A 230,686-nucleotide genomic window follows, 5' to 3' on the forward strand; every position below is an offset into this window, starting at 1 on the left:
CAGTAATCGGCATCGCAATAAAGAATTGCGTGCCCTGGTGGTGGAATTGGTAGACACAAGGGATTTAAAATCCCTCGACGTTCGCGTTGTGCCGGTTCAAGTCCGGCCCGGGGCACCATCTATTTGATTATTACCTCGCTTGGTATTAATCAAAAGAGTTGTTCTCTTAAAACACTATTGAAGGCGCCTTGGCAGAGTGGCTATGCAGCGGATTGCAAATCCGTGGACCTCGGTTCGACTCCGGGAGGCGCCTCCATCATTCAGAAAAAACCAGTCCTAGTGACTGGTTTTTTCGTTTCTGGCCCCGCTAAAAGCTTCCTACGCACCCATTTCAATGCTTATCAAAGAAATCTTTATTACGGATATACTTGCTCATCAAGTGGTAAGAGAAAGGTCTTATCAGCCAACTAAAGATAGAGCGACCAAGGCGGATTAATGTAGGAGTGTTCTCATAGATTCGTCCGTTATAAAGCCAAAGCACTTTACCTACATGCCAATAGAGCAAAGGAACCGGTGGCATGAAGGTCACGATGTCGATGTCACAGCAAATTCGGTAGGTCTTCTTACTCATGCGATAGTGCTTTCGAAAGCTCCAGTCACCAATGGCGGGTTGGCCAAAGGTCACTATTCGCTTAATACAGCCAGGGTACTTTTGATCAAAGTAATCAGCGAAAACACAACCGATAGCGCCTCCGGAAGAGTGGCCAGTAATAGACACTCTTTTGCCTTGTTCGATGAGAGGACTGAGCGTGGCTTCCAAGCGTTCAATAACGGTCAAGCCAAGCTTATCTTCATTACGACTTGGCTGGCTCTCTTGAAACATCAGATGGTAGAAGCCCGCATGCACACGATAACTGAGCCCAATTCTTTTGCAACTTCTTGTCCATAGAGCAAAGGTCAGTAGCCAATCTGAGATACTGTGCGATCCTTTGATTACAACAACCACTTCATCTTTGTCGCTACTCCACAACACTCGAATCATGGTTTTGCCAAACTGGTTCTTGATGATGCGTTGTCCATTGGGGTCAAAACCATAGCGAGTTTGTTTAAAAACTCTAGGGTAGGCGAGGTTACAAAGAACGGCATAGCGCTCATATTGATATCGTTTTAGTGGCTTCACATGTTTACTTCTTAATAATAGTTACTTAAAACTCTAGTCGTTGAATGTGAAATGCACATGAAAACGCCATTTGCTTGGTTTAAAACAATAAAATCACCGCATTGAATTGGTATTTGAATCAATGATTGTCTGTGAGTTGCCCGTTTAAATCAAAAATCCAAGTATAAGAACCGTACAAGCTGCACTAAATTTATTCTTTTGAGTTCGATAATTAATCACTTGAATTAAAAGATAAAATTTATTGTTGACGAATTTTTTCCTTCCGTTAAAGTACACCTCGTTCTCACGGCTTAGGCCGCTGAGAGATGGTGTTTTTACTTTTCAGTAATCGGCCTCGCAAGATTGCGTTGCCCTGGTGGTGGAATTGGTAGACACAAGGGATTTAAAATCCCTCGGCGTTCGCGCTGTGCCGGTTCAAGTCCGGCCCGGGGCACCATCTATCTAGCTTCTACTTTTTGAGTAGAGTGATGAACAAAGAGTTGTTCTCTTAAATCACTATTAAAGGCGCCTTGGCAGAGTGGCTATGCAGCGGATTGCAAATCCGTGGACCTCGGTTCGACTCCGGGAGGCGCCTCCATTCTTTATCTTAGTTTGTTAAGTTAAGAGATACTAAGAATGAAAATGCGATACTAGCTCAGTTGGTAGAGCGCAACCTTGCCAAGGTTGAGGTCATCGGTTCGAACCCGATGTATCGCTCCAAATTTTGTAATGTTGATTCATTTCGACATTAAGATGGTGTTTTACTTTTCAGTAATCGGCATCGCAATAAAGAATTGCGTGCCCTGGTGGTGGAATTGGTAGACACAAGGGATTTAAAATCCCTCGACGTTCGCGTTGTGCCGGTTCAAGTCCGGCCCGGGGCACCATCTATTTGATTATTACCTCGCTTGGTATTAATCAAAAGAGTTGTTCTCTTAAAACACTATTGAAGGCGCCTTGGCAGAGTGGCTATGCAGCGGATTGCAAATCCGTGGACCTCGGTTCGACTCCGGGAGGCGCCTCCACTATTCAAAGTTGAAAGGCCAGCAGAAATGCTGGCCTTTTTGCTATCTGAAATTCTAAACCCTCATGCTATCTCCAAACTCCCACGTATGCTCTTTAATCAGTAACACCTCTAGGAACTAGTCATATCAGATCACTTTTGTGCCGATCTTTTCCTTTTATAAATCTATCATTTGTTGAACAACCAACAGCACCTGTTAACTCGTTGTGCCGTTTGTGAATGGAATTAGTGGGGAATGGAAAAGGGTGACTGTCTTTTGCGTCATTAAGTTCTTCATATTTATACATAGTTGCTCATGAACCTGTAACGATTTCGTGGGTTATTACACTTATTATGACTACAAATGAAAATGATTGTTATTTAACTACGTTACTGCTAACCTATTGTGAAAATTTACAACATCTTATCTACTACACGAAAGTGTATATAAAACCCCGCTAAACCTTATTAAACCTACGGTTATTCGTTTGCTTCGTATGATAAATCAGCAGATCTACCTCTTTTGTCCTACCCCTTTAGGGTAGTTCGATTTCGTAATTGATTTACATCATATTTTCATTTTCTTTCATAATTCATTATTCGCTCAGTTAAGAAATATATAACCTTCAGGAATTCTTATGAGCAAGATGAAGCTAGTCGTAATCGGTAACGGGATGGTCGGCCATCGCTATATCGAAGATTTAGTCGAGAAGACAGATGTTGCAAACATGGACATCACGGTGTTCTGTGAAGAACCACGTGTAGCTTATGATCGTGTACACCTTTCTTCTTACTTTTCACACCACACTGCAGACGAACTTTCTTTAGTTAAAGAAGGCTTCTACGAGAAACACGGCATCAATATGCTGATCGGCGAACGTGCTATTAACGTTAACCGTGAAAAGAAAACAGTTTACTCAAGCACTGGTCGTGAAATTCAATACGACAAACTTATCCTTGCTACCGGTTCTTTCCCATTCGTACCGCCAATTAAAGGCAACGAAGGTAAAGACTGTTTCGTTTACCGCACAATCGAAGATCTGAAAGCTATCGAAGCAACGGCTAAGAACTCAAAGTCTGGTGTGGTTGTTGGTGGCGGTCTACTTGGTCTTGAAGCGGCAGGCGCACTAAAAGCACTTGGCGTGACAACACACGTTGTTGAGTTTGCTCCTAAGCTAATGGCTGAGCAACTTGACCAAGCAGGTGGTAACCAACTTCGTCAAAAAATCGAACGTATGGGCGTAAACGTACATACAAGTAAGAACACGCTTGAGATTGCTCCTGAAGGCACTGAAGCTCGTAACGTAATGCGTTTTGCAGACGGTACAGAGCTAGAAACTGATTTCATCGTATTCTCTGCTGGTATTCGCCCACAAGACAAACTTGCTCGTCAAATGGGTCTAGGTATTGCACCTCGTGGCGGTATCGAGATTAACGATCACTGTCAAACGACTGATAAAGACATCTACGCTATCGGTGAGTGTGCGTCTTGGAACCAAACGTTCTACGGCCTTGTTGCTCCTGGTTACAAAATGGCGACTGTAGCTGTTGACCACGTTGTTGGTAACGAAAGTACATTTGAAGGTGCAGACATGTCTGCGAAGCTCAAGCTTCTAGGCGTGAAAGTAGGTTCTATCGGTGATGCAAACGGCCGCACTCCTGGCTGTAAGAGCTACGTTTACCAAAACGAAGAGCAAGAAGTTTATAAACGTATCATCGTTTCTGAAGACAATAAGAAGCTTATTGGCGCAGTGATGGTTGGTGATACGTCTGACTATGGTGATCTTCTTCAGTTAATGCTGAACGAAATCGACCTACCAGAACACCCAGATGCATTGATTCTTCCTGCTCACGCTGGTGCTGAAAAGCCAACACTTGGCGCGGATTCTCTTCCTGAGTCTGCTGTTATCTGTTCTTGTTTCGATGTAACGAAAGGCAAGATTGCTCAAGCGGTTGCTGAAGGTCACCACACCATTGGTGATATCAAAGCAGTAACAGGCGCAGGTACGGGTTGTGGTGGTTGTATTCCACTTGTGACTTCAGTATTAAACGCTGAACTTGCTAAAGCTGGTGTAGAAGTGAAGAACGACGTGTGTGAGCACTTTGCTTACTCTCGCCAAGAGCTTTTCCACCTAATTCGTATCGAAGAAATCAAAACATTCGATGAGCTACTAGAGAAATACGGTAAAGGCTACGGCTGTGAAGTATGTAAGCCTCTAGCGGGTTCTATCCTTGCTTCTTGCTGGGGTGAGCACATCCTTAAGCCTGAGCTAGTAAAACTGCACGATACCAACGATAACTTCCTAGGTAACATGCAAAAAGACGGTACTTACTCTGTTATCCCTCGTATGGCGGGTGGTGAAGTAACACCTCAAGCGCTAAGCGTTCTTGCTGATGTTGCTGCTGAATACAACTTGTACACCAAGATCACGGGTGCACAACGTATCGGCCTATTTGGTGCTCAAAAAGATGACTTACCAGCAATCTGGAAGAAGTTAATCGCAGCAGGCTACGAAACGGGTCAAGCTTACGCAAAAGCACTTCGTATGGCGAAAACATGTGTAGGTTCAACTTGGTGTCGTTACGGCGTTCAAGATTCAGTTGGCCTAGGCGTGATGATCGAGAACCGTTACAAAGGCATCCGTACTCCTCATAAGATGAAGTTTGGTGTGTCTGGCTGTACTCGTGAGTGTGCTGAAGCTCAAGGTAAAGATTTAGGTATTATCGCGACTGACGCAGGTTGGAACATGTACGTATGTGGTAACGGTGGTATGAAGCCTCGTCACGCAGACTTACTTGCAAGCGACCTAGACCAAGAAACGCTGATCAAGTACATCGACCGTTTCATGATGTTCTACATCCGCACGGCTGCGCCACTACAACGTACTTCGGTATGGATGGACAACCTAGAAGGTGGTGTTGATTACCTACGTGAAGTGATTGTAGACAACAAGCTTGGCATCAATGACCAACTTGAAACTGACATTGCTAGCCTAGTTGATAACTTCGCTTGTGAATGGACAGATACAATCAACGACGAAGCTCAACTTAAGCGCTTCGCACACTTCATCAATGCAGATGACCGCGATGATAACGTTGTGTTTGTTGAAGATGGTCGTGAACAACACCGTCCAGCCACATTTACAGAGAAACACCCAGAGGCGAAGGGCGATATCCTTCACGTTGAACTGGTTTAATTGGGAGACGACATCATGGCATTTACCAAAGTTTGTAAGATCGAAGACATTATCCCAGGTACAGGTGTTTGTGCGTTGGTTGGTGGTGAGCAAGTGGCTATCTTTCGCCCAACTAAGGCTGAAGAAGTATTCGCGATTAGCAACACAGACCCATACTTTCAATCTAACGTGTTATCACGTGGTTTGATTGTTGAGCACAAAGAAGAGCTTTGGGTGGCAAGCCCACTTAAGAAGCAACGCTTTAACCTAGCAACAGGTGTGTGCATGGAAGACGAGAACTTTAACGTGAAAGCGTATAAAGCTCGTGTTGCCAAAGGCGCTGTAGAAATCTCTGCTTAATCTTCGGATGAATAAGATTCGATAGTTCAAGGGTTCTAGTTCTCGATATTGCCTTAACTCGGCAACTAGAGCCTTTTCCTATCCAATTTTAACTTTTAATTTTAACTTTTTAAGGACAACCTTATGTCTCCTGATTACAAACCAGCTGAATTCGTTCAAACGATGATCGATGTGGGTGAAGCGAAAACGAAAACAAGTACTCGCGACCTTCTGATTCGAAGCACTATGGCTGGTATCATTCTTTCTCTAGCGGTTGTTGTTGCTATTACAGCAATGGTACAAACCGGTATTGGCCTTGTTGGTGCACTTGTGTTCCCAGTTGGCTTCGTCATTCTAAGTGTCATGGGTTATGATCTAGTAACTGGCGTTTTCGGCCTTGCACCTTTAGCGAAATTCGACAACCGCCCAGGTATCACTTGGGGCCGTATCCTACGTTGTTGGGGTATTGTTGGTCTTGGTAACCTTATCGGTTCTTTGATTGTTGCTTTCCTTGTTGCAGTATCACTAACGGGTAACTTCTCTCTAGAACCAAACGCTGTTGCTCAAAAGTTCATTGCTGTTTCTACGGGTCGTAGCCTAGGTTTTGAAAACATGGGTATGGACGGATGGATCACGTGTTTCGTACGCGGCATCTTCTGTAACCTTATGGTATGTCTTGGTGTGATTGGTAACATGACTGCACGCACAGTGTCTGGCCGTGTAGCAATGATGTGGTTCCCAATCTTCATCTTCTTCGCACTCGTATTTGAGCACACAGTAGTAAACATGTTCCTATTCCCACTGGGTATGATTCTTGGCGCTGATTTCGGTATCGCGACATGGTTGAACTTCAACCTTATCCCAACAATCCTAGGTAACATTGTTGGTGGTCTGCTAATGACGTGTGTTCCTCTATACCTAACTCACGCTAAAACTGCGCCTTCTCTAGGTGCTAAGTAATCCTCAATAGGGTTAAACGTAATTTAGTATGAGATTAAGAGCCCCAACAATATGTTTGGGGCTTTTTTAGTTCGAAAGTCCTTAGATTATTGCGCAAATTACTCGCAATAGACTGTTTTGTTATAATTACTTCTATCTTCGTTAGTATTTAGACTGAATATTTATATCAACACCTGATAGTCTAAGGGTTAAGGATTTGGATAAGTCATCATGAATACAGTGACTTATCACATAGATTTAAGCTTGAGATAAAACAAGCAAACCTTCGGAGCGCAGCATGTCAGAAGTATCGTCATCGAATGTTAAAGAAGTAAACAAAGGATTTGTTTCATTGGTAGGTGCAGGTCCGGGCGACCCAGACTTACTTACGCTAAAAGCCGCACGAGTGATTCAACAAGCAGACGTGTTGGTTTATGACCGCTTGGTATCAAAAGATATTTTAGCGATGGCTAACCCAGAAGCAGAAATGCTGTATGTGGGTAAAAAGCTTGATCATCACTGTGTACCGCAAGATCAGATCAACCAACTGTTGGTCACTAAAGCGCAAGAGAACAAGCACGTAGTACGCCTAAAAGGTGGTGACTCGTTTATCTTTGGCCGTGGTGGTGAAGAGTGTGAAACGTTAGCTGAGAATGACGTGAGATTTGAAGTGATTCCGGGCATCACAGCTGCTGCCGGCGCAACGGCTTATGCGGGTATTCCGTTGACGCACCGCGATCATGCACAAAGCGTGCAGTTTATTACAGGTCACTTGAAGAAAGATGGCGAAGATATTGACTGGCAATCTCTTGCTCAGCACAACCATACCATCGTGTTTTACATGGGCTTGAAAGAAAGTCCAAACATTCAGAAAAACTTACTGGATAACGGTATGCGAGCTGACATGCCGGTTGCGATCATCGAAAACGGTACGCGCCAAGAACAGAAGGTGTTTAGAGGTGGGTTACGTGATTTAGCTGATCTTGCTAGCGTCGCAAAGAGCCCAGCGCTGATTGTTGTAGGCAGCGTGGCTCAGCTCCATGAAAAACTTGCTTGGTTTAACAAACAAGCTTGATTGTTTGACCTTCTAGTTGGATCTCTAAGCCACTACTGAGCCCATCAAGAATCAAATACTGCAGCGGCTGCCTTGTCGCTGCATTTCTTGTTGGCGCATAGGCATTTCGTCAATGATATTGGTGATCTGTTTCCAATCTGTTTTGCCACTCCATCGGTGCTTCTCTTTTCCGTCTTTACCAATCAAAACCGCGGTGTGTGATCCTTTCGGGATCTCATAAATGCTAGTGACTGCCTCTAAGTTAAACTCTTCTTCTAGCCAAGTAGGGACTGTATAACCACTCTCAGCAATAACCATAATGACGACATCTCGTTCGTCCAATTGACAGTTATTGAGCAACACTTCATTCAGAAACTCTTTAACTACTGAATCTTCCTTTGGAGCGAAATAAATAACACTGCGGTGCGGTAAAGGCTTTGAGTGAGAATAGGCGGGGTAGGCGAGTACAGAATTGTTGGTTAAGCTCATGATTAATACCGTGCTGATGGTCAGTAGTTTGAGCAAACTAAACCAGATACCGGAGTTTGATGGTTGATTCAAAGTTTGCACCGCTTTGGTTGTGTCGATGCTTACGTTCGATTTGTGTTTTTGTCGGTGCAGCATTGCCAACCTCCCTTCAAAAGCTCTAAGCCTGAGTACGATTTGAATGCTACGTAAAGAAGAAGGTGAAGATCAGACCCACCTAAGAAACGTTCAAAACAAATCCAATTACAATAAGCATAGTTAGGATTACGTTAAAGACACTTAGCTTTACGCTAAAGATATTAGGTTTACGTTAACGATAGCTGGCAGGTTCATTTTTATTGAGTAAAGCGGCTCGCATTTTACAATTGAATAGAATAGGGTATACGGAAAATCTAAAGGTATGAATTTATGGAAAACATAGCAATTTTGGTCGACGTTCAGAACGTTTACTACACGACGCGCGACAAATACCGTTCTAACTTCGACTATAACCAGTTTTGGTATGTTGCCACGGAAGGGCGTAACGTTGTTGCAGCTAATGCTTACGCAATCTCAAGCCAAGATCCAAAGCAGCGTCAATTTCATCATATCCTTCGAGGTGTGGGCTTTAATGTGAAGTTAAAGCCGTTTATTCAGCGTCGAGATGGCAGTGCAAAAGGCGATTGGGATGTGGGTATTGCGTTAGACGCAATAGAACTTGCTGAGACGGTTGATACGATTGTTTTGGTATCAGGAGACGGTGACTTCGAAATCCTTGTAGAGCGAATCAAAGAGCGTTTTGGCAAGCCTGTTGAAGTGTATGGTGTTCCGGGGTTAACTGCTCAAAATCTTATCGATTCTGCCTCAAAATTTGTACCGATTGAAAAAGATTTTCTTCTATAGAGGAAATCGGGCACTTTATAATTGAAATCAATAATAACGATAATTAGAATGCAAACAGTTCTTATTTATCGGTGTGTGTAATGTCTCGCGTTTTAGTTGTTGATGATGATATTCAGTTGTGTGAATTACTGGGTGAAGTGTTAGAAAATGAGGGGTATCACGTTGATACTGTTCATTGCGGTGAATCCGCGCTTGAGTTTATTCAATCTCACCCTGTCGATTTGGTTCTACTCGATGTAATGCTTCCGAACTTAAGCGGCATTCAAGTAGCAAGACGTATTTGTCAGCGTTTTGCTACTCCCATTCTTATGCTAACCGCGCTTAACGACGATGCCTCAATGCTCGATGGCTACCAAGCTGGGGCCGACCAGTACATCGCCAAACCTTTCAATGTTCCTGAACTCTTAACCCGTATTAAGGTGATCTTGCGCCGAGTGGGTTTTGAACGCCAAAGACAATCTTTAGCTTCCTCTAATCACGGCTTGTGCGAACAACTCTCTCGTTTGCCATTAACCGGCACTGAAAAAGACCTGCTAGATTATTTGGTTAAAAATGACGGTATTGTTGTGTCCAAATCTGATTTGCAAATCCATGTACTCAAGAAAGAACTGTGTCCTTTTGATCGTAATTTAGATATGCATATCAGCAATATACGTAGAAAGCTCGTTCAGGCCGGTTTGTCTAAACAACATATTAAAACCGTTCGTGGTAAAGGTTACAGTTACCTAGAGTCGGTAGGAGCATGAGTAAAAAACTGCTGCGTTGCCCTGATTTTATTGCTAGGCGTAAAGACGGACTCACTTTCCAACTGTTCAGTTACTTGACCGTCATTTTGGTGAGTATTTTGATCCTGCAAGGGGTAGCAGAAAGAGCCTTGATGAAAGCGCTGCTTAAAGTGCCAGAATCGGTTAAAGCGGAGATGCTCGACCTTGCTTATCAAGCGAATGTGTTGATTGAAGAAGGGGACATGGATGAACTCGCGGACTGGGGCAATGCTCAGCAGTATTATCTGTTCGTCATTGATAAAGACAATCGTCCGATCACACATCGTCACATGCACCCGCATTTTGAATTTAAGCTCAAATACTTAAGAACGTTGGATCACCAACTTAGTGATCGTGTGAGTAAGCCGATCTTCGGTCTACCACTGGATAACGGTAAAACACTGGTTATCCAACTACCGCACCAGTTTCACCCCGCAAAATCTTTTGCGCCATATTCCTATATGCTTAAAGCATTGATTGCATTGGTCGTTTTGTCTCTGTTCTCGATTATCATGGCCAAAAGCCTGCAGCAACCGTTGGACAGGTTGAGAGAAGCGAGCCGTAGACTGGCTCAAGGTGACTTTACGGTCAGTGTGGTGTCGGAGTTAAATTCCACCACGCGTGAATTCAACGAGCTTGCACACGATTTTGATCATATGACCTTTGAGATTAAATCTCTGGCTGAAAAGCAACGTCGTTTGATTCGTGATGTCTCACACGAGTTAAGAACACCATTAGCAAGGCAAAATCTCGCACTACACCTTCTGCGCAGCAAGGTTGATGATAAAAGCATTGGTTTGCTAGAACGAATGGAAAATGAAACAGAAGAGATGAACAAGCTGGTGGGTGAGATACTTGAATTTAGCCGCTTAGAAACCTCTCGCTATGACTCCAAGTTAAGCTTAATGCACCTTGAGCACTATTGTTCAATGTTGATCGCGCAGATGCAAAATGATTTAAAACCGAATCAAACTTTGATTGGTTCCCTAGAGACGCCGACATCAATGGTGAACGTTGATGAGAGGCTACTGCTTCGAGTCATTGGTAACTTGGTCGGGAATGCCATTAAATACGCGGGTGAGAACGCTCATGTTGTCGTGACGACATATGAACAGGTCATAGATAAACGTTACAGTGTCATATCTGTAGAAGATGACGGTGATGGCATTCCTGATAACAAGATTGCAGGTATATTCGACCCGTTTACACGAATAGAATCAGCCCGAGACAAACAGTCTGGCGGTTACGGTCTAGGCCTTGCGATTGTTAAAGAAGCGATGGGTGTGATGAATGGCCATGTAACTGCTGAGAATAGAGAAGGTGGGGGGCTGAGAGTGAACTTGATGTTCCCAATCGGTGATTAGCTTTCCCAATTGATAATTACCTTAAATTGATAACTGTCCCAACTCAGTAGTACTGACTTAAGCGATACCCAATAAAAAACGCCACTGCATCTGCAGTGGCGTTTTTCTTTATGCGCTTTGATATGAGCTAGGCGTAGCCATTAATTACGCCAGAACTCAAAGACAAGAGCATCAGATAAGCGAGATTATGCCTGTTGGCGAGCTAGCTTAACTTCTTCTTCCTTCTCACCTGCTGCAGGGTCGTTGAAGCGAGACTCATCAAGAGCGCCTTCAGACTTAGCAACGATGATAGATACGGCACTATCACCTGTGATGTTTACAGCGGTACGAATCATATCAAGAAGGCGGTCAACACCCATGATTAGAGCAATACCTTCAAGCGGTAGACCCACTTGGTTCAATACCATCGCTAGCATAACAAGACCAACACCAGGGACACCTGCAGTACCCACAGACGCCAGTGTCGCCGTTAGGATAACCATTAGGTAATCACCCATTGAAAGGTCGATGTTGTACGCTTGCGCGATAAACGCCGTCGCAACACCTTGCATGATTGCAGTGCCGTCCATGTTCACAGTTGCACCTAGTGGTACTGTGAAAGAAGCGACTTTGTTGTCTACGCCCATGCGGTTCTTAGCTGTTTCCATTGTTACTGGAATTGTTGCGTTCGAAGATGCCGTTGAGAATGCAAACATGATTGCATCTTCCATCTTACGTAGGAACGTAATCGGACTAAGACCTGTGAATCCTTTAAGCATCGCACTGTAAGTCACCAAGCCATGCAACAGCAGGGTACCAGCAAGCACTAAGAAGTATTCTGCTAGGTTCCAAATTGCACCTAAGCCAAGGCCAGAGAACAGTTTCGCCATCAAGAAGAATACGCCGTAAGGAGCAAGGTTCATTAGTAGCGCAACTAGCTTCATGATCACTTCGTTTAGATCAGAGAAAACGGCAGCGATACGTTCGCCGGGTTTGCCCGCTGCACTGATTGCGATACCAAACAACACTGCAAATACGATAACTTGTAACGTTTTGCCCTCAGCCATCGCCTGAATAGGGTTGGTTGGGAACATGTCGATGATAACTTGGCCCAAAGATGGGGCATCCGCTGATTTGAAAGAGCTCGCAGCAGTAAGATCCGCACCAGCTCCAGGTTGGAACAGGTTACCGATAGTTAATGCTAGAGTGATGGCTACGGCAGTAGTACCGATATAAAGTGCAAGCGTTTTGCCACCCATACGGCCAAGAGTTGATAAGTCTTTAAGAGAACTTGTACCGCACACTAGTGAAACGAAGACTAGAGGCACAACAAGCATTTTTAAACTGGCGACAAAGATTTGTCCGCCTACTTCAAAGAGTCCGTTAACGATGTAGTTGTTAACAAATCCGCTGTCTGAAAAAAGGGATTGAATGGCGAATCCCGTTAATATACCTACGACCATACCGAGGATTACTCGACCAGTCAGAGACATAGGTTTCTTGGTATTCATTTAGAACACTCCTTATTATTTATAACTTTGATACCTTTTCAAAGTGAGCAGGAGATTAGCAGTCGGTTGTTCAAATCGAAAAACAAAAAATGAGTTTGGAATTATAGATGTGATCAAAATCACTGATAATTCCGTCAATTAAACAAAACCAAACAAAACAATTCACCATAAATTTACATTTATCGAGGGTTTTATACATAAGGCTGCCATTTCAAAGGTAGTAAATAAGAAGAGATGATTTTCTTATTGATCGTCACACCTCAAATTGACCTGGCCAATAACGCAGTTTCAAAAAAACTGGATGGCGACAACCACTTTTAAGCGTAAATGTTCTCTAAATATCAGTATTGAAATGGGTTTGTTTAACTTTATAAAAACGCCTTTCCGCCACGCCTTTACAAAACTTTACGAATGCAAAGAATGTAAATTTAATGCAAATGGTAATAGTTATCACTTATATTCTCTCCCGAAATGATTCAGTGGTACCGGAAACGGTTCAGCGAGCACATCGAATAAATAACAAAGTGCTCGTCTAAAAGAATAAAAACGGAGTAAAGGACATGTTTTCAAAGAGCCCATTGGCTTTAGTGATCGGCGCAGTATTAGCTTCACCAGCAGTATTGGCAGAAACAGTAAAAACAGACGAGCATATGGTTGTTGAAGGTCGTGACTACGGTTATAAAGCCGACACGAACACAACAGCAATGCGCATGGAGGCGACTCAATTAGAGACTCCGGGACAAGTTTCAGTAATCGATGAGCAAATCATCGATGAACAGCGTGCTAGCACTTTAGGTGAAGTACTGAAGAATGATGCGTCTGTTGGTGCTGGTTCTAAATCAACTAACCGTGAGCGTTTCACCCTTCGTGGTTTTGATCTAGATAGTAGTTCTGGCTACTTACGTGACGGTGTTCAACACTGGTCTCATTACCGTCAACCTGTAGAGCTTCTAGAGCGTGTAGAAGTACTTAAAGGCCCTGCAGGTCTACTTTACGGTAAATCAGCACCCGGTGGTCTTGTTAATATGGTTTCTAAGAAGCCTACATACGAAACTCAAGTCAACGTAAGCCAAGATATCGGTTCTGATAGCTACACGCGTACTACTGCTGATGTAAGTGGTTCATTAAACGATGACCAAACTTTACGAGCTCGTCTTATTGTTTCACAAGAAAACCAAGATTCGTACCGCACGCGTTTTGATGGAACAGATGTAGAAACTGATCGCTTTGTTGGTGGTTTATTTGTTGATTACGATATCAACGAAGACATGATGTTGTCTGTTCATTACGACCGTACTATTGAAGAGGGCGATCTAGATAACGGTTCTAAAATCGATACTTCTACTGGTAAAGTTATCGACCCTAACACAGTAAATGATCAACGTTTTGCTCAAACGGACAACGACGTTGCAAACTACGGTGCATCTTTAACTGCTAACTTGAACGAAGCTTGGTCTGTGAAGACAGGTATCAGCCGCCAGTTCTATGAACGTCAACGTACAGAGTCAAATAACACCGTTTACAGCAGTGGCTCTGATTTTGGTTATAAAGTATCAGACCGTCATGATGAGTGGACATTTGATACTGCTTACGTTGACTTTACAGGCGACTTCGATGCACTTGGCGTAAACCACCGACTACTTGTTGGCGTGAACGGCTTACATTACGATTACGAGCGTTTATACGATTCAGGTTACGCATGTTTGAATTCTACAGAAGCTGAAGCAGCGGCAGCATGTGGCAATGGTTTTGATATGCCTTCTAACGTTAGCTACAAAAATGATAGTCAAGTAGATCACTCAGAGAGCCAACACTACGGCCTTTATGTTCAAGACTTAGTAACACTAAATGACCAATGGCAAGTTCTTGCGGGTGTTCGTTTTGCTTACGACAAAACTAAGAGCAGTAAAGGTGTAGAGGAAAGTTACAACAACATCCTTCCTAAAGCAGGACTAATCTACTCTCCAGCTCCAAACGGTTCGATCTACGCGGTTTACTCTGAAAGTTTTGAACCTGTTGGTGAGATCACAGATCAAGATGACGTAAACTTTGGTCAGTCTCAAGATGCTAAGAAAGGCACACTTTACGAGCTAGGCTCTAAGTGGGAGCTGTTTGAAGAACGTTTATTTGTATCTGGTGCGGTTTTCCAAATCACTCAATCGAACATGCAAGTGACGGAAGATCTAGACCCGGCAAACAACAACGGTAAAGACGCACGTACAACTCAAGTTGGTGAACAAGTTCACACGGGTGTTGAACTGGCTGCGACTGGCTACATGACGGAAGCATTCTCAGTAAGTGCATCTACAATGTTCCTAGATGCTGAGTACCAGAATGACCCATCTCTTGAAGGTAAAACGCCTGCTGATGTCCCAGAGTTTACTGCGAGCATTTGGTCTACTTACTCGTTTAATAACGGTACTGATGTAAACCTAGGTGTTTACCACGTAGGTGAGCGTTACACGGAAGATTCAAACACCTTCAAAAAAGATGCTTACACTCGTGTAGATATGGGTATCGCACACACAATGAAGTATGACGAGAACCTAGATTTCGTTGCACGCTTCAACGTAGAGAACTTGTTTGATACTGACTACCTTGAAGGCGGCAGCACGAGCAACGTTGTTGTTGGCGAAGGCCGTAACTACATGGCGACTTTACAGGTAAAATACTGATTTGTTAGTAGGGTACTATTGTTAGCCTAAATTCTAAGGGGAAAGTTTCGGCTTTCCCCTTTCGTGATTCTGCTATTCAGTAAAAATATCCCTAGTAATGAGAGTGACTTTTAATGATAATGAGAGTGCTTATCAATAAAATTCATTTGACCTTCTTCTATAGTAAATGACTACAATTATGAATCTTTTAAAAACTAGCCTAGCGCTTGCCATCAGTTTGGTTGCAACGTCTTCTATGGCAAACAGCTTGGATCAAGCTCAATCAATTCAAAACAAGACCAATAACGCGTCGGCTTCGAGCCAAAAGGTTATTGATAAAAGCTCACAAGCGACGTTAATGCTGCAAGCTGAGATTGAGCGTCTGCAAGAAGAAGTGAAAAATCTAGAAATCTATCACGATCACCTTGCTGCATTGGTTGAGAGCCAGAATCAAGAAGCTCAGAGCATTGAAGGGCAGATCGACGAGATCAAATACACACGTCAAGGTGTTGTGCCTTTGATGTACCAGATGATTGATGGCCTTCAGCAGTTAGTTGAGCAAGATGTGCCAATCAGGAAAGAGCAACGTCTAGAAAGAGTTGAAAAGCTGCAAGCAATGATGACTCGTGCTGATGTGAGTGATGCTGAGAAATATCGTCGTATCTTAGAAGCTTACCAAATCGAGATGGACTACGGCATCAAGCTCGGTGCTTACCAAGGCCGTGTTGCATTGAGCAGCGACAGAACGATTGAAGCAGACGTGTTGCACCTAGGTCGTATCTCTTTGGTGGCTCGTAACTTAAATGGCAGCCAATACTGGTCTTGGAATCAAACACAAAATCAGTGGCAAGAGCTAGATTCTTCAATGAAATCTGAGCTAGATAAAGCTTACGACATTGCAAGCCAACAAGCGGCGCCAAGCCTAATTACTTTACCTGTTTCTTTAACTGTTGCGGAGGTTAAGTAATGAACTTAAAGCCATTAGCAGCATTGCTTTGCATTACGTCTATTTCATTTTCTGCTTTCTCTGCATCAGACACGACGGCTCAGCTAGTTAATAAAGCAAAATCAGAGAGTCGAACTCAAGCTTCTCATAACGTAGTGCGTGAAGCTGATTTCAAAAAGACAGAACAAGAACTGAAAGCGATCAAAGCTCAGCTTGAAGCGAAACGTACCTCCATCCAAGGTGCGACAGATGTTCTGACTCAAACCTTCAGTGATAACGAAAACAAGCTTGCTCGCTTAGAAGAGAAGCTGCGTTTAGAAACCGGTAGTTTAGGCGAGCTGTTCGGTGTCGTTCGTCAAAACGCAAAAGAACTCGGCGCAGAGCTTAGCTCAACCGTGAACAGTGTTGATCGCGCTGAACACACGGCAACTGTTGATCAAATCATTGATGCTAAATCACTGCCTTCAATGCCACAGCTGACCGGTTTGTGGATGAGCATGGTTGAACAGATCCAAGCGAGCTCTGAGCTTAGCAAATCTCAAATTGCATTTATCAATGGTGAAGGCAACACACAAACTGTCGACGCTTATCGTTTAGGCTCAATCGGCCTAGTAACAGACCAAGGCTATGTTAGCTGGAACACTCAGCGTGAAGATGCGATTGCGTATCTGAAACAGCCATCGAATGGTCCAACTTTAGCATCGCTATCTACATTAGCGAATGGCGACGTGTCTAACGTGGTTGTCGATCCTTCTCGTGGGTTCATGCTTGAACAACTAGCGCTAACCCCAAGCCTAGCTGATCGCCTTCAAGCGGGTGGTGTCGTTGGTAAAGTGATTCTTGGCCTGCTGGCTATTGGCCTCATCATCGCATTGGTTCGTGGTATTTCTCTTGCTATTGCTCGTCAGAAAATTCGCGCGCAACTTAAGAACCCTGAGCAAGCGGGCGACAACCCTCTAGGCCGTGTTCTTGCGGTTTACAACAAAGAGCAAAACCAAACCGTTGAAGCACTAGAACTACGACTTTTAGAAGCGGTAGTGGATGAACAAACTCACCTAGAGAAAGGTTTATCGATGCTAAAACTTCTAGCGGCACTTGCTCCAATGTTAGGTCTTCTAGGTACTGTAACCGGCATGATCGAAACATTCCAAGTGATCACACAGTTTGGTAATGGCGACCCTAAAGTGATGGCGGGTGGTATTTCGATGGCGTTGGTAACAACCGTACTTGGTCTTGTTGCAGCAATGCCTCTTTTATTGGCACACAACATTCTTAGCACTCAGGCTGAAAATATTCGCAATATTCTTGAGAAACAAGGTATTGGCCTTGTTGCTGAGCAGGCAGAAAAAACAGTTGAATCAAAAGCTGTGGTTTCACCAGTTGGGACTGCTGCGTAATGGATATTTTGTCGGGTTCTCTATTACCAGCGAGTTGGTTAACGAGTGACTGGCTGCTGTCTTTATCAAGCTTTATGGAGCAGGGCGGTTTCGTCCTGTGGTGGCTAGCGGCTGTCGTCCTAGTTTATTGGGTGCTTGTGGTAGAACGCGTGCTTTATCTTGCGTTCTACTTTCCAAAGCAGCGCCAAGCATGGATTACTAAGTGGCATGAAAGAGAAGACCACTCTTCTTGGCATGCCAAAGCCATTCGTGAAGGTTGGTTGGGGCAAGCGAGTATCTTACTTAACCAGAACTTGAACTTTATTAAGCTGTTAGTCGCTATTTGTCCTATGTTGGGTTTGTTAGGTACCGTTACCGGTATGATCTCTGTTTTTGATGTCATGGCGACTCAAGGAAGCAGTGACCCTAAATTGATGGCTTCAGGTATCTCGTTGGCAACGCTGCCAACTATGGCGGGTATGGTTGCTGCATTAGCGGGCATGTTTGTTCACGCTCGTTTAGCGAAACTGTGTAACCGCTTAGAATTGAAATTAGAAAAATCTTTAAGGAGTCAACGATGAGACTCGGTCGACGTCATTCAAAAAACGAAGAGGCTCAAATAGACCTTACTTCGATGCTTGATATTGTATTTATCATGCTTATTTTCTTTATTGTGACCAGTTCATTTGTTCGTGAATCAGGGGTTGAAGTCAATCGCCCACAAGCGTCTAACGTAGTAAGCCAAAAGGATGCGGGCATCTTTGTTGCGATTACTTCTGCGAATGACATCTTCATCGATAAACGTGTTGTTGATGTTGAACGTGTTCAAGCAACGTTAGAACACTTGTTGCTAGAACAACCTGATGCTTCTTTGGTTATTCAAGCGGATGAACACGCTTACAACGGTACCGTTGTTAAAGTGATGGACGCCGCTAAAGGTGCGGGTGTTAAAAACATTGCACTTGCTGCTGAAAAGCGATGATCTTGGAGGATCTTCATAAATGATTCGCCTATTTCTTGCTTTACCGCTAGCGGGTGCATTGGGCTTAGCTCTGTTTTCTTTTATGGCTTGGATGGTCGATAATGGCCACCAACGTTCACCAGACAACAGTGAAACGTTAAGTTTCAACATGGTAATGGTGGAACAAGAACAAGAAGTCCAAAGAAGACAACGTGCAGTTCCTGAAAAACCAGAAATGCCAGAGCTGCCACCGGAAGCGCAAACGTCTCAGTCACAAGCTGAAGTTACGCCTCTGAATTCGATGTCTTCACTGCCTTCTTTGGATTTGAATACATCGATTGATGGCCTAGCGATTAACGCACCGACATTTTCTGATTTTGGGTCAAACCAACAGGCAATGCCTCTGTATCGAGTAGAACCTCGTTACCCAGCTAAAGCGTTGAAGCGTGGCGCTGAAGGCCATGTGATTATGTCTTTTACCATCGACGAAACGGGACGCCCAATTGACATTCAAGTCACTGACGCAAACCCACGTCGTATGTTTGAACGTGAAGCGATGAGAGCACTTAAAAAATGGAAATATCAACCAAAAGTCGTCGATGGAAAAGCGATAGCTCAGGTTGGTCAAACCGTGAAACTAGAGTTTAAGTTGGCAAAATGATGAAACAGATATGGATATTAGTGGGCTTGTTGTTAATGCCCCTTACAACACAAGCGCAAGAGCTATCTCAATATACTGCCATTCGTGTTCAAAAGGCGCATAAGCTTGCTCAAGATGAACAGGTTAAACAGGCAATTGATGTGCTTGCAGGCTTGGAGCTTTCTAAAGGTTACGACAAAGCATACGTAGCTCGTATGTTGGGTGTGTTTTACTGGCAAGATGGCAAAACTGACGCGGCGATTAAGCAGCTCACTTATGCCGTCGATACGAATTTGCTAGTCGATGAGCAAGCTTGGATAACGAAGCGTATGCTGGCTGATTTGTTGTTGAACGATCAGCAGTTTAAAAACGCGCTTCCGCACTACTACGAGTTAGTGAAAACAGCGCCTGAAAAGGAAAAGAAAGACACGCTTTGGATGCGAATTGCACAAGCTGAATACCAAATTGAAAACTGGTCGAAAGTCCTAGTGGCCATCGGTAATCACGACAAGTTCAATTCAAAACCAGAGTTATCACCTCTATCGCTAAAACTGGGCGCACAGCTTCAGTTAAAGCAGTGGAAACAGTCGATTCCTACACTGGAAAGCTTGATTGAACTTCAACCCGAGAAAGATAACTGGTGGCGTCAACTGGTTGGTATTCAACTTAGGTTAGATCGTAATCGTGATGCATTGAACACGTTAGCACTGGCTGATCTACAAGGTGTTGAGCTGAAGAACTCAGATCGCCGCTTGTTAGCGCAGCTTTACGCGAAACGTGGCATTCCAGAGCGCGCAGCACAAGAAATTAGTAAGCTAGATGATGCGAACAGCGACGTTCAACTTCTAGCAGAGCAAGCAACTTACTGGCAGCTTGCTAAAGAGTGGGACAATGCGATTGAAGTGTGGACGTTAGCGTCTAAAAAAGACACTCAGTATCATTGGAATGTGGCTCAACTATTGGTTCAGCAAGGTTACTACGACCGAGCTCTGGTTGTTTTAGATAAAGTGAAAGACAAAAACAAACAAGCCGACGTTGCGTTAGCGAAAGTGCGTTCATGGTACAAGCTAAAGAATCTTGATAACGCCCTTGCTCAAGCCAAGCGTGCCAATAACATTGAGCCATCTTCTGAGGCGAAAGGCTGGATTAAATACCTGACTCAGCTTAGAACGGTAAGCGATAACGGAAACGTCTAACCGCTCATCGCAAACAGAAGACAAGAACAGTACATAAGAACCAACAAAAGTAAAAGGGTGTCATTTGATCGTTCAAATGACACCCTTTTTAATTCTAGCGACTTAAGCCCATCTAGCGTTATTGTTCGATTGGAATGGATTGATTAAGGCTCGCACATCGTGCCACTAAGCGTTGCACTTTGAATGGCGCCACTGGTGTTAGCGACCCAGTTAATGGTGCAGTCACGATAAGGGTTCTTAAAGGCATGTAAAGTGTAACCATTATCTAGTGGTTTCTTCGTCTCAACCCAAGCATAGTTTCGAGATGCCCAAAAGCTGATAGGACGTGAGCGTTCGGTTAGATACTGCTCTTGTGCATCGGTTATGTCTGAGCCGATGTATTCTTGGACGTGCTCTTCTGTGTTGCTCATTTGGCTACTGCACGCTGTTACGAGCGCTGTAAAAGCCAAAACAATAATACGCATTTCAAAATCCCTTTAAGCCTAATTAGCTATCGTTAAATCGGTTATTAGTCTGTATTTAACAAACCGCATCAACCGAAGAGTCCGCCGTTTGTGTATGATCTTCAAAATAATCCAAAGATCAAATAGCTCCGAAGGTTAATAGTCACGAAGGTAAATAGTCCCAACTTTCATTCCTTAAAGCCACAACTGCTACCTTAAACCAACCTCAATCAAGCATGTTGATATTGAGATTTTTTGAGGTTTGACCTTACTATCGATGACCTCAAATACAAGCTATCCATTCCCTTTAGTACAAGTTAGCAAGAATATGCATACAGTTCGATTACTTCCCATGTAATGTTATGTAAATTTCCTTACGCCGCTCGGCAAACGTAAACAATGTAAATTGAATGCCAATACGAATGATTATCAACTAAATTGACGCCATAAAATTTATAGGTATTGGTTTGTATGTCGTTAAAAAGTAGGGCGGTTCAATCATGGGCTCGTCGACTTCATGTTTATATTTCAATGGCACTTCTGTTCGTTGTTCTTTTCTTCTCAGTGACAGGTATCACCCTGAATAGACCTGAGTTATTTGATTCAAGCCAACCCAATATCCAACGCTCTACTTTAGAGCTTCCTACGAGTTTGTTCACGATCCAAGACGGGCGATTAAAAGCCGACGAAAGTGCCTTCGAAACATTTCTGTTTGAAGAGGCTAATTTGTCTGGCGTTCCTTCTGGTTTAGACATCTACGCCGAAATTGAAGACGGTGAGTTGCTGATTGGTGAAGTGTCTATGGACTTCAAAGGACCAGGTTACAACGCGTCTGTATTTGTTGATGTGACATCTGAAATGGTCGAGGTCGAAACCACGAACTACGGCGTGATAGCGCTGTTGAACGACCTACACAAAGGCCGTAACAGCGGTGAGGTGTGGAAATGGTTCATCGATATCACTGCACTATTGATGGTCTTCTTTGTACTTACCGGCGTGTGCTTACTGTTACCTAAGAAAAAAACACTCAATACCTCCATTAAATGGACGGTGTTTGGGTCTGCAATCTCACTTGCTGTCTATTTTGTCGCCGTACCTTAACCCTTAATTAGCTTGGTGAATCAGGTTTATGAGTCGGTTTGATGAATCAGCTTGAAGAACGAGTTAAAGGTTAAACGGATTTAAAAGGTTGTTAAACATGAAAAAAATGAACTGGAGCAAGGCACTTCTTGCTTTATCTCTTTTGCCTAGTCTAGGTATGGCACAAGCGATTCCTGATACGGCAAAACTTGATGTGAGCTTCGTGCTTCCAAAGATTGATACCTCTATGTATGCGCGTCCTTATGTGGCGGTGTGGGTCGAGAACAGCGAACGAAAATCAGTGAAAACCATTGAACTTTGGGTCGGTAAAGATGAATGGCTGAAAGATCTACGCAGCTGGTGGAGAAAAGTTGGACGTTACGACCGTGAGCTCGTTGACGCCGTGACATCCGCAACACGCCCAGCTGGTAAGTACCGTTTCGTTTGGGATGGTAAGAGCGATGACGGTCAAGATCTAGAGCAAGGTGAATATACGGTTCATATCGAAGTTGTTCGTGAACACGGCGGCCGTAACTATCTTCGTCAGAAAGTATCACTCACAGATTCAAACGCTTCTTATGAGCTAAAGGCAACAGAAGAGACGGGTGAAATCACACTCAATTACGTCGCTAAATAGACAACGCAGCAGTGAACACCGATTGGTTTAAGAATCAGAAAAGAATCGACAGTAGTCATCGTAGGCTCAGATTGAGCGACACGGCTAAAAATTATAAATAATGGAATGAACATGATGAAACAGACAAAAATGAAGGCACTTGCTCTAGCGGGTGTTATGGCGTTCGGCCTAGCGGCTACGACAACAGCACAAGCTCACCCACGCTGGATTTTGCCATCACACTTTACCGTATCGAAAGAAGGCGGTGATTGGCTTACGTTCGACGTGACTGCGTCTCACGGTACGTTTGTTTTTGATAAGCCTGCAGGCAGTGAAAATGCACATGTCATCATGCCTGATGGCCGTAGCGAGCGTCCTAACTTTGTTGTTCGTGGCAAACGTCGTTCAATCTTCGATTTCTACTTTGAAGAAGAAGGCACACACAAAGTTGCGATTAACAACCAGCCATCTTACTACACACAGTACAAAGCGGGCCGTCGTGACACTGTGAAATGGATCAAAGCAAACAAAGCGGAACGTGACTCTGTACTTCCTGAAAAGTCACGTGACGTGGTAACACAAATCAGCTTCACTCGCGCTGAAAGCTACATCACAGTAGGTAAGCCAACGGATTCAGTCTTCAAAATTGAAGGAAAGCTTCTAGAAATGAAACCTGTGACACACCCTTCAGACATTGTTGAAGGCGAACCAGTCACGTTCCAATTCTTCTACAACGGTGAAATTCAAAAAGACGTGAAAGCTGAGATCACTCGTGAAGGCACGCTTTACCGCAACCACCAAGAACAGATTGATGTAGTGAGCGACGAGAACGGCGAAATCACGTTCACTCCAGATGTTGCGGGTCGTTACGTAATGAAAGCGAACTACAAAGGTGAGTTGATTGACAACCCACTGGCAGACAAAGCAAGCGCGAACGTTCACCTAACGTTCGAAACACTGCTTCAATAATCTGTGATGTCGGGGCTCGATCCCTGATTAAGCAACCAAAAACTTAAGGGCTCATTTGAGCCCTTTATCGCTCAGTTTACTACTGAGAATTTGCACTGTGGCTAGGGTACGAACCATGACAATAAAAACAAAACTAAAATCGATAATCACTCCATGCTTGGCTCTGGGACTTGGTTTCGCTGCATTACCTGCGCAAGCACACTTTCCATTGATGAGCTGCTGGTTTGAAGGCAAAACTGTGGCCTGCGAAGCGGGCTATTCAGACGGTAGTAAAGCGATTGATTACGCGGTTGAAATGTACGACTACGAAGACAACTTGATTGCAAAAGAGATGACGGATAAGCGCTCTATTGTTGAGTTTCCAAACCCAGACACTGAGTTCTACCTTGTGTTTGATTCAGGCCACGAGTTTCCTGTTGAAGTAGACGTTGTTGAGATCAGCGAAAAATGATGATTCAAGGCGTACGTGCCGATACGGGCGGCAGAGAAGGTAAATGGGTAGGGCTGATCATTGTGTTCATTCTGAGCTTTGCCACGGTTGCTATCCCATTTCACCAAGCAGAATCGCATATCGAAGCGGTACTTGATCATCAAATCTTAGTTACCGATGTCGAGCAAGAAAACTTGGCGATGTTATCAGAGCTACGTTTAGCGCATGAAGAGATTCGTGACCTTCGTACGGACTCAGACGGCGAATGGCCAAGTGTTGCGTCACTTAAAGATGAATGGGTCGCGCCATTTGTAGAAGACCAGAGTTGGAAGCGCAAAGGTGCTCATACTTGGTTATTGGACGAGCGTGGTTATTATTTTTCTACGCCAAGCGAATATGCGACACCAAGTGAACAAGCTACGCCAACCGAACACGGCTTCGCTGACTCCTTTATTTTGAACGCGAACAGTGTCTCTCCTGAAATCTGGATTTTCTTTGGTGGCGTAGCAAGTCAACCGACTAATTTTGATGAGAACACACTGGAATCTGCTGGCTGGAAAATGGTCGTCAATGAATCAGAAGTTGAGCTGCATGATGCTTCTTCTCATTAAACAATCCGGCTTATAAAAATGCTCACTAATAATAAGAGAATTACTATGCGAATTATGACTCTAATCATGTCGTTATTGGCGGTGTTAATAACACCCAATGCATTGGCAAAAGAATACAAGGTCGACAGCAATAAGCTAACGATTGGCATAACCCTTCAGCCTTACTACAGCTACGTAAAAGCCGTGGTGGGTGACAAAGTGAACATCCTTCCTTTGGTTGATGCTGGCTTTAATCCGCATAATTACTTGCCACAACCGAACGACTTGAAGCGATTGAGCCAGATGGACGCCATCGTGGTAAACGGTATTGGCCATGACGACTTCGCACTAAAAGTCATCTCAGCCGCGCAACGTGATGACTTAGTGGTGATCGAAGCGAACAAAGAAGTGCCTTTACTTCCAGCATTAGGCCAGTCTGTGGGTCAAGGCGCGGTGAATCCGCACACGTTTGTTGGACTTTCGACAACAATTCAAAAGGTTTACACCATTGCGAGTGAGGTATCTAAGCTCGATCCTGACAATGCGGCTTTTTATCGTAAGAATGCACGTAAATACGCAAAGCAATTTCGCTTTATGAAGCGCGATGCGATGTTGTCATTAGGTGAGCTAGATACATCAGGTATGAAGGTAGCGACCACGCACAATGCTTATGGCTATATTTTGCAAGAGTTTGGTGTGGATGTTGCGGCGGTGATTGAGCCTGCACACGGTGTTGAACCAAGTGCGAGCCAGCTGCAAGAGACGATCGAAAAGATCCGCGCATCGGGCATTGATGTTCTGTTCTACGAGCTAAACATGCCAAACCGTTTTGTTGACACGATTGAAGCGGAAACGGGTGTTCAGCTTTACCGTTTCTCTCACATGACGCATGGCGAATATGAAGACGACAAAGTTGAAGTTGAGATGAAGAAGAACCTAGAAACGCTGATCGAAGCAATGAAATTTGCGGCTGCGAATCAAGCTAAAAGCGGGAACGCATAATGTTAGGTCCATCGATTTCAATCAATCAACTTGGTCTGCAATACGACAACAACGTCATTCTTGACGATATTTCACTAGAACTTAAAGCGGGTGAGTGCCATGTAATCATGGGGCCAAACGGCGGTGGTAAAACCTCTTTGCTGCTCTCTGTTCTTGGATTGACGCCTTTCTCTGGTCAAATCAATATTCATTGGCCAGAAAAGCCAAGCATCGGTTACGTTCCACAAAAAGCGACCTTCGAATCAAGCTTACCTTTGACGGTCATGGATTTTGTATTGCTTAACCAAACTCGAATTCCGCTATTTTGGCGTCGTAAGTCTAAGCAATTGGATCTCGCACTCGCACAATTGGATCGAGTGGGTATGGTGACTCGTAGCGATCGCCGAATGGGACAATTGTCCGGTGGTGAGCAGCAACGTGTGTTGTTTGCGCAAGCACTTTTGGATAACCCAAGTTTGTTGGTGTTGGACGAACCAACGACCGGTATGGATGAGCAGGGCGTTCGTTACCTTGAATCGTTAATTCGTGAATGTGTTAATGAAGGCCGTACGATTCTTGCGGTTCACCACGATGTCACCGCAGTGCGTCGTCTTGAAGCCAATGTACATGTTGTGAATCGATTCTTGGTGGATAGTGGTCCACACGAACAGGTACTACATCCAAGTAAGATTGAGAGCTTATTCCAACATTACAGCAGTGGCGCTGCGATGAACAAACCGAAGGAGGTTGCGTAATGGATTGGTTACGACAACTTGCCATAAGTGGCGTTGAAGCGGGCTGGTTATCAGACAGCTTCATGTATGCGTTCATGGTGAATGCACTGGTTGCTGCATTGTTACTGGGCCCGTTACTAGGTGGCCTGGGTACTTTGGTGATTGCCAAGCGTCTGGCTTTCTTCTCTGAAGCGGTAGGACACGCGGCATTAACCGGTATCGCTATTGGTGTGTTGCTTGGCGAGCCACCAGAAAACCCAATTATTGGTCTGTTTAGTTTCTGCATGATCTTCGCTCTGCTTCTTCACTTTGTAAGAAATAGAACCAATGTGCCATACGATACCTTAGTAGGTGTGTTTTTAGCATTAGCTCTAGCGGTAGGCGCAGCGTTACTGATGTATGTAGCTCGTAAGATCAACATCCACATGCTTGAAAACGTATTATTTGGATCGATTCTGACAGTAACAGACCAAGATTTAGCAATTCTCGCAGGCAGCTGCGCGATCATCATTTTGCTTTTGATACCGACGTTCAACCGTATTCTTTTGACTTGTATTAGTCCTGATATTGCCAAGGTTCGTGGCTATAACACCAGCTTCTACGACTACCTGTTTGTCATGATGATCACTCTAGTGACGATTGCAGCGGTGAAAATAGTGGGTGCGGTTCTGGTTGGCGCGTTATTGCTGATCCCAGGTGCTACGGCTCGATTGCTGACTAAACGCATGGGCAGCTTTGTATTGCTGTCGGCATTACTGGCAACGGTCGCGTGTTTAGTTGGAACCGTCTTACCTATGGAGTTAAAACTGCCAGTACCTTCGGGCGCTTCAATCATCATCGTTTCTGCAACATTTTTCCTAGCGGCAACACTATACCGAATTGTAAGAAAGGCATAATTATGACCTCTTTAATGAATCGTATCTCAAGTTCAGTGAAGGCAACGACTCAAGTAGGCGCACTAACTAGCTTATTGTTGGCTGGCTCAATGGTGTCTATCAGTGCTAATGCCGAGGATATCCTCACCAGTACGCCTGTGACCTATGCTTTGGCGACAGAGTTAACCAAAGGCACAGACATTACCACCGAATATCTGCCACCAAAACGCTACGGCATTGATCGTCTGCCAAACTGGTTTGGTACCAAGGGCGCAAGCAAAGTCCTTCAATCCGGCGAGAAGGCGACCGTAGCATTAACGTTGTCATCCATCTGGCAAGCTGACCCTACATTTGTTTACGCAAGACAGGGCAATATCCGTTTGGTTGAAGTGGATGCAGCTCAAGCGATCACACCGCGTGCTCAAGGTGTTGCCGCGCTGACGTTATCAAATGGCGATGTGTCTAAATACGCATGGTTAAACCCAACCAACTTAACGCGCATGGCGGCGATTGTTGCTGATGACTTTAAGTTATTGTGGCCAGCGCAAGCTGAGACCATCGATAGCAACCTACAGCGTGTAATGCTTGATGTGCGTGAACTGATTAACAAACAACAAGCAGTTTTACTGGATAACGACGTAGATTCAGTATTGTTGCTTTCAGAAAGCTTGGAAGATTTCGCTTCAGGTACTCAACTGTTTGTTGAAGAGCGTATGTTCAAAGCGGAACTGGAATGGACAGAACAAGACAAAGCCAAACTCAAAGCGATGTTTTCAGAAGACGATGCACTATGGTTAGTCACAGCAAAAAAGCCAACTAACTTAATTAAGTCTCTAGTACCTTACGAGCGTATCTTAGTAGTTGATTCAGTTGACCGTTGGGGACGAGCGGGGATTAATACAAAAGCGCCGTTTGCACGCTGGGAAGTTCGGCCTTTTAAAGGCTAATCAGCGCGATTAAAAATGGTAGGATCAAAAAAGCAGCCCAATTAGCGGCTGCTTTTTTTGTTCTTGTCTGTTGGCTCTTGGAAGAGTATCAGACAAGAGAACTGCGAGTTTACAACTTACTCTGCAGCTTTTGTCTCTTCGGCTTCAACAGTCGCTTCAACTGTGCCTTCAGCTTGCTCTTGAGCGGCTTTAGCCTGTTCTTCAGCTTCCATTTTTGCACGGTCAGCTTTAGAAATGTAGCGAGGCTTGTTGCTACTATGCAGTTTAGAATTCGCCTGTTTCTGCTTCTTTTTTAGAATTTGATTGATTTTTTTCTTACGGTTCATTGCTGCATAGCCTTGTATTTAGTTTAGGCGGTGGAGGATAATCATTTTAGCTCTAGAACTCAATATTTACATGGTATTCAGCAAGGAAAATATCACTATGCAGGCCGTCGAGACCGAACGTTTACGATTAAGAATGATCACGCCTCAAGATGCGGCGTTTATTCAGCGATTATACAGCTCAGAAGATTTCCTGCGTTACATTGGAGACAAGGAAATCAGCGACACTGACAAGGCAGTTGAATACATCAAAAACAACATTCTTAAGATGCATGAAGAGAAGGGTGTTTGCCTATTGATAGTTGAAATAAAGGACGCCTTAACCCCAATTGGTATTTGCGGATTAATTAAAAGGGATACCTTAGATTCTCATGATATTGGCTATGGCTTTGTTCCAGAGGTGTATGGGCAAGGTTTTGCTCAAGAAGCGGCACAAGCAATAATTGAACAAGCTAAGCAGAATGCTGATATCGATCATTTAGTCGCCATCACTACCTCTGATAACATTCGAAGTATCGCACTGCTAACTAAGTTGGGTTTTGTGTTTGAGCGAATCGAAGACGTATTAAGTGAAAGCGTTAATCTCAACCTGTACGGTTTTTCTCTGGGCAATTAATCATGTTTCAACATAACAACATTCTTCAAGGTGAACTCGCAACGGAGTACAAAACCGTTATTGCGATGGTACACATCTACTGTAAAGATCACCACGGTGCAGTGCGTCAGGATAACGCGTTATGTGAAGAGTGTGAGCAACTGTTGCGTTATGCCGAAACGCGATTGGATAGATGCCCTTATGGCGAAGCAAAACCGACCTGCAATAAGTGCCCGATTCATTGCTATAAACCTGAACCTAAAGAGCAGATGCGTTTAGTCATGCGCTATGCTGGGCCAAGAATGTTACTCAAGCATCCTATTTTAGCGATCAGACATCTGATTCATGAGAAACGGAAAGTACCCGAAAAGCCGCTGCCGAATGTGTCGAACCGCCATATCCGAATGAATAAGAAGTAACTTACGTTTTAAAGTGGTTGCTGAAGAAACGAAAAAGGTCTGATTTCTCAGACCTTTTTGATGTAGATACGCTTCTATCTCAGCTTGAATGTAGCCAAGTAGCCTATGCCGCTTGAGGCTCGTCGTAAGTCACTGTGAGGTTGTTGATCCAGCGTCGGCTTAGGTAGCGATGAGAACAAATTGCCAGTTTCACCACTTCTTCTACCAACATCAAACCATAGATGTATTTGAAATCCCATCCAGCGACAAACGCGCCGTAAACACATACTGGAATACCGACCATCCACATCGCGATGAAATCCATACGCAGGCAGAACGCATTATCACCACCTGCGCGAATAATACCGTTGATGATCACCATGTTCAGCATACGAATCACCACAGCAAAACACATAATGGTCATTGCAGGTGAAGCGAGCGGGTAGAGCGCATCTGTAGAAAGGTTCAGCCATGTTAGAACATGCTCTTTGCCCATAAACAGTAGCAATCCAACAACCGCGCCGAAGCCAACGACGGCTTTAATGAAGGTCAGCCCCATACTCATTGCGTCATCAAACTCATCACGGCCTAATGAATGACCAAGCAACACTGAACACGCCACCGAAATACCAAAGAAAATCGAGTAGCACAGTGATTCAAACGGCGCGAGCATTGAGAACACGGCAAGTTCGGTTGTGCCCATGTGGCCGAAGATCATTTGGTACGCCATAGTGCCCATTGCCCATAACACGGCATTCATCGTTAGTGGCAAAGCAATACGTCGGTAAGACAACCATAATGACGGACGATGTGGTGAGCTAGGCGTGGTTAACAACCAGTGTTTACGCATGCGCATGTAGCCATACATTAAGCCAACTTGAATTGCGCGAGCGAGTGTCGTCGCCAGTGCTGCACCTGCTACGCCCATAGCAGGAATACCAAAAGCACCTTTGATTAGAACGAAGTTAAGTGCAATGTTGAGTGCAATGGTCACCGCGCCTAATAGTAGTGGGGTTACGGTGTCACCTGATGAGCGCATGCTTGCTTCTACCACGACAACAATGTGAGTCAGAAGTAGAACTGGGAAGCCATACCATAGGTAAGTCGCGCCAAGTTCAATCACGGTTTGATCGCTGGTTTGCAACATCATTAAAAACTGAGAACCAAGAGTGATGATTGCAGTAACAGGCAACAGAACTTTTAAACCAAACACCATCGCGATAGATGATACTGTTCGCGCGCTTTTTCGGTCATTCTTTCCCCAGTATTGAGCAACTAATGTTCCGTTTGCTGAGGCCAACCCTGCCATAATCATAATAGCAACGAAGTGCCATTTTGATGCAATTCCCACAGCCGCAGCTGCTTCCATACCATAATCACTGACCATTAGTACGTCAGCAAGGGCAAGAATAGCGACAAGCGCACTTTGCAAAGCAACAGGCAAACCCAGTTTAACGATACGAGGTAAGATGCTCTCTGGCTTGTTATTCATAGATGAGTTAGGGTTGATGTTAGTTGTCATAAGCTCTCCGATTTATGGCAGAACTATAGTGATTTGAGCGAAGTAACAACATGTTTAAAAAACAACAAAACCTGTGCGAATCCGTCATTGATTCAATGAGACCAAAATCAACGTGGCATGATGATGTTTTTCTCGCTGAACAGTGCAAAGAACGTTTTTTGACCGTTGAAGATATTCCAGAGATGAAAAGCTTTGGTGTCTATATGGGTGGCATGGCGAAGCTATATGATGGCTACTGGGTTGAGCGCGAGTCCGTTAATGTTCATACGTTGATTTTTACTATGGAAGGTGGCGGCATTCTAACAACCGCTACATCGGTCCAAGCGATTACGCCTTATACACTTGTGGTGCTTCCTGCTGAAACCCCTTTTCGTTTTGAACTCGATCCTCAATATAATTATTGGAAAATGGCGTGGATGTTGACGCCTGACACTAAGCAATGGCAGCACATAGCAAGTTTAGGACAGGGGATTGTGCCTTTTGGAGAGTGTGAGCAGATCTGGTCATTAATGAACTTGGTTTACTTTGAGATAGGCGGTAGAGCCAGTTACCGTAAGTTACTCTTGAGCGAAATTATCCGAACATTAACAGGGTTTGAGCCTAAGTCGACCAGCACCACTGCACGTGTTCAAGCGCTCTATAACGAAATTGAAAGTAGTCTGCACCAGCCATGGACAGTGGCAGGGATGGCTGAAAGAGTGTTCATCAGTGAAGAGCAACTCAATAGAGTCACCAAGACGCTATTCAACCTCTCACCGCGCAGTAAATTGATTCAATTACGCATGGATAAAGCCACCAGTCTGCTGAAATATCAAGATTGGTCAGTCTCTATGATTGCTAATCGCTTAGGCTACAAAGATCCCTATAACTTTTCGCATCGTTTCAAAAAGCATTTCGGTTTGTCACCCAGTCAATATCGAAAGAGTCATCGACTTCCTGGTTAGCCTTGCATGTTTCCTCGATCAATTACGCAAGATCAAACTTTTCAGTAATTTTACTGTATTGAGCTATCTATCAATTTAGTATTTTTGCTCTATTCGATAGTATTGGAAATATCTCAGAAGACGACTGCTTATGCAACATGAGGAATTAATGCAACAAGTTATCAGCGAGACGGATGATTTAGATCTCCCGTCAAAGCTCATTTTAAACAACAAAGAGTTTCGTTCAGGCACTAAAATCGTACGCAAGCATAGCTGCGGTTCGATTGTAGGAACGCTTTCAGGGCCTCACCGTAAAGTACTTTTTTATCTTCACCAGAACAAAGGCCAAGTAGTCAGTAAGCAAATTTTGAAGCGTGTAGGTTGGGCTGGTAAAGCGGTGACATGTGCGTCTGTATTGGTGGCTATTTACGAGATCAGAAGAGTTCTTGACTGCCGTTGTATTCAAACTGTTTCCAACGAAGGGTATGTTATGGCGGACTAAATAATCCTCTATTTATATCCTGTTAATATCTTAATAATAAAAATTTAATCTCTTTACCGTACGAATTCCATTGATTATCGTCAAATCTAAAACGTCCAGTTATAAGCGACGTTATATAAATACGACTGAATCTGACTTTGTCGCTGGCTATATAGTAAGGGAATGATACAAAAATGGACTCTTATCCTGTAATAGAAACGAACCACTCTGAAAATAACGTAATACTTGAATTAAACGGAAAAATTGTTGAACTCAACACCAAACTTATTCGCAATGTAGAGAATGGCTACGTACTGGCTACCATGCCTTTGGCGTACCGAAAGATCATTTTATTTATGAATCGACATCGAGGTGAATTGTTCAGTGTTGGTCAGTTAAAGAAGATTGGCTGGGAAAGTGAAAAAGTAACTAACTCTTCGGTGATTGTGGCTATATCTGAAATAAGATCATTATTCGGAGATGGACTAATCATTACCATTACTGGTGAAGGTTATGTATTTCAACCTTAACGTTCAGAGGTAATAGATTTTATCTTCTGATCGTTGATGTTTATTGTCGTTCTTTCCTCCAGACGACATAAACAAAAAGGGCCCTTCGTTTAGACATAAAATCTTAACTCGGAGCCCTAATGACACGTATCTGGTGTCTGTCTATTGAAGCTTACTCGCCTGCAATCTGTAGGTGAGAGCGCTTTAAGCTAGCAATCAACATGTAGATCGTTGTAGCAAGTAGAGACGCAAACAGGTATGTGAACAATCCTGCTTGTGAATCCATGAAGCTGTCTGCAACGATTGGTCCCGCAACAGAACCGATGCTGTAGCAAAGTAGCATAATTTGAGTCACTGACACCAAGTAACTTGGGTCAAGGTTACGGCAACCCAAGTTAATCGCGATTGGGTATAGCGCAAATGTCGCCATGCCTAATACGAACAAGCTCATACCTAGTACGTAGAAATCGTGATTGATCGTCAGCACACCAATGCTTGCAACCCCTAGCAGGCAGAACAAAGCCATTAATAGCACTTGTCCTACGTGGTGAGATAACCAAGTCACCATCGGCTGTACAGCCATGCCACCCATGATAACCAAAGCCATCAAACCACCAATGTCTTCGTGTGCAATGTTACGTTGAGCAAGTTCAACTGGCATCAAGCCGTAAATCGCACCTAGCGTTAATCCAGACACAATGCAGCCAATTAGCGCGCTGTGGCTTAATTTGCTGATCTGCTTTAAAGACAAAGATTGCGCATCGTGGATCTGTGGTGGTGTTGCTTGTCCGAACATCAAAACAATGATCGCACCAAACAGAAGGGTGAACATTGCGATGAAAGGTACGCCACCAGTAATACCTAAGTAACCGATACCAAGCTGACCAACTGCTGAACCGCCGTAAAGTGAACACATGTAGATAGCGAGACGTTTTGCGCGTTGTGACTCGTCACCGCTCATTAGCCAAGACTCTACAATCACGAAGATACCTGCAACCGCCACACCAGCCACAAAGCGAGCTAACAGCCATACTGCTTGATGTGGGATCAATGGCAATACAAGGATCGTTGCGATGAACACACTCAATGCGATGACGAAAGCGTCTTTGTGACCAACACGCGCAATGGCACGTTCAATCAATAATGTACCAGCCAGTAGCCCTGCATAGAATGCACTCGCCAACCAACTCGATAGATCTTTGTCTAAGCCATACTCAGACAGCATTAATGGTAATGAACTCATTAAGTAGCCTGAAGCGATCGCGTAAAAAGACAATGCAATAACAGGAACCGTTATGCGAGTTGTTGGTTGGATGTTGTCCAATGCAGGAGCCTCTGATAGTAAAAGAAACGATGAATTTTCCGCGACTATGGGGGAGAAACTGAATTGGGTAAAACGAATAAAAATGGTCGTTAAGATAAAAGAAATTTATCGACTAACGAAACTAAAATACGGTTGCGATATTTGGTGGTTTGACGAGATTTTATGCGGTCAAAAAGTCGTTAAGCCCTTGTTCATTGGTAGTTTAATTTAGAAAAAGATTGCAGCGTGATTGTGTATTTCTAATTTGGATTGAATGGGAGTTTAAGTGTTAGGCCGTTTCTTTACGGTATTGGCGTGGCGAGTTACCACTCCACTTACGAAAGGCATGACGAAAGTTAGCGCTATCAGAAAAACCAACGCGTTCAGATATCTCTTCAATACTCATTCGAGTTGAAGAAAGGTAGTGCCGGGAAAGGTGAAAACGCACATGATCCAGTATCTTCTGATAGCTCGTATCCGCTGCTTTCAGGTGACGACGCAGTGTTCGAGAAGACATGCCCAGTTCTGAAGAAATGGATTCTATCGATGGGTAACATCCTGGCCTTTCTATCAGCATCTGAGAGACTTTCTCTTTGAGGCTAGTCGGAGCACTTACTTTTGCCAACATGTCATCACACGATTTTAAACACATCTGTAAAGTGATGGGGTTGGCGGTAGGAAGAGACGAATACAAGGTGGTTGCGTCGAACTCCCATTCAAGACGGTCACTATTGAATTCAACCGGGCAGCGGAAAATCTCTGTGTATAGATCGCCGTATTCAGGTTTTGGGTAAGGGAAGCGGATCACTTGAGAGGGAAAGGGCTGTTGCAAAACTTCTTCACATAAACTGTGTATCGCCGCAAACCAGTATTCACAACAAAAGGGCAGTAAAGAATCGAGTTCGATCAGTTGCTCTGCGCGAAAGTAACCAATGTTGTCTTCTACAGACATGGTTTTCCTGAGGACAGGGCCAGCAAGTTGCAGGTATTTGAACCCGATTAAAAAGGCATCGAGTAGTGTCTCGCTGCTGAACACTGCATAACCGAGCACGCCGAAGTCACTGAACCTCGCTTGTTGGCCGACTTTAAGCCCCAAACCGTCTTCGTTGGAATTCGCTAATGCGTTACTGAATACAGCAAGCTTTTGCGCCAAAGTTATGTGTGTATCGGGTGTGTTGAGTTGGAGAGCATCGATGTTACTGCCTTCGAGCAACGCTTCGATACTGAGAACAGGCCACAGGTAACGATGTAGCAACTGAAGATCCAGAATGCCGAATGCTTGCATATCGGGTTCGTAAACTGCGGTGTATTCCATAAGCTGCCTCTTGTTGAATATCGATATCTTAACCGAACTTTTAACATTTACGCCTGTTGCTGGTTCTCACTTTCCCAAGCTTGTTCCAAATTTTGGTTTATGTGTGCAAGGTTTTATTGGGCTTGCGCAGGCTGTGTCCGAATATCACCGGTTTTTGTCTTTTTGAAACCTGTTCGAAATGTTATCAAAATGTTGTAATTTGTTGGGCTGCACATTGGAGCGTCACAAACATTTTGCTCAATAACGACTCTTATCTACATGACACACCAATGTGCAGGCTCGTGATGACAAGAATGACACTTATTACAACGATTAGAACGTCTACGGTGACCGTCACAAACAGGTCTAAGCCGCATAAGGAGATCATGGATGCACAATCTTGCTGTTAATTTGGAGCGTAGCGCTTCGCTTTTTCCAACTAAAGCCGCTCTGCGTATGGGATCAGATGAAATCAGTTTTTCTCAGTTAGAACAACTTTCTGGAAACGTGGCTGCTAACTTGAAAAGACTTGGGTTGCAGAAAGGAGATAAGGTCGCGTTGTCATGTCCGAACGTCACTTACTTTCCGATAGCCTACTACGGGATTCTAAAAGCAGGCTGTGTAGTCGTACCTTTGAACGTGCTATTTAAGGCCAGAGAGATCGCTTATCACCTTAATGACTCCGACGCGAAAGCCTATTTATGTTTTGAAGGCAGTGAAGAGCTTCCAATTGGTCGCTATGGTTTACAAGGCTTTGATCAGGCAAACCACTGTGAACACTTTGTGGAGATGCCTATTCCAACAAGTGCAGACACTACTTCGGAAAGAAATGAGCAGCATGAATCAATAGCCGATTGGTTGGCACAACCTTTTGCTCCTTTTGAATCTCTGGCCTGTCATGGAGATGATACCGCTGTGATCCTTTATACCTCTGGCACGACGGGTCAACCCAAAGGGGCAGAGCTTTCTCACACCAACATGCAAACCAATGCGATGTCGTCACAGTATCTAATGAGATTGGAATACAGCGATACCACAATGGCTACACTTCCTCTGTTCCACAGTTTCGGCCAGACAGTGATGATGAACGCGAGTGTGTTGACGGGTTCAACCATGGTGTTGATTCCTCGTTTTGAACCGTCATTGGTTATTGAACAGATCATTAGCCATAAAGTCAGTGTCTTTGCTGGCGTTCCTACCATGTACATCGCGCTGCTAAGAGCGGGAGAAGAATCTTTAGAGCGTTCTGAACAGGTTAAGCACAGTTTGAGGTTAGGCGTGTCTGGAGGTGCTTCTATGCCGCTTGAGGTTATTCGTCAGTTTGAATCTCGCTTTGAGTTACCGGTACTTGAAGGATACGGGCTTTCAGAAACGGCGCCAGTTGCGACATTTAACCATATTGATGGCGATCGTTTGTCGGGAAGTGTCGGTCAGCCTTTATGTGGCCACCTTATCAAGATTACTGATATACAAGGCAACTCTGTCGCTATGGGTGAACTGGGCGAAGTCTGCATTAAAAGCCCAAGTGTGATGAAAGGCTATTATCAAAGGCCAGAGGCGACAGCTGAATCTATTCGTGATGGCTGGTTCTTAACGGGAGATATTGGGCGTGTTGATGAGCACGGCAATTTGTTCATTGTTGACCGTGTTAAAGACATGATTATTCGTGGCGGTTACAACGTTTATCCACGTGAGGTTGAAGAAGTCTTGATGTGTCACCCTGATGTCGAAATGGTTGCGGTGGTAGGTGAGCATCATGATCATTTAGGCGAGGAGATCCACGCGCATGTGGTGCTTCACGAACATACGCAATGTGATAGTGCCGCCTTGATAGCATGGTGTCGTGAGCAACTCGCCGACTACAAATACCCGCGTAAGGTATTCATTCGTAAAGCCTTACCCATGACAGCAACCGGAAAAATCTTGAAGCGTGAGTTACACCCACTAGAAATAGCGGAGATGGCAAATGGATAGTTATGATTTTATTATTGTTGGCGGTGGTTCTGCGGGTTGTGTCATGGCTTCGCGGCTGTCGGAAGATCCTAATGTGACGGTTTGCTTGTTAGAAGCGGGCGGTAAAGACACGAGCCCATTCATTCACACACCCGTTGGCGTGGTTGCGATGATGCCAACCAAACTCAACAATTGGGCATTCGAAACCGTTGAACAGCCAGGTTTGAACGGTCGTAAAGGCTATCAGCCTAGAGGTAAGACACTTGGCGGGTCTAGCTCTATCAATGCCATGATGTACGCTCGTGGGCACCGCTACGACTACGATACATGGGAAAGCTTGGGTAACACAGGTTGGAGCTATGATTCGTGTCTGCCTTACTTTAAGAAAGCCGAAAACAACGAAGTTCATCAAGATGAGTTTCATGGCCAAGGTGGTCCTCTTAATGTGGCAAACCTCAGGTCGCCAAGCCCTATGTTGGAACGCTACTTAACAGCCTGTGAATCGATAGGCGTGCCTCGCAATGAAGATATTAACGGTGCGGCGCAGTTTGGGGCGATGCCGACGCAGGTAACTCAGCTAAATGGTGAACGATGCAGCGCTGCCAAGGCTTACTTAACGCCAAACCTTTCACGATTAAATCTCACGGTCGTTACTAAAGCCACCACACATAAGGTCTTGTTTGACGGCAAGAAGGCGATTGGCGTCGAGTATGGCTCTAACGGGCAGCGTTATCAGATCCGATGCAACAAAGAAGTGATTCTATCCGCTGGCGCGTTTGGTTCTCCCCAGTTGCTATTACTGTCTGGTGTCGGTGCTCAAACTGAACTAGAGACGCATGGAATCGAACAAGTTCATGAATTACCTGGAGTGGGCAAGAATCTGCAAGACCATATCGACTTAGTGCACTCGTACAAATGCAGTGAAAAGCGTGAAACCTTCGGCATCTCGCTGCAAATGGCCTCTGAAATGACCAAAGCCTTACCGCTATGGCACAAAGAACGCCGCGGTAAGATGAGCAGCAATTTTGCAGAGGGAATTGGTTTTCTCTGTTCGCAAGATCATATCGCTGTTCCGGATTTAGAGTTTGTATTTGTGGTGGCTGTGGTTGATGACCATGCCCGAAAAATCCATATTAGTCATGGCTTTACCTCTCATGTCACCTTATTGCGACCGAAGAGCCACGGCACCGTAACGCTCAATAGTAATGATCCCTATGATCCACCTAAGATCGATCCTGCGTTTTTCAGCCATCCTGAAGACATGGAGGTCATGATTAAGGGCTGGAAGAAACAGTATCAAATGTTAGAGAGTTCAGCTTTTGATGATATCCGTGGCAACGCTTTCTACCCTGTGGACGCCTGTGATAACAAGGCTATCGAGCAAGATATTCGCAATCGTGCAGACACTCAGTATCACCCGGTGGGGACCTGTAAAATGGGACCTAATAGTGATTCATTAGCCGTAGTGGATAAAGATCTCAAAGTTTATGGATTGGATAATTTGAGAGTCATTGATGCTTCTGTGATGCCGACTTTGATTGGGGCAAACACCAATGCGCCAACCATTATGATTGCCGAGAAAGTCGCAGACCAGATCAAACAGGAATACGAGTTAGGTAAGCAAGAAGCTGGCATTAAAGCGAAAGGCGAAGCTGTGGTTTAAATCAAGAAGTTAAGTGATAACCATTAATAAAACAGTAGGTTAGAGAGTCTTGGTTTGATAAGACTCTCTAACCTATTTTTGTGTGCTTACTTAGAATTAAGTAATGCTAAATCGATAGCTTAACTAATAGTCTAAATAATAGTGTTATTTGGTTAGAGCTTGATTAAGCCACTGATCGAATTGACCTTTTGGCAGTGCACCGTTAATCGTATCGACACGTTTACCGTCTTTAAACACCATCACGGTCGGAATGCTTCTGATTTGATACATTGCTGCGAGCTGCTGCTGAGCTTCAGTATCAATCTTAACGAATCGAACATCTCCAGAACGCTCTTTTGCAACGTCGCTGAACACGGGCGCGAAGCCCACACATGGGTTACACCATGTTGCCCAGAAATCGACAACTACAGGTTGTGAACTGTTCAAGATAGATTGGAAATTAAGTGATGTTCCCTCGATAGGAGCGCCATCGAGCAGTGCTGTTTTGCACTTACCACAAGTTGGGCTTTCTGAAATTCTTTCTGAAGGAACTCGGTTTACGCCATTACAAGAAGGGCAGCGTGTGTTGAATGTAGACATAACTTTCTCTTTTTATTGCAACTCCGTGGCTAACGCGATTTACGAATCACGCACAGAGCGCTTATACTGTTTAAAACAAGAATACGATACTTAAATAAAAACAAACAATAAACAGGTAAATGATGACAAAATTTTACGCCGAAATTACTGGCTGGGGAAAGTGTCTGCCACCAGCCGTGCTGTCCAATGATGATCTAAGCACTTTCATTGATACGTCTGACGAGTGGATTCGAACTCGAACTGGTATCGAAAACCGTCGTATCAGTCATGTAAATACCTCTGAACTTGCGACTGTTGCAGCGAAACATGCCATGGCGTGTGCTGGTCTAACGGCTGAAGACATCGACCTCGTTATCATCGCGACGTGCAGCCCTGATTCTCTTATCCCAAATACCGCGTCTAAGGTTCAACAGAACTTAGGCATTAAAAGTGCAGCGGCTTTCGACCTTAACGCCGCGTGTACTGGCTTCATCTACGGTGTTGAAACAGCAACTCGACTGATTCAAGCGGGCAACTACCGCAATGCAATCGTTGTGGGTGCAGAACGTCTTTCATTCTTCATCGACTGGACCAAGCGTGATACTGCGGTTCTTTTCGGTGACGGCGCTGGCGCTGTGGTTCTATCACGTACTGAAGAGCAAGTGGGTTTACAAGAAGCTCAAATCGGTTGTGACGCAGAGGGCCGTGACATTCTAGCTGTACCAAAATTCGGTACTTCTATGGACCGCTTCGCTGCTGATAACGGTTACTGGGACTTTGATTTCGTAGGCAAAGAGATCTTCAAGCGTGCAGTAAAAGGCATGGGCGCAGCGGCACACACAGTGTTGAGCCGCACAGGTATCTCAACCGACAACATCGACGTTGTGATCCCGCACCAAGCGAACATCCGAATCATTCAAACTCTGTGTGATATGGCGGGTATCGATCGTGAGAAAGCGTTTGTTAACATCCAAAATTACGGCAACACATCCGCAGCGACTGTGCCAATCGCATTGTGTGAATCGCTAGAGCAAGGTTTCGTTAAGCCTAACGACAACATTCTTGTTGCAGCATTTGGTGCTGGTTTAACTTGGGGTGCTGGTCATATTAAGTGGGGCAGCCGGGTTGAACCACTAGGTCAATCGGATGCTAAGCTTCCAGAAGCTGATAAATCGGCTTTAGAGCTTCTAGAAAGAGCTATTTTACACTGTAAAACGCGTCCTAATTCTGAGAGCGAGTAGCTGCATGACTCAAGTTCGTTTTATGACTGAAGCCGACCTCGATGGGGCGGCTTTGGTTCATCAATCTGCCTTTATTCGACAGAAAAATTCACGCGATTGGTTACAATGTAACTTAAGCGCGTCACCACGCTTTCTTAACTTTGTTGCTGAAAGCGAAGGTGAAGTTGTTGGCTACATTATTTGGGTTCAGAAGAGCGGGTTTAGACCTGAAGCTGTTTTAGAACTAGAGCAACTTGCCGTGTTACCAACTGCGCAGGGGAAAGGATTGGGTAAAAAGCTGATTCTTGACTCCTTGCCGCAAGTGAAACAGAAGCTAGCAGAGCAAGGCTCGACACTAAAACATGTGCTAGTGACGACCAGAGCGGATAACTTTGCACAAAAGCTCTATCAGTCGACATTAGGCGCTGAAGTCGAAACTACGATTTCAAACCTGTACTCTGCTGATGAAGTGCTTATGATAGCTCGCAATGTAGGTGAGCGAATCTGATCGCTGAGTGATTAGAACTCATTATAATCAGCGATATAAGTCGACCACGATCGATTTACGTTTAATTAGGGACTTCTACAGTCCCTTTTGTTATTTCTTAGGAAGTGTTTTGAAGAAAGTTTTAGCAATTGGCTACGTTTGGCCAGAACCGAATTCATCGGCTGCTGGCAGCCACATGATGTCTCTTTTACGTTTATTTAAGAGACAAGGTTGGTCAGTTGAATTTGCAACACCCGCTCAAGAAACCGAGCATATGATTGATCTCTCTGAAGAGGGCATCACAAGCCAATCTATACAGTTAAATTGCGATAGCTTTGACGATTACATTGAAGAACTGCAGCCCGATGTCGTGATGTTTGACCGTTTTATGATGGAAGAACAGTTTGGTTGGCGCGTTGAGAAGGTATGTCCGAACGCGTTTAAGCTGTTGGATACTGAAGACTTGCAGTTCCTGCGTAACGCCCGCCATGAAGCCGTTAAGAAAGAAACTGAACTGACCAAAGCACACTTATACAGTGACTTAGCCAAACGTGAAATTGCCGCGATTCTGCGCTGTGATCTTTCGTTGATCATTTCAAGTTACGAGATGGAACTGCTTCAATCTGAGTTCAATATCGATCCCAAACTGCTTCATCATCTGCCTTTCATGGTTGATCTTAATACGCTGCCTGAAAGCACGAAAAGCTTTGAAGAACGTAAGAATTTCATGACGATAGGTAACTTTAGACATGCCCCGAATTGGGATGCTGTGCTTCAGTTACAGAAGATTTGGCCGAAGATTCGCAAACAGCTGCCTGACACTGAGCTTCATATTTATGGATCGTATCCGCCGCCAAAAGCGACCGCATTACACAACCCTAAAACCGGTTTCCATATCAAAGGTTGGGCGAAAGATGCTCAAGAAGTGATGGAGCAGGCACGTATGTGTGTCGCGCCACTGCGTTTTGGTGCGGGCATTAAGGGTAAGTTGCTTGATGCAATGAAGCTTCAAACTCCAAACGTGACCAGTGAAATTGGTAGTGAAGGCATGTTGCCGCAAGGTGAGTTGCAATGGCCGGGCGCGGTCGCAGACGATATCGACGCGTTTGTTGAACAAGCTGTTGCTCTTTATAAAGATGAAGAGAAGTGGCTCAAGGCTCAAAGTCAGTGTCATTCAATTCTTGAAGCGCACTACGAACAGAATCAACTGGGCGACAAATTGATCGAGCGACTGATAGCGCTAGAGTCTGAGCTTGAGTCTCATCGACTGGATAACTTCTTTGGCTCTATGCTGAAGCACCACAGCATGGCGAGCACTAAGTACATGTCGCAGTGGATTGCTGAGAAGAACAAGATCAAATAGCTGTTCTTTACCAAAGACAGAATAAATCTTAAGCCCTTAGGTTAACGCCTAGGGGCTTTTTTCATGGGGGAAGCTTCTTGGCTTTTGGCTTTAGACACTAGACTTGCAAACCGAAACATAATGTCGTTACATTAGCATTGACTAATTTATATTCATTAGTAAACTCTAATTTAAATGTTGGTGAATTAGATTTTAGTTTGTGGATAGGATAGGTCGGTGATTAGTTTGATACCTTGGGATGCATTTTTTGGTGGCATGCTGCTAGGCGCCTCGGCAATTATTTTGATGTTGGGCATCGGGCGAGTTGCGGGAATCAGCGGAATCGTTAGCCGCTTATTGCCGTCTAAAAAGCAAAAACGCTTAGAATCAGGATCTGAATCCAGCTCGGACACACGTATTGAAAAAACCGAGAAACATTGGCGACTTGCCTTCGTTGTCGGAATGATTGTGAGCGGTTGGTTGTTGATTCCGACTGGCTATCAACTTCCCCAGTTAGAAGAGATCAATTTCGCAGTGGTTATCATAGCCGGCCTTCTGGTGGGCTTCGGCACTAAGGTTGCAAATGGCTGTACGAGTGGCCATGGCATTGTGGGAATGGCTCGTTTGTCTAAACGTTCTATTGTCGCGACTTGTGTGTTTATGGGTGTGGCAATGGCAACGGTGTTGGTTAAGAATCTGATTGGTTTGGGGGCGTAATGAAAAACTCTTCATTTACTATCGTTATTGGCTTGCTCGCAGGTCTTCTTTTCGGCTCTGGCATGATCATTTCAGGCATGGTTGATCCAAACAAAGTACTTGGCTTTTTAGACATTACTGGTGACTGGGATATCAGTTTGGCATTCGTCATGGGTGGCGCGTTATTGGTCTTCGCTCCGTTTTATCATTTGGTCATTAAAAAGCGCGCTCAAGCCATCAATGGCGAGTCGTTAGATAGCCGTAACAACCCGCTAATCGACAGAAAGCTGATTCTAGGTTCAACTGCCTTTGGTTTAGGTTGGGGGATTGCAGGCTTTTGCCCGGGCCCTGCAGTGACAAGTCTTAGTGGTGGTAACCCAACGGTATGGCTGTTCGTCTTAAGTATGCTGGTGGGAATGTGGCTGGCGGGGCGAGCGAATAAAACCTGTTAGTAGTGCGCCTATCGTATATCAGATAGGCTTGATATGACCATTTGAGAGGCTGACACGCTTTAACCCAAAAGCCAGTCAGCCTCTTTTTTATATCTATCTGATAGTCGTTGAAACTGGGCAATGGTCGCTAAGTTTGTAATCAAGCACATCTTGCGTTTCAAATACCACCTGTTTCGCAGAAGATGCATTTAGTGACTTACTCACCACAATATGATCAATGACAGAACGGAATTGGTGCGTGCGATGGTTATTGCGGTTAGAGCGCACCTTACAATCTGCTCGAGTTTTTCTTGTTGCCAACTGAGCATCGGTATTTTGCGTCATATCTTTCCACATCCAATCTCTTGAGTAGGATAGGTTATGGTTGAAGTCGCCTAGTATCGCGTAATCCTGACCGTTTCTTTCTCTTTGCTGAATCCACTTATTAAGTTGCTGTGCTTGGTCTTTGAGTCTTGAACAATCTCGGTTCGACTTGTAAGCGCCGCTGCAACCCGCCTTTAAATGCACAGACAACATGTGAATAGGCTTGCTTTCCGTTTCTACGACCATGTAACTGGCAAATCTAAGCTTGCTGTTAGCGCTCGACTCCAGTGGGAAGTCAGCGTAGTCGGTGAGTGTGATTCCTTTACGAACCGCGAACCCTGTGTATTGGTTCACTTCTTTGAACTGATGGTTGATGTTTGCTGGTAATGCTCGGTCAGACATCAATATCTTGTATTGATCGCCAGCGATGTGCTGAATGGCATTTACGTCGTCGACTTCTTGAAAGGCGACCACATCCGCATCTAAGGATTGAAAGTATTCTTCAAGTTTGTCGAAATCAGCTTGATCACGTTGGGCAGAAAACTTATTCACAGCCTCGTTGGTTGATAACCATTCGATATTCCAACTGGATATGGTCAAAGGTTCAGCAAATGTCTGGCTACTGAGTAAGCAACCTAACATTATCCAGTTTTGAAGTCGTTTCATCCCAAATATCCCTAATTTTGTCGTCCAATATAGTTGAGCCGTTATCCTACAACACTTACCAAAAATTCAACTCTTTTTAGCAGTTTTTTTATTGTTACATTGTTTCTTTTCGACTTGAGAACTAGCGTAATAATATTGAATTGATCTTAGTCAGCGTGAGAGTTTTATTGATCCAAATCAATACTCAAAGTTGGTGGTTCTCGTTAAATACGCCACAATATCTAGTGTTAGTTAAACGATAAATCGCTCTATATAGTGTGTTTGTGGATAAGTCTGTGAATACCTCAAGAGTAAGGAGAAGTGGTGAAATCAATCGTAATCAAGCGTGATGGCTCAAGAGCTCCATTCAGTAGAGATCGCATCCAAGCTGCAGTGGAAGCAGCATCAGACAAAGCCGATAAGGAAATTGCTATTTATGCACTGAATGTGGCATTAGCAGTTGAGTTGAAGCTCGAAGACTACGATGAAGTTCATATCTCTGAAATTCAAACCATGGTCGAGAACGAGCTAATGCAGGGACCATACAAGTCTCTGGCTCGTGCCTACATTGAATATCGTCATGACCGCGACATCGCACGTGAGAAGCAAAGCGCTTTAACTCGCGAGATCGAAGGTTTGATAGAAGAAAGCAATGTTGATCTGATCAATGAGAATGCCAACAAAGACGGTAAAGTGATCCCAACTCAGCGTGACTTGCTGGCGGGTATCGTGGCTAAACACTATGCAAAAACTCACATTTTGCCGCGTGACATCGTACAAGCTCACGAGTGTGGTGACATTCACTACCACGATCTAGACTACGCACCGTTCTTCCCAATGTTTAACTGTATGCTTATCGATTTGAAAGGCATGTTAACGCACGGCTTTAAGATGGGTAACGCGGAAATCGACACACCTAAGTCGATTTCTACAGCGACAGCGGTAACGGCGCAAATCATCGCGCAAGTGGCGAGCCACATTTACGGCGGTACAACGATTAACCGCATCGATGAGGTTCTAGAACCTTACGTGATGGCGAGCTACGAAAAGCATTTATCTCTAGCAAAAGAGTGGGACATTCATAGCCCAGAAGCTTTTGCTATCTCTCGTACAGAGAAAGAGTGTTACGACGCGTTCCAGTCTTTGGAGTACGAAGTAAACACGCTACACACGGCTAATGGTCAAACACCATTCGTTACGTTTGGTTTTGGTCTAGGCGAAAGCTGGGGTTCGAAACTGATCCAGCAATCTATCTTGAAAAACCGTATTGCAGGTTTGGGTAAGAACCGCAAAACAGCGGTATTCCCTAAACTGGTGTTTGCAATCAAAGATGGTTTGAACCACCAGAAGCAAGATCCAAACTACGACATCAAGCAATTAGCGCTTGAATGTGCGTCTAAGCGTATGTACCCAGACATCCTCAACTACGACAAAGTAGTAGAAGTGACAGGGTCATTTAAAACGCCTATGGGCTGCCGTAGCTTCTTGAATACTTACGAAGAAAACGGTGAGTTGATTCATGAAGGCCGTAACAACTTAGGTGTTGTTAGCCTGAACTTGCCACGTATTGCGATTAACGCAAAACAAGATATGACTAAGTTCTACGAACTGCTTGATGAAAAACTGAAGCTGGCTCGTCGTGCGCTAGAAACTCGTATTTCTCGTCTAGAAAACGTGAAAGCGCGTGTTGCTCCAATCCTATACATGGAAGGTGCATGTGGCGTTCGCTTGAAAGCAGACGACTCTATTGCTGATATCTTCAAGAACGGTCGTGCATCGGTTTCTCTTGGTTACATCGGTATCCACGAAGCAATGACTGCGCTTTACGGCACAGACGTTCACTTGTACGACGACGGCGAAATGCGTGCTAAAGCGCTTGAGCTGGTGGAGTACATGAAGCGTGAAGTGGAATCTTGGACGAAAGAGACAGGTTACGCATTCAGCCTATACGGCACACCAAGTGAAAACCTATGCAGCCGTTTCTGCAGCATCGACACTAAAGAATTTGGTGTGATTGATGGTGTAACAGACCGTGGTTACTACACCAACAGCTTCCACCTAGATGTGCAGAAGAAGGTGAACCCATACGACAAGATCGATTTTGAGATGCCTTATCCAGAAATCTCTAGCGGTGGTTTCATCTGTTACGGCGAATTCCCGAACATGCAGAAGAACATCGAAGCGCTAGAAAACGTCTGGGATTACAGCTATACACGCGTTCCTTACTACGGTACGAATACACCGATTGATGAGTGTTACGAGTGTGGTTACAACGGTGAGTTTGACTGTACCAGTAAGGGCTTTACGTGTCCTAAGTGTGGCAACCACGACTCAACCAAAGTATCGGTAACACGCCGTGTTTGTGGTTACCTTGGTAGCCCTGATGCACGACCATTTAACTTCGGTAAGCAAGAAGAAGTTAAACGCCGAGTGAAGCATCTTTAGTAAGCTCTAAGATTATTAGCTAGCTTACTTAGAAGAGCTACGTTTCAAGAAATAGGATTGGTATCGGCGCTATGTCGATACCAATTCATTTGTTTCAACTCTCGCTACTTTTCGAGTTAAACCATTAAGCCATCACGAGTTCTCAATACTGCCTTATGAATTATCACCAATATCACCCAATCGACGTTGTCAATGGCCCAGGAACACGCTGCACTTTGTTTGTGTCGGGTTGTGTGCACCAGTGTCGCGGGTGTTATAACCAATCGACGCAAAGGTTGGACTCAGGGCATTTGTTTACTCAAGAACTGCAAGACCACATTATCGCTGATCTCAATGATCCGCGAATTAAGCGTCGTGGCTTGTCGCTTTCTGGTGGTGATCCTCTGCATCCTGCAAACGTGTCTGAAGTGCTTAAGCTTGTTCAGCGTGTAAAAGCAGAATGTGAAGGCAAAGACATCTGGATGTGGACGGGTTACGAACTCGACGAACTCGATGATAAGCAGAAGCAAGTGCTTGAATACGTTGATACCTTGATTGATGGTCGTTTTGAACAAGATAAAGCAGATCCAATGTTGGATTGGCGTGGTAGTTCAAACCAAATCATTCATCGATTCACTGACTTATAGGTTTGCTGACTGATAAGCTTGTTCTCATTTAGTACTCTCGCAAACAGAAACCGAAAAAAGGGCATCATCGTTAGCGCAATGCTACAAATCAGCCCTTGGGTGTGAGTTCTTTTGAATTGATCGCCTGCACGTCAATGTCAGTTTGGCGCTTGCTTAAATAGCAATGTGCTCAGGCTCGTCGATTAGGTTGTTTATCCATTTCTTGGATTGAATCCTATGACTGGTCAGAATTATTTTGGCGAGCTCTTCCAGCAGTACGATCATCAAAACCCATTCTAGCGGCCAACCCAACACCAGCGCAGTAAAGTAGGCAAGGGGAATACCAATCGCCCATTGGCCAAACAGGTCGATGAAGATGCTGTAGTTGATGTCTCCACCACTTTTTAGCACACCACCAATGCCAACCATATTGAAGACTCTTAGTATCATGCCGAGTGCCATAACTAAGGTGACGTTAACGGCTGTCTCTTTGAGCTCTAAGTGAGTAAGGCCGATCATGTATACGATCGCGGGTTTGGCAAACCAACACACCAAGGCTAATAGAGCCGCAAGCCCACAGCTGACCAATACATAACCCCAAGCAGTATTCTCAACACGTTGATAGTTCTTCGCGCCTATCTCGTTGCCTAAAATGATCGAAGCCGCGACTGCAAACCCCATGAACGCTGAGATCAAAATGCTTTCTACTGGTGATAACAGTGAGATTATCGCAAGCTCGCCAACACCCATCTGACCAACAATAACGTTATAAATCAGTATTCCACCCGCCCAAGCCGTATCATGAACCAACATTGGAATTGCTACCTTGAAATATTTCTTTCTATGCTTCGGCAATATCGCATCTCGCCAATTAGTCAGTGTTGGGAACAGGTGAGCGTAGTGTCTCTTCGCCATAACAAGCAGGGCTATTGTTTGAAAGAATCTAGACACCGTGGTACCAATTGCCGCGCCAACCACCCCCAGTTCAGGGAAGCCAAATAATCCGAATATCAGCAATGCATTGAGAATCGCGTTGACGATGATCGCCCAGATACTAATTTTGGTGGGTAGCTTAGCTTCGCCCACCGAGCGCAGCGCGCTTTCTAGCGGCACAACTATAGCGGTACCAATAAGGCTGGCTCCTGTTATCCAAAGGTAATCCGTTGCCAAGCGGACGTAATCAGGGTCTGAGGCCACCACAGACACGACTGATTCAGGAGCCAATGTATAAATGAACACAAAGGGGATGATGGCAAAGACAGACAATGCCCATGATTGCGCTAATGTGCGTCTAATTCCGTTGAAATCTCCCGCACCGAAATATTGTGAAGCTAGCACACTGACGGCACCGCTAATCCCGGATACCATGATCAAGTTGAAGAAAAATATGCGGTTACCTACACCAACCGCCGCGGTAGCTGAGTCACCCAGTTGGTTAACCATAAAAATGTCGACCACGCCGAGTAATGAAAACAACATAGTTTGCAGCGATACAGGCAAACCGATGTGTAACAGCTTTTGCCAAAAATCTTTGTCTAGATGACGATATGTCGAGCGCATCGCATTTCCCCTGTGGTTAATATGCGAGAAGTTTATCGGCATTTGTTTTGGCTGTATTGTTCAGGTTCATCACAAACTTTTGCCAAACTATCTATTTTAAAAAGCTGTCTATTTGTCAAAACGATCTATTTTCAAAAATTTCAAAAATTTCAAAACTATCGAATGATTAAAGTGGTGGTTTAATTGCAGGCAAACCTAATGAGCGACCAGTGAAATGAGTGAGAAACACGAGCGCTACGAGATCTCAGATAAGACACACCAAGAGTTTGTCGATCAAACCCATGTATTGGCATTCGAAGAACTGGGTATCGTTCAGTGTGGGACGGCGTCGTGCCGAGATTTCTTTTCGGTACATCGGAAGAACCCCCAGAAACACATGCTGCTATACACAGTTAGGGGCAAAGGGTGGTTAGAAAGTGGCGCGTGTCGCTATCTTCTAGAGCCAGGATCATGCATTACAGTTCCTGCTGGCATAGAGAATGGCTTTGGGATTGAAGAAGAAACATGGCAAATCGCATGGATCTTTCTCTCACCAGATAAGCCATGGGGTAAAGTAGTGAGTGACGAAGTGAGTTACACGTTGTCTCCGGCCGCAGAAGTAGTCTCGTCGTGCATTCACACTCTATTGAGAAGCATTGCCTTACCCATCGATTTGGGGGGAGCGATTGCCAATCACAGTGTGGCTCAAATAGAGTTCATGATTAATGCGCCAGTCCCGCAGCAGCAATCACGTAATTTAATTCGTTTAAGACGCGTGTTCGATAACGTACAAAAGCAGCTCCATAAAGAGTGGAACGTTCATGAGCTTGCGAGCTTGTTCCCGTGCTCAGAGCCGCATTTCCATCGTTTGTGCCAGCGCTATTATTCACACAGCCCAATGACTCATATCATGCGTATGAGAATGGAATACGCAGCTCGTTTGTTGAAATCGAGTGATTGGTCGATTCAACATATTGGCGAGATCGTGGGTTACCCGAATGCAGCTAACTTTAGTACTCGATTTAAGGCTTGGTCGGGAATGACACCAAGGCAATTCAAACAAGGTATTTAGCCGAAAATCAACAAGGTACTTCTTAAACAAGCTACTGATCTTTTGATAAAGCACTAAAATTGTTCGAAATTTGTGCTGTTTCATGACGTAAAATGACCAATCTCTGATTACTTATTCTAACTAGGCGCTTCTATTAAAAAATGTTTCTGATTTGTCTACGATAATGTTAACGTGAAACTCATTACTTGAATTTCAAAGGGTTGTGACTTTCATGTTTTCACATCTACCAAAACCAACTTTAGATCCAATTCTATCTCTTTCTGTTGCTTACCGCGGCGATACTCGTACTGATAAAGTCGACTTAGGCATTGGCGTTTACAAAAACGATCAAGGCGAAACTCCGATCATGAAAGCCGTTTCTATGGCTCAAGATATCGTTGTTGAAACGCAGAAAACCAAAGCTTACGTTGGCCTAGCAGGCTGTGAAGAGTTCAACCAGAGCATGGTTGATCTGCTGCTTAAAGGGACTTCTGCAATGGATCGCGTTGCTGCGATTCAAACACCAGGTGCAAGTGGTGCACTTCGTATGTTGGGTGACTTAATGAAAGTTTCTCAACCAGACACCACGGTTTGGATTTCAAACCCAAGCTACGTTAACCACAAACCGGTGATGGAAGCGGCAGGCTTAAAAGTTCGATACTACAATTACTTCAGTCCTGAAACGAAGCAAGTTGATACTGCAAGAATGTTGGATGATCTTTCAAAAGCGGGTCCATTAGACGTGGTACTACTGCACGGTTGCTGTCATAACCCAACGGGTGCGGATATCAACTTTGAAGCGTGGCAGGAAATCACCAAATTATCTCAGAAGAATGGTTTCTTACCGTTCGTTGATATTGCCTACCAAGGCTTTGGTGATGGCCTAGAAGAAGACGCAAAAGGTCTTCAACACATGGCTAACAACGTCGAAGAGATGTTGATTACGACATCTTGCTCGAAGAACTTCGGTTTATACCGTGAAAGAACGGGCGCTGCGATCGTGATTGGCAAGAACAGCGAACACGTTGGCAATGCTAAAGGTAAGCTTCTTACTCTTGCTCGTTCAACTTACACAATGCCGCCAGATCATGGTGCAGCTTTGGTTAAAACAATTCTTCAGAATCAAGAGCTAACCTCGATTTGGAAGCAAGAATTGAGTGAAATGCAGCAACGTTTGTTAAATCTGCGCCAAAGTTTATGTGATGAATTGCGAAATACTTATAACACGTCACAATTTGACTTCATTGAAAGCCATAAAGGCATGTTTAGTGTACTAGGCTTTAAAGAAACTCAAATGAATCAATTACGTGAAGAGTATGGAGTCTATGGTGTTGGTGACGGACGCATCAATATCGCAGGCCTTTCCGAATCTCATATTCCTTATGTAGCTAAAGCGATAGCCAACGTTTCAAAATAGAAGGTGACTGAATGTATAACTGGAAAGCGATTGTAGTTTTAATGCTAAGTGGTGGCCTGTTTGCTTGTTCGACAACGACTCAAGTTCCTGTCGAGCCAGAGCAAAAGCCTCAAGTAGAACAACCTGTTGTGGATGACTCTTCAAAGACTGACGCAATTGAAGGCGAGAAAGTAACGGAACCTACGGAAAAGCCTGAAGAAGTAAAACCGACTGAGCCAGAAGCGAAGCCAAAGCCTGAAGAAAAGCCAGCTCCAAAGCCGACTAAAACAAGCGATGGTAAACTGATTCTTGGTGAAGAAGAGTGGGTGTTTGTTCCTGGTTTGAAAGAAGCGTTTAAAGCGCGTGTAGATACAGGTGCAACAACATCTTCAATCAGTGCGGTTGATATTGTTGATTTTGAACGTGACGGAAAAGACTGGGTTAAGTTCAAAATCGAACATGACGGCATCACAACGCAAGAGATCAGCTTACCGGTAGAGCGTTGGGTTAAGATCAAGCAGTCGAGCGCGGAAGGTACACAACGACGTGCTGTGGTTGTCGCTTCAATTCAAATCGGTGATCTGAAAGACAAAACTGAGTTTACTCTAGCGGACCGAACGCATCTTTCTTTCCCACTTCTGTTGGGTAGAAGCTTCTTTAGAGATGTTGCGGTAGTAGATGTAAGCCAAAAATACGTTCAAAAGAAAATTACTAAATAATAGTTCTGCTCGTCATCAAAGATTTTCGTTTTGAAGAGCTATAGTTTCAAAGTGGCGAACTTAAAAGACTTTTAGTGTTGATAAATGAAATCCCTACCAGTTCTGCTGGTGGGGATTTTTCTATTTACACCCCAATAACGTATGAAAAGCATCTAAATGGTCTATGTTTACTATTCGTTTACTGTTTAGCCTCGACAACGTGATCGAGATCTCTATATAATCCGCGCTTCGATTTTTGTTTAATCCATACTTTCGTACTTCTTATTTAGGTTCTTGAAATAGCCTAATAATTATCTGTCAGTACACGCTTAGGAATTAGTTCTTTGATATCTACCGCGAACATCACAATGCAATTTGGCGCAGAGCCGCTGTTTGAAAACATCTCTGCTAAATTTGGTAACGGCAACCGTTATGGTTTGATCGGCGCTAATGGTTGCGGCAAATCAACGTTCATGAAAATCCTAAGTGGCGCATTAACGCCAAGTTCGGGCAACGTTTCTATCACTCCAGGAGAAAAACTGGGTGTGCTAAGCCAAGATCAGTTCGCTTTCGAACAGTACAGCGTTATCGACGTTGTGATCATGGGCGACAGAAAACTGTGGGAAGTAAAACAAGAGCGTGACCGCATTTACTCTTTGCCAGAAATGAGCGAAGACGACGGCATGAAAGTCGCAGAACTTGAAAGCGAATTCGCGGAAATGGATGGCTACACAGCAGAAAGCCGTGCTGGCGACATCCTAATTCAAGCGGGTATTGAAGAAGAGTTCCATTTCGGCTTGATGCAGCAAGTTGCTCCAGGTTGGAAACTGCGTGTGTTATTGGCACAAGCTCTGTTTGCAAACCCAGACATCCTGCTTCTTGATGAACCAACCAACAACTTGGACATTCACACGATCAACTGGCTTGCTGAAGAGCTAAACCAGCGTAAATGTACAATGATCATCATTTCACACGATAGACACTTCCTGAACTCTGTGTGTACACACATGGCAGATATCGACTACGGTGAGCTGCGTGTTTACCCTGGTAACTACGAGTACTTCCTAGAAGCATCTGGCTTGATTCGTGAACAGCTTCTAGCAAGCAACGCTAAGAAAGCGGCTGAAATCAGCGAGCTTCAAGATTTCGTAAACCGTTTTGGTGCTAACGCATCTAAAGCAAAACAAGCTAGCTCTCGTGCCAAGAAAATGGATAAGATCACGCTTGATGAAGTGAAATCATCGAGCCGTATGAGCCCATCTATTGATTTTGGTGAAGGTAAGAAACTGCACCGTCAAGCACTTGAACTTCAAGACCTTGGTCACGGCTTCGATGGCGAAACATTGTTTGCTGGTGGTAACTTGCTGCTTGAAGCGGGTACTCGTCTTGCGGTTGTCGGTGAGAACGGTGTGGGTAAAACCACGCTGCTACGTTGCCTAGTTCAAGAGCTAGAACAAAACGAAGGCATCGTTAAATGGTCTGAAAATGCATCGGTAGGCTACTGCCCGCAAGATAGCACTAAGGATTTTGATAACGACCTGAGCATCTTCGATTGGATCTCACAATGGCGCACAGTGAAGCACGATGACCTTATGGTACGTGGCATTCTAGGTCGTCTATTGTTCACTGCTGACGATGCGAACAAAAAAGCGCGTAACTGTTCTGGTGGTGAGAAGAACCGCCTGTTATTCGGCAAGCTAATGATGCAAGACATCAACGTGCTTGTAATGGACGAACCAACGAACCACATGGACATGGAAGCAATCCAAGCCCTGAACGACGCGTTGAAGGTTTACACGGGCACGCTTATCTTCGTAAGTCATGACCGTGAGTTCGTTTCTTCACTGGCAACACACATCATCGATGTAAAAGATCAACAGCTAGTGAGCTTCCAAGGTACTTATGAAGAGTACTTAGATCACCAGAAAAAGATGCTGATGGTTAATTTATAAAGCAAGTCGCTGGCTCAGGTCGTGAACGACTAAAAGCCAGCGAAACTAACAAACAAAAAAGCCCCGAACATTAATATGTTCGGGGCTTTTCTATGTAATATGTTCAGCTATTTATTACTCAGTAACTAAACCTAGATTAGAAACCAAAGCGAGCCGACATTAAGATTTGGTGGCCGTATGTGCCGTTATTGCGCATATCAAGACCAACAGACAGTTGATCAGTTGAATGGAAACGAGCACCGATACCCACAATTGAACGAGTGTCATCGTTGTCGATCAGTTGACCAAGGCGTGCGTTAACTTCAACGTTTGCCATTAACCAAGCTCTCAAGCCAAGGTTAATTTCTGTTTTGATGTGGTTGTCGTCATTACGTTCAATGTTGTGCAGTAACATTTGGCCAGTAACGTCAGCAAATTGACTGATTGGGCCGTTGAATCCCATACCTACTGCTGCATCCCAATCACTTTCAAATTCTGAATCGATACGAGCAACAAAGTGAGAGTTCTGAGTGAACATTGTTGTGACTTCACCACCGAAAGTACTTGGGCTAGTACCCATGCGCAGCTCGAATGTGTTGTAGTTAAAGTTGTTTGCAGACGCAGAGAATGAACACAGTGCAGCGAGTCCTAAAAGGACAGTCTTATTCGTGCAACCTAGCATGGTGACTCCATATAAATTGTATTTTGCGGCAGTATAATACAAAAAAGCCTGCAATATGCAGGCCAATTATTTGAAGTCGGTATTTTTATATTAATCGCTTATAGAACCTGGATGTGGTCCACTTCGATTTCCGGTGTCTTGCCGCCTTCATATTCGCCGAAAATACGAACTTTTGTATCAGCGGTCAGTGGCTGTGCTAGGCGGATATCATCATCCAGTTCGATTTGAATTTCACTCTGGCCATCAGAGAAGACAAACGTGTCATTCTTTAGTTGGCGAACAATCTTACCATCCACAATTGCTTCTTGCTCTGCGAACATGCTTGTGTCGGCAAGCAGTGTCGCAACAGAAACGGTTTCAATCGGTCCAGTGTAAGCAATAGCGCTTTCGTGCTTGTTGCTGTTGTGGTCACTAGCCATTGCGAAAGTAGGAGCAAGGATAATAGTAGATGCGATAGCTAATACAGTCTTTTTCATGGTGAATCCCTTAATGTTGTTTTTAGTAGAAACGTTTTTCTGAATTTGAAACGTTTCTTTTCGTTAGTACGTTTTTTGTTGAGTCGCCTGTTATCGTTCACAAGCTTCGTTTCGATGGAGCCATTAAACAACACTGGGGTTGAATCCAGAGTGAGTAACACATTCATTTTCCATTCATTTTATTGAGCATCTACTCGGCAATGACGTTAAGATGGTCGCAGAGAAATATTGCCCATAGCTATAAATTGAAAATTAAGAAATTAAGAAATTAAGAAATTAAGGATTTAAGTACAAATGCGAGCACCATTAAGTGCCCTTATGGTTCAAGGGACAACGTCAGATGCCGGGAAAAGTGTTTTGGTGGCAGGTTTATGCCGTGTTTTGGCAAGAAAAGGAATCAAAGTGGCACCTTTTAAGCCACAAAACATGGCGTTGAACAGTGCTGTGACAAAAGATGGTGGCGAAATTGGCCGTGCTCAAGCGGTTCAGGCGCAAGCTTGTAATATTGAGCCAACTGTTCACATGAACCCTGTATTGCTAAAGCCTAATTCAGATACCGGCGCGCAAGTGATTCTACAAGGCCGAGCGCTGAGTAACATGGAAGCGACGGGCTATCATGATTACAAGAAAGTCGCGATGGATACGGTTATCGATTCGTTTGACCGACTTTCTGAAGAATATGAAAGCGTGATGATTGAAGGTGCGGGAAGCCCAGCCGAAATCAATCTTCGTGAAAATGATATTGCTAACATGGGGTTTGCTGAGAAAGCGGACATCCCAGTGATCATCGTTGCTGATATTGACCGTGGTGGCGTTTTTGCGCACCTCTACGGCACATTGGCTCTATTGTCTGAATCTGAACAAGCTCGTGTAAAAGGCTTTGTGATAAATCGTTTTAGAGGCGATATCGCACTTCTTCAATCTGGCCTTGATTGGCTAGAGGAAAAAACCGGAAAGCCAGTCATTGGTGTCTTGCCATATCTGCATGGTTTTAACTTAGAAGCGGAAGATGCCATTACCTCTGCTCAAGAGTCTGACGGAGAAGCTAAGCTTAAGGTGGTGGTGCCAGTGCTAACCCGAATCAGCAACCATACAGACTTTGACGCGTTAAGACTGAATCCTTCGATTGATTTACGCTATGTCGGTAAAGGTGAACGTGTAAACAACGCTGATTTAATTATCTTGCCGGGTACAAAATCGGTAAGGGCAGATTTGGATTACCTAAAGCAACAAGGTTGGGATAAAGATATTCAACGCCATCTGCGCTTAGGCGGCAAAGTGATGGGTATCTGTGGCGGCTATCAAATGTTGGGTAACATCATCCACGATCCTGATGGTGTTGAAGGCGCGCCCGGCAGCAGCGAAGGGTTAGGGTATTTGGATACTGAAACGGCCCTTACACAGCAGAAAACCTTAACCAACGTACGCGGCACTATGACGCTGGATGGCAAAACAGCACAAGTAAAAGGGTATGAAATCCACGTAGGCAAGACTGATGTCAAAGAAACAACCTTACCGGTTCAGTTAGAATCTGGCAGCCTAGATGGCGCTGTGAATCAAGATAACTCGATTTTTGGTACTTACCTGCATGGCGTATTCGACAATAGTGATGCGTTATCGCTTATTTGCGAATGGGCAGGAGCCAACGATGTGACCGCGATTGACCACGAACAGCTTAAAGAGCTGGGTATTAATCGAATCGCTGATGCCATCGAAGAGTACTTAAATCTAGACCTGCTCTGGCCAGAATTAACCGCTTAAGCCGCCATTTAGAAGTTAGCTAAAGAACCTAAACGAACAATAGATAAGTGATAACAATGAAAAAGCGAGTCTTCCTTTTAACCATGGCCCTAACTTCGGCACTGACTTCTACTCATCTTTTTGCTGCCGAAAAGCTACGAGTTTACGCTGCATCGTCGATGACCAATGCGGTTAATTTGCTGGTTGAAGAGTTTGAGAAAGACCATTCTGTCGATGTGATTCCTGTGTATGCGAGTACGTCGTCTTTGGTGCGACAAATCGAAAGAGGAGCACCAGCAGACATTTTTATCTCGGCAAATGAAAAATGGATGACGCATTTAGTCGACCGTAAATTGGTTTCTAGTGACAATGTCACAAATTTATGTGAAAACGAACTGGTGCTGATTTCACATAAAGAGACATCGGTAACTTTAGACCTATCAAAAGGTGAGCAATGGACTAAACTTCTTACTAATGAAAGGCTTGCCGTGGGTAACACCATGTCGGTTCCTGCTGGTATCTATGCGAAAGAAGCGTTAGAAACGTTAGGTGTATGGGACGATGTAAAGACTCGATTAGCACCAAGCAACAATGTTCGTATGGCCTTAGCCTTAGTCGAGCGCAGTGAAGCTAAGCTTGGCATTGTCTACAAAACGGATGCGTTGCTTTCTAAAGAAGTTAACCTAGTGTCGACCTTCCCATCAGATCTGCATACACCAATACGTTACCCTGTAGCTAAGTTGAGTGATAAAGTCGTCGCAGAAGAGTTCTATACTTTCCTAAAGAGCGAAAAAGCGAAAGACACCTTGAACAGTTTTGGATTTGAAGTGCGTTAAATGATGTATTTATCGGAATACGAATACCAAGCCTTAATGCTGAGCTTAAAAGTCGCTGGGTTTGCCATCTTATGGCTTATCCCTATTGGCATTGGTCTAGCATGGCTGCTTGCTAAGAAGCAATTTGTAGGCAAAAGTATTGTAGAGAGCATTGTCCATTTACCCTTGGTACTTCCACCTGTGGTCATCGGCTATTTACTGTTAGTTATGATGGGCAGGCAAGGCATTATAGGCTCGTGGCTCAATGACGTGTTTGGTATTGTATTCAGCTTTAGCTGGAAGGGCGCGGCACTCGCTTGTGTGGTTGTGGCGCTGCCGCTGATGGTTCGCTCTATCCGACTGAGCCTAGAGACCGTAGACAGTAAGCTTGAAGAGGCGGCTGCAACATTGGGCGCTTCACCTCTTCGTGTGTTTTTCACGATCACTTTGCCCTTGATGATCCCAGGGATCATCACCGGCACCATGCTTTCATTCGCAAGAAGCTTAGGGGAGTTTGGCGCGACCATCAGCTTCGTTTCAAATATCCCCGGTGAAACTCAAACCATTCCTTTGGCTATGTATACCTTTATTGAAACCCCTGGTGCGGAAATGGAAGCGGCGCGTTTGTGTGTTATTTCTATTGTGATAGCGCTGGGTTCATTGATGCTATCCGAGTGGCTCAACAAAAAGTCAGCACAACGCTTGGGAGGCAATGCATGAGTGCTTTGATCCTCCAATATCAACAACAACTTGGTGAAACCTTCTTTGATATCGACTTGGAATTACCAAGTAGTGGCATTACGGCAATTTTTGGTCGTTCTGGTGCGGGTAAAACCTCACTTATCAATGCGATCAGTGGCCTCAAACAGCCCGATAAAGGTTTGATCAGCGTATCTGGCACGACACTGTTCGATAGTGAAAATGGCATTAATTTGCCGACTCACAAACGCAACGTCGGTTATGTGTTCCAAGAGTCGCGATTGTTTCCACACATGAAGGTGGCAGCGAACCTTAAATACGGCATGAAAAGCGTCGATAAAGCGCACTTTGAGCAAATTGTTTCGCTGCTGTCTTTGGGTTCATTGCTTGATCGCTATCCGGCTCGTTTGTCTGGCGGTGAGAAGCAACGTGTGGCGATTGGCCGCGCATTGTTGTCAAAGCCGAGCATTTTGTTGATGGATGAACCTTTAGCGTCTCTCGACTTGCCCCGTAAGCGCGAAGTGATGCCATTTCTGGAAAACTTATCCGAAACCGTCCAAATCCCGATCATCTATGTCACTCATAGCCTCAATGAAATTTTACGCTTGGCAAATCACCTTGTGATTATTGACCAAGGCAAAGTGATTTCATCGGGTGTGACGGAAGAGGTGTGGGCATCGAGAGCTATGCAACCTTGGCAATCTTTTTCAGAGCAAAGCTCGTTGTTTGAAGCGAAATTAGCTGAACACAATGACGATTATGCGCTGTCTCGCCTGATGTTAGGAAAGTCGACGTCGTTATGGGTTCAGAAAGTATCGAGTGAGCTTGGTACTACAGTGAGGCTACAAGTTAGGGCAAATGACGTCTCTATCACGCTAGAACAGCCGAAAGGGACTTCGATACGTAACATCCTTCCTGTCACCATTAAAAGCGTAGAGACGCACCAACAAGGCACAAATAAGCAGAGTGTCGCTGTCGAGCTAGAGTTAGAGTCCGGATGCTACCTATGGGCAACCATTACTTTGTGGGCGCTGGATGAATTGAATCTAGAAATCGGGCAGCGTGTTTACGCACAAATTAAAGGTGTGAGTGTCGCTCAAAGAGATATCGCGGTAACGCATTAACCTGAGAAGGTCAGCTTTTCGATATTGTCGCGATACTGCAGGTTCTAGATTCTGAAAATACGATCTTGATTCCATGAATGGAGACATGCGTCATTTTTATACGGTATAACTGCCAGTTTTGCGCCACACTGTATGAGTGTTAAAGCATATTATTTGTCGAATCATATGAACATTAGCAACAAGAACATACAGACGTAACGATCGAACTACAGAAAATAGCGGATATAAAAAAGCCGCGTGTTTAAAGCAACATGCGGCTTAATCTTAAGTATTACTGTTAGCGCTTAGCCTAGTTTTAGGCAACGAGCGACTTACTTAGTAAAAACTTCTTTGAAATCACGCTTCAAGATTGCATCACGACGAGCTTTCTTGATTTGTTTAACCATGTCTTTTACACAGTTGTGTAGAACTTGGTCTAGCAGTTGAGCACGATACTCTTCTTTTTCTTCGTCAGTCATGTCTTCTGGAAGTTTAAGAGTAGGGAACTCTTCCATCACGTTAACACCAGCGAAAGCTTGGCTAACTGAGATTAGAGCGTGGAACTGCTCGAAGTTGTCTAAAACATTTTGTGCGCTTGCTGGAAGGCTGTCCCAAGCTTCGCGTACTGCTTCTTCAGACACTTCGTGAATAGAAGTAACCATAAAGTGCATCTCTTTTGGCACGCCATCAAATTCGATAACTTGACGAAGTTCTGGTGAGATGGTGGTTAAATCGATTTCTTGTTGTTCGTTGTTTGTAGCGTCTGACATAGTATTTCTCTTTAAAAAGAAACAATGCTAAAAAGATCTGTAAAAAAGTCAATATAATATAGAGATTAGGGCATGATTTAAGCCCAAATTTGAGCTACTTTGAATATTCAACACTAGATAAAGGTGATGTGATGATAGAAAAGGGATCTTCGATGCGCATATTGCTGGTTGATGACGTTCAACTAGATAGGATGCAACTTGCTATCCGACTCAAGCAACTGGGTCATATTGTAGAAGCTGTCGGTAGCGGAAAAGAAGCCCTGAGTGTTTATTCTGATTTTGATCCTGAACTCGTGTTACTTGATATCAGCATGCCAGAGATGGATGGTTTTGAAGTCGCTAATGAGGTTCGAAGCCGATTCCCAGAATGGGTTCCCATCATCTTTCTTAGTGGTCACGAAGAACCTGAGATGATCGCGAAAGCGATTGACGCTGGTGGTGATGATTACCTGATCAAACCGGTAAACAAGGTCGTTTTAAATTCTAAGTTGATTGCGATGCAACGTATCGCGCACATGAGGCGAGAGCTAAAACAAAGCACAGCCAAACTCGAAGAACTGAACATCCTTCTGCAGCAACAAGCCAACGAAGATGGCCTGACCAAATTGTATAACCGTCGATATATGGATACTAAGCTTGAAGAGAGCATAGCGTGGCACGGAAGACGTAATATATCCATGACAGTCATACTTCTAGATGTAGACTTCTTTAAGCCTTACAACGATAATTATGGACATATTCAAGGGGATAAGTGCTTACAAGGGCTTGCTAATACCTTGAAACAGCTGTTTGTTCGTGCGGGAGAATTTGTCGGTCGATATGGCGGTGAAGAGTTTGTTCTGATTCTTAGCGATACAGACAGTGAAGGCGCTAAGGTACACGCAACACGAGTTAAAGAGGCATTGCATGAGATGAACTACGCTCATGACCACTCAACGGTATCGGATAGAGTGACAGCGTCACAAGGTGTGTTGTCATTTGTGCCAGAAGGTGGCGAATCTATTGCGTCTATTTACGAAAAGGTCGATCAAGCGCTTTATCAAGCGAAGCAAAGTGGTAGAAATACCTTTGTACAACGCAACATTTTGGAGCTTGCTCGTTAGTTGGCGAGCTCTTTTAGATATTTGAATTTATACTTCTAATAGCGTTTGAGCTAGGAAGTGCTTTAAGTGATAAAAGAAATGCCACATTCGAAGTCATTTTCTATGACTAACACATCTTGGACGCTTGCGGTTCCTCTATTTTTTACCGCTTTGCCGGCCACTGTTAATGCCAATACGCTATCTGATCTTGTTCGAAAGGATCTAGAGCAGAGCTTTGCCACCAGTGTATTGCTCAACGACACCGATGTTTTCACTTTTGGCATCAACAACTTTGATCCCAATAAAGTATTTAGTTTGGACAATGAAGACATCGGTTCGAATGATTCGGTGAGTCGTCGACAAAACATTACCTCCCTGAGTTTGCCTTACACATTTGAACTACCCAGTTACATTGAAGACAACCATCAAGAGGTGACGCTGCGCTTGTCTGCATTGCGGATCGAGAACGATGTCGAGTACGCGGCAGCAAATAAAAACGATTTTCAAAAAGAGTCGGTAGTGTCTGGCTACGTTGAATTCGCGAATGTGTCCCAGTTAGACGAATATTGGAGCTTCAGCTCTGCAATCGGTAACCACATCTCTTACTACCGCAATGATTATGAATATCGCGCTTCGTTGCTAAAGCCTATTCAAGACCAACTGGATGGCGTATATCTCAATACTGATGCTTGGGCTTACATCATCGAGCCTAAAATTAAGCTGATGTACGAAGATAAGAATGACTGGGGAAAGTATAAATTGAGCACCAGTTGGCATTACTTTAATGGCATCGGCTGGGGCGAGGCGAACAATGGCAATGTCGGCCATCCTGAAGGGTGGTATATCGCCAATGAAGCCAAGGTTTTCTATGATCTCGTTCGTTGGGATAAGAACATCACATCGATGTACTCGAGTATAAGACGAATTGATATTGGTGGTGACACGGTGGCCTCTATGGGTACCACATCTTACTACGAGGGCAGTGTTGGCTGGTTACTTAACCCAAACCTGTTTAATGAGTGGGTCGATAACGTGGGAATTGGTTTTACGATTAACTACGGAAGTAGCTTAAAAGGTGGCAGCTTGGTTATCTTCTTCAACCAAGATTAAGCTCTCTTTTTCCAGTTAAGCTAATACAGCCTCAACTAATTGAGGCTTGTTGTACTTGAAAGAGACAGTTATTGAAGCAGAGTGCTATTAACGTCTTAAGCTATTTAGATCTCTAGCACTCAATATCTTTCGCTATCAACCATTGTTAACGGTCAATACACAGCTTGTTTCGACCGGTTTCTTTCGCTTTATACAGCGCTTGGTCAGCAAGCTTCAACACCTCTTCAGGATGTCTGGTGGTTGTGCTATCGGAAAGTCCAATACTTACCGTCACATTCACTACTTCTGATGGTTTGCCGTTCTTGCCACGCTTTTTCATACCCACTTCATGATCGTCGGGGCGTTCATGGCTATTCCGAATCGTCATGTCGTAGTTTTGAACCTCGGAAATCAGAGCTTGAAGGTGCTCTTTAACTTGTTCCGAATGTTTGCCTTTGAAGATAATCGTGAACTCTTCTCCACCATAGCGATAAGCTTTAGCGCCGCCTGTGGTTTCCCTCAGAATACGCGCCACCAGTTTTAACACATCGTCGCCAATGTCATGTCCGTAGGTGTCGTTGAATTGCTTAAAGTGATCGATATCGACCATCGCCATCGAATACTTACGCCCCAAGTGCTTCATATCGACTTCTAAGGCGTGTCGACCGGGAATGTTAGTCAGTTGGTCGTTAAAGGCCATATCATGACTAGCAGACATCACATAGACGATGATCAGTGTGCCTGACAGCGAGAACATGGTGCTCGAGATGTACTGAATATCGAAGAAGATGAACGTACAAGAAGAAAGCAGGATAGCGCTATAAACCACAACATCGATAGAGCGGTTATACACCAACACGAGAATGGCAGTAAGGCCAAGTAAGCAAAGGCTATACAACACCAAAACAAAAGGCAGTTTGGAGAAGTCTCTGACAATAAACAGAAGACCTTCACTCCATGATTCAAAACCGCCGGCATGGAAGTGAGAGACGATCAATTGCGCCCACACCATAAACAGAACGAGAACGATGGCGTAGAGCAGCATCGACTTTGAGTTTACGCCGTTATCAGGGAAGGCATAAACAAGTAAGCAAGTGACAGGTACTAATGCCGCAAGTAACGAGAGCTCTAATAGCGTTGTGCCAGTATTGAGAGGCGTTTGTAAGCGAACTTGGATGATCAGATAAGCGACAAGCATGGTCACCGATACCATCGCCATTCGACCTTGTCTGAATGTGTGGCATAGCAGAACCGCAACGCTCAATAAAATGTAAGGGAGGTTGTTAGCAAACCCTAAATTTGAGTCCGTCACGAGGATGACGTTGTCCATACCAACGAACAAAATTGTTAACAGGACTAAAGGGAAGCAAAATCGAAACATGCTCGACGTTACAAAAGATGATGCCATTTATGTGGTGAGCCTAACTATATTGATGATCTTATTATTTAATACTATGCGTAGGATACGGTTAAACAAGCGATTGCCAAGCTTTTTGCCTAAATTAGAGCAAAAACATAGTCATAGGTCGCTATTGGTGCAATCATTTTTATATGTATTTGAGTTGCTATTAACCTTAGAACGAACTACACAGTATATATGAGAAATTAATTAGTCGTTATAGATACTTAACAAAATCTGCTCTTACGTTGGCGCTGTCACTTAAAGGGCTTGATGATCAGTTATCATTGAGTGACCTTTTCATTAAGCGACGAAGATCTGTAATGAAGTCAGAGTAAGATTAAATAACGCCTAAGTTTCAACTATGGACAGTAAAACCTATAACTGAGTTATAGAAAGCTATTAGGAATTGCATGGTTTCAAGTGACTTTAGAAACGACTGCGACTAGAAAAACCGCTACAAATGGAGGTGTGGTATGCAAATTAGTGTTGATGTACATAACTATATGGAAACTCTGGTAGGTCATGTATTGGCTACCGAGGAATATGTGTCTAGTTATACCAACGAACAGCTGGCCGATCTCGCGTGCTTGGCTTTGGGTCAGCTAAAACCTATCTATATTCGTTTTGATATCGATTTTCTGTCAGCATTGCCAGAAGACAAATTGGTGCTCTATAAACGCAATAGTGAGATCGCGGTCAAAAATGCAGAAAGTATGATTATTGACGATCGAAGACGCGAACGTGACGACAATGTGCCTGTTATATTTAGTCAACACAATTTTGATGATGACGTAGAATTACAATGGTATGAAAAGCCGTTGTTGAACCGTAAACAGTCATGATAGTTTAGGGTGAATACGGTCATTTAAGGAGTAAAAAACGTGGGATTCTTTTCTAGATTATTTGGTGGCAAAGAAAAAACCGAACAAAAAGTAGAGATTGAGCCAGTCGAATATAAGGGTTTCAATATCTATCAAGATGCCATTGCAGAATCTGGTCAATACCGTGTTGCTGGGCGAATCGAGAAAGAATTCGATGGTGAAATCAAAACTCACCGTTTTATTCGTTCAGATGTTGTTTCAAACAAACAAGATGCCGATGAATTGATGCTCAAAAAATCGCAGATGTTCATCGACCAAATGGGCGACAATATATTTAGCTAACCAATTAGGGTTAGAATTGATGTTGGTCATAATTTAGAGAGCTTTCAGTGTATATGCTGAAAGCTCTTTTTAGTTTTAGGGACAAAGAACAGCTAGTAGGTTGTTATTAAAAGGATTATTTGCAAGTGGTTTGACCTCTTCGTTCGAGACGGTCGTCATTTCTTCAAATGAAGCGCTCAAATTCCATCCAAATCGTTATAAGTAATAACTTTTCCTGTTCTTTGAACAAAACGCTTGAAGTATTAGTTGTCGTTAGATACAAACGAATAAGTCATTCGTGCCAATAGTCAAGGAATAGCTATGCAAATTGGTGTACCAAGAGAAACGCTCGCAGGTGAAACGCGAGTCGCTGCTTCACCGAAATCGGTAGAACAGCTTCTAAAATTAGGATTTGAAGTTTGTGTTGAATCACAAGCAGGTGCGTTAGCAAGTTTTGAAGATGCAGCTTATGAACAAGCTGGAGCAAAAGTTGTCACCGCAGATGAAGCTTGGAAATCCGATATTATCTTTAAAGTTAACGCTCCGATCGTTGACGAGTCTAAAAATGAAATCGATCTTCTTAAAGATGGCGCAACATTGGTCAGCTTTATTTGGCCTGCTCAAAATCCAGAATTAATGGAACAATTGTCCAGTCGTAACATCAACGTGATGGCGATGGATTCTGTACCACGAATTTCAAGAGCTCAGGCGTTAGATGCATTGAGTTCTATGGCAAACATCGCGGGTTACCGTGCTGTTGTTGAAGCGGCGCATGAATTTGGTCGATTCTTCACGGGTCAGATTACGGCAGCGGGTAAAGTTCCACCAGCAAAAGTACTGGTTGCTGGTGCAGGTGTTGCTGGTCTAGCAGCAATTGGCGCTGCGGGTAGCTTAGGGGCGATCGTTCGTTCATTCGATGTTCGTCCTGAAGTTAAAGAACAAGTTGAGTCGATGGGCGCTGAATTCTTGGAAGTGGATTTCAAGGAAGATACCAGTGCTGGTGACGGCTACGCAAAAGAGATGTCTGAAGCATTCAATAAGAAAGCTGAAGAACTTTATGCAGCTCAGGCAAAAGACGTCGATATCATCATTACGACGGCCCTGATTCCAGGTCGCCCGGCTCCTAAGCTGATTACCAAAGAGATGGTAGACAGTATGAGTGCAGGTAGTGTGATTGTAGACCTTGCGGCGGCCAATGGCGGTAACTGTGAATACACGGTTGCGGATCAAGTCATTACAACGGCTAATGGCGTGAAGGTGGTTGGTTACACTGATATGGTTGGTCGACTGCCGACTCAATCATCTCAACTGTATGCAACGAACCTAGTTAACCTTCTGAAACTGCTTTGCAAAGAGAAAGATGGCAACATCAATATCGACTTTGAAGATGTTGTTCTGCGTGGTGTTACTGTCGTTAAAGAGGGTGAGGTCACTTGGCCAGCTCCACCAATTCAAGTTTCAGCTCAACCACAACAAGCTAAGCCAAAAGCGGCTAAACCAGAGCCTAAAGTTGAAGAACCCGTTTCTCCAATTAAGAAAGCGGCGGGTATGGCGGTAGCTGTTGGTGCATTCGCTTGGGTAGCTTCGGTTGCTCCTGCTGCGTTCTTATCTCACTTTACCGTTTTTGTTCTCGCTTGTGTGGTGGGTTATTACGTAGTTTGGAATGTAAGCCATTCTCTGCATACACCTTTGATGTCCGTGACTAACGCGATTTCAGGCATCATTGTAGTAGGTGCACTGTTACAGATCGGACAAGGAAGTGGCGTCGTCACGTTCTTATCATTTATTGCCGTATTAATTGCAAGTATCAATATCTTTGGTGGCTTTACAGTGACCAAACGTATGCTTGAAATGTTCCGTAAAGACTAAGGAGTAACAGATGTCTGAAGGATTAGTACAAGCAGCTTATATTGTTGCTGCTGTATTCTTTATTATGAGCTTGGCTGGGTTATCGAAACAGGAATCTGCGCGTGCAGGTAACTATTACGGTATCACGGGTATGGCAATCGCGTTGATCGCAACGATCTTTGGCCCTCACTCTGCAGGTATAGTGTGGATCATCATTGCTATGGTGATCGGTGGTGGTATTGGTATCCACTACGCAAGAAAAGTAGAAATGACTGAAATGCCTGAGCTGGTGGCGATTCTGCACAGCTTCGTAGGTATGGCGGCGGTACTTGTAGGTTATAACAGCTACATCGATCCACCTGCTGCTGTTTCTATCAACCCTGCAGATATTCATGCAGAGCACGTGATCCACCTAGTGGAAGTGTTCCTTGGCGTGTTTATCGGTGCGGTGACGTTCACGGGTTCTATTGTTGCGTTTGGTAAGCTTCGCGGCGTGATCTCTTCGTCTGCATTGAACATCCCTCATAAGCACAAGTGGAATCTAGCGGCTATCGTAGTTTCTACACTATTGATGATCATGTTCGTTAAAGCGGACGGCAGCATGTTCGCGCTAATGGTGATGACGCTTATCGCATTCGCATTCGGTTACCATTTAGTGGCATCGATTGGCGGCGCAGATATGCCAGTAGTTGTCTCTATGCTTAACTCGTACTCTGGTTGGGCAGCAGCAGCGGCAGGTTTCATGCTTGCAAACGATCTGCTTATCGTAACTGGTGCATTGGTTGGTTCGTCAGGTGCGATTCTGTCTTACATCATGTGTAAGGCGATGAACCGCTCTTTCATCAGCGTAATTGCTGGTGGATTCGGCCAAGAAGTGGTTGTCTCTGATGGCGATGAAGAGCAGGGTGAACACCGCGAAACATCAGCTGAAGATGTGGCTGATATGCTGAAAAACTCAAAGTCAGTAATCATCACTCCTGGGTACGGCATGGCAGTAGCTCAAGCTCAATACCCAGTGCATGAAATCACTGAGAAACTACGAGCGCAGGGTATTAATGTTCGATTTGGTATCCACCCAGTAGCGGGTAGATTACCGGGTCACATGAACGTACTGCTTGCTGAAGCTAAAGTGCCTTACGATATCGTTCTGGAAATGGACGAAATCAACGATGACTTCGATGAGACAGATACTGTATTGGTAATTGGTGCGAATGACACCGTAAACCCTGCAGCACTTGAAGATCCAAACAGCCCAATTGCTGGTATGCCAGTACTTGAAGTTTGGAATGCTCAGAATGTTATCGTATTCAAACGTTCGATGAACACAGGTTACGCCGGTGTGCAAAACCCACTGTTCTTCAAAGAGAACACGCAGATGCTGTTCGGCGATGCTAAAAAGAGCTGTCTAAGCATCTTAGAGCATCTATAGAGATCACCTCTAAGCAATCTGTAATAACTCGATAAGGAGCTCATTTGAGCTCCTTTTTTTATCTTACGAAAGCGACTCTATGTCTGAGATCAGTTGCTACGAAGTAAACGAAGCTGATGCAAAACTTGTCGCAATTGAGGTTGGGCTGGTCAATCAGTCTACTAGTACGTCTGTACAGTATGGCCGTAATATATCGGACTTTATCTCTGTAACTCGCCATTCTCACTGTTTTTCATGCGGTTAAAAATTTATCTTTGATAGCGAATGGTATATATTTGGTTGATCTATATGAATTTGCGTTGGTTTGTGATCATCAAAAGAACATTTACTCTTCTTATCGCTACGTTGTCTGTGTCTGCAAACGCATTTGCTGACTCTTTACCTGAGCGTATCGATAATTTCACCAAACTCTTTGATCATGAAACGGCAATCGAATCTTACGATATTCGAGTGCTACAGGCTGATTATCCAACACGTTTGATCATGCCGTCTTCTATGCTGCCACAAACAGCAGAGTATCCATTAAAAGACATCCAGCGCTTATACCAGTTATCAAAAACCTGTAGCGGCAAACTGCCATTAAGCCCGTTGATTACTGAGCCTTTAGTTTTTACTCGTGCAATGTGTAAAGGGACCAAGCTTTCTGACCGTTGGTTTAGCCGCAGTGGTTTAATTCACCCTGGTGGTGGTTCTTATGCTGCACGATACGTTGAGAAGTACCCAGAAAAGTTCGACTCTCTGAAGCGCTTCATGCATATTCAAGAGCGACCAAATACCGAACATGACGAACTGCTGTCTCGCTTGCAACAAATGGATAGCGAAGCCATCACCGCGCTGCTTGCTGGTGCGAGTATGTTTGTTGAGCTCGATGAAATGTGGGTAAAACGCGGCGACAGATATTACCTGTATAAAGAGTCAGTCTGGAACGAAAACGCCACGCTTGCTGGGTTATCGTTTAGCTTGTCTTCAGAAGGCAATAGCTGTTTTGTTCAGCGTGGTAACGTGTGTTGGGAAATAGAAGATCATTCAGAGCTTCTGCAAGTCGCCATGTTTATCTTGGTGATTGCCAACATCATGCTTGTCTTAGGTTGGGCGATTTACCGCTGGAACAGTAAGAAACAAGAAATGAAGAGTCGCATGCTGGTTCTTCAAATCCTAACGCACGAATTAAGAACGCCGATTGCGAGTTTGTCATTGACGGTGGAAGGGTTCAGACGTGAGTTCGAACACTTACCAGAATCGGTATATGATGAGTTCCGTAGGCTGTGTGAAGATACGCGTCGTTTAAGGCAGTTGGCGGAAGCAAGTAAAGATTACCTTCAATCAGACAACCAACCGCTCGCAACAGAGTGGGTGCCAAGTGTTGAAGAGTGGCTCCAATACAAAGTTGAAGAAGACTTTGCGCCGGGGATTGAACTCCGTGTAAACAAAGATATAGCTGCAAAAGTGAACGTATATTGGTTAGGAACGTGTATCGATAACCTAATCAGAAATGCCGTGAAATACGGTGTGGCTCCAGTAATTCTAGAACTGAATACTTCTGACAAGAAGCTGACATTCAAAGTTATAGATAATGGAGACTTGTCTCGCAAAGATTGGGGGCAACTAAGAAAGCCATTCGTAAGTAAGAGTGGACTCGGTTTAGGTCTGACGATAGTGGAATCTATGGTCGGAAAAATGGGCGGTCACATGACGCTTATCGGCCCCCCAACAACATTTATTTTGGAGATACCTTGTGAAACAGACATTGCTTCTCGTTGAAGATGATAAAAATTTAGCTGACGGTTTATTAGTTAGCCTTGAGCAAGCTGGATATGAATGTTTGCATGCAGAACTGATCTCTGAAGTTGAAGGCTACTGGGAACAAGCGGATCTAGTGATTCTAGACCGTCAACTTCCTGATGGCGACTCAGTAGATTCACTTCCAGGTTGGAAGAAAAAGAAAGATATCCCAGTTATTTTGCTTACGGCTCTCGTGACAGTCAAAGACAAAGTAGCGGGCCTAGATTCAGGTGCAAACGACTACTTAACAAAGCCATTCGCAGAGGCTGAGCTATTTGCTCGAATTCGTGCTCAACTTCGCCTGCCAGATTCTGAAGAACAAGATGCATCAAAAGTTATCGCTCAGAATCTTGTTATCGATAAAGCGACACGTGAAGTGTTTTTCAATGAACAGGAAGTAACGTTAACGCGCACTGAATTTGACCTTCTATTGTTCTTGGCAAGTAACCTTGGACGTGTGTTTACACGTGATGAACTGCTTGACCATGTATGGGGTTACAACCATTTCCCAACAACACGTACGGTAGACACACACGTTCTGCAACTAAGACAGAAACTGCCGGGGCTAGAAATTGAAACGCTGCGTGGCGTTGGTTACAAGATGAAAGCGTAATGAGAATAGCCTTACTTCCACTATTAATGTTTTCTTGCGTAGCGAATACCGCGCAAGCAACGGATTGGTTCAAGAGTAGCGATGCTCTGACTCAAGTTCATAAACATCTGCTAGATAATGATTTACCTCAGATGTTTGATTCATTAGTGGAAGTTTGGCAAATCAACTCTTCTCAATCACGAGAAGATCACCTCAATGAACTGTTCGATCAAGCATTGAACAAAGATTGTGGTAAAACGCTCACCAGAAAAACACTCCCAGATTGGATCAGTTCCGTAGTCGTCAAAAGACACATCATTCAAAGCCCTGGCCGAGATACCTTTCGTGTATCGATTAATGTCGAATCCGAAAACAACATTCAAGACATTACCTTCGAGAAGTGGGTCGATAAGATCGTTTCTTCGGACAGTGAGTTAACCAAAGACAGTGAAGTGGTAAACAATGCATCGGTGAGTCTATACCGCAAGCGTTACAATTTAGCCTCTCAACTTGAATCCGGTTTATATCGTTTAAGCGTAAAAGATGATGGCGGAAAGTCTTGGAGCACTTGGATTGTTTTGGGTGAAGTTGCCATGCGTCAACAAGTTCGCTGGGCATCAAAAGACACGTGGCGAATCGATAAAAAAGAACTACTCAATCCTTATTGTCCACTTCCTAAGCTCGAAATCGGTTTGTACGATTACGTTGATGAACACTATGAACAGGTGTGGGGCAAGAGCTACGAATCTGATTATCCAATGAACCTCACTGGCGAAGAACTTCCCAATGATCGCTATGTTTTGGCGGTTTCAATGGTACATTCACGCTGGCAAGGTGACATAGCGATAGAACAAGCACAAACTATCAGTAAAACTTATGATATTTCTAGCGAAGAAGAGTTAAAGTAATTTAAAATTGTGCCGTTAACTATGTAAGGGATCTAACAAAGATAAACGGCATGAAAAAAACTACAAAACTACTCGCAGCGTCAATTGCATTCGCCAGTCTTCCTCTTTCAGCAGCAAACTACGCCATTGAAGCGCGTGGTGATGCGATGGGTGGTGTTGGTGTTGTTTCAGCAAATTTCCTAACAGCTCCATTCTATAACCCAGCACTTGTTGCGATTTATCGTCGTAATGATGACATGGGAATGATCACGCCAAGTTTCGGCGGTACCTATAATGACCCTAACGACATGAAATCGAATATCGATAGTGTCGTTGATGCGTCAAACACCGCAGACTTAGATGCAGCGCTTAACAAACTTGATGGAAACCAAGCTAATGTAGAATTGGGTGGTGTTGTCGCGTTTGCTCTTCCTAATCAGTTTGTCGCGGCAAACCTTTTCGCTAAAGCTTATACAGAATCCTTTGCGACTCCTAATGTTTACACGACAGGTTCAGATGAAGACAAAGTAGAACTGTCTACTGTTGAAGCTGTTTCAATCGGTGTAGCAGAAGTTGGCCTTTCTCTAGCAAAATACCAAACCTTTATGGGGCAACACATCTCTTTTGGTATCACACCTAAGATCCAACGTATTTACACGTATAACTATGTTGCGTCGGTTAATGATTACGATTTGTCTGACGTTAGAGAAAACAGCGATGGCGACACTGCGTTCAACATGGATGCCGGTGCACTTTGGTTTTTCGGCCCGTTCCGAGTGGGTGTTGCAGCAACTAACTTGATCTCTAGAGACATCGAAACCAAAGACACGACAAGAACACTTACCAGCAGCACAAGTAGTGCGACACACCAAGTTGGTGGTAAATACACTTACCAACTAGAGCCGGTATACACAGTGGGTGCAGGCATCGTTTCTGATTACTTTACGTTGAGTGTTGATTACGACCTAAACGAGACAGAGAAGTTTACTTCGTTCGAAGACAACGAACAGATGATTCGTGTTGGTACAGAAGTCGACCTGTTACGTCAGCTTAAGCTAAGGGGAGGGTATTACAAGAACCTGGCTTACTCTGATTCAGAAGGCACAGTGACAGCTGGTATTGGTATCTCGCCATTGAACTTGTTTCAGCTAGATCTAAGTGCGAACTACACAAACGAAAATGCAATGGGTGCATCAATCAATTTCCTTGCTAGTTACTAACAGTCCTTATATAGTTCTGCTCCTAAATAAAGGAGCAGAACATGCTAAACGACTTACCAACCCTTTCTCACGAAGAACAACAGAAAGCTGTTGAACGAATTCAAGAAATGATGACCCAAGGCATCAGCACAGCACAAGCTATCAAAATCGTTGCTGAGCAAATTCGTGAAGAAATGAGTAATAAAGAAGAGTAGGGCATCAGCCCTTCTTTTTTAACTCCTTAGTGCACTATAACTAAATATATTACCCTCCAGTATATTATATCGTACATACCTAATCTTTAGTTACCCTAAATCCCGACCTATCCAAAATTCTTAAATACTTTTTATTCAATAAGTTACGTCAGAGTAATTAACTTTTCAGGCTTTCCTTGTCCTTGAGTTGTAATTAAATTACAGCAAGATCTGAAAGTAAAACAATCGCCGTTTTAGGTGTCAGGATTTATGTCACCACGTCTAAGTGACTAAATATATGCCGTTTTTTACGACTAGTGACGTTGTGACTTGTGTTTTGAACGGACGAGAATCCATGAATGTTCAGAAGCAGACAAATGAGGATTTCATCGAAGAACAGGGCCAGACAAGCCACAGCGGTAATGTCCAAAACCGATACCGCGAATGACTTACCACCGCTTAGAGCAAGCTTCGTTAGTACATATGTGCTTTACAGAACAAATATTTAGGTAGCTTACGAGGCGTAAAGGAGTTGTGTTGAAGTCGATAAAGGAACGACACGTATCAATTTGAGAATGCTAATGATGGCGGTATTACGGATAGTGTGTGTGCGAATCGATTAGAAATCTGATGAGAGAGCAAAGCTTATGGACTTGTTTAGTCAGCCGTTAAAAGTGTAATTGCTGACAAAATAGAGAGTAGATATCGACAGGGTATTGATGCGTGTTGATTGAGTATTAGCAGAGAGTTGAATGTGTACCTGCAGTCCAGTCTAGCGAGCCTTAATAAAACGTAACGACTTGGTTTCGTCCGTTATCTTTAGCTTGGTAGAGTGCCTTGTCTGCACGCTTAATAGCTGAACGAATCGATTCATTCTGTGTGAGTTGAGTAAAACCAACGGATGCGGTGATGTGAAGCCCTTTGGGCCAAGTGGTTTCGTCCATTGAAGAGGAGAGTTGAGCAATAGTTTCGTTACACTGTAGCGTTGTTTGTTCTATGCAAACTAACAAGAACTCCTCGCCGCCCCAACGATACAATAAGTATTGCTCACCAAGGTTGTCGATCACCGTTGAGACAAACAGAATAAGAACTTGATCACCGGTTTCATGACCGTATTGGTCGTTGACCTGCTTAAAATGGTCCAAATCAAACAGAGCAATGTGAATTGTCTTTCCTTGTTGTGCGAGGCGTTCAAAATCGTAAAAGGTATCTAACGCTTCGGTTCTGTTACGACAGCCAGTTAGAGGGTCGGTAGTCGCCTTTATCTTTAACTCTTCGATTTCTTGGGCTAACAAGCGCTGTTGGTTTACTGAAAACATTCTCGCTCGTCTAGCTACGTATGACGCCCCACAGACATAGCAGACCGCGTAGATTACCCATAAGCTAATCAAGAGCTTCCATAACATAACCTTGTCCATTATCTTACCATGGAAAACGATGCTCTCGACCGTGAGAGTATGGTGGCCATCGAGCGTGCTAGCTCCCAGCCCCAATTCAACTGAAACAGCGTTAGTAATATCGACTCCGCTGTTGGTTATCGGGTGGTTGTAGTAGTCAATCCACCATAAAGGGACATTGAAGTAGTCTAAATCGATGTGTTTCCTATCCGGGAATGAGAAATCTAAGCGATTGAACTTGTTAGAAATAGGGTCGCCTTGGACGCTGTAGTTTGCGTCGTGGTTACGTATGTAGAATCGAAACCTTGGATCCTCTTGACCTTCATATTCCATATTGATGGTGACAGAATCAAATGTGGAGAGATCTAAGCCTTTACCTTCAGTCGAAAGAACAAATTCAACCTCACAGAAAGGTGAACTATAGGTGCGATTAAAGTCACACTGTAACTCGATTTTGTCCTTTGACTTGTATAATGACCCTATGGTGCCGCCATCATGGTCTCTATCTGTGTTTACGCGTGTAGGGTATCTGTCTGGTGTGATGATGTAGTTCTTATCCATAATGGTATGGAAAGAGATCAGCGACAGCACGGTAATTGCCAGGCAAAAAACAGAGAAGAAGATGTTGAGTTGTCTGAATGCTTTGTCGCTCATAATATATTTCGTACGTAAACCTGTAACATTATGCGTGATGGAGTATGCAGGCGCAACTAGGGATTCGATTTTGGATTGAGTTTGGCTAGTATCGTTTGGTTAACAAGCCAGATACAGTCGTTCTTCACCAAATAATACGCGTCCAGCGATCGATATATGCCTAAATAGCGTTGTTTTTGTTCGGTATTTATACGAAAGGTGACGTTTTTAAGGGGTTAATAATTTAACTGTGTAAATGCACAGTTATTGTTTGGGTTCTTTATTTTGTGTTCCATAGGACCAAGCTTTACCTGTACAGCTAGCTACAGTGTCACTTTATTTGTTGACTACATGTGTCGATAAACCATTAAACGCTTTATAAGCTTTCTAATCTCAGGCGGTAACACCATTGCGACTTTAAAAGCGGGCATATCAGCTAGAGAAAGCAAGAAAATCAAAACAAAGAACAATGGGTTTCAAGCTACTCTTAAGTTTATTGCTAAAGCTTATCTAAATTCAATTGAACGCAATTTCAAGGTAAACCGTGATTATGGATCTCCCAAGTATCGGTGTTGTGTATCAGCAATAAGTGTAATGAATCTATACAAACATGTTTGCGGCAGCTTGGCATGGTGTTTCAAACAACATAGGACAAGCATTGCCGTTTAATAATCTCGCTAAACACAAAGTACTAACGCTAGAGAGTCGTTAGGAAGGTTTGACAAATCTGTGTGCGAATTTACGTAAAAGACCAACTTTATTAGTTGATGGATTTAAACGAAAGCTCAGCATGTGCAGTTGATAGGAAACATTGGTCGCGTGTGTGAAATCTGAAAAAGAAACAACAGCAATGCTCACAAGAATCATACACAACGCGGCGGTCCGTTAGTGCAAACAAAGAAGTGGCAAGATAAGTTTAACCAGACGGACAAAGTTTCTCGTCAATTAGATTTGCTGAATCAAGATTGAATTGTGTAGACGCTGGCCGTACATATAATTATTAGATTTCAAATGCGCTAAAAAAACTCTGAACGGCGCAAGAAGCGTGAGAGTAAGTTGAAACAAGGGTTTTAAGGACAAACGATGAGAATACTACCTTTAGAATTAACTATACTTAACTGCGTATTATGTACGTGGGGGTAAAGGAACGAGCCCCCATTTAGTCGGGGCCGTTTTCCTCTAACACTCTAATAACTCTCTCATTTTTCTGTTTGTTAGGCAGAAGGCCAAACACCACATTCTGATCCGTTTCGCCTAACATATCACCGATCTCGAACGCGACGTCCCAATCCATGCCAGAGATGCCTCTTCGCCAATTGTAGAGCCGTTTGTCACTTACTTTGAGTTTTCTTGCTAATTGATACTCTGAAGGTAGGTGATACTTGGCTTTTACTCTATCTAAAAGTGCATTTGTATAGTTAATAGCGTGCATATAATTTCCCGTCCTTTGAAGCGATTAAAAGATAGAATCCTCCGAATTACCATCCCTGACAGGCATTTCCAGTAGGTAAAAATTCGGATAGGGTGAACTTGATCGGGGTAGATATACGCTAGAAGGACGTATGAAAAATCATGAACCAGACGTGGATGAAACACTAAATGCTGCAGAGCAAGCCGTCAAAAATGGCAAGCTGAGATCGAGTGTCAGATTGTTGATTGTCTCACTGAGACAGATCTTAGAACGCCAAAAATTGGCGGTCAAAAACCGTAGCAAGGGAGCTTAATAGGCTTTGATTTGTTATGAACCAACTTTGCCCAAAGAAAACCTCTCAACGTAAACGAAGTGCCCGTCCTCTAGCGGCGCTGAATCGTGGCCGTTGGATTAAACTGCTCGATAACCCATCTCAATACGATTATTTGTTGTCGCCATCTGGCAAGTCCACACAACGCCAATATCTAACTGATGTCGCGCGCGTCATGGATTACCTTGTCAGCGAACTGGAGTTTCGAACCAGTAAAGTCGGTGTGGTGACCGCGAATGGTTTCTTATTGCGTACATGGGCGAATGTCGCGAGGGGAACCGGATTACCTGAATGGCGCGTTAAACAATGCGCGAAGTATGCAAAAGATCGAGGGTGGATCACGTCGAAACAGCCTCGCGAAAACATTAATGGGGATTGGTACGGACTGGCGTCGATAAAGCGTATAACAGACAAATATTTCCGCGATATTGGTTTGAACTTGGCGTATTTGAACGCGAAACAAGCCGCGACCAAAAACCTTAAGAAACTATCGGCCTCAACCGGTGTTCACCTTCGTTATTTACTCACACCCATCACTTTACTACGTAAGTTTGCCCGTCGTGCGACTCAAACTAACGCAGTTACTTTCCCTTAAAGTACATAGGCCAAACTGCGCCTCGATCCGTCTAAATCTTCATATTTGACCTGTTTTCGCCAATATAGTCCTCAGAATGACCGAGTTTGAGCCAGTGGATCTCGAGTTGTGGATAAGCACGTCAGTAACACATGTATGGCCGTCATAACTACTCCATGACGTTATCCCACAAGATCCCAACGCATAGTCTAAAGACTAGTGATCTATCTAAAGATAGATGTAAGGGAGAGTTACTGTTACCCCGTGAAACACGGGGATAACTTCGATAATGATGGCGCTCTACGTGCTCGCAAGCGAGCTGGAGCTTAACAGGTGCGAGACCTTGGGCTGCATGGCGATAAACACGGTAACCGTTGAACAGCCACCAACTTTGAGTCGCTGCGCGACGGCTTAACAGGAAAAGAAGGCGGGATTGAATTTGGATTTTGATAACCAAAACCTATTAGGTTTTATAATTTGATTGCTATAATCTATTAGTTAACGTCGAGAGACAGGGACAACCAACGTCGTGAGACAGAGGAAAAAACAATGAATCACCACCAACAGACTTACCATCAATTGGTTAGGGAACTGGAGAGCGTGCAACAGACGCTCACTCAGTCGGTACCGGACTGGGACAGTACCCCAGCTTTGAAAAAGCCCATAGCCGCTATCCAAGCGGCGCAAGAAGCCAGTCATCATATCGCCAAGTCGACCCAATTACTCAAAGCACTCATGGAGAACTTCCACCTTAGATTGTGTGAGTTGGAGGCGAACCATGGCCAGTAAGAATCCAATCAAAGGCTACATTGCGTGCCCAACACACGGGTGCGGTGAAGTGTGCACGATACATGCTGTTGGCGAGCACAAAATCCTCGAAGGAGGCGACCCGCCTAAAAACAAGCGCCGGCTCGGCCAGCTTTATACGATATGCCCACGTTGCAAAACCAATCAAAGTGCAGGTAAACCGTTTCAAGACTGGTTAACAAACCACATGGTTTCCAGTCCAGAAAAAGCCATCACTGGTTATGCATCCAGTGGTGGTGATAAGTATAACCCAACGCCATCATCGAAAACCAACGAAACCAAGTCGGATAAGGCTTCTTGCGAGATTGAACCGTCAGAGAGCGTAACCACCGAAACCACAAACCTTCGGCTAGGTTGGTCATTATTGGCATTAATTGGAACGTGCTGCCTCTTGTGGATCGCGTTATCAACCAACAAAACATCAGGAGTCAGCCATGAGCACTGATACGCCAACCACCCATGATGACAACGTCTTGGATGAACGTGATCAACAAGCCTTAGAGGCGGTGAATGCGTTGAGACAAGAACGAGAGCAAACGGAACAATCAGGAGATTCTCAAGAGCCCGAATCAATATCTGAAGGGATCAGCTTCGGTGAAGAAGACGCGCGCATGATGTTGTCGTATGGCTTGGGTGTGGTGGAAATGACCGTCGCCAGTGTTTTCGATGTGCCATTTGAAATTGAAACCCAAGCCGGTAATCAGTGGTTAGACGCCGCTTCGCCAATGCTCCAGAAATACGGCCCCGTAGGATTGAAATGGTTCGGGCAATATCAAGGTGAATTCATCTTTGCCATGGCTTCAATGACCTTGATCGGCGGGTGCGCTAAACAAGTGCGTCAATTGAAGCAAGCCCAAATGGAGGCAACCGAGCCCGAAACGCCACAGGAGGCTGATGGTGAAGCTGCCCAATCCAGTGAACAAGAATAACGCCCATAATGCCGAGCATGTTTGTTATATGGGGACGACGGGCAGTTGTAAAACCACGGCCATTCGCCGGCTTAACTTCATTGAGCGCCAGTCTCAAGTGGTAATGTTTGATCCCTACAGTGAGCATCTTGAGGCGCCGCTTAAAGGTGGTCGCGTGCAAGCGTGTTACAGCTTTGACGAGTTCTATCATAAAGCGTGGTTTGCTCGTAAGAAAAAGGCCGCGTTTCGTTTGGCGTTGGTTGAACAAGATCGGACGCGAGAGAACCTTGAGCAGTTCGCTAATATGGTGTGGTCATTGGGTAATGGCCACCATCCTAAAAAGCTGCATTGCGTGATTGAAGAGTTAGCCAAGTTCACGCATTCACCGTCCAAACTCGATGGTATTGCTGGGGAGTTATGGACCGGTGGCCGCGGGTTTGGTTTAGTTATGCATGCGACGTTTCAACGTGGCCAAGAAGTGCCAAAGACGGTGCTTGATGAATCCAAATATGTGTATGTGGGTGCGGTCAGTTCAAGGCGCAACGCTAAGTACATCTCAGAGTATTTCGACATTCCAATCGACGCCATTCTTTCACTGCAAAGCTGCGTTGACCGTGAGCATTTAGGGCGTAAAAAGTTCGCCGATTACATCCTCAAATCCCCAGGATTAGGGAAATGGCAGCAAGGCAAAATCTACCCAAACCGATAAAGGTAACCTAATAGGTTAAACCCTTTACCTAACAGGCTTTAGGGAGTGGTGATTCTGATATGAAAGAGCCACGTTAACAGCATCAATCATTCCAAAGGAACTCCCATGAGATTGAATGTGAAAAACGTGGCGATTGTCGCCGGAATTGCGGCGGTAACGACGGGTGCAATCGTCTTTGCCGTGAATAATAAAGTCGGTGGCCTAGATAAGTTACTCGGTCGTTCTGGCTGGTTCTAAAGGGGATCACGATGTCAGTCAAACCAATCAAACTTAATTCGATGGTTGGCGCGTCGTGGGGACAAAAAGGCACGTTGCCTATCCCTAATGGCCCGACATACCACGAACTTATTCTCGAAACCAACGCGAGCGCGGCGGATATGTTACGTATCGCTATTACGCTCAATGCAGAAGAGATCTATGTCCTGAGTGGCGAAGAGCTATTGATGCTAGAGCGTTATAAGCGACGTGATGCCATTTCGGGGCATTTTGTTATCCCGTTCAGTGACATTGTGGCGCGTACTAAAAACGGAGTGCGTTACACCGGTTTAGTCACAGAGCTTGGCGATAACATCCACCTAGATATTCAGTTCAAGAGCAAAGCGGCTAACGCGACGCCGTTGTCCATTCAAGTTCATGCATGGGTGAGTAATTCTCAAGCCATGCGAGTGTTGGTCCCAATGATCAAACGCGAAACCATGCCAGCCAATGCTCAAGGTGAGAACGAGTTCACCAACTTGGTAACGAGTCCACTTATCAGTATTAGGCGAATGCACTTTATGCACGACAACATCAGCAAGCTTGAAATAGAGCGTGATTTTGTCAAAGAGTACGAAGCCAACACCTTTATTTCAGAGGCTAACGCCAAGCGGAATCAGCGTACGCCACAAGACGGTTATTTCCATTTTGACCCAATTGTACGTGGGTTCTCTATTGATGAGTTGTTTCCAACGCAGCACAGCTCAAACCTCAAGTTTTCTGTCACGACAACGGATGTCCCTGGATCGATACCTATCTTAGTGGAATCGGTAAAAGTCACACGTCCTGAAGTGCTGCAAAGTGGCACAGGCTAAGGAACGGCGATGAAAAGCTTCTTCGATGATCTCTTAGAGTTTGGGTCGGGTGCATTGGATTCCGTGGGGGAAAACGCGTCGTGGCTTTTTCCGAGTAATGACCAATCAACTAACCCAGATAAGACTCAACAACCGAATCATCCTGTCGTCGATGACAGAGGGAACGCCGTGACCACACCACAGGGGCATCGTCAGGCTGATCAAACCTTGCTGTATATCGGTGGCGGAATTGGTTTGATGGTGGTGCTGTTATTGGGCGTACTCGCGTTTCGAAAATAGGGAGAAGGTCATGCCATTAGTGTTTTGGGTATTAGGCGGCGTAGGCGCGGGCAGTCTTATCGGGATCAGCGCGAGCAAAGGAATAACCAAAGTGTTGTTTGTGGTGCTCATTATTGCCTCATGGATTTGGTTTAAAGGAGGGCAATGATGCTCGGATCATTAACATCACTAACGGGTGGTGGCGGCTTGCAAGGTGGTATGGCAGGGCCTGCGACTTCTGGAACGGCAGGTAACACCACGAACAACAGTGGATTCGAAGGCGGGCACATCAGCATAGGTGAATCCAAAGGAATGCCGTGGTGGTTCATTGTGTTGATGGCGCTATTTGCGTTGTATGCGCTGTCGAAACGCTAGCCTACAACCCACGTCATGGTCGTCCGTTCAGCAACGGTTAAAACCGGTACTTAGAGACTACTACGAACAAGCACAAACTGAGGTAGCACAAGGCTTAGAGGCAACGTATCAAATAAGTGACACTGTCATGTTGTTGCGTGGTGAGCAGCTAAAAAACAACACCAAAGAGTTGGTTGTTGTGGGATTGGTGGGAGAAATGGCCACCGGCACGTTGGCCGCCGTTGAGCATGCTAAAAAGCATGGCTTTGATTCGGTACGAGCGCATTTTTATCGTGATGGTGCCGAGCGATTCATTGCAAGACGATTGAAATTACCGGTTCAGGAAATTGAACGTCACGGTGATGAACGGGTTTTACAAATAAGGTTAGCGGATATGGGTGGAAGAAGTTCTTCGAAAAGTCGTCAAAGCAACACCACAACGACCACGAATACCAGCAGCAGTGCTGCGGTGGGTCGCGATAATACCGGCGTGATGCTGTCGGGCGTCAGTGACTCGGACATCAATTTGACCATGACCGATCATGGCGCAATGGCCATTGCTGGACGGACTGCAGAAGAAGCGTTTGATTTTGGCACCCAAGCCTTGAGAGTCAATGAATCGGTCGTTGGAGATTCACTGAACATGGTCGATAACTCGCTGCGCGTGGTCGACAACACCGTTGACGAGGCGTTTGGTTTTGGGGCTTCCGCGCTTGAAGAGCAATCCGAAGTGAGCCAATACGCGATTGATTCAATTAAGTCGATGGCAGGCCAACAAACGGAAACCACTAAAGCGGCGATTGCTTTGGCCGATGGTGCGAAATCGCGAGAGCAAACCGGTACCTCAGAATCGGACAATTCAATGTTGAAGAAACTGTCTCTCACAATGGGGATCATCGGCACCATCATCACGATAGGTGTTTTGATGGCAGGGCGTTCATCATGAAACAGACTCACACACTAAGGCCTAATCAAACGTTGACGTTTAACGCGGGTCAGTCCGGTAAGTACCTTATATTACGCGACACTACGCACTCGTTACTGCTGCAGGGCGATACCATGCGTCCAGTTGAGATCTTTGGTGGTGACACCGTTGATGTGTCAGCGCTAGATAAGCTCGAATTACACAATCATCAGCCCGTAGATGTGACCTTTGAATACCAAGTGTCGGATTTACTGATCATGACTAAGGCTCAGAAAATCAGCGTCAACAATGCGCTGTTAATCAGTGAAATTGAAAAGCCAATAAACGTTAGAAAAGTGCTCGATCCGATTAAGGTTAGTGACATTGTAACTCCAATAAAAGTATCTGAAATACAAACACCTATTACGATTAGCCAGGTTCAAACACCGGTTAATGTCAATCGAGTGGCCGAGCCGGTTACCGTCGACCAAATCACACAGCCGTTGACCGTTGAACGTATTCAACAACCGGTGAATGTTGAGGTCGGAAATACATCACTAAACGTGCAAGCGACCATCACCAATAGTGAATTGAAAGTCACGTCGGATCCTGAGCGGGTGACGTTCGCCAAAATCGGCAATGGGACTCTGGCATTAACGGGGCGAACACAGACCATTCGCAGCAAAACCGCGAGAAGGCTCCTCATTTTACAAGCGGCTTCGACCAACAAAGCGTCGGTCATGGTGCAAGGGTTTTTGGAGTTACGCCCGGGAGGGCATTTGATGCTCAACACTAACCAAGCCGTGAGCTTGAAAGGCACCGCGAGCGACCGCCTTAAAGTAGGAGAAGCGCTATGATGTTGTCATTAACCAATCCTGAGCTTACGAGCGCTAATGATAGTTTGTTGAACGTGGAAGCAAAGCACGACAATCAGATGAAATTCATTTTCGGCTCAAATCGAAAGGCGTCGTTCCCACTTTCTAACCATGTCGAATTGCTCGATTTGACCCTTAGGCGCTTTAAGCAATCGCAAGCAACGCCGCACAACCAGAGCAGTGGTTCCTCTCGGATTTTGGCGAAACCTGGCATCGTCTATATCAGATTTCTCAGGGCCAACAACACGCAAGTGTCTTCGCGTCTCCTGTATCTGTATTTTGCCTCGAATTCCCTTTATGGCTATCCACTGTTTCTTATAAAACCGAAAGCCGCGGCCAAACTTGAAATTACCGTCTCCAACGTTGACGCCAGCATTACGTTGCATTCGAGACTCCTAGTGAAATCGGAGGACGAATGAGATGGATAGTGTTACTCGCCAGTGGCTTACTGGCTGGAGTGTATCTTATGAATAAGAAAACCATCGATGAGTCGGTTAGCAACTTTGTGTTGTCTACTCGCAGTGAAGCTCGAATGCTCGGTGTACATGGTGATTTGAAGAAAGTGGTCCGTAGGGCTTTGCAAATCTCACCATACGATTTCGGTATCACCGAAGGACTTCGCACCGCCAAGCGGCAATACAAGCTCTATCAACAAGGCTTGAGCCAACTAGACGGCCACAAACGTCCAAGTCGCCATCAATCAGGCCATGCGATTGATTTTGTGGCTTACGATGAAAACAGCAAGGTGACGTGGGACTTTAAGTATTACGAAGCGATTAGCAAAGCCTTTAAACAGGCGGCTAAGGAGCTCGAAGTCTCAATCATTTGGGGCGGTGACTGGAAAAGCCTTAGAGATGGTCCACACGTTGAATTGAATCGTTTGGTGTACCCATGATTGGCGCACTACTGAATCTTGTGACCGGTGGCGTAGCGACCTATAAGCAGCTTAATCAAAACAAAGCTGAAGCGTTAAAGCGTAAAGATGAACTCGAAAGTGAGAAGCATCAGGCGAGGGTACGGCGGTTACAAAATGGTGAAGAGCAGGCCAGTAGCCTTGATGATATCAGCATTCGAGATAGGGGATTTAAGGACGAATTTATCCTGTTAGTCGTCTTCGTACCACTCATCTTGTCTTTCATTCCTAATTACGCGCCATATGTTGAACAAGGCTTCAATGCACTGCAGAACATCCCTAACCCTTATTGGTTTGTAGTCGGTGCTGTTGTTGTCGATACGCTAGGCATGCGTGCCATGGTGCGATACCTACTTGAATACTACGCATCTCGATGGAAAATAAAGTGATGGCGTATCTCGAAGCGTTAATCATTGCACTAATTACAGGTGGAGTCTCAAGCCTTGGTACGATTGCGGCTTTGAAAACAGACATAAACTGGATAAAGCGAGTGCAACAAGACCAAGAGCAACGGATACGAAAATTGGAGGACCCCAATGGCTAAGAAAGGGTATAAGTGCAAAGGCCGCAAGCAAAATGGCCAGTTAATGAAGGGTTACACGCTTAGAAATGGGCGAGTGGTTAGGGCTAAAACTACGCGAAAGCGTTACAAAAAACTCTGACAATTCACATTACTAAAAAGAGCCATTTTCTGATAGAAACAGCTTTTTATATATTTTATCGTTATGAGCTTATTATTTTAGCATCTAGTTGCAGAACTGATGATTTAAATCACTGTTATAAATAAGAATAATGGTTATGCTCCTTTTAATCTAACAATCTTCATTAAAAGGATAATTGTAATATGGCAAGATGCACAGCACCAAGAAATGGACACCGTACAGCTAGTGGAGCAGCGGCATGTCCTGCATGTAGTAGCCGCAGTCGCAGCTATGGAGGCTATTCTTCATATTCGCCTCCGTCATATTCATCATACGGAAGCAATACTAGAGGCAGCAGCAGTGGAACAAGCAGTAAAAGGCCTAATTGGTCAAAACCAGGTTCATCTGTGTCTTATACTGCGAGCCAGATACAATCACTCACACCAATTCGAGAAACTGTCGAAAAGAGAGCTACGGAACAACCGGACCTTCGTGACATTTTCCTATGTCATGCTTGGGATGATCGCAAAAAAGTAGCTAAAGAACTTCATGACCTTCTCGAAGAGTCCGGTGTAAACGTTTGGTTTAGCGAAAAAGATCTTGCTCTTGGTGTTCCGATGATGCGTGCGATCGACAAAGGTTTAGCTAATTCACGTATTGGACTTGTTCTTGTAACTCCAGCGATGTTGGCACGCCTACCCAAAGAAGGGGTCGCTGACAAGGAGCTTTCTGCTCTTCTGGCTGGTAACCAACTGATTCCTGTAATACATGACACCACATATGAGGAGCTTCGTAATGTGAGCCCGTTGCTTGCTTCTAGAAGTGGCTTAGATACATCTGAAGATTCAATGGCTGTTGTAGCCGAAAAAATTGCAGAGCTAGTCAAAATTGAGTTCTAGTTTAAATTGATCTAACAGAGCTTTTTCTGGCCGATTCTCAACCTTTGGCATTTGGATAAAGCTAGTGGTTAGACCAAACACTACACGAAAATGCTGTGAGAAGACCAAGCAATAAGGAGCTGTTTTTGTTATGAGATCCGCTCTTGCACTTTTCATTAATAAGCAAATAATTTTCTATCATCCGTCTTTACAGCTAATTAATTAAGTTGATGTTTTATATGGTAAATTATTGTAAGTCACACGGAATAAAGATTACGAAATCTTATTGCTAGTAGTTATCAGTTTACTTTTGGAGAGAGTTAAATGGTGAAAGTACCGAATAAATATAAAGTCAATATTGATGAAAATGAAGGACGACTTCAATATTCAGTGATGAACGAGGAACATGGCTCGCGTTTTTGTCCAATCGATCGAAAAGTTGGTGGGAAAATATATTTAGTTTTCAGTTCAGAGACTGTGAAGTATGTTGGTCGAACATTTCAACCAATGTCTGGTCGCTTTTCTGATGGGATAAACGGTAGAGAATACAAATGGGCCCAAGAAAAACGTAACAATCTTCATGTTCTAACTTGGCACTTTGAAAACATTGATGATTTTGGATTAGAGGCTATTGAGTCTGAGTTGACACTTGCCGTACGAGCATATCAAAAATGTTGGCCAACGCATCAGACATCAATTAATTTTAGATGGGTAAACGAAACCGAGTATGCACATCTTGCTCAGGATTTCGCGATACTAATGATTGAACATTATGCTGACCAATTGAAATTTGTAGGTAGTGACACGAACAAAGTTGACCAAGATTTAAAAAAAGCACAACATCTTCTCAAAGAAATGAGAACCTGTTCATAGTGCTGTTAGTGTTTAGTCAATTGCGTAGGTTATCGTAAGAACTAGCCCTTTGTTCATACTTTAATCTCTATGAGTTGCTCTAAACTAATCTAATGGACACTAAAAACACTCTTTTAAAACTTGTACTCGATGCACAATCAAATTGTGAAGATTGTGTATACGAGCTTTTTTTTCTGATACATGAAGCAGTGCAGCGCTGTGAAATCGGGGATATTGATTGGTATCTAATGAACGATACGTCAGAAAGTGATGTACTTTTGTTTATCTTATTGAATGATGTTGAATTATCTGTTCATTTCAATGAGATCACTCTTATAGAATCTGTTCATTACCTCTTTAGAGTACCCAAAACTAGTTGAGATGAATACTTGTTGCACTAGAAACCAAAGGCGAACTCATTGATTGAGTTCGCTTTTTTTTCAGTTTTTTATTTATCAAAACGAGACTGTAGATTAGAATTAAGGTAACTTATCAAAATAGTGTTTTAGTCATGTCTAGCAGTTTTTTTTACTTACAAGCCGAAAAAAATGAACACAACTCTGGTTTCATTTCGACTCTTGAACAATACGCCAATTCAGAGATGAAACAAATCTATGTTATTGACCGTCCGTTAGGCGATAACAAGTATTCATACGAGTGTGAAAAAGCTCTTGTCATTTTGATTCCAGAGCACAAAATCACCTTTGTAAACCTTGCTCAAAGCCAAGATGAATTTGAAGATTTTTGTGATGATTTTATTGAAGATTTAGGCTCAATTTCTGATAAGTATAGATACAAAGATGAAATTGGTCGTCCTAGACATTGGAAGCGCAATCTAATTTCATCAATCTCAGTAACTCAAATTGATAATTTCGATACTTTCTTAAGTTCAATCCAACTTACAGAACCCTCGGATAAAAGAATCTCAGAACTTTTGATTTCGTTGCTCACAGGTAGCATCAATGACATATCAAAAGTTAACTCTGTTGTAGCCGATAATGTTTTGGACAAAATAAAGCAGAAAATCGTTCTTTTTGATGGTGACCAAACACGATTTATTTATCAAAAGCCTACGAATCATATAACACGTATTCAAGGTTTATCTGGTACCGGTAAAACTGAACTTTTAATGCACAAGCTTAAAGAAATATACCTCGATGAATCTCATGACGACTCACGTATATTGTTTACTTGTCATAACCATATTTTAGCCTCTAGTTTGCGTAAACGTATTCCCGACTTTTTTGATTTCATGAAAGTAGAACAACAAATTTTATGGAATGAAAGGCTATGGTGTGTCAACTCTTGGGGTTCTGCACATGACAAAAACTCTGGCGCATACTCATATATATGTGATTTCTACGGATTGTCATTTTATCGATACAGTCGATTTAATACATTTGACAGAGTATGTAAGCTCGCGTTGGAGCAATTAAAGTCTTTAGGATTGGTGGAGCACAAAGGATTTGCGTTTGACTATATTTTATTAGACGAGAGTCAAGATTTCCCAGATTCTTTTATTGAATTATGTCAACTGGTAACAAAAAAACATATATACGTAGCAGGAGATATATTCCAGAGTATTTTTGATGAAAATCTAATCAGCGAAATTACACCGGATTACTTATTGAGTAAATGTTATCGCACAGACCCTCGAACTCTCATGTTTGCACACTCCTTGGGTATGGGACTGTTTGAAACTCCAAAATTGAGATGGTTGGAAGATCGAGAGTGGTTGGCATGTGGCTATCAGCCTAAGATAGTCGGTGAGTTTCACGAATTGACGAGGGAGCCGCTTAGAAGATTTGCAGACATTGTTGATGCTGACCATTCAAGCGTAGATATTGTTCCAACCAGCGCGATTGACAACGAAGATGCTGAGAAAAAAATACTAGATATAATTAGAGATATTCAGGTAAAACACCCCACGGTAACAGTGGACGATATTGGTGTTATCTTCATAGATCGCGGAGACTATATTTATAAAACTGCGGACAAGCTGTATTTCTCAGTAAAAAAAGAATTTGGTTGGGAAGTTAACAAAGCCTATGAATCTAAGACTAAACGAAAAGGGCAATTATTCGTAAGTAACAAAAACAACGTTAAAGGCTTGGAGTTCCCTTTTGTTATTTGTGTTACAAAGTCGATAACTAAGAGCTTAAGCTATAGAAATGCTCTATATATGATGTTAACTCGTTCATTCTTAAAAAGTTATCTTTTGATTAGTAAAGAGTCGAATGAAGCAGTGCTAGCAAACTTAACTACGGAGTTAGATAAGATAAATAGAACAGGGAAGTTGACAATAAAAACTCCTAGCCCTCAAGAAATAGCTCAGATAAAAACAACAATCACCTATAAAGAAGCGGAAAAACCGTATTATGATGCTGTTCATGAGTTATTTGATGAGTACCAAATCCCTATGGCTGCACGAAACGAACTTTACGAAATTATCAATCGAACAACTAAAACTTTTAACGCTAAGCTGATAAAAAAGGTCATCGAATTCCATATCAATTTGCAGTTATGGGAAGAGTAGATTGAAGCACTTTAAACTTCCTATAGACAATGACTTTAAAGATATATTTTTTGATATCATTAGGAGTAAAAAAGATGTAGTTGCACTACTAATGAATACCATTAAATATGCAACTACTGATGTGAAGGTTGAAGGAGAAGTGGACTGTTACCTACATATTATCGTTGATGATATGAATAGGTTTGTCTATGAATCAAAAGATAAGATATTTTCAATTCGATCTCCTTTTAGAGTTATTCAAAATAACGGTGAGCTAGTTTTTTATACTCAACATATCGCGCAAATTGACAGTATAACGAGCTCTAATGTCTTGTCTCTACTCAGCGATGACAGATTTGAGTCACCAAATTCGTTGGATTTTTTGTGCCTTCTTGAGGAAACTTTTGAGACAGAAGTTGATCATATATGGGCATTTGTCATCGAGCTGATCTCATTTGAAGATGGTTATTTGAGATATGATTATGATCCTGACAATGAAGACGGTCGCTTACATCCACTAAGCCATTTGGATATTTGTTACACAACAGCATCCACATACAAGATTGGTACGTACAAAAGGCCTTGTGTTGAGTTTTTCACTCAGCTTTTAAACAACAAAAAAGAATCGTTATTCTTAGAAAAATAAATGCTCACAAAAGCCTGCTATTAGCAGGCTTTTTTATATCTACTCAATCGATATCCACTTGGAGTCCAACACGCACACGTGATTTTACGTTCACAACGTGATCGATAAGGATGTGGGTAGAATAATCGGTTAGTTATTCGTGTAGGCTAGGAGAGCGAGTAATGTGATTACTTGTGGGTGTTGTACTTGGTCTTATTTGAATTTGGTGGGCACCCAAGGTTTTGCGGGCATACGACGACCGCCACGAAATGGCAGTGGATGTTCCTTAGGTGGGTAAAACTTTGGGGAATCAATTCGACCGTGGCGTTCGACGAGTTGACGATGTTCGTCGCGCCAATACGCAAAACTGAGCAATTCTTTCGGATTAAACTCGCGTCGTTCAGGCGTGATCAAGGTGGCACGGTCAAAGTGAACCCTAAATCCATTCCAACGATGATCTAAGGGCAAATAACCGCGAGCGTGAATGTTCATGAGTTTTTCGGCCATCGGGTTCACAGGGACTTCACCTGAGAGCCAACGTTGGACCGTGATCGGTTGAACGTGAAAAAAGTCCGCGGCGTCGTGGATATCATCAAAGTGATGATGCACGAGATCCGCAAAGTGTGGCGTGAGCATGTGATCTCCTTCAAAAATTAAGACAAGCGTGCAAAGTTTTTTTCCTCCTCATAAAGTGTGTTTGTAGTAGAAAGTCTCTGGAAACGTCGACACGTCAGCGTAAAAATCAGAGACACGAAAACAAAGTATAGCCAACAATATCAAACTCAACGCGCATAAATGTGCAGACAAAATCCATAAAACCAACGACATTAAGGACTTAATTCGGCGTTGTGTGCAAAATCTTCAAGGACTAAGGTACTGAATAGTCTCAGATTTCAACGTACACCACTGCGTATTATGTACGTTATGTTAAATAGGTTTTGATGTTTATAAGGCAGGTATCTTTGTGCGATACCCTGCCTTTTTATTGTGTCGATACTCTCTAATTTATACTGTGTATTTAACCATATTGGCTATTTACCATAAAATACCTAATAACCAGTGATAATAATCTTCGATTTTAACCCTAGTATTAGTTAGAGATTAACCGCCAGCAAATTTAACTTTGTAGCCTTTCTTTTCAAGGTGCGCTTTGATCTTATCACGAGCATCACCTTGAATTTCGATGTTGCCATCTTTTACTGAGCCACCGCAGCCGCAAACTTTCTTGAGTTCTGCTGCCATTAGTTTTAATGGTGCGTCATCTAGGTCTAAGCCAGTTACTACAGAAACGCCTTTGCCTTTACGGCCTTTGGTTTCTTTTTGGATTCGAACGATCCCATCGCCTTTAGGACGTTGGACTTTCTCTTCTTCAGGCTTAATACGACCTGTTTCTGTTGAATATACTAGGCTCATAATTTACTTCTTTTGTTGCTCTGCTTTTTGTTTTGCGAGTAAGTAAGCTTCTATATGGCGTTGAATTGCAATCTTGCCGCCTTTGATTAAGCGACCGTTAAACATGCAATACCACGCATTAGGCTCACCGGTGTCATTCTTGATTTGGTAGCCGTTGAAGTTTTCAGTAGAGCCACCAGTTCCTCTCGACTTATTTAATGACATGAATTCTTTTGGATCAATAATAGATGCGGTATCAATCCACCAATCAATACTTTTTTTCACGGCAGCTAGGTTGCCCTGAATAACGTTGTTTTTTAACTTAGCACGCCAAACTGTGTTGTTAGCATCTATCGATTGAAGATGGACGCTTCGGTAAATTGAATTAGCCATATCTATTAATCATCTTTCTGTTTTCACTGCATTAATCATAAGTATACTAATAATGATATCAAGCATAATATGGTAAAAACACCTGTCGAGGTATGGTAATTTGAGAAAAAAAGTCCCTATTTTAACCGACTCTGTGATAATTAATTCATTTGTTGAAAAATTAAACAGCAACGCGACAATAGAAATTATAGATGAGTTGACAGGATTTCAATACTCTCGCAATTCACTGTTGGGCATTTATAGTGATTGGAATCGCTATCATGCGTTCTGTACCAAACATCGTATTAACACACTTCCCGCATCTATAACTGCTGTTCGTCGTTTTCTTGAAACGGAGTCCAACGATAGAAAATACGCATCCTTAAAACGTTACACTGCAACGCTTAGCATGTTACATACTGTGATGAGCTTTGCTAACCCGATCAAGCACAGGCAAGTTCGCTTTACCCTGCTCCACTTACAATCTCATATGGCCGGTGACGCTAAACAAACCAATGCTATGACATCTACGCATCTCACTGGTTTAAATACGTTGCTCTCCCATGATAAAGCAAATCTGAAAGAGATCAGAGACATCGCAATTTATAACGTGATGTTCGAGTGTGCTTTAAAACGCTCGGAGCTTAAGGTGTTATCGATGAGTGATGTTGAGTACGTTCAAGATCATTACCAAGTAACAGTCAAAGATTCTGCTTATCAGTTGTCAAAAATAGCCAGTGTTGCACTTCAACGTTGGTTTTCGTTTACTGGTATACAAGATGAGTTGCCAGTATTTCGTGCGATAGACAAGCATGAAAATATTGGTTTGCAGCCTTTGGATGATTCGTCCATCTATAGGATATTGAGAAGAGCTAGCGACTTACTTCAATTGCCAGAAAATCACCATTTCTCTGGAAACTCGATTCGTGTTGGTGCCGCACAAGAGTTGTCGAAACAAGGCCTTAAGGTTAGAGAGATTCAGGACTTTGGTCGTTGGCTTAGCCCGGCAATGCCAGCCCAATATGTAGGTTTCACGGGAACGGCTGAGAGTGAGAAAATGAAGTTTAAGGCGTTAATACCTTGGCAATGACGGTTCCTAGATAATTTGGATATTACTACGTTGATATAAGTTGTGGCTAAAATGATAGATTCGTAAAAACGGCTGGCTTTAAAAACAAAAAGTGCCTTGGCAGAAAGCTTAAGGCACTGGTTGATTCAGCTCTAAGTGAACGAAAATGAGTTAGAAACCTAAGAAAGGCTCGTTCTCACGCAGTTCTCCAAGAACTGGTTGAATTTGTGGCCGTCATGCTCAACCATTTTAGGGAACATGGAGATTGGCGTCATACCTGGGAAGGTGTTGACTTCGTTCAGGTAGATCTCGTTGTCTTGCGTTAAGAAGAAGTCGATACGAGACAAGTGACGAAGCTTCATCTGAGTGAAGACTTTTCGTGCGCTGTCTGCAATCAATTCACGCTGTTCGTCTGTTAAGTTACTTGCTTCAACTTCAGTGATTGAATGACTGTCTGCACTGTACTTCTCTTCGTAAGAGTAAAATGCGCCATTCGGTGCAATCACCTCACCCGGCTTGCTGATATGTAGCTCGCCATCGATTTCATAAGCAGCAATTTCTAGCTCTCTAGGCACCACTGATTTCTCAACCAATACTTGGTCCGAGAAAGTAAACGCCTTGTTGATAGCCTCGCTTAAATCTTCTACTTGGTTAACTTGGTAACAACCTACAGAAGAACCTTGACGAGCCGCTTTTACAAACACTTTACCCCAATTTTCAAAAGCTTGAGTCGCTTGTGAATGCGCTTGGTCGTTGTTATCTGATAAAAACAGATACGGCGTATTTGGGATGCCAAGTGCGTCGTACCAAAGCTTTGACGTGATTTTGTTGAAGCTGTTGTTGCTCGCTTCAGAGCCACAGCCTAAGTACGGAATCTTAGCCATTTCAAACAATGATTGAATGTCACCTGTTTCACCCGGGAAGCCGTGAATACAAGGCACAATGAAATCGACTTTAGACTCTAGGTTGTCGCCACGTAAGGTTTGATTATTGATATCTAGATAAACCAATTCACCTGAATCAAGACACCAGCCTTCGTTTTTAATTTCAACTCTGACAACGTTAAAATCTGCAACGCTATTCAGTTGTTCAAAAAGGTAATTGGCTGAAACTAAAGAGACTTCATGCTCTGAAGATCCACCGCCACAAAGTAGAAGGATGTTAATGGTGTTCATGGGTAAATTCGGTCCTTGAAACTAGGAATACTGACTTCAATGATAAACAAAAGTCGAAATAGGTACAGTGTTTTGAACGTTAAAATTGTGTTCGAAAGATCGAGCGATTAACTATTAAACAAAACTGTTGGTCTTAAAACAAAAGAAGGAGCATTTGCTCCCTCTTTCTGAATTAAAACTTAGTTCAACTTGTTAAGCGTTGGGTATTCAGAGTTCTTGATGTCATCAATGCTCTTAACAAACGGCTTCAAGTTTTGGAAAGTGGTTGGCAGCGTTGAGATTGCTTTTTTAGCTTCTAAGCGTGTTGCGTAATCACCGTAAAGTACTGTGAACCACTTAGTGCCGTTAACCATTTTGTAGTTTTCCCAAACTGGTTGAGAAGTCGTAGGTAGCATTTTCACGAAAGAATCGACTTTACTCTGGCTGCCAACAGCAACAACTTGAACCGTGTAACCAAAGCGCTGGTTCATATCTTGTTGTTTCTTCGTTGGGCCTGTCACTACTGCAACTGGCTTAGCTTTAGTTGTTTGAGTGACTTTCTGCTCAACAGGTTCGGTTCTGATCACGTTGACAACGTTTTCTTCAACAACGCCTGTTTGCTCAGATTGAGATACAACTGGAGCTTCAACTTTTGCCGTTTTGTACTCTTCTTGATAACTATCTGAAGTTACATTGGTAACGTAGTCGTCCGATACACATGCAGCCAAGAGCAGTGGCAAAGTCACAATTGCAAATTTTTTCATGGAAAGCTCTATATCCTTAATAATAATTACTATAAATCATGCCGATACGTCGGTTTAGAATCAAGTTAACTTTGAGATTATACACCATTAGTGGGTGACCTATTTCACAAACTTTATGCAGTGTTTGCTTATTCATCTGAATTCGGTGAATTTGCCATCAACCCGTGAGTGAAAAGTAAGTTACGATGAACTTACGTGCATTGCTAGGATATGTCTATGAATCATCTTGATCCCCTCCTTAAACCCCGTTCAATCGCTGTTGTTGGTGCTTCTCAACGAGAAACGCGCGCGGGATATATCGTCATGAACAATTTGTTGCACGGGGATTTTAAAGGTGCGGTGATGCCCGTTACGCCAAAATATGACTCGGTGGCAGGCGTACTCTCATACAAGAACATTTTGTCACTGCCTATTGTGCCTGACCTTGCGATTCTCTGTACCAATGCGACCCGTAATGTGGCTATTTTTGAAGAGCTGGCCGAGAAAGGCATAGCCTCTGTCATCGTGCTTTCTTCCGACATGCAGCAACAAAGCGATAATGGCGAAACGTATGATGCACGATGCCTAGCGATTGCTAAAAAACACAACATTCGGGTGCTTGGCTCCAATAGCTTGGGGATTATTGTCCCATGGTTAAATTTAAATGCCTCTTTCTCTCCAGTGACTGCACTGCCAGGTAAGATCGCCTTTGTTTCTCAGTCGGCTGCAGTGTGTACCACGATTCTCGATTGGGCGAACGACAAAGAGATTGGCTTCTCAGCGTTTATCTCGATAGGCAATGGCAGTGACATTGAATTCTCGGAACTCTTGGATTATCTGAGTACTGATTCTCACACCGAAGCGATATTGCTTTATGTCGATAGCATTACTGATGCGAGGCGCTTTATCTCTGCAGCGCGTGCAGCGTCACGCAACCGACGAATTCTAGTGCTAAAAGGCGGGCGAACAGCGAAAGGCCGAGCAGCGGCCATGGCACATACCGGTGGTGCCGATACCTTAGACATTATTTATGACTCTGCGATCCGACGCAGCGGTATGTTGCGAGTTAAGAACTTACATGAACTGTTTGCTGCGGTAGAGACACTAACTCATTCAGTGCCCTTGCGTGGCGAGCGCTTGGCTATTGTTACCAATGGTGGCGGCCCTGCAATTATGGCCGTGGACACCCTATTTGACCGCGGCGGTAAGCTCGCAGAATTATCTGAAGATACGCTCGATAAACTCAGTAAGGTTTTGCCATCGAGTTGGTCTCATAGCAACCCTATCGACATTGTTGGCGATGCCGGCGATCAACGCTATATCGACACCATAAACATCTTGCTCGATGGAGATGAAGCGGATGCCATTCTTATCATGCACAGCCCTTCTGCGGTCGCACATTCAGCCAAAACAGCAGAGAGAATTATTGAAGCGATTAAAAAGCATCCTCGCCACAAGCGCTTTAATATCTTAACGAATTGGTCTGGGGAGTTAACCGCAAGGCCGGCGAGAAAGTTGTTTACTGAAGCGGGTTTCCCAACTTATCGAACGCCTGAAAGTTCAGTGGTCGCATTCATGCACTTGGTCGAGTACAGACGCAACCAACGTCAGTTAATGGAAACGCCGACCACGGCAGAAAAAGTGCACATTGAAGACTTGGCAGATGCAAAAAATTGGATAGAACGCCAACTACTAGATAAAGATACAGTTAGTCTTGATACCCATCAAAACAGTCAGTTTTTCAAGCACTTCAATCTTGATGTGTTGCCAACTTGGATTGCTTCCGACCCAAGTGAAGCGGTGCACATTGCTGAAACGATCGGTTACCCGGTCGCCGTAAAACTTCGCTCGCCAGACATTGCGCATAAGTCGGATGTTCAAGGTGTGATGCTCAATTTACGAAACAGTAGCGAAGTCGCGAATGCCGCTCAGGCAATTCTCGATCGATCTCAATTGTCGTTCCCTACTGCTCATATCCATGGCTTGTTGATTCAAGGTATGGCCAAGCTTGCAGGCGGCCAAGAACTGCGAGTGAAGGTCACAACGGACGAAACCTTTGGCCCTATCATTTTACTTGGCCAAGGTGGCTCTGAGTGGGATGAATCGATTGATGCCGCGGCTGCTTTCCCACCGCTTAACATGACACTGGCGCGTTACTTGATCATTAGGGCGATAAAAAGTGGCAAGATTCGCCTGCAAAAACTGCCTAACCCAATCGACATTGAAGGGCTTTCTGAGTTGCTGGTTCGTATATCGCAAATGGTAGTAGATTGCCCTGAAATACATGATTTGGATATCCATCCAGTATTGGCCAATGGTGACAAGTTCACGATATTAGATGCCGATATCATCTTGAAAGCGTACGAAGGCGATCCACAAGAACGTCTTGCGATTCGCCCTTATCCGGTCGAGCTTGAAGAGAATATCGTACTCAAGGACGGCACCGAAGTGTTGTTACGCCCTATTCTTCCTGAAGATGAACCGCTTCATGCCGATTTTATTAATAGAGTATCTAAAGAGGATCTTTATAAACGTTTCTTTAGTGATGTTGGTGAATTCAATCATGAGGCATTAGCGAACTTTACTCAGATTGATTTTGATAGAGAAATCGCGTTTGTGGTGGTTCGTAAGGAACAAGGTGTGCCTGCGATTATTGGTGTATCGAGAGCGCTAATTAACCCAGAGAACACCGATGCCGAGTTCGCGATTCTGATACGTTCCGATCTGAAAGGTGTCGGCTTAGGTCGTATTCTTATGACTAAGGTTATCGATTACTGCCGTGCGAAGCAGACTAAACAGATGTCGGGCATGACGATGCCAACGAATAGAGGGATGCTGACACTAGCTCAAAAGCTCGGCTTCGAGCTAGATATCAGTTTTGAAGATGGTACTGCAGATATGGTGTTACCGTTACTTTAACGCCCATGTCTTTTTAAGATGTTGGATACACCAAGACTTGGCGTCGCCCATTTTGTTGCGTCGCCAAGCCATGACGATATCGATCGGCTGTGGTTCTGTACCCGAAATCTGTTGCAGAACGCCAGATTCAATCAGCGGCTTAGCAATACTACTCGGCAAGGTGCCAATCCCTAATCCTGTTGTCAGAGCCTCTACCTTTGCAGGGAAGCTTGTTACGGTTAAACGAGGTTGTTTCTCGAGAATGTTGCGACTCAACGCTGGTTGATCGCGTGCAGTGTCTGCAATTGCAATAACCCTGTAACTTTCCCGCGCTTTTTGATCGAACTCGCCAGAACGTTTATGAACGTAGTGGTTCGATGCCGCGACCCATACCATTTCCATCTTACCAATGATGTCACTTTTCATATCGTTTGGAATCGTGTCGAGCTTGGGACATACCAATAAATCGGCTCGGCCATCTGTCAGGGATTCCCAACATCCGGCTAAGATCTCTTCTTGTAAGCGAACACGTGTTTTGCTGATTTTCCCGAGTTCGTCGACCAACGGGAAGAAATTGGCAATAGGAATGATGCCATCAAAGGCAATGGTTAAATCTAGCTCCCAGCCATTAGCAAGAATACTCGCATCGTTAACGAGTTGTTCAGTGGCACCAAGAATGATTCTACCTTGCTCTAATATTAACTGCCCCGCTTCCGTGAAATTTGCACGGTGGCCTGAGCGATCAAAAATCATGATATCTAAGTCTTGTTCTAACTTCTGGATTTGATAACTCAATGAAGAAGGCGCTCGGTCCAGTTCATTCGCTGCAGCTGCGAAACTCCCACGACGATCAATGGCATCTAATATGTGTAATGCTTCAAGTGTTATTGGACTATGCATAGCTTTCCTACTTTATAAATGAGACTTGAATCACAAAAACAGAAGCATTCAGGCTATGAATGGAACTGTAAAAGTCTTTTTAATACAGGTGTTTAAGAGTATTAATTATGAATCAGTTGATAAGATTGAAAATTATTTAAATGCAAATAATAGTAATTATCATTTAGATCCAATATTATCTTTCGCAAATCAAGATAATACTATGGAACTAAGGTAACTATCAGATGTATAAGCAATCCCTACTCTCTGCTTCAATCGTTTTAGCGCTTTCATCAACATCAGCCTTTGCTGACGATTATGCCCTATTTGACGAGGTTGTTGTATCGGCAACTCGTACGAATCAAACACTTATCAATACTGCGGCTTCTGTTACTGTCATCTCGGATAAGCAAATTGAAGAGAACATGGCGAAAGATGTGAATGAAATCTTCGAATACACTCCGGGTGTAACGATGAATTCAAGCTCTCGCCAAGGCGCACAGACTATCAACATTCGTGGCATGGAAGGTAAACGCGTTAAGATTTTGGTCGATGGCTCTTCTCAGCCAGGTTCATTTGATGGTGGTCCATACGCATTTATCAATTCTAGCGGTATTTCAATCGATCCGGACATGCTTAAAAGTGTCGAAATTATCAAAGGTGCTGCTTCAAGTTTACACGGAAGTGATGCTATTGGCGGTGTTGTTGCCTTTGAAACTAAAGACCCTTCTGATTTCTTGAAAGATGGCGAAGACTTCGGTGGCCAAGCGAAACTGTCTTACTCTTCAGAAGATAACTCTTTCAGTGAGCACGTTGCATTAGCTAATCGATTTGGTGATTTAGAAACATTGGTTGCCTACACTCGCCGTGACGGTGAAGAGCTTCAAAACTTCCGCGACTCTAATAACTTAGAGAATTACGCAGTAGAAGATCAAGACACATCTGCAGATAACCTTTTAGTAAAATTGCAATACCAATTGAACGAAAGCCATCGTATTGAGTTTTTAGCTGAGCTAATCAAAGATACTTCTGACTCTGACATTTATCACTCAAGCTACGATAGTTACACGGGTGCAGATGATACAGAGCAAAATCGATTTGCGATTAAACATATTTGGTTCGCTGATGGCGCTATCGCTGACACAGTGACGAGCAAAGTGTCATACATCTCTAAAGAAGAAAATGGGGTGACGAAGCGCTTTAAACCGGCAGGTCCTGGCTTCCCACCTTATGTCCCTGCTAACAATGACAATCTTCAAACAAAAGACTATGAATACACCGAAGATAAGCTTGAGATCGAAACTCAGTTAGATAAAGAGATTAACAACCATTACCTAGTTTATGGTGCAACATACACACATAGTGATATTAGCAATACAAACATGGAGTACAACTCTGATCCTGATACTGATGATCAGCTTTATGTATACACTCCTGATGCTAAAGAGCAGAAGTTTGGTCTGTTTGTACAAGACGAAATTAGCTTAATGAACGACAAACTTGTTGTTACTCCAGGTGTTCGTTTCGATTACTTCTCTACAGACCCTGGTAAAAATACGGGTGAGTCACTTACGGACTTCTCTGATTCTGCGGTAACTGGACGTTTAGGCTCAACATACAAACTTACTGATACAGGCACCATTTTTGGCCAGATTAGCCAAGGCTTTAGAGCCCCTTCTTTCGATGAACTGTACTACACGTATGACAACCCAGGACATGGTTACGTAAACGATCCAAACCCGGACCTTAAGTCAGAAACCAGTATCTCTTACGAGCTAGGTTACCGTCATAATACACAGGCTTCATCGTCTGAAATTGCGGCTTACTACAGTGATTACGATGACTTCATCGAAACAGTGGTAACGAAAAAAGTTGGCGGAACGACACACTACTCTAACGTTAACCTAGATTCGGCAACAATTAAGGGTGTTGAATTCTCTAACACGTTACTATGGGATGTTTTGGTTGGTGCACCTAAGGGTATTTCAACTCACTTCGTTGCTTCATACACAGAAGGTGAAGATGGAAACGGTAATGCACTGAATAGTGTTAATCCTTGGAATGCTGTATTAGGTCTTAACTACGATGCTCCAAACCAAAACTGGGGTACTAGCCTTAAGTTAAACTACACGGCTAACAAGTCTGGTTCAGACATAAACTTCGATGACGAAAGCGGCGGTAACGCTGGTCAAGCTGAACTTCCGAGTGCAACGGTTGTTGACTTGACGGCTTACTACAAGCCAATGAAAGATCTTACTATTCGTGGTGGAGTATTCAACTTAACTAACGAAGAGTACTACCGTTGGAATGATATTCGCGGCGATGATGAGCTTTACAAAGAGAACTCTCAAGCAGAAAGAAACTACGGTATTTCAGCTAAATACGAATTCTAATTCGTTAAAAACCTGAATTGCAGATACTAAAAAGCCAGCTAAATGCTGGCTTTTATTATTTCACTAAAAATTGTATCAAAAAGGGATAAAGTGAAATTACTTCTCTGCCATTTCTTTCTTAACCATTACTGCTGCAGCAATGATGAAAGTGATGATTAGGCCTAGTTCCATGATTAACTCCAAAGAAAATTAACATTAAACATATAATTCGCGTGCATGATAACACAACAGATACAGAATGATACTTTTTAACCACTAATTTACTTTTTATTCGATTTAGATCAAAAAAGATGCCCTAAAGCATCTTTTTGTAAGTTAACTATTCATGAAACAACTAGATTAACCAGGGAAACCATCAGGGTTGGTTGACTGCCAGCGCCATGTATCCTCAGTCATTTCAGTCAGTGTACGTGTTGCATTCCAACCAAGCTCTTTCTGAGCTTTAGCAGGATCTGCCCAACATTCTGCAATGTCACCCGGGCGACGCTCGACAAGCTTATAAGGGATATCTTTACCGCTCGCTTTCTCAAACGCTTTAACCATGTCTAATACACTTGAACCGTTACCAGTGCCAAGGTTGTAGATATGAAGACCATCTTTGCGCCCTACTTTCTCAAGCGCTGCGATGTGGCCATCAGACAGATCCATTACGTGGATGTAATCGCGAACGCCAGTCCCGTCTTTTGTTGGATAATCGCTACCAAATACAGATAGGAACTCACGGCGGCCTACTGCTACTTGAGAGACAAATGGCATTAGGTTATTTGGGATACCTTGCGGATCTTCACCTAGCTCACCACTTGGATGTGAACCTACAGGGTTAAAGTAACGCAGCAGTGTAATGCTCCAATCCGGATTGGCTTTTTGGAAATCGGTTAAACACTCTTCAACCATTAGTTTACTACGACCATATGGGTTGGTTGCGCTTGTTGGGAAGTCTTCAGTAATTGGCACACTTGCAGGATCACCGTATACCGTTGCTGAAGAGCTAAATACCAAGGTTTTTACACCCGCATCACGCATTGCATCAACAAGAACTAAAGTGCCGTTTACGTTGTTGTCGTAGTATTCAAGAGGCTTTTCCACAGACTCTCCGACGGCTTTCAGACCAGCAAAATGGATAACCGCTTCGATGTTGTGTTGTTTCATGGTTTCAGTCAAAAGCGCTTTATCACGAACGTCACCTTCAATGAAGTTGGGACGAACGCCTGAGACTTTTTCGATGCGCTCTAGAACGCTTGGTTTGCTGTTGTACAAGCTATCAAAAAGTACAGGTGTCATACCTGCGTTGATCATCTGGATACTTGTATGGCTACCAATGTAACCCATGCCACCTGTAACTAAAACATTCATGCTTAGCAGACCTTTTAATTAGAATTATTCAACCTATCACTTATGATACAACAAGTTAGGGTGAGCTCACAAACACCGGAACCTATTTACCCTCACGAGCGAACACAAACTGGCCTTTTCCTTTGCGTTTAGCTTGGTACATCGCCTCATCAGCAACTTTTAGAATCACGTCAATATCACGCTCTGAGCCATCAACTAAATGGATACCTAAGCTCGCTCCCACATGAAGTGAACGCTGTTTATAGTTCACTTCTTGCCCGATCAGATCCAACAATCGCTCGGCTAACTTAGCTAACAAGACCTTGTTTGTCTGTTTAATAATAAGAACAAATTCATCACCCGACAAACGTGCAACCAAATCCCCCGCTCTTACCTGAGATAACAATCGGTTTGATACTTCTTTAAGGATTTCGTCACCTGCATCGTGTCCATAGCTGTCATTCACTTCTTTGAAACCATCCAAATCCAAGTAGATAACCGCGAAATGCTGATTTGAATAGTGGCTCGACGTGACAACATCATCCATAACCTTATACAGTTGCGCTCTATTCGCTAACCCGGTTAATGCATCGTGATGAGCCAAGTGTTCGAGTCTTTCCATCTCTTTAACGTTGGATAAATCAGACAGCGTTAATACCATATCAAACTCGTCTTTCTCGTTGTCTGAGGCAATTCGATTCACTTTGACAAACATTGGAACTAACGTGCCGGACGCGCTTTTCTCCCACACTTCGCCTTGCCATTGACCATAGTTGTCTAACGAACTGCGAATTGTCGGCATCAATGATGAAAATTGCTGCCACGAAAATACTTCAAAGGGTGTTTTGCCCACCAGCAGATCAGAGTGATAACCGAGAAGTTGTGTGATCGCCGGGTTAACCATGGTTATCACATTGGCCGAGTTGAGCACGATCAAACCGTCTTTACTGTTTTCGAAAACACCCGCAGCAATACGCTGGCGACTCATGGCCATTTCTATGTCGGTGACATCTTGGATTGCATAAAGAATACGACCATCTTTTGTCAAAGAACGACTGCTCACACGAAGCCAGCGTTTTGATTGAAAGAGATCGGTGGTTTCCAGTAATTCGTCATTAAGTTCAATATTGGCATCAATAACATCTTGTAAGTAACCAGTTTGCTTGGTCGCGATCAACTCTTGGATCAACAAGTTCTCAAGAAAGGCTTCCGAGCACTTAAAAATATCGCGAGTGGCTGCATTTGCATGAACGATGACCCCTTTTTCATCTACAACCAACAATGAGTGCTGAACGGTTTCAATGACCTCATTCGCAAACGATTTCTCTTCTTGGAGTTTGTCCAGTGTAAAATTGATTTGGTTGTCCCGATGTTGAAGCCTTTCAAGCATGGTATTAAAAGCTCGAACCAGCTCCCCAATCTCATCGCGGTTGGTTACGACTAATTTTGGCTGTTCTGATCGGCGTTCAATAAAGGCTTGCATCGCGTCATTGAGGTCAAACATCGGCTCGATAATCAAGCGTTGAACCAATTTGACCAGCACGCCGCCTAAGATCACCAGAAACAGAAGATAGACGGCTGCAACCTTGAAAATATTCGTTAAGATCGAATTAAACGTCTCTTTTGATATTGTCACTCTCAAGTTCGCGATAACAGCGTCATCCAGCGTCACAGGAACGAGTAAGAAGATGAAATGCTCAGAAATAGAAAATTGATGATCGGCGATATCGTCTAATTCTTCTGCGTTTGGCCTTGGAACCAGAGTGTTGCTGACCTGATAGCTGGCAAAAAGCTGTTCATTGATGTCATAGAGCTTCACTCTAACAATATCTTTATCTGCGACAAAAGCAGACAAGATTTCCTGAGCCGATGACTTGTCTTCAAATAGAATCGCTGCTTGTAGGTTATAAGCAACACCTTGTGCTAGCACTTTAACACGCTGGATAAGACTCTCTTTTTCTCTTTCAAAAGTGACAGTGTAATTTACCGATTGAATCGTGACAAAAGTGACTGCGATGAAGATGATAATGGGTAATATCAGCTTGTTTTTAATCGATATGTTATTAATGAAAGACAACATTATTGGCCCTCCACTATAGCGATTCGTAACAGGTTTGAGCCAATGACGTAGTCACCGCGCCTTGCGTTCTCTAGATTGATCTTAGGTTTGAGCTTATTATCGATATGCGTGAGTTCAATGACCCCACCTAGGTCCGTAAAGTTAGGGATATCACTTATTGTCACAGTGTGTGACGAGTGCTCTTGACTGCGGAATTGGTCATTTTCACGACCAGACAAATACGTAATATCGCACTTAGAAGTAATCGACTGTTGAACTTGGATATCGAGTGAACGAATAGATTTTCCCTCTGTAATTGACGTCAGCACTTGGCTTACCTTTTCATCGCCAATCACACAAAAGTTCACAGCGTTCATCGAGCTTTCATCATTCCAACGTATAAAATTCGCAATTCTAAAAAGGTACACCGCTTTCACTTCATAAGGTTTGAAGCTAGCCGCTGAGGTGTTCAACGGCACAATAAGCATCGTTAAAGCCGATAAGGCTAGTTTAGAGAAGCCGAGCTTAAGCCATTTAGAATTCATGAGAGATCCTCACATACACCGACTCTTGATTGACGCTTTTCTGAGATGTGAATTCAGCTTGATAGCCGTCACTCTTACCTATGTTTTCAACAACCATTTCAATTAAAGGTGCTGCGGACGATTTTTTCCATGCGAGGCGCGCATCAAAGGTTATTTCATGTGGGTAAGACTGCCATTTATATTGAGTGCCATCACCTGCTACCCAATAGTCTGGGTAATTCACATTAATGTACTGGCCTATCACATCGAATTGCCAACTTTCGGTGATATTCCACATCAACTGTGCCGTGGCTAAATGTTCATTATCAATATCGTAATAAACACTCGTTTGAGGGCTAGATTTAGTTTCATTACCTTTATTCTCACCTTCTAACGTCGTATAGGCGTAACTCAGGTAACTGGCTAGATCTGCGGTGAGTTGGTAACTCGCGCCTAACTCTAAGCCATAAGTTTTTGCTTTATAATCATCAGATAACGCCCCGACATAGACATGATTTGCAGGGATATCATTCGGGTCATAGCTGTGAAAGTGAAGGTTGTCATGTTCACTCAGGTAGATCGTTGCATCGAGTTCGAAATTTGAATTGTTTGAGTAGCGATAACCCATTTCCGCCGTTACGACGCTCTCTGTTTTAAGACTCGAGCTTGATTTATATACATCTAGGTAGCTGTTGTTTGAGTCAGCATTGTAACTATTGAAATAATAGGTGGAATTGGAATCCATATAAGATGGTGCAACAACCGCACGGCTAAGCCCCGCCCATATGGAATGACGTTGAGTTAACTTATATAAACCACGCAATTGAGGTGAAAGCTCAGTTGATTCATTCTGTGTAAAGTGTTCAACCTTGGCACCAAGAGTAATAGACAGCGCTTCCGTCATTTGAATTTGAGACTGTATAAAAGCATTCGCAATATAATCGTTGGCAGATTGGATGTTGTAGGCTCTACCGTAGTAATCAGGGTTGTACCAATCCACGTCCGAAACTTGGCTTGAGGAGAAATCAAAATACATATATCGCAAGCCACCACCGAGTGTTAGCTGATGGTTTGCCGATAGTTGGTTGATATAAGTAGAGTCAAAATCGAGGGTCGAATAGCTTCCCGGAGCATCTGGCGCGTTATCCTCATTATATTCACCCCATAACGAATATGAGAGTGTCGAACTTTCATCAAAATGGCGAGAGTCGTTGAATTGGACGTAAACAGATTGACTCTTGTTATCGAAATCGTTGGCTTGTGATCCGACAAACGATCCTGAGTTATCATATTGGAACGTATACAACTCCGACTCATAAAAGCTCTTCTCACCACCAATACGTAATGACCAATTTTCTTCTGCATTGCTTGGCTGAAATACCATCCCTGCCGTTTGCGCTTTCCATTTTTCAGATTCGTTTGTGCGATATGTTGGTTCTTCTCGGTACTTATAGAATGCACGCGCATTCACATCGTCATTCAGGCTTAAACCCTGACGAACACTAAACTCGTAATTATCAGTATTAGAGGCGACACCAGAGAGATACGTCCCTTGAGTATCATTGGCAGACTTAGTAATGATATTCACCGCACCATTAACCGCGTTGCCTCCCCAAATTGTTCCACCGGGGCCTTTTAGTACTTCGATACGTTCGATGTCGGCAAGTACATAATCAACGTCGCTCCAATACGTACCGCCATAGACTGGGCTAAACAAGCTTCGTCCATCCATCATCACGAGCATCTTGTTATACAGCCCATCATGAAAGCCGCGTGTCGAAACAAACCATGAGGTTTCATTGAATTTGGTGACTTTGAGTCCGGGTACAAGCGTTAGCACTTCAGCAATGGTTTTCGCCCCACTGCGCTGAATTCGCTCATTAGAAAGCACGTACACCGACGAAGGAATATCAGTGAGTTTTTGTGTTACTTTCGAAGCCGTTTCCATTTCGACATCTAACATAGACAACTCTTCAAGGCTCATCGACATGAGCTGGTCTAGAGAGTTTTCTTGAGCAGAGACAAAAACAGGTGTCGTTAATGCTAGTCCTAAGCAAACCTGGCGGGATATCATGTGCTCACCTAATATACAGATAGATATTAATCCTTTAATCATTAGTTCAACTATATATGAAATGCCATACTGGTAAATCTACGGTGTCGAAAGTTTGAGTTAGGTCACTGTTTATTTATGGTATTTATAAGACCGTCATTACTTACCTCAACGTAAAGGATTAGCACCACGTGACAACGAAGATTTTGCTTAATTGCGACATGGGAGAAAGTTTCGGCAATTGGAAGATGGGCGATGACGAGTCGGTCATGGAATGGGTCGATATGGCAAACATCGCTTGTGGCTTCCACGCGTCTGATCCGCACGTTATGTCCAAGACGATAAAACTGGCGCAGCACTATCACACCCAAATTGGTGCTCATCCCGGTTATCAAGATCTCGTTGGTTTTGGTCGTCGGTCTATTCCACACACCATGGACGAGATCAGTGAACTGGTGTGCTATCAAGTCGGTGCATTACAAGCCCTTTGCCGCTATCACCACTCCTCTGTTGGCTATGTGAAACCTCATGGCGCCCTTTACAACGATATGATGGCAAACATCGATGTGTTTAATGCGGTAGCCCAAGCCGTCGCTGAATTTAACATCCCGTTGATGATTCTCTCTTCATCAGACAATCAACAGTATTTGGATATTGCTGACGATCATGACTTGCCTCTCTTGTTTGAAGCGTTTGCCGACCGTGCTTATTTAAATAACGGACAATTAGCGCCACGTACTCAAAAAGGCTCGGTTTACGTCAATCAAGACGATATCTATAACCAAGTCATGCAAATCATTAACTATGGCTCGGTTACGACTTTAGAGGGCGAAAGACTGCCTATTGAAGCCGATACCATCTGCGTTCATGGTGATAACCCTCAATCCATCGCATTAATTAGAAAAATCAGACAAGACCTCAACGCTTTTAATTAATATGAAGCGTGTGATTGGTATGACGCATGGTCTGAACGCTCGCCCAATCGAGTACCTAATCATTCGCTCGTAAGATCTAATCGCTTTGTATTGGTTTAGACACGGATGTTAAAAACGCCAAATACGCAAATAAAAGGCCGTAAGTAAATCAAAGGCAAACAAACGTATGGAAACGAAATGACGACGAATAAGATTGAATTTAAAATAGCGCCAGTCGCGGAATGCAGCGTTTTGGTGACCTTGACGCTATCGCCTTCAAATAATCAATCTAGCGCCGAATATGCGCAGTACATGGCTCACTTTTCCGATGCCATTCGCCAAAATTTAACATCGGTGTTGATGAATGTGACACCGGCTTACCACACAATATTGGTTGATTACCTACCTTACCGAATATCAGAACAGCAGCTCATTGAACAGCTCAATAATTTGTTGAGTCATGCTCTGTCGTCCTTTTCTAGTGTTACTAAAACTCGTAATACGATTGAGCTTCCTGCCTATTACTCACCAGAAACGGCGCTCGATTTAGACCGATACCAAGACAAAGGCGTGACTCTGGACGATATTATTCAATATCACACCTCACAGACATACAGCGTCAGTGCGATTGGGTTTACGCCTGGCTTTGCGTTTATGTCGGATGTGGTTAATGAGCTTGCCTTGCCCCGCCACTCCACACCCCGCTTAAATGTGCCCAAAGGCAGCATCGCCATCGCGGATACGAAAACAGCGGTGTACCCTTCGGATTCACCGGGCGGCTGGAATATTATTGGCAATTGCCCGCTTCCGTTGTTCGATCATAGCCAATTGAAGAACGCCGATATCACGCAAAGACCGCTGTCTCTGCTTAATGTTGGTGACACAGTCCGTTTCATCGCGATTTCAAAACAAGAGTTTGTAGAGTTGGGTGGAGGCATCGTAAATGGCTAAGACAAAAGCTAAACCAACACTGACGGTGATTAAGCCCGGTCCGTTGAGTTTGATTCAAGACTTCGGGCGATTTGGTGTTGCTCATCTTGGATTAACGCAAGGTGGACCGGTTGATGATTACTCTTATAGCTGGGCCAATCATCTATTGGGCAACCCAGTAAACCAACCGGCGTTGGAAATTACGCTTGGGCAATGCGCGTTACGAATCGATTTTGATTGTGAGATGGCACTATGCGGAGGTGATTTACAAGCGAAACTCGATGGTAAACCACAAGCTAACTGGCGCACTTTTCAAGCTTTTAAGGGCCAAGTTCTCTCATTTGGTTTGCCTAAAAATGGTCTAAGGGCGTATTTAGCGGTTAAGGGTGGTTTCGATGTTCCATCAACTCTTGATAGCTGCTCTACAGTCACTCGTGAAAAGATTGGAGGATTAACGCAAGATGGAGATCCATGCCAACAAGGACAACAAATAGCTTTTACCCAACATCAACTCTCGCGCCCGTTTAAAGCGTTGAGTGTTACCTTCCGATACACGCCTGATTACAATCTACCCGTGAACCTACGAGTGATTGAAGGCTATCAAAGCGAGCTATTCTCCGAGTCAGCAAGGGAGATTTTGTATAACGCGCAGTATCACGTTGACCAAAACTCTAATCGCATGGGTTATCGACTCAGTGGCGAACCCGTCGACTCGCCTGACATTTCGCTGTTGTCAGAAGGCATTGCCCTAGGTGCGATTCAAATTCCACAAGACGGACAACCTATCGTGCTGCTTAATGATAGACAGACCATAGGTGGTTATCCGAAGATTGGATGTGTCGCAAGAATCGATTTACCACGCTTGGCACAAGCAAAACCAGGGCATGCGATATCGTTCAGCAAGGGTGATCGCTTAGGCTTACAAGATGTTTGGTGCCAATGGGCTCAGTTTTTCGGCTATTAGTTTTTGCGATGTGTTATGTGCTAATTGCTATGTAACTAAGAATAGTCAACTAGGAATAATTAGCTAGGAAGATGTCGTTTGGATGAGTCTCGGTATCTAAGTTGGCGTTTGAATGAAGATTCGGCTTACCTATTACAGTAAGCCGAATTGAAGAAGTTAAGCGCAGTCGATGATGATTGGCTATTAAGCGTGATCTTGACCTGACACCTTTGCAAGCGCTTCTGGGTATCCACGTTCTTGCGTCAAATCTATCGCTCTGTTTTCAATATCATTTAGATTAAGTGACATTGTCACTGAGTGCGTATCTTCAATAGATGCCGCCTCTGATACATCAAACCATTGCTCAGCAACCTTTTGTGCCGCTTCTAATGTTGAAGAAGCTTTTACTACTTCAAGTCGAGCATAGCGTTCACCGCAGAATGAAACGTCTGAAGCTCTTAAGCTAGGATCAGTTCCCGGAATCTGTTGTGCACCAAACAAAGGTTTACCACCGACCAATGCAGAGCTGAAACTTGGGATAAACTGAGACATATGCGTTATGGCAGCGCGAGTTCTTAATTCAAGCTGCTCTTCACTCCAACCCGATACGATTTTCTTAAGAAGCTTCGAAGGCAACTGTGGTTGTGATGAATCTGTTGATGATGAAACGAGCCCACCCTCGAATAGAGTAATCCCTTCTGTCATGCCGTGAAGTTGGAACACACCATCAGCATATGGCGTTAATTGCGCCATGCCTTGCGGTGTGCCTCTCGGGCCATGAAAGATAACCTCTGGCCACTCTTCCTTACATTCTTGCGAATATGGCCACTCTGTAACGTATGCAGCTTTAAATTCAACAAGTCTTTGCTGCTTAGAGCCAACAAAGTCGTCCACGATACCCGTTTCAAACCCACTCGCATTGATCAAGTAATCGGTCGTTAGTTGGCAACTTTGGTTTTCGGCATCTGTATAAGTCAAAGACCAACCTTGTCCTGTCGACTCAACAGATTGTAATCGGCTGTTGGTTAACACAGTAGAGTTAGCTTGTTGCCCCAAAGAGAGTTGAGCGGTCGCAGAAAGTCGGAATACGCTCCAGCCATACTCTTGGACCATCGCAACAGGATACTTAAGAGTCTCTAAATCCGTATGTTTGGCGAAAGGAATGCACCAATCATCAAGCGATATTGGTTTCAGAGGCTGTGTTTTCGCAGAAAGTGCTAATAAATCTTGTTTGCTGTACAGCTTATAATACTCTTCCGGATCACCAAGCACTTGGTTGCTTTTATCTTGTTTAACAAGATCGGCATAAGCGCTTTTGATTATCTTGAGACGAGGAAGAAGATCTAATGGCTCTCCACCATCACTGTGCGGAACGGCGATGATTGTCGGACGAATATTGATCGTATGAGGGAATAAGCGGACGGTATCAATTGACTGTGTGAGCAATTGAAGACACTGCTCTACAGAAATATCTCGATACAAATTGCCGCCAGCGTGAAGGTGGCAAATTGGTGGACCATTAACCAAACTCGGCCCTTTTTCTAAGATAGTGACCTTAAAACCCAACTCACTAAAGTGAATCGCGCTCGTTGTTCCGGCAATACCACCACCAACAATGGCAATAGAAGGTTGATTTGTATCCGTTTTGTTGTGGTTCATCGTGTTCTGTAGAATAAGATTAACTGCCGCTATTCTACTTTTGTTCTGCGATGAATTAAAACACATTTTTATCAAGGTCTTAGATAGGCGGGATTTAATATCTATGTAAAAAATATAAATAACCTCTTGACTCAATAACTCCAGATAGAGTTTGAAAGGTTATTCTAACAGTCAAATTTGTCCTAAGTGACGCCACATAAAGGCTGCCTCAGTACTCTTAAAACATAGCGGTTAACTTATCCCTAAAGTTATCCACCGTTTTTGTGGATAACTGTTGATAACGTTCTTGCTAAGTTGCGCAAACCCTTTGTTTACAGGGACTAACCGCTGTTCATTAAATCGGCATTATTGGGCAATTAGTTTTAAAAAATGCTAAAAAGAGTGGAATATAAGGTGCGATATTTTTTACTTATGCTACCGGTTGGTCAAATAAAAAACGGTCTAAAGCGACGTATTATAAATAGTGCATGACTAAGTATAAATAATCTCACTTTTAGACCGTTTTAAGCGCTTGGCTAGATCTCGCTAGCGACTAGCCAAAATCCTTGTTTACTGGTGCCAACAAACGCTTAATTAAGCTATTCACTACCGCGGCCAATGTGATGAACGTTAGCACGGGTAGCGCTATCCACAGCATCGGGTGAAGTGAAGGTTGTAACTCGAAGCCAAAGTTCATAACGCCTGCCACGCTCAGCTCAGAACCGAGCGCTGCAATTGAGCCTGCGACTAACGCCATTAACCCGTACTCACACCAAATAGTATTGAGAATTCGCTTCCTACTCGCGCCTAATGTTCGATACAAGCGTATCTCTTGTTGTCTTTGAGATAAGCTCAATCGCAATAGAGTGAAGATAAGCAACAGCCCCGCCACCACACCTAACGCCGCAAGTACCGTTATCGACCAAACAATCTGTTTGAGCAGCTCTTGGATCTTGCTACCCATCTTACGAATATCCATCAAACTCACGGTTGGGTGATTTCGAGATAGCTCGTTGAGCATCTGATTATGTTGTTCTTCTAATCTGAAGCTCACTAGCCAAGTAGAAGGGATTGAACTCAAGACATCTGGAGTAAAAATGAAGTAGAAGTTCGGCTTCATTTCACGCCACTCTACTTTGCGGATGCTATTCACCTTAGCCGAGACATTCTGGCTGTTGATTGTGAATGAAAGCTCATCGCCTATCTTTAGATCCAGTTGCTCCGCGACATCCGATTCCACAGATACGCCCTGCTCTTGTGTCCAGCTGCCTTCTAACACTTCATTGTACTCGGGTAAGCTATCTCCCCAAGTGAAGTTGATCTCTCGACTTAGTGCGTCTGTTTCGCCTGAGGTATCGCTGTATTCCGACGCTTCAACACCGTTTATTGTCGTCAATCGTCCTCGGATAATTGGAAATGCTTGAGTACGCTCTACTTCGTTTGCATCAATTGTCTCGAGGTAGCTGTCTTTTTCATAGCTTGCAATGTTAAGTGCAAACGCATTTGGTGCGTTCTCTGGTAAGGTTTGCTGCCAATCTGACAGTAAATCACTTCTTACTAACCAGATGATAGATAGCAACATCAGTGAAAGCGCTAAAGAGCCAAATTGAATCCCAGTTGCTAAAGGTGTGCGATTAATTCGGCTCAATGCTAAACGCATAGAAGTCGATGTCGGCAACTTACCAACTAAACGCAGAACAAGCGTACTAACGACCGCAAGCACTAAGAACAAGCAAGCGATACCCGCTAGAACTATCCATACCAATAGATTGTCGCCATACATCAGCATCATTGGAATAATCGGTACCAGTAACAACAAATATTTCTTGTAGCTTTCATTGGACTGGTGACTTGATTGGATAACGCTAATTGCCGAGGTGTTGACCAAGCCAATTAACGGGATACCGAGAGCAGGGACACCAATTAAGATGCTTGATAAAATCGCCAAGATTGCAGGTTCAATACCATAGCTAGGAAGTGGCGTTGGTAATAAGTCGCCCAGAGGTATACGAAGCAAAAACTCTAAGCCGATACCGATAGTAATTCCCAGTACTGCACCGATAGCCACTAACAGAGATACCTGTACAGACAACCATTTAACGATCCACTGCTTGCTTGCACCCAAACTCTTAAGCATCGCGATGGTTTTACGGCGACTCGCAACATAATGTTGGCAAGTGAGTACCAAAGTGGTCGCAGCCATTATCACAACAATAGCAACGGTTAACGAAAGATATTGAGTCGTGCTTTCGAACATATCATTAGTGCGACTCGCAGAATCTTGAGTACGCCAGCGATCACTTGGTGTTAATTCTACGCTGTCTTGCGCGGCTTGCAGTTTTGTATCATCACCGTTGAGAAACAGCCTAAAACTAACACGACTGCCCGGTTGAATCGCTCCCGTGGCATCGATATCACTTGTATGAATCAGAACGGCTGGCATCTGTTGGAACGGGTTAAAGCTTAAGCCTGGTTCTTGAGTGATTCGTCCCGTTATCGCTAAATCGGCATCGCCAATAGTGACAATGTCACCAACTTCAACCTCTAACTGTGCAAATATACGCTCGTCTAGCCAAAGTTCACCCGGCTCAACATGGTTACTTGATGCTTTATCAGCGCCCTCTAAGATCATTTCACCGCGTAATGGGTAATTACTTTCAACTGCTTTCACCGTCACTAACTGCATTGAGTTATCACTGAATGCCATGGTTGAAAAACGAGTCAACTGAGAGCTTTCTAACTGTTCAACTTGAGTGAGGTCTAACAAAGATTGTGGAACTGGGTTTGCTGAGATAAACACGCTATCGGCAGTAAGCGCATCTTTGCCCTGCTTAACAATTACCTGCTCCATACGTTCGGCCAACGCCGACAATGCAAATACACAAGCAATAATAAGCGTTAAAGCGATTGAAACTGGCCACAATTGGCCGTGTCGAATCTCTTCGATACTCCATGAAAACAGGCGTTTATTCAGTCCGTTTGATGAATTCAATTTAGACTTCCTCTATCTGACCGACATGCATCTTAAGTGTTCTTTGGCAGCGTTGTGCAAGCTTAGGATCGTGTGTTACCAACACTAACGTTGTGCCGTGGGATGAGTTCAATTCAAACAACAACTCAACAATTTTGGCTGCCGTTTGTTGGTCTAGATTACCTGTCGGTTCATCGGCAAAAAGGATTTTTGGCTTAATCATAAATGCGCGCGCCAACGCGACCCTTTGTTGCTCACCACCCGATAGTTGAGACGGCAAGTGATCAAGCCTGTCTTTCAAGCCTACTGATTCAAGCAGAGCCGTCGCGCGTTCGATGTCTTCGTCTTCTCCCTTCAACAAACAAGGCAACGTGACATTTTGTAGCGCAGAAAGGCTTGGAATTAATAAGAAGCTTTGAAATACAAACCCTACTGATTCACTGCGGATCTTAGCCCTTGCCTCATCATCAAGCTGTGAAAGTGGCTGTCCTAATAAACTGATTTCGCCTTTCGTTGGTACATCAAGACCAGCAAGCAGCGTCATTAAGGTCGACTTACCCGCGCCAGAAGTGCCGACAATTGCGACAGTTTCGCCTTCACGAATATCGATATCGACGTGCTCTAGGATTGTTAAATGTTCTTGATTAGTAGACACTGTCTTCGAAACAGCTTCTGCTTTAATGATGGATGTATGCATGACTCGACTAATTTCCTTTTTATTCTTTATTTTATTTTCAACCGCTTCTTTGGCTCAAGATACCGACTTAGATTCTAAGTTACTGGTCCTTGGTGATAGCTTGAGTGCTGGTTACAACATGGACATCAAACAGAGTTGGCCAAGCTTGTTACCAGACGCGTTAGCAAAGCATGACAAAACGGTAACCGTGGTTAACGGAAGTATTTCTGGTGATACAACGGGCAATGGTTTAGCTCGCTTACCACAATTGCTTGAAGAACATGCTCCAGACACCGTTCTTATTGAACTTGGTGCGAATGATGGACTTCGTGGGTTCCCACCTAAGCTGATGTCTGCGAATCTTGATCAAATCATTGAGCAGATAAAAGCCGCGGGCGCCAAACCTATAATGATGCAGATTAAAATCCCACCGAATTACGGAAAGCGTTATAACCAACAGTTTGAATACGTTTTTGCAGCGCTTGCTGATCAACAAAACGTGCCACTTTTGCCGTTTTTCCTAGAGCATATCATCCTCAAACCTGAGTGGATGATGAACGATGGACTGCATCCAAAACCAGAAGCTCAACCTTGGATTGCTGAATTCGTCGCCGAAGAATTATATCAGTATCTTTAAGTTTTAATGGTCTAGCTCAATAAATTTTACACAGCTTTACGTTAGCCTGAGTGCATATCACCGTTAACTGTAAGGTTATTTATGCTGATCGAACCTGTTATCAAGGGTGTGGTAGCCAAAAGCGCTCACCCTCTTGGCTGTCAAGAAGCCGTAAAGCAACAAATCAAGTTTGTTAAGAGTGCGCCGCAAATCAAAGATGGCCCTAAACGAGTACTGATTATCGGCGCTTCCTCAGGCTTTGGCCTTGCCGCTCGTATTGCCCTTACCTTTGGCGGCGCAAAAGCTGACACTATCGGCGTCTCATTCGAGCGCGGTCCAAACGAAAAATCCCTAGGTAGTGCTGGTTGGTACAACAACATCTACTTCAAAAAAGAAGCCGAACGAGAGCAACGCACTGCTATCAACATCGTTGGCGACGCATTTTCGCAAGAAACACGTTCACAAGTTGTCGAAGCCATCGAAACCTACTTCGAAGGTGAAGTAGATCTGATTATCTATAGCTTAGCTGCAGGCGTTCGTCCTAAACCAGATTCCGATGAGTTTTGGCGCTCTGCCATCAAACCTATTGGTGAAAGCGTGACTGGCGCGACCATTTCTCTGGAACACGACAATTGGGTGACCAACACACTTGATGCTGCGACGGAAGAAGAAGCCGAAAGCACACTCAAAGTGATGGGCGGCGAAGATTGGGAACAATGGATAGATGAGCTCATCAACGCCGAATCTATTGCTCCGGGTTGTAAGACAATCGCGTTTTCTTATGTGGGTCCAGAAGTCACACACCCTATTTATTTAGACGGTACATTGGGACGCGCTAAGATCGACCTTCACCAAACCAGCCACGCTCTTAACCTAGAGTTAGCTAACTTTGATGGCAACGCTTACGCGACCGTCTGTAAAGCCCTAGTCACTAAAGCGAGCGTTTTCATCCCGGGACTCAGCCCTTACTTACTTGCTTTGTATAAAGTGATGAAAGAGAAAGAGACCCACGAAGGTTGTATCCAACAAATGCAGCGTTTGTTTAGCAGTAAACTCTATGGTCAATCAAAAGTACCGCTTGATGGCGAGCGATTGATCCGTATGGATGACTGGGAACTAGACCCAGAAATCCAAGCACACGTGACTGAGCTACTAGAACAGATGGACGAAAATAACTTCCAAACCTTAGGGGATTACCAAGGGTTTAAAGAGGAATTTCTTCAATTAAATGGGTTTGCTCAACCATCGGTAGATTATAGCCAAAAACTTAATACAGAAGATTTTATAAAGTTAAAGCCTTAATCGAAAATTATCTCATTACTGAGACCCGGATTCACATTTGAAAACCTCTGCATAATTGCGGAGGTTTTTTCGTGCAACATTTCTTATACTTACTAAACGTAAGGTTCATAGTTTATTTGGTTCATCATAATTAACACAGGATGTGTTGATGCATTTAGCATAATTGACTCGGAGTCATATGAAGAAAATAAAAACGATAGACTTAGATATTCCAGACGATATGGAGTCCGGTTGGCAGAACATTGTTGACCTTTTAGCTCAAATCACTCAAGTGCCTGCCGCGCTCATCATGCGTGTTCACGCCAACTACATTGAAGTATTCTCTACTAGTCGCAGTAAAAACAACCCATACAACAAAGGCGATTCTGAAACCTTAGGCAATGGGCTTTATTGTGAAACAGTCATGGAGTCCCAACAACAACTTGTTGTGCCTAATGCCCTGGCCGATCCTGCTTGGGAAAATAACCCAGACATAAAGCTCGGTTTAGTCTCTTATTGTGGCATTCCGCTGCTTTGGCCGAATGGTGAATTATTTGGCACTATCTGCATTTTAGACTCGAAAGAAAACCACTACACCCCTACCTATATCAAGCTTTTACAGAGCTTTCGCACCTCGATAGAATCTCAGCTTAAAACCCTGTTTCAGCATGCTAAGCTCACTCAAATGAATAGAGACTTAAAAAACCGTGTTTACACTCGGACTAAAGATCTTGCGAGTCTTAATTATTCATTAAATCAAGAGATTGATAAGCGAAAAGCAGCAGAGCAAAAGATCAATTTCCAAAAGAATCACGATCTCGCTACGGGCTTTTTAAACCGAAACGCATTTGAATCTCGCTTAAACCACAAGCTACTGTCACAGAGAAGGCTGACAGACAGCTCATTTGCAGTCGTTCATATTGGTTTTACCAACGGCAGACGCATACAGGCACGATACGGCTATAACGCGTTAGACCAAGTGCTTGTTGAATACCGAAAACGCATCGACAGTATTTCTGATATCGATGTATTAACTGCACGCCCTACTTCGGTCGATCTCGTGTTGGCGTTTAGCGTTAAAGATTTGCACCAGCGCTTAGAAGAACTTTGCCAGACGCTCGTTAAAGTTGGTCATTCAGAATTCGATATCGAAAGTGACAAAGTGCATCTACATGCCTTTATAGGGATTGCAATTACGAACGACGAAGATGACGCGGAAAGCATTCTTCAGAAATCTTCTGAAGCGATGTTAGCCTGTAAAGATTCAGGACAAAAGTTCGCTTACTATTCTCAATCCCATACCGAAGAGCAAATCCACATTAATAAGATTGAAGGCTATTTGCTTCAAGCAGTTCGTAATGATGACCTTATGCTCTACTTTCAACCCAAAGTCTGTCCGTTGACGCATCGTTGGGTGGGTGCAGAAGCTTTGCTTCGTTGGCGACATCCTGTTTTGGGCGACATCTCTAACGAAACCCTGATCCACATGGCCGAGCAAAACGGTTTGATTTTCGAAGTTGGCAGCTTTGTTCTACGCAATGCGATTGAAAAAGCCAAAGAGTGGTCTGAATACGTCGACGATTTTAAGATGGCCGTCAATGTGTCTGCGATACAGCTCAAGAACGTACACTTTGCGGAACAAGTGGTTCACCTGCTCGAAACCTATCATCTAGAGCCTCGTTTCTTAGAACTTGAAGTCACAGAGAGCGGCCTGATTGCCGACGAAGTGGTTGCCAAGAATACCTTGGAATCTCTGCATGATAGTGGCGTTACATTGTCACTAGATGACTTCGGTACGGGCTACGCCTCTTTCAGTTACCTGAAGAAGTTCCCATTCGATACCATTAAGATTGATAAGAGCTTTATCGACCAAATGCTCAACTCACACGAAGACTCGGAAATTGTTCGTTCTATTGTCCAAATAGCCAAAAAGCTCGACTTAAAAGTGACGATTGAAGGCATAGAGTCCGAGGTTCAGGAGCAATTTATTATCAATGAAGGTTGCGATGTGGGCCAAGGTTACCTTTACGGAAAGCCAATGCCGAGCCAAGAATTCGAACACAGCTTAATCAATCAAAACTATTTGGGGACAACTCGTTACGCTTAAAGCGAAAAAGAGCAGTTAGTTTTGGATTTAGGCCTACTTTCTCTTTACTCTAAAGGTGGTGATTTTTATAATCGCCGCCTTTCTGTTTTTATCTTTCCCCTTATATAGGCATTCCTCGTTATGGATCAGTTGACTGCAAAGCTTAAAAAGCTCGAAAAACAAAACTACCGTGCATATCAACAAATTAAAGGTCAATACGACTTTGCTGATTTTGAATTACACATCGACCACATCCAAGGTGACCCATACGCGTCAGCTTCTCGTTTTCGTGCAACGCGTGCGTGGTCTTTGACCGGGTTAGATTGGCTGAAAGAAAAATCTTACGAATACCAAGTCGCCGCTCGTGACTTTATCGCACGTAGCTTCTCGGAGTTCGCGAAACAAGAGTCGACCGTGTCTATCGCCCTGACGGGTCAAACCGTATTAGACAACACAGCTGTTGTATTCACAGACCACGGCATCGAAATTCGTTTCCGTATTAATTTACCAGCTGATGGTCGTAGCATTCTTGCTAAGAAAGCGAACAACATCATCACTTTCTACTTACCGAAGTTTATTCGTCGCGCGACGCTTGAGCGTGAGTTAAACATCGATGCAATGATCAAACATTGTGAAACGATTGAAGACCAAGAAGCACTGCGTGCTCAATTGGATGAAAACAACTTAGCGGCGTTCGTTGCAAACGGCAGTGTGTTACCTCGTATCGCGGGTAACTGTGACCTTCCAATGAAAGACGCGGTACCTTTCGCGGCTCCAGAATCATTGAGTGTTACTTTAAATACTCCAAACCAAGGTGACGTGACTGGCTTAGGCATTCCAAAAGGCATTACGCTGATCGTTGGTGGTGGTTTCCATGGTAAATCGACACTGTTGAACGCCGTTGAACGTTCTATCTACAACCATATTCCTGGTGACGGTCGCGAAGGTATTGTAACTGCGATTGATACGATGAAGATCCGTGCTGAAGATGGTCGATGTGTGCACAGCTTGAACCTGTCAAACTACATCAACCATTTACCAATGCAGAAAGACACGTCTGATTTCAGCACACAAGATGCGTCAGGCTCTACGTCTCAAGCGGCTTGGTTACAAGAATCGATTGAAGCCGGCGTTCAAACTCTACTTATCGATGAAGATACTTCAGCGACTAACTTCATGATTCGTGATGAGCGTATGCAAGCGCTGGTGTCAAAAGGCGATGAGCCAATCACGCCACTTGTCGACCGCATTGGTCAACTTCGTGAAGAGATGGACATCTCTACCATTGTTGTAATGGGCGGTTCTGGTGATTACCTAGATGTCGCGAACACTGTGATTCAAATGCACGACTACCAAGCGGTAGATGTGACTGAAAAAGCAAAAGACGTGATTGCTCAGCACCCTACCCAGCGTACTAACGAATGTGAAACTGCTTTAGAAACGTTTGTACCACGTTCATTGAACCGTGCTTCACTCATGAACATTCTGACTGACGGTAAGTTCCGTGTTAACGCGAAGGGTAAAGAGTCACTGCGTTTTGGTAAGGAATTCGCAGACCTTTCTGCGCTTGAGCAGTTAGAATCACCGTCTGAAGTGAACGCGATCGGTTGGGCTTGGTTCCAATTCGCACAAACTCCAGGTTGGTCAAACAACCCTGCGAAAGAGTTCAACGCTATTTTAGAAAACGAATGGCACGCTAACATGCCTAACTACGGTGACTTGGCGAAACCAAGAACATTGGATGTGATGGCTGCTCTGAACCGTATGCGTAAATCTCAGTTCAAGCCTTCGAACTGATTTCGTTAAATATCGGAATTATTGTGCTTGTAGGCTTTTGAAGTTTTAATCTTCTAATTTACAAAAGCTTCTAAGCCACTAAGTAAGCAAATTAACCTTCTACGGCTCTCATTCTGAGGGCCGTAAATTTATCTAACCTCTTTTGACCTAACCTCTAGTGTCGTCAAAACTCTTGAACTTTAGAAATTCATAAAACCAATCTTTACATCAATTACTTATCATCTTGTGCAATAAGAAAACTATAGGCGCTGTTTAGTGCCATCTAATACTGTCGATCCCAAAAATCATGACATAGCTTTTACAAAACCCTAGTGATATTCAGATAAAGTCCCGATTCGACAGGTGTAACCAAATGTAACAAAACCTTGAGGCTTCAATGAATCATAAACGCGTTAAGATGCGTGACCATAAAATCGAAGTGAACCTATTCAAAAACCGCGTAATCGTCGCGTTTTGTGGGATCTTGATGTTCACTCTTGTCTTAGTCGGTAATCTATACCGACTTCAAGTTGATAACTTTAAAAGCTATCAAACTCGTGCCGATGGCAACAGAATCAAAGTATTACCTATCGCCCCTACTCGTGGACTTATTTACGACCGTAACGGCGTGTTGCTTGCAGAGAACAAGCTTGTCTTTGATCTGACCATGATTCCAGAGCAAACCGATGATGTCGATGCAATGCTCGCCAAGCTCGACAAATATGTCCCCCGTGATGCTGAGCAGATCGCGCGTTTCAAAAAACGCTATCACAACACCCGCCGTTTTAAATCTGTAACTATTCTAGAGAACTTAACGGAAGAAGAGATTGCTAAGTTCTCCGTGCATCAGTATCAGTTCCCCGGCTTATCTATCGATACCAGCTTAAAGCGTTTCTACCCGAACGGTGAAGTACTTACCCATGTTCTTGGTTACGTGGCGCACATCAATGATAGCGATCTCAGAAAGCTTGAAGAACAAGGGATAGAAGCGAATTATCAAGCGACAACAATCATAGGTAAGCTCGGCGTTGAACGTTATTACGAAGATATCTTGCACGGCACCAAAGGTTATCAAGAAGTCGAAGTAAACAGCCGTGGGCGAATAGTCCGAACCATTGAGTACGTGCCGCCTGTAGCTGGCAAAGATATCGTGTTAAATATTGACCTAGAGCTGCAAAAATACGTCTTTGAGCAACTTGATCACCGAACTGGAAGCGCGGTTATTCTCGATCCGAAAGACAACAGCGTGTTGGCGATGGCATCAAGCCCGAGTTACGACCCTAACCTATTTGTCGACGGCATTTCGAGTAAGAACTATCAACGCTTATTGAATGATCCTGCTCACCCGTTGGTAAATCGCACCACTCTAGGCGTTTATCCTCCTGCTTCAACCGTTAAACCATTTATGGCTGTGGCAGGACTGCAAGAACATGTCATCTCTGAAGATACGATTCGTAACGACCACGGTGTTTGGAGAATTCCTGGCTCTAAACGAAACTCTAAATCGTGGCGAGACTGGAAACGTTGGGGGCACGGACCTGTCGATGTCACTCAAGCCATTGAAGAGTCAGTGGATTCATTCTTCTATCAAACTGCTTTTGATTTGGGTATTGACCGAATTTCAAGTTGGATGAACCGATTCGGGTTTGGTGAACCGACAGGCATCGATATCTATGAAGAAAGTACCGCCAACATGCCGACTCGAGAATGGAAGATGATGCGTTATCGCACCCCTTGGTATCAGGGTGATACAGTTCCGATTGGTATTGGCCAAGGTTATTGGACATCGACACCGATGCAACTTGCTAAAGCAACATCAGTATTGGTTAATCATGGTAAGGTGATGCCACCTCATATCTTAAGAGCCACGTTAGATCACGGTGAAGATTTCAGTACGCAACAACTTGTCGAGCCTGAGCCAATGCCTTCAATCACCGAAGTACCGGATAGAATTTGGGATGTGCCAATCAACGCGATGCGACTCGTAAACCACGGCAGTCGAGGCAGCGGCAGACGTGCATTTAAGGGAACGGAATACACGAGCGGCGGAAAATCAGGAACTGCACAAGTGTTTGATCTTGCGAAAGATCAGGTCTACAACTCGAAGAAACTCGCTAGGCATTTACTTGACCACGCGCTTTACACGGCTTTCGCACCGTATGAGCACCCTGAATATGTCGCAACTGTGGTTATTGAACACGGTAACGGCGGTTCAAAAGTCGGTGCACCTTATATCCGTAAAGTACTCGATTATGCGTTTGAACATAAAAGTGGCGAGAACAAGGATCACTCTTAGCACCAATAACTTAAGTCACTACAACACATAGCGTAATGACGACAAAGCCCCACTTGTGTCACTCACAATGTGGGGCTTTCTGTTTTAGGGTTCTACTCAACTAGGCCGCTAAAAATGCCTGTCGATTATGAGCTTCTTAATACATGCCATGCTTCACAGAGCGTCTGGAATTTTGCGGTGTTGCCCTCGTCTCTGTCTGGATGCCATCTCAATGCCAGTTGTCGCCAACGTTTTCTAATTTCATGGTGTGTCGCGTCTAAAGGTAACTCAAACAGGTTCAATGCTCGACTTCGATCCATATCGAGTTCATCACCACCCACAAACTTTCTGTACCGAGTCCAAAATTCGTTCAACAGCCTTTTGACTTCGCCTTCGTCCGCTTCATAGTTCACCCAATTAATGTAGTACTCTCGAAGTGGGTCTTGATGATCGATGCTGTGACTGCTTCCGTGATAACGACCATTCATCAATTCGATGTCCATCGCTTGGACTTGTAGCCAACCATCAGGGTGTAAGGTTTCTTGAAGCTGATAAAGCGCATTCATGATAAGGAAGTTCTTCTTAAACAACTCTTTCTCAGGCACTGCATCTAACACTGGCACAAACCCAAGGTCGTTCAGATGAGCTGCCAATGTGTGTACTTTCCATCCGCTTGGCTTTTGCTTAAGCACTTCCATTATCGGCCAAAGCAATGGGTTTTCCATATGGCAATGAAAGTTGGCTCTCACATCTTGATGATTCGACATAGTTGACTCAGTTAGCTTTTCTTAATTGATGGATTGTTCGACTTGTGGATACTATAAGTAACCTGTTTCTCATCCGTTGCGTATCTTCTTTAATTGAAAGCGATTTTCTAAGATTTGTCGAGCTTGAGGACAAACAACTTGCTAACGCTTGGCTTAAAAACACCTTTCATCGTCAAAACTGAGTACCATTTCGTTGAATACAACCGTTAGTAATAAAGCCGCTCTTTTTTGGTCCGGATACTAAAAAGGTCAGCGATTTAGCTGACCTTTCACATCTACCCCAGTTTTAGGGACGAAGCATTTAACTAACTAGATAACGCCAAGCTCTCTTAGACGTTCCATTAGGTATTCGTTTGCTGTGTACTTTTCAGATAGCACTACTTCTGGTTTCGGGTGAAGGAATAGAGGCAAAGAGATACGAGACTTCTCTTGGCGTTCACCTGATGGGTTGATTACACGGTGAGTTGTCGATGGGAAGTAACCACCTGATGCTTCTTGAAGCATGTCACCGATGTTGATGATCATGTTACCGAAGTCACATGGAACATCTAACCACTCGTCATTTTGAGCTTTAACTTGAAGGCCCGGTTCGTTTGCAGCAGGAAGAACTGTCAGCAAGTTGATGTCTTCGTGTGCCGCAGCGCGGATTGCACCTGGCTCTTCATCACCTTGCATTGGTGGGTAGTGAAGAACACGAAGCAGAGTCTGTTCACTGCCGTTGATCATTTCTGACAACGCAATAGAGAATTTCTCTTGTACTTCTTTAGGAGCATGAGCTTCAACCCAACCTAGCAGCTCTTGAGCAAAAGCATTCGCACGTTGGTAGTAATCTAGAATCTGTTCTTTCAGCTGCTCAGGGATTTGGCCCCAAGGGTATACGTGAAAGTACTCTTTGATGTCTTTTACAGTGTGGCCCTTAGCAACTTCAGACACTGAAGGTGGAAAATATCCATCTTGTGTTTCAACATTAAAGTGGAAGTTCTCTTTTTCTTCAGAGATGAAGAATTGGTACCAGTTTTCGTAAATTGACTCAACAAGCTCTTTCGGGATTGGGTGGTTCTTAAGAACACCAAAACCAGTTTCACGTAGAGAGCGAACAAATTGTTCTGCTGCGTCGTCAGCAAGGTAATCGACAGTTTCCAGTTTCATGACTTTCTTTCTTGTTATGTAGTAATAGAGCGATTTTAAGGATCGCTTTGTTGTAAATCAAACTTTTGTGAAACTCTAGCAACCGTTTGTCTAGATACTGGGCGATAACGCTACTTTTCAACAAATCTGGTGATTAAAGCCCAATTGAACGCTGTTCATTATTGTGTAACACTATTAAAAACTTCGACGAGAGATCTTGATATGACAATCACGCCACTTGCTCAAAATCGACCATTACTGTCATTGACGACGCTGTATCTGATTGTGTTTCTATTTTCAGCGTTTGCTCCCTCTTCAAGAGCGGTATGGATTGCCGAAATTGTCCCAGCGCTTGCGATATTGGTCGGTATCTGGTGGTTATCAACCAAGCTCACCTTCACTAAGACAGCCTACGTTTTGATGTTTATCTGGCTGATTTTGCATACGATAGGCGCAAAATATACCTTCGCGGAAGTGCCATTTGATTGGTTCAATAACATGATAGGTTCAGAACGGAATAACTTTGACCGTGTCGCGCATTTCTCTATTGGCCTTTATGCTTACCCACTCGCTGAGTACTTGATTCGTAAAAAACTGGCTCAACCGGTGCTTGCATGTTTCTTTGCCTTATTTGCGATCATGAGTGTGGCTGCAGGTTATGAAATTATCGAATGGTGGTATGCGGAGATTGCAGGTGGTGATGAAGGTATCGCGTTCCTTGGCTCACAAGGTGATATTTGGGATGCACAGAAAGATATGCTGTGTGATACCACAGGCGCAATTGTCTCGCTATTACTTCTTAAGCTTCAAGGGCGTGTCAGAGCTTACTGAGCTCAATTTCTTTACTCTGAGTATCAAAAGCAACGTTGAAATGCCACACACAAACTGTGCTGTGGCATTTTTTTTCAACATTATTTGCTCGTTTATAATGACTGGTGCTTTCATCGTGACGGGTTATTTCATCGTTACCTTGCCACCAACAAACTTGTAGGCTGGTGTACCTCGAACCAAGGTGTCTCGCGCAAATTCAATCCCGCATTCAGGGCATACACATGGCTTTGTCGTGAAATCTTCAACGATACGCTCCTTAAAACATTTCACGAGTGCACCTTTACCACCTTTCCGATACTTAAAAAGCTGCGTTTTACATTTGGCACAGAAAATCTGAACCGTCTTGGTCGGTTGTTTCTTGTTTGGTTTAGCCATAGAAGTTAATGATTGAACTCTTTATTTCTTAAGTTTAGCGGCGACAAGAACCAAGCTTATCCCAAGAAGTATAACGGTTGATGAGACAATAAATTGCATGGTGACAGGTTCAGATAAAAGTAATACACCACCAAGTGTCGCGATAACTGGAACAGAAAGCTGTGCAATAGACGCGACCACGGTATTCAGTTTTTTCACTACGTAATACCACAAACTATAACCCACACCAGAAGCCACAGAGCCCGATATAACCGCGTAAATCAAACCTTGTTCAGTGATAGACACTCTCGTTAACGCATTAGGTATAAAAACTAATAAGCTCAATGCCACAAGGATAACTAGCGAACTGAATCCAAAGTTAGCGGTCGTCGATTGTAGTGCGTTTGACGATTTCTTTCCTGCCAATGTGTAAATGCCCCACCCAATTCCGGCCAGAGACATCAAGATGATAGAAACTAAGTCGGGTGCCTGTGCCGATTCCGTTGGCATTAACAAGTAAACAAGCCCTGCCACAGATAACAAACATCCGCACCACTCAATGAGTGACATTCGGTTTCCAGAAAACAAGTGCGCGGCAATCATCGTGAATTGCACTGCGACAAACAACACCAGCGCACCAAGACCTGCGCCAAGCTCTAAGTAAGCAAACGAAAAGCCAAACATATACACGAGCAGTGACAATATTGATGTTAATTGAAACTGTGATTTGAGCTTTGTGTATAGCGATGTGTTGTTTGCTAACTCACTTTTAGCTTTAGATTGGGAAGATAAAGCGAATAAAATCAGAAGCGTAAGCGCACCAGATAAGATGCGCACGATCGAAAAGCTCAAAGGATCAATCGTTTGATCCATTAAGGCCCAGCGACACAAAACTGAATTAGCAGCAAATGCCACCAGCGTAATAAATGTAACCATCAGAGTTTGCATCGTTTTTTCCTAAATGAGTTGTTTGGTCCTAATTGAGTTTTGTTGGATTTCAATCAACGTCAGGCTTCACCCAAACTTGGCTAAAGTCGAACCAACCTAATGCATTACATTTCGCGTTTTGCAACGTACCACATTGATCTTTATTAACGCCTAACCAGCAATGGAACATTGGAATTAATTGATTGCTTTGGACCAGTTGTTTACCTAACTGTCGTGCTGGGAATTGCTCGAATTCTCCCGAACGCCAACGGTCAATCATGTGACACCATTGGTCGAAGTCTTCTGCCGGGCTAGATTCATCAAGAAAACTGTAGTCCATTAGCCAACCGGCTAAAGCGTCGTCTCTGTTATTGGCGATACCCATAGGGTTAATCCAAACATCAACATCATCGGCGTGCGGAGGATCGGTTTCGTAACCGTAAAGATCAACATCGACGTTGTATTGCTTCAGCACCGTGACAATAGCCTTAGCAAGCGTTGGAAACATTGGATGTTGGCATTGATACGCCAATCTTATGGTTGGTTTGGTATTTGCTGGTGGACAAACTGGCACCTTCAATTTTATGTCATACCAACCAGGTTTTATGCCATAAGCGTGCAGTACGCCCAAATCGATAACGGTCTCTTTTGGAATATGAACAAACAGATCCGCCGCATTCAACGCGTTAGATAAAAACTGTGCCCATGCAGGATCTTGTGCAATACCTTTCTTTCTATTGAGCAGTAAATACGTGCAGCCAGGATCGAGTTCTACTTCATCGCTATCGCCACGGTCGGCCATTACAGGTTTAGAGAGACTTGGGTAAACCATTGAAGAATAAGCCTCATCCACCACCCAAACTTCAACGCGATCAATTAACGGTCTGAAACCAAAGTACCCATTGAAAGCGGTTAACACGAGTTGTTTCTCGTCGTTCTTTTCAATGCGATAAGGTCCCGTTCCAATCGGTCGAATATCGTAATCTTCACCACGTAACGTGATCGGTAAAGTGACTTTGGCGACCGACTCCGTTAGCGCGAGCGGAAAATACTTGTCTGGGCGTGTGAGAAAGACATCTACAACACAATTTGCAGGTGAAGAGACATCTTTGATATGAGAAAACATGTTGAGAGGTTCGAGCGCAAGCAGTGTATCCACAACATGATTGGTTAACAGAGGCTCCCCGTTATGAAAGCGAACACCGGGTCTCAAGAAGAATCGCCATTGGTAATCGCTGATTTTTTGCCATGAATGAGCCAGATCGGGTTGGAGCTGGTCATTCTCATCTAGACGAGTCAACCCACTGAATACCTGACAAGCGATATGTTGCTCTGAACGACGCATCGATTTGGTTGGGTTAAGCATTGAAAGCGGTCGGTAATAAGGCAAACGAATAACTTGTTCGCCTTCTTGATACTGTACACCCAAGTAGTTTTGAATAACTTGGGTGAGTTTGGCAGCATTGTGATCAAGCACTGACAGCGCCTGTCCAATTTTTCCTTCCTGCAAGTAGCGTCTTGCTAGGTTCTCGCTGACATCACAACGATTCTGTTTAAAGATAAGTTGAGATAACTTCCCTCGACCAGCTGCTGGTAACCACTCTACCCACCCTTCTTCTTCAAGCTTGTTGAGTACCATTCGGGCATTACGACGGGTACAACAAAGCACATCCGTGATGTCGTCGAGTTGAACATCAGAATCTTTACCATCGAAGTATTCAAACAGGGTTTCAAATTGAACGCGAAGTCTTGGGCTGCTCATAAAGAGGAAAACTTATTCAAAGGACATTGAATTCAGTTTCCCTATTTTATGGCGTAAAATCAATATTACTGACACGATTTTATTGTGAATTATTGAGTACGACATCCTAAGATGTTATTCAATCTAAAGGGTTAAGTGCTTTTACCGTAAAGGATTACGTTACATCGCAGCCAATTTCATTGGCGATTTCACGAAGCTGCTGTTCATCGTCTAATTTTATCGACCATTTACACTCAGAACCGTTAGCGGAAATGACATTTGCCCCTTTTCCGATCAATTGAATTGCATCAACTTGAGCTTGCAAAGTGACTCTATGCTCACCATCTAAACGAACAACCAATTCATGTGCGGTTGCGATGACTTTTCCACTTTTAAACGTTATGACCATGGGCTTCTCGGGTTACTTCTTTAAATACTGATTGCTTGTTCTAAGTACTGATTACTTCTTCTAAAGACAAAACCAGCGTACGACTGCCTACTCTGTTATCGCTTATGTTTCTTCACGGCAATGGTTAAGCGGCTGGTACAAACTAAGCGTTGACGCTCATCAGTGATATTGATCTGCCATACTTGAGTAGAGACGCCCAAGTGAATAGGCTCAGCAGTACCGATGACGTGCCCTTCGCGCATTGACCTTACGTGGTTCGCATTGATATCGAGCCCAACGCAATAATAGCCTTCTGGTACGCAGAAGTTTGCTGCCAATGAGCCAAGCGTTTCTGCTAGCACAACTGATGCTCCGCCATGAAGCATACCCAGTGGTTGGTGCGTAAAGTGACAAACCGGCATGGTTGCCACCAAAGAGTTGTCATTTACTTCGGTGTAAACAATGTTGAGGTGTTCAATTAAGGTATTTTTTGAGGTCGCGTTGAAGGTATCTAGGTCAACGGGCTTTTTCCAAATACTCATGTGGGTTCCTTAATTATTGATCTTGTTATCGCGTGCATAGCTTTTTTCTATATTACTGGCTGTTAGTTATCTTACAGCCCTTAGTTATTACGCAAGTTGATGTTAACATGCATAAAAACCGAATACACAGAGGATATTGTATGACGTCATGGATGAAGTTTGCCTCGCTTCTCACACTTGCAGGCCTAACCGCGTGTAGCGCTTCTCCGACAGGTAGAAACCAATTGCTGCTTTTTTCAGATAAAGACATGTCTCAGCTTGGAGCACAATCTTTTGAACAAATGAAAAAAGAACAACCCATCAGCAAAGATGCCAAAACTAACGCTTATGTCCAGTGCGTAGCGAACAGCATCACTCAATATATTCCTAAACAAGGTTTTAGTGAATGGGAAGTTGTTGTGTTTGATAGTGACCAAGTTAATGCATTCGCCCTACCTGGCGGAAAAATCGGTGTATACACAGGGTTACTTAAGGTTGCAGTCAATCAAGACCAACTCGCAACGGTTATTGGTCACGAAGTGGCACACGTTCTAGCGGACCACAGTAATGAGCGCCTGTCTCAGTCTCAAATCGCTAATACTGGCTTATCTATTACTAACGTCGCGTTAGGCGCATCTGAGTACAAACAGTATCAAGGTATGACGATGGCCGCGTTAGGATTAGGCGTTCAATATGGCGTTATTCTGCCGTATGGGCGAACTCAAGAGTCTGAAGCCGATGTTGTTGGTTTAGAGTATATGGCTCAAGCAGGGTTCGATCCAAACCAAAGTGTCAACTTGTGGCAAAACATGGCGAAAGCTTCAGGCGGTAATCAACCGCCAGAATTGCTTTCTACGCACCCTTCCCACAGTACGCGTATTAAAGATCTACAAGCAACGATAAAAACGCTTCCTCAATCAGGGTCACCAAGACCAAATTGCAAAGCGTAATCTAAGTAAGAATCGCCTAGCTGGTGTAAATACAAAAATGCCCTATCCATATTGGTTAGGGCATTTTTAGTTTCTTGCTTGCTAACAGTTCAAGTGCACTAAGCTGCTGGATAATTCCAACAACAGAAACTCACTGGTTAAGTACCAAGAATTTGTAATGGTAGGCTTAATAGCTGGTCACCGGTCGATGCAAAATACCAGATAACACCAATCAAACTGCTCACTAAACCTACATACCAAACGAACGACACGACTTGACCGTATTTGTCTAACGGTAACAAGTGACTGTGATGACGTCCTTTCCATTCGAACAGTATTTCAACACTGCCCATAATCAATAAGAAACCAAACAGGGTCAAATTCAATTGATAACTCAATACCACGCCAGCAACGGCAGCCGCGACACAAAGTACAATGCCAAGCACACTGTTCATCGAGAAGCTGATACTTTTAAGAACATGTCCGCCATCGAGAGGCAAAATCGGCAATAGGTTGAACAGGTTTAATAGAGCATTAAATACCGCAAGGCCGGCAAAGAACATTTCGCCCGTCGCCCAATACAGCACCATAAATACTAATGACAATATCAGGCCGAACAATGGCCCCATGATTGAGATAACCACATCTTGCCAACGCGTATTAATCTTTTCATCGGATAACGCCAAGCCACCAAGAAATGGTATCAAATAGATCCCTTTGGTCTTCATGCCAAAGTATTTCATCGCTCTAATATGACCGTACTCATGGAACATCAAACAAGCAATCAATGCGAGTGCAAACTGAATTGAAAACAACCATGAATAGGCCGCTAAACTCGCAGAAGCAAGTACGACCTTGATTAGCTTGGCGCTTTTTAGCGCTTTCATACCAAGCGACACCAACCCAATTAAGCTAAAACGCTTCTCTGGTTTAGGAGCGACAACAGGTGTTTGTTGTTCGATATCTTTGGTGTTTCGATTGCCTTCGGTAATGGTTTGGCCATTGACTAATGCTTTATACGTCATCTCAAACGGTTGCCACTGAACGGTCGACTCAACGTGACACTGCAACGTTTCTTCGCCAGCGCGTAGTGTAAATTCGTGTTTTCGTGCGTCTTCTTGGTCTGTGGTCGCATCTAATTGAGATACCAAAGTGTTATCCCAATACAATTGTTGCCACCCTGCCATTGACCCCTCTAAACGAAGCGGTTTACCAAGAAACTCTATCGCGAGTAATTCCAAACTTTAATTCCAATTTAATGACTTCTAACGAGTGTCGATATTATGCCGATTTAGCGATCGGCGGTAAACATAAACAAAGTTGTTACATATTGAGCAATTGAACACTATTTGTACCAATAGCTGACAGAAACATTCTGGTCACACCTCCAACCACGAATAAACTATTGATTGTAATTATATTATTGATGTTAAAGTGCCGCCCCTAAAAAATATAACCTCACAAAATAACAACTATTTCTTTGACTTTATATAAAACATGAATTTAACATGCTGTTTACATTAGAGCTTCAACACCAACAATGCTCAGTGTGTTTTCAAACAATAATAATGAAATTCGATGCCCTAGGAGGGTCAAGGATGAAAACAATACAACGCTCTCTCGTTTCGCTTTCTGTGATATTTGCGTGCAATTCACTTGCGGCTGGCTTCCAAGTTGCTGAGCATTCTGCCTCAGGTCTTGGTCGCGCATTCTCAGGTGAAGGCGCTGTAGCCGATAACGCGAGTGTACTAGCGAGAAACCCCGCCGCAATGACCCTATTTGATACAGCCCAATTTTCAGGCGCGGTTTCTATCGTTGATCCAGAGGTTAACGTTTACGACGTTGACACTAACGAGCATTCAAAAGATGTTGCTCCATTGCAAGTCGTGCCTGCCGCATATTACATCAGCCCAATCAACGAAAAATGGGCTTGGGGTATCGGTATGTTCACCAATTATGGTGTTGCTACGGATTATCCTGATGACATCTCGGCAGGTGATATGGCTGGTGACACGTCGCTCCTATCTGTAAATCTAAATCCAAATATTGCGTATCGCGTGAATGAATCATTTAGCGTTGGTGCAGGTTTAAACCTTGTGTATGCGGAAGCTGAACTTACTCGCCATAAAGGCGAGCTCGCTAACTTTGTTGGTGGAAATCCATCTGACAAACTTATAGGCATGACCGGTGAAACATTTGCCTATGGTTGGAATGTTGGCGCGATGTATGAGCTGAACGAAAACAATCGCTTTAGTATCGCTTACCGCTCTTCTGTTGATCTTGATTTCGACGACGGTGAATTTACCAGCTACGACTCAGGTAGAGCAACATCTCCCAAGGTTGATGGTCGTCTTCAAATCGAGCTTCCTTCTATTCTGGAGCTTTCAGCATTTCACCAACTTAACGAACAGTGGGCAATTCACTACGGTTGGCAACAAACTGATTGGAGTACTTTTAAGGAGTTGAAAGCAACAAGTCCAGATTGTACTGACAACGGTGTAGCTGGTCAGTGCTTCTACAAACCTGAAAAATATGAAGACAACAATCGATATTCACTAGGCGCGACGTACCAACTAAACAGTAAGTGGACATTAAGAGCTGGATACGCTTATGACGAACAAGCTGGTGAAGCAACTTTAAGCATTCCTGATAGTGATCGTATGTGGTACAGCGCTGGCTTCACTTATGTTTGGAGCGAAAATATGACTGTCGATGCCGGATTCGCACTTGTTGTAAGTGATGACGGTGAGTTCACTGAGACAAATGGCGCCCAGCAAGAAAGGACTTTCGAAGCAGAAGGTACCGCTTACCTTTCTTCAGTTCAGCTTAACTACACTTTTAACTAAATCAGGATCGTATCATGAAACGTAACTTTAAGATCTCTCTACTATGTTCAGCGATCCTGCTAGCAGGTTGTGGCGACAACACTGAAAGTTCGGGAACAAGTAACCAACAACTTGAAGCCTATCTAGAAACGTCTTTGGCAAGAGCGACAACTCAAAAAATGCTCTTGCAAGGTAGTAATGCATCAGTTCCTTTAAGTAATAACCTACTATTTGACTCTACAGATGGCACGTTAGCGATCCCAACAGGTGGCGACGATAGCATTTCTAACCCAAAAGCAGCATTAAATTATGCCGATGGTTTTTCGACCAGTATGCCAATTTACATCGAGTTTGAAGGCGACGGTTTTGGTGATACTCCTGGAGTTGTTACTTCCGGAGTGACATTGTTGAAGCTTTCTAAAAAGCTAACAGACACATCCACAGCGGCTCAAGTACCAACACCTGTTGCTAGCTCTGAATACACAGTTTACAAAGTAGGCTCAAACCTAGCAATTACACCTAATACTCCTTTTGATGAGAAGTCTGAATATTTGCTTGTTATTACTGATGATGTTACAGATGTAAATGGTAACCCAGTAGGTACATCGCAAAGCTATGCGGCTCTCAAAACAGCCACTAAAACTTATTCAACCGGTGACTTAGCTAGTGCGCAAACTTTAATTAAAGGTCAAGAAGCTATAGCTGCGGCTGTTGGTGTTGATGCGGAAAAGATTGTGTATTCAGCTTGGTTTACTACAACTTCTGTTGGTGATGTTCTTGCCTCTACTGCATCGTTGATTGGTGGAATGATTGATGCTGGAGCCCCACTTTCGACTTATTGGAATGGCAGCGCAAACCCAAATAATGTCGATCTGACAAACGCTTACAATCTTAGTTTAGATACGTCATCAACAACACCGTTTGCTACAGCAATCGCTGCAGATGCTGACTTTAAAAAATATCTTGCCGATGACGATGCAACAGAAAATGCCACTTTGATTGGAGGCATAAATCTCCTTTACTCTAACGCTGGTATCAGCACTACGTCGGTAAACGTGACTAAAGGTACTGTTCAACTCCCATATTTCTTGGAAACCGATCCAACTAAGTTCTCTACAACGCCATTTGCATCAGCATTGGACAGTTTAGCGGTTATCAAAAGCGCACTAACGGATAGCTCTACAAGTTCTTTCGTTGGTGGAGAGTTGGTTAAATTAGGATTAGATCCAACAAACCTTAGCGCAGCTGATGTCACGACTTTAATGGGAAAAACACTCACAAAGGACGCAAGTGGAACAGCTCTAGATAGTGATCGCATCGTCACTCAGTATTCACCAATACCACAAATTAAATCACTTGAAGCTGTTGATGTGCTTTTGTTTACCCCCACAACTGGCACGCCTTCAGGTATAGTCATTTATCAGCACGGTATTACCACTGTAAAAGAAAACGCGTATGCATTCGCTGCTAATTTAACAGCCGAGGGTCTTGCAGTAATAGCCATTGATCACCCTATTCATGGCTCGCGTTCACTTGCCGGAGGTGCTATATCAACTAACGATAATGCTCTGTACTACTTGAATCTAAGTGCTTTGCCTGTTGCCCGTGACAATATTCGTCAAAGTGCGCTTGATGTAATAGGTCTTCGTATGGCACTTGAAAAAGTGGGTAATGACTTTACTGGTACACCATTAGCCGGAGTTGATGTAAAAGACACAACCGTTAAGTTTATGGGCCACTCATTGGGCGGCATTACCGGATTTACTTCTGTTGCTACATCAGAAATTGCTGGCACACATAAATTTAGCTCGGCGGTATATGCTAATTCAGGTGGACACATTGCTGAATTGTTGTTCGCATCGGAAACCTTTGGCCCCGAAATTAAACACAATCTAGCTAAACAGTTAAATGCAACGTATCGGGATTCAGTGGCTTCAGCTTGTACTACGGACGACATTGAAGATGGCGATTGCTATACCGCTTTTGCTAAGGAAAATCCAACTAGCGCCGCAGCAATTGAAACTGAATTAGTTGCATTTAAAGTCGCCGCTCAAACCCTTATTGACACGGTCGATCCACATTCACTAGCAAATACTGAGGACCTGTCATCATTTAGTTCTAGCTATCCAACGTTGTTGATCCAGTCGCAAAATGATGAAACGGTACCAAACAATGGCAATGATGATAATGGTGCACCGTTATCATATACGGCTTCATTTGTTGGCTCTGAAGGGTTAGATTCGACGTTAGGATTGACTGACTCAACAAAAGCTAGCACTTCAACTGGAAACCGAGTGTTTGTTCAGTATAACGAAACGGCTAAGCACTCTACGATCATCGGTCCGCAAGCAGACCTTTCTGATGCCACTCATACCCTATCAATGAGAGCTCAAGTAGCTGATTTCTTAGAATCGGATAGCCTTGATGCAGCAGCACCGGATGCTTTATTGGAATAACTAAGACTTAAGCTTTTTCACTAAACCAAATGCCAGCCTAACCGCTGGCATTTTTGTTCCTGTGACTAGCTAACCTTCCCTAGTTAAACGTTTGCATAAAACTTTAAAACACAAATGGTTGATCTCAGCTAAAATTAATCAAGACAGAATACCGTACGACCTCTTTCTTTATTGTAAATAAAGTGGATAATAGCCCCGTAATTTAATACCTAATAAATGTGAGTCCATTATGTCTTCTGAAGCTACTATGCTAGAACGCTGCCAATCTAAATGTGAACTATGTGGTTCTGATTCTTCTCTTACTGCATACGCAGTGCCGCCACACAGCCACGTAACAGTGGATCACGGCATCATGGTATGTGACAAATGTCTTGGTGAGATTGACGATCCTAAAGATATCAACCACTGGCGTTGTCTGACTGACAGCATGTGGAGCCAAGAAGCGCCAGTTCAAGTAACAGCATGGCGTCAACTTACTCGTCTGAACACAGAAAGCTGGGCTCAAGACGCGCTAGACATGATGTACCTTGAAGAAGAAACGTCAGTTTGGGCACAAATCGGTATGTCTGCTGATGACAAGCCTCTTGATGTGAACGGCGTTGAACTTAAGAAAGGTGACGACGTAACAGTAATCAAAGACCTGCCAATCAAAGGTACTAACCAAGTGATTAAGCAAGGTACTGTTATCCGTGGTATCAGCGTTGGTGACGATCCTAAGCTTGTTTCTGGTAAAACAAACGGCGGTCAATCAATGTACGTAATCGCTGAGTTCTGCCGTAAGAAGTAATTCTTCTTTTCGCTGAACAAAATCTAAAAAGGCGCTAATGAATAATTAGCGCCTTTTTAATATCTCAAATTTTCACGACTTAAAACTATCAATAAGTTGCTCACGGTACTCTTTAATGACCGACACCAAAGAGCCTTTGATACCACTGACTTGTTTCGAGTGCGGACACCACAACGCGAATCCAAATTTGAATCCTTCCACCATTTGCGCAGAGTGAATGGGCTCTATTGAATGTTTTGAAAATTCAGAGTCGGTAAAAAAGGCTTTGGGAAGAAGTGCCCATCCAAAACCCTCTTCAAGCATTTTGATCATTAACGAAAGCTGATCGATCTCTTCATAGTCAGAGCTCACGATAATCTTTTCAGACATACCTTCGTCAATCAGAGACTTCAATACGAACTGTTTAGAGTTCCTAAGTGCTACTAATACTTCGTCTTTATCAATATGTGAGAGCGCTCCACCTTTCTGTCCGAATGGATAGAACTCAAAATGCCCAAGGAAAGTAGAATCAAAACTGTGCATCGCTCGGCTATTGTGAGCATTCACAAGTCCAAAGTGATATTCCCCACTTTGTATTCCTTGTTTAATTTCGTTCTTATTCCTAACCAGAAAGTTCACTCGCATCATTGGGAAATCGTGCTTAAGTCGTTTTCGTATATCGACCAAAACACGTTGTGGAACGAAACTAGAATACGCGATTGTTATTTTCTCTAACCCACCATAAGAGAGGCTCAACGCCACTTTGTCAAAAGTACGAGCTTGCTCAATCGTCTGTTTTGCGTAGTGATAAAGGAGGTGCCCGTCCTCCGTTGGTTCAACAGAGCGCCCGACCCTTTCAAAAAGATTCACCGCAAGGTGATCTTCCAAGTTTGTAATCACCTGACCCACGGTCGTTCTGTGCTTGTTAAGCTTTACTGCCGCCTTGCTAAATGACCGCTGTTCATAGACGGTCACAAACGCGAGAAGTTGTTCAATACTAAAGTTCATTTTGATGTACTTACTTTCTTGGTCATGCATACGAGATAGAAAAACATCTACTGCATCAGAATAATAATGATAAAAAGACAGCGCAAAAGTGACTACTGATTTGTATCTTTGCTGCCTATCCTTCCTAGTATATACCTAAACCAGTCTGTATTTGATGGATCTGATCCTCTATATACGATTATTAACATCACCGCATTTCCTTTATCGTTATCTTCTTAAAACGATAGAGACAGACCCATGAACACAATGCCACATGAACTCGTGTGGGGTGAGATCTACTTCCCTCCTTTGCTATTGGTTATCGCTTTAGCCTATGTATTGACGATATTGACTGGCTCAATCGCGACAAAACTTGGGCTACATAAATATGTCGCTTTTCCTGCAATTGCCGAATTAAGCTTGATCGTAATTTTCGTCGGCGTTATCGGTCAATTCATTACCATCTTCTGAGGCATTCACCTTGATTAAACGTTATCTCATCACGCTACTACTGGTCGTTGCCGCAAGCTCTGTGGTTTATAGCTATTACCAATCTTATTCGAGTAACCCCTGGACTAGAGATGGTCAGGTCAGCGCTTACATTGTTTCAATTACTCCCCGAGTTACAGGGCAAGTAACTAAAGTCCATATTGAGGACAACTCACAGGTGGCGAAAGGCGACTTGCTGTTTGAGATCGACCCAAGCATTTATCAAGCGGCCTACAATAAAGCGTTGGCGACACAGAAACAGGCTCGCGCGCTCTTAGCAAAAGCTAAAAACGAAGAGCAACGTGCGTTGAACTTAGAAAAGAGAACGCCCGGCGCTATGCCAGTGCTGACATTGAATAACCTGAATAACGCGGTTGAGACAAATGCAGCGAACGTTGCACTAGCAAAAGCCAACGTTGAAGAAGCGCATTTAAATCTTGAATACACCAAAGTGTACGCGCCAACCAACGGTTACATTACGAACTTAAATCTACGAGAAGGCTCTCAAGTCGTCGCTAATACACCGGTAGTTGCGCTGATCGATGAAGACAGTTTCTGGATCGAAGGCTATTTCAAAGAAACTGATCTGGTGAATGTTGGCCCTAACGACAAAGCGCTTGTCACTCTTATGATGCACAACAATATTCAATTGGAAGGCCATATCAAAAGCATTGGCTTTGGTATTGCAACACAAGACGGCAGCACAGGTAATGACCTTCTTCCTAACGTGAACCCAAACTTTCAATGGATTCGTCTTGCTCAACGTATACCAGTCAAAGTAGAGCTTGATAACGTGCCTGAAGACTTACAACTTCGTGTTGGTATGACAGCTTCACTCAAAATAATCAAATAGTTGGATAGCTTTTATGTTCAGTGCATCAACCAAAGAAGCCATTAAAGCGGCTCTCGCTATTGTTATCTCTATCTGTGTTGCGTTGTGGTTTCAATGGGAGAAACCTTATTGGGCGGCAATTGCGGTTGCGGTCATGACACTGAACGAGAGCTTTGCTCATTCAATAAACAAAGGTCACAACCGATTAATGGGCACTTTGTTAGGGACGGGTTATGCCTTTTTCTTGATTGCGATGTTTTCGCAAGACCGTTTTCTATTTTTGATGTTTTTCACCTTATTTCTCGGTACATGCATCTTCATGTCGAGTGATGAGAAATACGGTTATGTCTTTTCTATAGGCTTTGCAGTTTGCTCCATCATCTCTTGTATGGGCGGATTCGATAACCAAATTACATTCTATTTTGCAGTGCTTCGAATACAAGAAACTCTATTAGGTGTTATCACCTTCTCGATTGTTTATCGTCTGATCTGGCCTGTAAACACTGAGCAGAACTTTGTACAACGATTTGAAACAAGCAAAGAAACGCTGATAACAGCAATGAGCGATACCAACAACCTTGATATAGAAGCCTTAGAGTCCAATACCGCTAATATTGAAAAGCTCTATCAACTGTTGGATTTGCCGCTCGCTGGCAGTTATCACCTAAAAGAAAATATTCACGCATGGCGTTTACGAATCAACGAAATGGCGCATATTCAAGAGCGTCTACTTGAGATCGCCTCGGGTGAACTGACTCAAGCTATTGATTGGGTCGCTCTCACCAAAAAAATGGAAAAACTGGAGTTAATGGCGCCAAACACATCACTAATTGATGATGTGCCATTTGTGATGAGTGAGAAGAAAAACGTCTCTTGGCACCATGAGCACCGTACGTTTGTTCAACACCTTAATGAAGATGGGAGAAAAATTTTACAAGGTGTCTCGATGTTCGTCACGTCGTTATTGGTTTGGATATACCTGCCTGTACCGGGTGGTTTTATTTTTCCGATGATTGCTGGCATATTTTCTTCAATGCTTCCTACTATGCCGCCAAGTGTTATTAAGGATGCATTTTTTGGTGTCATTGGAACGGGCACGGTTATCTTGCTGCAATATATCTTTATCATGCCGATGATGACTGAATTGTGGCAATTGGCGTTGTTCTATTTCATCAACAGCATAGTGATATGGAAAGTGTTTGCGACACCTAAACTTATGGTGCATCGAATACTTGGTATAAACCTGCTGGTCGTACTGACATCTGGCGCGCTTAATCTAACACCGGTTTATCAGATTCAAACACCATTGCTAATGTTAACCACACTGCTCATCATTTTGATGATAGGAAAATTATTCACAGACCTATTTAGAGTCAAAAGTATCGCTTAGTCTCGTTACGCGGATTCGCTTAACTTGGGATAAGAAAAACAAAAAAGGCGCAATTAAGCGCCTTTTGAATGTCTATTACTTACTGATTCATATAGCTAGCTGACTCATATAGCTTACTGACTCAAGATCAGTTGTTGTTTAGCCACACGTCTTGGTTTTGTGGAGCTTTCTTCTTCTTTTTCTTCTTGCCTGTACCAGCCGGTGGCGCAACAGGTTTTAGTGCAGCGATAAGTTCAGCTGTCGCTTCTTCATCCACTTCAAAGCCTTCTATTTGCTCACGCTCAAGACGAATCTTGTTCTTCTTCTCGATGATTTTGAAGTGGTGGTAATCTTCGTGATCGATCAGAGATAGTGCAAGACCAACCTCACCTGCACGACCACTTCGGCCGATACGGTGCATGTAGTCTGACGGGCTACGCGGTAAGTCAAAGTTGATTACCACTGGAAGCTTCTCAATATCCAGACCACGTGCCGCAATGTCTGTCGCGATAAGAACGTCAATCTCGCCAGATTTAAAATCTTCAAGAATACGAGTACGTGAACCTTGTCCTTTATCGCCGTGGAATACTTCAGCGATGATGCCGCGCTTGTAAAGCTTGTCTGCTAGGTGCTCACAGCTGTTCTTCGCATTAACGAAGATCAGAGCTTGGCGCCATTCGTGTTGTTGAATTAAGTGTGCGAGTAACGCTGTTTTGCGACCTTTTTCTACTTCAAATACACGTTGAACCAGTGTGCTCGCATTGGCACTTTGAAGTTGAACTTCAATTGGATCATTCAGTAGTTCGTGAGTCAGCGTTTTAACTTGCTCAGGGAAAGTTGCAGAGAACAACAAGGTTTGTTTCTTGCTCGGCAAGAGCTTCAAGATTGCATCAAGTTCTTCGGTAAAACCTAGGCTTAGCATTCGGTCAGCTTCATCAAGCACTAACGTTTTTACTTTGTCTAGCTTGATAGCGTTGCTTGAAATAAGGTCAAGCAGACGACCCGGTGTTGCGACTAAAATATCAGTGCCGCCACGTAGCGCCTGCATCTGAGTGTTTACCGATACACCACCAAACACACAAACCGTTTTAATCGCGCCATTGAAATGCACAGCGTAAGACTTAACGCTGTCAGCCACCTGCTTAGCAAGTTCACGAGTAGGAACCAAGATAAGGCCAGAAACGAAGTTACCTTTGCCTGAACGACGGTCTAAAGGTGCATCTTCATGAATCTTTTGTAACAGTGGAAGTGCAAATGCTGCGGTTTTACCTGAACCGGTATTTGCGCCTGCAATTAAATCGCGTCCTGCTAACACACTTGGAATAACTTGCGCTTGGATAGGCGTTGGCTGTTGGTATTCAAGCTCAGATAAACGAGCCATCAAAGGTGAGATTAAGCCAAGATCAGAGAAGTTGGTTGGTGTTGTGGTGTTAGTCATTAATTGCAGGAACTCAAAGCTAAAATAATAGCGCGCTATATTAACGTATTTCAGCAGTATTACGTAACTAAATCGCCCTTTCGCTTCTATTTCACTGATTAATACCCGTCAGAAACCAAGTTATCGATGTGAGAACCTCGATACTCACCGTACCAACTTCGTCTAAGAGTATTCCAGCTACACAGTTGTCGTGGGTTGCAGTTAGTTCAGCCACCCTGCTACCGTTTGTTCCGGTGCATACGAATTCGGCTCGGTTAACCAAACGGCTACTGCGTCTGGTGTAGCGACGAGTGGCTCAAAATTGATATTAAATTGCCATTCAGACTCACCACGTTGATAACCATCGTAAACCACAACAAAATCGTGCTCAAGTTTCTTCCCTCTGTTCTCGCCCGCCTTAACACTGGTGACTTCGTTCATCGCCAGTAAAGCTATATGAGCAACATAATCCCCTTTGCCTTCATAACTTACGCTGAACGTATCGCCTTTATGGTTGACCGTTAGCTTGGGGTTATTTTGTTGTTTAAGCGAAGGCAACGTTCTGTCTAACCAGTTAAAGTAACCGCGCCACTCTTTTCCATCGACAACAAAGCCCGGCGTGTAAACCCCACTTGTTAAGCCGTAAGCTTTATAAAGTCGTTGCTTCTGACTGAACGCCTTACTCGCGAACTTGTCGCCCCAACCTAGGTAATCCCAATAATCGACGTGATAGGCAAGCGGAATGATTTGTGTCCAAAGTTTGGGATGGTCTTCAAAAGTACTTAGGTAAGCATCAGCAGGTGGACAACTTGAACAACCTTCAGAGGTGAAGAGCTCGATAACCTGTGCGGGCTGGCCTTGATTACTCCAGGTTTGTGCAAGCGACACTGAGGAATAGAAGCCGATCGGTAAGGCAAATAAACAAAATTTGATCAATGATGAATTGCGTTTGGCGTGTGACATACCGAGATCCTTGTACAAAGCGAATTGAATGACGCTCAAATACAGACCGTGATGCCTAGGTTTTTCTTTCAGGTGCTTAATTTGCGAAGAGATAGAGTTTATTTCAGATACAAAAACGCCAGCTTTAGAAGCTGGCGTTTTCTTAAAATTCTATATTTACATGTTAACGCTGAGATTAACTGTTAATACCGATATCGCGTTGCATGTGACCAGATAGGTCGCTTGCGTAGTAACTACGTGGAGAGTTGTCTACGAAAAGAATATCGAAAATGTGTGCAATCAATCCTTTGAAGTTAACCGAGTAGGTCTTCTTATCCATAGAGTTAGGAACAGCGATAGTATTCATTTGTACTGCTTGAGCCATGATTGCCTCTCTATAAATTTATTAATGTGTTTCGTTCTGATGACAAGAATAATAGGTGATCTTTTGCAGGTTAAAAAATGACTAAAATTAGATTTTGGGATTAGTTTTTCTAATAAAACAAACCATTAACAATACCACAAAATAGATATGCAGACCATGCGAGTATATATTCAATATAGTGTTTAAATCATGCATTTAGTACAAATACCCCGCAAACAACAGTGGCCAATGTCACAGAAAATTTACATAAATAAATTTTCCACTTCATCAGCCACGTGTTCATTATCGACTTTTCGATAAGTTATATTTGTTTTTAATTTACTTGTTCAATGCCTGGCTTCTTCGCATAAACCGACGCTATAACCGCAATCGTCATAGTCGAAATCAGCACAGCAAGCGACCAATAAGTTGGGATAGCCCACTCACTGTCAACCAATAGCATTTTCACACCGATGAACACCATGATGAATGCCAGTGCCGGTTTCAAGTAGATGAACTTGTCCATCATACCTTGCAGTACAAAATACAACGAACGAAGGCCAAGTAACGCAAATACGTTTGCCGCTAATACCAAGAACGGTTCTTGTGTTACCGCAAAGATCGCAGGGATAGAGTCCAATGCAAACATCACGTCCATGACTGCGATCGCACCGATGACCAACATCATTGGCGTGAATGCCCATTTAGCACCCTGTTTAACCAATAATGCAGGACCATGGAAATCTTCAGTTACCGGCATCACTTTACGAAGTAGCTTTTCAGGCAGTGTATTCACACTCTCCTCTTCGCCCTTGTCCAATGCCAGCTTAATACCTGTACCAATTAAGAACGCAGCGAACACGTAAAGCACCCAGTGGTATTCCGCCAATAGCTGTGCGCCTAGTGCGATCATAATTGCACGAAGCACCAATGCACCAATTACGCCCCAAAGAAGCGCACGAGGTCTTAGATGCTCAGGAACTTGGTATTGAGCAAAGATCATCGCAAAAACAAACAAGTTGTCTACGCTAAGGGATTTTTCTAACAAGTAACCTGTAATGAATGACACGGTTGCTTTTTGCGCTGTGTAGTCACTGTTCGGCGCATAAATGTCCCAAAATAGGTAAATAGAGCCAGCAAACAAAAACGCAAGTACAAACCAGAAAACACTCCAGATTGCCGCTTTCTTGATAGTAACGTTGCCGCCACGAGTCTGATAGATATCAATAGAGACGAGAATAACCGTCAGCAGGAAAAAGCCCGCATAAGTCGTCATGATTGGCGATGAAAAAAAGGATTCACTATTTGTAGATAATAGAGATTGAGTTGAGTTCATTATTCCTCCGGGCGGAAGAACTGTACAAAGACCTTCCGCAAACAAAGCATATCAAGCTCCATTACGGATCTTGACTGTGATTGCGTTGGTCTCGTTGAAGTGAAATATGGGATTTCACCTTTACATACCGGATAGACTCTTGGCCTAACGAGATGACGATATGTAAACTTGCGCTAACTACTCCCCAAACGCGTGGATAATAATCCTCTGATTGTGTTTCGTCTATATAAATTTGCACGGAAAAAGCAAAAAAGGAGCAATCTGCTCCTTTTTTATTTCTTTCACTTACGCTTGGTATCGCGTGTATTGATAGTAACAATACTGCGACTGTTCAAAAGCTAGTCTTATCCAGCGCGCGGAGCCATTACAAACCTGTAGTCGGCACCAAATACACTAACGCTGACCAAACTGATACCCAACCGACAACCGCTACCGCATCTAACCAATCTTTCTTATCCATGCATATCTCCACAAGAAGGCGACCTGCAGAGATGAAGCATAAACAATGCCAATTTTATAAATAACCCAACGTAATAACATTAAGCATCAGCATCAGGTGTGGTTATCTAAAACACTCCATGCAATTCAACGGTTCATTGTGTTGAAGCGACTCTGGGTGGTCTTGTAGAAACTCGATGAAGCAGTCTGCCATAGAGTCAGTGGTGACCGTGCCATCACCTATCATATCCAACACAGCGTTATAGCCCTCTTTCCCTTTCATTGTGTAGGCAGACGACGCACCACGGTAAATACGGTTGCGAGAAACAGCCTGCCAACCTGAATCATCAGAGTGGATTTCTAGATGGTGAATCCGGTGTCCTAAAGGCGCTTCTTTGTGGTAGCAAAACCTTAGGTTGTGCGTATAGGGAAAGCTGCCTGAACCTGTGCCCACGACGCCATTATCCAGGGCGTTATTGATTGCACCTTCAAGCATGCCAGCGATCGTTTCACCTTTTACTTCATACACACCAATGGGTACGGCAAACGGTAGTAGTTTTCCGGCAATATCGGCAACTGAAACATCGCCGCTATTCAGTGAATTTCTAACACCACCTGCGTTGTGAATAGCAAAGTCAACGTGATGCCCTTTCTTGTTCATTAGATGGTGAAATGATTGAGCAACCAGCGGCGCGAGTTGGCTCGGGCCTTTATCATCTGGAATACGTACATGGCGAAGTTTAGTGTCAGCATGAGCAATCACTTGTTGCTGAAGCTTTCGAACTCGCGGCTGGTATTTATCCGTCAGAATGCTCTGCAGCTCAGGATCTTTCTTACACACTGCAATATTAGGGTGATTGTTTAAAAACTCACACGCCATATCGTGGGCATCGTCTTGTCCTACTTCACTCAGTTTTGCATCTATAAAGAGTCGACGGCCTAATAACAGTTCGTTTTTACCATTGAAGTGCGTCACTTTGCCTTGAGAATCGAACTCGATTTCGCAGTGTCCTAGGCTCATGGCGTGGAAACCCGCTTGGACAACATAGGTATCGCCAATTTTGACACCGTATTCATCATCTTTAACCAAGCCGATATCAGAGAAATCACCTTGTAAGCGATGACTATGACCACCAACGATGACGCCAATACCTGTTACGTTGGCTGCTAACTCTAAATCAGCCTCGTAGCCAAGATGACTAAGTAACACAATCTTGTTGATGCCTGCTTGATGGATTTGCTCAATGGTCACTTTTGCTGTTTCCAAAGCATTTTCAAACGGTGTATCGATATCTGGGTTAGCGATGCCTGCCATCTTGTCGATGCTTAAGCCGAATATTGCGACCTTCTCGCCATCAAATTCTTTCGTTATAAAAGAAGCACTTCGTGTTTCAAGCAGATAAGGCTTAACAATGTCGTTGTCCGCTAGCGTATGAGTTTTATTGATATCCTCATTCGATAGATTCCAGTTACCGGCCAACAGCGGGAATTTGATTCTTTTCGCGAAAATCGCAACGGGCTCATTACCCATGTCTAACTCGTGATTACCGAGCGTCATGGCATCTATATTAAGGGCATTCAACAAATCGGCATTGGCTTTTCCCTTGAATAAAGAAAAGTACAAAGTGCCCTGGAAGCAGTCTCCAGCGTGCAGGAACAAGGTTCCAACCTTCTGACGCTGGGCATCTTGTTCTATTTGTTTGAAGCGTGTTGAAATTCGAGCAAAGCCACCAGCACTGACATAAGGTTCAATGATGTGGTTGTTCATTTTAAGTGATAGCTGTAACGAGGTTGGTTCAAAGTATGAGTGGGTGTCGTTGATGTGTGCCAACACTATTTTTGTCGGCTTATTCTTTTTAGTCATATTTTCTTCTCTCTTTGTCCCTTCATACTAGGTCGAGAATCATGACAGAATCGTGAATTTTATGAAACTGCACTGCAAAAAAATACTCGAGATAGATCAAAAATCTCATTTTGCGCCGTATTAATAAACAACGGGTTTTGTGACAGGTGAGCATACCGGATTTGGATTTTTCGATTATGATTAAAGATATCTGTTAGCTTTCAAATAATTAGCAGAGCCTTCCGTTAGGAGTAAGCCTATGCAACTAGAAAGAATCGAGATTTCTGGCTTTCGAGGTATCAAGCGTATGTCACTCGCGTTTGACGAGCTAACCACGCTTATTGGTGAAAATACTTGGGGTAAGTCTTCATTATTGGATGCCCTTTCCGTCGTTCTGCCCTCAGACGGTGTGCCATATCACTTTGAAATGACCGATTTTCATGTCGATTACTCAGTTTCACATCCACAGTCTCAACATCTTCAAATTGTTCTCGCCTTAAAAGCTAACGATAAGAGCGAACTTAACGCAGGTCGTTATCGCAAACTCAAACCTACTTGGGTTCAGGATGAGTTTGGCGTATTTCGTATCTACTATCGTATCAGCGCGACGTTAGAGCAGTATGAGACAACCACACACTATGCATTTCTTGGTTTGGACGGTAATCCGCTCAAGCTTCATCATTCAGAAAAGCTTGCTCAAGAATTAATGACCTTACATCCCGTGATTCGTTTGCGTGATGCAAGGCACTTTGATCGTCCTTTCAACGGCAAGTCCCTTAACCACAATGCTCACCTGCCGACTAATGTTCACGCTAATAACGGTCACGCTAATAATGCAAATTCAAACGGGAATCATCACGCTAGCAATGGAAATGGCACAAACGGAAACGGCGCCAATAACGGTAATGGTCGCCAAGCAAGAATAGAAAAACGAATCGACAACACATGCCGTCGTTTAATGGCGATTCCCGGTCATGTTAATAAAGGTGAAATGCGCAGTAGTCTAGAGTCGATGCAAAGTCTGATTGAGCACTATTTTTCTTTCAAAAGTACTTCTCGTCGTAACCCTAGAAAACAGCGAGACGGATTGCTTTATTCTGCGGGTGCCAATGATCAGAGTATTCATCAACTCGTCGAAGAGACTAAAAACAAACAAACCCGCTTATTATTCATGGGGTTACTTAACGCTTATCTACAAGCTAAAGGGCCAAACGACTTAAGACGATGTGCACGCCCTCTTTTGATCCTTGAAGATCCAGAAGGTCGATTGCACCCAACACACTTGGCAAGGGCTTGGAGCTTGATGCAGAAATTGCCCATGCAGAAAATCCTCACCACCAACAGTGGCGACCTACTCGCAGCAGTTCCACTCCAATCGATTCGTCGCTTGGTACGTCAGTCAGACAAAACCATCGCCAATCAACTCAACATGAACCACTTCAGTAAGGATGAACTTCGTCGAATTGGTTTTCATATCCGCTTCCACCGCTCAGGGGCGCTGTTTGCTCGATGTTGGCTATTAGTAGAAGGTGAAACCGAGGTTTGGTTGTTCAATGAACTTGCCAACCAATGTGGCTATAACTTAGCAGCGGAAGGTGTGCAAATTATTGAGTTCGCCCAATCAGGACTTAAGGCGCTGATTAAGGTTGCACAAGAGTTTGGCATTGATTGGCATGTGGTGACTGACGGCGATGCCGCTGGTAAAAAGTATGCCGCGACAGTGTTATCGAAACTCGGTAATGATCAGGAAAGACATCGACTCACGGAACTGCCTGATAAAGATATCGAGCATTATCTATATATGAATGGGTTTGAGAGCTTTTTCCGTGACATGGTTAAGATTCCCTACGATCACCCTATCCCTCCAAAGAAAGTGGTCGCCAAGGTATTGAAAAAACACGCAAAACCCGACCTTGCACTTGCCATTGTTTCTCATTGCGAGAATCAAGGACAAGAATGCATTCCGCTTTTGTTAAGGTGGACATTAAAACGCGTGATCACCATGGCGAACGGAAACACCTAAGCATAATTTGTCTTATAGATACTATCAGTTGCTCTACTGATGAAATATTTAGCTAGTCGCCTCAACCAAAAAAGGCACACCGAACGGTGTGCCTGTATAAATCGATATACAAATTAATTGGGGGTTATCTTGCAAGAGTTCACAGTGACTAACTAAGGTTAGGTTAACGAATTAAGCCTTTGCCTGTTTAGAGTGTTGTTCAACAACTTCCGAAGATTGAGTCGATTTCTCGTGAAGCCATAGCCCCGTTGCTTTCATCAAGTATCCAAATACACCACCAAGCAGTAAAGATGGTACTACAAGTTGCCAATCGCCACCTGCAGCAAACGTCGCACAGCAACCAATGAAGGTTCCTGGGATATAACCAAGCCACGCTTGTTTCGCTTGAATACACATAAAGAAAGCCACAATAGCAGTAATCATGTAGCCTAATATCTCTAACCCTGCAAAGGTTGAGCTTTCGATAATCACCATTGCCCAGAATACGCCAGTCATGTTGGTCAATAAGCTACCTGCTAGTCCTTTAACGCCGCCAGTTGGCGAAGCAAAGTAACTGGTGCAACCTAAGAAACCTGCCCATGACAATAAGCCGAAAGAGATAGCAATCCATCCCCATAGACCTGACAAAATACCTGTTGTTAATGAAATCGCGACTAATGTACTCATACTATTTCTAAAGCCTAATTACGTAATTGTCCGCAACCGGATTTAGCCTCACTTAAAATCAAGTAAGCATACTATGGGAAGATAGCCCTTATTTAGCCGATCATGATCACATTAATAATGTATGCAGTTACCCATTTATCACCAGATAGAGACCGAAATCGCTTATTCAACAGATTTAGTTATTAGCCTTTTATCAAATCTATCTTACAGAACCGATGGCTTGCCTTTCATCATGCGCTTACCTTCACGCTTGATACATTCAGAAAGTGGGTTCTCTGCCATGTCAGCGCGCCAAATAAAGGACAAGGTTCTTTCCATTTCAAGCTCAGGAACATTCAACGTCACCAGTTGGCCTGACTCAACAAACTGTTCGACATCTAGATAAGGTAAACACGTTAAATATGGGCCGTTTGCAACCAAACTTCTTAAAACAGGAACGTGTTCATACTCTCGCCAAACATCGAGATCGCCAATTAAATGGTGAATAGAGCTATCAAAAACTTTGCGAGTACCCGAACCATGTTCGCGTAATACCCACTTTGCTTGTTCTAATTGTGCCAAGCTGACTCGTTCACGCTTCGCAAACGGGTGATGAGCCGATGCAACCACCGTTAAATGGTCAGTACACCACACTTCTTGGTGTACTCGGTTGTCATCACAACGACCTTCGATAACGCCCAAGTCATATTGATAATCTAATACACCATCAATGACTGCGTCGGTACTTTGCACGCCAAGCGAGATTCGCATCTCAGGAAAGTCGTTATCAATAATACTGATGAGATCCGGAACGAGGTGTTCCGCTGGAGTTTGGCTAGCACCTAATTTGAGTTCACCACTCAACAAATGCTGCTCGTAAAAACCCATCTCAATTTGCTGCGCATCTTGCAGTAAACGCTTCGCTTTTGGCCTTAACCACATGCCCCAATGAGTCAGGGCCATTTGCTTGCCCTGCCTTTCAAACAAAGGCCTGCCGAGCATTTTTTCCAACTGTGCAAGAGACATACTTGTCGCCGACTGAGTCAACGCCAATTTGTCTGCTGCCTGACTAACGCTCCCGGAGTCTGCTACTGCATCAAATACCGCGAGTTGCTTTAATGAATAACGCAAAATTCATCCTTAATGCTTTTAATTATTTGTGTCCTGATGCTCGTTTTTTATAAAGCCGATGAGCAATCAATTTCATTCTACGCGTAACCAAATCTATATCAATAAATTTGATGTGGTTTCTAAAAATTATCAATTTTACCTCTACCCCTCAACGCCCTAATCTGAAATGGCAGGACACAACGAGCCCTGCAAAACATTACTGATTAACCAAGTCATTAACACTAGGAATTACACATGACGGATTGTTCAAGGGGGGGATATGGCAACCAGCACTTCTGAAAATCATCAACTGTTCTCACCAACAGAAATGATGGCGGAAGCAGAAAAGTTTGCATTAAGCAAAGCAAATAAAACCAGCAGCATGACATTGAGTTTGGCAATCATGGCTGGCGCATTCATCGGGCTTGCTTTTCTATTCTACATCACGGTAACCACGGGCAGCGCTGATGCTGGATGGGGGTTAAGTCGCTTAGCTGGCGGTCTTGCCTTCAGTATGGGTTTAATCTTGATTGTGATTTGCGGTGGTGAGCTATTTACCAGCTCAGTGTTATCAAGCATCTCATGGGCTAACAAGCAAATCACCTTCACGAAGATGCTGTCTATCTGGGGCAAGGTGTATGTCGGCAACTTTATCGGTGCCATGTTCCTATTGGCTTTGGTAAGCGCAGCAGGCTTATATCAACTGGATGGCGGGCAATGGGGCTTAAACGCTCTAAACATTGCTCAACACAAGCTACACCACAGCCCTGTTCAAGCGTTTGCTTTGGGTGTGCTTTGTAACTTGTTGGTGTGTTTAGCGATTTGGTTAACGTTCAGCTCTGCTAACGCAATGACCAAAGCAATGATGACCGTGTTACCCGTTGCAATGTTCGTAAGCTCAGGCTTTGAACACTGTGTGGCGAATATGTTCATGGTTCCGCTAGGCATCACGATTCAAACATTCGCCCCGGAAAGCTTCTGGATGCAAATCGGTGCAACACCAGCGCAGTACGCAGACTTAAACGTCATGCAATTTGTCACAGCAAACTTAATACCAGTGACAATCGGCAACATCGTAGGTGGTTCAGTATTGGTCGGCTTAGCCAACTGGAGTATCTACCGTCGCCCACAACTTAAAGCAGCAAAAATTACCGCTATTACACAAACAACAGAAATTACGTCAGTTAAGGAAATTACTATGAACACAGCAACTACTATCAAGCAAATCATGAACACTCAACCAATTACACTGAGCGTAGAAATGCCAACATCAGTCGCGATTGATACACTTTTAGACGCGCAACTTGTTAGCGCTCCTGTTTGCGATGTTGAAGGCCGTCTAGTGGGTATCTTCTCTGTTCATGACGTAATGGTTGACCTTTGGTGCCAAGATTACATCCCAACTAAAGGCCAGAAAGTCGTAGACCTAATGAGCCGTGACGTTGTGGCAATTGATGCAAACGACAAACTAGTAGATGTTGCTGAGTTCCTATGCATCGACAAAGAGCAATTGTACCCGACGACAAGCATGGGCTTCGCTACTCGCCTGACATCTCTTTCTCTAGAAGAGCGTGCAAAAGCGATGAAAGTAAACCAACCACATATGCTTCCAGTGTTAGAAAATGGCGTAATGGTGGGTGTATTGACTCGCATTGAAGTGATGCAAGCACTGCGTCCAATCTACGGTGACCGACTAAACGTGGTTCCTAAAGCTGAACTAGAAACAGCTTAACTAATCTTAAGTTGAACTATTAGGGATTAGTAGTTCAATTAGATAACTCAATCATGGCAACGTTGACTGGCTAGAGGTAAATGGTGGCTTTTAACGTACTAAACGGTTTGACACAAAACAGACCTAAACACGTTGCCATTTCTCTCAATAAAAAAGGCGCAAAGTGAAAACTTTGCGCCTTTCTCTATTTCTAACTGTTGACCTATTTAGTATCGATGATGTCTCTAAAAAATGTTGATACCTGTCAGAGAGCTAGAAAGCTAGAAAGCTAGAAAGCTAGAAAGCTAGAAAGCTAGATTACTTCTTTACGCCTTCAACGTGTAGATCCATATCTACATAGCTTGAAGCGCCCATTACTGGAATGTTGAAGTCAGCAAGCTCTAGACGAGTTGTACCAACGAAACCTGCACGCTCACCGCCCCATGGGTCTTGACCAGCACCGATGAATTCAGCTTCGATAACGATAGGCTTAGTTACACCGTGAAGTTTCAGATCACCCATAACTTCAAGTTTGCCGTCACCTTTATCAACCACTTTTGTGCTGTTGAATGTCGCATCAGAGAACTTACCAGCATCGATGAAATCACCGCTACGGATATGCTTATCGCGCTCTGCGTGGTTTGAATCAAGGCTTGTAGTATCAACCGTTACGTTTACTGTAGACGCTTCAACGTTGCTTTCATCAAATGAGAAGTCACCTGAGAATGTGTTAAAACGACCTTGGATAAAGCTGTAACCTAGGTGGCTAACTTTAAAGTTAACCGAAGCATGCGCACCTTTTGTATCAATCACGTAATCAGCGGCGTTCGCAGCGAAAGGCATTGCCATTGCAAATGCTAATCCTGTAGCGATAATTGACTTTTTCATTTTGAAGCTCCTATCATTTTTCGTAGCGTATCGTCTTTGTCGATAACGTGGTGTTTTATCGCCGCTAAGGCGTGCACTGATGCCATGATGATCAGTACCCATGCAGCATAGTAGTGAATCGTTCCTGCGAGATCAGATTGGTTTGCAAACAGTTCACCCATACTTGGTACAGTAAACCAATTGAATACGTCGATCCCGCGACCATCTGATGTTGAAATCAAATAACCTGAAATAAATAAAACCGCTAAGTTAATGTACATAAAGCCGTGAGCGATCTTCGCTGCTGCAACTTCATAGCTTTTACCTTCCACTTTAGGTGACACGGTAACTAACTTCCAAACCAAGCGGATAACGGTAACAGCAGCCAAAAGAATGCCTACCGAGCGGTGGTAGTCTGGTGCTGTTTTGTACCACTCGCTGTAGTATGAAAGATCAACCATCCACAGGCCTACACCAAACAAACCAAATATCGCGAGTGCTGAAATCCAATGCATCGCTCTAGCTAAAGGGTTGTAATTTCTAACGTTGTTGTCCATGCATCTCTTCCGAATGTTAACGAGTCGTGTAGTTTTGAAAATCGTACCCTACACTAAGTTTGTGTAACATATTATTTACCAAGCTTTACATTAGTTACATCATTTCAAATTAAACGAGTTATTCGAAATTTTTGAACAAGTTGCTTTATTGATAAATTTCTTTGTCTAACAAGCGCTTGTTGGGTTTAAATCTCAACGATTTGTTCGATCTCGTAGAGTTCATCTGAGATGTCTAACATCTTACGTTCCATCACTTTTTGAGCGTCTTCTATCCCCTTGTTGTAATACACTGCGCCAAATTTTTTGCTGATGAAATCGACCAAGAACTCCGTGTCGAACTGACCAAGCTCCACATCGAGTTCATCTTGCAGGTACTTTTGGAGCGTATGAGTAAGCTCAGACTTTTGTTTCGAATCTAATTGAATGGTCATGAATGTTTCCAAATAAAGAGTAGGTAGATCAATCGTGATTCGCTAACTAAACTATAATTTCGTTAGCTCACTGTAACTTTGCTAATCAGTCGAAGTTTTCTAACTAGCTATAATTCCTCATAATTTAGTTTACAGACCAGTAGAGTGCCAGTGCTATCCATAAAATCGTTCAGTTATGGCTAATTTTGATAGAGGGATCAAGAACTCGCACTTTGACGATAGGTAATGGCACCGCAATTACCGTACTATTGCCCATCAATAAGATAGTAACCGTGTATAAGGGACTTCATTGTTATTAGATCTAGTGATTAAAAGCGTTAATCAGTTTCAAGACGATTGCCTAAAGCTCTGTGAACGCCACTACCCTACGGTGCACAATCAAGGGATCAGTGAGCACCATATAGGAAAGGCATTTGCTCGCCGAATGGAGCACACCTTCGTTAGCTTTAATCATGCAAGCAACATCAGCCCACTTGAAATGCTCTCTTCTGGCGAAACGCCTCGACACTTCCGAATATCTTCCGAAATCGGTACCGTTTGGATGATCAGTCATCATATGGTGAGCGCTGGGAAAACCTGTCGTAAAAAGTTGATGTTGGACATCCATAATTGGCAACAAGAGTATGGATTTTCCATCCAACCCAATGACGTTTTGATCATTGTCTCCGACCATTGGATTAGCCGAAGTAAAAACAGTGGCGAATTATTGCATTGGTGGATGGGTGAACTCCCAGACGAGATCACGGAATATAGTCAACAAGGTATCACGCTAAGAGAGAGTGATTCTCAATTCGCTACTGACTTAAATAATAATTTTAAAATCAGCCCTTGCTTCATTAAATTTGGACACCCTTTAAAGCGGTCAGGAAATCAACAACTGGTTCGTAAATACCTGCAACTTTACGCAGTACTTCAATGGCAGTAAGAATACGGGTCAACTTTTTTAATCAGTCTTGAAAGTAAATAGTTAGACCTTCATCCCAATATTTTATAAAACCCAACTCAAGCCCTACCCAATAATCAATCAAAGTTTATCTTTGATAAAATAATAACTTATCAGCTCATCGTTCATATTTTGAGAAGTAGATATCATTTATATGCAAACAGAGTTGTTTGTTAATAATGTAACTTTGACATTCCCCCATAACCTGAGGCTTTATCCTTACTTTTACCTGGTGTATTAGCGCTGAAAGCTTATATTGATTGGTGTTGATATGAGATAGATTACTCAGAGATTAAATTCACAATAGTCATTATTAATGGTGAATGATAAGTAATTTTAATGACTAATATCAATTATCATGCTGTTTTTTCGTTAATTATATTTATTTAAATATTGGCTCTACAAATGAGTTTTTATTAATTGACAATTTACTTACACCTGTCAATATTGTGACAGCCGCGACATGTACGTCCGCCATTGAATAAGCCCTCTTTACTAGCGACTATGATTTTATCAGACAGAAGTGAATTTATTAGCTGTATATCCGTAGATGCTGATATGCAGTTTATTGCGAAATACCAAGACCTGACGCTTAGAAGCGTCTATCAACCTATATTCGACTCTTCTATGACTCAAATAGGTGTTGAGGCTTTGGTGCGCATTTCAAATAACAAAGGTGATATTGTTCGTCCTGATCACTTCTTCCATTCCGACGAAACCTCAAGCACAGACAAAATCAATGTCGAGAGGCTGAGTCGAGCGATTCATATCCGTAACTTCGCACAATCGACAATCCGTCATTTACACCTATTTTTGAACGTTCTTCCAAACGTTGGTGAGTTGTTTGCTGCAGAAAAGGTCAGCGACAGCTTGTTAGCTAAACGCCTTCACGAGCTTAACCTTTCATGCGAACAGATAGTGATGGAGTTGGTAGAGTTGAATGCAGAAAGTGAAGAGCGTTTGAAAGATGCCGCCCTTTCGCTTGCCGATAATGGCTTTCAAATAGCGGTCGATGATTTTGGTACACAAGCATCAACCGAACAGCGCGTTCGTCATATTAACCCTCATATCATCAAGATAGATCGCTCGGTTATGTTGGACTTTGAACAAGGCGACACTCGAGAAATGGAGTTAGTACTTGATCTTGCAAACCAGATTGGCGCAAAGACAGTGATTGAAGGTATAGAAACCCAACAACAACTCGAAGCGATGCAGGGTTTAGGCTTCAATATGTATCAAGGCTACCACTTAGCCATGCCAAAGCCGATTGAATTAGACATACGGCTAGCAATTTAGAACTGCCCTCTATTCTCTATTCTCTATTCTCTATTCTCTATTCTCTATTCTCTATTCTCTATTCTACAGGAAGCCGCTTTACCATTGGTTAGCGGCTTTTTAATACCTACCTCTTTCTTAACGCAACGCTCGCTGACGCTATAGTCTCTTAGCACGATCTTGTATCGCCAAGTCACACCCATAAAAAAGCCCAGTCGAATTTGACTGGGCTGGCTTAAAAGAATCTGTTTTATATCAATCCCTAATAACCCGCAGTGGACGGTTTGATTCTATATAAAATAGCGAACATCACTGGTACTACTATTAGCGTTAGTACGGTAGCAAAGCCTAAGCCTGCCATGATGGTAATCGCCATCGAGCCGAAAAATGCATCGAATACCAAGGGAATCATGCCCAAGATAGTCGTTAGTGCTGCCATAGATACCGGTCGCACACGACTGATCGCGCTGTCTACAACCGCTAGGTATGGGTCTTTACCTGTTGAGAGTTCGGTGTTGATCTGGTCAAGCAGGACGATTCCGTTTTTCAAAATCATGCCGCTTAAGCTCAGTAGGCCAAGGAACGCCGTGAAGCTAAATGGCATATTGGTACCTAACAGACCAATCGAAACACCAATGATAGAAAGTGGTACCGTAAACCAAATCACAAGTGGCTTACGAAGCGAGTTAAACAAAAGCATGGTGATGATAAACATCAACAAGTAACCCATTGGCAGTGAACCAAATAGAGATTCTTGTGCATCTTTAGAACTCTCGTACTCACCGCCCCAACTAATGTTGTAACCTGCTGGTAAATCGAGTGCTTCAACCTTTGGTTTTACGCGAGAAAACAAGCTAGCTGGTGTTTCATCACCCAATACATCGTGATCTGCTAGAACCGTTAACGTACGCTTTCTGTCACGACGTTGAATCAACGGCTCAGACCATTGAAGTTCAACTCCATCGATCACTTGTTCTACAGGAATGTAGGTTTGCAGTGATGGGCTCCAGATCTTCACATTGTTTAGTGATTCAAAATCAAAACGCTCTTCTTCAGGCAGGCGTGCCACGATAGGTAACATATGCGTACCATCACGCAGTAAGCCGATGTTGTAGCCACCAAACGCCATCTGTAACGTCTCGGACAGATCTGTCTTTGAAATACCAAGACGACGAGCCTTTGATTCGTTAAACAGTGGCACGAGCTCTTTGGTACGTTCACGCCAGTCGTGACGAACATTTCGAGAGCCTGGGTCCGCTAACAAGATATCTTCTACTTCAACCGCAATACTGCGCAAGATTTGTGGGTCGGCACCACTAATACGAGCCTCGATTTTTGAAGCTGGTGACGGGCCAAACTCAATCAGTTTAAATTGGAACGTCGGTTGTTCAAATTTATTGGCCAAGTCCTTGTCTAGCCCTTCTAGGACTTTAAACATGGTGTCACGGTCAGTCGTTCTAACTTGTAGCTGACTGTAGGCTTCGTAACTTTTCTCTGGTTGATATGTCAGCGCAAAACGTTGCATACCCTGCCCAACCGTTGTTGTCACAAACTCCACGTCATCTTGCTGGCGAATGTAGCTTTCGACTTTTTCTGTCTGCTTGATCGTTTCACGAACATCAGTGCCTTCCGGCATCCACATGTCGACATAGAACATTGGCGTATTTGATGGCGGGAAGAACTGCTGCTTCACCATACCAAAACCGACGACAGAAACTGCTAATAGCGCGACCATACTTACTACAGTAAGCCATCTAAATCGAAGCGCTACTTTCAGGCACGCACCAAATACAACGAACAAGATGCCTTTGTAAGGGTCTACGTTTTCATCAACCTTGTCTTCTTCTTTAAGCAGCATCTCAGCAAGGAATGGCGTTAGTGTTAGTGCTGTTACCCAACTCAAAAACAGTGAGAAACACAGTACCCAGAACAGCGAACCCATGAACTCGCCTGTCGCATCTTTCGACAAGCCGATAGGCGCAAAGGCTGTGATAGCAATAATGGTTGCACCCAATAGTGGCCATTGCGTTTGTGTCACGATGTCTTTTGCTGCTTGAAGCTTAGTCTTTCCTTTCTTCAAGCCAACCAGAATACCTTCAACGACAACAATCGCGTTGTCCACCAGCATACCGAGTGCGATGATCAAGGCACCTAGCGAGATACGGTGCAGTTCGACATCGTTGTAGTCCATCAAGATGAACGTACCGAACACCGTCAGTAGCAATACTAAACCAATGATCAAACCACTGCGTAAGCCCATCGCGAACAGAAGTACGATGATAACAATTGCGACCGCTTCCACTAGGCTGATCAAGAAATCAGCAACAGACTTGTCCACTTCTTGTGCTTGGTTGTAGAAGTAATTCAACTCAACACCGGCTGGCTTAATGCTTTCTAAGCGATCAAGTTCTGCATCAAGCGCATTACCAATTTCCACCACGTTTACGCCCGATGAGAACGCAATACCTAGGTTGATGGCTGGTTTGCCGTTGTAAGTTAATACATTACCTGGTTTTTCTTGGATTCCGCGGGTGACCTCAGCGACATCTTTCAAGCGAATTAGGTTACCCGTATCGCGACCATGAATGATTAAGTTTTCTAGCTCTTCAACTGTACTTAGCGTGCCGTTCGGTTTGATCGTTAGGCTTTGACCATTGAGCATTACCTCACCAGCCGATACCACACTGTTTTGCTGTGCGAGCAATGATGTCACTGTCGACATGTCTAGGTTTAACGCCGCTAAACGCTCAAGTGACATCTCAACGAACAATTGCTCTTGTTGGTCGCCTGCGATACTAACCTTGCCTACGCCTTCAACCAGTTCGATTTCACGTGTGAGATAATCAGCATACTGTTTGAGTTCGACGTAATCGTATCCATCACCCGTCAACATGATCATCACGCCAAACACATCACCAAAATCATCGATGATCTGAACAGAGTTAACACCACTCGGTAGCGTTGGCTGTAGGTCATTGATCTTACGACGCATTTCATCCCAGATTTGAGGTAGCTCATCCGGACCATAGTCCATCTTCATGCTCACCATAATTTGAGACATGCCATTCGACGAGGTTGAGGTAATCTTGTCGATATAAGGCAGCTGTCGTATCTCTTTTTCAAGTGGATACGTCAACTCCTCTTCAACTTCCATTGACGTTGCGCCAGGGTAAGTTGAAATAATCATTGCATCTTTAATGGTAAAAGCTGGGTCTTCTAAACGCGATAGGTTGCCAAAAGACGACACACCGCCAATGGCTAAAATGACTAGAAACAGCCAGCTGATTACTTTGTTTTTAATTGAATATTCTGCGATGTTCATTCTGCTTTTCCTGACAATTGGATTCCGTCACGGAGTTTTCTTAGATTCGAGTTTACGAGTCGATCACCTTGCTCAACGCCATGAGCGATTAATGCGCCTTGGCCACTGATCTTGTCGACTTCTACTTCGCTTTTGAATGCTTGTCCGTCTTCCATTTTCCACACATAGAACTGATTCGCTTGAGAGCCAGCTTCTAGCGTTGTCATTGGTAATTGGTAGCCTTGAACATCGCTCAGGCCCGCTTTCGCCATATCTACATTGACCGTAACGCTTGTGCCCGGCAGAATTTCACTTTCAGGCTGCTGCATCTGCATCCAAAATTCGTAAGTACGGGATTGTGGGTGCAGTTCACTGGTGTGTTCTAGATACGTCAGTGGATATTGGCCTGTGTGACCGCCAAAGGTCGCCTCAGGACGATAGCTATTTGAACGCATGTCTGGGCTAATTGACGCCAAGATCGAATCTGATACTTGAATTCGCACATACACTTTGTCGTTCTGGTACACACTCAGTAGTGTTTCTCCAGGCGTCGTGTTTTCGAATCGTTGCTTATCGACAGTTGAAACTGTTCCTGAGAACGGCGCTAAAAGCTCTGTGTAACTTAGCTTGCGTTTCGCCGCCGCCAAATTCGCCGATGCGAGCTTGTAGTTAGCCGTCAGTTGGTCGTGTTCTGATTGCGATAACATTTCGCTGCCAAACATCTCAGTACCACGGGCCAACTGTTTGCTCGCCAGTTTGAATTGAGATTGAGCGTCAGTCAGATCTTGGACGTACGTTGCGTTATCTAAGGTGGCTAATAACTGCCCTTTTTCGACATTGTCGCCCGCTTCTACTAATACTTGTTGAATCTCGCCTGCTAGCTTAAATGCCAAGGGAGTCAATTCAGCTGGCATCACCTGTCCATTAAAGCTTCTGAACTGATTAGTCAGCGGTGCGCCAACTTCAAAGGTAGAAACCAACAAAGGCGGTTGTTCACGGTGTACAGCTTCATTATTACAGGCTTGAAGTAACAGAGCCGACGCGACAACAACTGATAATTTTGAAAAGTTCATTAAATACCGCCCTCACGAAGCCAAGCTTTTACTTGTTGTCCGTCTGATAACACATCCACACCCGCTTCAACGATAAGGTCGCCAGACGACAATCCATCGATAACCTTGCCTTGCTCATCAAGAAGGACTTGTACTTTAGAAATCAATTGAGAGTCAGGGTTATAGCGCCATAATTCACCATGGCCTGCTTCTTTGTTTAACCAAGCTGAATCCACAATACCAATGCCGTAGTCAGATTTACTTTTCTGAACTTCAACTTGCGCTGTCATGCCAGAAAGTAGATTGATGCCTTCTTGCTTTTCGATAGACACAACCGCTTGGTAGCTGTTGGTGTCTTCATCTGGTTGCGTTGAGATTTCTTTAAAGCGAGTCGGGATACGAATACCGCGGTGGCTGTCCATCACAACCCACATGTTTGAGCTCGTTAGGTCTTGAATAGAACGGTCTTCAAGCTTTGATACTGGAATTGAAAACGTCACATCCATTTCACTGTGATTCAAGATATTCAGTACAGGCTGCTTTTCTGCGATCAATTGATATTGCTTTCCAAACACCATCGATACCACGCCATCGAATGGAGCAACTAAGGTGGTGTAGCCAAGGTTTGTTTTTGCTTGGTCCAACTCAACTTCAGCGGCAGTAAAGGTGTTCACGGCTTGGTCGTAGTAATCGGTACTGACCAGTTTTTTCGCATACAACTCAGAAGCTTGTTTGTATTGGCTGTTCGCCAGATCAAATTTAGCTTGGGCTGCGTCAACGGCAATACGGTAATCCGTCGCGTCTAATACGGCTAACACCTGACCTTTCTTCACTTCTTGTCCCATACGAACATCGAAGGTTTCTATATCACCACCCACTTGGAAAGAAAGTGCCGCACGGTCAGTTGCATCAACCTTTGCAATGAAGCTATCAAGATCAATATCAGTCTGTTGCGGGATTTCGAACAGCTTGACTGGCTTGATTACCTGCTCATTTTCCTCTGACTGAACTTTGTCACATCCAGTTAGAGAGCCTGCGAGCAATAGTGCTGCAATAACAGCTCCCATGCGCTTGCTCGATATGGCATTGATAGACAAATTGGACTGCATGATGTCTCTCCATTTAATTATTATGATTTATTACACAGGTGGGCAGTATATTTAATATTAAATAATTCTCAAGCTTTACTTTCCACTTGTGCAGTATTTTTTATTTCAGTAAAAACAGTGTAGAATGTGGTAATCAGGTAATTATGTGAAATGAAGATGACCGAAAAGAAGCAAGGTAGAAGAAGTGCAAAAGACGCCGAAGAGACGCGTTTTTTGATCATGAGCGTTGCCGCAGACATGTTCTGTGACTTTGGCTACGATCGTGTATCACTGCGAAACATCAGTGAAAAGGCAGGCGTATCACATAGCCTTATCCGCCACCACTTTGGTAGCAAAGAAAAGATTTGGCATGCGATAAGTGATTGTTTACACGATTATTTTCAGTCTTACATCAGTAAGATTATGGAAGAGCTGCCAAAAGATGTTGCGCCAAATATCGCTATCTACCTGTTTAGCATGCGTCTGTTCACCAACATGATTCACTCACGTAGGCCAATGCAGCTTATTTCGGACTCTGTTCGCCAAGAAGACAACCTTGTCGATTACTTCATCGACAATGTCGGCGATGTTGAAAAAGAAATTAACGGCCTTGCCGCTGAATACAATGCAGCTAACCCAGACAAAATGATCAACATTTATGAAGTTAAATGGCAAATGATCATGTACGCAAACGGCGCTGTATGCCTCACTCCCTTTATGGAAAGCACTTGGAATGAAGGCGATATGGTTACCTCACCGGAAGATGCCCTACTTAAGCATTGGCAGCTTTTCAACACGCAGATGGTCAGCAAGTTCAATATTGAAGAAGAGTGGGTTCTTAATCCAACCTCGATTGAAGAGCTGATTTACGAAGTGCCATGTGAATGGAAGTGTAACCAGGAACATAAAGCTTAATCGGCTTCATACCCATTAAGAGCTTATAAGATACAAAAACGCGCCGTTACAGAAGTCACTGTAACGGCGCGTTTTTATATGTATAGATCTTTAAACTGGAGCTTTGTCCAGCTTGTTAACGACGGGCTTTACCGCGATTTTGATGAATCTTAAGCTTTGCTTTCATCTTACGTTTTTCTGATGAACGGCTTTTGCTGCGACCACCACGATCGGGCGCTAGATCTTTTTCAAGGCTTGGTTCAAAGCCCTCTAGCCACTCTTGAGGCAAGCGCGTATCAAGTAATCGCTCAATGTCACCCAGTAGGTACGCTTCGTCCTGACTCATCAAAGAGATCGCTAAACCGCTGTTGCCTGCACGGCCAGTACGTCCGATGCGGTGAACGTAATCTTCTGCTTTGAATGGCATGTCATAATTCACAACTTGTTCTAGCTGCTGAATATCGATACCACGGGCTGCCACGTCGGTTGCGATCAACGCGCGAACTTTGCCTGACTTGAAATCGTCTAGGGCTTTTTGACGCGCACCTTGGCTCTTATCGCCATTGATTGATGCCGCTTTAATGCCGTCTAACTTAAGCTCTTTAACGAGAGCATCAGTGCCTTGCTTAGTCTTAGTGAACACCAACACTTGTTGCCAGTTTTTTGAGCCAATCAAATACGCTAATAATTCACTTTTACGCGACTTATCTACCGGGTAAACCATCTGTGTTACGGTTTCAGCGGTGCTGTTTTTTGGCGTAACTTGAATTTCACTCGGCTTCTGCATCATACGGTGTGCAATCGCTTTGATTTTGTTATCAAACGTTGCAGAGAAGAACAGGGTTTGACGCACTTCGTTCATGCGAGAAAGAATACGTTTGATGTCAGGCATGAAACCCATATCTAACATACGGTCAGCTTCATCCAGTACCAGTACTTCCGTTTGGCTCAACATGATGTTTCTAGTGAACATGTGATCAATAAGGCGACCAGGCGTCGCGACAAGAATATCTGCGCCACCGCGTAGGTTATCAGTTTGAACCTTCATGCTAACGCCGCCGTAAGCCACCACGACTTTAATGTCAGTGCCCTTTGCGTAGCTAGTTAAGTTATCGAAAACCTGTTGTGCCAATTCACGAGTTGGTACTAACACAAGCGCACGAACGAGCTTAGGGTTCGGAATAACGTTGTCTTTTGTCTCGATTAATCTTTGAATAATCGGTAAACCAAACGCGGCCGTTTTACCTGTACCCGTTTGAGCACCAGCCAGTACATCTTTGCCTTCTAATACCAATGGAATCGCTTGTTCTTGAACACTGGTCGGAGCCGTAAAATTAAGCTCTGATAGCGTGGCAAGAAGATGCTCAGATAATCCTAGTTGGTTAAAAGATTTTGTAGATTCAGACATAGTATGATGCTCAAAGATTAAATAGGCGCGGATTGTAGCAAACCTGCATTACGCTGTTTACCTTTCCTTTTGATTTTTCTTCATTTGAAGCGCATTAAACTGCTTCGCTTCTTCTAAAACGTTGGGATAAAGCTCATTAAAGTGACACTGCAACGTATCGTAGTGACGTTCGAGGTCATCGTAACATGCCTCGAGCATACCGAGCTTGGGCCTTCTCAACGCCATTCGCTGCAATACCACCTCTATAGACGACATGTCTTGATAGCTCTCTAACCATCGATGCTCAGCCATTTTCTGATGAACCATAACGAAATTTTCTGGCCAGTGCGGCTCTTGATGTTCAAAGATCTGCTCATGGCTATCTAAACAAAAACGCTCTAATGTCTGCTGTGAAAACTGAGCCCAATGATTGGCTAAGCAGTGATCCCAAAATACATCGAGTGCGATAGGCGCAAAGCGTCGTGTTTGGTCTGAGAAAAGTGATTTTGCAGAACGAGATACATCATGACGATCAGTATAGCTATCAACAAATCGATGAAGCCTAATGCCGTCAGAAAGGGAGTCAGAATAGTGTTTATTAGGGTCGCCTTTAACAAAATCACCCAACAGGTTACCTGCTAAGTTACTGTTACAGTGCTTGGCGATGTGAAGGTGTGCGAGAAAGTTCATTGAACCTCATTAAAGTATCGAGAACTAAGTAACATGGTAAACGTACTCGTTTATCTTCGCGAACTTTAATGAGGATAGTTTTGGTATGACGTGTGAGCGAATAAGATTTGCTCAGTTTAGAATTGTTTGCTTTGAGAAGCTTTAGCTAAGAAAACTTTTAGCTTTAAAACGTTTCAGCTGAAACTGAATTAAAGATCTTAAAAGCTTAGTTTGAAGACTTGAAAAGCTCTTCTGCTAACTGTTTCACTGTCTGTTCATAGTCAGACAAATCAATGCCAATTTCCATAGCATCTAACAACTCTAGACTTTCGTCATTATAAGATTGGTCACTCATTGTGCCCCCTCTATTCCTTGATGTGGACATGATGTCCTATTAACTAGTGCACCATCTTGGACTTATATTATGTCACTTTGATGAACGCACTCTACTCTACCCATTCCATATTCATAGCTTAAAGCTACTCGCGATCATTAACGCTTTTTTACGCTAAAGGGGTATACGCGAACGACATATGTACTGTCACCTTACACCAAGTACAACAAATTACTCTATAAATTTTGAAGCTGGTCATGGTCAAACGTTTGCTTTGCTCATTTGAATGCTGCCACGCCCCTTTATGTAAATATTAATTTACAGTGGATATTTTTAATTACATTAGGCATTGCATTTGGAATTAAACTCAATCAGAATACTTCAAAATCGAGATATTCTTTGGGTTTATGCGCTTAAGCTAGAAGAATTACAATGAAAACACACCCTAACGTAAAGAATTATATACAATGAATAAATCAAAGGTTTTTGGTAGTACTTTGATCATTGCAGGCACAACTATTGGTGCTGGCATGCTCGCTCTTCCACTTGCTTCTGCAGGTATTGGCTTTTCAACTTCACTTTTCTTGATGCTGGGTTTATGGGCGTTAATGGCCTTTACGGCACTATTAATGGTAGAGCTTCACCAATTCGCAGAATCTGACGCTACCCTGCACACGTTAGCTCACACCATTTTAGGGACAAAAGGAAAGTGGATTGCGAGCTTCGCGGTGATGTTTCTTTTCTACGCTCTGTGTGCGGCATACATAGCTGGCGGCGGTGCGCAATTTAACCAACGAATTTCCGATATCGCAGGTATCGAACTCAATGCTCAAATCACCACGCTTCTATTTACCCTATTAGTTGCTGGCGTTGTGACGATTGGTACACACAGTGTTGATAAAGTTAACCGCGTTTTGTTTGGCTTAAAGCTTATCGCGATGGTTTTGGTACTCAGCTTCTTAGCGCCAAACATTACCTCTCAATACCTAATGAGTATGCCTTTACAGCAAGGCCTGATTGTGGCGGCGATTCCGGTTGTGTTTACCTCTTTTGGTTTCCACGGCAGCATCCCATCAATCGTTCGATACCTAGATGGTGACGTCCGTTCTTTACGTAAAGTAATGATTATTGGCTCGGCACTGCCTCTGCTTATCTACGTTTTCTGGCAAAGTGTTACTTTGGGTGTGATTAGCCAAGAGCAATTATTGTCTGATACAAGTTTAGGCGCGCTATTAGTCTCACTATCGCAGACTGTTCATCAATCCAACCTAAGCGTGATCGTCGGTGTGTTCGCGGACCTTGCACTACTGACATCTTTTATTGGTGTTAGCTTGGGCTTATTTGAATTTATGGGCGACTCACTGAGCAAGAAACTAGGTAACGCGAAACGTGTTAAGACAGCTGCTATCACCTTCTTACCGCCACTGGGTTTTGCCTTATTTTACCCACAAGGCTTCATCATGGCTTTAGGCTACGCAGCCATTGCACTTTCAGTGCTCGCGATTCTGTTACCAACAGTGATGGTCTACAAGGTTCGTTACACTGATTTCTCTGTCAAACCTCAATCTGCAGAAGCCAGTTACCAAGTGTTAGGCGGTAGCAAAGCGCTGTTTTTAGCAGGTAGCGTTGGCGTATTTATCATTGCCATTCAAGTTCTTATTTCAGTAGGGTTACTGCCTTCTTTGGGCTAATAAACCTATAAAGAACTAATTTGCTTGATCCAGGTCTCATAAACAACATGTCACTATCATTAATTTTCACAATTAGTCGATTGAAGTCACATTTTTATTGAGGTCGGTTATTTAGAGTCCACGGTAAAGGATTTACCGTGGAGTTTTTATGAAAGAAGTACAATTTCGAACGATAGACAAACTGTTTATCAAGATGTCGATCAACGACAAGTTTTGGGTCATTTTCTTAATCTTTTTTGCCGCTCTGGCAAGCCTAGCTGGACTCAACTACGTCAACAAAATGGAGCACATTGACGTAACTGCAAAACAGCAGGTCGAGTATCAACTGCAAGGCATTTTATCAGCATCAGATTCCCCTGCTTCTGTTCGCTCTGTTAGTCAGCAAACTCGCGCTCAACAAACCACTATTTCAAACAATGGTTCGGTGACTGCCACAGCACTCGCACAAGATGGCAACTACTACTCACTTACCGTTTCAACTAACGATATACAGAATCAAAAGCAGCAAGCACTGTACACTTTATTACTGAGCTTTTTGTGGTGTGTGCCTTTTGGTCTTTTCTGTTACTGGGTAGCGACCTTCCTAGGCGGCGCACTTTGGGTTCTTTACTCAACGACTCAAAAGATTGGTGATGGTGACTTAACATCACGCCTTGGCTTCCACCCTGGCCGTGACGAATTTGGTACGATTGGTTGTGCGCTTGACCGTTCAATGGACACGCTTAGTGAGTTAGTCAACAACGTAAACCACAGTGCAGCAACGCTAAGTGAAACGTCGGCTTCTTTCGAAACAGAGATGAAGCGCAGCGAAACACAAATCATGAGCCAAAACGCCTCTCTGGACTCTGTAGCGACAGCAATGGATCAGATGACAGCTTCGGCAAATGAAGTCTCTAACATCTCTGCCCGTTCAACTGAACAAACTGAGCAAGACGCGCAGCAAATCAATGATAGCCACGCGAAGGTTCAACAAGCCATCTCGGAAATCACCACCCTTTCTTCTTTGATTGAGCAAACCTCGTCTTCTGTTACTAGCTTGAATGTGAACACGAGCCAAATTAACGAGGTCATCACGACGATCAATGCTATTTCAGAGCAAACTAACTTACTTGCTTTGAATGCCGCGATTGAAGCCGCTCGTGCGGGCGAACAAGGCCGAGGTTTCGCTGTTGTTGCTGATGAAGTAAGAACACTGGCAAGCCGCACTCAGTCAGCTACCGTTGAAATCCAAGCGATGATTGAACGCTTGCAGCAAGAGAGCCAAAATATCGCGAAGATCACCGAACAAACAGTTGATCAAGCGCAAACCAGTAGCCAGCTGATTTCGGACATTGGTCACGACGTCAACTCGATTGCAGATTCAGCTCAAGCACTGATGGACATGAGTATCCAAATCGCAACATCAGCCGATGAGCAAAGTAACGTTGCCAATACGATTGCAGCTGAACTTAACGATATTCGCAGCCAATCCGATGTGATTAAAGACGTCGCTCAAAACTCTTCAAATGGTGTATCTAGACTAACAGAAGCGTCGGTTTCTCTGTCTCAGACGTTGGCACGATACCGTACTTAAGGCTCAACTGGCGAACTAGCGGCGCGAGTTGAAAACAAACTAATGAGGACTCGTAATGGGTCCTTTTTTTTGGCTTTTGTTTAATAACATTACAAGAGGCATGGTCAATAACGATGACATTATCAATTACCATGAAGCAAGTCGCAAAGGAGAGATTAAGAAGTGTCAGAACTGTCTAATATTCGAGCTTAGGAGTAATCTAATTAAACGGGTCTTTTTTCGCTTACCCTCTTGCTGCAGGTGACACATAATGAATAAAACAGAAACACCAAACACCGACGACATTACATGCCCTTTATGCCAACACGACGAGTATCTGCTTTCAGAAAGTGGAGAGAAGTTTACTTGTGCATCTTGCGGTTTCCATACCAAACAATTTAGTAAGGTAGTCAGCCTTCAATTAAGCACTACCCCACCAAAGCTGCAGAATTCGATATACCACCATTTGAGCAGTGCTTGCCATTAATCCAAACTGAAATTTCTTCTAAACTGTAGATATCCTGAGCCGCGAGTTCTGCTGAGTCGGCTTCGGGATCTACGATTGCTTCATCAATACTCGGGCGTAATCGAAACGATTGGATACCCGCGCGAACACCAGCCTCAATCCCTTTCAACGTATCATCCACATAGATGCACTCATTCGGCAGAAAACCCATGTTCATGGCCGTGTACATGATTAGATCAGGATCTGGCTTCCAACTGTTAGCATCAAAAGCTGAGTACACTTTGCCTTTGAAGTCGTCAAGCATGCCTGTCATCGCCAATGAAGATTCAACTCTAGATTTCGGTGCATTGGAAGCGATACAAAACTCGATATCTTGTTGTTTTAGGAATTCAATAAGTTCGATAGCACCGTCCATCGGTTTTAAATGACGCTGGAACAGCGCTTCTAATTCAGTGCGATATAATGGTTCAAGTGTATCAATAGAGATAGATAGCCCAAGACGTTCTTGTGTATCCATTAAGATGTCGGCTAGCTTCCCGCCTTGAAAGTGCGCATAGCAGTCGTTGACATTTAGCTCCGCTCCAAAGCCAGTGAAAACGTTCACCAAAGCTTGGCAGCACAGCTTTTCACTATCGATAAGTGTTCCGTCACAATCGAAAATCACACATTTAGTCTGTTCTAACCGCATAGGTATCTCACTTAGATTGAATCCAAGTTTTATCCTATAGTGTTCTTTCAATGGGCGAGATGATTGAGGTAACAGTTTGCGGATACAGGCTTATTTCTCTTCGCGAAATATGGAGTTGATCACTTTATCGCTCGGCATAAGCAACAGTTTTCATCAAATTAACCCAGATTCTGCGAAACCAAATACTGCGAGGTTTACATAAGTGACTCAATTTCAGTGGAAAATATAAATCACCACTTCCTAGCCGGATCGTGGAGAATAGATAAAGAAGCCAAGACGTATAGGCAACTCAAAGAGAGCGACGGTTAGCTAACAACCGACTCTTTTAATACCTTTGCTTCAATAGTAGGTGCAGACGCATATTCTACAGTTCCAGTATCGGGATACGAATCTCGGATAGCGACAAACTCGGGTAAGTGTTTCAGTAGCAATTTAGTAAGCTGAGGATCAAACTGGTAACCACACTCTCGCTCGAACAAATCGACCACCATCTCTAACGGCCACGGTTCTTTGTAGCAACGTGCACTAAGCAGCGCATCAAATACATCGGCTACAGCTGTGATACGAGCAAACAGGTGTATTTCATCTCCCACTTTGCCATTCGGGTATCCTGCTCCATCCCAGCGCTCATGATGTTCGTTAGCAATGATTGCTGCGAGGTTGGTAATATCACCAGATCCGCTCTTCAATAAGTTGTAGCCAGCCGTAGTGTGAAGCTTCATCACTTCCCACTCTTGGTCGGTTAATTTCCCAGGTTTATCCAAGATCGATTCAGGGACAGAAATCTTACCCACATCGTGCATTGGGCTAATGATCTCAATCATCTCGACCTCACGATGGCTCAAGCCACGATACTTCGCAAGCAGTGCAGACAACTTGGCTACACGCTTAACGTGATTACCTGTTTCGCCAGAGCGGGTTTCAATTGCTTCTCCGAGAACATGAATCATATCCTTTTGAATATTCAAGGTCTGTTTCTGAAGCTTTAGGATTCGTTTGTTCTTATTCGCCAACTCTTTCTTTTGGCGCAGAGTAACGAATTGCATCAAGATGATCAGGCTTAAACCCGCAATCACCATCGACAGCCCCAATAACAACTGGAAGTTTTTGCGAATAAAGGACGAAGGCTCGTTAATGAAAACCGCTTCGTCAGGTAACGCGTTCGCACTAATCCCGTATCGCTTCATTGCAAGGTAATTGAATACAAAACGTTTGTTGTCTCCGGGAGTTAACGGTGTCGTAAAACCAAGAGGAAGGTATTTATCCAACGCATCGACAGCCTCTTCACCCATGCTTTGTGAGTGATTAACGTAGCCACCGAGTACATCACCCGAAATATAGAAATGCCACAAAGCAAACACCGGAGCGGCACTCGCTTTTGACAACGTATCCGCAATCTCTTGGTAAGTGTGGTAAACCCCTTGCTTCAACTCGGTGTTGTAATGACTGAGCAACACCGCATCGTCCGCAGAGATCCCTTCCAAAAACTGACTCGTATGCTCCAGCGACAAGTCTCGTATCTCTACGAGATTGATATTTGGAATTTCAGCCATCATTTTGTTCATTTCTTTATGAATCAATTCAGACGTGACACTGTAATCATTTACAAAATAGAGATTCTTTAGATTAGGTCTTAATTTGGAGATCAGCTTAATATTAACGTCTATCTGATCGTTCTCATAAAGCACGGTTGCTCTGTCAGACACCGCGTACATGTCGGTGCTGAAATCATTGATGCCGCCTGCAACGACAGGTGTGGAGCGATCAATCAAATTAGGCAGAGATTCAAGAAAATTGGCCGCGTTATCGTCCGTCGCAATTACACCATCAAATTTATAACCTGCATATTTCGTACGTAAGTAGTGCGCAAGAGAGTCGTAATACTCTGGGCTGTGAACACGCTTTGAATCCAAATACTCTATTGAGAGTTTAACTTCGGTTTGAGACTGGCTGAACGCACTGTCTATCCCTTTTTGGAAGTCAGCAGTCCATTGATAAGAAGGTTCGTATGAGTGTAAAACTAGGATGCGTTTTATATCCCAGTCGTTAGCAAAGCTGAGTGAAGAATAAGCGCTAACACACAATACAGCGATTGATATCAATAGCTTGTACATACAATACCCTTTAAATAAGACGGGGTATTGTACTTAGATTAACGCTTTGTCAAAGAATCTTTAGTTCTCGATCCACACTTTATCGCAAGAAGCATGATCTTGTGCCCAAAAATCGTGTAACTGCTTAGCAAAGTTGTTGATACTTTGACCATTTCCAGCAACGAGATCCGAGATCAATAGGGAATCATCCGCCTTTGTGACGATAGCGCTCGCCACAACTTCACCGTTTTGAGTACCAATATATAAGACATGATCGTCAGAGAGCATAATTTGGCTCAAGAACTCAAGCATGTGTGCCCTTTCGGTTTCATCTTGGTAAACGCTTGCTTGGTTAAGTGAAAATAGCACGGTCAATTTATGGAAATCGACTTTATGCAGTTCATCAATTTGGGAAGGAGTTTGATCTTGTGCTAGGAGTTGGTATGTCTTGGATGGGAGTTTGCTTTGATAAAGTTCACGGCCGAGAAGGCTCTCTTTTGCGGGGTAAGCAATATCGAGCTGACTAAACAGCCATTGGTTTTTCTTGTGTGCAATTTCAGGTATTTCGTTATTCATTCTTTTAGTACCTACGGTTAGTATCCCCAAATATCGCAGTTATTTGGAAGACATACGGTCGGCTGAGGTGCCGAGCTACAAGCAGAGAGCATACAGAGCATGACCAAGGCCAACAAGTACTTTAAATGCTTCATATTTTTCATTATCCAACAACATCCTTTAAGAACTTAGCGAAAAGCTCTACACTCGTATTCAAGCTTTCAATATCCTTATAGTAAACAGAACTATATAAATAAAAAGGACTTCTTATGAAAAAAGCCTTAATAGCAGCAGGTATCGTGACAATGTTAGCTGGCTGTTCGGACAACGAGGTTGGCGACGTCTCACTGGGTTTCTTCACAATGAAGGATATCAAGATGTCTTCATTAGATGACGATAAGATCGCGGGTGTTACCTGCCATATCGCATCAATCGAAGCAAACCTTAGCCTTTCTGATCCAAGTGATAGCTCTATCTCTTGTCGTCAAACAGGTGAAATTACACCAGAAATGATTGCTCAAATAGACAAGAGTAAGTCTGGCGAAGTGGTATTCAAGCAATCGAAAAGTATCTTCTTTAAAACAATGAAGGTTCGTCGTATCTACGATGCAGAGAATCAGTCGCTGCTTTACTTGTCTTACACCACCAAAGAAACGGAAGGCAGTTTCAAACATAGCCTTTCAACTGTTCCTCTTTGGGGTACAGAGGCTTACGTAGATCCAGCAACACTTGTTCCTGCTGAATAGCCTTAAGCACAAGTAAGCCTAATCCCCTGTACAGACATTGTGCAGGTGATTCAAAATGTAATAAAAATGAAAGAAACAGAAACAAAATGTGATATCATGCGGCAAAATTTTTTCACTGTATTTTTCATATGAAGTTTCCTGGACAGCGTAAATCTAAGCACTACTTTCCAACTCACGCACGTGATCCGTTGGTCAACCAAATTCAACAAACGCCTAAGCTTCACCGCGCAACGATTGTCGGTGTTGGGCAAACGATTGTTGATATCGAAGCCCGTGTTGACAACGAGTTCTTAGAAAAATACGAGCTGAGTAAAGGTCACTCACTGGTATTGGAAGAAAGTAAAGCAGATGCGCTGTATGAAGAGTTAGTTGAGCGCGGTTTGATCACGCATCAATACCCTGGCGATACTATCGGCAACACACTGCACAACTATTCCGTACTTGCAGACAGCAAATCTGTCCTGCTTGGCGTGATGTCTAAGAAGATTGAAGTTGGCTCATTTGGTTATCGTTACCTTTGCCGCACTTCCTCTCGTATGAATCTAAACCACCTTCAAACTGTTGATGGTCCAATTGGTCGTTGTTACACGCTGATTTCTGAAGATGGCGAACGTACGTTTGCAATCAACGAAGGCCACATGAACCAGCTGCTTCCAGAAAGCATTCCTGAAAAAGTGTTCGAGAAAGCGTCTGCATTGGTTGTGTCGTCATACCTAATGCGTGGCAAACCTGAAGATCCGATGCCAAAAGCGGTACAAAAAGCGATTGAATACGCCAAAGCGCACAATGTGCCTGTTGTACTAACACTTGGTACTAAGTATGTGATCGAAGGCAACGCTGAATGGTGGCAAGAATACCTGAAAGAAAACGTAACCATCGTCGCGATGAACGAAGATGAAGGTGAAGCGCTAACGGGTGAAAAAGATCCTCTATTGGCAGCTAACAAGGCACTTGAGTGGGTTGACCTAGTTCTATGTACTGCTGGCCCTATTGGTCTATACATGGCAGGTTACACTGACGAACCAGCGAAACGCGAAACCACACTGCCATTGTTACCGGGTAACATCCCTGAGTTCAATAAATACGAATTCAGCCGTGCGATGCGCAAGCAAGACTGTAAAGACCCAGTAAAAGTGTACTCTCACATTGGCCCTTACCTAGGTGGCCCCCTTGAGATTAAGAATACCAATGGTGCTGGCGATGGTGCACTTTCAGCACTACTTCACGACATGGCAGCAAACAGCTACCACCACGTGAATGTACCAAACTCAGAGAAACACGAACATACTTGTCTAACTTACTCTTCACTGTCTCAAATTTGTAAGTACGCAAACCGTGTAAGCTACGAAGTGTTGACTCAGCACTCTCCTCGCCTTTCTCGTGCACTACCAGAACGCGAAGATAGCTTAGAAGAAACATACTGGGATCGTTAATCGACCATATTAGGCAGTTACCTCTTAAAGGTTAACGCCAAGTGAGATTACCCATTCCTTGAAGGGCTGCTATATGCAGCCCTTTTTGTATTCAACACCAATATAACTGCAGCTCAAGGTAATCAGATCGAATATTTTGCTCGTTTAAGATTTGATCTCGCGCAATGACTCTTTAGATCTGTTATCTTCCAGCACATAATTCGTGTGGTTTGCCTTTACTTGGCAAATTTATACAGTACTATCGCCACGCAAACGTTTACGTACCACCTTTCGGTTCTGATATAAGGATCAAATATGCTGTCTGATATTGATATTTGTCGCTCTACTCCCCTTAAAAACATCAGTGAGGTTGCCAAGCAAGCTGGCCTGCACCACAACGAACATCAGCCATTAGGGCAATTCAAATCAAAAGTGTCTCTCACATCACTTGAACGCCTCGCCAACCAACAAGATGGTAAATTAGTCGTAGTCACGGCGATCACACCGACACCTCTTGGTGAAGGCAAAACCGTCACTACTATCGGATTGGCACAAGGCCTCGCAAAGATTAACCAATCGGCCATGGCCTGCATTCGCCAGCCTTCAATGGGTCCGGTATTTGGCGTAAAAGGCGGTGCTGCGGGTGGTGGTTACTCTCAAGTTGCCCCTATGGAACAATTAAACCTGCATCTGACAGGCGATATTCATGCTGTTACGGCCGCTCACAACCTCGCCTCTGCCGCCATTGATGCACGTTTGTATCATGAACAGCGTGAAGGTTTAGAAGCCTTTGAAGCACGCTCAGGCTTAAAAGCACTGGATATCGACCCAAGCAGAATCGTTTGGCGACGTGTACTTGACCACAATGATCGCGCATTACGCATGATCACAGTTGGCAAGAACGAAGCAGACAAGACAATTAACGGCTTTGAGCGAGAAGATGGATTTGATATCTCAGCAGCTTCAGAGCTGATGGCTATCCTTGCTCTAGCCAATGACCTTCAAGATTTGAGAAAGCGAATCGGACGAGTGGTACTTGCTTACAACAAACAAGGCTTGCCGTTAACCGCAGATGACTTCAACGTCGCAGGCGCAATGACCGTAACAATGAAGGATTCTATTGAACCAACATTGATGCAAACCCTTGAAGGCGTTCCGATCCTAATTCACGCCGGGCCTTTCGCGAACATTGCACATGGTAACTCTTCAATTATTGCCGATAAAATAGCGTTAAAACTGAGTGACTTTGTCGTGACCGAAGGTGGTTTCGGCTCAGACATGGGCTTTGAGAAAGCGTGCAACATAAAAGCGAAAGCGTCGAACAAAAAGCCCGATTGCGCTGTGGTTGTTGCAACATTACGTGGATTAAAGGCCAACTCTGGTTTATACGATTTGAGACCGGGCACTCCATTACCAGATTCAATCTTTAATGATGACCAAGACGCGCTAATTGCAGGCTTTGAGAACCTAAAATGGCACATCAACAACGTTAAGCAATACCAAGTGCCTACAGTTGTTGCGATTAACCGATTCCCACAAGACTCAGCTCAAGAGCTCAATGCTTTGAAACAGATGATCACCGACTTCGACTCAAGCGTTAGCGTTGAAGTAAGCGAAGCATTTGGTCAAGGTGGCGAAGGGGCGACTCAACTGGCTCACGCCGTGGTAAAAGCTTGCCAAAAACAGAGTGAATTTACGCCTTTGTATCACTCAGAGCAAAGCCTAGAAGAAAAACTGATGGCAGTCGTTGAAGTTGGCTATGGCGCGGCAAGTATTTCGCTATCTCCACTGGCTAAAAAACAACTGGCTGAATTCAAACTGCATGGCTATAGCGACCTATCGGTTTGTTTGGCAAAAACACCGCTATCGATCTCGACAGAAGCACACGTAAAAGGTGCACCTACCCAATTTGACGTGCCTGTTAGAGAACTAAAACTGTGTGCTGGTGCTGGCTTTATTTACGCGTTGTGCGGCAATGTGATGACTATGCCAGGCTTGCCTGATAAACCGGCGTTCATGTCGTTAGATATTGATAGTAATGGAAATATCGTCGGCCTTAGCTAGATAAATGGAAATTAATCGCGATTAATTTGGCTCAATTTTCAGAGCGGTGTTCTATATTGAGCAATCATTCCCTAACGAAGTGATTGCTCAACAATCAAGCCCAAGTGCAAAAAGTTGCACTAAAATCGTAGTTATATGCGAATCTTGTTTTAACTTCTGGGTCAAGATCACATTAAAAACCTTATAAAATATATAGTATTGCGCTGATTCTTTGAGGACAGTGATGAATACAAGTATAAAAAAACTAGTCAGCCAATTTCTATGTACCATCTTTGCCCTAGGACTAGTCCCTGCCCTCTACATAAACTCTGAATTCGACAGGGTTGAAGCTCAGCACACGCTAAATATCAAACAGTCCAGTCAGAACCAAATCGAATACAGCTTTCATGAGCTCGCTGTTATTGTTGAGCAAATATCTAACGCTGTTCCTTCTATCGCCGACTCTCAAACACTACTCCGAGCGATTCAAGAACCTTCTATTATCCATAAAGAAACCCTGCAAGATCTTTGGGTGATGTTAGCTCGTGGCCAAAAATACTATTCCCAGCTTCGTTATCTCGATCTAGCCGGCAACGAAGTGTTCCGCGTTAACTACAAAGACGGTCAAGCAACTGTCGTCCCAGAAAACGAACTGCAAAACAAATCCTCTCGAGATTACTACAAGATGCTTCAGAAGTTAGAGATTGGCGATGTCAGCTCTAGAGGCATTGACCTAGAAATGGAAAATGGAGAAATCATTCACCCGTTAACGCCGGCGCTTCGCATTATGACGCCAGTCGCTGAAGGGAATCGAATCATTGGTTACTTCATTGCAAATCTAAACATGCTTGAGATTTACAAGCGTCTTCATTACCAAATCGGAGACTCAGCTGCAGTCCCGGTCATTCTAAATAAAACTGGCCATGTCATCATGGGCCCCGATCCGGCTGAATCATTTGGACATGTTTTAGAGTCACGTTCAGACAAGACATACGCAAAGCTATATCCGGCGCTTTGGAAAGACATTCAATCCAACTCTTCGTCTAGCTATTTCGATGGTAAGAACTGGTATTTCCACTCTGACATCAGCCCAAAGATAAAGCAGTTTGCAGGCCCTATTTACATGGTTCTTCACATTGAAAATCAGCATTTCAGCAGTCAATACCGACAAGAAAAACAAGCGATTATCGTTCAGATCATCACCTTATCTTTCTTGATTTCGATGATCTCCGCTGGCTTCGTATTGTGGAACAGCAACCACAAGAAGAACAGTATCGAGAGCCAACTTGCTAAGGCTGCGATGAATGGCATGTCTGCCTTGGTGATTACCGACAGAAACAACCGAATCATCAAGGTAAACCAAGAGTTCACCCGTGTGAGTGGCTACGAGTTAGAAGACGTAAAAGGCCGCCAACCGTCCATGTTTGCTTCTGGTCGCTACAACGAAGAGTTCTACATCAAGATGTGGAGCATCATCAAAGAGAAAGGCATGTGGGAAGGCGAAGTGGTTAATCGTCGCAAAGACGGGTCTTTGATCACGGAAATACTGCGAATCCAAACCATCAAAGATTCGAAAGACGTGATTCAGTTTTATGTCGCTTCATTTGTGGATATCAGTAAACACAAAGAGCTAGAAAACAAACTGAGAAACCTGAGTGAAAAAGATGCCTTAGCTGGGTGTTGGAACCGCCGTAAGTTCGATCTTGAGCTGCGAGATGAGTGTTCTCGTGTGAATAGATACCCTACTCGCGAACAATCTTGCTTAGCGATTTTGGACATAGACCACTTCAAACGCATCAACGACAGATTTGGTCATGATTATGGTGATAGAGTCATTCAAACCGTTGCTCAGGTATTACAACGAGAGTGCCGAGAAACTGATTTTGTGGCTCGCATTGGTGGTGAAGAATTTGGCGTTATTCTACCTCATACCACAACGGAAGAAGCTGAATACGTTCTCAACAGACTGAGAATTGCTGTCAGCCTTGAACTCGATAACGTGGTGACGGTCAGTGGCGGAATCACCAACCTGACCAACGACCCTGCTCTTAACTACAAGTGCGCCGATTTAGCACTCTATGAAGCCAAAGCAGCAGGCCGAAACAGTGTTTGCTTATTCCTAGACAGCGAAATGAGCGAAATCGCCTAACAGAAAATCGATATTGTTCCGCTAGGCTATCAGTTTGGCGGTTTAACAACCCAATCCTTTCAATCAGCTTGGTGCTGGATAGAACTCTAGTTTGTTCCCTTCTACCACCAGAATACAATCCATGTTCGCAGCATGAGCAGCCTGCTTACCTAGGTTGGTATCTTCAAACACAACACACTGCTTTGGCTGCAAACCCATACCAAAACACGCATCCAAGAAAGTATCCGGATTTGGTTTGTGATTCTTAACGTCAGTTGCTGTCACTAGCATATCGAGCTTACTCAAGATATCTGTCTTATCCAGTAACTGTTCGGCACTTTTACGTTGACTACCCGTCCCGACTGCAATCTTCTTGTTACCCAGATGCTCTAACAACAGAGAGTGAGTACAAGGGATAACGTCACCTTTGTCTTCAATAGCTGCAAACGACGCCATCTTAAACGTAGAGACCGCTTGTGGGTCGAGCGATAAACCGTATTTGCTGTTCACCTCACCGGCTATCTTATAACTCGGCATGCCACCCAAGCTATGCAGCCAAGACGCTTCAAAATGAAAGCCAAACTCTTCCGCCGTTTGCTGCCAAGCCTGTACATGTGCAGGCATTGTATCGATCAACGTACCGTCCATATCAAAGATTAATCCTTCATATGCCGTTAAATCTATTTTCATCACTACTACCACTCTTTAATAAAGTTACTGATACCATAACCAATATTCAGTATCATGGCGCCATATTACTGTTCAAAATGGATGTTTATGTTACAAATATCTAACTCTGTTTCGATTCAAGACTGGGAACTCCAGTTAACAGCGATCAGAGCACAAGGAGCCGGCGGTCAGAACGTCAATAAAGTATCGAGCGCGATACATTTACGTTTTGATATCAAGCACTCCACTCTACCTGACTTCTATAAAGAAAAGCTCCTAGCACACAAAGATAGCCGCATCACTAAAGATGGCGTGATTATCATTAAGGCGCAGCAGTATAGAACGCAGGAACAAAACCGAGATGACGCTTTAGTGCGTTTGAAAGAACTTATCTTGGAAGCAACAAAAGTTCAAAAAGTGAGACGAGCGACTAGACCTACACGCAACTCCCAAAAGCGAAGAGTCGATGCCAAGAAACGAAAAGCTCAGACTAAATCCCTAAGAGGTAAAGTTCAGTAGTTTGTTTCTTTTCGCTATTGATTTATATGCCTCCCAATAAGACGAAGAGTTCTAGAAGCTAGATATCTCTAAATGACATTTCGGTCTTATTTAGTTAGCTTTCACTAAAGTAAGCTTAAACCTAAAACTCAATTCTTGAAATTGCCTAAACAACAAGGCAGCTAGGCGTATCCCCCAGCTACCTTAAATAGATTTCGAAAGTTCAATTAGAACTTGTAGCCAACAGTTAGGCGAGTTTGAACCTCGTTGTCTAGACTGTTATCAGCATCGTATTTAAGCGCATTAACGTCTGCGTAGATGCCGTTGTTAAATGTAGTACGAACACCAACACCAGCAAAACCTGCTGTATCACCAGCAGTACTGCTATCGCTCTCTGTTTCTCCAATAGCGCCATCAGGAGATAAGCCGTAATCAATTTCACTAATATCAGTACTGTTAACAGCTACACCGAATTCAGCGTAAGGCTTTACATCTAGATACTGAGTTTGGAAAGTGTAACCAATATCCGTAGATAGTGTCATCGTTGTTGATTCATAGTCGTTGTTATCAACGTAAGTGGTTCCATCAGGGGTTACTTTATTGCTGGTAGATTCAGCCGTACCTTTACTTATTGAAGCTTTGACACCAACGATCTTGTTAATATCATAACCAGCTTCGATGACAAAAGACTGACCAGACTCAGAATCAAAACTTTTAACATCACCATCTTCTTGTGTAGTTGTACCGTTCTGTGTAGAAGTTAGAGAGTTAAAGCCTACACCAGCCCCCAAGCGCCAGCCTGAATCTTCAGCCATTGCTAAGCCAGATGTCAGACCAAGAGTAAGAACGATCAAAGTTATCTTTTTCATAGTAAGTTGCCTTAAGTTGTAATTTACGAATTTAAGCAACATCCCTGCGCTTCAGTATTTGTAGGTTATCAACCACCATGAAATGAGCACAAATGATATAGATCTATAACAGTAATGCGTCATACACATATCATAAATAAGCTATTGTTTAATCTTACTTCTCCACCTTCCTTTATTTACACAGCCAAAACCATTGCCCGACCCTTTTATCAAAAACTAAAAAGCCCCATAGGCAAACACCTTGGGGCTTAAAATCTCATTAAGTAGTAATACGTTTCCCATAACTCTCTGTGAAATAGCACCACCAAACAGCTGCGTGGAAGAGTGAGCTGATGGCATCATGCACTCAGTGGACACATTATCCTAGAAATATCTGTCAATTTAACTAACGAATAGATCCATTACGCTGTTTATTTGAAAGAAAGACTACTGCTTCTTTTTGACCGACAAAATCAGCTTGATCAACAACAGGCGCTCTTCGCTGGTCAGCAGACGACTGACCGCCGCTACATCTTCCGCTGTCGCTTGTGATGCACCAACAATATCAAGTACCACATCCAAATCCGTCACTTTTAATGTTCTGGTGATTGAACGATACTGAGACATCTTGATGTCCGCCTCACCGCGTTCAATCCTTTGATAGGTTTTTAAGCTCATTCCTGCACTCGAGGCTAACTTTTCTTGAGACAAGTTGGCTTGCTTCCTACGCTCAATCAGCGCCATTATTATGGGTTCTTGTGACATAAGCTCATCATCAAAAGACAGTTATGTCCTAAATTCAGCAAGAAGCAGACCATATTGACTTGTGATGGTTTACATAAGCCATCAAAGGCATATTATTCGCTTGATAAAAAACGTTACGTTTCATAAACCTTCACACTGATATCAGTTGTGAACGTACAGGCTAGGTAACTTGAGTATTCAAGTGTTGGGAAATTAGAAAAATTGCAAATTGCGAATAAGAAAGACGTCATATTGGAAATTGCGAATCGTTATAAATTGGCATTTCCTTGCATTAAGCACGCATTAGAAACGGACAATACCCGCTCAGAAATTATTGCAGTGCAGCATAGGCTACTGACTTACAAAGAAGTGCTTTTGCACGGAAGTATGTTGGAAGAGAAAGAATTGAAGCAGGCCTTTTCTGCTCTGAACCAAAATGAAAAAGGTGTCGCACAGAGCGGTATTCAAAGCATCAACGACGCAGTAAAAGAGATGGATGTGATTGTCGAAAGATACAGTAGAAAAGCGTCTACTGTACTGAGTGTGTAACCAATTAGTATCAACGAGTAGCTTAAACCTTTCAACGGCTTAAACAAACAGAACAAAGCAAAAACGGCCAGTCATAGTTGAATGACTGGCCGTTTGTTTAGATAACATGAAGACGTGGGTATCTAACGAGACATCGCTCTTCTAAACCCACCGAGCAACATCAACGCGCCTAGCAAGCCAAACGACACACTGCCTCCACTGCCGCCTGAACCAGATGAGCTTGTACCAGCAACAGCAACTCGTTTTGCCTCTGTCGCGGTAAACTGGACAGTTTCTGTGCTATCGATTACACCGTTAGTTACATCCGTAATCCAATCTTTATAATCAAATATCTCGGTAAAGACCGATGTAACACCGATGCCCGCACCACAAGTAGTCGGCCCAAAGCTTGTTATGCCAACCTGCTCATAAGTTGAGCCGTTTTTCCAAAACACCGGTCCGCCAGAATCACCTTGGCATGTACCACCATATAAACCGTTATCCGGTCCATCACCATTAAAACAAATTTGTTTGTCTGTGACTAACGGACCAAAGACAGCTTTACAGTTCGCAGTGTCTACGTAAGTCAAATCAACTTGTTGTAGCAATGTTATACCCTCAACATCAGTTTCTATGTCGCCATGACCAACAGCAACGAAATCATTCGCGACATTAAGATATGTATCAAATTGGGGAATAGCAGTTTCAGCAGAAGACGGAAGGTTGAGGGAAGCTTCTAACTTTAAAATCGCAATGTCATTTCTTAACAGTTGATTGATACTATTTGAATAATCAGTTCGGTAATACACCTCTGATACTCGTACTTTAGGAATGTTTCCGTTAGGGAATAAAGAAGTATCTTCCAATTGAGGTACAACCACGGTAAACAGTTGTACACTTTCATCACCGTAAATACAGTGCGCCGCTGTCAATACATGGTAATTATCTAAGATAGTCGCACCACAGTAAGGGCCTGTTGAGTAAACACCGTCATAATCAATACGATCAATGAACAGGCTCGCCATCGAAGGAAACTCAGCTACTGTAGCGTCGCTACCATTCACAATATAAGGTGTTACACCCACATCAGGAGTACTTTCGTCCGTGTTTTCCGTTGCCATAACACTTGATGTGTAAATCAATGGCGCTAAAAGCCCTAAAACGGCTTTACGAACCGGACTCATTGTATGGTTTACGTTCATAGTTAACTCCTTGTAACCCCTACTACTTATTTACAAAAATGATGAATCGTCACCATAACACGTCACAACCGTGATTATAGTAAGTATTTGTAACGATATCGCCACATATCTCATTTTATAAACGAATTTTAAGTAACCGTTGTTTGTGGGTAACGCTAAACCTTATACGCTCGCAAAAACATACGCTACCAAAAACAAAAAAGCCTACCGTTAGGCTTCCCAGTAAAGAGAAGCAAACAATAGGCTTTCATTTAACTTTGTGGTTTCTCTTAAAAGAGATTAGCCACGGTAGTAACGTTGAGGTACGAATGGCATTTTTTCTACTGTCATAGGTAGCTTCTTGCCACGAACTTCAGCGAATACTTCAGTGCCAATAACCGCTAGGTCAGTACGAACGTAAGCCATAGAAACAGGCTTGCCCGCGTTAGGACCCGCAGTACCACTTGTTACAACGCCAATTTTGTTGTCTTCAGCATCGAACAGCTCAGCGCCTTCACGTACTGGTGCTTTAGTCTGACCAACAAGACCAACACGCTTGCGTTGAACGTCTTTAGTCGCGATTTGCTCAAGGATGATATCAGCGCCAGGGAAACCGCCTGCACGTTCACCGTCAGTACGACGCACTTTTTGAATGCCCCATAGGAGGCTAGCTTCGACTGGTGTTGTTGTTGTATCTAGATCGTGACCGTATAAACATAGACCACACTCAAGACGAAGTGAGTCACGAGCACCAAGGCCAATCCACTCAACTTCAGCTTCTGAAGTCAGCTTACGCGCTAGTGCTTCAGCGTGATCGTTCGGTACTGAGATCTCGTAGCCATCTTCACCCGTGTAACCACTGCGGCTCACGATGCATTCAACGCCATCGATATCGACTTTTTGAACATCCATGAACAGCATGTCTGCAACGCTTGGTTGGAAACGAGCAAGAACTTCAGATGCTTTAGGGCCTTGAAGTGCCAATAGAGCGCGGTCATCAATCACTTCCATCTCTACGTCAGCTGGAAGGTGCGCAGTAAGGTGGTCGATATCTTGTGTTTTACAAGCCGCATTCACAACAACAAATAGGTGATCGCCTAGGTTTGCAACCATAAGGTCATCCATGATGCCGCCCTGCTCATTAGTAAAGAACGCGTAACGCTGTTTACCAGAAGGAAGGTCGATAATATCTACAGGAACCAAAGATTCTAAGACAGCAGCTGCGTTCGCACCATGTAGACGAAGTTGCCCCATGTGAGAAACATCAAAAAGACCGGCAGCGTCACGAGTGTGTAAGTGCTCTTTCTTTACACCTAGTGGGTACTGAACTGGCATATCGTAGCCAGCGAAAGGAACCATTTTCGCACCCTCTTCAACGTGAAGTGCGTGCAGTGGTGTTTTTAGTAGGTCTTGATTAGCGTGTTCTTGAGTCATTTTATTCTCCATGAAGCGTTGCAGGCTGTCCAAAATCAAGTCTGCCGCTTATATCTCTATTTAGAGTCGCCTCTAACGATACGGATTAACGTTAGAAACAGTAGATAGTAAAAAGTGATGTCTTTTATATAGGCTTATATTGTTAGCTTTATAAATATGAATAGCTGTACAAATTCCATACAACTCACTTTCTAAGAATTCACTTCAGTAAACTTCAATCAACATGAGTAAACCGTGTTTACTATAATAAACAAGCCTGAGTGAGTTTTACACCCTTAACAAGATTAAAACAGCTCAAAATGTGACATTTAACAATTTAAAAACAATTTATAGATGCATACAAAAACGCGATATTGATGATTTTCACATCAATATCGCGTCTGTTGGCTAACGTTCGAAACAAAAGCAAACGTTTGCATTCACTATAAGAAATTCTAAGTTTGTTAACTTATTTTGCAGTCACCCACAAAATGAGTGCATCTTCTGTACTGGTCGAAATCAGCATGTGGCCCATATTGGCATCGTAATACATGCTATCGCCTTCACTCATTGGCACAGGTTCGTAGAATTCTGAGTAGAACATCACATCGCCAGAGATGATCATTAAGAACTCTTCACCGTCATGACGCACCCAATCATTATACTCTTCAAAAGTGCGTGCTCTCACGCGGCTCTTAAACGGCATCATCTTCTTATTTGAAAGCTCAGTCGCAAGCAGCTCATGTTCATAAGTCGGTGTTGGGTGCGGCTTACCTTGGCCAGCCTTGGTTAAGTCGCGACGTCCTGTTGCCACTTTTTTTCTCGGCGGCTCAAAGAGTTGCGGCATATCTATTTGCAAACCCATCGCCAATTTTTGCATTGCTTGAAACGTTGGTGAGATCTGTTCGTTCTCGATTTTGCTGAGCGTAGAGCGAGCCAAGCCTGTTCTTTGGCTTGCTTCTTCTAACGTAATCCCAAGCTTGCCGCGGATATCTTTAATACGCTGGCCAAGCCTAAGTGGTTCGATATTCTGGTCTAACGTTTCCTTCGCCAACGTTAAAGATGGGTACTCATCATAAATGTCTTCTGACATAGGTCCCTCATTAATTTCTTGCTTCCTGTCTATTAATTTCATTGTTGCATGAAGCGCTTTGTTGATTAAAGAGCACACAGAGAAATAAAGCGTGCTCCCCGTAGCAAAACAAGAAAAGTTGTTTCCTATTGGAAATTTTTGTTGAAAATTGATTTTATCGGAGCTATGTTATCGACTTGTTAGATGAAGAGATACTACTTCAGCTTGAAGCAAATGATAGATTTAACATTTGTAAGAGCTGTTTTTTACCCGAACTTTTTGGGAAACAATTCGTGCTGCATTGACCCTACAACGATCGCTTATACGCTGTAAGAGTATATTTATAACGCAATTCACGTTTATCTATACCTATATAGCGCAAACGATACCGATGCAGAAATCAACGTAAGACCTAATGGACTATAAAAACAATCACCATTAGCTTAAAGAAAGGTCTCGACAATGAACGCTTACCAAAACCATAGCTTAGACAGTTTTTTCTCTACGAACCTATCTGCGACTGACGACGCAGTATTTGCTGGAATACAAGCAGAGAACACTCGTCAAAACGAACAAATCGAACTTATTGCTTCTGAGAACATCGTTTCTAAAGCAGTAATGCAAGCTCAAGGCACCTGCCTAACCAACAAATACGCAGAAGGCTACCCAGGCCGTCGTTACTACGGTGGTTGTGAGCACGTAGATACAGTTGAAGCTATCGCGATTGAACGCGCTAAACAGCTGTTCAAGTGCGAATACGTAAACGTACAGCCTCACTCAGGTGCTCAAGCGAACGGCGCAGTTAAACTTGCCCTACTTCAACCTGGCGACACTATCCTAGGTATGTCTCTAGACGCTGGTGGCCACCTTACACACGGTGCGCGCCCTGCAATGTCTGGTAAGTGGTTCAACGCAGTTCAATATGGCGTTGACCGCGACACACTTGAAATCGATTACGAAGCGGTTCGCGCTTTAGCAATCGAAAGCCAACCTAAAATGATTATTGCTGGTGGTAGTGCTATCCCACGCGTTATTGATTTCGCTAAGTTCCGCGAAATCGCTGACGAAGTTGGTGCTATCCTAATGGTCGATATGGCACACATCGCGGGTCTTATCGCGACAGGTGCTCACCCTAGCCCACTACCACACGCACACGTTGTGACTACAACAACGCACAAAACACTTCGTGGCCCACGCGGCGGCATGATTCTTACTAACCACGAAGACATCAACAAAAAGATCAACTCTGCAGTGTTCCCTGGCCTTCAAGGTGGCCCACTAATGCACGTTATAGCGGCTAAAGCAGTGGCGTTTGGCGAAGCACTTGGCCCAGAATTTAATACTTATATTAATTCAGTGATCGACAACGCAAAAGTTCTTGCTGAAGTGTTGCAAACTCGCGGTTGTGACATTGTGACTGGCGGAACAGACACGCACCTAATGCTGGTTGACCTTCGTCCTAAGGGCTTGAAAGGTAACGTAACGGAAGAAGCATTAGAGCGTGCAGGGATCACATGTAACAAAAATGGCATACCATTCGACACAGAGAAGCCTATGATTACTTCGGGTATTCGTTTAGGTACGCCAGCTGGAACCAGTCGTGGTTTTGGCACTGAAGAATTCAAACTTATCGGTGAATGGATCGGCGATGTACTTGATGGCTTAGTTGAAAGCCCTGAAGGCAACGCTGAAGTTGAGCAACGTGTTCGCAAACAAGTTAAAGAGCTTTGCAAGCGCTTCCCTCTTTACCGTTAAACCGTTTTTAAGATTTAAATTAAAACCTCATAAATTTTTGGAGAATAAGCAATGGACAATACACTAAAGTTTGCAGACAGCCACGAGTGGGTAAAAGACAACGGTGACGGTACTGTGACTATCGGTATTTCTGAGCACGCTCAAGAGATGCTAGGTGACGTTGTGTTTGTTGACCTGCCTGACACTGGAGACGAAATCGAAGCTGGCGAAAGCTTCTCTCTAGTTGAATCAGTGAAAGCAGCTTCTGATATCTACGCACCAATCTCTGGCGAAATCGTAGAAATCAACGAAGAATTAGAAGATAGCCCAGAGTTAATTAACGAAGAATCTTATGAAGGTGGTTGGATTGTTAAAGTGAAGATGTCTGATGCGTCTGAACTAAACAACCTTAAAGATGCGGAAGAATACCTAAGCTCTATCGAAGAAGACTAATAGGTAACCTCATTACGATAAAGCTGCTCTTTTGGAGCAGCTTAATTTTAGGGGCTAGCTCACGGCTCCAGAGAGAAAGTAGAACATATCATGACTGAATTACTTCAAAGCCAATTACTGAAAGACTTGGGTACGCAAAACGAGTTTGTTGCTCGTCATAACGGCCCTAATAAAGCAGACCAGCAAAAAATGCTTGAAGCGATCAACGCGACTAGCTTAGAAGCACTGATCGACGAAACGGTTCCTGCACAAATCCGTCTTGAAAAACCAATGACACTTGCTGCTCCATTGAGCGAAATGGACATGCTGACCTCTCTTAAAGAGATCGCTAACCTAAACCAAGTGAAACGTACTTTCATTGGCCAAGGCTACTACAACACATTCACTCCAAACGTTATCCTACGTAACGTTTTAGAGAACCCAGGCTGGTACACAGCTTACACACCATACCAACCAGAGATTTCTCAAGGTCGTCTTGAAGCTCTACTGAATTACCAACAAATGGTAATGGACTTAACTGGTATGGAAATCGCGAACGCGTCTCTTCTTGATGAAGCGACAGCGGCTGGCGAAGCTATGACACTGTGTAAGCGTGCTGGCAAAAGCAAGAGCAAAGTATTCTTCGTTGCTGACGATGTTCACCCTCAAACACTAGAAGTTGTTAAAACTCGTGCTGAGTACATCGGTTTTGAAGTAATGGTTGGTGCTCTTGAAACACTTCCAGAGCAAGACGTATTTGGTGCATTGGTTCAATACCCTGGAACAACAGGTGAAGTTCGCGACCTAACAGACATCATTGCGAAAGCTCAAGCAAACAAGACTCTTGTAACGGTTGCAACTGACCTACTTGCTTCTGCTCTACTTAAGCCAGCGGGCGAAATGGGCGCAGACGTAGTAATCGGTTCGGCTCAGCGTTTCGGTGTTCCTATGGGTTACGGCGGTCCACACGCTGCATTCATGGGTACTCGTGAAAAGCATAAGCGTACAATGCCAGGTCGTGTAATCGGTGTTTCAATCGATACTCACGGTAACCAAGCACTACGTATGGCAATGCAAACTCGTGAGCAACACATCCGCCGCGAGAAAGCGACATCGAACATCTGTACAGCTCAAGCACTTCTAGCAAACATGGCGTCTTTCTACGCGGTTTACCACGGTGCAGAAGGCCTTCGTACTATTGCTCGTCGTACACACCACATGACAGCTATCCTAGCGGCAGGCCTGACTAAAGCGGGTTACGAGCTAACGAACAACAGCTTCTTTGATACCATCACGCTGAACACCGAAGACAAGACAGATGCACTGTACGCAAAAGCGCAAGCAGCAGACATCAACCTTCGTCGACTTGTTGGTAAAATCGGTATCAGCTTAGATGAAACAACCACAGTCGACGACGTGAATGCCCTATTCGCTATCTTCGACGTGAAAGAAGACGTTCAAGCGCTATCTTCTGACATTGCATCAAACGAATTTGCAGCAATTCCAGAAAACTGCCGTCGTGAATCAGAGTTCCTAACTCACCCAGTATTCAATACGCACCACAGCGAAACGCAAATGATGCGTTACCTAAAACAGCTTGAGAACAAAGACTTCTCACTAACGCACGGCATGATCCCACTGGGCAGCTGTACGATGAAGCTGAACGCTGCTGCTGAGATGATTCCAGTAACATGGCCTGAGTTTGGTTCAATTCACCCATTCGCACCTCTTGATCAAGCAGCGGGTTACACAGCGCTAGCGAAAGATCTTAAAGAAAAGCTATGTGAAATCACTGGTTACGACGATTTCTCACTACAGCCTAACTCTGGTGCATCTGGTGAATACGCAGGTCTAATCGCGATTCAACGTTACCACGCAAGTCGCGGTGAAGGTCACCGTAACGTTTGTCTGATTCCAAGTTCTGCGCACGGTACTAACCCTGCAACAGCATCAATGGTTTCTATGAAGGTAGTGGTTGTTAAGTGTGATGAAGATGGCAACATCGACATGACAGACCTAGCAGCGAAAATCGAGAAGCACAAAGAAAACCTATCAAGCATCATGATCACTTACCCTTCTACACACGGCGTATACGAAGAGCAAGTGAAAGAAGTGTGTGAACAAGTTCACGCAGCGGGCGGTCAGGTTTACCTAGACGGCGCGAACATGAACGCTCAAGTAGGTCTAACTTCACCTGGCTTCATCGGTTCAGACGTATCTCACTTGAACCTACACAAAACATTCTGTATCCCACACGGTGGCGGCGGTCCGGGTATGGGTCCTATCGGTGTTAAATCGCACCTAGCACCTTTCCTACCAGGTCACATCGAAAACGGTGTACAGGGATCAGACTACGCGGTATCGGCTGCAGATCTAGGTAGTGCTTCAATCTTACCTATCTCTTGGGCTTACATTGCAATGATGGGCGAACCTGGCCTAACAGACGCGACTAAAGTGGCGATTCTGAACGCGAACTACGTGATGGAAAAACTACGTCCTCACTACCCTGTTCTTTACCGTGGCACTAACGGCCGCGTAGCGCACGAATGTATTATCGATATTCGTCCACTTAAAGAAGACACAGGCATCAGCGAAGAAGATATTGCTAAGCGTCTAATGGACTTCGGTTTCCACGCGCCTACTATGTCTTTCCCAGTAGCTGGCACACTAATGGTTGAGCCAACTGAATCTGAAGATTTAGAAGAGCTAGACCGTTTCTGTGAAGCGATGATCGCTATCCGTCACGAAATGGCAGCAGTGAAAGCGGGTGAATGGCCACTAGACAACAACCCTCTAGTGAACGCACCGCACACACAAGTTGACCTTTCAGGCGCAGAATGGGATCGCCCTTACTCTCGCGAACTGGCTTGCTTCCCATCGAAAGCAACGAAGAACTCGAAGTACTGGCCAACAGTTAACCGTGTAGACAACGTATACGGCGACCGTAACCTAATCTGTTCTTGCCCAAGCATCGACAACTACGAAGACTAATTTTTGTAGATTTTAGATAAACAAAAGCGAACCACTTGGTTCGCTTTTTTGTTTTTCGGATTCCAGATTATATGGCTAATAAAGCATTGACCTTACCGTAAGGGAAAGGTTTAAGGTTGATCTAAACCAACACTGAATTAGGAATTAATTATGGGATGTTGTAACAAAGCACCAAAAGGTGGAGCCCCTCTTGGCTTACTTCTAAAGGTCACGCTTGGGATTGGTCTTTTTGTGTTTCTACTGGCTCTGTGGCATTAGACCATGCTCAAAGCTTACAGCAAGAAACTATCGTATATAAAAAACCTAGAAAGGTATTACTGGTGTGAATCTCCCTAGTGATTATTCCTCACCAACCTCTTGTTTAAGTTTCTTAATATTGAGTCGACTTATTTCATCTTGCAAGGGTTGTATAACCGTATGCCAAGTTCTAAATCCATAGCCGACCATTACACTACCAATTGTTATAATCACACTAATGCAGGCGATGAAGAAGTTTTTATTGCTACTAGATACTTGTAGCTTACTTTCAATAATTTGAAGTCGAGCTTCTTCTTCCAAAGAGCGTGCTTGTTCAGGGGTGTTACTCAACTTTCGGTGATCGACGGTAAGCTCATATATTAGATTATTCGATGACTGATTGACGAACAACAGTGCTCCTGACGCAAAAACGACCAATAACAAGCCAAATAACGCATAAAATTTATAAATATTATCTGTTGGTAACGGAATCCGACTTTCCACAATGCCTCCTTAATTTGCAAACGACCTAGCGTTCACTTAAACGAACGTTTTTCAAGCTATCTTGCTAGAAAAAGGCTACTAATTATACTCTTAACGAATTTAAGTAACTATCACACACGCAATAGCCTTCTTATAGCTTCTACAGTAAGTGCTGATAATAAGACAAATTTGATATCTGTTGTTGCTAGGTAAACCAGCAAATCGATCGCTATATTAAAAATAAGCCAACATAGTTCGTAAACTCTTCTCAACGCAATGAATTGATAGAAAACATTTTTCCTCGCCCTAAACCTGGTTCTAGAGCAGTCTATGGTTTTGGATTCACTGTTTACATCACATTCACCAACAGGATCTAAAATTAAATACTGCAGACAATATTTATAGTATAAAAGCTCAATTATTTGCTTTCTCAATAAATTAGTTACTATGCCAGCAGGAATATGCAAAGCGAGGTGTAATTCATTTCCATATTCTTCACTATCTCCTTTTTTCAAGTTCCTATATGGAAGAACTGATCCAGTAGTGACTAAACTTTCCAAAAGCTCGGCTCCGACGATCATCTCAATGATCGTTAAAAATGCCCATTTCCATAGACCAACTTTTTGCTTTAATTCATCATTCCTAAAACAAACTTCCTTTAAATAGCCTCTTGTACGACCGTTTGTACTATCAATTACCTTGTAGTTTTGTACCATAGTTACGTAAAATCCAAAGTGAAAGCCCGCATGGCCATTGATACAAAAATTCAATGACCACATAGAATATTTTCATCTAGTTCCTTATGCTATCAATTGTACTAGCCTTTGCGTTTCCATAACAATAACCCATATCGCCAACTTAGTGATTAGCGTGGCAAATATATAATTTAACTGCCTCGCATGATTCCCAAGAAATCATGAACTTACGCGCGTTAAACCCGTGTTGTAACCATCGGAACCTATCCGTACCTCGGAACAAGTGAAACTCTATAAATCCAATGCTTGACCCTATACGGTAAGGTGTTTATATTGTCGCCCGCCCAACGGGGCACATCCTAAAATGCACACCGGCCATCCTGCCATCATTCGTGTATTTATATTGGTGTTGTGAACTTCCATGCTAACGAAACTTCGTCCTTTTACTCGTGAATCGGGTGCGCTTATGCATCTTTCGATTCCAATCATTTTGACTCAAATAGCTACCCAAGCGATGGGATTTGTCGATACGACAATGGCTGGCCAAGTAAGCCCTGCCGATCTCGCCGCAATTGCACTTGGCACTAGCCTTTGGATTCCTGTATTGCTGCTACTGCGTGGCGTGATTATGGCGTTAACGCCTGTTGTTGCATACCACCGTGGCGCACGTGACTTTCAAAGTATCTCTGTTGAATTCTTCCAGATGGTTTGGCTCGCATTAATTGCTAGCGTGCTGCTTATCGCTTACTTGGTGAGTGCGAAACCGATTTTAGAATGGATTGGGGTAGCCGCTGAGATCATCCCTATCGGCAGTGACTATGCGTTTGCCCTAGCCTTCGGTGTGCCTGGTATTGCCCTGTTCTACACCTTGAACGGTTTCTGTGAAGGTATGAACAACACCAAAGTGCCAATGATCATTTCTGTGGTTGGTTTGTTGGTGAATATTCCGGTCAACTACGTGCTTATCTACGGTAAGTTCGGCTTCCCAGAAATGGGCGCTGTGGGTTGTGGTTGGGCAACAAGCTTGGTGTATTGGCTAATGTCGGGAGTGCTGTATTCCTACATTAAAGGTCATCACCATTACAAGACCATCATCAACTTTTCAGATGCGAAGCCAAAAGCAAAAGAGATGCTTCACCTTCTAAGATTAGGTTTACCTATCGGGATGAACATTGCAGTGTGTGGTAGCATCTTTGCGGTAATCGCACTGATGATTGGCCGTATTGGTGCTGAGAACGTAGCAGCAGCGCAAATTGCACTTAACATCTCGAGCCTGACTTACGTTATTCCAATGAGTATCTCGTTTGGCATTACGATTCGTGTTGGACACGCTTTAGGTGAAAAAGACGAACTAGGCGCAATTGAACGCAGCAAAGTCGGTATCTTGGTTGCAGCGTTAATTTCATTGCTTTCGGTTGCGATGTTCCTGCTGTTCCCGGAGTGGATCATTAGGCTTTACACCACCGACCCTGCGATAAGTGCAACGGCAGCGGTATTGTTAACGTTTACCGCGATGTACCAATTCAGTGATGCATTGCAAACGTCTGCTAACGGTGCATTACGTGGCTATAAAGATACTAAGATCCCAATGATCTTAGCTATCGCTTCTTACTGGGGCTTGGCACTACCACTCGGTATGGTGTTGGGCTTAACAGACCACATTGTTCCAGCAATGGGTGAAGAAGGCTTTTGGATTGGCATTCTAACGGGATTAAGCGTATCAGCTGCATTGATGTTGCTTCGCTTGCGATACGTAATTAAGAAGCGTGACTTGCCACCAGCAGATGTTGCAATAGCAAGCTAAGATAGACAAATAAGCTAATACAAAAAAGCGCGTTATTCCCATTTGGGAATAACGCGCTTTTTTATTGAATGTCTATAAATCAGTTGATGTGTTCGGTTTAACAGTTGTTGTTAACTATACGAACTGTACACTCACACCCTTCAGTAGGACATTGGCTGCCATTGGTTCGGCCAAAAGAGTCATAAAGAACAAAGCAACCTTGACGTTGCTCTAGATCAGCGTCTGTTATATTCGTACTATCTAGTTCTGCTTGAGTAAAGTCATAATCATACCCAACCACAGTGTGTCGATTACCGAGTTCTGAAGTTAAGCTATCATCATCCGACAAAGTTAGGAACTGGAGCATATTTAAGGCATCTCCTGATTCACCTTCACTTTCTGGGCAAAGTGTTCCCCAGTCGACTTCAACTCTACCGATACCAAAATCGATTACGTAGTTGCTCTGATCACCTGGGTTTGTTGCGTCAGGATCAAGCCCTGCGATAATAGCTTTAGAAGTCACTTGCGTGATCACGCCTTCCATCGCACCCGCAACACCTTCAAGTACCGCTTCTCTTGCTGACTCTTGAATACCTAGAAATCTAGGAGCCGCAGTTACTGCCAACACTCCGAGTATGATAATCACCACGATCATTTCCATTAAAGTAAATCCGTTTTTCTTCATGACATACACATCTTTTGATAACTTAAATATTCGATAACCCAATGAATTACCTATAACTATACACCTCAAATAGGACTCATAACACTCCACGGCTATCGGTTTTTATAACGCAGGTATGTGGTATTTGTTCCCTTTAGAGGTATCAAAGATAACTGGAAGCGTTGTCACATAAGGTGTCAGAGGGTTTAAGTTCGAACTAATGCGTGGTGCAACTGAAAGCATCGATGGAAGAAGGTTTAATTGATTTATTTGAACTGAGGCACGCTGCGTATAACCAAAGTTAGACCATTTTTGACTCGGACTTTGTGTTTCTCCACTTAAGAAAGCAAGAAATGAAATAGAACCCATAAAAAAACGCGCTACTACCACGGGTAATAGCGCGTATCTATCAATCGTTATGCGACTATCGCAACATTAGTTCACAGCTTTAACGTAAGGAAGCACTCGGAATCCATCACGTACTTTTTGGCTTGGAATGTAATGACGGAAAGCTAAGTTAAACACACCAGAATCGTTCTCTGTTTTGATGTTGTTGACTGCATCATCACCACAACCAAAGCTTACTGTGTAAGTGCCATCTGCATTTTTCTCAGCCGTGTTTGAGCTTACATTCGCCACTTCACCAAACATGAAACCTTGCTTGTTGTAGACAGTTACCGACCAAAACGCTTGGTTTTTAGGGTCATCAAAGGTTGCCTGATGACAAGTGTCTGCCGGGAAGTTGCCAGAGACTTCATAAATATTGTCATCTAACTGCGCGCCACCCCAACCGATAGCCGCACCCACTGCGTACTTCTCTTTGGTAAACATCTCTTTTGAAGCATCTTCAGGGCTGGTAAACATACCAAACGTCGCCTGAGCACCATCGCGTTTTAGTAGTTTTGGCATTTCCATCTTAAGGTTTTTCTCTACCTCATCGAATGATTTCTCATCCACTTGCATTGCCATGAATTCGCCGTCTGCTTTTGCATCAATGCTCATCTGATCTTGGATTTTATGAACTTCATCTTTGGTGAACGTCGCATCAGTACGAACGATGACATACACGTGGTCGCCACTGTGAGTAGAAAGATCAAACGTACCAGAACCGTATTGCATTGGCTGAATGCGGTGGTCTTCTGTAATCACCTCCATCGACATGTATTTGCCTTCAGGAATCTCAGGTAGCGTAATCGTCGCGCCTTGTGAAACGTTAATCACAGCCATTGAGTAGTACGTGTCTCGGTTCATTCGAACCACAGGCTGTTTATCGGTTGGCGTGAGTTCGCGTTTGTGTAGGAATTTATTAACGCCAACAAGCTCTTGGTTTTTCAAATATTGGCGTGACGTTTCGTACACCGCGTAATTGTCGACGGTAGTCACTTCACCATCGGCATTGAAGAACTCTGTCAGAGTTGAAACTTCTTCAGCTGCGTAAGAAGAAAGAGAAACTGCGCTTAAACCTAAAACTACTAATGCTAATTTTTTCATTGTTGACCTCTAATAAAATCGATAACGCTAAATCAATACATAGTCCATTTGTTTTTGTTCGAACAGTTAGTTCGTTAACCGCTCAACTTGTGAACAATGTTATCAAGGCAGCATAAATTCACAAATGACATCGCCGTATAAGAGATATGCAGCGAAGTAATGTTACTTATCAACCTTTATTCTTGATTAAAATACAAACAATACAGTAGCCTATTTATAGACCATGCAATTCAGTATTTCCAAGGTGAGTCTTTAACAAAGATATGTTGATCGCGTATGTCGAAATTATTTTCGACTACCCTTAGCAAAGGTGATTTAAATAGTTGCTTTAACTAACAATATTTATCTTTTCGCCATCTGGTGACCTGAATCTCACTTGATTAATTAGTCAATAGGTAAGCAAATGAACCCAACGTTAGACTCTATAAACCAACTAAAGCAGCAGATGGAATCCTCGGTAATTGGCCAGCAGCATATGGTCGACACATTACTGGTTGCGCTACTTACAAATGGTAATGTTCTGTTAGAAGGATTACCCGGAACAGCAAAGACTCGTTCTATCAAATCATTGGCTTCTGCTCTAGAAGTTGACCTTGGTCGTGTTCAATTTACGCCGGATCTTCTTCCTTCGGACGTAACAGGCACAGAGGTGTATCAAGACGTTGATGGCAAACCGACGCTTACCTTCCAACCGGGCCCAGTTTTCAACAACTTATTACTGGCCGATGAAATCAACCGTTCTCCAGCAAAGGTACAAGCTGCGTTGTTAGAAGCGATGGAAGAGCGACAAATCACTGTAGCGGGTAAGACTTACAAACTGCCTGACCTATTCATGGTTTTAGCAACACAAAACCCAGTTGAACAAGAAGGGACATACCCGCTGCCAGAAGCGCAAATGGACAGATTTATCATGAAAATAAATCTCGATTATCCAGATGCGGATGCCGAAGAGCAGATCATTAAGATGGTTCGCAGTGAGGAAAAACCAAGCACTGAGAAGCACGCACCCATTGATCCTCAATGCATTTTTGATGCTCGTGATCAGCTACGCGACATTCATTGTAGCGACGCGGTTCTTAAATACATTGTCGCGATTGTGGTGGCAACAAGACAACCCGAGTTGTACCCAGAATCTCCCCTTTCACAATGGATTGGTGTTGGTTCAAGCCCACGTGCAACCATCGCGTTAGACAAATGTTCAAGAGCGATGGCATGGCTAAACGGTAAGGACTTTGTCGACCCTGATGATGTTCGTAAAGTGGTTCATGGGGTTCTGCGCCATCGTCTGATTCTGTCTTACGATGCACTGGCCGAGGGCATCAGTTCAGACAGAGTTATCGACGAGATTTTGTCTCAAGTTGCAGTAGCGTAACGCGAGAGGTCACCATGGAGACGAAACCAACACTTGATCCCGATATCTATACCGATCTAAAGGCATTGCGATTGTTGAAATACAAAGCGCATGGCTTTGACTTTCTGCCTAATCAGCCAATCAACAGTGCGTTAACGGGTCGTCATGTATCTAAGCTACGTGGACGTGGATTGAACTTTGAAGAGATGCGTCACTACCAAATTGGTGACGATATTCGCACCATGGATTGGAAAGTGACGAATAGAACGGGCAAGCCACACGTCAAAATATTCTCTGAAGAACGCGAGCGTAACGTTTATGTCATGGTCGATCAGCGCACGAGCATGTTCTTTGGCAGCACAGGTCGAATGAAATCTGTGGTTGCTGCAGAAATCGCAGCTTTGATTGCTTGGAAGGTCATAGACAGTACCGATCGTGTGGGTGCCATTGTTTATAACGATAGCACTGCTCTGCCTATTTCACCGCAACGCAGCGCAAATCACGTACTCAAAATACTCAATGAGATTGCGAGTAAGAATCAGCAGCTCAAAGCGGGAAAGGCTCAAGACACCCAATCCAATTCGTTCGCTAAATTGTTTCATCAGGCGCAAAGGTTGGTTAAGCATGATGGGTTAGTGATCTTGATTACCGATGGCTACGGCTATAACGAGCGAAGCGAAGAGCAAATCAAGGCTTTGTGTCAGCACAACGATGTGGTGTTGTGTCATGTTACCGACCCATTGGAACATGATTTAGCCACGCTGAATAAGATGGTACTCAGCGATGGGCAATTGCAATTATCCGTATCAGGCCAAGAAGCACAGTTACGCGATGCATTTGCCAAAGGCGTGGTTCAAGCCATAGATAATTTCACGGCAGTGGCGAAAAAATATCGAATCCCTGTATTGCCATTCAACACCGTCGATCCCACCGATGTGCAGCTTAGAAAAGCACTCGGCGCGAGTTAAATAACTGAGAATGCAGACTATGACGACTAACACTGGGCTTGAGCCTTTACAGCCAGAGAACGTGAATCCATTGATGGCCTCTTTGTCTGAGCCTTCTTTGCCAGAAAGTATCTCGTGGCTACCGAATGCACCAGGCTGGTACTGGCTGCTCTTGTTGCTGTTTTGCTTCGCTTTATATCGTGTCTTTTTAGTTATTCAAAAGTACCTAGCAAACACATACCGACGCGCTGCCTTGGTAGAACTCGAGCAACTCTCTTTAGAGGCTCAATCCGGTGACATTTCATCATTTCAAAAGCTACCACAACTGCTACGAAGAACCGCATTGTACGCCTTTCCTCGTGCAGAGGTCGCCCCTTTAACTGGTACAGATTGGGAAAAATGGTTAGACGACCATTGCACTAATCGCCAATTTTCAACCGAGTTCTCTACATCAGAACTCGCAGGCGTACTTGCTCAGCTCGCCTACTCTTCAGCAGCGACATTAACGGAAGAAACACGAAACGCCATCATGGAGAACGTTGCACTTTGGATAAAGCATCACGAGGTGTCACATGATTGAATTTGAATACCCGATAGCGTTTGCATTGCTTTGCTTACCCTTTGCCGTGTATTGGTTATTGCCTGTTTACAAAGAGTCAAAAAGCGCGATTCAAGTGCCCTTTTTCGATCGCCTGATTGCCGTCTCTTCACAGGAGCCCTCTGAAACCGCGGTCAAGATGAGCCGCCGTAAAGTGCAATGGCTATTGGTCATTATCAGCTATCTTGCTCTTATCGTTGCGATTGCCAAACCGATGTGGGTAGGCGAACCCATTGAACAAAAGAAATCCGCTCGTGAAATTATGGTCGCACTTGATCTGTCAGGTTCGATGTCAGAAGAGGATTTTGCCGATAAAGAAGGCAACAAACACGACCGTTTAACCATTGCAAAGCAGGTGTTGCGAGAGTTCGCAGCCCAGCGAGAACATGACCGCTTGGGGTTAATCTTGTTTGCCGACTCTGCGTATGTTCAAGCGCCATTTACTGAAGATATTGACGTGTGGCAATCGCTGCTCGAAGACGTTGAGCTTGGCTATGCTGGATTTCAAACCGCTTTTGGCGATGCGATTGGCTTATCAATTGCCGTATTCGAACAAGAACAGAGCCGCCAACGAGTGATGATTTTACTAACCGATGGTGATGACACAAGCTCGAAAATGCCTCCTGTCAAAGCCGCCGAAATCGCCGCCAAATATGGCGTGAAGATTTACACCATTGCAATTGGTGACCCGAGTACCAAAGGTCGCTACAAGATGGATCTTCCAACATTGGAGAAGGTATCAGCCGCAACTGGCGGGCAGATGTTTCATGCCATGGACCGAAAGCAACTCGAACAAGCTTACGCAACGATAGATCAACTAGAACAGCAAGAGTTCGAACTGTTATCTCACCGTCCTAAACACAGCTTGCACCACTATGCATTTGGCGTGTGTCTGGTGAGCAACCTACTCGCTGCCTTAATCGTGTTTGGTGCAAATCTGCGTCGTAAAAAAGAAATAAAGCGCGTTATTCGCCGTAGAGAGGAGCTAACCAATGACTGATTTCAATACATTGTTTGGTGGTGATATCACCCAGTTTCATTTCATGCGCCCATTATGGTTGTTAGCACTGGTCCCGTTCGTGTTGTTTTATCGCGCACTCGTTCAACAAGACGATTTAGTCGCGCAGTGGCAACCTGTCATGTCTAAAAACATGGTGGAACATCTGTCTCTCAACCAAAATCGAGCGCGCATGGTTTCTCCTAATCGATTGTTTTTGGTGTTTGCGGTTCTCGCCACGCTCATTATGGCGGGTCCAACGTGGCAGCAACAACCTTCACCATTTTTTGAGGACAATTCCGAGCTGGTCATCGCCTTGGATGTCTCTGATTCAATGAATAAAACCGACATTCAGCCGTCACGATTAGAGCGCGCTAAACAGAAGATCAATCAGCTCGTTGAGATGCGCGGCGATGCAAAAACCGGATTGGTTATATACGGTGGCAGTGCCCATGTCGCTATGCCTGTCACAAAAGACAAAGAGTTAACGCGATACTTCCTCGATGTATTGGATGGAAGCTTGTTACCAGATAATGAGAGCAAACCGGCTTCGGTGTTAAAGCCAACGCTCGAGCTAATCTCACAAGCAAAAGCACCATCAACGGTTTTGATACTGACGGACAAGACCAATGACCAAGCGATAGAAGAATTCACTAAAGCGTTTGAACAACAGCAACACCAAGTGATCGTTTGGGCGATGGGTGAAAACCCACAAAGTGGCGGAAATGGCACAGCAGGTTTAACAGAAACTCAACTCACTTCACTGTCACAACTCGCGCAAGCAGGTCATGGAAACATGGTTTCATTCACCCACGACGCTAGCGATGTAGACGCGGTTTATCAAGGCATTCAAAACAACCTGTTTGCGGTCAGCGATAGCGCCCTACCTTGGTTAGACGCGGGCTATTGGTTGCTATTCTTGTTGCTGCCGATTCAATTGATGTGGTTTAGAAAAGGGTGGACGCTACAGTGGTAAATAATAAACAGGTAGCGAATCCAAAGGTAATCAATCAAAAGATTGATAATCTCACGAAGCCAACCTCTTCGACTCCGAACCAATCCAGTCGCTTAGCTTGGTTATCCAAACTTAAGCCAATGCACTTTTTGCTTGTGCTTATTGCAGGAAATCTGATTTGGGGAATTTCCGATAAGCACTCATTTTTTGATTTTTGGCTATCTAGCGATCAACACGCTTATGTCGAGTTCAAACAAGGCAACTACGCGCAAAGTGCCGCTCTGTTCGATGATCCAACATGGAAAGCCTACAGTCGTTATCTGTCAGGTGATTTCCTTGGCGCGATTGATCAATTAAGCCCACAAGTAAGTAAACAAGGTGGCAAATCGTTAGCGTTGACTGATTTCGCCAAGTTAATTGTCGCAAACAGCTACGCTCATACAGCCCAATTTGATAAAGCCACGGCGCTTTACAACGAACTATTGAACAACGAAAAGTATTTAGAACAAGCGACCAACAACCTCGCCGTTGTGGAAGCTGCGATAGAGAAGATCAAGAACACACCACCGACAAAACAAGATTCAGAAAAAGTCATTGATGATAGGAAATTGGTCGACGAAGAACCAAAAGAAGAGAGTCAGAAGGAGCTCGTGATCTCTGACCAAGTTTGGCTAAAACAGGTCAGACAAAATCCATCTAAGTTTCTAAGACAAAAATTTCAACAGGAATACAGCAATGAACAAAACTAAATCGACCGTCCAAGCATTCTCCCTTATGAAATGTTCGTTTGCTGCCTTATCCACGATGGTGCTTTTAATTTCAATGCCTGCAAGTGCTATTAACCTAGACCAGCTTGTCAGTGACGGTGAATTGAAGCTAAACGTTGAACTTAAAACTCAAGATGTCGCTGTGAAACAACAAGTCGCACTCGACGTTGAAGTATTGAGTACCCGCCCCTTTCAAGAAGAGTTGGCATTACCTTACTTAGATATGCCCAACACGGTCGTAAAGAAAGATGAGCAGAAAGTTGCTCGTTCAGCACGCACAATTGAAGGCATTAAGTGGTTTACACAAAAAGCACGCTACTATTTGTACCCAATGCAAGCTGGCGAGTTTACTGTTCCTGAATTGAACATTCCCGTTAGTGTAGAGCTTACCAGCGAAAACGTTGTTGAAGGGGCAATTCAATCGCAACCCATTAACTTTACATCCAAAATACCCGTGAGCAACATTGATACTGACGCGTTGATTGTTAGCCCAAATGCTGAGCTTTCAGTATCAACCGATCGTCCGTTAACCGACGAATTCGAAGTTGGCCACGCTATCACTGCAACGTATACATTGAGCGTGGCAAACTCACACATGATGTTGCTGCCGGAGATCAATATCCCAGACATTTCCGGCGTTGAGTTGTATCGCAAGCCAGCAGTCAAAGAAAACGTGTTTAATCGCCTGAATAAAAGCAATACCGCGACACTCAAACAACAGGTGACGTTAATTCTTCAAGAACAAGGGAAAGTCGTCTTACCAAAACAGACCATGACATGGTGGAACACAAAGACCAATCAGCTAGAATCGTTAACTGTAGAGCAGCAAACGCTTCAAGTCGGTGACGCAAAATTATTAGACTCACTAAGCAACACTTTAGGATCAAGCGACGGGGCTCAAACCTTATCGAATTGGCTAAGCCAATATTGGTATTACTTGGTCATTGCGGGAATATTCTTTGCTGCGATTGCTCGACTGATCGGAAATCACTTCATTGATTTAAAGCGTTATTTTGTCGCACGTCAGCAATTGAATACCAAAAAGTTGAGTATTCAATTTTGTCGACACGTTGAAGAAAAGCAGTACAGCAAAGCGGTGCAAACTATCTATGAAATTACGGGGCGAAAAACCTTGTCGAAAGGCACGCTTCAACGGCCTCTAGATTCTGAATCAAACGACATTTGGAAGAAGTTATTGAAGCTTGGCTACGCAAAAACTACAGAAGGCTCAGTTTCTTCCTCCCTCTCAGTTTCACTAGCAGAAGCCAAAACACTGTTAAAAGCCATCAATGACTCGCCCAAAACCCAAAGAACACCGTTTAGGTTTAATTGGAATCTGAACTAAGCGGTGAACTTAACTTAGGCTGCGGTGTTAGCAAAGACGTTGAGGTCAGCTTTCACAAACAACGTCTTCAATCACGGACACCCCTAAGTTCTTGAACCATTGATGGGCAGGGCTGGTAACGGTTCTTTTATGCTCAATCAAAAACAGTTCGAACATTAACTCGGGAACATTATCTAGAGAGAATATCGGCACTATCTTGTCGCCTATTCCCTCTAGTTCCGTCAATTTATGGGTCGCAACCAAAATTGTATTCGAACTCTGCATCACTTCCACCAAAGTAAGAAGCTGTCCGCTTTTAAATGCAATATCTCTCTGCATTCCATTCTTAACTAAATAAGTGTCTACAGGGTGTTGCAGCCCGTAATTCGAGCGAATATCGAGCGTGAGGTCGACAAAACGAGATTCGAGGCACTGCTCAAGCGTGACATTTTTAGCTTTCGCTAAAGGGTGATGTTCAGAAACGTAAAATACCGGATAGATCTGCCCAAGACTCACGTATGGGAATTCGATTGGATTGCTCGGGGCTTCGATGTGAATGGTAAAATCCACATCTCGTGACAGCAGTTGGCTAGTAGGCGTTTTTGCAATCGGATATTCGATAAGACTGGCGTTTGGCGCATCGTGCATGAAGCGTTCAGCAAGGGGCACAGAAAGCATCCGACTCATTAATGGCGGTACAGAAACAACAAAGGTTTGAACACATTCAGCAGGATCAAACGCAGATTTCGTTACTAGGCTTCGCATCGCCAATAGCAACTCTTCTAAAGGTGCTTGCAGCTCTAACGCTTTTTGCGTGGGCACTAAGCCATTCGACTCTCGATAAAACAGTGGGTCATCAAACAACTCTCGCAAACGACTTAAGGTACGACTCATCGCAGGCTGAGACAGATACAAGGTATTGGCAGCTCGCGTTACGTTCCTCTCTTTGATTAAAACACTTAACGACACCAATAAGTTTAGATCCAGCCGAGAAAGCTGTTGTTCGATAGTCATCATAAGACATGCATCCGAGTAATATCACTCGTTAAATAATTGCACCATTGTGACTAACAAACAAGTCTCTGTTTAAACGATGTCACTTATGTCCAACTAAAAAGGCGAACCCATCGGTTCGCCTTTCTGCTTACGGAATCTGGTTTATCGATTTATCGATTTATCGCCAAATATGAGCCAGCAGCAATCATTATTCCACCAGCACTTTGGTTTAACCTTTTATGTGCGCGTGGCGTTTTCAACAAACCTGCCATTCTGCCCGCGCCTACAGCGATAAGCATTAAACCGGACATTAAAGCAACAGATGCTAAAGCAGAAACCAAGACGATATCTTGTGAGCGCAGAACAGTCAGATCAATGAAAGTCGGCAAGAACGAAATATAAAACAGAATCACTTTAGGGTTTGATGCTGAAATCAAAAAGCCTTGCGCGAAACTCGCGAGTTCGGATTTCTGACTCTGTTTGGCCGCAAGTTCCGCAGAACCTTGCACTTCAGGCAGCCTCTTAAACATCTTGTAGCCCAAGTAAATCAAATAAGCTGCACCAACGTAGCGAATCACCTCAAACGCAATCGACCAATTCTCGGCAATCGTTGCTAGACCAAAACAGGCAAGCGCAAGGTAGATAAGATCACTGCATATCATACCTAACGAAAGCGTGACGCACTTTCGCCATCCTTGAACCATAGCACGAGCTAAAATGGCAAATACGCCAGGCCCCGGAGTAATACCAAATATAAACATGGCAATAAAGAATGTAATCGCACTTTCTAATGACATTGGACTGTCCTTTTCTATAACCCAACATAATTGATCATGAACGTATCATGCTGTCTTGAGTCGAGTAAAGAAAACGATCAATGCCAGTGAAATAAAACGGAAACTGGTTTTAAACTGGATTCAATGTCGCCCACTTTGGAACAGCAAGTTGTTTACTAATCGACAGGTGGCGTATGTAAATCACAAGAGCAATAGAAACAATCGCACTCACATCGGTATATTGTGGAAGCAACGCCAGTGTAGTCGCATGTAATGTACAGCCTAATGCAACAGGGATTGCGTAAAGCTCTTTTGATAACAGTAGCGTCGGACGTTGAATCAAAACGTCCCTTATAACCCCTCCTCCCACGGCCGTAATAATACCCAACATGATTGGACCTAGCGGTAGCCCGAAACCTAAGCTCCATGCTTTTTCAGTCCCTTGAATCGCAAACATGGCGATAGCAATCGCATCGACATAAAGGTTGATCGTATGAAACCAACGCTTCTTCAAAAACGAAACACAGATAAAGCCGATTAAGCTACTCACAACCGCAATCCAGACATAATACAGTTCCTCTGACCAAAACACGGTCACATCGAGCAATACATCACGTGTGCTGCCTCCCCCTACTGCTGTGATTACACCCAATACCACCACAGTAAAAATATCCGTCTTTTTTTCACTCGCTGCCAATACCGCAGAGAACGCGAAAGCAGCAGTACCAAGGACAGAGATAGTATTTATGAGTTCCGTAGTTGTTACGAACATTTGATGACCCTTTAGATGCTAATTTGGTGATAAAAAAACAGACGTGAAACCGAAGTTGCCGCGTCTGCTTTTATTAACGTTTGTTTAGGTAGCTTTATTTGGTAACGCTATTACGCACCGCTTTACCCGGGTAAACATTTGGCAGCACTTTAGAGTCTTCTACGACTACTGTTCCGTTAACCACAACATATGGGATACCTGTTGAAGGCAAACCTGGTTCTTTAAGTGTCGAGTTGTCCGTTACCGTTTCAGGATCAAACATCGTGATGTCAGCATCAGCGCCCACTTGAATACGACCCTTTTGGCTCATTTGGTTAATACCATTGTCTTGCAAGAACTTAGCTGGCATGTAAGACATTTTAGAAACCGCAGACATCAATGGCATCAGGTTGTCTTCACGAACCATTTTCAATACTCGAGCTTGAGTACCAGCGGCTCTTGGGTGTCCTTGTAGACCTTCATAAGACGTATTCCAGCTGTAAGCCATCATTCCATCCTCTTTCATCAGTGGGAAAGCATCACTACCAACGATTGTTGACTCATGAGCGAGCGCGTTTTTAAGGTCTTGATCCGTTGCACCGTAGAACATAACACTCGCTTGAGGGTTCTCTTTTAGCAACTGCTCGTATCGCTCTTTGGTTAGAGGTTTCATTGTTTCTGTTTCAATAATGTCTGAGTAATCTCGTGCCATATTGCGCTGGTAGTTTTCTGGCTCTAGGTAGTCCGCCGCTGCAATGGTTGCACCATAGTTATATGGGTAGATCTCTGCTGCAACGTTCATGCCTTTGGCTTTTGCATCGTCCAGCATCTTAAGTGCGACTGGTGTTTCATTGAGAGTTTGCTGGTGCATGTGCTGAACCAACAAACCACCACCATAAATACCCACTCCAGATAGCATCTCTTCAATACCAATTAAGCCCGATGTTGGTGGAAGTTGGCTTGAGAATCGGCCGTGCAAAAACGTTGGAACACCGTATTCACCCGCAAGTCTCTGCCACTCTTTAGTTTCGATGGTCGTTGCCGCTTTAGACATGTAACCTACTGGAACACCGATACCTAAACCGCCATCTTTGAGCTCCTTGTCGACCATTTCAGAAATCGTCTCTATCTGCTCTCTTGATGCAATCTTAGTCATTGAATCACCAGAAATCTTCGACGCTTTTGCCTCTTCGGTATCAAAAATATCGTTAATCATTGTACCCGTGCGTGTGTGGTAATCGTCGTTAAAGACTTTGGTACGAATACCCGCAGATGACACGCTCGCACCAAAGTTCGTTTGTGAACGGCCTTCCAATCGTTGATACCAATCACTCACTGGATAAGCGCCAACTTCTAGAGCCAATGGCGTCGTAACACCACTACGTAGTTGTAGCTTTTGCATGACTGGAATCGCAACAACGTGTGAGTGAGTATCAATAAAGCCAGGTGCAACAACTAGCCCTTCAGCATCAATCATTTTATCGCCTTCGATAGCATCGCCAGTGATAGCGACGATCTTTCCATCTTCAACTGCGACATTGGCAACTTGGTCATAGCCCGTTTCAGGGTCCATAACTCGACCATTCATGATAACGAGATCGTAAGCGAAGACACTTGGTGACATTGCCACCAGCATTGCTAGGGCCGTACGTCTGATTTGAGTAGCTTTGATTTGCTTGTTCATAATGTTGACTCCAAAGGTAAATAAGTAAATTAAGTCAGCGTTGTCCGCCTCTTTGATTTGCATTATTGATGAACTTTGTCAGTCTGATAAATCACATAGGACGGACTCAACACATCCAAATTTCATCAAGTAGAGTAAGTTATTGATATTGTTAAGAACCCACATCTAAACACGGCTTACTTTGATGATAGTATTTTTGAAATTATTTAATTTTCTTAAATTCGTGTGAAAGTTAGCGGGTTAAGCGACTCAATTAGTCACGCCACAAACGAAAAAAGGCAGCGCTATTAGCGCTGCCTTCCGGTTATACATCAAAAGTTAGAAATAGAATTTGTAGTTAGCCCAAACAACCGTATCGTCGATATCAATAGAACGAGTTTGGGACTGCATATAACCAGTGGTGTTATCGACTCTTAACTGCCCCCATCGAGTTTTATCGTTAGAGAAAGGCGTCGCAATCATTAATGTTGATTTAAGCATCGACGTTTCAATATCACCATTTAAATAATTGTACTCTGGCCATGCGCCGATGTAGGTACCATCTTCACCCAACTGATACATCATATAGAAAGCGGCTGATCCGCCGATCGCTTCTTTCTTGTCAGCATCAAACGACAACACTGACGCATCAGAATATTCACCTGCCAATACGCCTAAGCGCGGGAATAGCTGGAGTCCTTTCACCCCTGTATCAATCGCTGCAACTCCGCCCAATGACGCAGAAGTAAACATCGAGTTATCAATAACGTCGAGCGATAGCGCAGCTCTTGGAACAATTTTGTTCTCTGTTGAAAAAACATGGAAATATTGAACTCGACTGTCAGAATATTTCCCCTGTTGAGTCATCGTTCCTTCGACGGTGAGCATGCCTGTCTGCCCATTATCAAAATGAAAGTCTCCAGATATTGAGCCCTTTACATCGCCTTGGTTACTCATACCAAAATACGCTGAAGTGCTCGTTTCCGTTAAGTCTGACGGGTTCGGCTCAGACTCTGCAGCGAATAGAGGCGCTGCTGCTAATAAAGGAGTTGTCGCTGCAATTGAAAGAATAGATAGTGAAAGTGTTTTGCGGTTAATCATCATATATACCTGTGTAAGTTAAGTTATCACCCTCCTATGAATGAGCGAACTGTTCGCCCTCGTTTCCGTACACCGATATTATTGAATGGAACTGATCTATCTAAAACTCCACTTGGACGGATGTAACACGTCCAATTAATAAATTCAGTTGCTCTGTTGATATCTCCTAATCCCCTCGATAAACAACCACAATAAGGACGAGTTTGATCCATCATTGATGATTCGTTTGATGATCCATACCACTTTAATATCGTCTGCATCCCCAACAGCAAAGATATTAAAGAGGCAACATGAAAAAGCTAACAACAACACTTGGACTATCAGTCGCACTTTTTAGTGCGTTCTCCGTTCACGCAGGCACCCAGGAAATAGAGTGGATTGATCTTGTGCCAGCGCAAGAACAAGCCATGATCAGAGAAGCGACACAGCCTTTCCTCGCCGAACATTCTTGGGATATGCCAGAACAAAATAAGTTAGGCTCAGTAAGAAAAGAGCTTGATGGGCAACGCGTTAAGATTCCGGGATTCATCATTCCTCTTGAAGGTGATGATGAGATCGCTACTGAGTTTTTGTTGGTTCCTTATTACGGTGCCTGCATACACGTACCGCCACCACCGACCAATCAAATCATCTATGTAAACTCTCCTAAAGATGTGAGCGCACAAGGGTTATGGGATACGGTGTATTTGACGGGAACCCTGAGAACGAAAGATACCTCGACAGACGTTGCCGATACGGGTTATCAAATGATTGATATCGAAATCGCACCCTATCAATAACAAACTCCTGTACCGCTGCGCTCCAACCTCCCCCCAAATAACTATTCTGCCCAACTACGACGCACATCATAGTTGGGCATATGAATTACCTAATCCTACGAATATCTGATACGTTATACTTAATGGACTAACAATTGAGTACAACGTATGAATTTTAGTATTGAACAGTTACTCGCCTTTGTGACCGTTTACGAAGAGCGTTCATTCAGCAAGGCTGCAGCCCGATTAAACAAACACCGTACAACCACTGGCCAAGTCATCAATAACCTTGAAGACGTGCTAGCTGTTGAGCTATTTGAGCGTATAGGTCGCACAGTAGAACCGACCGAAGATGGTAAGCTTCTTTATCACTACGCTAAGTCTGCGATAGAGCAATCTCGTATCTTCGATAATATCGCGCTAAGCCTCTCTTACGGTGGACTGGAAAGCATCAATTTTGCCTATCCAAGTATGACTCCACATCGCCTGCTCTCTTCCATACGAGCCCAACTCGACCAAGACTTTCCAAACATGAAGGTTAACTTTCTGGTGAGAACAAAGAGCCAGATTGAACAAGGCTTAGCAAGTGGTGATATTCACTTTGGCTTGGTGATGATCGACAAAGGCAAAGGTATGTACAGTAAGGACTCGACCTTTATTGGCCATATCGAGTTTTTGCCGTTTGTGAAAAAAGGAGGCAAACTCTCCCAGCTTTCGCCAACAGAAGCATTAACCGCTTTACGCAGCACACGTCAGTTCGTTTTGAGTGCGTTTAAAGATGAAGGCCTCAAAGAGAAGCTCTTAGTATCAGCGATACACGAAGAAGTTGATCAACTTGCCTTGGTTATAAAGTTGGTTCAAGACGAGCTCGGTTGGGCGTGGCTACCGAAGGTGTTGTCAGAATCACCCTATGTAACTGAAAGCTTGGAAACACTGGAGTTAGACCAACTGAAGATGGGAATGAAATTCTCGTTTGCGCTATGGAATCCACATTCAAAACAGATCATGGAAGTGAAAAAGTCGATCATGACAGCGACAGATGCCTACGTTGAACGCTTTATTGCACTGCAGAACCCGTTGAATTAGAAGCGCTAAAGTAAGCATGGCATTGGTGCATACTTGCTTATGATACAAACAAAAAAAGTGATCCTAATGGATCACTTTTTTTGTTGGTTAGTTGGTTAGTTGGTTAGTTGGTTAGTTGGTTAAAGATAATTGGCGATGAGATTAAGGTCTTCTAGGCCATTTAATCGTCCATTTCGCAATACCGGGTCGACACCTTGCTGGAAGTAATTATCCCAGTCTAATTCTAGGTGGATACTGCCTTCATTATCTATCGACATAACACTGTCGGTCGCTTCACTATATTGGTAATCACTAAACAGCGCATCACTGAACCAAATTCGTGACAACTTGTTCATCAGTGCTTTGTCTTTCTTCGACGGCGATGCTTCTTCACCATCCAATTTAAACGGCTTGTTGAACACAAATGGCAGCTCTGAACCATTACACGCTCCACTAATACAAGAGACGGTTTTTAATGCATCTGAAATATCGACGCTTCGCTCTTCGCCCTTGGTATTGTAAGCCCAAACATTGAAGCTCGGTTTGTAGTCAAACTGGTAAAACGTGACGGGTTGTTGCGACTGCTTTGCTTTAATACGTGATGGGCCACTAAAGAGCATGTCGTTCATCATCATTTTGAACTGCCCCATATTTCGCATTGCATTATCGAGCTCACTTTCGTCATTTGGATAAAAGTCGGTAAGCGACAGTAGCTCGCTTGTACTGTTTCGATTTTCAAGTCCAAAATACAATTGACTCACCGCTTCGTAAGCCGATTTAGGCAACACGGCAAGCAGATCTTCCAGTTCAAGTTGTATGGTGGCTTCGCCATCTGCCGATGCAAATAGCGAATCAATATCTGTTGATGCCTCATCACTTTGCACCCAGTTTTGAATCGCATTAATCCAGTCTTGAGAGGTGGCGTTATCACTTTGCAGCTCTGGTGATTGTTCCAACACCAAATCGAGTATTTTAGGAATAAGAAACGTCAGAGTTGGCAACATACTCATCGTGTTCGAGTCTTTTGCATTAATGCCGATTACCGTTGGAACGATAAAATCGGACTGATACGGTTGTACTGCATTTTGACTGCACGCCCCGAGTAGAGATGTCTTTTCACACGCCAAATAAGGTGAGAAAGGCATTAAAGTCCCCATGGGTGTATGGTCTGCCTTGCCTAATGATATTGGTGAATATTCATTTACTAATGGCAGAATACTTTTAAGTAGCCAATCTTTGATACGCGTTGTCGGTGACAATAGTGACTCTTGAGTGAGCAATACTTCTTCCAAAGATGCGTCAACAAGATCTAGCTCGTCGTCTTGGCTCTTCGCAACATCGTAGCTTCGGTATTCAAAGCCATACGGATTACTTTGCATGATACTACGTTGAAAATAGTCATTAGCCTGCCCTTCTTTCTCAGCTTGCTGCTGCAATATCGATACAGACATCGCGCCTGATCCTTGCCCCATCAACGTGACATTCTGAGCGTCTCCACCAAATGCTTCTATGTGTTGGTTTACCCACTCTAGCGCTGTTTGTTGGTCACCAATGCCGTAGTTGCCACTGTTGTTTTCGCCCTTAACCCAATGACTCCCCAATACGCCCAATCGGTAATTGAATGTAATGAAAATAAACGGGTTAGTCTCTGCCGATCCTTGAGCCACAATCGTGTCTCCATGAATAAGCTTGGCAGACCCCGAGCCGTACTCAAAGTCTCCACCGTGTATAAACAGATAGACAGGTAAACCATCCCCGCTTTGTGTTCCCTCTGGGCGCCATAGGTTCAAGTTGAGACAATCTTCAGACTGCGATTGAGCTGTTGCCTTTAACTGTGGGCACGCGTTACCAAACTCGGTTGCATCAATCGTGTTCTCTAAATAAGTCAGTTCACTATAGGCAAAGCGATTTGCATGGCCAAATTGAACGCCTTTAAAAGCTTCAATATCAACCAAGCTCTCTTCGCCTTGAGTGTCTTGAATCAAAACGGATTCTTGCAATGCCTTTAGCGTCGCGTTGCCAACATTCGCGGTGATTATTTTCGCAGGCAGCGGCATCAGTTGTGGTTGCTCTGGCGTGGTTCCTGAGTCTGAACTTTTGTCTGAACCACACCCGATAAGAAGTGAGGTAATGCCGAGAGTAAGTAACGTTTTATTATTTAAATGAGAACGCTGATTTCGCTTAACAGTTGGAAATTTAAAAGTCATGGTTGAGCCTGCATTTGGTTATGTTTATTGCTTCACAATGCGAACTCCCTGCGCGTTATACTTTCCATTGATTCGTTGTTTATTCTGTATTCAGTTATCAGTGTTGGGTTAATGAAGCGAGTTTATGTCATAAAAACACATCCAGTTAATCTCCTATGACGGATGAAACCCTCTCCACAAACACTCACATCTCATGCTTAAAATCGATAGCCAAAATTGACCGTCATCGAATCTCGCGTTTCACCTTTGTTATAAAGAAAGGTCAAATTGTAGTTCTTACCTAATTGTTTATTCACACCCACCAAATACGCCCACTGAGATAAGCTCACACCAATGTCATAATCAAATTCCAAGTCACCCGCAACCACATGCCCTGCCATTCTTGAATCCAAACCTTGGTACTCAGCACCAACAAATAGTTGAGTACGATAATCAACAAGTTGATAGCCAAGCATTGGCTGAACAGTCACAATGCCATCTCCCCAATTGTCAGTGTCTTTTAAACGCGTTTTTGTATAACTGCCCGATACAGAAGCAAAAAATTCTTTATAACCCACAGACAAAGTTGTCCCTAAGCCCACGATGTCATACTCCAAACTCAACGGAATTTTCACACGACCCGTTTGGCAAAGTGCCGACAACTCACTACAAAATGCATCCCCAAGGTGTGGTAGTTTGTTGTTTAATTTATCTCGGAGAAACTCACCCGCCTCACCAGTGTATTCCGCATCAACTTGAGCATCGACGTTGATTTTTCCAACCAAACCATAAACATTCCAAAACGGTAATATATTGAGATCAGCTCTAAGCGTTAAACTTTCAGCATTAACAGCTCCGATACTAGCGTAAGGGTCGAAAAGATCATTCAAGCCCACACCTTGAATCACGAAATCAGTGAATGGGATGTCCATGTTCTGGTTCCTGTACGCGACAGACACACCAAAAGGCAATGGCAAATCGATTCCTTGGCGGCGAACCATATCGCCCATCAAAGGAAACACTCGGTCTAGCACAACACTCTCTTCTCTCATTCGCGGATCCGATACTTGCTCAAGCATTTTGTGGTCTAGGACTGTCACCTCATTTTGCTCATCATAAATAGCAATTGGCCGAATCATCGTGTTCATACGCACTGGCTTATCGCGCTTCATACCTTCAACTTCGATGTGCTTACTGTCGATAATAAGCTTTCCTGAATCGAGTCTTTTAAAATCAAGTCGTTGTAAGTAACTCTCTATTTGGTATCCATTGAATTTAAACGGCTGATCGTTATAGATACTCATCGTCTGTGGCTGCCCATTAACGAGTTCGACTTTCACGCTTAAATGACGGAAGTACGAAATATCCTGGGGTAATGCATACTTTGAGTACTCAAAGAAGATATCGACACGACCATTACCATGATCCTTAGCTTTAACTGAATACGGGTCGTAGCTCTCAGCGTAATGCCTCAGTCGATATTCGGTTCTGACAAATGCTTCAATTTCATCGATGACTTGCTCTTGTTCATCAAGGTCATCGGGATTGTATTTAATTCGCAGATCAATGTTGCCTTTGGTATCGGTGTTCTTTACTAAGAAGACTTTTGATTCACGAACGTTGTCTCCAATTACAATTTTGCGAGTCGCATATTCAACCAAGTGTTCGCCTTGCATGAGAGAACTCATGGCCAACTTAGGAATGTCTTCACTGAGCGAATAACGTTTGAAAATCTCTTTACCAGGATGATCAGCTTTCGATTCAGCTGATAGCGCTGAAAACGAAGCCCACCAATAAAGCGGGGTTGCGAACAAAACGAGGGTTCTAAAGCTGAACAGATTAAATATTTTCATTATTTGAGTGCCAAATACTTCCACCAAATACCTAAAGCCATAGATAAGGCAGATTAAATTTAATGAGTGAACCCTCCTGTTCACCAAATCATAACGACCATCAAACCTTCGATATCAGAATGAAGCTTCTTTGGTATGGCTACATTTTACGGTCTATTTCCCCATCCCTTGAATCATGTATGATGGACCAAACCCATCACTAAAAATGGACTCTGCCGTTAATAACCGTTATTAGCCGTTAGTAAAAAGAGTCTTAGACTTAGACTTAGACTGGTATTTTGAATATTTAAAAACCACTCCCTAAGCTAATATAGAAAGCGTTTTCGTCGTCGCTTCGAGCCAAGTCCATACCAATTCGTAACCCATATCGGCGAGCTATCTGATATCTAAACCCGACTCCATAAGCTCCTACTGTTTGGTCTTGGCTAAGTTCTGCTTCTTCTTTCGCCTGACCGTATCCATAAAACCCAGACACATTCCAACGATCATCAATGTCGAAAACAACTTGAGATTGGAGAGTGGTAATCTCATCCCCTTGATATCGATAGGAAGACACGCCTCTCAATTGGATATACGGTTGAGTGGTTGGCGAAAGAAACAACTCATCTGATTGAAAGTTTTGATAATTGGCCGCAAAAGCCAGCGTCCATTGTGTTGCCAATGGGACATAGACTTCCCCTTCGACATCTAACTTTCGGTATGCTTGATCACTGCCTAATTTTTCATCGTAAACCATGTAATCAGCTGAAAATTGATAGCCACTGGTTGGGTAAAATAAGTTATTGCGAGTATCGTAATCCGCAGTCAATCCTAAACCCGAAGTCACAATGGTTTGACCTAAGGTGTACTCCATCAACTTATCAACGATCTGACTGTCAGAAGTTATCTCGGTATAAGAAACGAACTGTTTAACGCCCAACATGAGAGGCGTATCTGACACTCGAAATTGGAATCCTTGCTGCAAAACAACACCGCGAGTCTCAGTTGAAAACTCTAACGGTTGGATGTCCGTAGTTTTTTCATTCGGGAGCTCTAATGACAAATCTTTATAGATACTAAGATTCATTTGCCCAGCCCCAACACCACCCGAGTAACGAATGGTGTCGTTCAACCATGTGTGTCGATGCCCGACAAAGGCAAACCACGATCCGTTTTCTGTACCCGCTGCGCCCAATACTGTTATCGCACCAGGAACAAGCTGTGCGCCTCCATCGATAGCATTGAGTGCCGCTTGTTTTCTTTGCTGTTTCTGCTCGTCAGTTTCATGCATGAATACGCCGACAAGCCCCCCGCCATAACCAACGGCAGGTTCGGTAATCAAAACCGGTACAGGCAAGAAACCCACGGCGTTTTCTGCTATGTGGTGACCCATATCGAATTGGTCGTCCACAGCATCGAAAAATGAGCCATAAGAAACGGAAGAAAAAAGAGCGCCGATTAGCGAGACAGAATGAAACAAGTTAGATTTAATCATTTTTGCACTTTGGTTTAATGGCAGAGTTTACGCCTGCTGGTTAAGCTTCCATGCAATGATCGAATTCGTCTATTAAAGTCCGACGAGGAGTTTGATAAGCGATTGATGACGTTTTATCGAGGCGGTTTACGAGGTGAGCCTACAAAAAGAGGAAGGCTATGTGCTTATACAAACACATTAGCCCTACTCACTGAGTGGTAACGTTACTTGTTGTTAAACAAAGACTTCACATCAATATGAGCCCAGTTGGTATCGCTACCAAGCGCAGGAAGTTTCACCCACATTTGCAGCTCATTTAAGTCAGCTACGACTTGGTAGTTAGTTAGATCCACATCTTGATTAGTTGGCTTAGTCACACCACCATTTTCTTTGAAGCTGCCATCTTTGTTATACAGTGGTAAGTCAAATATGTTACGCATTGCCTCAGCATCAATGTGACCGCACAGGTCATCATGGCGTGCATTTAAGTTATCAAAACGTTTTAGTGAAAAGCTTTGAGTTTCACGGATACCCAAACCCCAATCTGGGTTTAAGAACGTATTAACCGTCGCAAACGAGCTAGCGTCTTTATCGCTGACGCGTTTTCTGTTTTCTTGGATTGTGTTCTCGTAAGCACAAGCCTGACCGCTTTTATCCGCTAACATCCAGATTGAAGCAATATCAGTACGTGACGCTTGGAAGCGTGAGCTAAGAGCTTCGATCGAATCAGATTCCGCCATGTAATCGACGACTGAGTTTAAGAAAGATGGCTTCTCAACCGATACAATATTACCGCCCATTGATGTACCGTCATGCAGATCGGTATACACCCCCTTGTCGTTAAAACCAGTAACCATCCACTGCCAACCTGGCCAGCTCACATTCACTAATGCGTTTGAACCATCTGTTGGGTTATAAACCGTTGTATAGATTGGGAAGTCTAGGAACAGATCACTCCAGTCCATATTACGACCAACAACCGAATGACCATCGACCGTGCTTTCGCCCCAAGTCGCTAACGAAGAACAGCCAGAGAATGAGTGAAGCTTTCCAAGGTAAATCGCCATTGGACCACTTTGATCTAGCACGATGACTTTTTCCAGCGGCCAGCCTAGACCATCTGCTACACCTTGGAAGTATTGCTTACGACGTAAAGAAAGTGCTGCGAAAACGCGAGTGCCAAACAATTCATATGCTTCTTTTTGGCTGATTAGCCCTTTATCAAATTCAGGCTGAACAATAACGTCGTACATCGCTTGCATGTGCTCTTTTGACAAGTTTCCGTACTGCTTGCCCATTTCATACCAGCTGCCGTTAAGCTGCAGGACGTAAAGCATTTCCTCGCCAGTTTCAAACATTGTGCCGTTTTCGAATTGTGCTTTAGTAGTAAGTGTTGAAGTGTTCATAATGACCTCTATTTATCTAAGTAAGTTGGTTTGTTTCTTTAAGATGGGGTCATTATATGGACGATTTTTAAATACCAACAATTCGATATGACGGACGAAACTCATCCAAACGTAAATAAGTACGAGCGCATGAGATCAGAGAACATGGTTACAGCGAAGACGAGTTGGAACTCAAGAAGCAAGTTAGATAAGAAGAGAGATAGAGAAAGGATATAGCTAAGCGTTTAGCCAATACATAACAGGGCATGTCATGCACAAAATAGTGAGCCAAACAAAAGGCGAACCTATTGGCTCGCCTTAATCATTTTATTGGTCAGTATCGTTTAGTCGTTACGAATAGGTGATAACAGCTCAGGGTTAACCACCAAGTTTCTCACTCCGTGGGCGTGGTCTTCGTTAAAGTCATTGCCTTCACACCAGCTCCCCACTGTCGCGATGTTTACTTTCGCTACTTGTGGACGAACGCTCCATGTTACTTGGAAAGGTGAACCTTGTTCATTGTAACCAGGACCCGTTGTAGAGCCTGCGTATTGAATCGCTGAGCCCGTATCTTGTGGGATGTTTGGTGCTTGGTGTAAACCGTTCACTTTTGAGTGTTTAGCGAGCGCTTCAAAGTCGAGTGCTTTGTCATCATTCACTAAGACTAAAACTTGAGTTTCTACACGCAGTTGCGGGTTGGTAATTGCGTCGTTAAAACAAGCCCCTAATGTTTCACCCGGTTCAACTTGCGCCGTTGAATAAACATAGTGAACTTCAATGGTGTCACCCGAATGCAAAGAACCATGCTCGCTCGGACAAATCTTGCCCTCAAATGGTTTCAGCTCAGCTGAACTCAACTTGCCTGTATATTTAAAGCCACTCTGGAATCCCTTACCATCACCGTTACCAGCGTATTGAGTAAACTCGCCGCCTTTATGCTCAGCATTTTTATGGAAGTGAATATTACATAAGTTCATCGCTGTTGAATCAGGGGCATCCGAGAACAGTCCGGTATTTGTTCCTTCTAATGAACCCAAATCTCGTGGAGCTTGCGGTCCAAAACCTTGTCCTTGGGTATTTTCAGAAAGCTTCGCTCTTTGTTCTACGATAACACCATCTGATACAGACTCATGGTTCGCGTCTGATGCATTTGCATGAGCTGACAACATCACCAATGCGGCACTTAAAAACACACTCTTATTCTTCATTTTTCTTCCCTAGAATATTGATAACTAAACCTAAACCGACTTAACAGCAAACATCTTACTATGCTCGTAAGTGAATATAAGACTTGTCTTTGTAAGATTAGATTTCATTGCTTACTTTGGGATGAGTATTAGAACCCTTGATGCATATAACAAGTCAAACAGGGTAAATTCGGCGAGTTCCTTCCAGAACGAATAATTTCCTATTTTCGTTAACCGTCGCCTGACTCAGCGCTCAGATAAGTGAACACGATTCTTAGGAAAAATGGTGACCAAATTTAGAAGATCAAAAAAGGCGAACCATCTGGCTCGCCTTCACGTCTCATTCTATCTATTGGTTAGCGTTCTTGGCTGGCGGTTTAACCATTACCGGTGGCAAATATCCCAAACGTCATGACATTCAATGCATCTGTCACGCCCTCTAGTGATTTAATCACGGTCTTAGTCGGTTGGTTATGACGAATAAAATAGCTTCCGATGCCTTTTTCACCGCTACTGTTAGCATCGCTTTCCGTTGTTTCTGTCGCTGCTACTTGAGAAGGTTCCACTGATTCTGGCTCTGCATTGGCGTGAGCTATCGTGTCTTTATTTGAATCAAGGTTAATGAGTGGTTGATGATTAACGATTGAATCATGGGAAGAATCAACGCTGGTCTCAGCGTTTGTATCGCTTGAAGTCTCGAGGTTACTCTCTCCCTCTACGCTTTTCGACATAGCGTCTTCGTTGCTCAATGTCTCATCGTCTAGCTGATGATTACTCGTTGAAGAACAAGCTGTTAAGAAGAACAGGCCAACGATGAATATGAGTAATTTTCTCATCATAATGATAAAGCACGAATTAATAAAACATTGTTCGATTGTATTTTATTTGGGTGGCGACATCCAGTGATAAGTGGAGTAAACACGAAAAGTTACTTTCTTGAAGAGTAAACAAAAGCGTACGGGTTTAGTGCCTAAAACTAATAATTCGAGAGCTCAATCAGATTGCCATCAGGATCTCGAATATAAACAGAAACAATTTTCCCTATTGCACCTGTTCGTGGTACTGGCCCTTCTTCTATCGCGACGCCTTGCGATTGGATGTGTTCGACAACTTCTGCAATTGGTGTATTGGTAACAAAGCAGAGGTCTGCACTTCCGACCTGAACACGCATTGCCTTTGGCTCGAACTCGCTACCACTGAGGTGTAAATTGATCTTCTGCGTCCCAAATGACAACGCCAACCTGCCCTCACCAAATTCGATGGGCTTCATTCCAAGCACCCGTTGGTAAAAGTCGACCGTAACTTGTAAATCACTCACGGTTAATACCAAATGATCCAACTGACTGATTTCCATCATTACCTTCCTGTAACTAAGAGTGATAAGGGCTTATTGGCGGTGACTAGGCATAGTTAGGTGAACAATATCATTCGACAACCCACATAACTCATAACAGACATGTAGGTTGGAATGACTGAACTTAGCCTTCGCGCTTACTGAGCGTGTAGGAAACTAAACTATCATCACCTACCTTGAACACCCAAACATTCTCGCCATCTACAAATTGAAATTGATTGGTTGATTCAGTCGGCTTTAATTTACCAATAAATTCAGACAATGCTGGCTCATTGATGATGAAGCTTCCTTCTGAAGTATTCGCATCCAGATCGTTATTCACTCTCCCGCCATTTAGCCAGCCAAAGATGCAGCCAGTGCTAGATAATATTCAGACCAAAGACGTCTTTTACATCGAACAATACCTTTTGCGTTCTTGCCCTAGAGACTTGAGTGCCATTGCGTAAAATTTCGATGAGTTGCGCTTTATCATCCAGTAACTCTGATCTTCTTTCACGAATAGGGCGAAGCATCTCTTGTAAGCACTCTTCCAATACTTTCTTAGTTTGTCCATCGCCTAGTCCACCTCTTTGGTAATGCTCTTTTAGTTGACTGACATAGTTAGCGTCTGTGTGAAAAGCATCAAGATAAGTGAACACGATATTGCCTTCTACCTTACCTGGGTCTTCAATTCGTAGATGATTTGGATCTGTATACATGGATTTAACGGCAGCTCTGATCTCTTTCTCTGTTGCACCCAAATTAATGGCGTTGCTCATCGATTTAGACATCTTACTTTTACCATCGGTACTAGGGAGGCGAGATGCATTGCTGAGAAGCGGTGTGCATTCATTCAAGATTGGTTTGCCAGAGAGCGAGTTAACCTTTCTTACAATCTCATTGGTTTGTTCTAACATCGGCAGTTGATCATCACCGACAGGCACTAAAGTCGCGTTGAAAGCGGTGATGTCTGCCGCCTGTGAGATGGGATAAGTGAGGAAGCCTGCTGGAATTGAACGTCCAAACTCTTTGTTCTGAATTTCGCTTTTGACCGTTGGATTACGTTCCAAGCGAGCGATAGAAACAAGATTACTGTAGAACATGGTGAGCTCAGCTAACACCGGCAGCTGTGATTGCAGACAAATCGTGGTCTTGGTCGGGTCGATACCCACCGCAAGATAATCAGCGACCACATTAAGAATATTGGACGAAACCTTTGAAGGATTATGGGCGTTGTCGGTAAGCCCTTGCATGTCGGCAACCAATATCGTTTGGTCGTGAATATGCTGCAAAGAGATTCTTTGTTTAAGTGAACCGACGTAATGACCCAAATGCAAAGGCCCAGTTGCTCTATCGCCAGTCAGAATAATTTCAGGCTTATTGGTATGGCTGTTGCTGTCGATATGGCTGTTTGAGTTGGTATTCATGGTGTATCTCCAAGTTAGAAAGGCTACTGGAGATAAAAAGAGGCGACATTTTTGATGACATTCTTAGCTACCGTCCAGCAGCTAAAGAATGTGAGTATCCCGTGCTGCTCTGTTAAGAGCACCACCAAAAGAAAATTGAAGTTGAAGCAGAATTAAATTTCATGGTTAAAACCTATCAACAATACAGACGAGCGACAACTGTTATTTACGCGCACCAAGAAAATAGGTTTAAGATTAACAGGTTATAGGCTTAATCTTTACTGGAACACAGTTCAGTGATTCGGGCACACATAGCTTGGTTGACTGTGAAGTGGGAGTTAAGGAAAGTTAGTTGGGCAAGTGCCGACTCAGCGGTGCGCTCGTAGCCTTGGGTAAAGGCTGGTAGCAATTGGGCAAACTTAGGAAAGCGTGCTTCTAGCCTTCTATCCGACATAAATTCATCAACGAATTCAGGCTCAGACTGTTCAGTTTGATCCACAAGATCAATCAAACGATCGAGTGCGTAAGATTGAACGAACCGACTGCCCGACAGCTTTTCGCCTCGGTTATAACGAGACATACCCACATAAAGATTGGTTAGTGCCTCACCAATGATCCACTCTTGGGAGTTTGCGTGTGCCTCGCCTTTTGCTGGTGGAACACAACACTGCGTATCAAATTCAGGTTGTTGCCAAACAATGCGCCCTTCAGCAAATGGGATATGCGCTAACTCGTGGGGTTCAAACACTGCAAACTCACAAAAGATTCCGTCAGCGTACAGAACTTTATAGCCATCGACGGTATTTCTCACCGCGTAGTCGATTGGGTGAATATCTGATAGCCAATGCAAACTGTCTAAGAAATACTGCTTATGCCCCGTTTGTACTATCGCGAAAAAATCGACATCTGAATACTGATCAAGTCGTTCTGTTTCAATACCTACCGAGCCCAATCCCAGTAAAGCATGAGCCTTACCCGATGCTTCCAAAGACTCCCCAATCGCATCTAAACGCTGTAGTAATTTTTCTGGTGTGTTTATGTGTTTTGTCTGCATCACTTTATCCGTTTGCATTGCTCAATCCCTATCAAGTTGAATGCCACTCAACCTAACTGATAGTTAGAACATCTAAGAAGCTTAATTTATAAAATGTGTGTTTTGGATAACGATCTGCGCAAGTTATTGCTTCGTTTAAACTCATAAATCATCCACCAGAGTCCGACTTTCTATCCGATTTACATCGAAGACTTGGCTAAATACGCTGTCATTTCTTGTGGTGGCACCATGCCTCCGCCTGTCGCCCACACAAGGTGTGTTGCATTCGCTAGCGTCGACTCATCAATTTCTAGTCGTGCAAGGTATTCACTATTTTGCTCAACATGAATCGCACCCGGCATACCTGCTAGTGCAGAAGGCTCAAGTTGAATGCCTTCTGCTTGGTTCAGTTCGCCTAACAATTGATACATACGTTCATCGGTTAATGTGTAATAACCATCAAGCAAGCGCTCCATCGCGCGCCCCACAAAACCTGACGCCCGACCAACCGCTAAACCATCTGCGGCGGTGAGGTTGTCGATACCAAGATCTTGCACCGCAATCTCATCATGCAATCCCGTATGAACACCGAGCAACATGCAAGGTGAATGAGTCGGTTCAGCAAAAATACAATGGACATGATCACCAAAGGCCATCTTCAAACCAAATGCGACACCACCGGGACCACCACCTACCCCGCATGGCAAGTAAACAAATAACGGGTGTTCTTTATCTACTGAAACGTGTTGTTGCTCAAATTGCTGTTTGAGCCTTTGCCCTGCCACCGAATAACCAAGGAACAGGGTTTGCGAGTTTTCATCATCAATGAAAAAGCATCGAGGATCTTGCTCTGCCTCTTTACGTCCTTGTTCCACTGCAACGCCATAGTCTTGTTGATACTCGACCACGTTAACACCGTGCTCTCGCAGTTTACTTTTCTTCCAAGCTCTCGCATCTGCCGACATGTGAACAGAGACGGTAAAGCCCAATTTGGCACTCATGATACCGATCGACATGCCTAGATTACCTGTTGAGCCAACCGCAATGCTGTATTGTTGGAAGAAGTCACGAAACTCAGGTTCGAGCAACTTACTGTAGTCATCGCTCTCACACAGTAACCCGGCTTCAATAGCAAGCTTCTCGGCATGCGTTAGTACTTCATAAATACCACCCCGAGCTTTGATTGAACCTGAAATCGGTAAATGGCTGTCTTTCTTCATCATCAAACGCCCTTTTATAGGCTGCTGATAATGCGCTTCCAATACTGATTTCATAGATGGAATGTCAATAAGCTCAGACTCGATGATGCCATTGGTCGATTGAGTTTCCGGAAACGCCTTAGCTAGATAAGGAGCAAACGTTTGTAGCCTCATGCTTGCATCGTGAATATCTTGTTCGCCTAATCCCACATAGGGTAAACCTTGCTCCAAAGTCGTGATGTTTGGGTTAAACCAAGTCACTTCATCGAGTGCCGCTAATCGTTGAAGCAGTGGGAAATCTGAGATGAGCTTGTCGATATTCAATGCAGTCATGGGTGACCTTTTCTGGCTAAGCGCATACTGCGCTGGTTCAATCATTAGTAAACCTATTTAAACGGTATTTGTGTAATCATTCAATGATCTGTAGGCTAGCCTGTCTTCTCATAAGCAAACAGTAGAAAAACCTATGAGCGCCTCTCTTCGTAATAGCATTTTCGTCATGTTAGGGATTTTATTCCTAGCACTTAACCTTCGTGGGCCTTTTACGAGCTTGGCTCCTGTGCTTTCTCAGGTTATGGAAGGCCTCAACCTTACATCGTCGGCTGCTGGCTTCTTAACGGCTTTGCCACTGTTAACTTTTGCCTTGTTCTCACCCTTAGTCACCAAGATATCCCAACGAATTGGTCTAGAGCCTAGCCTACTATTAGGCTTAGTTCTGATCACGTCCGGGATTACACTGCGCTCTGCTGGGTTAATCCCAACTTTGTATATCGGCACGGTGATGATCGGGCTTGGTATCGCAATTGGTAATGTGTTGTTACCCGTTGTAGTGAAAATTAGCTTCCCGACACGCATCGCTACTGTGACTTCTTTGTACATCTTTACGATGGGCATCGGGTCGACGTTAGGCTCAAGTTTGATGGTGCCATTTTCAGAACTCACCTTTTTCACTATGACAGGTTGGCAATTAGCGCTGTTAATGAACTTGGTATTTCCAATATTAGCTTTACTGATCTGGTTACCTAAAATCAGAAAACGTTCATCTTCTGCTAACGATAACAAGCAACAAGACAAACCTCTGCCGATGAAGAAGATGATTAAAAGCGGCGTTGCGTGGCAAGTAACGTTAGCGCTTGGGCTTAACTCATTTACCTTCTACTCTTTGGCAGGCTGGTTGCCACAGATCTTGAACGACCTTGGCTACAGCGAAATCGATGCAGGCTACATCTACGGCTTCCTGCAATTTTCGACTATGGTTCCGGGGCTGCTGTTACTGCCATTCTTAGCCAAAAGTGACAATCAACAATGGCTCATCACTCTGTGTGCATCGAGTGTGTTTGTTGGATTGATTGGTCTGCTGTATTTACCTGAGTTTGCGATTTTTTGGGTGGGACTGTTTGGATTAGCTAACTGCTCGACGTTTATTATCGCGCTCTCTTTTGTTGGCTTGCGTACATCGAATAGCAGCCAAGCCGCATCATTGTCGGGTATGGCTCAGGGAATCGGTTATGCATTGGCAGCCACTGGTCCTACGCTGGTGGGTAAGCTTCATGCTCAGACAGATTCTTGGAGTATTCCTATTCTGCTGATCGCATCTGTTGCCTTTGCGTGCACGATTTTCGCAGCATTGGCAGCACGAGATAAGAAAGTGAGCGTATAGGCCAAACAGAATGATTATGGTGTCGCGACTCTATGGCTGACGACGGTTTTGATGTATTCACTTGGCGACAAACCAAATTTGCCTTTAAAGCGCTGACTAAAACGCCCTTCCGATTGGTAACCGCAAGACTGAGCCAACATCGCCACGTTCTGCTGTCCGTTTTGCATCAGATAAAGCGCGTGACTCAAGCGAACTTCAGCCAACACCTCTCGATATTGCATACCTTCTAGTTTCAATTTACGGATAAGCGTGGCTCGGCTCATCGCAAAACGCTCCGCCACCGACTCTAATGGATGCTTCTCATCTGGTGAATGTGAAAGATAATGGCTAAGCTTTTGGCTAAACGAGACGTTGGCACTGGCAAACAGTCGATGCAACACCCCTTTTTCAGCTAATTGCTGGTACAAGCCCTGCAGCCAAAACTGTTGAGTCTCTTTGCTCATGCTCTGTGTATCAAACGAAAACAGCGCATTGAGTGAGTCTTGTAAGTTTCGATCCGCTTTCACTGTAGGCAGTCCCAGATCATTCGACCGTTCCTCACTTAAATCAAGCATCGCCTGAGAAGGTTGGAATTGAAAGCTGAACACTCGCGACAAGAAGCGCCCTTTGTGGGGCATGTTCTCAAAGCTTAGTGAAGCTGATGCCTCACACAACAGCAGCTCAGAATGTGAGAGCTCTGCCGCTGAATCTTTCCAAAACAGGCGCTTACTGCCTGTAATGATCTGAATGATACTAGGGGATAGAATCCTCACATTACGCAGTTTTTGTAACTGCTCTGCACGAAAGATCGTCACTTGATATTGATGATTCATCTCATCCCCTTGTTTACTTATTATGTACGTGTATAAGCTTTTAACGTACACAAGCTATTAACGTGTATAAGTTGCGGTCAGTTTCGCTTTGTCTAAAGCCATGCTGTTCAACGTGAATCCAACCACTGCCGACGGCGTGTTTTCGTCGAGGTTAAGTTTGTCCGTTGGCAACGCCCAAACTGTGAACTGGTAACGGTGCATGCCATCGTTTTCTGGAGGACAAACGCCACCGTAGCCAACTGTACCGTAATCAATGCGACCTTCTTTGCCACCGACTTTAGACATGTCGACACCGCGAGGTAGCTCGTTCACATTTGCAGGGATATCAAACGCAACCCAATGCCAGAAGCCACTTTCAGTCGGTGCATCTGGATCATAAGCTGTGATAGCAAAGCTTTTGGTGCCTGCTGGTGCATCTTTCCACATTAATTGTGGTGATAGGTTATCGCCGTCACAACCCCAACTTGAGTATTCAAAAGTCTTCGCCATTGGGTGACCTTCTTGAATATCGTTGCTGGTTAATTCGAACGCCTGAGCAGAGCCTGCAGCCAAAATACTGATTGCCAATACTGATTTGATGATGAGTTTCATAATGGTTCCTCTTATTAGGTATGAGCCCAGTATAGTCCCCTCAATCCGCCCAATAATGACAGTAAGTACACAATTATCTAGTTTATTTCAAATAAATGATACTTACTGTATTTTTAATTTATTATTTAAAAGCATGACCCACTCGACAATTTGTTGTTAAAGGAACACTTGTTGACATTCAGGTTACAAATCGCGCCCAAAACTCTTTAGACTCGCCCCACGACTTTTAACGAGAATGATTGGATGCGCAGGTTTACATTAGCTCTTTGCTTGATCTTTTGGCTCCCAACTCTAGCCAATGCCCAAAGTTTGCAAGATAAGTGGCAAACCCTGTATCAACTGAGCTGGCAATCATCTCCAATCTTAGTATCTCAACAAGAGTTGGCTCAGTATCCGAAAGTTCTGCTCCATGAACGTAGCCGCTATCCTGATTTCAACCAATTCAGTTGGGACGACATCGCAGCGTTAGCGTCAATACAAGATCACTGCCAAGCAATTGAAAGCAGTAACCCTTCATTACATGACGCGATCGAGTTCGAGCTCGCTCTGTGTCAGCAACAAGCATTGGATTCGATTTGGTTTGCAGCACACTCCAAACGTCACCCTGCCGGTGGCAGCTTTGCTGATCGTTATTTGGCAGCTTACCCAGACGTAAGCGAGCAAATACGTCCATTTTTGAATATTACCAACCCACAGCACCCTTTATATACCAAGCTAGAGGCTCTCACTGCACAAGGCAGAGAAGCTCTGCTCAATGGATATCGCGCTTGGCAACAAGATGATGTACTTTGGTTAAGTGGCGAACAAGGCTGGAAAGCCATTCCCTTAGATGTTTGGCAACCTATCGCAGAACAACAAGAGATATCTTTGGCAGGTGATACCTGTACTTTTCGTTACAGCAACGTGTGCTTAAGCGAGCCTAGCAATGACAACCTGATCATGAAAACCTTGATCTTTTCATTACTGTTAACGTTGCTTTCTGGGCTCGCTAGAGTCTTATACCTAAGAACAAAACAACGAAAAGAGAGGCAGTTCGTTTTACAACTCCTTACTCATGAACTGCGCACGCCAATTACTAGCCTAGGTCTAACCGTCGAGATGTTCAGAAATCGCTACGATGACTTTTCTGATGAAACTCAAAGTGCGGTTTGGCGTTTAATCTCTGACTATCAAAGGCTCTCTCAACTCACCGAAAACAGCAAAGTGTACCTAAGTTCGGATCAGTCAGAGCCTTTATTAAAGCAAAACGCATCATTAGAAGAGTGGCTTGATCATGTATGTGAAAAGCACAATATTTCTTATCAATGTGAAGCGCGTGAAGTTGAACTGAACCTTCCCTATTACTGGCTAACCATCTGCTTGGATAATCTAATCAAGAATGCCAAACAACACGGTAAAGGTAAGGTGTTGGTAAAGGTCGAACTCGGAGACAAGCTGACGATTGAGGTACAAGACGAGGGGCACTTCCCTTCGCCGATACAACGACTCATGTCTCGTGTCACGCCAAGTGAAACGCACAAACTGGATAACATGGGTATTGGCTTGACTATTGTCGAGCACTTGATGAAGCAAGCGAATGGCCGCATCATTATTCTTCGTAACCCAACCCGATGTATTTTGGAAATTGCTTATGAACACCCTACTGCTGATTGAAGACGACCAACTGCTTGGACAAGGCCTCGTCAGCTTCTTTGAATCCAATGGTTACCAATGCCTTTGGGCGAAGGATTCAGAGAGTGCCAGTAAGCAATGGTTTCGAGCCGATCTTGTGATATTGGATCGACAACTTGAAGATGGTGACAGCTTGCAACACCTTCCAAACTGGTTACTCCTCAAAGCACTACCGGTGATTGTGTTAACCGCTAAAGTAGAAGTTCAACAACGTGTTGAAGGATTAATGGCGGGAGCCAAAGATTACGTGACTAAACCATTTTCAAACGATGAATTACTTGCTCGAGTCATTACCCATCTACGTCCGTTAGGTGTGAGCCTCTTAGCTTACGCAAATATCCAAATCAACTTGTCGGAACGGATCGCTTATCTGGATGAAAGCCCAGTCACACTAAAACCTAAAGAGTTTCAGCTATTGGTACTGTTTGTTCAGAACCAAAGTCGTGTGTTTCACCGAGATGAATTACTCAATAAGATTTGGGGTTATCAGGCCTTTCCTAGTACCCGAACTATTGATAATCACATACTGCGCTTACGCCAGAAACTGCCCACATTGAATATCGAAACACATCGCGGCGTTGGTTACCGCTTGGCCGGGGAATCATAATGAAAGTTACTTCGTTAACCGCACTGCTCTGCACATTACCGCTCGCAAGTCATGCGGCTTGGTTTACTGACACGCCATTGCAGCACACCTATCAATCTCTGCTTGAGGGTCAACCTCAAGTTGCGTGGCAAGAGCTGCAAATCGCACTCGATCAACAAACACTCGATAGTGAGCTTTGGCTGCCAGTCAAACAAGAGATATTAAGCCAGACTCAATGTGGAACCTCACTAAAACAAAGTGCTGAGCCGAAACACCACATCCAAGTCAGCTTCATTCGACGCTATGGCCTGTCGTCGCACGGTTATCAAATCAAAGTCTCTGCCGAGCAACTCAACAAAGGCTTAGAAACCCAAACTCTTTCTTTGGTATCGCCTAAAGGCAAAGTCCTTCTCGATGGGCAACTCACTTCCAACAATGAGTATCAGGAGATTGAAACCAATGAAATGTTCATCAAACCCGAATCTGGTGTTTATCAACTTAAGATAGGTTCAAATCACTACCCTATTATTGTCGCTTTAAATGACAGTAATCGATGGCTGACGCTCGAAAGTAAACTCAGCGAACCACATATCGTCCTCTCGCCTCCAAAGGTGATCGACAACTGCCCTGACGCTAATGTGAGTTGGCAATGGTTTGATGAAAACTACAACCTGTTAGGTTACAAAGTGCCAATCAAAACAGCGGAAGCACCCGTTCCCACAGAAAGTCCACTAGGAACCAAAGCCAAGCACTTGAGTGCTTCGGTTGAAATCTTTGAATACCAAGGCGCTATTGAAGTCCAATACGTGCAACGCGTCGCCGTGCCTTTCTAATGGAACACCACTAAAGCCAAACAGAAAATAGAGACATATAGGTGACAAAGCACTAGCGCTACTTAGGTGTAATAACCGTACTTACCCTTTACGGAATCTAAATATGCTCAGCGTACGTCACCCACTCAATCTTTCTAATTGTGCCATTGTGGCTTTGACAACAGCTTGTCTGTTTTCGTCCAACGCACAAGCAAGCCAAATAACGCTCACCAGTAATAGCAGCGGCAGCAGTATTCGCGACAACGCTAACAGTGCTACCAACAATACCGTCGCTATCTCATCGAATACTTTAGGGATAGATTGGAACGGCTTAAGCGTTAACAGCGCTGCTCTCACTGTTGATAGTAAACCACAGAAAGCGACCAATCTGGTTATTGGCTTTTCCGATAAATCTGACTCAGCAAAAATCGCCACTTGGACCTTAGTACCCAGCGGGATAAACGTTGAGGCAGAGCTTAATCAAGACCAGCTCACTTTTCAGTTCAGCTTGCCTTCAAATATTCAGGTGAAGCGACACGATCCCATCAAGTTGACGTGGTTTGATCTTGCCGAACAACAAACTCAGACCCTATTTCTTCCTTTTAGTGAAGGCATGCGTGTTCCTACTGATAACAAGCTTTGGGCAAGTTATCTCGTCGGCAACCATTCTGGAAGTAACACCACTCAAGACTTAAAGATGCCTTTTTGGACGGTGCAGCAAAACAATCATTTCATTAGCTATCAGATGGTTAATGCAACCAATAATCAACTGCTCTTTTCAGATGCATCCTCTGATACTTCCTCTAATTCAAAGACCAAAATTGATATGAAGGCATCACACCAATTTACGATGCTCAATCAATCACAGCCTTTTATTGTTCGTATCACCCTTGGAGACTCGTGGTTAGATGGAGCGAAACACTACCGCGATTGGCGCATCGAAAATGGCCTTTCTGAAACACTGGTTGCTAAACAAAAGCGTAATCCGGATGTGAGTAAACTGATCGGCGCAAGCCACATTTACCTGTTTGGCAAAGACCCATTGAGCATCCAAGATGTGAGCGACTGGTGGGGATTGAAAACATGGTATCTAGAGGGCTCTAAACTCGGCGTTTCTGGGGAAGCGAAAAGAGAGCTGTCATCACTTTCCAAGGGCAAAGATTGGTTCAGTCAGTACCACAAACAACTATTATTGGACTCTATTAGCCAATCGTTGCAGGTGTTATATCCTGTTGGTAATCCGACACTCGAAAACAACACGATTAAAGCGCAATACAAAGCAGCACAGGATAAGAAGAACTGGTTGCTAGAGCACGCTTCCCCTTACCTAAACTCGTCAGAGACTTGGGGGCAAGCATTGTCTTCAGACATGGTCGCTAATCTAAATAAGGCAGGTTTAAACAAACTGTGGCTAGGATTCGACAATTGGACGCCAGCATTCTATCAACCTAACGCCGTGACTATGGCAAAACAGTCCGGATATCTGGTCGGTACGTACGATTCCTACAACACAGCCATTCCTGCGAAGCTCAATGACAACTGGCTAACCGCTCAATTACCAGAGCCGATGCGTCAGAGTTGTGCCATTGAACTAGCGGATGGGAGTTTGAAAAAAGGATTTCGTGGAAACGGCTTTTACTTAAACCCGAATTGCCATCTAGAATACGTAAAACAGCGCGCTCAAAACATTATGAGATTCGGCAACTTCAACAGCTTGTTCTTAGATGTTGATGCAACCGCCATGGCACGTGAAGATTACAGCGGCTTTAT

General features: G+C 43.7%; 212 protein-coding genes, 7 tRNA genes and 1 pseudogene (1 of these 220 cut by a window edge). 134 read left to right on the top strand and 86 right to left on the bottom strand.

What is annotated here, in order from left to right; genetic code table 11:
* Positions 1-31 precede the first annotated feature (31 nt).
* Both MSG34_RS18150 and MSG34_RS18155 read left to right on the top strand, forming a co-directional pair.
* Positions 32-118, top strand: a tRNA-Leu gene (locus MSG34_RS18150).
* Between the two features lie 64 nt (positions 119-182).
* A tRNA-Cys gene (locus tag MSG34_RS18155) sits at positions 183-256 on the top strand.
* Positions 257-331: 75 nt separating this feature from the next.
* Here the strand turns inward: MSG34_RS18155 and MSG34_RS18160 are convergent.
* Positions 332-1,120: a lipase gene (locus MSG34_RS18160; protein WP_248338885.1), complete on the bottom strand. Its 789-nt coding sequence runs from the start codon at positions 1,118-1,120 to the stop codon at positions 332-334.
* 349 nt (positions 1,121-1,469) lie between these two features.
* Here MSG34_RS18160 and MSG34_RS18165 point away from each other — a divergent pair.
* From MSG34_RS18165 to cobA, 9 genes are all read left to right on the top strand, one after another.
* Positions 1,470-1,556 (top strand) — tRNA-Leu (locus tag MSG34_RS18165).
* Between the two features lie 67 nt (positions 1,557-1,623).
* A tRNA-Cys gene (locus MSG34_RS18170) sits at positions 1,624-1,697 on the top strand.
* 46 nt (positions 1,698-1,743) lie between these two features.
* A tRNA-Gly gene (locus MSG34_RS18175) sits at positions 1,744-1,819 on the top strand.
* Positions 1,820-1,899: 80 nt separating this feature from the next.
* A tRNA-Leu gene (locus MSG34_RS18180) sits at positions 1,900-1,986 on the top strand.
* 64 nt (positions 1,987-2,050) lie between these two features.
* Positions 2,051-2,124: transfer RNA gene (locus tag MSG34_RS18185), tRNA-Cys, on the top strand.
* A 616-nt stretch (positions 2,125-2,740) separates the two neighbouring features.
* Positions 2,741-5,299: a nitrite reductase large subunit NirB gene (gene nirB / locus MSG34_RS18190; protein WP_248338886.1), complete on the top strand. Its 2,559-nt coding sequence runs from the start codon at positions 2,741-2,743 to the stop codon at positions 5,297-5,299.
* 15 nt (positions 5,300-5,314) lie between these two features.
* The gene (gene nirD / locus MSG34_RS18195) at positions 5,315-5,638 is read left to right on the top strand and encodes a nitrite reductase small subunit NirD (protein WP_017058221.1); all 324 of its coding nucleotides are present in this window, start codon (positions 5,315-5,317) and stop codon (positions 5,636-5,638) included.
* A 123-nt stretch (positions 5,639-5,761) separates the two neighbouring features.
* Positions 5,762-6,577, top strand: coding sequence for a formate/nitrite transporter family protein (locus MSG34_RS18200; RefSeq protein ID WP_017062558.1), 816 nt, complete (start codon positions 5,762-5,764; stop codon positions 6,575-6,577).
* A 277-nt stretch (positions 6,578-6,854) separates the two neighbouring features.
* Positions 6,855-7,631, top strand: coding sequence for a uroporphyrinogen-III C-methyltransferase (gene cobA / locus MSG34_RS18205; protein WP_017071487.1), 777 nt, complete (start codon positions 6,855-6,857; stop codon positions 7,629-7,631).
* A gap of 51 nt (positions 7,632-7,682) precedes the next feature.
* Here the strand turns inward: cobA and MSG34_RS18210 are convergent, their stop codons facing one another.
* Positions 7,683-8,234: a DUF4174 domain-containing protein gene (locus tag MSG34_RS18210; protein WP_050633373.1), complete on the bottom strand. Its 552-nt coding sequence runs from the start codon at positions 8,232-8,234 to the stop codon at positions 7,683-7,685.
* Positions 8,235-8,504: 270 nt separating this feature from the next.
* Here MSG34_RS18210 and MSG34_RS18215 point away from each other — a divergent pair, with 270 nt between their 5' ends.
* The 3 genes from MSG34_RS18215 (at position 8,505) to MSG34_RS18225 (ending at position 11,106) form a co-directional block, all read left to right on the top strand.
* On the top strand, positions 8,505-8,978 hold the full coding sequence (locus MSG34_RS18215; protein WP_004731130.1) for an NYN domain-containing protein: 474 nt from the start codon (positions 8,505-8,507) through the stop codon (positions 8,976-8,978).
* Between the two features lie 80 nt (positions 8,979-9,058).
* Positions 9,059-9,724, top strand: a complete 666-nt coding sequence (locus MSG34_RS18220) for a response regulator transcription factor (protein WP_017062555.1) — start codon at positions 9,059-9,061, stop codon at positions 9,722-9,724.
* Positions 9,721-11,106: a sensor histidine kinase gene (locus MSG34_RS18225; RefSeq protein ID WP_248338888.1), complete on the top strand. Its 1,386-nt coding sequence runs from the start codon at positions 9,721-9,723 to the stop codon at positions 11,104-11,106. The genes MSG34_RS18220 and MSG34_RS18225 overlap by 4 nt, the downstream gene beginning before the upstream one ends.
* A 185-nt stretch (positions 11,107-11,291) precedes the next feature.
* On the opposite strand, the gene MSG34_RS18230 is transcribed toward MSG34_RS18225, so the two are convergent.
* Positions 11,292-12,596, bottom strand: coding sequence for a dicarboxylate/amino acid:cation symporter (locus tag MSG34_RS18230; RefSeq protein ID WP_048608200.1), 1,305 nt, complete (start codon positions 12,594-12,596; stop codon positions 11,292-11,294).
* Positions 12,597-13,156: 560 nt separating this feature from the next.
* Between MSG34_RS18230 and MSG34_RS18235 the strand changes: the two genes are divergently transcribed.
* The 7 genes from MSG34_RS18235 (at position 13,157) to MSG34_RS18265 (ending at position 20,369) form a co-directional block, all read left to right on the top strand.
* Positions 13,157-15,271, top strand: a complete 2,115-nt coding sequence (locus tag MSG34_RS18235) for a TonB-dependent siderophore receptor (RefSeq protein WP_248338890.1) — start codon at positions 13,157-13,159, stop codon at positions 15,269-15,271.
* Positions 15,272-15,449: 178 nt separating this feature from the next.
* Entirely contained in the window at positions 15,450-16,217 is a 768-nt protein-coding gene (locus MSG34_RS18240) for a DUF3450 domain-containing protein (protein WP_050622345.1), read from the top strand.
* A complete protein-coding gene (locus MSG34_RS18245; protein WP_248338892.1) occupies positions 16,217-17,593 on the top strand; it encodes a MotA/TolQ/ExbB proton channel family protein in 1,377 nt (458 codons plus the stop codon). The genes MSG34_RS18240 and MSG34_RS18245 overlap by 1 nt, the downstream gene beginning before the upstream one ends.
* Positions 17,593-18,153 carry a MotA/TolQ/ExbB proton channel family protein gene (locus MSG34_RS18250; RefSeq protein ID WP_248338895.1) on the top strand — a complete coding sequence of 187 codons (561 nt, stop codon included), beginning with the start codon at positions 17,593-17,595 and terminating at the stop codon, positions 18,151-18,153. The genes MSG34_RS18245 and MSG34_RS18250 overlap by 1 nt, the downstream gene beginning before the upstream one ends.
* Positions 18,150-18,554 carry a biopolymer transporter ExbD gene (locus tag MSG34_RS18255; RefSeq protein ID WP_004731145.1) on the top strand — a complete coding sequence of 135 codons (405 nt, stop codon included), beginning with the start codon at positions 18,150-18,152 and terminating at the stop codon, positions 18,552-18,554. The genes MSG34_RS18250 and MSG34_RS18255 overlap by 4 nt, the downstream gene beginning before the upstream one ends.
* A 19-nt stretch (positions 18,555-18,573) precedes the next feature.
* Entirely contained in the window at positions 18,574-19,194 is a 621-nt protein-coding gene (locus MSG34_RS18260) for an energy transducer TonB (RefSeq protein ID WP_248338897.1), read from the top strand.
* Complete coding sequence (locus tag MSG34_RS18265; RefSeq protein ID WP_248338900.1) at positions 19,191-20,369, top strand: hypothetical protein; 1,179 nt, start codon at positions 19,191-19,193, stop codon at positions 20,367-20,369. The genes MSG34_RS18260 and MSG34_RS18265 overlap by 4 nt, the downstream gene beginning before the upstream one ends.
* A 143-nt stretch (positions 20,370-20,512) precedes the next feature.
* Here the strand turns inward: MSG34_RS18265 and MSG34_RS18270 are convergent, their stop codons facing one another.
* Positions 20,513-20,833 carry a hypothetical protein gene (locus tag MSG34_RS18270; protein ID WP_048612629.1) on the bottom strand — a complete coding sequence of 107 codons (321 nt, stop codon included), beginning with the start codon at positions 20,831-20,833 and terminating at the stop codon, positions 20,513-20,515.
* Between the two features lie 450 nt (positions 20,834-21,283).
* On the opposite strand from MSG34_RS18270, the gene MSG34_RS18275 reads away from it, so the two are divergent.
* The 9 genes from MSG34_RS18275 (at position 21,284) to MSG34_RS18315 (ending at position 28,034) form a co-directional block, all read left to right on the top strand.
* Positions 21,284-21,913 (top strand): PepSY-associated TM helix domain-containing protein, encoded by a 630-nt coding sequence (locus MSG34_RS18275; protein WP_248338902.1) that lies wholly within the window; start codon positions 21,284-21,286, stop codon positions 21,911-21,913.
* Positions 21,914-22,010: 97 nt separating this feature from the next.
* Positions 22,011-22,529, top strand: coding sequence for a DUF2271 domain-containing protein (locus tag MSG34_RS18280; protein WP_248338903.1), 519 nt, complete (start codon positions 22,011-22,013; stop codon positions 22,527-22,529).
* 111 nt (positions 22,530-22,640) lie between these two features.
* Entirely contained in the window at positions 22,641-23,477 is an 837-nt protein-coding gene (locus tag MSG34_RS18285) for a DUF4198 domain-containing protein (protein WP_248338904.1), read from the top strand.
* Positions 23,478-23,592: 115 nt separating this feature from the next.
* Positions 23,593-23,928: a hypothetical protein gene (locus MSG34_RS18290; RefSeq protein ID WP_017079279.1), complete on the top strand. Its 336-nt coding sequence runs from the start codon at positions 23,593-23,595 to the stop codon at positions 23,926-23,928.
* The gene (locus tag MSG34_RS18295) at positions 23,925-24,518 is read left to right on the top strand and encodes a hypothetical protein (RefSeq protein ID WP_248338906.1); all 594 of its coding nucleotides are present in this window, start codon (positions 23,925-23,927) and stop codon (positions 24,516-24,518) included. The genes MSG34_RS18290 and MSG34_RS18295 overlap by 4 nt, the downstream gene beginning before the upstream one ends.
* A 45-nt stretch (positions 24,519-24,563) precedes the next feature.
* Positions 24,564-25,499, top strand: coding sequence for a zinc ABC transporter substrate-binding protein (locus MSG34_RS18300; protein WP_248338908.1), 936 nt, complete (start codon positions 24,564-24,566; stop codon positions 25,497-25,499).
* Positions 25,499-26,233 carry a metal ABC transporter ATP-binding protein gene (locus MSG34_RS18305; RefSeq protein WP_248338910.1) on the top strand — a complete coding sequence of 245 codons (735 nt, stop codon included), beginning with the start codon at positions 25,499-25,501 and terminating at the stop codon, positions 26,231-26,233. Before MSG34_RS18300 ends, MSG34_RS18305 begins: the two co-directional genes overlap by 1 nt.
* Positions 26,233-27,108 (top strand): metal ABC transporter permease, encoded by an 876-nt coding sequence (locus MSG34_RS18310; protein ID WP_048612637.1) that lies wholly within the window; start codon positions 26,233-26,235, stop codon positions 27,106-27,108. The genes MSG34_RS18305 and MSG34_RS18310 overlap by 1 nt, the downstream gene beginning before the upstream one ends.
* Before the next feature lie 2 nt (positions 27,109-27,110).
* On the top strand, positions 27,111-28,034 hold the full coding sequence (locus MSG34_RS18315; RefSeq protein WP_248338911.1) for an ABC transporter substrate-binding protein: 924 nt from the start codon (positions 27,111-27,113) through the stop codon (positions 28,032-28,034).
* Between the two features lie 116 nt (positions 28,035-28,150).
* Here the strand turns inward: MSG34_RS18315 and MSG34_RS18320 are convergent, their stop codons facing one another.
* Entirely contained in the window at positions 28,151-28,360 is a 210-nt protein-coding gene (locus MSG34_RS18320; protein ID WP_048608234.1) for a DUF2986 domain-containing protein, read from the bottom strand.
* 97 nt (positions 28,361-28,457) lie between these two features.
* Here MSG34_RS18320 and MSG34_RS18325 point away from each other — a divergent pair, with 97 nt between their 5' ends.
* Positions 28,458-28,973, top strand: coding sequence for a GNAT family N-acetyltransferase (locus tag MSG34_RS18325; RefSeq protein ID WP_050650366.1), 516 nt, complete (start codon positions 28,458-28,460; stop codon positions 28,971-28,973).
* A 2-nt stretch (positions 28,974-28,975) separates the two neighbouring features.
* Positions 28,976-29,371 carry a nitrous oxide-stimulated promoter family protein gene (locus MSG34_RS18330; protein WP_050650367.1) on the top strand — a complete coding sequence of 132 codons (396 nt, stop codon included), beginning with the start codon at positions 28,976-28,978 and terminating at the stop codon, positions 29,369-29,371.
* A 103-nt stretch (positions 29,372-29,474) separates the two neighbouring features.
* Here the strand turns inward: MSG34_RS18330 and MSG34_RS18335 are convergent, their stop codons facing one another.
* Complete coding sequence (locus tag MSG34_RS18335; protein WP_050633357.1) at positions 29,475-30,872, bottom strand: MATE family efflux transporter; 1,398 nt, start codon at positions 30,870-30,872, stop codon at positions 29,475-29,477.
* A gap of 50 nt (positions 30,873-30,922) precedes the next feature.
* Here MSG34_RS18335 and MSG34_RS18340 point away from each other — a divergent pair, with 50 nt between their 5' ends.
* From MSG34_RS18340 to MSG34_RS18350, 3 genes are all read left to right on the top strand, one after another.
* A complete protein-coding gene (locus tag MSG34_RS18340; protein ID WP_050622359.1) occupies positions 30,923-31,816 on the top strand; it encodes an AraC family transcriptional regulator in 894 nt (297 codons plus the stop codon).
* Between the two features lie 148 nt (positions 31,817-31,964).
* The gene (locus MSG34_RS18345; RefSeq protein WP_248338913.1) at positions 31,965-32,297 is read left to right on the top strand and encodes a winged helix-turn-helix domain-containing protein; all 333 of its coding nucleotides are present in this window, start codon (positions 31,965-31,967) and stop codon (positions 32,295-32,297) included.
* Positions 32,298-32,470: 173 nt separating this feature from the next.
* Complete coding sequence (locus tag MSG34_RS18350) at positions 32,471-32,806, top strand: winged helix-turn-helix domain-containing protein (protein WP_048608244.1); 336 nt, start codon at positions 32,471-32,473, stop codon at positions 32,804-32,806.
* Between the two features lie 151 nt (positions 32,807-32,957).
* On the opposite strand, the gene MSG34_RS18355 is transcribed toward MSG34_RS18350, so the two are convergent.
* The gene (locus MSG34_RS18355) at positions 32,958-34,109 is read right to left on the bottom strand and encodes an MFS transporter (RefSeq protein ID WP_248338915.1); all 1,152 of its coding nucleotides are present in this window, start codon (positions 34,107-34,109) and stop codon (positions 32,958-32,960) included.
* Positions 34,110-34,377: 268 nt separating this feature from the next.
* Complete coding sequence (locus MSG34_RS18360; protein WP_248338917.1) at positions 34,378-35,403, bottom strand: AraC family transcriptional regulator; 1,026 nt, start codon at positions 35,401-35,403, stop codon at positions 34,378-34,380.
* Between the two features lie 369 nt (positions 35,404-35,772).
* Here MSG34_RS18360 and MSG34_RS18365 point away from each other — a divergent pair, with 369 nt between their 5' ends.
* Positions 35,773-37,356 (top strand): long-chain fatty acid--CoA ligase, encoded by a 1,584-nt coding sequence (locus tag MSG34_RS18365; RefSeq protein WP_248338919.1) that lies wholly within the window; start codon positions 35,773-35,775, stop codon positions 37,354-37,356.
* Positions 37,349-38,998 (top strand): GMC family oxidoreductase N-terminal domain-containing protein, encoded by a 1,650-nt coding sequence (locus tag MSG34_RS18370; protein ID WP_248338921.1) that lies wholly within the window; start codon positions 37,349-37,351, stop codon positions 38,996-38,998. The genes MSG34_RS18365 and MSG34_RS18370 overlap by 8 nt, the downstream gene beginning before the upstream one ends.
* Before the next feature lie 144 nt (positions 38,999-39,142).
* Here MSG34_RS18370 and trxC read toward each other — a convergent pair whose 3' ends face one another.
* Positions 39,143-39,577 carry a thioredoxin TrxC gene (gene trxC, locus MSG34_RS18375; protein WP_004731082.1) on the bottom strand — a complete coding sequence of 145 codons (435 nt, stop codon included), beginning with the start codon at positions 39,575-39,577 and terminating at the stop codon, positions 39,143-39,145.
* Between the two features lie 122 nt (positions 39,578-39,699).
* Between trxC and MSG34_RS18380 the strand changes: the two genes are divergently transcribed.
* From MSG34_RS18380 to MSG34_RS18400, 5 genes are all read left to right on the top strand, one after another.
* Positions 39,700-40,797 carry a ketoacyl-ACP synthase III gene (locus tag MSG34_RS18380; protein ID WP_248339098.1) on the top strand — a complete coding sequence of 366 codons (1,098 nt, stop codon included), beginning with the start codon at positions 39,700-39,702 and terminating at the stop codon, positions 40,795-40,797.
* A 22-nt stretch (positions 40,798-40,819) separates the two neighbouring features.
* A complete protein-coding gene (locus tag MSG34_RS18385; protein WP_248339099.1) occupies positions 40,820-41,284 on the top strand; it encodes a GNAT family N-acetyltransferase in 465 nt (154 codons plus the stop codon).
* A 109-nt stretch (positions 41,285-41,393) separates the two neighbouring features.
* Entirely contained in the window at positions 41,394-42,626 is a 1,233-nt protein-coding gene (locus tag MSG34_RS18390; RefSeq protein ID WP_248338923.1) for a glycosyltransferase, read from the top strand.
* Positions 42,627-42,842: 216 nt separating this feature from the next.
* On the top strand, positions 42,843-43,322 hold the full coding sequence (locus tag MSG34_RS18395; RefSeq protein WP_333912441.1) for a YeeE/YedE family protein: 480 nt from the start codon (positions 42,843-42,845) through the stop codon (positions 43,320-43,322).
* Positions 43,322-43,753 carry a YeeE/YedE family protein gene (locus MSG34_RS18400; protein ID WP_059018428.1) on the top strand — a complete coding sequence of 144 codons (432 nt, stop codon included), beginning with the start codon at positions 43,322-43,324 and terminating at the stop codon, positions 43,751-43,753. Before MSG34_RS18395 ends, MSG34_RS18400 begins: the two co-directional genes overlap by 1 nt.
* Positions 43,754-43,846: 93 nt before the next feature.
* Here the strand turns inward: MSG34_RS18400 and MSG34_RS18405 are convergent, their stop codons facing one another.
* Positions 43,847-44,722, bottom strand: a complete 876-nt coding sequence (locus MSG34_RS18405; protein WP_248338925.1) for an endonuclease/exonuclease/phosphatase family protein — start codon at positions 44,720-44,722, stop codon at positions 43,847-43,849.
* A 303-nt stretch (positions 44,723-45,025) separates the two neighbouring features.
* Between MSG34_RS18405 and nrdD the strand changes: the two genes are divergently transcribed.
* Complete coding sequence (gene nrdD / locus MSG34_RS18410; protein ID WP_048613547.1) at positions 45,026-47,146, top strand: anaerobic ribonucleoside-triphosphate reductase; 2,121 nt, start codon at positions 45,026-45,028, stop codon at positions 47,144-47,146.
* Positions 47,147-47,301: 155 nt separating this feature from the next.
* Positions 47,302-47,772, top strand: a complete 471-nt coding sequence (nrdG, locus tag MSG34_RS18415) for an anaerobic ribonucleoside-triphosphate reductase-activating protein (RefSeq protein WP_050053060.1) — start codon at positions 47,302-47,304, stop codon at positions 47,770-47,772.
* Between the two features lie 153 nt (positions 47,773-47,925).
* Here nrdG and MSG34_RS18420 read toward each other — a convergent pair whose 3' ends face one another.
* The gene (locus MSG34_RS18420) at positions 47,926-49,353 is read right to left on the bottom strand and encodes an MATE family efflux transporter (protein ID WP_248338927.1); all 1,428 of its coding nucleotides are present in this window, start codon (positions 49,351-49,353) and stop codon (positions 47,926-47,928) included.
* Positions 49,354-49,525: 172 nt separating this feature from the next.
* Between MSG34_RS18420 and MSG34_RS18425 the strand changes: the two genes are divergently transcribed.
* The 4 genes from MSG34_RS18425 to MSG34_RS18440 all read left to right on the top strand — a co-directional run bounded on the left by MSG34_RS18425 (position 49,526) and on the right by MSG34_RS18440 (position 54,387).
* Positions 49,526-50,362: an AraC family transcriptional regulator gene (locus tag MSG34_RS18425; protein WP_248338929.1), complete on the top strand. Its 837-nt coding sequence runs from the start codon at positions 49,526-49,528 to the stop codon at positions 50,360-50,362.
* A 211-nt stretch (positions 50,363-50,573) separates the two neighbouring features.
* On the top strand, positions 50,574-51,758 hold the full coding sequence (locus MSG34_RS18430) for an amino acid aminotransferase (RefSeq protein WP_248338932.1): 1,185 nt from the start codon (positions 50,574-50,576) through the stop codon (positions 51,756-51,758).
* A gap of 11 nt (positions 51,759-51,769) precedes the next feature.
* Entirely contained in the window at positions 51,770-52,456 is a 687-nt protein-coding gene (locus tag MSG34_RS18435) for a RimK/LysX family protein (protein ID WP_248338934.1), read from the top strand.
* Positions 52,457-52,779: 323 nt separating this feature from the next.
* On the top strand, positions 52,780-54,387 hold the full coding sequence (locus tag MSG34_RS18440; protein WP_282449753.1) for an ABC-F family ATPase: 1,608 nt from the start codon (positions 52,780-52,782) through the stop codon (positions 54,385-54,387).
* Between the two features lie 136 nt (positions 54,388-54,523).
* Here the strand turns inward: MSG34_RS18440 and MSG34_RS18445 are convergent, their stop codons facing one another.
* Complete coding sequence (locus tag MSG34_RS18445; RefSeq protein WP_048608275.1) at positions 54,524-55,048, bottom strand: hypothetical protein; 525 nt, start codon at positions 55,046-55,048, stop codon at positions 54,524-54,526.
* A gap of 98 nt (positions 55,049-55,146) precedes the next feature.
* Positions 55,147-55,524, bottom strand: coding sequence for a NirD/YgiW/YdeI family stress tolerance protein (locus MSG34_RS18450; protein WP_048608277.1), 378 nt, complete (start codon positions 55,522-55,524; stop codon positions 55,147-55,149).
* Positions 55,525-55,818: 294 nt separating this feature from the next.
* On the opposite strand from MSG34_RS18450, the gene MSG34_RS18455 reads away from it, so the two are divergent.
* Genes MSG34_RS18455 through modC form a run of 4 tightly spaced genes read left to right on the top strand, consistent with a single transcriptional unit; the run spans position 55,819 to position 59,902 of the window.
* The gene (locus MSG34_RS18455) at positions 55,819-57,285 is read left to right on the top strand and encodes a cobyric acid synthase (protein ID WP_248338938.1); all 1,467 of its coding nucleotides are present in this window, start codon (positions 55,819-55,821) and stop codon (positions 57,283-57,285) included.
* 56 nt (positions 57,286-57,341) lie between these two features.
* A complete protein-coding gene (modA, locus tag MSG34_RS18460) occupies positions 57,342-58,100 on the top strand; it encodes a molybdate ABC transporter substrate-binding protein (RefSeq protein WP_248338940.1) in 759 nt (252 codons plus the stop codon).
* The gene (gene modB, locus MSG34_RS18465; protein ID WP_019822703.1) at positions 58,101-58,799 is read left to right on the top strand and encodes a molybdate ABC transporter permease subunit; all 699 of its coding nucleotides are present in this window, start codon (positions 58,101-58,103) and stop codon (positions 58,797-58,799) included.
* Entirely contained in the window at positions 58,796-59,902 is a 1,107-nt protein-coding gene (modC, locus tag MSG34_RS18470) for a molybdenum ABC transporter ATP-binding protein ModC (protein WP_050650387.1), read from the top strand. The genes modB and modC overlap by 4 nt, the downstream gene beginning before the upstream one ends.
* A gap of 311 nt (positions 59,903-60,213) precedes the next feature.
* Here the strand turns inward: modC and MSG34_RS18475 are convergent, their stop codons facing one another.
* Positions 60,214-60,651: a DUF3069 domain-containing protein gene (locus tag MSG34_RS18475; protein WP_017069091.1), complete on the bottom strand. Its 438-nt coding sequence runs from the start codon at positions 60,649-60,651 to the stop codon at positions 60,214-60,216.
* A gap of 131 nt (positions 60,652-60,782) precedes the next feature.
* Here MSG34_RS18475 and MSG34_RS18480 point away from each other — a divergent pair, with 131 nt between their 5' ends.
* Together MSG34_RS18480 and MSG34_RS18485 are read left to right on the top strand one after the other, a co-directional pair.
* The gene (locus MSG34_RS18480; RefSeq protein ID WP_170930167.1) at positions 60,783-61,754 is read left to right on the top strand and encodes a diguanylate cyclase; all 972 of its coding nucleotides are present in this window, start codon (positions 60,783-60,785) and stop codon (positions 61,752-61,754) included.
* A gap of 78 nt (positions 61,755-61,832) precedes the next feature.
* The gene (locus tag MSG34_RS18485; RefSeq protein ID WP_248338943.1) at positions 61,833-62,843 is read left to right on the top strand and encodes a Solitary outer membrane autotransporter beta-barrel domain; all 1,011 of its coding nucleotides are present in this window, start codon (positions 61,833-61,835) and stop codon (positions 62,841-62,843) included.
* A gap of 145 nt (positions 62,844-62,988) precedes the next feature.
* On the opposite strand, the gene MSG34_RS18490 is transcribed toward MSG34_RS18485, so the two are convergent.
* On the bottom strand, positions 62,989-64,230 hold the full coding sequence (locus MSG34_RS18490) for a GGDEF domain-containing protein (protein ID WP_248338946.1): 1,242 nt from the start codon (positions 64,228-64,230) through the stop codon (positions 62,989-62,991).
* Between the two features lie 467 nt (positions 64,231-64,697).
* Between MSG34_RS18490 and MSG34_RS18495 the strand changes: the two genes are divergently transcribed.
* From MSG34_RS18495 to MSG34_RS18540, 10 genes are all read left to right on the top strand, one after another.
* Positions 64,698-65,066, top strand: coding sequence for a late competence development ComFB family protein (locus MSG34_RS18495; RefSeq protein WP_017060104.1), 369 nt, complete (start codon positions 64,698-64,700; stop codon positions 65,064-65,066).
* Positions 65,067-65,105: 39 nt separating this feature from the next.
* Positions 65,106-65,387 carry an HlyU family transcriptional regulator gene (locus MSG34_RS18500; protein ID WP_004731023.1) on the top strand — a complete coding sequence of 94 codons (282 nt, stop codon included), beginning with the start codon at positions 65,106-65,108 and terminating at the stop codon, positions 65,385-65,387.
* Positions 65,388-65,687: 300 nt separating this feature from the next.
* The gene (gene pntA, locus MSG34_RS18505; protein ID WP_019822691.1) at positions 65,688-67,235 is read left to right on the top strand and encodes a Re/Si-specific NAD(P)(+) transhydrogenase subunit alpha; all 1,548 of its coding nucleotides are present in this window, start codon (positions 65,688-65,690) and stop codon (positions 67,233-67,235) included.
* A gap of 10 nt (positions 67,236-67,245) precedes the next feature.
* A complete protein-coding gene (gene pntB / locus MSG34_RS18510) occupies positions 67,246-68,643 on the top strand; it encodes a Re/Si-specific NAD(P)(+) transhydrogenase subunit beta (RefSeq protein WP_017064580.1) in 1,398 nt (465 codons plus the stop codon).
* A 79-nt stretch (positions 68,644-68,722) separates the two neighbouring features.
* A complete protein-coding gene (locus tag MSG34_RS18515; RefSeq protein WP_248338948.1) occupies positions 68,723-68,887 on the top strand; it encodes a hypothetical protein in 165 nt (54 codons plus the stop codon).
* A gap of 44 nt (positions 68,888-68,931) precedes the next feature.
* On the top strand, positions 68,932-70,404 hold the full coding sequence (gene vxrA / locus MSG34_RS18520; protein ID WP_048608294.1) for a sensor histidine kinase VxrA: 1,473 nt from the start codon (positions 68,932-68,934) through the stop codon (positions 70,402-70,404).
* Positions 70,379-71,038 carry a response regulator transcription factor VxrB gene (gene vxrB, locus MSG34_RS18525; RefSeq protein ID WP_017060099.1) on the top strand — a complete coding sequence of 220 codons (660 nt, stop codon included), beginning with the start codon at positions 70,379-70,381 and terminating at the stop codon, positions 71,036-71,038. Before vxrA ends, vxrB begins: the two co-directional genes overlap by 26 nt.
* The gene (locus MSG34_RS18530) at positions 71,038-71,925 is read left to right on the top strand and encodes a DUF2861 family protein (protein ID WP_050650390.1); all 888 of its coding nucleotides are present in this window, start codon (positions 71,038-71,040) and stop codon (positions 71,923-71,925) included. Before vxrB ends, MSG34_RS18530 begins: the two co-directional genes overlap by 1 nt.
* A 50-nt stretch (positions 71,926-71,975) precedes the next feature.
* A complete protein-coding gene (locus MSG34_RS18535; protein ID WP_019822683.1) occupies positions 71,976-73,124 on the top strand; it encodes a conjugal transfer protein TraF in 1,149 nt (382 codons plus the stop codon).
* A 41-nt stretch (positions 73,125-73,165) separates the two neighbouring features.
* Positions 73,166-73,318: a YoaH family protein gene (locus MSG34_RS18540; RefSeq protein ID WP_004731009.1), complete on the top strand. Its 153-nt coding sequence runs from the start codon at positions 73,166-73,168 to the stop codon at positions 73,316-73,318.
* 761 nt (positions 73,319-74,079) lie between these two features.
* Here MSG34_RS18540 and MSG34_RS18545 read toward each other — a convergent pair.
* Both MSG34_RS18545 and MSG34_RS18550 read right to left on the bottom strand, forming a co-directional pair.
* Positions 74,080-75,348 (bottom strand): GGDEF domain-containing protein, encoded by a 1,269-nt coding sequence (locus tag MSG34_RS18545; RefSeq protein ID WP_248338950.1) that lies wholly within the window; start codon positions 75,346-75,348, stop codon positions 74,080-74,082.
* 1,138 nt (positions 75,349-76,486) lie between these two features.
* Positions 76,487-76,759 (bottom strand): hypothetical protein, encoded by a 273-nt coding sequence (locus MSG34_RS18550; protein WP_048613574.1) that lies wholly within the window; start codon positions 76,757-76,759, stop codon positions 76,487-76,489.
* 130 nt (positions 76,760-76,889) lie between these two features.
* Here MSG34_RS18550 and MSG34_RS18555 point away from each other — a divergent pair, with 130 nt between their 5' ends.
* From MSG34_RS18555 to MSG34_RS18645, 20 genes are all read left to right on the top strand, one after another.
* Complete coding sequence (locus MSG34_RS18555) at positions 76,890-77,051, top strand: hypothetical protein (protein ID WP_193840767.1); 162 nt, start codon at positions 76,890-76,892, stop codon at positions 77,049-77,051.
* Between the two features lie 16 nt (positions 77,052-77,067).
* Positions 77,068-77,664, top strand: coding sequence for a hypothetical protein (locus MSG34_RS18560; RefSeq protein ID WP_193840766.1), 597 nt, complete (start codon positions 77,068-77,070; stop codon positions 77,662-77,664).
* A gap of 579 nt (positions 77,665-78,243) precedes the next feature.
* Complete coding sequence (locus MSG34_RS18565; protein ID WP_248338951.1) at positions 78,244-78,432, top strand: hypothetical protein; 189 nt, start codon at positions 78,244-78,246, stop codon at positions 78,430-78,432.
* Positions 78,422-78,895: a hypothetical protein gene (locus MSG34_RS18570; protein ID WP_248338953.1), complete on the top strand. Its 474-nt coding sequence runs from the start codon at positions 78,422-78,424 to the stop codon at positions 78,893-78,895. Before MSG34_RS18565 ends, MSG34_RS18570 begins: the two co-directional genes overlap by 11 nt.
* A complete protein-coding gene (locus MSG34_RS18575; RefSeq protein ID WP_248338955.1) occupies positions 78,885-79,379 on the top strand; it encodes a hypothetical protein in 495 nt (164 codons plus the stop codon). The genes MSG34_RS18570 and MSG34_RS18575 overlap by 11 nt, the downstream gene beginning before the upstream one ends.
* Complete coding sequence (locus tag MSG34_RS18580; RefSeq protein ID WP_238382952.1) at positions 79,345-80,067, top strand: hypothetical protein; 723 nt, start codon at positions 79,345-79,347, stop codon at positions 80,065-80,067. Before MSG34_RS18575 ends, MSG34_RS18580 begins: the two co-directional genes overlap by 35 nt.
* Positions 80,068-80,172: 105 nt before the next feature.
* Complete coding sequence (locus tag MSG34_RS24215) at positions 80,173-80,304, top strand: hypothetical protein (protein ID WP_016787086.1); 132 nt, start codon at positions 80,173-80,175, stop codon at positions 80,302-80,304.
* Between the two features lie 11 nt (positions 80,305-80,315).
* Positions 80,316-81,137, top strand: a complete 822-nt coding sequence (locus MSG34_RS18585) for a major capsid protein P2 (RefSeq protein ID WP_048612116.1) — start codon at positions 80,316-80,318, stop codon at positions 81,135-81,137.
* 9 nt (positions 81,138-81,146) lie between these two features.
* Positions 81,147-81,416 carry a hypothetical protein gene (locus tag MSG34_RS18590; RefSeq protein ID WP_248338957.1) on the top strand — a complete coding sequence of 90 codons (270 nt, stop codon included), beginning with the start codon at positions 81,147-81,149 and terminating at the stop codon, positions 81,414-81,416.
* A 10-nt stretch (positions 81,417-81,426) separates the two neighbouring features.
* Positions 81,427-81,564 carry a hypothetical protein gene (locus MSG34_RS18595; protein WP_202910160.1) on the top strand — a complete coding sequence of 46 codons (138 nt, stop codon included), beginning with the start codon at positions 81,427-81,429 and terminating at the stop codon, positions 81,562-81,564.
* On the top strand, positions 81,564-81,770 hold the full coding sequence (locus MSG34_RS18600; protein WP_248339104.1) for a hypothetical protein: 207 nt from the start codon (positions 81,564-81,566) through the stop codon (positions 81,768-81,770). The genes MSG34_RS18595 and MSG34_RS18600 overlap by 1 nt, the downstream gene beginning before the upstream one ends.
* Positions 81,751-82,695 (top strand): hypothetical protein, encoded by a 945-nt coding sequence (locus MSG34_RS18605; protein WP_248338958.1) that lies wholly within the window; start codon positions 81,751-81,753, stop codon positions 82,693-82,695. Before MSG34_RS18600 ends, MSG34_RS18605 begins: the two co-directional genes overlap by 20 nt.
* Positions 82,692-83,510 (top strand): hypothetical protein, encoded by an 819-nt coding sequence (locus tag MSG34_RS18610; protein WP_248338960.1) that lies wholly within the window; start codon positions 82,692-82,694, stop codon positions 83,508-83,510. The genes MSG34_RS18605 and MSG34_RS18610 overlap by 4 nt, the downstream gene beginning before the upstream one ends.
* On the top strand, positions 83,507-83,947 hold the full coding sequence (locus MSG34_RS18615) for a hypothetical protein (RefSeq protein WP_248338962.1): 441 nt from the start codon (positions 83,507-83,509) through the stop codon (positions 83,945-83,947). The genes MSG34_RS18610 and MSG34_RS18615 overlap by 4 nt, the downstream gene beginning before the upstream one ends.
* 47 nt (positions 83,948-83,994) lie before the next feature.
* The gene (locus MSG34_RS18620) at positions 83,995-84,423 is read left to right on the top strand and encodes a M15 family metallopeptidase (RefSeq protein ID WP_248338964.1); all 429 of its coding nucleotides are present in this window, start codon (positions 83,995-83,997) and stop codon (positions 84,421-84,423) included.
* Entirely contained in the window at positions 84,420-84,830 is a 411-nt protein-coding gene (locus tag MSG34_RS18625) for a hypothetical protein (protein WP_248338967.1), read from the top strand. Before MSG34_RS18620 ends, MSG34_RS18625 begins: the two co-directional genes overlap by 4 nt.
* A 659-nt stretch (positions 84,831-85,489) precedes the next feature.
* Complete coding sequence (locus MSG34_RS18630) at positions 85,490-85,981, top strand: toll/interleukin-1 receptor domain-containing protein (RefSeq protein WP_248338969.1); 492 nt, start codon at positions 85,490-85,492, stop codon at positions 85,979-85,981.
* Positions 85,982-86,284: 303 nt separating this feature from the next.
* The gene (locus MSG34_RS18635) at positions 86,285-86,833 is read left to right on the top strand and encodes a hypothetical protein (protein WP_248338970.1); all 549 of its coding nucleotides are present in this window, start codon (positions 86,285-86,287) and stop codon (positions 86,831-86,833) included.
* A 490-nt stretch (positions 86,834-87,323) separates the two neighbouring features.
* Positions 87,324-89,348 carry an ATP-binding domain-containing protein gene (locus tag MSG34_RS18640; RefSeq protein WP_248338972.1) on the top strand — a complete coding sequence of 675 codons (2,025 nt, stop codon included), beginning with the start codon at positions 87,324-87,326 and terminating at the stop codon, positions 89,346-89,348.
* A gap of 1 nt (position 89,349) precedes the next feature.
* Positions 89,350-89,973: a hypothetical protein gene (locus tag MSG34_RS18645; protein WP_248338974.1), complete on the top strand. Its 624-nt coding sequence runs from the start codon at positions 89,350-89,352 to the stop codon at positions 89,971-89,973.
* Between the two features lie 192 nt (positions 89,974-90,165).
* On the opposite strand, the gene MSG34_RS18650 is transcribed toward MSG34_RS18645, so the two are convergent.
* The 3 genes from MSG34_RS18650 to MSG34_RS18660 form a co-directional block, all read right to left on the bottom strand.
* Positions 90,166-90,588 carry a phage protein gene (locus MSG34_RS18650; protein WP_248338976.1) on the bottom strand — a complete coding sequence of 141 codons (423 nt, stop codon included), beginning with the start codon at positions 90,586-90,588 and terminating at the stop codon, positions 90,166-90,168.
* Between the two features lie 465 nt (positions 90,589-91,053).
* A complete protein-coding gene (yciH, locus tag MSG34_RS18655) occupies positions 91,054-91,365 on the bottom strand; it encodes a stress response translation initiation inhibitor YciH (RefSeq protein ID WP_008221404.1) in 312 nt (103 codons plus the stop codon).
* Positions 91,366-91,368: 3 nt separating this feature from the next.
* Complete coding sequence (locus MSG34_RS18660; protein WP_052879566.1) at positions 91,369-91,737, bottom strand: DUF3319 domain-containing protein; 369 nt, start codon at positions 91,735-91,737, stop codon at positions 91,369-91,371.
* 100 nt (positions 91,738-91,837) lie between these two features.
* Here MSG34_RS18660 and MSG34_RS18665 point away from each other — a divergent pair, with 100 nt between their 5' ends.
* Positions 91,838-92,806 carry a tyrosine-type recombinase/integrase gene (locus tag MSG34_RS18665; RefSeq protein ID WP_248338978.1) on the top strand — a complete coding sequence of 323 codons (969 nt, stop codon included), beginning with the start codon at positions 91,838-91,840 and terminating at the stop codon, positions 92,804-92,806.
* Between the two features lie 158 nt (positions 92,807-92,964).
* On the opposite strand, the gene MSG34_RS18670 is transcribed toward MSG34_RS18665, so the two are convergent.
* Together MSG34_RS18670 and MSG34_RS18675 are read right to left on the bottom strand one after the other, a co-directional pair.
* Positions 92,965-93,960: a D-alanine--D-alanine ligase gene (locus MSG34_RS18670; RefSeq protein WP_248338980.1), complete on the bottom strand. Its 996-nt coding sequence runs from the start codon at positions 93,958-93,960 to the stop codon at positions 92,965-92,967.
* 179 nt (positions 93,961-94,139) lie between these two features.
* Positions 94,140-94,703, bottom strand: coding sequence for an SPOR domain-containing protein (locus MSG34_RS18675; RefSeq protein WP_004730988.1), 564 nt, complete (start codon positions 94,701-94,703; stop codon positions 94,140-94,142).
* A 216-nt stretch (positions 94,704-94,919) separates the two neighbouring features.
* On the opposite strand from MSG34_RS18675, the gene MSG34_RS18680 reads away from it, so the two are divergent.
* Positions 94,920-97,601 (top strand): bifunctional acetate--CoA ligase family protein/GNAT family N-acetyltransferase, encoded by a 2,682-nt coding sequence (locus MSG34_RS18680; protein ID WP_054541082.1) that lies wholly within the window; start codon positions 94,920-94,922, stop codon positions 97,599-97,601.
* On the opposite strand, the gene MSG34_RS18685 is transcribed toward MSG34_RS18680, so the two are convergent.
* Entirely contained in the window at positions 97,593-98,480 is an 888-nt protein-coding gene (locus tag MSG34_RS18685) for a LysR family transcriptional regulator (RefSeq protein ID WP_004730984.1), read from the bottom strand. The two genes, MSG34_RS18680 and MSG34_RS18685, sit on opposite strands and share 9 nt — an antisense overlap.
* Positions 98,481-98,704: 224 nt before the next feature.
* Here MSG34_RS18685 and MSG34_RS18690 point away from each other — a divergent pair, with 224 nt between their 5' ends.
* Positions 98,705-100,852 (top strand): TonB-dependent hemoglobin/transferrin/lactoferrin family receptor, encoded by a 2,148-nt coding sequence (locus MSG34_RS18690; RefSeq protein ID WP_248338981.1) that lies wholly within the window; start codon positions 98,705-98,707, stop codon positions 100,850-100,852.
* A 339-nt stretch (positions 100,853-101,191) separates the two neighbouring features.
* Here MSG34_RS18690 and galE read toward each other — a convergent pair whose 3' ends face one another.
* The 4 genes from galE to MSG34_RS18710 form a co-directional block, all read right to left on the bottom strand.
* Positions 101,192-102,205, bottom strand: a complete 1,014-nt coding sequence (gene galE, locus MSG34_RS18695; RefSeq protein WP_048608318.1) for a UDP-glucose 4-epimerase GalE — start codon at positions 102,203-102,205, stop codon at positions 101,192-101,194.
* 82 nt (positions 102,206-102,287) lie between these two features.
* Complete coding sequence (locus MSG34_RS18700) at positions 102,288-104,264, bottom strand: diguanylate cyclase (RefSeq protein WP_248338984.1); 1,977 nt, start codon at positions 104,262-104,264, stop codon at positions 102,288-102,290.
* Positions 104,264-104,788, bottom strand: a complete 525-nt coding sequence (locus tag MSG34_RS18705; RefSeq protein ID WP_248338987.1) for a YfiR family protein — start codon at positions 104,786-104,788, stop codon at positions 104,264-104,266. Before MSG34_RS18705 ends, MSG34_RS18700 begins: the two co-directional genes overlap by 1 nt.
* Positions 104,778-106,841, bottom strand: a complete 2,064-nt coding sequence (locus MSG34_RS18710; RefSeq protein WP_248338989.1) for a TonB-dependent receptor — start codon at positions 106,839-106,841, stop codon at positions 104,778-104,780. The genes MSG34_RS18705 and MSG34_RS18710 overlap by 11 nt, the downstream gene beginning before the upstream one ends.
* 170 nt (positions 106,842-107,011) lie before the next feature.
* Between MSG34_RS18710 and MSG34_RS18715 the strand changes: the two genes are divergently transcribed.
* The 3 genes from MSG34_RS18715 (at position 107,012) to MSG34_RS18725 (ending at position 109,628) form a co-directional block, all read left to right on the top strand.
* The gene (locus MSG34_RS18715) at positions 107,012-107,755 is read left to right on the top strand and encodes a 5-oxoprolinase subunit PxpA (RefSeq protein WP_052879576.1); all 744 of its coding nucleotides are present in this window, start codon (positions 107,012-107,014) and stop codon (positions 107,753-107,755) included.
* 177 nt (positions 107,756-107,932) lie between these two features.
* Positions 107,933-108,685, top strand: a complete 753-nt coding sequence (locus MSG34_RS18720) for an allophanate hydrolase subunit 1 (protein ID WP_248338991.1) — start codon at positions 107,933-107,935, stop codon at positions 108,683-108,685.
* Positions 108,678-109,628 (top strand): biotin-dependent carboxyltransferase family protein, encoded by a 951-nt coding sequence (locus tag MSG34_RS18725; RefSeq protein ID WP_248338993.1) that lies wholly within the window; start codon positions 108,678-108,680, stop codon positions 109,626-109,628. Before MSG34_RS18720 ends, MSG34_RS18725 begins: the two co-directional genes overlap by 8 nt.
* Before the next feature lie 183 nt (positions 109,629-109,811).
* On the opposite strand, the gene MSG34_RS18730 is transcribed toward MSG34_RS18725, so the two are convergent.
* The 3 genes from MSG34_RS18730 to MSG34_RS18740 all read right to left on the bottom strand — a co-directional run bounded on the left by MSG34_RS18730 (position 109,812) and on the right by MSG34_RS18740 (position 114,913).
* A complete protein-coding gene (locus MSG34_RS18730; protein WP_248338995.1) occupies positions 109,812-111,266 on the bottom strand; it encodes an NAD(P)-binding protein in 1,455 nt (484 codons plus the stop codon).
* 532 nt (positions 111,267-111,798) lie between these two features.
* Entirely contained in the window at positions 111,799-114,237 is a 2,439-nt protein-coding gene (locus MSG34_RS18735) for an ABC transporter permease (RefSeq protein WP_248338997.1), read from the bottom strand.
* Between the two features lies 1 nt (position 114,238).
* Entirely contained in the window at positions 114,239-114,913 is a 675-nt protein-coding gene (locus MSG34_RS18740) for an ABC transporter ATP-binding protein (RefSeq protein ID WP_004730959.1), read from the bottom strand.
* On the opposite strand from MSG34_RS18740, the gene MSG34_RS18745 reads away from it, so the two are divergent.
* The 5 genes from MSG34_RS18745 (at position 114,912) to mrdA (ending at position 122,947) form a co-directional block, all read left to right on the top strand.
* Complete coding sequence (locus tag MSG34_RS18745) at positions 114,912-115,529, top strand: arylesterase (protein ID WP_048608336.1); 618 nt, start codon at positions 114,912-114,914, stop codon at positions 115,527-115,529. The genes MSG34_RS18740 and MSG34_RS18745 overlap by 2 nt on opposite strands.
* An 81-nt stretch (positions 115,530-115,610) precedes the next feature.
* Positions 115,611-116,810 carry an enoyl-ACP reductase FabV gene (gene fabV, locus MSG34_RS18750; protein ID WP_048608338.1) on the top strand — a complete coding sequence of 400 codons (1,200 nt, stop codon included), beginning with the start codon at positions 115,611-115,613 and terminating at the stop codon, positions 116,808-116,810.
* Between the two features lie 178 nt (positions 116,811-116,988).
* Positions 116,989-118,896: a GGDEF and EAL domain-containing protein gene (locus MSG34_RS18755; RefSeq protein WP_248338999.1), complete on the top strand. Its 1,908-nt coding sequence runs from the start codon at positions 116,989-116,991 to the stop codon at positions 118,894-118,896.
* Between the two features lie 120 nt (positions 118,897-119,016).
* Positions 119,017-120,672: an ABC-ATPase domain-containing protein gene (locus MSG34_RS18760; RefSeq protein WP_017060076.1), complete on the top strand. Its 1,656-nt coding sequence runs from the start codon at positions 119,017-119,019 to the stop codon at positions 120,670-120,672.
* Positions 120,673-121,048: 376 nt separating this feature from the next.
* Entirely contained in the window at positions 121,049-122,947 is a 1,899-nt protein-coding gene (gene mrdA, locus MSG34_RS18765; protein ID WP_248339001.1) for a penicillin-binding protein 2, read from the top strand.
* Between the two features lie 125 nt (positions 122,948-123,072).
* On the opposite strand, the gene MSG34_RS18770 is transcribed toward mrdA, so the two are convergent.
* A complete protein-coding gene (locus MSG34_RS18770) occupies positions 123,073-123,693 on the bottom strand; it encodes a DNA-J related domain-containing protein (RefSeq protein ID WP_048612688.1) in 621 nt (206 codons plus the stop codon).
* Between the two features lie 309 nt (positions 123,694-124,002).
* Entirely contained in the window at positions 124,003-124,842 is an 840-nt protein-coding gene (locus MSG34_RS18775) for a 2OG-Fe(II) oxygenase family protein (protein WP_004730947.1), read from the bottom strand.
* A gap of 201 nt (positions 124,843-125,043) precedes the next feature.
* Between MSG34_RS18775 and MSG34_RS18780 the strand changes: the two genes are divergently transcribed.
* Positions 125,044-125,652 carry a DUF2238 domain-containing protein gene (locus MSG34_RS18780; RefSeq protein WP_017069655.1) on the top strand — a complete coding sequence of 203 codons (609 nt, stop codon included), beginning with the start codon at positions 125,044-125,046 and terminating at the stop codon, positions 125,650-125,652.
* A gap of 123 nt (positions 125,653-125,775) precedes the next feature.
* On the opposite strand, the gene MSG34_RS18785 is transcribed toward MSG34_RS18780, so the two are convergent.
* The 5 genes from MSG34_RS18785 to MSG34_RS18805 all read right to left on the bottom strand — a co-directional run bounded on the left by MSG34_RS18785 (position 125,776) and on the right by MSG34_RS18805 (position 129,604).
* Complete coding sequence (locus MSG34_RS18785; RefSeq protein WP_017060071.1) at positions 125,776-126,027, bottom strand: hypothetical protein; 252 nt, start codon at positions 126,025-126,027, stop codon at positions 125,776-125,778.
* A 21-nt stretch (positions 126,028-126,048) separates the two neighbouring features.
* Positions 126,049-126,954, bottom strand: a complete 906-nt coding sequence (locus MSG34_RS18790; RefSeq protein ID WP_248339002.1) for a DMT family transporter — start codon at positions 126,952-126,954, stop codon at positions 126,049-126,051.
* A 49-nt stretch (positions 126,955-127,003) separates the two neighbouring features.
* Complete coding sequence (locus MSG34_RS18795; protein ID WP_086774328.1) at positions 127,004-128,695, bottom strand: SgrR family transcriptional regulator; 1,692 nt, start codon at positions 128,693-128,695, stop codon at positions 127,004-127,006.
* Positions 128,696-128,849: 154 nt separating this feature from the next.
* Positions 128,850-129,083 (bottom strand): DUF3389 domain-containing protein, encoded by a 234-nt coding sequence (locus MSG34_RS18800; RefSeq protein ID WP_248339004.1) that lies wholly within the window; start codon positions 129,081-129,083, stop codon positions 128,850-128,852.
* A 95-nt stretch (positions 129,084-129,178) separates the two neighbouring features.
* Complete coding sequence (locus MSG34_RS18805; protein ID WP_004730936.1) at positions 129,179-129,604, bottom strand: hotdog fold thioesterase; 426 nt, start codon at positions 129,602-129,604, stop codon at positions 129,179-129,181.
* Between the two features lie 140 nt (positions 129,605-129,744).
* Between MSG34_RS18805 and MSG34_RS18810 the strand changes: the two genes are divergently transcribed.
* Entirely contained in the window at positions 129,745-130,533 is a 789-nt protein-coding gene (locus MSG34_RS18810; protein WP_017060066.1) for a M48 family metallopeptidase, read from the top strand.
* 137 nt (positions 130,534-130,670) lie between these two features.
* On the opposite strand, the gene MSG34_RS18815 is transcribed toward MSG34_RS18810, so the two are convergent.
* Entirely contained in the window at positions 130,671-131,753 is a 1,083-nt protein-coding gene (locus MSG34_RS18815; protein WP_248339006.1) for a site-2 protease family protein, read from the bottom strand.
* 357 nt (positions 131,754-132,110) lie between these two features.
* Between MSG34_RS18815 and MSG34_RS18820 the strand changes: the two genes are divergently transcribed.
* The 3 genes from MSG34_RS18820 (at position 132,111) to MSG34_RS18830 (ending at position 136,580) form a co-directional block, all read left to right on the top strand.
* The gene (locus MSG34_RS18820; RefSeq protein WP_248339008.1) at positions 132,111-133,358 is read left to right on the top strand and encodes a porin; all 1,248 of its coding nucleotides are present in this window, start codon (positions 132,111-132,113) and stop codon (positions 133,356-133,358) included.
* A gap of 14 nt (positions 133,359-133,372) precedes the next feature.
* The gene (locus MSG34_RS18825; RefSeq protein WP_248339010.1) at positions 133,373-135,793 is read left to right on the top strand and encodes a VolA/Pla-1 family phospholipase; all 2,421 of its coding nucleotides are present in this window, start codon (positions 133,373-133,375) and stop codon (positions 135,791-135,793) included.
* A gap of 229 nt (positions 135,794-136,022) precedes the next feature.
* Positions 136,023-136,580 carry a PhnA domain-containing protein gene (locus MSG34_RS18830; RefSeq protein ID WP_017060062.1) on the top strand — a complete coding sequence of 186 codons (558 nt, stop codon included), beginning with the start codon at positions 136,023-136,025 and terminating at the stop codon, positions 136,578-136,580.
* Between the two features lie 72 nt (positions 136,581-136,652).
* Here MSG34_RS18830 and MSG34_RS18835 read toward each other — a convergent pair whose 3' ends face one another.
* A complete protein-coding gene (locus tag MSG34_RS18835; RefSeq protein ID WP_054541099.1) occupies positions 136,653-137,567 on the bottom strand; it encodes a LysR family transcriptional regulator in 915 nt (304 codons plus the stop codon).
* 237 nt (positions 137,568-137,804) lie between these two features.
* Here MSG34_RS18835 and MSG34_RS18840 point away from each other — a divergent pair, with 237 nt between their 5' ends.
* The 3 genes from MSG34_RS18840 to MSG34_RS18850 are packed head-to-tail and all read left to right on the top strand — an operon-like array spanning position 137,805 to position 140,257.
* The gene (locus MSG34_RS18840; protein ID WP_004730923.1) at positions 137,805-138,017 is read left to right on the top strand and encodes a DUF1656 domain-containing protein; all 213 of its coding nucleotides are present in this window, start codon (positions 137,805-137,807) and stop codon (positions 138,015-138,017) included.
* Positions 138,018-138,027: 10 nt separating this feature from the next.
* Complete coding sequence (locus MSG34_RS18845; RefSeq protein WP_050620771.1) at positions 138,028-138,888, top strand: HlyD family secretion protein; 861 nt, start codon at positions 138,028-138,030, stop codon at positions 138,886-138,888.
* Between the two features lie 13 nt (positions 138,889-138,901).
* Positions 138,902-140,257: an FUSC family protein gene (locus tag MSG34_RS18850; RefSeq protein ID WP_248339012.1), complete on the top strand. Its 1,356-nt coding sequence runs from the start codon at positions 138,902-138,904 to the stop codon at positions 140,255-140,257.
* 127 nt (positions 140,258-140,384) lie between these two features.
* On the opposite strand, the gene MSG34_RS18855 is transcribed toward MSG34_RS18850, so the two are convergent.
* The 5 genes from MSG34_RS18855 to MSG34_RS18875 form a co-directional block, all read right to left on the bottom strand.
* Positions 140,385-141,674, bottom strand: coding sequence for a DEAD/DEAH box helicase (locus tag MSG34_RS18855; RefSeq protein ID WP_050644831.1), 1,290 nt, complete (start codon positions 141,672-141,674; stop codon positions 140,385-140,387).
* Positions 141,675-141,875: 201 nt separating this feature from the next.
* Entirely contained in the window at positions 141,876-142,616 is a 741-nt protein-coding gene (locus tag MSG34_RS18860; RefSeq protein WP_050644832.1) for a DUF1223 domain-containing protein, read from the bottom strand.
* Between the two features lie 175 nt (positions 142,617-142,791).
* Complete coding sequence (locus MSG34_RS18865) at positions 142,792-142,980, bottom strand: hypothetical protein (RefSeq protein WP_248339015.1); 189 nt, start codon at positions 142,978-142,980, stop codon at positions 142,792-142,794.
* A gap of 313 nt (positions 142,981-143,293) precedes the next feature.
* Positions 143,294-144,295 (bottom strand): TerC/Alx family metal homeostasis membrane protein, encoded by a 1,002-nt coding sequence (locus MSG34_RS18870; RefSeq protein WP_048613684.1) that lies wholly within the window; start codon positions 144,293-144,295, stop codon positions 143,294-143,296.
* 562 nt (positions 144,296-144,857) lie between these two features.
* On the bottom strand, positions 144,858-146,597 hold the full coding sequence (locus MSG34_RS18875; RefSeq protein WP_248339017.1) for a bifunctional UDP-sugar hydrolase/5'-nucleotidase: 1,740 nt from the start codon (positions 146,595-146,597) through the stop codon (positions 144,858-144,860).
* Positions 146,598-146,835: 238 nt separating this feature from the next.
* On the opposite strand from MSG34_RS18875, the gene MSG34_RS18880 reads away from it, so the two are divergent.
* Positions 146,836-148,599: an ATP-dependent endonuclease gene (locus MSG34_RS18880; protein WP_248339019.1), complete on the top strand. Its 1,764-nt coding sequence runs from the start codon at positions 146,836-146,838 to the stop codon at positions 148,597-148,599.
* Positions 148,600-148,770: 171 nt separating this feature from the next.
* On the opposite strand, the gene MSG34_RS18885 is transcribed toward MSG34_RS18880, so the two are convergent.
* Together MSG34_RS18885 and MSG34_RS18890 are read right to left on the bottom strand one after the other, a co-directional pair.
* Positions 148,771-149,265, bottom strand: a complete 495-nt coding sequence (locus MSG34_RS18885) for a DUF1097 domain-containing protein (RefSeq protein ID WP_248339021.1) — start codon at positions 149,263-149,265, stop codon at positions 148,771-148,773.
* Between the two features lie 204 nt (positions 149,266-149,469).
* Entirely contained in the window at positions 149,470-150,375 is a 906-nt protein-coding gene (locus MSG34_RS18890) for a LysR substrate-binding domain-containing protein (RefSeq protein WP_248339022.1), read from the bottom strand.
* A gap of 259 nt (positions 150,376-150,634) precedes the next feature.
* Here MSG34_RS18890 and focA point away from each other — a divergent pair, with 259 nt between their 5' ends.
* Positions 150,635-152,086 carry a formate transporter FocA gene (gene focA, locus MSG34_RS18895; RefSeq protein WP_248339023.1) on the top strand — a complete coding sequence of 484 codons (1,452 nt, stop codon included), beginning with the start codon at positions 150,635-150,637 and terminating at the stop codon, positions 152,084-152,086.
* Between the two features lie 297 nt (positions 152,087-152,383).
* Here focA and MSG34_RS18900 read toward each other — a convergent pair whose 3' ends face one another.
* The 3 genes from MSG34_RS18900 to MSG34_RS18910 all read right to left on the bottom strand — a co-directional run bounded on the left by MSG34_RS18900 (position 152,384) and on the right by MSG34_RS18910 (position 153,920).
* Positions 152,384-152,953, bottom strand: a complete 570-nt coding sequence (locus tag MSG34_RS18900) for a YceI family protein (RefSeq protein ID WP_017059819.1) — start codon at positions 152,951-152,953, stop codon at positions 152,384-152,386.
* Entirely contained in the window at positions 152,950-153,489 is a 540-nt protein-coding gene (locus tag MSG34_RS18905) for a cytochrome b (RefSeq protein WP_050644835.1), read from the bottom strand. Before MSG34_RS18905 ends, MSG34_RS18900 begins: the two co-directional genes overlap by 4 nt.
* Positions 153,490-153,674: 185 nt before the next feature.
* Positions 153,675-153,920 carry a DUF2164 domain-containing protein gene (locus MSG34_RS18910; protein ID WP_017059821.1) on the bottom strand — a complete coding sequence of 82 codons (246 nt, stop codon included), beginning with the start codon at positions 153,918-153,920 and terminating at the stop codon, positions 153,675-153,677.
* Positions 153,921-154,209: 289 nt separating this feature from the next.
* Here MSG34_RS18910 and MSG34_RS18915 point away from each other — a divergent pair, with 289 nt between their 5' ends.
* Positions 154,210-154,845 (top strand): hypothetical protein, encoded by a 636-nt coding sequence (locus MSG34_RS18915; protein WP_050620779.1) that lies wholly within the window; start codon positions 154,210-154,212, stop codon positions 154,843-154,845.
* A gap of 576 nt (positions 154,846-155,421) precedes the next feature.
* Positions 155,422-156,159 (top strand): EAL domain-containing protein, encoded by a 738-nt coding sequence (locus tag MSG34_RS18920; protein WP_029235240.1) that lies wholly within the window; start codon positions 155,422-155,424, stop codon positions 156,157-156,159.
* 241 nt (positions 156,160-156,400) lie between these two features.
* Here the strand turns inward: MSG34_RS18920 and MSG34_RS18925 are convergent, their stop codons facing one another.
* The 3 genes from MSG34_RS18925 to MSG34_RS18935 are packed head-to-tail and all read right to left on the bottom strand — an operon-like array spanning position 156,401 to position 161,600.
* Entirely contained in the window at positions 156,401-159,460 is a 3,060-nt protein-coding gene (locus MSG34_RS18925; RefSeq protein WP_248339024.1) for an efflux RND transporter permease subunit, read from the bottom strand.
* Entirely contained in the window at positions 159,457-160,512 is a 1,056-nt protein-coding gene (locus MSG34_RS18930; protein WP_248339026.1) for an efflux RND transporter periplasmic adaptor subunit, read from the bottom strand. Before MSG34_RS18930 ends, MSG34_RS18925 begins: the two co-directional genes overlap by 4 nt.
* Positions 160,512-161,600, bottom strand: coding sequence for an efflux RND transporter periplasmic adaptor subunit (locus tag MSG34_RS18935; protein ID WP_248339028.1), 1,089 nt, complete (start codon positions 161,598-161,600; stop codon positions 160,512-160,514). Before MSG34_RS18935 ends, MSG34_RS18930 begins: the two co-directional genes overlap by 1 nt.
* 150 nt (positions 161,601-161,750) lie before the next feature.
* Here MSG34_RS18935 and MSG34_RS18940 point away from each other — a divergent pair, with 150 nt between their 5' ends.
* Positions 161,751-162,494, top strand: coding sequence for a TetR/AcrR family transcriptional regulator (locus MSG34_RS18940; RefSeq protein ID WP_048612523.1), 744 nt, complete (start codon positions 161,751-161,753; stop codon positions 162,492-162,494).
* 115 nt (positions 162,495-162,609) lie between these two features.
* On the opposite strand, the gene MSG34_RS18945 is transcribed toward MSG34_RS18940, so the two are convergent.
* The 3 genes from MSG34_RS18945 to MSG34_RS24220 all read right to left on the bottom strand — a co-directional run bounded on the left by MSG34_RS18945 (position 162,610) and on the right by MSG34_RS24220 (position 164,884).
* On the bottom strand, positions 162,610-163,881 hold the full coding sequence (locus tag MSG34_RS18945; protein ID WP_017059829.1) for a DEAD/DEAH box helicase: 1,272 nt from the start codon (positions 163,879-163,881) through the stop codon (positions 162,610-162,612).
* 57 nt (positions 163,882-163,938) lie between these two features.
* Positions 163,939-164,550, bottom strand: coding sequence for an ACP phosphodiesterase (locus tag MSG34_RS18950; protein ID WP_048612524.1), 612 nt, complete (start codon positions 164,548-164,550; stop codon positions 163,939-163,941).
* 205 nt (positions 164,551-164,755) lie between these two features.
* On the bottom strand, positions 164,756-164,884 hold the full coding sequence (locus MSG34_RS24220) for a hypothetical protein (protein WP_017059831.1): 129 nt from the start codon (positions 164,882-164,884) through the stop codon (positions 164,756-164,758).
* A 446-nt stretch (positions 164,885-165,330) separates the two neighbouring features.
* Between MSG34_RS24220 and MSG34_RS18955 the strand changes: the two genes are divergently transcribed.
* Positions 165,331-166,554 (top strand): aromatic amino acid transport family protein, encoded by a 1,224-nt coding sequence (locus MSG34_RS18955; protein WP_248339030.1) that lies wholly within the window; start codon positions 165,331-165,333, stop codon positions 166,552-166,554.
* A 148-nt stretch (positions 166,555-166,702) separates the two neighbouring features.
* Positions 166,703-168,127 (top strand): methyl-accepting chemotaxis protein, encoded by a 1,425-nt coding sequence (locus MSG34_RS18960; RefSeq protein WP_048613711.1) that lies wholly within the window; start codon positions 166,703-166,705, stop codon positions 168,125-168,127.
* 407 nt (positions 168,128-168,534) lie between these two features.
* Here MSG34_RS18960 and MSG34_RS18965 read toward each other — a convergent pair whose 3' ends face one another.
* From MSG34_RS18965 to MSG34_RS18975, 3 genes are all read right to left on the bottom strand, one after another.
* A complete protein-coding gene (locus MSG34_RS18965; RefSeq protein ID WP_048608419.1) occupies positions 168,535-169,260 on the bottom strand; it encodes an HAD-IA family hydrolase in 726 nt (241 codons plus the stop codon).
* A gap of 305 nt (positions 169,261-169,565) precedes the next feature.
* Entirely contained in the window at positions 169,566-171,374 is a 1,809-nt protein-coding gene (locus MSG34_RS18970; protein WP_248339032.1) for an HD domain-containing phosphohydrolase, read from the bottom strand.
* Between the two features lie 60 nt (positions 171,375-171,434).
* Positions 171,435-171,929: a hypothetical protein gene (locus tag MSG34_RS18975; RefSeq protein WP_248339034.1), complete on the bottom strand. Its 495-nt coding sequence runs from the start codon at positions 171,927-171,929 to the stop codon at positions 171,435-171,437.
* Positions 171,930-172,177: 248 nt separating this feature from the next.
* Between MSG34_RS18975 and MSG34_RS18980 the strand changes: the two genes are divergently transcribed.
* From MSG34_RS18980 to MSG34_RS18995, 4 genes are all read left to right on the top strand, one after another.
* Positions 172,178-172,654, top strand: coding sequence for a CreA family protein (locus MSG34_RS18980; RefSeq protein ID WP_017059837.1), 477 nt, complete (start codon positions 172,178-172,180; stop codon positions 172,652-172,654).
* Positions 172,655-172,782: 128 nt separating this feature from the next.
* Positions 172,783-174,087 carry an inosine/guanosine kinase gene (locus MSG34_RS18985; RefSeq protein WP_017069885.1) on the top strand — a complete coding sequence of 435 codons (1,305 nt, stop codon included), beginning with the start codon at positions 172,783-172,785 and terminating at the stop codon, positions 174,085-174,087.
* Positions 174,088-174,381: 294 nt separating this feature from the next.
* Positions 174,382-176,130 (top strand): formate--tetrahydrofolate ligase, encoded by a 1,749-nt coding sequence (locus MSG34_RS18990; RefSeq protein WP_248339036.1) that lies wholly within the window; start codon positions 174,382-174,384, stop codon positions 176,128-176,130.
* A gap of 223 nt (positions 176,131-176,353) precedes the next feature.
* Complete coding sequence (locus tag MSG34_RS18995; protein ID WP_248339038.1) at positions 176,354-178,258, top strand: diguanylate cyclase; 1,905 nt, start codon at positions 176,354-176,356, stop codon at positions 178,256-178,258.
* Positions 178,259-178,321: 63 nt separating this feature from the next.
* Here the strand turns inward: MSG34_RS18995 and MSG34_RS19000 are convergent, their stop codons facing one another.
* Positions 178,322-178,927: a beta-phosphoglucomutase family hydrolase gene (locus MSG34_RS19000; RefSeq protein ID WP_248339106.1), complete on the bottom strand. Its 606-nt coding sequence runs from the start codon at positions 178,925-178,927 to the stop codon at positions 178,322-178,324.
* An 87-nt stretch (positions 178,928-179,014) separates the two neighbouring features.
* Here MSG34_RS19000 and arfB point away from each other — a divergent pair, with 87 nt between their 5' ends.
* The gene (gene arfB / locus MSG34_RS19005) at positions 179,015-179,425 is read left to right on the top strand and encodes an alternative ribosome rescue aminoacyl-tRNA hydrolase ArfB (RefSeq protein ID WP_050620793.1); all 411 of its coding nucleotides are present in this window, start codon (positions 179,015-179,017) and stop codon (positions 179,423-179,425) included.
* A gap of 206 nt (positions 179,426-179,631) precedes the next feature.
* Here the strand turns inward: arfB and MSG34_RS19010 are convergent, their stop codons facing one another.
* A complete protein-coding gene (locus tag MSG34_RS19010; protein ID WP_248339040.1) occupies positions 179,632-180,273 on the bottom strand; it encodes an outer membrane beta-barrel protein in 642 nt (213 codons plus the stop codon).
* 426 nt (positions 180,274-180,699) lie between these two features.
* Complete coding sequence (locus tag MSG34_RS19015) at positions 180,700-181,017, bottom strand: helix-turn-helix domain-containing protein (protein ID WP_019822198.1); 318 nt, start codon at positions 181,015-181,017, stop codon at positions 180,700-180,702.
* Between the two features lie 201 nt (positions 181,018-181,218).
* Here MSG34_RS19015 and MSG34_RS19020 point away from each other — a divergent pair, with 201 nt between their 5' ends.
* On the top strand, positions 181,219-181,545 hold the full coding sequence (locus MSG34_RS19020; protein ID WP_086773878.1) for a hypothetical protein: 327 nt from the start codon (positions 181,219-181,221) through the stop codon (positions 181,543-181,545).
* Positions 181,546-181,667: 122 nt separating this feature from the next.
* On the opposite strand, the gene MSG34_RS19025 is transcribed toward MSG34_RS19020, so the two are convergent.
* The 3 genes from MSG34_RS19025 to MSG34_RS19035 all read right to left on the bottom strand — a co-directional run bounded on the left by MSG34_RS19025 (position 181,668) and on the right by MSG34_RS19035 (position 185,211).
* Positions 181,668-182,726: a trypsin-like serine protease gene (locus MSG34_RS19025; protein WP_248339042.1), complete on the bottom strand. Its 1,059-nt coding sequence runs from the start codon at positions 182,724-182,726 to the stop codon at positions 181,668-181,670.
* A gap of 279 nt (positions 182,727-183,005) precedes the next feature.
* The gene (gene gcvT / locus MSG34_RS19030; protein ID WP_048608440.1) at positions 183,006-184,139 is read right to left on the bottom strand and encodes a glycine cleavage system aminomethyltransferase GcvT; all 1,134 of its coding nucleotides are present in this window, start codon (positions 184,137-184,139) and stop codon (positions 183,006-183,008) included.
* A gap of 448 nt (positions 184,140-184,587) precedes the next feature.
* Positions 184,588-185,211 carry an XRE family transcriptional regulator gene (locus MSG34_RS19035; RefSeq protein WP_017064652.1) on the bottom strand — a complete coding sequence of 208 codons (624 nt, stop codon included), beginning with the start codon at positions 185,209-185,211 and terminating at the stop codon, positions 184,588-184,590.
* Positions 185,212-185,652: 441 nt separating this feature from the next.
* On the opposite strand from MSG34_RS19035, the gene MSG34_RS19040 reads away from it, so the two are divergent.
* The 3 genes from MSG34_RS19040 (at position 185,653) to gcvP (ending at position 190,347) form a co-directional block, all read left to right on the top strand.
* Positions 185,653-186,945, top strand: coding sequence for a serine hydroxymethyltransferase (locus MSG34_RS19040; protein WP_248339044.1), 1,293 nt, complete (start codon positions 185,653-185,655; stop codon positions 186,943-186,945).
* A gap of 51 nt (positions 186,946-186,996) precedes the next feature.
* Positions 186,997-187,377 (top strand): glycine cleavage system protein GcvH, encoded by a 381-nt coding sequence (gene gcvH, locus MSG34_RS19045; RefSeq protein ID WP_004730871.1) that lies wholly within the window; start codon positions 186,997-186,999, stop codon positions 187,375-187,377.
* 90 nt (positions 187,378-187,467) lie between these two features.
* Positions 187,468-190,347, top strand: a complete 2,880-nt coding sequence (gcvP, locus tag MSG34_RS19050; RefSeq protein ID WP_248339046.1) for an aminomethyl-transferring glycine dehydrogenase — start codon at positions 187,468-187,470, stop codon at positions 190,345-190,347.
* Positions 190,348-190,686: 339 nt separating this feature from the next.
* On the opposite strand, the gene MSG34_RS19055 is transcribed toward gcvP, so the two are convergent.
* Both MSG34_RS19055 and MSG34_RS19060 read right to left on the bottom strand, forming a co-directional pair.
* A complete protein-coding gene (locus MSG34_RS19055; protein WP_076645343.1) occupies positions 190,687-191,088 on the bottom strand; it encodes a hypothetical protein in 402 nt (133 codons plus the stop codon).
* 110 nt (positions 191,089-191,198) lie between these two features.
* Positions 191,199-191,846, bottom strand: a complete 648-nt coding sequence (locus MSG34_RS19060; RefSeq protein ID WP_248339048.1) for a hypothetical protein — start codon at positions 191,844-191,846, stop codon at positions 191,199-191,201.
* A 337-nt stretch (positions 191,847-192,183) separates the two neighbouring features.
* On the opposite strand from MSG34_RS19060, the gene MSG34_RS19065 reads away from it, so the two are divergent.
* On the top strand, positions 192,184-193,566 hold the full coding sequence (locus MSG34_RS19065; protein ID WP_248339051.1) for an MATE family efflux transporter: 1,383 nt from the start codon (positions 192,184-192,186) through the stop codon (positions 193,564-193,566).
* Between the two features lie 97 nt (positions 193,567-193,663).
* On the opposite strand, the gene MSG34_RS19070 is transcribed toward MSG34_RS19065, so the two are convergent.
* On the bottom strand, positions 193,664-194,230 hold the full coding sequence (locus MSG34_RS19070) for a type II secretion system protein (protein WP_282449756.1): 567 nt from the start codon (positions 194,228-194,230) through the stop codon (positions 193,664-193,666).
* A 414-nt stretch (positions 194,231-194,644) separates the two neighbouring features.
* On the bottom strand, positions 194,645-195,700 hold the full coding sequence (locus tag MSG34_RS19075) for a DUF1254 domain-containing protein (RefSeq protein WP_050646387.1): 1,056 nt from the start codon (positions 195,698-195,700) through the stop codon (positions 194,645-194,647).
* A 403-nt stretch (positions 195,701-196,103) separates the two neighbouring features.
* Here MSG34_RS19075 and MSG34_RS19080 point away from each other — a divergent pair, with 403 nt between their 5' ends.
* The 7 genes from MSG34_RS19080 to MSG34_RS19110 are packed head-to-tail and all read left to right on the top strand — an operon-like array spanning position 196,104 to position 202,660.
* Complete coding sequence (locus tag MSG34_RS19080) at positions 196,104-197,072, top strand: MoxR family ATPase (RefSeq protein ID WP_248339053.1); 969 nt, start codon at positions 196,104-196,106, stop codon at positions 197,070-197,072.
* Positions 197,073-197,086: 14 nt separating this feature from the next.
* Complete coding sequence (locus MSG34_RS19085; protein WP_248339055.1) at positions 197,087-198,019, top strand: DUF58 domain-containing protein; 933 nt, start codon at positions 197,087-197,089, stop codon at positions 198,017-198,019.
* A gap of 19 nt (positions 198,020-198,038) precedes the next feature.
* The gene (locus MSG34_RS19090; protein ID WP_248339057.1) at positions 198,039-198,578 is read left to right on the top strand and encodes a DUF4381 domain-containing protein; all 540 of its coding nucleotides are present in this window, start codon (positions 198,039-198,041) and stop codon (positions 198,576-198,578) included.
* Entirely contained in the window at positions 198,571-199,596 is a 1,026-nt protein-coding gene (locus MSG34_RS19095; RefSeq protein ID WP_248339059.1) for a VWA domain-containing protein, read from the top strand. Before MSG34_RS19090 ends, MSG34_RS19095 begins: the two co-directional genes overlap by 8 nt.
* On the top strand, positions 199,589-200,569 hold the full coding sequence (locus MSG34_RS19100; RefSeq protein ID WP_248339061.1) for a VWA domain-containing protein: 981 nt from the start codon (positions 199,589-199,591) through the stop codon (positions 200,567-200,569). The genes MSG34_RS19095 and MSG34_RS19100 overlap by 8 nt, the downstream gene beginning before the upstream one ends.
* Positions 200,563-201,297 (top strand): hypothetical protein, encoded by a 735-nt coding sequence (locus MSG34_RS19105; protein WP_248339063.1) that lies wholly within the window; start codon positions 200,563-200,565, stop codon positions 201,295-201,297. The genes MSG34_RS19100 and MSG34_RS19105 overlap by 7 nt, the downstream gene beginning before the upstream one ends.
* Positions 201,284-202,660 (top strand): BatD family protein, encoded by a 1,377-nt coding sequence (locus MSG34_RS19110; protein WP_248339064.1) that lies wholly within the window; start codon positions 201,284-201,286, stop codon positions 202,658-202,660. Before MSG34_RS19105 ends, MSG34_RS19110 begins: the two co-directional genes overlap by 14 nt.
* A 45-nt stretch (positions 202,661-202,705) precedes the next feature.
* Here the strand turns inward: MSG34_RS19110 and MSG34_RS19115 are convergent, their stop codons facing one another.
* The 5 genes from MSG34_RS19115 to MSG34_RS19135 all read right to left on the bottom strand — a co-directional run bounded on the left by MSG34_RS19115 (position 202,706) and on the right by MSG34_RS19135 (position 207,926).
* Entirely contained in the window at positions 202,706-203,656 is a 951-nt protein-coding gene (locus tag MSG34_RS19115; RefSeq protein WP_248339066.1) for a LysR family transcriptional regulator, read from the bottom strand.
* Positions 203,657-203,805: 149 nt separating this feature from the next.
* Positions 203,806-204,432, bottom strand: a complete 627-nt coding sequence (locus MSG34_RS19120; protein ID WP_248339069.1) for a LysE family translocator — start codon at positions 204,430-204,432, stop codon at positions 203,806-203,808.
* Positions 204,433-204,541: 109 nt separating this feature from the next.
* Positions 204,542-205,183, bottom strand: coding sequence for a trimeric intracellular cation channel family protein (locus tag MSG34_RS19125; protein WP_050648634.1), 642 nt, complete (start codon positions 205,181-205,183; stop codon positions 204,542-204,544).
* A 94-nt stretch (positions 205,184-205,277) separates the two neighbouring features.
* A complete protein-coding gene (locus MSG34_RS19130; protein WP_248339071.1) occupies positions 205,278-206,846 on the bottom strand; it encodes an amidohydrolase family protein in 1,569 nt (522 codons plus the stop codon).
* 318 nt (positions 206,847-207,164) lie between these two features.
* Entirely contained in the window at positions 207,165-207,926 is a 762-nt protein-coding gene (locus MSG34_RS19135; RefSeq protein WP_248339073.1) for a hypothetical protein, read from the bottom strand.
* A gap of 290 nt (positions 207,927-208,216) precedes the next feature.
* Between MSG34_RS19135 and MSG34_RS19140 the strand changes: the two genes are divergently transcribed.
* Both MSG34_RS19140 and MSG34_RS19145 read left to right on the top strand, forming a co-directional pair.
* Positions 208,217-208,705 (top strand): DUF3299 domain-containing protein, encoded by a 489-nt coding sequence (locus tag MSG34_RS19140; RefSeq protein ID WP_248339075.1) that lies wholly within the window; start codon positions 208,217-208,219, stop codon positions 208,703-208,705.
* A 147-nt stretch (positions 208,706-208,852) separates the two neighbouring features.
* Positions 208,853-209,770 (top strand): LysR family transcriptional regulator, encoded by a 918-nt coding sequence (locus MSG34_RS19145; protein ID WP_048612554.1) that lies wholly within the window; start codon positions 208,853-208,855, stop codon positions 209,768-209,770.
* A 119-nt stretch (positions 209,771-209,889) separates the two neighbouring features.
* Here MSG34_RS19145 and MSG34_RS19150 read toward each other — a convergent pair whose 3' ends face one another.
* The 11 genes and pseudogenes from MSG34_RS19150 to MSG34_RS19200 all read right to left on the bottom strand — a co-directional run bounded on the left by MSG34_RS19150 (position 209,890) and on the right by MSG34_RS19200 (position 223,117).
* Positions 209,890-211,956: a carboxylesterase family protein gene (locus MSG34_RS19150; RefSeq protein ID WP_248339076.1), complete on the bottom strand. Its 2,067-nt coding sequence runs from the start codon at positions 211,954-211,956 to the stop codon at positions 209,890-209,892.
* A gap of 197 nt (positions 211,957-212,153) precedes the next feature.
* The gene (locus MSG34_RS19155; protein ID WP_248339077.1) at positions 212,154-213,788 is read right to left on the bottom strand and encodes a hypothetical protein; all 1,635 of its coding nucleotides are present in this window, start codon (positions 213,786-213,788) and stop codon (positions 212,154-212,156) included.
* Positions 213,789-214,074: 286 nt separating this feature from the next.
* Positions 214,075-215,262, bottom strand: a complete 1,188-nt coding sequence (locus MSG34_RS19160; protein WP_248339078.1) for a BamA/TamA family outer membrane protein — start codon at positions 215,260-215,262, stop codon at positions 214,075-214,077.
* Between the two features lie 203 nt (positions 215,263-215,465).
* Positions 215,466-216,647, bottom strand: coding sequence for a C45 family peptidase (locus MSG34_RS19165; RefSeq protein ID WP_248339079.1), 1,182 nt, complete (start codon positions 216,645-216,647; stop codon positions 215,466-215,468).
* A 323-nt stretch (positions 216,648-216,970) separates the two neighbouring features.
* Entirely contained in the window at positions 216,971-217,834 is an 864-nt protein-coding gene (locus tag MSG34_RS19170; protein WP_248339081.1) for a delta-class carbonic anhydrase, read from the bottom strand.
* Between the two features lie 356 nt (positions 217,835-218,190).
* The gene (locus tag MSG34_RS19175) at positions 218,191-218,652 is read right to left on the bottom strand and encodes a hypothetical protein (protein WP_248339083.1); all 462 of its coding nucleotides are present in this window, start codon (positions 218,650-218,652) and stop codon (positions 218,191-218,193) included.
* A gap of 137 nt (positions 218,653-218,789) precedes the next feature.
* A complete protein-coding gene (locus MSG34_RS19180) occupies positions 218,790-219,167 on the bottom strand; it encodes a VOC family protein (protein ID WP_248339112.1) in 378 nt (125 codons plus the stop codon).
* A 124-nt stretch (positions 219,168-219,291) separates the two neighbouring features.
* A pseudogene (locus MSG34_RS19185) lies at positions 219,292-219,489 on the bottom strand (hypothetical protein); the annotation flags it as partial.
* A gap of 37 nt (positions 219,490-219,526) precedes the next feature.
* Positions 219,527-220,573 carry a tryptophan--tRNA ligase gene (gene trpS, locus MSG34_RS19190; protein ID WP_248339084.1) on the bottom strand — a complete coding sequence of 349 codons (1,047 nt, stop codon included), beginning with the start codon at positions 220,571-220,573 and terminating at the stop codon, positions 219,527-219,529.
* 250 nt (positions 220,574-220,823) lie between these two features.
* Positions 220,824-221,624, bottom strand: coding sequence for a hypothetical protein (locus MSG34_RS19195; RefSeq protein ID WP_248339085.1), 801 nt, complete (start codon positions 221,622-221,624; stop codon positions 220,824-220,826).
* Between the two features lie 161 nt (positions 221,625-221,785).
* Positions 221,786-223,117 carry a D-serine ammonia-lyase gene (locus MSG34_RS19200; protein ID WP_248339113.1) on the bottom strand — a complete coding sequence of 444 codons (1,332 nt, stop codon included), beginning with the start codon at positions 223,115-223,117 and terminating at the stop codon, positions 221,786-221,788.
* A 133-nt stretch (positions 223,118-223,250) separates the two neighbouring features.
* Between MSG34_RS19200 and MSG34_RS19205 the strand changes: the two genes are divergently transcribed.
* Complete coding sequence (locus MSG34_RS19205; RefSeq protein WP_248339086.1) at positions 223,251-224,444, top strand: CynX/NimT family MFS transporter; 1,194 nt, start codon at positions 223,251-223,253, stop codon at positions 224,442-224,444.
* A 14-nt stretch (positions 224,445-224,458) separates the two neighbouring features.
* On the opposite strand, the gene MSG34_RS19210 is transcribed toward MSG34_RS19205, so the two are convergent.
* Together MSG34_RS19210 and MSG34_RS19215 are read right to left on the bottom strand one after the other, a co-directional pair.
* Positions 224,459-225,256 carry a helix-turn-helix transcriptional regulator gene (locus tag MSG34_RS19210; RefSeq protein WP_050644882.1) on the bottom strand — a complete coding sequence of 266 codons (798 nt, stop codon included), beginning with the start codon at positions 225,254-225,256 and terminating at the stop codon, positions 224,459-224,461.
* Between the two features lie 57 nt (positions 225,257-225,313).
* Positions 225,314-225,847 (bottom strand): YbhB/YbcL family Raf kinase inhibitor-like protein, encoded by a 534-nt coding sequence (locus tag MSG34_RS19215; RefSeq protein ID WP_050644883.1) that lies wholly within the window; start codon positions 225,845-225,847, stop codon positions 225,314-225,316.
* A 243-nt stretch (positions 225,848-226,090) separates the two neighbouring features.
* Between MSG34_RS19215 and MSG34_RS19220 the strand changes: the two genes are divergently transcribed.
* From MSG34_RS19220 to MSG34_RS19235, 4 genes are all read left to right on the top strand, one after another.
* A complete protein-coding gene (locus MSG34_RS19220) occupies positions 226,091-227,500 on the top strand; it encodes a DUF3404 domain-containing protein (protein ID WP_248339087.1) in 1,410 nt (469 codons plus the stop codon).
* On the top strand, positions 227,478-228,125 hold the full coding sequence (locus MSG34_RS19225; RefSeq protein ID WP_248339088.1) for a response regulator transcription factor: 648 nt from the start codon (positions 227,478-227,480) through the stop codon (positions 228,123-228,125). Before MSG34_RS19220 ends, MSG34_RS19225 begins: the two co-directional genes overlap by 23 nt.
* On the top strand, positions 228,125-228,937 hold the full coding sequence (locus MSG34_RS19230; protein ID WP_248339090.1) for a DUF2861 family protein: 813 nt from the start codon (positions 228,125-228,127) through the stop codon (positions 228,935-228,937). The genes MSG34_RS19225 and MSG34_RS19230 overlap by 1 nt, the downstream gene beginning before the upstream one ends.
* 103 nt (positions 228,938-229,040) lie before the next feature.
* Positions 229,041-230,686 carry the 5' portion of a glycoside hydrolase gene (locus MSG34_RS19235; protein ID WP_248339092.1) on the top strand. Its footprint extends 778 nt past the window's final position, so 1,646 of the gene's 2,424 nt are visible here — the first part of the coding sequence; its start codon is at positions 229,041-229,043; its stop codon lies beyond the right edge, outside the window.

The sequence above is a fragment of the Vibrio sp. 1CM2L genome, assembly GCF_023161695.1.
Lineage (GTDB): Bacteria > Pseudomonadota > Gammaproteobacteria > Enterobacterales > Vibrionaceae > Vibrio > Vibrio coralliirubri.

Coding starts and splice junctions, on each gene's coding strand:
- nirB (WP_248338886.1), top strand. CDS start 2,741: ATGAGCAAGATGAAGCTAGTCGTAATCGGTAACGGGATGGTCGGCCAT.
- nirD (WP_017058221.1), top strand. CDS start 5,315: ATGGCATTTACCAAAGTTTGTAAGATCGAAGACATTATCCCAGGTACA.
- MSG34_RS18200 (WP_017062558.1), top strand. CDS start 5,762: ATGTCTCCTGATTACAAACCAGCTGAATTCGTTCAAACGATGATCGAT.
- cobA (WP_017071487.1), top strand. CDS start 6,855: ATGTCAGAAGTATCGTCATCGAATGTTAAAGAAGTAAACAAAGGATTT.
- MSG34_RS18210 (WP_050633373.1), bottom strand. CDS start 8,234: ATGCTGCACCGACAAAAACACAAATCGAACGTAAGCATCGACACAACC.
- MSG34_RS18215 (WP_004731130.1), top strand. CDS start 8,505: ATGGAAAACATAGCAATTTTGGTCGACGTTCAGAACGTTTACTACACG.
- MSG34_RS18220 (WP_017062555.1), top strand. CDS start 9,059: ATGTCTCGCGTTTTAGTTGTTGATGATGATATTCAGTTGTGTGAATTA.
- MSG34_RS18225 (WP_248338888.1), top strand. CDS start 9,721: ATGAGTAAAAAACTGCTGCGTTGCCCTGATTTTATTGCTAGGCGTAAA.
- MSG34_RS18230 (WP_048608200.1), bottom strand. CDS start 12,596: ATGAATACCAAGAAACCTATGTCTCTGACTGGTCGAGTAATCCTCGGT.
- MSG34_RS18235 (WP_248338890.1), top strand. CDS start 13,157: ATGTTTTCAAAGAGCCCATTGGCTTTAGTGATCGGCGCAGTATTAGCT.
- MSG34_RS18240 (WP_050622345.1), top strand. CDS start 15,450: ATGAATCTTTTAAAAACTAGCCTAGCGCTTGCCATCAGTTTGGTTGCA.
- MSG34_RS18245 (WP_248338892.1), top strand. CDS start 16,217: ATGAACTTAAAGCCATTAGCAGCATTGCTTTGCATTACGTCTATTTCA.
- MSG34_RS18250 (WP_248338895.1), top strand. CDS start 17,593: ATGGATATTTTGTCGGGTTCTCTATTACCAGCGAGTTGGTTAACGAGT.
- MSG34_RS18255 (WP_004731145.1), top strand. CDS start 18,150: ATGAGACTCGGTCGACGTCATTCAAAAAACGAAGAGGCTCAAATAGAC.
- MSG34_RS18260 (WP_248338897.1), top strand. CDS start 18,574: ATGATTCGCCTATTTCTTGCTTTACCGCTAGCGGGTGCATTGGGCTTA.
- MSG34_RS18265 (WP_248338900.1), top strand. CDS start 19,191: ATGATGAAACAGATATGGATATTAGTGGGCTTGTTGTTAATGCCCCTT.
- MSG34_RS18270 (WP_048612629.1), bottom strand. CDS start 20,833: ATGCGTATTATTGTTTTGGCTTTTACAGCGCTCGTAACAGCGTGCAGT.
- MSG34_RS18275 (WP_248338902.1), top strand. CDS start 21,284: ATGTCGTTAAAAAGTAGGGCGGTTCAATCATGGGCTCGTCGACTTCAT.
- MSG34_RS18280 (WP_248338903.1), top strand. CDS start 22,011: ATGAAAAAAATGAACTGGAGCAAGGCACTTCTTGCTTTATCTCTTTTG.
- MSG34_RS18285 (WP_248338904.1), top strand. CDS start 22,641: ATGATGAAACAGACAAAAATGAAGGCACTTGCTCTAGCGGGTGTTATG.
- MSG34_RS18290 (WP_017079279.1), top strand. CDS start 23,593: ATGACAATAAAAACAAAACTAAAATCGATAATCACTCCATGCTTGGCT.
- MSG34_RS18295 (WP_248338906.1), top strand. CDS start 23,925: ATGATGATTCAAGGCGTACGTGCCGATACGGGCGGCAGAGAAGGTAAA.
- MSG34_RS18300 (WP_248338908.1), top strand. CDS start 24,564: ATGCGAATTATGACTCTAATCATGTCGTTATTGGCGGTGTTAATAACA.
- MSG34_RS18305 (WP_248338910.1), top strand. CDS start 25,499: ATGTTAGGTCCATCGATTTCAATCAATCAACTTGGTCTGCAATACGAC.
- MSG34_RS18310 (WP_048612637.1), top strand. CDS start 26,233: ATGGATTGGTTACGACAACTTGCCATAAGTGGCGTTGAAGCGGGCTGG.
- MSG34_RS18315 (WP_248338911.1), top strand. CDS start 27,111: ATGACCTCTTTAATGAATCGTATCTCAAGTTCAGTGAAGGCAACGACT.
- MSG34_RS18320 (WP_048608234.1), bottom strand. CDS start 28,360: ATGAACCGTAAGAAAAAAATCAATCAAATTCTAAAAAAGAAGCAGAAA.
- MSG34_RS18325 (WP_050650366.1), top strand. CDS start 28,458: ATGCAGGCCGTCGAGACCGAACGTTTACGATTAAGAATGATCACGCCT.
- MSG34_RS18330 (WP_050650367.1), top strand. CDS start 28,976: ATGTTTCAACATAACAACATTCTTCAAGGTGAACTCGCAACGGAGTAC.
- MSG34_RS18335 (WP_050633357.1), bottom strand. CDS start 30,872: ATGACAACTAACATCAACCCTAACTCATCTATGAATAACAAGCCAGAG.
- MSG34_RS18340 (WP_050622359.1), top strand. CDS start 30,923: ATGTTTAAAAAACAACAAAACCTGTGCGAATCCGTCATTGATTCAATG.
- MSG34_RS18345 (WP_248338913.1), top strand. CDS start 31,965: ATGCAACAAGTTATCAGCGAGACGGATGATTTAGATCTCCCGTCAAAG.
- MSG34_RS18350 (WP_048608244.1), top strand. CDS start 32,471: ATGGACTCTTATCCTGTAATAGAAACGAACCACTCTGAAAATAACGTA.
- MSG34_RS18360 (WP_248338917.1), bottom strand. CDS start 35,403: ATGGAATACACCGCAGTTTACGAACCCGATATGCAAGCATTCGGCATT.
- MSG34_RS18365 (WP_248338919.1), top strand. CDS start 35,773: ATGCACAATCTTGCTGTTAATTTGGAGCGTAGCGCTTCGCTTTTTCCA.
- MSG34_RS18370 (WP_248338921.1), top strand. CDS start 37,349: ATGGATAGTTATGATTTTATTATTGTTGGCGGTGGTTCTGCGGGTTGT.
- trxC (WP_004731082.1), bottom strand. CDS start 39,577: ATGTCTACATTCAACACACGCTGCCCTTCTTGTAATGGCGTAAACCGA.
- MSG34_RS18380 (WP_248339098.1), top strand. CDS start 39,700: ATGACAAAATTTTACGCCGAAATTACTGGCTGGGGAAAGTGTCTGCCA.
- MSG34_RS18385 (WP_248339099.1), top strand. CDS start 40,820: ATGACTGAAGCCGACCTCGATGGGGCGGCTTTGGTTCATCAATCTGCC.
- MSG34_RS18400 (WP_059018428.1), top strand. CDS start 43,322: ATGAAAAACTCTTCATTTACTATCGTTATTGGCTTGCTCGCAGGTCTT.
- MSG34_RS18405 (WP_248338925.1), bottom strand. CDS start 44,722: ATGAAACGACTTCAAAACTGGATAATGTTAGGTTGCTTACTCAGTAGC.
- nrdG (WP_050053060.1), top strand. CDS start 47,302: ATGAATTATCACCAATATCACCCAATCGACGTTGTCAATGGCCCAGGA.
- MSG34_RS18420 (WP_248338927.1), bottom strand. CDS start 49,353: ATGCCGATAAACTTCTCGCATATTAACCACAGGGGAAATGCGATGCGC.
- MSG34_RS18425 (WP_248338929.1), top strand. CDS start 49,526: ATGAGTGAGAAACACGAGCGCTACGAGATCTCAGATAAGACACACCAA.
- MSG34_RS18430 (WP_248338932.1), top strand. CDS start 50,574: ATGTTTTCACATCTACCAAAACCAACTTTAGATCCAATTCTATCTCTT.
- MSG34_RS18435 (WP_248338934.1), top strand. CDS start 51,770: ATGTATAACTGGAAAGCGATTGTAGTTTTAATGCTAAGTGGTGGCCTG.
- MSG34_RS18445 (WP_048608275.1), bottom strand. CDS start 55,048: ATGCTAGGTTGCACGAATAAGACTGTCCTTTTAGGACTCGCTGCACTG.
- MSG34_RS18450 (WP_048608277.1), bottom strand. CDS start 55,524: ATGAAAAAGACTGTATTAGCTATCGCATCTACTATTATCCTTGCTCCT.
- MSG34_RS18455 (WP_248338938.1), top strand. CDS start 55,819: ATGCGAGCACCATTAAGTGCCCTTATGGTTCAAGGGACAACGTCAGAT.
- modA (WP_248338940.1), top strand. CDS start 57,342: ATGAAAAAGCGAGTCTTCCTTTTAACCATGGCCCTAACTTCGGCACTG.
- modB (WP_019822703.1), top strand. CDS start 58,101: ATGATGTATTTATCGGAATACGAATACCAAGCCTTAATGCTGAGCTTA.
- modC (WP_050650387.1), top strand. CDS start 58,796: ATGAGTGCTTTGATCCTCCAATATCAACAACAACTTGGTGAAACCTTC.
- MSG34_RS18475 (WP_017069091.1), bottom strand. CDS start 60,651: ATGTCAGACGCTACAAACAACGAACAACAAGAAATCGATTTAACCACC.
- MSG34_RS18480 (WP_170930167.1), top strand. CDS start 60,783: ATGATAGAAAAGGGATCTTCGATGCGCATATTGCTGGTTGATGACGTT.
- MSG34_RS18485 (WP_248338943.1), top strand. CDS start 61,833: ATGCCACATTCGAAGTCATTTTCTATGACTAACACATCTTGGACGCTT.
- MSG34_RS18490 (WP_248338946.1), bottom strand. CDS start 64,230: ATGGCATCATCTTTTGTAACGTCGAGCATGTTTCGATTTTGCTTCCCT.
- MSG34_RS18495 (WP_017060104.1), top strand. CDS start 64,698: ATGCAAATTAGTGTTGATGTACATAACTATATGGAAACTCTGGTAGGT.
- pntA (WP_019822691.1), top strand. CDS start 65,688: ATGCAAATTGGTGTACCAAGAGAAACGCTCGCAGGTGAAACGCGAGTC.
- pntB (WP_017064580.1), top strand. CDS start 67,246: ATGTCTGAAGGATTAGTACAAGCAGCTTATATTGTTGCTGCTGTATTC.
- MSG34_RS18515 (WP_248338948.1), top strand. CDS start 68,723: ATGTCTGAGATCAGTTGCTACGAAGTAAACGAAGCTGATGCAAAACTT.
- vxrA (WP_048608294.1), top strand. CDS start 68,932: ATGAATTTGCGTTGGTTTGTGATCATCAAAAGAACATTTACTCTTCTT.
- MSG34_RS18530 (WP_050650390.1), top strand. CDS start 71,038: ATGAGAATAGCCTTACTTCCACTATTAATGTTTTCTTGCGTAGCGAAT.
- MSG34_RS18535 (WP_019822683.1), top strand. CDS start 71,976: ATGAAAAAAACTACAAAACTACTCGCAGCGTCAATTGCATTCGCCAGT.
- MSG34_RS18540 (WP_004731009.1), top strand. CDS start 73,166: ATGCTAAACGACTTACCAACCCTTTCTCACGAAGAACAACAGAAAGCT.
- MSG34_RS18545 (WP_248338950.1), bottom strand. CDS start 75,348: ATGAGCGACAAAGCATTCAGACAACTCAACATCTTCTTCTCTGTTTTT.
- MSG34_RS18550 (WP_048613574.1), bottom strand. CDS start 76,759: ATGCACGCTATTAACTATACAAATGCACTTTTAGATAGAGTAAAAGCC.
- MSG34_RS18555 (WP_193840767.1), top strand. CDS start 76,890: ATGAAAAATCATGAACCAGACGTGGATGAAACACTAAATGCTGCAGAG.
- MSG34_RS18560 (WP_193840766.1), top strand. CDS start 77,068: ATGAACCAACTTTGCCCAAAGAAAACCTCTCAACGTAAACGAAGTGCC.
- MSG34_RS18570 (WP_248338953.1), top strand. CDS start 78,422: ATGGCCAGTAAGAATCCAATCAAAGGCTACATTGCGTGCCCAACACAC.
- MSG34_RS18575 (WP_248338955.1), top strand. CDS start 78,885: ATGAGCACTGATACGCCAACCACCCATGATGACAACGTCTTGGATGAA.
- MSG34_RS18580 (WP_238382952.1), top strand. CDS start 79,345: ATGGTGAAGCTGCCCAATCCAGTGAACAAGAATAACGCCCATAATGCC.
- MSG34_RS24215 (WP_016787086.1), top strand. CDS start 80,173: ATGAGATTGAATGTGAAAAACGTGGCGATTGTCGCCGGAATTGCGGCG.
- MSG34_RS18585 (WP_048612116.1), top strand. CDS start 80,316: ATGTCAGTCAAACCAATCAAACTTAATTCGATGGTTGGCGCGTCGTGG.
- MSG34_RS18590 (WP_248338957.1), top strand. CDS start 81,147: ATGAAAAGCTTCTTCGATGATCTCTTAGAGTTTGGGTCGGGTGCATTG.
- MSG34_RS18595 (WP_202910160.1), top strand. CDS start 81,427: ATGCCATTAGTGTTTTGGGTATTAGGCGGCGTAGGCGCGGGCAGTCTT.
- MSG34_RS18600 (WP_248339104.1), top strand. CDS start 81,564: ATGCTCGGATCATTAACATCACTAACGGGTGGTGGCGGCTTGCAAGGT.
- MSG34_RS18605 (WP_248338958.1), top strand. CDS start 81,751: ATGCGCTGTCGAAACGCTAGCCTACAACCCACGTCATGGTCGTCCGTT.
- MSG34_RS18610 (WP_248338960.1), top strand. CDS start 82,692: ATGAAACAGACTCACACACTAAGGCCTAATCAAACGTTGACGTTTAAC.
- MSG34_RS18615 (WP_248338962.1), top strand. CDS start 83,507: ATGATGTTGTCATTAACCAATCCTGAGCTTACGAGCGCTAATGATAGT.
- MSG34_RS18620 (WP_248338964.1), top strand. CDS start 83,995: ATGAATAAGAAAACCATCGATGAGTCGGTTAGCAACTTTGTGTTGTCT.
- MSG34_RS18625 (WP_248338967.1), top strand. CDS start 84,420: ATGATTGGCGCACTACTGAATCTTGTGACCGGTGGCGTAGCGACCTAT.
- MSG34_RS18635 (WP_248338970.1), top strand. CDS start 86,285: ATGGTGAAAGTACCGAATAAATATAAAGTCAATATTGATGAAAATGAA.
- MSG34_RS18640 (WP_248338972.1), top strand. CDS start 87,324: ATGTCTAGCAGTTTTTTTTACTTACAAGCCGAAAAAAATGAACACAAC.
- MSG34_RS18650 (WP_248338976.1), bottom strand. CDS start 90,588: ATGCTCACGCCACACTTTGCGGATCTCGTGCATCATCACTTTGATGAT.
- yciH (WP_008221404.1), bottom strand. CDS start 91,365: ATGAGCCTAGTATATTCAACAGAAACAGGTCGTATTAAGCCTGAAGAA.
- MSG34_RS18660 (WP_052879566.1), bottom strand. CDS start 91,737: ATGGCTAATTCAATTTACCGAAGCGTCCATCTTCAATCGATAGATGCT.
- MSG34_RS18670 (WP_248338980.1), bottom strand. CDS start 93,960: ATGAACACCATTAACATCCTTCTACTTTGTGGCGGTGGATCTTCAGAG.
- MSG34_RS18675 (WP_004730988.1), bottom strand. CDS start 94,703: ATGAAAAAATTTGCAATTGTGACTTTGCCACTGCTCTTGGCTGCATGT.
- MSG34_RS18680 (WP_054541082.1), top strand. CDS start 94,920: ATGAATCATCTTGATCCCCTCCTTAAACCCCGTTCAATCGCTGTTGTT.
- MSG34_RS18685 (WP_004730984.1), bottom strand. CDS start 98,480: ATGCATAGTCCAATAACACTTGAAGCATTACACATATTAGATGCCATT.
- MSG34_RS18690 (WP_248338981.1), top strand. CDS start 98,705: ATGTATAAGCAATCCCTACTCTCTGCTTCAATCGTTTTAGCGCTTTCA.
- galE (WP_048608318.1), bottom strand. CDS start 102,205: ATGAATGTTTTAGTTACAGGTGGCATGGGTTACATTGGTAGCCATACA.
- MSG34_RS18700 (WP_248338984.1), bottom strand. CDS start 104,264: ATGTTGTCTTTCATTAATAACATATCGATTAAAAACAAGCTGATATTA.
- MSG34_RS18705 (WP_248338987.1), bottom strand. CDS start 104,788: ATGAATTCTAAATGGCTTAAGCTCGGCTTCTCTAAACTAGCCTTATCG.
- MSG34_RS18710 (WP_248338989.1), bottom strand. CDS start 106,841: ATGATATCCCGCCAGGTTTGCTTAGGACTAGCATTAACGACACCTGTT.
- MSG34_RS18720 (WP_248338991.1), top strand. CDS start 107,933: ATGACGACGAATAAGATTGAATTTAAAATAGCGCCAGTCGCGGAATGC.
- MSG34_RS18725 (WP_248338993.1), top strand. CDS start 108,678: ATGGCTAAGACAAAAGCTAAACCAACACTGACGGTGATTAAGCCCGGT.
- MSG34_RS18730 (WP_248338995.1), bottom strand. CDS start 111,266: ATGAACCACAACAAAACGGATACAAATCAACCTTCTATTGCCATTGTT.
- MSG34_RS18745 (WP_048608336.1), top strand. CDS start 114,912: ATGACTCGACTAATTTCCTTTTTATTCTTTATTTTATTTTCAACCGCT.
- MSG34_RS18740 (WP_004730959.1), bottom strand. CDS start 114,913: ATGCATACATCCATCATTAAAGCAGAAGCTGTTTCGAAGACAGTGTCT.
- fabV (WP_048608338.1), top strand. CDS start 115,611: ATGCTGATCGAACCTGTTATCAAGGGTGTGGTAGCCAAAAGCGCTCAC.
- MSG34_RS18755 (WP_248338999.1), top strand. CDS start 116,989: ATGAAGAAAATAAAAACGATAGACTTAGATATTCCAGACGATATGGAG.
- MSG34_RS18760 (WP_017060076.1), top strand. CDS start 119,017: ATGGATCAGTTGACTGCAAAGCTTAAAAAGCTCGAAAAACAAAACTAC.
- mrdA (WP_248339001.1), top strand. CDS start 121,049: ATGAATCATAAACGCGTTAAGATGCGTGACCATAAAATCGAAGTGAAC.
- MSG34_RS18770 (WP_048612688.1), bottom strand. CDS start 123,693: ATGTCGAATCATCAAGATGTGAGAGCCAACTTTCATTGCCATATGGAA.
- MSG34_RS18775 (WP_004730947.1), bottom strand. CDS start 124,842: ATGAAACTGGAAACTGTCGATTACCTTGCTGACGACGCAGCAGAACAA.
- MSG34_RS18780 (WP_017069655.1), top strand. CDS start 125,044: ATGACAATCACGCCACTTGCTCAAAATCGACCATTACTGTCATTGACG.
- MSG34_RS18785 (WP_017060071.1), bottom strand. CDS start 126,027: ATGGCTAAACCAAACAAGAAACAACCGACCAAGACGGTTCAGATTTTC.
- MSG34_RS18790 (WP_248339002.1), bottom strand. CDS start 126,954: ATGCAAACTCTGATGGTTACATTTATTACGCTGGTGGCATTTGCTGCT.
- MSG34_RS18795 (WP_086774328.1), bottom strand. CDS start 128,695: ATGAGCAGCCCAAGACTTCGCGTTCAATTTGAAACCCTGTTTGAATAC.
- MSG34_RS18800 (WP_248339004.1), bottom strand. CDS start 129,083: ATGGTCATAACGTTTAAAAGTGGAAAAGTCATCGCAACCGCACATGAA.
- MSG34_RS18805 (WP_004730936.1), bottom strand. CDS start 129,604: ATGAGTATTTGGAAAAAGCCCGTTGACCTAGATACCTTCAACGCGACC.
- MSG34_RS18810 (WP_017060066.1), top strand. CDS start 129,745: ATGACGTCATGGATGAAGTTTGCCTCGCTTCTCACACTTGCAGGCCTA.
- MSG34_RS18820 (WP_248339008.1), top strand. CDS start 132,111: ATGAAAACAATACAACGCTCTCTCGTTTCGCTTTCTGTGATATTTGCG.
- MSG34_RS18825 (WP_248339010.1), top strand. CDS start 133,373: ATGAAACGTAACTTTAAGATCTCTCTACTATGTTCAGCGATCCTGCTA.
- MSG34_RS18830 (WP_017060062.1), top strand. CDS start 136,023: ATGTCTTCTGAAGCTACTATGCTAGAACGCTGCCAATCTAAATGTGAA.
- MSG34_RS18835 (WP_054541099.1), bottom strand. CDS start 137,567: ATGAACTTTAGTATTGAACAACTTCTCGCGTTTGTGACCGTCTATGAA.
- MSG34_RS18840 (WP_004730923.1), top strand. CDS start 137,805: ATGAACACAATGCCACATGAACTCGTGTGGGGTGAGATCTACTTCCCT.
- MSG34_RS18850 (WP_248339012.1), top strand. CDS start 138,902: ATGTTCAGTGCATCAACCAAAGAAGCCATTAAAGCGGCTCTCGCTATT.
- MSG34_RS18855 (WP_050644831.1), bottom strand. CDS start 141,674: ATGACTAACACCACAACACCAACCAACTTCTCTGATCTTGGCTTAATC.
- MSG34_RS18860 (WP_050644832.1), bottom strand. CDS start 142,616: ATGTCACACGCCAAACGCAATTCATCATTGATCAAATTTTGTTTATTT.
- MSG34_RS18865 (WP_248339015.1), bottom strand. CDS start 142,980: ATGGCTCAAGCAGTACAAATGAATACTATCGCTGTTCCTAACTCTATG.
- MSG34_RS18870 (WP_048613684.1), bottom strand. CDS start 144,295: ATGAACTCAACTCAATCTCTATTATCTACAAATAGTGAATCCTTTTTT.
- MSG34_RS18875 (WP_248339017.1), bottom strand. CDS start 146,597: ATGACTAAAAAGAATAAGCCGACAAAAATAGTGTTGGCACACATCAAC.
- MSG34_RS18880 (WP_248339019.1), top strand. CDS start 146,836: ATGCAACTAGAAAGAATCGAGATTTCTGGCTTTCGAGGTATCAAGCGT.
- MSG34_RS18885 (WP_248339021.1), bottom strand. CDS start 149,265: ATGAGTACATTAGTCGCGATTTCATTAACAACAGGTATTTTGTCAGGT.
- focA (WP_248339023.1), top strand. CDS start 150,635: ATGGCAACCAGCACTTCTGAAAATCATCAACTGTTCTCACCAACAGAA.
- MSG34_RS18900 (WP_017059819.1), bottom strand. CDS start 152,953: ATGAAAAAGTCAATTATCGCTACAGGATTAGCATTTGCAATGGCAATG.
- MSG34_RS18905 (WP_050644835.1), bottom strand. CDS start 153,489: ATGGACAACAACGTTAGAAATTACAACCCTTTAGCTAGAGCGATGCAT.
- MSG34_RS18910 (WP_017059821.1), bottom strand. CDS start 153,920: ATGACCATTCAATTAGATTCGAAACAAAAGTCTGAGCTTACTCATACG.
- MSG34_RS18920 (WP_029235240.1), top strand. CDS start 155,422: ATGCAGTTTATTGCGAAATACCAAGACCTGACGCTTAGAAGCGTCTAT.
- MSG34_RS18925 (WP_248339024.1), bottom strand. CDS start 159,460: ATGAACATCGCAGAATATTCAATTAAAAACAAAGTAATCAGCTGGCTG.
- MSG34_RS18930 (WP_248339026.1), bottom strand. CDS start 160,512: ATGAACTTTTCAAAATTATCAGTTGTTGTCGCGTCGGCTCTGTTACTT.
- MSG34_RS18935 (WP_248339028.1), bottom strand. CDS start 161,600: ATGCAGTCCAATTTGTCTATCAATGCCATATCGAGCAAGCGCATGGGA.
- MSG34_RS18940 (WP_048612523.1), top strand. CDS start 161,751: ATGAAGATGACCGAAAAGAAGCAAGGTAGAAGAAGTGCAAAAGACGCC.
- MSG34_RS18945 (WP_017059829.1), bottom strand. CDS start 163,881: ATGTCTGAATCTACAAAATCTTTTAACCAACTAGGATTATCTGAGCAT.
- MSG34_RS18950 (WP_048612524.1), bottom strand. CDS start 164,550: ATGAACTTTCTCGCACACCTTCACATCGCCAAGCACTGTAACAGTAAC.
- MSG34_RS24220 (WP_017059831.1), bottom strand. CDS start 164,884: ATGAGTGACCAATCTTATAATGACGAAAGTCTAGAGTTGTTAGATGCT.
- MSG34_RS18955 (WP_248339030.1), top strand. CDS start 165,331: ATGAATAAATCAAAGGTTTTTGGTAGTACTTTGATCATTGCAGGCACA.
- MSG34_RS18960 (WP_048613711.1), top strand. CDS start 166,703: ATGAAAGAAGTACAATTTCGAACGATAGACAAACTGTTTATCAAGATG.
- MSG34_RS18965 (WP_048608419.1), bottom strand. CDS start 169,260: ATGCGGTTAGAACAGACTAAATGTGTGATTTTCGATTGTGACGGAACA.
- MSG34_RS18970 (WP_248339032.1), bottom strand. CDS start 171,374: ATGTACAAGCTATTGATATCAATCGCTGTATTGTGTGTTAGCGCTTAT.
- MSG34_RS18975 (WP_248339034.1), bottom strand. CDS start 171,929: ATGAATAACGAAATACCTGAAATTGCACACAAGAAAAACCAATGGCTG.
- MSG34_RS18980 (WP_017059837.1), top strand. CDS start 172,178: ATGAAAAAAGCCTTAATAGCAGCAGGTATCGTGACAATGTTAGCTGGC.
- MSG34_RS18985 (WP_017069885.1), top strand. CDS start 172,783: ATGAAGTTTCCTGGACAGCGTAAATCTAAGCACTACTTTCCAACTCAC.
- MSG34_RS18990 (WP_248339036.1), top strand. CDS start 174,382: ATGCTGTCTGATATTGATATTTGTCGCTCTACTCCCCTTAAAAACATC.
- MSG34_RS18995 (WP_248339038.1), top strand. CDS start 176,354: ATGAATACAAGTATAAAAAAACTAGTCAGCCAATTTCTATGTACCATC.
- MSG34_RS19000 (WP_248339106.1), bottom strand. CDS start 178,927: ATGAAAATAGATTTAACGGCATATGAAGGATTAATCTTTGATATGGAC.
- arfB (WP_050620793.1), top strand. CDS start 179,015: ATGTTACAAATATCTAACTCTGTTTCGATTCAAGACTGGGAACTCCAG.
- MSG34_RS19010 (WP_248339040.1), bottom strand. CDS start 180,273: ATGAAAAAGATAACTTTGATCGTTCTTACTCTTGGTCTGACATCTGGC.
- MSG34_RS19015 (WP_019822198.1), bottom strand. CDS start 181,017: ATGTCACAAGAACCCATAATAATGGCGCTGATTGAGCGTAGGAAGCAA.
- MSG34_RS19025 (WP_248339042.1), bottom strand. CDS start 182,726: ATGAACGTAAACCATACAATGAGTCCGGTTCGTAAAGCCGTTTTAGGG.
- gcvT (WP_048608440.1), bottom strand. CDS start 184,139: ATGACTCAAGAACACGCTAATCAAGACCTACTAAAAACACCACTGCAC.
- MSG34_RS19035 (WP_017064652.1), bottom strand. CDS start 185,211: ATGTCAGAAGACATTTATGATGAGTACCCATCTTTAACGTTGGCGAAG.
- MSG34_RS19040 (WP_248339044.1), top strand. CDS start 185,653: ATGAACGCTTACCAAAACCATAGCTTAGACAGTTTTTTCTCTACGAAC.
- gcvH (WP_004730871.1), top strand. CDS start 186,997: ATGGACAATACACTAAAGTTTGCAGACAGCCACGAGTGGGTAAAAGAC.
- gcvP (WP_248339046.1), top strand. CDS start 187,468: ATGACTGAATTACTTCAAAGCCAATTACTGAAAGACTTGGGTACGCAA.
- MSG34_RS19060 (WP_248339048.1), bottom strand. CDS start 191,846: ATGTGGTCATTGAATTTTTGTATCAATGGCCATGCGGGCTTTCACTTT.
- MSG34_RS19065 (WP_248339051.1), top strand. CDS start 192,184: ATGCTAACGAAACTTCGTCCTTTTACTCGTGAATCGGGTGCGCTTATG.
- MSG34_RS19070 (WP_282449756.1), bottom strand. CDS start 194,230: ATGAAGAAAAACGGATTTACTTTAATGGAAATGATCGTGGTGATTATC.
- MSG34_RS19075 (WP_050646387.1), bottom strand. CDS start 195,700: ATGAAAAAATTAGCATTAGTAGTTTTAGGTTTAAGCGCAGTTTCTCTT.
- MSG34_RS19080 (WP_248339053.1), top strand. CDS start 196,104: ATGAACCCAACGTTAGACTCTATAAACCAACTAAAGCAGCAGATGGAA.
- MSG34_RS19085 (WP_248339055.1), top strand. CDS start 197,087: ATGGAGACGAAACCAACACTTGATCCCGATATCTATACCGATCTAAAG.
- MSG34_RS19090 (WP_248339057.1), top strand. CDS start 198,039: ATGACGACTAACACTGGGCTTGAGCCTTTACAGCCAGAGAACGTGAAT.
- MSG34_RS19095 (WP_248339059.1), top strand. CDS start 198,571: ATGATTGAATTTGAATACCCGATAGCGTTTGCATTGCTTTGCTTACCC.
- MSG34_RS19100 (WP_248339061.1), top strand. CDS start 199,589: ATGACTGATTTCAATACATTGTTTGGTGGTGATATCACCCAGTTTCAT.
- MSG34_RS19110 (WP_248339064.1), top strand. CDS start 201,284: ATGAACAAAACTAAATCGACCGTCCAAGCATTCTCCCTTATGAAATGT.
- MSG34_RS19115 (WP_248339066.1), bottom strand. CDS start 203,656: ATGATGACTATCGAACAACAGCTTTCTCGGCTGGATCTAAACTTATTG.
- MSG34_RS19120 (WP_248339069.1), bottom strand. CDS start 204,432: ATGTCATTAGAAAGTGCGATTACATTCTTTATTGCCATGTTTATATTT.
- MSG34_RS19125 (WP_050648634.1), bottom strand. CDS start 205,183: ATGTTCGTAACAACTACGGAACTCATAAATACTATCTCTGTCCTTGGT.
- MSG34_RS19130 (WP_248339071.1), bottom strand. CDS start 206,846: ATGAACAAGCAAATCAAAGCTACTCAAATCAGACGTACGGCCCTAGCA.
- MSG34_RS19135 (WP_248339073.1), bottom strand. CDS start 207,926: ATGATTAACCGCAAAACACTTTCACTATCTATTCTTTCAATTGCAGCG.
- MSG34_RS19140 (WP_248339075.1), top strand. CDS start 208,217: ATGAAAAAGCTAACAACAACACTTGGACTATCAGTCGCACTTTTTAGT.
- MSG34_RS19145 (WP_048612554.1), top strand. CDS start 208,853: ATGAATTTTAGTATTGAACAGTTACTCGCCTTTGTGACCGTTTACGAA.
- MSG34_RS19150 (WP_248339076.1), bottom strand. CDS start 211,956: ATGACTTTTAAATTTCCAACTGTTAAGCGAAATCAGCGTTCTCATTTA.
- MSG34_RS19155 (WP_248339077.1), bottom strand. CDS start 213,788: ATGAAAATATTTAATCTGTTCAGCTTTAGAACCCTCGTTTTGTTCGCA.
- MSG34_RS19160 (WP_248339078.1), bottom strand. CDS start 215,262: ATGATTAAATCTAACTTGTTTCATTCTGTCTCGCTAATCGGCGCTCTT.
- MSG34_RS19165 (WP_248339079.1), bottom strand. CDS start 216,647: ATGAACACTTCAACACTTACTACTAAAGCACAATTCGAAAACGGCACA.
- MSG34_RS19170 (WP_248339081.1), bottom strand. CDS start 217,834: ATGAAGAATAAGAGTGTGTTTTTAAGTGCCGCATTGGTGATGTTGTCA.
- MSG34_RS19175 (WP_248339083.1), bottom strand. CDS start 218,652: ATGATGAGAAAATTACTCATATTCATCGTTGGCCTGTTCTTCTTAACA.
- MSG34_RS19180 (WP_248339112.1), bottom strand. CDS start 219,167: ATGGAAATCAGTCAGTTGGATCATTTGGTATTAACCGTGAGTGATTTA.
- trpS (WP_248339084.1), bottom strand. CDS start 220,573: ATGAATACCAACTCAAACAGCCATATCGACAGCAACAGCCATACCAAT.
- MSG34_RS19195 (WP_248339085.1), bottom strand. CDS start 221,624: ATGCAAACGGATAAAGTGATGCAGACAAAACACATAAACACACCAGAA.
- MSG34_RS19200 (WP_248339113.1), bottom strand. CDS start 223,117: ATGACTGCATTGAATATCGACAAGCTCATCTCAGATTTCCCACTGCTT.
- MSG34_RS19205 (WP_248339086.1), top strand. CDS start 223,251: ATGAGCGCCTCTCTTCGTAATAGCATTTTCGTCATGTTAGGGATTTTA.
- MSG34_RS19210 (WP_050644882.1), bottom strand. CDS start 225,256: ATGAATCATCAATATCAAGTGACGATCTTTCGTGCAGAGCAGTTACAA.
- MSG34_RS19215 (WP_050644883.1), bottom strand. CDS start 225,847: ATGAAACTCATCATCAAATCAGTATTGGCAATCAGTATTTTGGCTGCA.
- MSG34_RS19220 (WP_248339087.1), top strand. CDS start 226,091: ATGCGCAGGTTTACATTAGCTCTTTGCTTGATCTTTTGGCTCCCAACT.
- MSG34_RS19225 (WP_248339088.1), top strand. CDS start 227,478: ATGAACACCCTACTGCTGATTGAAGACGACCAACTGCTTGGACAAGGC.
- MSG34_RS19230 (WP_248339090.1), top strand. CDS start 228,125: ATGAAAGTTACTTCGTTAACCGCACTGCTCTGCACATTACCGCTCGCA.